The organism is Paratractidigestivibacter faecalis, assembly GCF_003416765.1.
In the GTDB taxonomy this organism is placed as follows: Bacteria; Actinomycetota; Coriobacteriia; order Coriobacteriales; family Atopobiaceae; genus Paratractidigestivibacter; species Paratractidigestivibacter faecalis.
Genome location: NZ_QSNG01000001.1, coordinates 861674 through 1088808 on the forward strand (window position 1 = coordinate 861674; position 227135 = coordinate 1088808).

The 227135-nt window shown below is 67.4% G+C and carries 212 protein-coding genes, 12 tRNA genes and 2 pseudogenes (1 of these 226 cut by a window edge); 47 read left to right on the forward strand and 179 right to left on the reverse strand.

Going from position 1 to position 227135, the window contains the following annotated elements:
* The 9 genes from ppdK to rpsP form a co-directional block, all read right to left on the reverse strand.
* A protein-coding gene (gene ppdK / locus DXV50_RS03720) for a pyruvate, phosphate dikinase (protein WP_117204853.1) crosses the window boundary here: on the reverse strand, positions 1-1674 show its 5' portion. Its footprint begins 1092 nt before the window's first position; the window shows 1674 of its 2766 coding nt (coding positions 1-1674); the start codon lies at positions 1672-1674; its stop codon lies beyond the left edge, outside the window.
* 236 nt (positions 1675-1910) lie between these two features.
* Entirely contained in the window at positions 1911-2312 is a 402-nt protein-coding gene (locus DXV50_RS03725; protein WP_117204854.1) for a kinase/pyrophosphorylase, read from the reverse strand.
* A 73-nt stretch (positions 2313-2385) separates the two neighbouring features.
* A complete protein-coding gene (gene glyS / locus DXV50_RS03730) occupies positions 2386-4482 on the reverse strand; it encodes a glycine--tRNA ligase subunit beta (RefSeq protein WP_117204855.1) in 2097 nt (698 codons plus the stop codon).
* On the reverse strand, positions 4483-5394 hold the full coding sequence (locus DXV50_RS03735; protein ID WP_117204856.1) for a glycine--tRNA ligase subunit alpha: 912 nt from the start codon (positions 5392-5394) through the stop codon (positions 4483-4485).
* A gap of 44 nt (positions 5395-5438) precedes the next feature.
* A complete protein-coding gene (gene lepB, locus DXV50_RS03740) occupies positions 5439-5990 on the reverse strand; it encodes a signal peptidase I (protein WP_117204857.1) in 552 nt (183 codons plus the stop codon).
* A complete protein-coding gene (gene trmD / locus DXV50_RS03745) occupies positions 5980-6723 on the reverse strand; it encodes a tRNA (guanosine(37)-N1)-methyltransferase TrmD (RefSeq protein ID WP_117204858.1) in 744 nt (247 codons plus the stop codon). Before trmD ends, lepB begins: the two co-directional genes overlap by 11 nt.
* Positions 6720-7247: a ribosome maturation factor RimM gene (locus DXV50_RS03750; protein WP_117204859.1), complete on the reverse strand. Its 528-nt coding sequence runs from the start codon at positions 7245-7247 to the stop codon at positions 6720-6722. Before DXV50_RS03750 ends, trmD begins: the two co-directional genes overlap by 4 nt.
* A 6-nt stretch (positions 7248-7253) precedes the next feature.
* Complete coding sequence (locus tag DXV50_RS03755; protein WP_117205977.1) at positions 7254-7547, reverse strand: KH domain-containing protein; 294 nt, start codon at positions 7545-7547, stop codon at positions 7254-7256.
* Positions 7548-7563: 16 nt separating this feature from the next.
* Entirely contained in the window at positions 7564-7914 is a 351-nt protein-coding gene (gene rpsP / locus DXV50_RS03760) for a 30S ribosomal protein S16 (protein ID WP_117204860.1), read from the reverse strand.
* Between the two features lie 242 nt (positions 7915-8156).
* Here rpsP and DXV50_RS03765 point away from each other — a divergent pair, with 242 nt between their 5' ends.
* Genes DXV50_RS03765 through dinB form a run of 3 tightly spaced genes read left to right on the forward strand, consistent with a single transcriptional unit; the run spans position 8157 to position 11398 of the window.
* Entirely contained in the window at positions 8157-8834 is a 678-nt protein-coding gene (locus DXV50_RS03765) for a response regulator transcription factor (protein ID WP_117204861.1), read from the forward strand.
* A gap of 36 nt (positions 8835-8870) precedes the next feature.
* Entirely contained in the window at positions 8871-10091 is a 1221-nt protein-coding gene (locus tag DXV50_RS03770; RefSeq protein ID WP_117204862.1) for a sensor histidine kinase, read from the forward strand.
* Between the two features lie 20 nt (positions 10092-10111).
* Positions 10112-11398 (forward strand): DNA polymerase IV, encoded by a 1287-nt coding sequence (gene dinB / locus DXV50_RS03775; protein WP_117204863.1) that lies wholly within the window; start codon positions 10112-10114, stop codon positions 11396-11398.
* A 21-nt stretch (positions 11399-11419) separates the two neighbouring features.
* Here dinB and rsfS read toward each other — a convergent pair whose 3' ends face one another.
* From rsfS to DXV50_RS03880, 22 genes and pseudogenes are all read right to left on the reverse strand, one after another.
* Positions 11420-11857 carry a ribosome silencing factor gene (gene rsfS / locus DXV50_RS03780; RefSeq protein WP_117204864.1) on the reverse strand — a complete coding sequence of 146 codons (438 nt, stop codon included), beginning with the start codon at positions 11855-11857 and terminating at the stop codon, positions 11420-11422.
* 20 nt (positions 11858-11877) lie between these two features.
* On the reverse strand, positions 11878-12549 hold the full coding sequence (gene yqeK / locus DXV50_RS03785; protein ID WP_232817446.1) for a bis(5'-nucleosyl)-tetraphosphatase (symmetrical) YqeK: 672 nt from the start codon (positions 12547-12549) through the stop codon (positions 11878-11880).
* Positions 12546-13244, reverse strand: coding sequence for a nicotinate-nucleotide adenylyltransferase (gene nadD, locus DXV50_RS03790; protein WP_117204865.1), 699 nt, complete (start codon positions 13242-13244; stop codon positions 12546-12548). Before nadD ends, yqeK begins: the two co-directional genes overlap by 4 nt.
* Before the next feature lie 2 nt (positions 13245-13246).
* Positions 13247-14506: a glutamate-5-semialdehyde dehydrogenase gene (locus DXV50_RS03795; RefSeq protein ID WP_117204866.1), complete on the reverse strand. Its 1260-nt coding sequence runs from the start codon at positions 14504-14506 to the stop codon at positions 13247-13249.
* A gap of 18 nt (positions 14507-14524) precedes the next feature.
* Complete coding sequence (proB, locus tag DXV50_RS03800) at positions 14525-15640, reverse strand: glutamate 5-kinase (RefSeq protein WP_117204867.1); 1116 nt, start codon at positions 15638-15640, stop codon at positions 14525-14527.
* 2 nt (positions 15641-15642) lie between these two features.
* Positions 15643-17046 carry a GTPase ObgE gene (gene obgE / locus DXV50_RS03805; RefSeq protein WP_269801603.1) on the reverse strand — a complete coding sequence of 468 codons (1404 nt, stop codon included), beginning with the start codon at positions 17044-17046 and terminating at the stop codon, positions 15643-15645.
* A gap of 115 nt (positions 17047-17161) precedes the next feature.
* The gene (rpmA, locus tag DXV50_RS03810; protein WP_117204869.1) at positions 17162-17410 is read right to left on the reverse strand and encodes a 50S ribosomal protein L27; all 249 of its coding nucleotides are present in this window, start codon (positions 17408-17410) and stop codon (positions 17162-17164) included.
* A 34-nt stretch (positions 17411-17444) separates the two neighbouring features.
* On the reverse strand, positions 17445-17750 hold the full coding sequence (rplU, locus tag DXV50_RS03815; protein WP_117204870.1) for a 50S ribosomal protein L21: 306 nt from the start codon (positions 17748-17750) through the stop codon (positions 17445-17447).
* A gap of 189 nt (positions 17751-17939) precedes the next feature.
* Complete coding sequence (locus DXV50_RS03820; protein WP_117204871.1) at positions 17940-18674, reverse strand: TIGR03936 family radical SAM-associated protein; 735 nt, start codon at positions 18672-18674, stop codon at positions 17940-17942.
* On the reverse strand, positions 18671-20548 hold the full coding sequence (locus DXV50_RS03825; RefSeq protein ID WP_117204872.1) for a TIGR03960 family B12-binding radical SAM protein: 1878 nt from the start codon (positions 20546-20548) through the stop codon (positions 18671-18673). The genes DXV50_RS03820 and DXV50_RS03825 overlap by 4 nt, the downstream gene beginning before the upstream one ends.
* Entirely contained in the window at positions 20545-21537 is a 993-nt protein-coding gene (locus DXV50_RS03830; RefSeq protein ID WP_117204873.1) for a hypothetical protein, read from the reverse strand. Before DXV50_RS03830 ends, DXV50_RS03825 begins: the two co-directional genes overlap by 4 nt.
* An 11-nt stretch (positions 21538-21548) precedes the next feature.
* On the reverse strand, positions 21549-22709 hold the full coding sequence (locus DXV50_RS03835; RefSeq protein WP_117205979.1) for an FtsW/RodA/SpoVE family cell cycle protein: 1161 nt from the start codon (positions 22707-22709) through the stop codon (positions 21549-21551).
* Positions 22710-22786: 77 nt separating this feature from the next.
* Positions 22787-24820: a penicillin-binding protein 2 gene (mrdA, locus tag DXV50_RS03840; RefSeq protein WP_117204874.1), complete on the reverse strand. Its 2034-nt coding sequence runs from the start codon at positions 24818-24820 to the stop codon at positions 22787-22789.
* A 10-nt stretch (positions 24821-24830) separates the two neighbouring features.
* Positions 24831-25367 carry a rod shape-determining protein MreD gene (gene mreD, locus DXV50_RS03845; RefSeq protein ID WP_117204875.1) on the reverse strand — a complete coding sequence of 179 codons (537 nt, stop codon included), beginning with the start codon at positions 25365-25367 and terminating at the stop codon, positions 24831-24833.
* Positions 25368-25376: 9 nt separating this feature from the next.
* Positions 25377-26381: a rod shape-determining protein MreC gene (gene mreC / locus DXV50_RS03850; RefSeq protein ID WP_232817447.1), complete on the reverse strand. Its 1005-nt coding sequence runs from the start codon at positions 26379-26381 to the stop codon at positions 25377-25379.
* A gap of 2 nt (positions 26382-26383) precedes the next feature.
* A complete protein-coding gene (mreB, locus tag DXV50_RS03855) occupies positions 26384-27427 on the reverse strand; it encodes a rod shape-determining protein (RefSeq protein WP_117204876.1) in 1044 nt (347 codons plus the stop codon).
* A gap of 46 nt (positions 27428-27473) precedes the next feature.
* Entirely contained in the window at positions 27474-28772 is a 1299-nt protein-coding gene (locus DXV50_RS03860) for a tetratricopeptide repeat protein (protein WP_117204877.1), read from the reverse strand.
* A 27-nt stretch (positions 28773-28799) separates the two neighbouring features.
* The gene (locus DXV50_RS03865; RefSeq protein WP_117204878.1) at positions 28800-29354 is read right to left on the reverse strand and encodes a peptidylprolyl isomerase; all 555 of its coding nucleotides are present in this window, start codon (positions 29352-29354) and stop codon (positions 28800-28802) included.
* Between the two features lie 112 nt (positions 29355-29466).
* On the reverse strand, positions 29467-30279 hold the full coding sequence (locus DXV50_RS09680; RefSeq protein ID WP_232817448.1) for an SPX domain-containing protein: 813 nt from the start codon (positions 30277-30279) through the stop codon (positions 29467-29469).
* 18 nt (positions 30280-30297) lie between these two features.
* Positions 30298-30453 (reverse strand): annotated as a pseudogene (locus tag DXV50_RS10060) (zinc-ribbon domain-containing protein); the annotation flags it as partial.
* A 151-nt stretch (positions 30454-30604) separates the two neighbouring features.
* Positions 30605-32989: an HAD-IC family P-type ATPase gene (locus tag DXV50_RS03875; RefSeq protein WP_117204880.1), complete on the reverse strand. Its 2385-nt coding sequence runs from the start codon at positions 32987-32989 to the stop codon at positions 30605-30607.
* 173 nt (positions 32990-33162) lie between these two features.
* Positions 33163-33239 (reverse strand) — tRNA-Arg (locus DXV50_RS03880).
* Between the two features lie 182 nt (positions 33240-33421).
* Here DXV50_RS03880 and aroF point away from each other — a divergent pair.
* From aroF to DXV50_RS03925, 9 genes are all read left to right on the forward strand, one after another.
* Complete coding sequence (gene aroF, locus DXV50_RS03885; protein ID WP_117204881.1) at positions 33422-34450, forward strand: 3-deoxy-7-phosphoheptulonate synthase; 1029 nt, start codon at positions 33422-33424, stop codon at positions 34448-34450.
* A gap of 2 nt (positions 34451-34452) precedes the next feature.
* The gene (locus DXV50_RS03890; RefSeq protein WP_269801604.1) at positions 34453-35328 is read left to right on the forward strand and encodes a prephenate dehydrogenase; all 876 of its coding nucleotides are present in this window, start codon (positions 34453-34455) and stop codon (positions 35326-35328) included.
* Complete coding sequence (aroB, locus tag DXV50_RS03895) at positions 35325-36434, forward strand: 3-dehydroquinate synthase (protein ID WP_232817449.1); 1110 nt, start codon at positions 35325-35327, stop codon at positions 36432-36434. The genes DXV50_RS03890 and aroB overlap by 4 nt, the downstream gene beginning before the upstream one ends.
* Positions 36435-36437: 3 nt before the next feature.
* Positions 36438-37745 (forward strand): 3-phosphoshikimate 1-carboxyvinyltransferase, encoded by a 1308-nt coding sequence (gene aroA / locus DXV50_RS03900; RefSeq protein ID WP_117204882.1) that lies wholly within the window; start codon positions 36438-36440, stop codon positions 37743-37745.
* A gap of 3 nt (positions 37746-37748) precedes the next feature.
* Positions 37749-38873 carry a chorismate synthase gene (gene aroC / locus DXV50_RS03905; RefSeq protein ID WP_117204883.1) on the forward strand — a complete coding sequence of 375 codons (1125 nt, stop codon included), beginning with the start codon at positions 37749-37751 and terminating at the stop codon, positions 38871-38873.
* Positions 38874-38940: 67 nt separating this feature from the next.
* On the forward strand, positions 38941-40086 hold the full coding sequence (locus tag DXV50_RS03910) for a bifunctional chorismate mutase/prephenate dehydratase (protein ID WP_117204884.1): 1146 nt from the start codon (positions 38941-38943) through the stop codon (positions 40084-40086).
* Positions 40086-41372 (forward strand): shikimate kinase, encoded by a 1287-nt coding sequence (locus tag DXV50_RS03915; protein ID WP_117204885.1) that lies wholly within the window; start codon positions 40086-40088, stop codon positions 41370-41372. The genes DXV50_RS03910 and DXV50_RS03915 overlap by 1 nt, the downstream gene beginning before the upstream one ends.
* A gap of 130 nt (positions 41373-41502) precedes the next feature.
* The gene (aroQ, locus tag DXV50_RS03920) at positions 41503-42426 is read left to right on the forward strand and encodes a type II 3-dehydroquinate dehydratase (RefSeq protein WP_232817450.1); all 924 of its coding nucleotides are present in this window, start codon (positions 41503-41505) and stop codon (positions 42424-42426) included.
* A 185-nt stretch (positions 42427-42611) separates the two neighbouring features.
* Positions 42612-43844 carry an IS3 family transposase gene (locus tag DXV50_RS03925; protein WP_117204886.1) on the forward strand — a complete coding sequence of 411 codons (1233 nt, stop codon included), beginning with the start codon at positions 42612-42614 and terminating at the stop codon, positions 43842-43844.
* 165 nt (positions 43845-44009) lie between these two features.
* Here the strand turns inward: DXV50_RS03925 and DXV50_RS03930 are convergent, their stop codons facing one another.
* Positions 44010-44612, reverse strand: coding sequence for a 5-formyltetrahydrofolate cyclo-ligase (locus tag DXV50_RS03930; protein WP_117204887.1), 603 nt, complete (start codon positions 44610-44612; stop codon positions 44010-44012).
* A 140-nt stretch (positions 44613-44752) separates the two neighbouring features.
* On the opposite strand from DXV50_RS03930, the gene trpS reads away from it, so the two are divergent.
* Positions 44753-45802, forward strand: a complete 1050-nt coding sequence (gene trpS, locus DXV50_RS03935; protein WP_117204888.1) for a tryptophan--tRNA ligase — start codon at positions 44753-44755, stop codon at positions 45800-45802.
* Positions 45803-45847: 45 nt separating this feature from the next.
* Positions 45848-46492 (forward strand): hypothetical protein, encoded by a 645-nt coding sequence (locus DXV50_RS03940; RefSeq protein WP_117204889.1) that lies wholly within the window; start codon positions 45848-45850, stop codon positions 46490-46492.
* A 386-nt stretch (positions 46493-46878) separates the two neighbouring features.
* Here the strand turns inward: DXV50_RS03940 and DXV50_RS03945 are convergent, their stop codons facing one another.
* The 37 genes from DXV50_RS03945 to DXV50_RS04115 all read right to left on the reverse strand — a co-directional run bounded on the left by DXV50_RS03945 (position 46879) and on the right by DXV50_RS04115 (position 73102).
* Positions 46879-47820: a peptidoglycan recognition protein family protein gene (locus DXV50_RS03945; protein WP_147556676.1), complete on the reverse strand. Its 942-nt coding sequence runs from the start codon at positions 47818-47820 to the stop codon at positions 46879-46881.
* Positions 47821-47827: 7 nt separating this feature from the next.
* Positions 47828-48202, reverse strand: coding sequence for a phage holin family protein (locus DXV50_RS03950; RefSeq protein ID WP_117204891.1), 375 nt, complete (start codon positions 48200-48202; stop codon positions 47828-47830).
* A 14-nt stretch (positions 48203-48216) separates the two neighbouring features.
* Positions 48217-49656: an InlB B-repeat-containing protein gene (locus DXV50_RS03955; RefSeq protein WP_117204892.1), complete on the reverse strand. Its 1440-nt coding sequence runs from the start codon at positions 49654-49656 to the stop codon at positions 48217-48219.
* On the reverse strand, positions 49656-51161 hold the full coding sequence (locus DXV50_RS03960) for a phage tail protein (RefSeq protein WP_117204893.1): 1506 nt from the start codon (positions 51159-51161) through the stop codon (positions 49656-49658). The genes DXV50_RS03955 and DXV50_RS03960 overlap by 1 nt, the downstream gene beginning before the upstream one ends.
* 10 nt (positions 51162-51171) lie before the next feature.
* On the reverse strand, positions 51172-52347 hold the full coding sequence (locus tag DXV50_RS03965) for a hypothetical protein (protein ID WP_117204894.1): 1176 nt from the start codon (positions 52345-52347) through the stop codon (positions 51172-51174).
* Complete coding sequence (locus DXV50_RS03970; RefSeq protein ID WP_117204895.1) at positions 52344-53288, reverse strand: hypothetical protein; 945 nt, start codon at positions 53286-53288, stop codon at positions 52344-52346. Before DXV50_RS03970 ends, DXV50_RS03965 begins: the two co-directional genes overlap by 4 nt.
* 11 nt (positions 53289-53299) lie before the next feature.
* Positions 53300-54178: a hypothetical protein gene (locus DXV50_RS03975; RefSeq protein ID WP_117204896.1), complete on the reverse strand. Its 879-nt coding sequence runs from the start codon at positions 54176-54178 to the stop codon at positions 53300-53302.
* Positions 54171-56159 carry a phage tail protein gene (locus DXV50_RS03980; RefSeq protein ID WP_117204897.1) on the reverse strand — a complete coding sequence of 663 codons (1989 nt, stop codon included), beginning with the start codon at positions 56157-56159 and terminating at the stop codon, positions 54171-54173. The genes DXV50_RS03975 and DXV50_RS03980 overlap by 8 nt, the downstream gene beginning before the upstream one ends.
* Positions 56156-56455, reverse strand: coding sequence for a hypothetical protein (locus DXV50_RS03985; RefSeq protein WP_117204898.1), 300 nt, complete (start codon positions 56453-56455; stop codon positions 56156-56158). Before DXV50_RS03985 ends, DXV50_RS03980 begins: the two co-directional genes overlap by 4 nt.
* A gap of 47 nt (positions 56456-56502) precedes the next feature.
* Positions 56503-56784: a hypothetical protein gene (locus tag DXV50_RS03990; RefSeq protein ID WP_117204899.1), complete on the reverse strand. Its 282-nt coding sequence runs from the start codon at positions 56782-56784 to the stop codon at positions 56503-56505.
* A gap of 2 nt (positions 56785-56786) precedes the next feature.
* Positions 56787-57347 (reverse strand): phage tail protein, encoded by a 561-nt coding sequence (locus tag DXV50_RS03995; protein WP_117204900.1) that lies wholly within the window; start codon positions 57345-57347, stop codon positions 56787-56789.
* A gap of 19 nt (positions 57348-57366) precedes the next feature.
* Positions 57367-57651, reverse strand: a complete 285-nt coding sequence (locus DXV50_RS04000; RefSeq protein ID WP_117204901.1) for a hypothetical protein — start codon at positions 57649-57651, stop codon at positions 57367-57369.
* On the reverse strand, positions 57648-58007 hold the full coding sequence (locus DXV50_RS04005; protein ID WP_117204902.1) for a hypothetical protein: 360 nt from the start codon (positions 58005-58007) through the stop codon (positions 57648-57650). The genes DXV50_RS04000 and DXV50_RS04005 overlap by 4 nt, the downstream gene beginning before the upstream one ends.
* 2 nt (positions 58008-58009) lie before the next feature.
* Positions 58010-58153 (reverse strand): hypothetical protein, encoded by a 144-nt coding sequence (locus DXV50_RS09535; protein WP_157966959.1) that lies wholly within the window; start codon positions 58151-58153, stop codon positions 58010-58012.
* 3 nt (positions 58154-58156) lie between these two features.
* Positions 58157-59197, reverse strand: coding sequence for a phage major capsid protein (locus DXV50_RS04010; RefSeq protein ID WP_117204903.1), 1041 nt, complete (start codon positions 59195-59197; stop codon positions 58157-58159).
* Positions 59088-59543, reverse strand: a complete 456-nt coding sequence (locus tag DXV50_RS04015) for a hypothetical protein (RefSeq protein ID WP_117204904.1) — start codon at positions 59541-59543, stop codon at positions 59088-59090. The genes DXV50_RS04010 and DXV50_RS04015 overlap by 110 nt, the downstream gene beginning before the upstream one ends.
* 213 nt (positions 59544-59756) lie before the next feature.
* Entirely contained in the window at positions 59757-59951 is a 195-nt protein-coding gene (locus DXV50_RS04020; protein ID WP_117204905.1) for a hypothetical protein, read from the reverse strand.
* A 51-nt stretch (positions 59952-60002) separates the two neighbouring features.
* Positions 60003-60085: transfer RNA gene (locus tag DXV50_RS04025), tRNA-Leu, on the reverse strand.
* Between the two features lie 57 nt (positions 60086-60142).
* Entirely contained in the window at positions 60143-61318 is a 1176-nt protein-coding gene (locus DXV50_RS10140) for a VG15 protein (RefSeq protein ID WP_456299455.1), read from the reverse strand.
* 1494 nt (positions 61319-62812) lie between these two features.
* Positions 62813-64297 (reverse strand): hypothetical protein, encoded by a 1485-nt coding sequence (locus DXV50_RS04035; protein WP_198666402.1) that lies wholly within the window; start codon positions 64295-64297, stop codon positions 62813-62815.
* Positions 64248-64697, reverse strand: coding sequence for a hypothetical protein (locus DXV50_RS04040; protein ID WP_117204908.1), 450 nt, complete (start codon positions 64695-64697; stop codon positions 64248-64250). The genes DXV50_RS04035 and DXV50_RS04040 overlap by 50 nt, the downstream gene beginning before the upstream one ends.
* A 111-nt stretch (positions 64698-64808) precedes the next feature.
* Entirely contained in the window at positions 64809-65165 is a 357-nt protein-coding gene (locus DXV50_RS04045) for an HNH endonuclease signature motif containing protein (RefSeq protein ID WP_232817451.1), read from the reverse strand.
* On the reverse strand, positions 65132-65329 hold the full coding sequence (locus DXV50_RS04050) for a hypothetical protein (RefSeq protein ID WP_117204910.1): 198 nt from the start codon (positions 65327-65329) through the stop codon (positions 65132-65134). The genes DXV50_RS04045 and DXV50_RS04050 overlap by 34 nt, the downstream gene beginning before the upstream one ends.
* A gap of 148 nt (positions 65330-65477) precedes the next feature.
* Positions 65478-65666: a hypothetical protein gene (locus DXV50_RS04055; RefSeq protein WP_117204911.1), complete on the reverse strand. Its 189-nt coding sequence runs from the start codon at positions 65664-65666 to the stop codon at positions 65478-65480.
* Between the two features lie 393 nt (positions 65667-66059).
* Positions 66060-66716, reverse strand: coding sequence for a hypothetical protein (locus DXV50_RS09540; RefSeq protein WP_147556677.1), 657 nt, complete (start codon positions 66714-66716; stop codon positions 66060-66062).
* 86 nt (positions 66717-66802) lie between these two features.
* On the reverse strand, positions 66803-67300 hold the full coding sequence (locus DXV50_RS04065; RefSeq protein ID WP_117204913.1) for a hypothetical protein: 498 nt from the start codon (positions 67298-67300) through the stop codon (positions 66803-66805).
* 303 nt (positions 67301-67603) lie between these two features.
* Entirely contained in the window at positions 67604-68710 is a 1107-nt protein-coding gene (locus DXV50_RS04070) for a tyrosine-type recombinase/integrase (RefSeq protein ID WP_117204914.1), read from the reverse strand.
* Entirely contained in the window at positions 68697-68942 is a 246-nt protein-coding gene (locus DXV50_RS04075) for a DUF3310 domain-containing protein (RefSeq protein ID WP_117204915.1), read from the reverse strand. Before DXV50_RS04075 ends, DXV50_RS04070 begins: the two co-directional genes overlap by 14 nt.
* Positions 68939-69553 carry a WDGH domain-containing protein gene (locus DXV50_RS09685; protein WP_198666403.1) on the reverse strand — a complete coding sequence of 205 codons (615 nt, stop codon included), beginning with the start codon at positions 69551-69553 and terminating at the stop codon, positions 68939-68941. Before DXV50_RS09685 ends, DXV50_RS04075 begins: the two co-directional genes overlap by 4 nt.
* Positions 69543-70022 (reverse strand): hypothetical protein, encoded by a 480-nt coding sequence (locus DXV50_RS04085; protein WP_117204916.1) that lies wholly within the window; start codon positions 70020-70022, stop codon positions 69543-69545. Before DXV50_RS04085 ends, DXV50_RS09685 begins: the two co-directional genes overlap by 11 nt.
* Positions 70019-70870, reverse strand: a complete 852-nt coding sequence (locus DXV50_RS04090) for an HNH endonuclease signature motif containing protein (RefSeq protein ID WP_117204917.1) — start codon at positions 70868-70870, stop codon at positions 70019-70021. The genes DXV50_RS04085 and DXV50_RS04090 overlap by 4 nt, the downstream gene beginning before the upstream one ends.
* Positions 70867-71097 (reverse strand): hypothetical protein, encoded by a 231-nt coding sequence (locus DXV50_RS04095; RefSeq protein ID WP_117204918.1) that lies wholly within the window; start codon positions 71095-71097, stop codon positions 70867-70869. The genes DXV50_RS04090 and DXV50_RS04095 overlap by 4 nt, the downstream gene beginning before the upstream one ends.
* A gap of 106 nt (positions 71098-71203) precedes the next feature.
* Positions 71204-71608 (reverse strand): Lin1244/Lin1753 domain-containing protein, encoded by a 405-nt coding sequence (locus DXV50_RS04100; RefSeq protein ID WP_117204919.1) that lies wholly within the window; start codon positions 71606-71608, stop codon positions 71204-71206.
* 167 nt (positions 71609-71775) lie between these two features.
* Positions 71776-72216 (reverse strand): single-stranded DNA-binding protein, encoded by a 441-nt coding sequence (locus DXV50_RS04105; protein WP_117204920.1) that lies wholly within the window; start codon positions 72214-72216, stop codon positions 71776-71778.
* Between the two features lies 1 nt (position 72217).
* Positions 72218-72583 carry a hypothetical protein gene (locus DXV50_RS04110; RefSeq protein ID WP_147556678.1) on the reverse strand — a complete coding sequence of 122 codons (366 nt, stop codon included), beginning with the start codon at positions 72581-72583 and terminating at the stop codon, positions 72218-72220.
* A gap of 115 nt (positions 72584-72698) precedes the next feature.
* Positions 72699-72842, reverse strand: coding sequence for a hypothetical protein (locus DXV50_RS09545; protein ID WP_157966960.1), 144 nt, complete (start codon positions 72840-72842; stop codon positions 72699-72701).
* Positions 72839-73102 (reverse strand): MerR family transcriptional regulator, encoded by a 264-nt coding sequence (locus DXV50_RS04115; RefSeq protein ID WP_117204922.1) that lies wholly within the window; start codon positions 73100-73102, stop codon positions 72839-72841. The genes DXV50_RS09545 and DXV50_RS04115 overlap by 4 nt, the downstream gene beginning before the upstream one ends.
* A 434-nt stretch (positions 73103-73536) precedes the next feature.
* Between DXV50_RS04115 and DXV50_RS09550 the strand changes: the two genes are divergently transcribed.
* Positions 73537-73698 carry a hypothetical protein gene (locus DXV50_RS09550; protein ID WP_157966961.1) on the forward strand — a complete coding sequence of 54 codons (162 nt, stop codon included), beginning with the start codon at positions 73537-73539 and terminating at the stop codon, positions 73696-73698.
* Positions 73699-73707: 9 nt separating this feature from the next.
* Here DXV50_RS09550 and DXV50_RS04120 read toward each other — a convergent pair whose 3' ends face one another.
* The 4 genes from DXV50_RS04120 to DXV50_RS04130 form a co-directional block, all read right to left on the reverse strand.
* A complete protein-coding gene (locus DXV50_RS04120; RefSeq protein ID WP_157966962.1) occupies positions 73708-73863 on the reverse strand; it encodes a hypothetical protein in 156 nt (51 codons plus the stop codon).
* A gap of 165 nt (positions 73864-74028) precedes the next feature.
* On the reverse strand, positions 74029-74769 hold the full coding sequence (locus tag DXV50_RS04125) for a phage antirepressor (RefSeq protein WP_117204924.1): 741 nt from the start codon (positions 74767-74769) through the stop codon (positions 74029-74031).
* 15 nt (positions 74770-74784) lie between these two features.
* The gene (locus DXV50_RS09555; protein WP_232817452.1) at positions 74785-74949 is read right to left on the reverse strand and encodes a hypothetical protein; all 165 of its coding nucleotides are present in this window, start codon (positions 74947-74949) and stop codon (positions 74785-74787) included.
* A complete protein-coding gene (locus tag DXV50_RS04130; RefSeq protein WP_232817453.1) occupies positions 74946-75158 on the reverse strand; it encodes a helix-turn-helix domain-containing protein in 213 nt (70 codons plus the stop codon). Before DXV50_RS04130 ends, DXV50_RS09555 begins: the two co-directional genes overlap by 4 nt.
* 154 nt (positions 75159-75312) lie before the next feature.
* Between DXV50_RS04130 and DXV50_RS04135 the strand changes: the two genes are divergently transcribed.
* From DXV50_RS04135 to DXV50_RS04150, 4 genes are all read left to right on the forward strand, one after another.
* Positions 75313-75687, forward strand: coding sequence for a helix-turn-helix transcriptional regulator (locus DXV50_RS04135; RefSeq protein WP_117204926.1), 375 nt, complete (start codon positions 75313-75315; stop codon positions 75685-75687).
* A 33-nt stretch (positions 75688-75720) separates the two neighbouring features.
* Complete coding sequence (locus DXV50_RS04140; protein ID WP_147556679.1) at positions 75721-76584, forward strand: hypothetical protein; 864 nt, start codon at positions 75721-75723, stop codon at positions 76582-76584.
* A gap of 200 nt (positions 76585-76784) precedes the next feature.
* Entirely contained in the window at positions 76785-77705 is a 921-nt protein-coding gene (locus DXV50_RS04145; RefSeq protein ID WP_117204928.1) for an Abi family protein, read from the forward strand.
* 85 nt (positions 77706-77790) lie between these two features.
* Complete coding sequence (locus tag DXV50_RS04150) at positions 77791-78864, forward strand: tyrosine-type recombinase/integrase (protein ID WP_117204929.1); 1074 nt, start codon at positions 77791-77793, stop codon at positions 78862-78864.
* Positions 78865-78899: 35 nt separating this feature from the next.
* Here DXV50_RS04150 and argF read toward each other — a convergent pair whose 3' ends face one another.
* Both argF and DXV50_RS04160 read right to left on the reverse strand, forming a co-directional pair.
* Complete coding sequence (argF, locus tag DXV50_RS04155) at positions 78900-79904, reverse strand: ornithine carbamoyltransferase (RefSeq protein ID WP_117204930.1); 1005 nt, start codon at positions 79902-79904, stop codon at positions 78900-78902.
* A 114-nt stretch (positions 79905-80018) separates the two neighbouring features.
* On the reverse strand, positions 80019-81269 hold the full coding sequence (locus DXV50_RS04160) for an arginine deiminase (RefSeq protein WP_117204931.1): 1251 nt from the start codon (positions 81267-81269) through the stop codon (positions 80019-80021).
* A 124-nt stretch (positions 81270-81393) separates the two neighbouring features.
* On the opposite strand from DXV50_RS04160, the gene ppk1 reads away from it, so the two are divergent.
* From ppk1 to DXV50_RS04180, 4 genes are all read left to right on the forward strand, one after another.
* A complete protein-coding gene (gene ppk1 / locus DXV50_RS04165; RefSeq protein WP_117204932.1) occupies positions 81394-83778 on the forward strand; it encodes a polyphosphate kinase 1 in 2385 nt (794 codons plus the stop codon).
* Positions 83779-83781: 3 nt separating this feature from the next.
* Complete coding sequence (gene rlmD, locus DXV50_RS04170; RefSeq protein WP_117204933.1) at positions 83782-85122, forward strand: 23S rRNA (uracil(1939)-C(5))-methyltransferase RlmD; 1341 nt, start codon at positions 83782-83784, stop codon at positions 85120-85122.
* Between the two features lie 152 nt (positions 85123-85274).
* Complete coding sequence (locus DXV50_RS04175) at positions 85275-85460, forward strand: ferredoxin (protein WP_117204934.1); 186 nt, start codon at positions 85275-85277, stop codon at positions 85458-85460.
* A gap of 81 nt (positions 85461-85541) precedes the next feature.
* The gene (locus DXV50_RS04180; protein WP_117204935.1) at positions 85542-86183 is read left to right on the forward strand and encodes a Maf family protein; all 642 of its coding nucleotides are present in this window, start codon (positions 85542-85544) and stop codon (positions 86181-86183) included.
* A 163-nt stretch (positions 86184-86346) separates the two neighbouring features.
* Here the strand turns inward: DXV50_RS04180 and DXV50_RS04185 are convergent, their stop codons facing one another.
* Together DXV50_RS04185 and glf are read right to left on the reverse strand one after the other, a co-directional pair.
* Entirely contained in the window at positions 86347-87381 is a 1035-nt protein-coding gene (locus DXV50_RS04185) for a glycosyltransferase family 2 protein (RefSeq protein ID WP_117204936.1), read from the reverse strand.
* Positions 87382-87445: 64 nt separating this feature from the next.
* A complete protein-coding gene (glf, locus tag DXV50_RS04190; RefSeq protein WP_117204937.1) occupies positions 87446-88648 on the reverse strand; it encodes a UDP-galactopyranose mutase in 1203 nt (400 codons plus the stop codon).
* 203 nt (positions 88649-88851) lie between these two features.
* Between glf and pta the strand changes: the two genes are divergently transcribed.
* The gene (pta, locus tag DXV50_RS04195) at positions 88852-89832 is read left to right on the forward strand and encodes a phosphate acetyltransferase (protein WP_117204938.1); all 981 of its coding nucleotides are present in this window, start codon (positions 88852-88854) and stop codon (positions 89830-89832) included.
* Between the two features lie 123 nt (positions 89833-89955).
* Here the strand turns inward: pta and DXV50_RS04200 are convergent, their stop codons facing one another.
* The 7 genes from DXV50_RS04200 to pckA all read right to left on the reverse strand — a co-directional run bounded on the left by DXV50_RS04200 (position 89956) and on the right by pckA (position 97905).
* Entirely contained in the window at positions 89956-90798 is an 843-nt protein-coding gene (locus DXV50_RS04200; protein WP_117204939.1) for a hypothetical protein, read from the reverse strand.
* Positions 90795-91445 (reverse strand): ATP-binding cassette domain-containing protein, encoded by a 651-nt coding sequence (locus DXV50_RS04205; RefSeq protein WP_117204940.1) that lies wholly within the window; start codon positions 91443-91445, stop codon positions 90795-90797. The genes DXV50_RS04200 and DXV50_RS04205 overlap by 4 nt, the downstream gene beginning before the upstream one ends.
* A gap of 12 nt (positions 91446-91457) precedes the next feature.
* Positions 91458-92261, reverse strand: coding sequence for a hypothetical protein (locus DXV50_RS04210; protein WP_198666404.1), 804 nt, complete (start codon positions 92259-92261; stop codon positions 91458-91460).
* Positions 92251-92991: a hypothetical protein gene (locus DXV50_RS04215; protein ID WP_117204942.1), complete on the reverse strand. Its 741-nt coding sequence runs from the start codon at positions 92989-92991 to the stop codon at positions 92251-92253. The genes DXV50_RS04210 and DXV50_RS04215 overlap by 11 nt, the downstream gene beginning before the upstream one ends.
* On the reverse strand, positions 92988-93836 hold the full coding sequence (locus DXV50_RS04220; RefSeq protein WP_198666405.1) for a hypothetical protein: 849 nt from the start codon (positions 93834-93836) through the stop codon (positions 92988-92990). The genes DXV50_RS04215 and DXV50_RS04220 overlap by 4 nt, the downstream gene beginning before the upstream one ends.
* Positions 93837-94156: 320 nt before the next feature.
* On the reverse strand, positions 94157-96154 hold the full coding sequence (locus DXV50_RS04225; RefSeq protein ID WP_117204944.1) for a helix-turn-helix transcriptional regulator: 1998 nt from the start codon (positions 96152-96154) through the stop codon (positions 94157-94159).
* 146 nt (positions 96155-96300) lie between these two features.
* On the reverse strand, positions 96301-97905 hold the full coding sequence (gene pckA / locus DXV50_RS04230; RefSeq protein WP_117204945.1) for a phosphoenolpyruvate carboxykinase (ATP): 1605 nt from the start codon (positions 97903-97905) through the stop codon (positions 96301-96303).
* A gap of 216 nt (positions 97906-98121) precedes the next feature.
* Between pckA and DXV50_RS04235 the strand changes: the two genes are divergently transcribed.
* Positions 98122-99009, forward strand: coding sequence for an aldose 1-epimerase family protein (locus DXV50_RS04235; RefSeq protein WP_117204946.1), 888 nt, complete (start codon positions 98122-98124; stop codon positions 99007-99009).
* A 263-nt stretch (positions 99010-99272) separates the two neighbouring features.
* Here DXV50_RS04235 and DXV50_RS04240 read toward each other — a convergent pair whose 3' ends face one another.
* From DXV50_RS04240 to DXV50_RS04255, 4 genes are all read right to left on the reverse strand, one after another.
* The gene (locus tag DXV50_RS04240) at positions 99273-100415 is read right to left on the reverse strand and encodes an aminotransferase class V-fold PLP-dependent enzyme (protein WP_117204947.1); all 1143 of its coding nucleotides are present in this window, start codon (positions 100413-100415) and stop codon (positions 99273-99275) included.
* A complete protein-coding gene (locus tag DXV50_RS04245; protein WP_117204948.1) occupies positions 100412-100675 on the reverse strand; it encodes a DUF3343 domain-containing protein in 264 nt (87 codons plus the stop codon). The genes DXV50_RS04240 and DXV50_RS04245 overlap by 4 nt, the downstream gene beginning before the upstream one ends.
* A gap of 2 nt (positions 100676-100677) precedes the next feature.
* Positions 100678-101298 (reverse strand): sulfurtransferase-like selenium metabolism protein YedF, encoded by a 621-nt coding sequence (gene yedF, locus DXV50_RS04250; protein ID WP_117204949.1) that lies wholly within the window; start codon positions 101296-101298, stop codon positions 100678-100680.
* 85 nt (positions 101299-101383) lie between these two features.
* On the reverse strand, positions 101384-102091 hold the full coding sequence (locus DXV50_RS04255; RefSeq protein ID WP_198666406.1) for an extracellular solute-binding protein: 708 nt from the start codon (positions 102089-102091) through the stop codon (positions 101384-101386).
* A gap of 148 nt (positions 102092-102239) precedes the next feature.
* On the opposite strand from DXV50_RS04255, the gene DXV50_RS04260 reads away from it, so the two are divergent.
* Positions 102240-103400, forward strand: a complete 1161-nt coding sequence (locus DXV50_RS04260; protein WP_117204951.1) for an aminotransferase class V-fold PLP-dependent enzyme — start codon at positions 102240-102242, stop codon at positions 103398-103400.
* Here DXV50_RS04260 and DXV50_RS04265 read toward each other — a convergent pair.
* The 17 genes from DXV50_RS04265 to rnd form a co-directional block, all read right to left on the reverse strand.
* The gene (locus tag DXV50_RS04265; RefSeq protein ID WP_117204952.1) at positions 103397-104284 is read right to left on the reverse strand and encodes a hypothetical protein; all 888 of its coding nucleotides are present in this window, start codon (positions 104282-104284) and stop codon (positions 103397-103399) included. The genes DXV50_RS04260 and DXV50_RS04265 overlap by 4 nt on opposite strands.
* A gap of 1 nt (position 104285) precedes the next feature.
* Positions 104286-104927, reverse strand: coding sequence for an ABC transporter ATP-binding protein (locus tag DXV50_RS04270; protein WP_117204953.1), 642 nt, complete (start codon positions 104925-104927; stop codon positions 104286-104288).
* Between the two features lie 12 nt (positions 104928-104939).
* Positions 104940-105761 carry a hypothetical protein gene (locus DXV50_RS04275; protein WP_147556681.1) on the reverse strand — a complete coding sequence of 274 codons (822 nt, stop codon included), beginning with the start codon at positions 105759-105761 and terminating at the stop codon, positions 104940-104942.
* Positions 105742-106458, reverse strand: a complete 717-nt coding sequence (locus tag DXV50_RS09845) for a hypothetical protein (protein WP_117204955.1) — start codon at positions 106456-106458, stop codon at positions 105742-105744. Before DXV50_RS09845 ends, DXV50_RS04275 begins: the two co-directional genes overlap by 20 nt.
* The gene (locus tag DXV50_RS04285; RefSeq protein WP_147556683.1) at positions 106455-107312 is read right to left on the reverse strand and encodes a hypothetical protein; all 858 of its coding nucleotides are present in this window, start codon (positions 107310-107312) and stop codon (positions 106455-106457) included. Before DXV50_RS04285 ends, DXV50_RS09845 begins: the two co-directional genes overlap by 4 nt.
* A gap of 760 nt (positions 107313-108072) precedes the next feature.
* Positions 108073-108837, reverse strand: a complete 765-nt coding sequence (locus DXV50_RS04290; RefSeq protein ID WP_117204957.1) for a gamma-glutamyl-gamma-aminobutyrate hydrolase family protein — start codon at positions 108835-108837, stop codon at positions 108073-108075.
* A gap of 67 nt (positions 108838-108904) precedes the next feature.
* Positions 108905-109663: an amino acid ABC transporter ATP-binding protein gene (locus tag DXV50_RS04295; protein WP_117204958.1), complete on the reverse strand. Its 759-nt coding sequence runs from the start codon at positions 109661-109663 to the stop codon at positions 108905-108907.
* A gap of 24 nt (positions 109664-109687) precedes the next feature.
* On the reverse strand, positions 109688-110518 hold the full coding sequence (locus tag DXV50_RS04300) for an amino acid ABC transporter permease (RefSeq protein WP_117204959.1): 831 nt from the start codon (positions 110516-110518) through the stop codon (positions 109688-109690).
* Entirely contained in the window at positions 110518-111177 is a 660-nt protein-coding gene (locus DXV50_RS04305; protein WP_117204960.1) for an amino acid ABC transporter permease, read from the reverse strand. The genes DXV50_RS04300 and DXV50_RS04305 overlap by 1 nt, the downstream gene beginning before the upstream one ends.
* 109 nt (positions 111178-111286) lie before the next feature.
* A complete protein-coding gene (locus DXV50_RS04310) occupies positions 111287-112270 on the reverse strand; it encodes a glutamate ABC transporter substrate-binding protein (protein WP_117204961.1) in 984 nt (327 codons plus the stop codon).
* 202 nt (positions 112271-112472) lie between these two features.
* Positions 112473-113645 carry an acetate/propionate family kinase gene (locus tag DXV50_RS04315; RefSeq protein ID WP_117204962.1) on the reverse strand — a complete coding sequence of 391 codons (1173 nt, stop codon included), beginning with the start codon at positions 113643-113645 and terminating at the stop codon, positions 112473-112475.
* A 140-nt stretch (positions 113646-113785) separates the two neighbouring features.
* A complete protein-coding gene (locus tag DXV50_RS04320; RefSeq protein ID WP_117204963.1) occupies positions 113786-114202 on the reverse strand; it encodes a C-GCAxxG-C-C family protein in 417 nt (138 codons plus the stop codon).
* 1 nt (position 114203) lies between these two features.
* Positions 114204-114554, reverse strand: coding sequence for a histidine triad nucleotide-binding protein (locus tag DXV50_RS04325; RefSeq protein WP_117204964.1), 351 nt, complete (start codon positions 114552-114554; stop codon positions 114204-114206).
* A gap of 51 nt (positions 114555-114605) precedes the next feature.
* A complete protein-coding gene (xseB, locus tag DXV50_RS04330) occupies positions 114606-114872 on the reverse strand; it encodes an exodeoxyribonuclease VII small subunit (RefSeq protein ID WP_117204965.1) in 267 nt (88 codons plus the stop codon).
* Between the two features lie 59 nt (positions 114873-114931).
* Complete coding sequence (gene xseA / locus DXV50_RS04335) at positions 114932-116260, reverse strand: exodeoxyribonuclease VII large subunit (protein ID WP_117204966.1); 1329 nt, start codon at positions 116258-116260, stop codon at positions 114932-114934.
* A 1-nt stretch (position 116261) separates the two neighbouring features.
* Positions 116262-116963, reverse strand: coding sequence for a zinc metallopeptidase (locus DXV50_RS04340; protein WP_117204967.1), 702 nt, complete (start codon positions 116961-116963; stop codon positions 116262-116264).
* 132 nt (positions 116964-117095) lie between these two features.
* On the reverse strand, positions 117096-118226 hold the full coding sequence (rnd, locus tag DXV50_RS04345) for a ribonuclease D (RefSeq protein WP_232817454.1): 1131 nt from the start codon (positions 118224-118226) through the stop codon (positions 117096-117098).
* A 120-nt stretch (positions 118227-118346) separates the two neighbouring features.
* On the opposite strand from rnd, the gene DXV50_RS04350 reads away from it, so the two are divergent.
* Positions 118347-119318, forward strand: coding sequence for a diacylglycerol/lipid kinase family protein (locus DXV50_RS04350; protein WP_117204968.1), 972 nt, complete (start codon positions 118347-118349; stop codon positions 119316-119318).
* 110 nt (positions 119319-119428) lie between these two features.
* Here the strand turns inward: DXV50_RS04350 and DXV50_RS04355 are convergent, their stop codons facing one another.
* Positions 119429-120490: a Gfo/Idh/MocA family protein gene (locus tag DXV50_RS04355; RefSeq protein WP_117204969.1), complete on the reverse strand. Its 1062-nt coding sequence runs from the start codon at positions 120488-120490 to the stop codon at positions 119429-119431.
* A 96-nt stretch (positions 120491-120586) separates the two neighbouring features.
* Between DXV50_RS04355 and DXV50_RS04360 the strand changes: the two genes are divergently transcribed.
* From DXV50_RS04360 to DXV50_RS04375, 4 genes are all read left to right on the forward strand, one after another.
* Positions 120587-121303 (forward strand): acyl-[acyl-carrier-protein] thioesterase, encoded by a 717-nt coding sequence (locus DXV50_RS04360; protein ID WP_117204970.1) that lies wholly within the window; start codon positions 120587-120589, stop codon positions 121301-121303.
* Between the two features lie 2 nt (positions 121304-121305).
* Positions 121306-121728, forward strand: a complete 423-nt coding sequence (locus DXV50_RS04365; RefSeq protein WP_117204971.1) for a (deoxy)nucleoside triphosphate pyrophosphohydrolase — start codon at positions 121306-121308, stop codon at positions 121726-121728.
* Between the two features lie 81 nt (positions 121729-121809).
* Positions 121810-122658, forward strand: a complete 849-nt coding sequence (gene thyA / locus DXV50_RS04370; protein WP_117204972.1) for a thymidylate synthase — start codon at positions 121810-121812, stop codon at positions 122656-122658.
* An 8-nt stretch (positions 122659-122666) separates the two neighbouring features.
* Positions 122667-123149: a dihydrofolate reductase gene (locus tag DXV50_RS04375; protein ID WP_117204973.1), complete on the forward strand. Its 483-nt coding sequence runs from the start codon at positions 122667-122669 to the stop codon at positions 123147-123149.
* Positions 123150-123242: 93 nt separating this feature from the next.
* Here the strand turns inward: DXV50_RS04375 and DXV50_RS04380 are convergent, their stop codons facing one another.
* From DXV50_RS04380 to thrS, 5 genes are all read right to left on the reverse strand, one after another.
* Positions 123243-123878, reverse strand: a complete 636-nt coding sequence (locus DXV50_RS04380; RefSeq protein WP_117204974.1) for a hypothetical protein — start codon at positions 123876-123878, stop codon at positions 123243-123245.
* Between the two features lie 138 nt (positions 123879-124016).
* Complete coding sequence (locus tag DXV50_RS04385; RefSeq protein ID WP_117204975.1) at positions 124017-124784, reverse strand: aminoglycoside phosphotransferase family protein; 768 nt, start codon at positions 124782-124784, stop codon at positions 124017-124019.
* 106 nt (positions 124785-124890) lie between these two features.
* Positions 124891-127515 (reverse strand): bifunctional acetaldehyde-CoA/alcohol dehydrogenase, encoded by a 2625-nt coding sequence (adhE, locus tag DXV50_RS04390; protein WP_117204976.1) that lies wholly within the window; start codon positions 127513-127515, stop codon positions 124891-124893.
* 255 nt (positions 127516-127770) lie between these two features.
* Positions 127771-128145, reverse strand: coding sequence for a PLP-dependent transferase (locus tag DXV50_RS04395; protein ID WP_198666407.1), 375 nt, complete (start codon positions 128143-128145; stop codon positions 127771-127773).
* A gap of 1 nt (position 128146) precedes the next feature.
* The gene (thrS, locus tag DXV50_RS04400; protein ID WP_117204977.1) at positions 128147-129910 is read right to left on the reverse strand and encodes a threonine--tRNA ligase; all 1764 of its coding nucleotides are present in this window, start codon (positions 129908-129910) and stop codon (positions 128147-128149) included.
* A 382-nt stretch (positions 129911-130292) separates the two neighbouring features.
* Here thrS and DXV50_RS04405 point away from each other — a divergent pair, with 382 nt between their 5' ends.
* Entirely contained in the window at positions 130293-131660 is a 1368-nt protein-coding gene (locus DXV50_RS04405; protein WP_117204237.1) for an IS3 family transposase, read from the forward strand.
* Between the two features lie 116 nt (positions 131661-131776).
* Here the strand turns inward: DXV50_RS04405 and DXV50_RS04410 are convergent, their stop codons facing one another.
* The 9 genes and pseudogenes from DXV50_RS04410 to DXV50_RS04450 all read right to left on the reverse strand — a co-directional run bounded on the left by DXV50_RS04410 (position 131777) and on the right by DXV50_RS04450 (position 140171).
* Positions 131777-132208 (reverse strand): zinc ribbon domain-containing protein, encoded by a 432-nt coding sequence (locus DXV50_RS04410; protein ID WP_117204979.1) that lies wholly within the window; start codon positions 132206-132208, stop codon positions 131777-131779.
* Between the two features lie 77 nt (positions 132209-132285).
* Entirely contained in the window at positions 132286-133692 is a 1407-nt protein-coding gene (locus DXV50_RS04415; RefSeq protein WP_117204980.1) for a bifunctional folylpolyglutamate synthase/dihydrofolate synthase, read from the reverse strand.
* 159 nt (positions 133693-133851) lie between these two features.
* On the reverse strand, positions 133852-134445 hold the full coding sequence (folE, locus tag DXV50_RS04420; RefSeq protein ID WP_117204981.1) for a GTP cyclohydrolase I FolE: 594 nt from the start codon (positions 134443-134445) through the stop codon (positions 133852-133854).
* Positions 134442-135314: a bifunctional 5,10-methylenetetrahydrofolate dehydrogenase/5,10-methenyltetrahydrofolate cyclohydrolase gene (locus tag DXV50_RS04425; RefSeq protein ID WP_117204982.1), complete on the reverse strand. Its 873-nt coding sequence runs from the start codon at positions 135312-135314 to the stop codon at positions 134442-134444. The genes folE and DXV50_RS04425 overlap by 4 nt, the downstream gene beginning before the upstream one ends.
* Positions 135314-135961, reverse strand: a complete 648-nt coding sequence (locus DXV50_RS04430) for a cyclodeaminase/cyclohydrolase family protein (RefSeq protein ID WP_117204983.1) — start codon at positions 135959-135961, stop codon at positions 135314-135316. Before DXV50_RS04430 ends, DXV50_RS04425 begins: the two co-directional genes overlap by 1 nt.
* Before the next feature lie 58 nt (positions 135962-136019).
* Positions 136020-137693, reverse strand: coding sequence for a formate--tetrahydrofolate ligase (locus DXV50_RS04435; RefSeq protein ID WP_117204984.1), 1674 nt, complete (start codon positions 137691-137693; stop codon positions 136020-136022).
* A 110-nt stretch (positions 137694-137803) separates the two neighbouring features.
* Positions 137804-138655, reverse strand: coding sequence for an IS3 family transposase (locus DXV50_RS04440; protein WP_198666371.1), 852 nt, complete (start codon positions 138653-138655; stop codon positions 137804-137806).
* Between the two features lie 202 nt (positions 138656-138857).
* Positions 138858-139166, reverse strand: a pseudogene (locus tag DXV50_RS10020) (helix-turn-helix domain-containing protein); the annotation flags it as partial.
* 144 nt (positions 139167-139310) lie between these two features.
* Positions 139311-140171 carry an aldo/keto reductase gene (locus DXV50_RS04450; RefSeq protein ID WP_117204986.1) on the reverse strand — a complete coding sequence of 287 codons (861 nt, stop codon included), beginning with the start codon at positions 140169-140171 and terminating at the stop codon, positions 139311-139313.
* A gap of 177 nt (positions 140172-140348) precedes the next feature.
* Between DXV50_RS04450 and DXV50_RS04455 the strand changes: the two genes are divergently transcribed.
* Positions 140349-141080, forward strand: coding sequence for a tRNA threonylcarbamoyladenosine dehydratase (locus DXV50_RS04455; protein WP_117204987.1), 732 nt, complete (start codon positions 140349-140351; stop codon positions 141078-141080).
* A 321-nt stretch (positions 141081-141401) separates the two neighbouring features.
* Here DXV50_RS04455 and DXV50_RS04460 read toward each other — a convergent pair whose 3' ends face one another.
* Positions 141402-144086 carry a valine--tRNA ligase gene (locus DXV50_RS04460; RefSeq protein WP_117204988.1) on the reverse strand — a complete coding sequence of 895 codons (2685 nt, stop codon included), beginning with the start codon at positions 144084-144086 and terminating at the stop codon, positions 141402-141404.
* Positions 144087-144183: 97 nt separating this feature from the next.
* Between DXV50_RS04460 and DXV50_RS04465 the strand changes: the two genes are divergently transcribed.
* Complete coding sequence (locus DXV50_RS04465) at positions 144184-145014, forward strand: TatD family hydrolase (protein WP_117204989.1); 831 nt, start codon at positions 144184-144186, stop codon at positions 145012-145014.
* Positions 145015-145097: 83 nt separating this feature from the next.
* Positions 145098-146222: a glycosyltransferase family 8 protein gene (locus DXV50_RS04470; RefSeq protein ID WP_232817455.1), complete on the forward strand. Its 1125-nt coding sequence runs from the start codon at positions 145098-145100 to the stop codon at positions 146220-146222.
* Positions 146223-146386: 164 nt separating this feature from the next.
* On the opposite strand, the gene clpX is transcribed toward DXV50_RS04470, so the two are convergent.
* From clpX to DXV50_RS04515, 9 genes are all read right to left on the reverse strand, one after another.
* Complete coding sequence (gene clpX / locus DXV50_RS04475) at positions 146387-147694, reverse strand: ATP-dependent Clp protease ATP-binding subunit ClpX (RefSeq protein WP_407416947.1); 1308 nt, start codon at positions 147692-147694, stop codon at positions 146387-146389.
* Positions 147694-148311 (reverse strand): ATP-dependent Clp protease proteolytic subunit, encoded by a 618-nt coding sequence (locus tag DXV50_RS04480; protein ID WP_117204990.1) that lies wholly within the window; start codon positions 148309-148311, stop codon positions 147694-147696. The genes clpX and DXV50_RS04480 overlap by 1 nt, the downstream gene beginning before the upstream one ends.
* An 81-nt stretch (positions 148312-148392) precedes the next feature.
* Positions 148393-149733: a trigger factor gene (tig, locus tag DXV50_RS04485; RefSeq protein ID WP_157966964.1), complete on the reverse strand. Its 1341-nt coding sequence runs from the start codon at positions 149731-149733 to the stop codon at positions 148393-148395.
* A gap of 69 nt (positions 149734-149802) precedes the next feature.
* A tRNA-Leu gene (locus DXV50_RS04490) sits at positions 149803-149889 on the reverse strand.
* A gap of 133 nt (positions 149890-150022) precedes the next feature.
* A complete protein-coding gene (gene carB, locus DXV50_RS04495; RefSeq protein ID WP_117204992.1) occupies positions 150023-153238 on the reverse strand; it encodes a carbamoyl-phosphate synthase large subunit in 3216 nt (1071 codons plus the stop codon).
* Complete coding sequence (gene carA, locus DXV50_RS04500) at positions 153238-154491, reverse strand: glutamine-hydrolyzing carbamoyl-phosphate synthase small subunit (RefSeq protein ID WP_232817456.1); 1254 nt, start codon at positions 154489-154491, stop codon at positions 153238-153240. Before carA ends, carB begins: the two co-directional genes overlap by 1 nt.
* A gap of 367 nt (positions 154492-154858) precedes the next feature.
* Positions 154859-156214 (reverse strand): NADP-specific glutamate dehydrogenase, encoded by a 1356-nt coding sequence (gene gdhA, locus DXV50_RS04505; protein WP_117204994.1) that lies wholly within the window; start codon positions 156212-156214, stop codon positions 154859-154861.
* Between the two features lie 172 nt (positions 156215-156386).
* Positions 156387-156460, reverse strand: a tRNA-Gly gene (locus DXV50_RS04510).
* A 5-nt stretch (positions 156461-156465) separates the two neighbouring features.
* Positions 156466-156542 (reverse strand) — tRNA-Pro (locus tag DXV50_RS04515).
* 249 nt (positions 156543-156791) lie between these two features.
* Here DXV50_RS04515 and DXV50_RS04520 point away from each other — a divergent pair.
* Entirely contained in the window at positions 156792-157721 is a 930-nt protein-coding gene (locus DXV50_RS04520) for a diacylglycerol/lipid kinase family protein (RefSeq protein ID WP_117204995.1), read from the forward strand.
* A 95-nt stretch (positions 157722-157816) separates the two neighbouring features.
* Here DXV50_RS04520 and ptsP read toward each other — a convergent pair whose 3' ends face one another.
* The 13 genes from ptsP to DXV50_RS04585 form a co-directional block, all read right to left on the reverse strand.
* On the reverse strand, positions 157817-159520 hold the full coding sequence (gene ptsP, locus DXV50_RS04525; protein ID WP_117204996.1) for a phosphoenolpyruvate--protein phosphotransferase: 1704 nt from the start codon (positions 159518-159520) through the stop codon (positions 157817-157819).
* A gap of 168 nt (positions 159521-159688) precedes the next feature.
* A complete protein-coding gene (locus DXV50_RS04530; RefSeq protein ID WP_117204997.1) occupies positions 159689-160693 on the reverse strand; it encodes a 1-phosphofructokinase family hexose kinase in 1005 nt (334 codons plus the stop codon).
* A gap of 182 nt (positions 160694-160875) precedes the next feature.
* A tRNA-Arg gene (locus tag DXV50_RS04535) sits at positions 160876-160952 on the reverse strand.
* A gap of 9 nt (positions 160953-160961) precedes the next feature.
* Positions 160962-161549, reverse strand: a complete 588-nt coding sequence (locus DXV50_RS04540) for an NUDIX hydrolase (protein ID WP_117204998.1) — start codon at positions 161547-161549, stop codon at positions 160962-160964.
* A gap of 8 nt (positions 161550-161557) precedes the next feature.
* Positions 161558-162364, reverse strand: a complete 807-nt coding sequence (locus DXV50_RS04545; RefSeq protein ID WP_117204999.1) for a DNA/RNA non-specific endonuclease — start codon at positions 162362-162364, stop codon at positions 161558-161560.
* Positions 162365-162436: 72 nt separating this feature from the next.
* A tRNA-Lys gene (locus tag DXV50_RS04550) sits at positions 162437-162512 on the reverse strand.
* 9 nt (positions 162513-162521) lie between these two features.
* Positions 162522-162597 (reverse strand) — tRNA-Lys (locus DXV50_RS04555).
* Positions 162598-162610: 13 nt separating this feature from the next.
* Positions 162611-162686: transfer RNA gene (locus DXV50_RS04560), tRNA-His, on the reverse strand.
* Between the two features lie 128 nt (positions 162687-162814).
* Positions 162815-166210, reverse strand: coding sequence for a DEAD/DEAH box helicase (locus DXV50_RS04565; RefSeq protein ID WP_117205000.1), 3396 nt, complete (start codon positions 166208-166210; stop codon positions 162815-162817).
* A 440-nt stretch (positions 166211-166650) separates the two neighbouring features.
* Positions 166651-167016, reverse strand: coding sequence for a 50S ribosomal protein L20 (rplT, locus tag DXV50_RS04570; protein ID WP_117205001.1), 366 nt, complete (start codon positions 167014-167016; stop codon positions 166651-166653).
* Between the two features lie 48 nt (positions 167017-167064).
* Entirely contained in the window at positions 167065-167259 is a 195-nt protein-coding gene (gene rpmI / locus DXV50_RS04575; RefSeq protein WP_117205002.1) for a 50S ribosomal protein L35, read from the reverse strand.
* A 1-nt stretch (position 167260) separates the two neighbouring features.
* Entirely contained in the window at positions 167261-167833 is a 573-nt protein-coding gene (infC, locus tag DXV50_RS04580; RefSeq protein ID WP_117205003.1) for a translation initiation factor IF-3, read from the reverse strand.
* A gap of 284 nt (positions 167834-168117) precedes the next feature.
* Positions 168118-168633, reverse strand: a complete 516-nt coding sequence (locus DXV50_RS04585) for a ferritin (protein WP_117205004.1) — start codon at positions 168631-168633, stop codon at positions 168118-168120.
* Between the two features lie 102 nt (positions 168634-168735).
* Between DXV50_RS04585 and DXV50_RS04590 the strand changes: the two genes are divergently transcribed.
* Positions 168736-168819: transfer RNA gene (locus tag DXV50_RS04590), tRNA-Leu, on the forward strand.
* A gap of 199 nt (positions 168820-169018) precedes the next feature.
* Here DXV50_RS04590 and DXV50_RS04595 read toward each other — a convergent pair.
* From DXV50_RS04595 to DXV50_RS04625, 7 genes are all read right to left on the reverse strand, one after another.
* Positions 169019-169657, reverse strand: a complete 639-nt coding sequence (locus DXV50_RS04595; RefSeq protein ID WP_117205005.1) for an MBL fold metallo-hydrolase — start codon at positions 169655-169657, stop codon at positions 169019-169021.
* Positions 169658-169705: 48 nt separating this feature from the next.
* Positions 169706-172129, reverse strand: coding sequence for a RelA/SpoT family protein (locus DXV50_RS04600; RefSeq protein WP_117205006.1), 2424 nt, complete (start codon positions 172127-172129; stop codon positions 169706-169708).
* A 17-nt stretch (positions 172130-172146) separates the two neighbouring features.
* Complete coding sequence (gene recJ, locus DXV50_RS04605; protein WP_117205007.1) at positions 172147-175479, reverse strand: single-stranded-DNA-specific exonuclease RecJ; 3333 nt, start codon at positions 175477-175479, stop codon at positions 172147-172149.
* A 1-nt stretch (position 175480) separates the two neighbouring features.
* The gene (gene secF, locus DXV50_RS04610) at positions 175481-176443 is read right to left on the reverse strand and encodes a protein translocase subunit SecF (protein WP_117205008.1); all 963 of its coding nucleotides are present in this window, start codon (positions 176441-176443) and stop codon (positions 175481-175483) included.
* Positions 176436-177947 (reverse strand): protein translocase subunit SecD, encoded by a 1512-nt coding sequence (gene secD / locus DXV50_RS04615; RefSeq protein ID WP_117205009.1) that lies wholly within the window; start codon positions 177945-177947, stop codon positions 176436-176438. Before secD ends, secF begins: the two co-directional genes overlap by 8 nt.
* Before the next feature lie 265 nt (positions 177948-178212).
* Positions 178213-179409, reverse strand: coding sequence for a tRNA guanosine(34) transglycosylase Tgt (gene tgt / locus DXV50_RS04620; protein ID WP_117205010.1), 1197 nt, complete (start codon positions 179407-179409; stop codon positions 178213-178215).
* A 103-nt stretch (positions 179410-179512) separates the two neighbouring features.
* Positions 179513-179785, reverse strand: a complete 273-nt coding sequence (locus DXV50_RS04625) for an HPr family phosphocarrier protein (protein WP_117205011.1) — start codon at positions 179783-179785, stop codon at positions 179513-179515.
* 231 nt (positions 179786-180016) lie between these two features.
* Between DXV50_RS04625 and DXV50_RS09565 the strand changes: the two genes are divergently transcribed.
* Entirely contained in the window at positions 180017-181327 is a 1311-nt protein-coding gene (locus tag DXV50_RS09565) for a coiled-coil domain-containing protein (protein ID WP_157966965.1), read from the forward strand.
* A 128-nt stretch (positions 181328-181455) separates the two neighbouring features.
* Here the strand turns inward: DXV50_RS09565 and queA are convergent, their stop codons facing one another.
* Positions 181456-182640: a tRNA preQ1(34) S-adenosylmethionine ribosyltransferase-isomerase QueA gene (gene queA, locus DXV50_RS04635; RefSeq protein ID WP_117205012.1), complete on the reverse strand. Its 1185-nt coding sequence runs from the start codon at positions 182638-182640 to the stop codon at positions 181456-181458.
* 191 nt (positions 182641-182831) lie between these two features.
* On the opposite strand from queA, the gene DXV50_RS04640 reads away from it, so the two are divergent.
* Entirely contained in the window at positions 182832-184199 is a 1368-nt protein-coding gene (locus tag DXV50_RS04640; RefSeq protein WP_117204237.1) for an IS3 family transposase, read from the forward strand.
* A gap of 410 nt (positions 184200-184609) precedes the next feature.
* Here DXV50_RS04640 and DXV50_RS04645 read toward each other — a convergent pair whose 3' ends face one another.
* Both DXV50_RS04645 and DXV50_RS04650 read right to left on the reverse strand, forming a co-directional pair.
* Complete coding sequence (locus DXV50_RS04645) at positions 184610-185230, reverse strand: epoxyqueuosine reductase QueH (RefSeq protein WP_117205013.1); 621 nt, start codon at positions 185228-185230, stop codon at positions 184610-184612.
* Positions 185227-185772, reverse strand: coding sequence for a DUF3267 domain-containing protein (locus DXV50_RS04650; RefSeq protein WP_117205014.1), 546 nt, complete (start codon positions 185770-185772; stop codon positions 185227-185229). The genes DXV50_RS04645 and DXV50_RS04650 overlap by 4 nt, the downstream gene beginning before the upstream one ends.
* Before the next feature lie 60 nt (positions 185773-185832).
* Here DXV50_RS04650 and DXV50_RS04655 point away from each other — a divergent pair, with 60 nt between their 5' ends.
* Together DXV50_RS04655 and DXV50_RS04660 are read left to right on the forward strand one after the other, a co-directional pair.
* Entirely contained in the window at positions 185833-187863 is a 2031-nt protein-coding gene (locus DXV50_RS04655; RefSeq protein ID WP_117205015.1) for a class I tRNA ligase family protein, read from the forward strand.
* 303 nt (positions 187864-188166) lie between these two features.
* Positions 188167-189651 carry an alpha/beta fold hydrolase gene (locus DXV50_RS04660; protein WP_117205016.1) on the forward strand — a complete coding sequence of 495 codons (1485 nt, stop codon included), beginning with the start codon at positions 188167-188169 and terminating at the stop codon, positions 189649-189651.
* Positions 189652-189664: 13 nt separating this feature from the next.
* Here the strand turns inward: DXV50_RS04660 and DXV50_RS04665 are convergent, their stop codons facing one another.
* The 8 genes from DXV50_RS04665 to DXV50_RS04700 all read right to left on the reverse strand — a co-directional run bounded on the left by DXV50_RS04665 (position 189665) and on the right by DXV50_RS04700 (position 196893).
* On the reverse strand, positions 189665-191047 hold the full coding sequence (locus tag DXV50_RS04665; protein WP_147556685.1) for a sensor histidine kinase: 1383 nt from the start codon (positions 191045-191047) through the stop codon (positions 189665-189667).
* 9 nt (positions 191048-191056) lie between these two features.
* On the reverse strand, positions 191057-191749 hold the full coding sequence (locus tag DXV50_RS04670) for a response regulator transcription factor (protein ID WP_232817457.1): 693 nt from the start codon (positions 191747-191749) through the stop codon (positions 191057-191059).
* Between the two features lie 9 nt (positions 191750-191758).
* Positions 191759-192451: a phosphate signaling complex PhoU family protein gene (locus DXV50_RS04675; protein ID WP_117205019.1), complete on the reverse strand. Its 693-nt coding sequence runs from the start codon at positions 192449-192451 to the stop codon at positions 191759-191761.
* Positions 192451-193263 (reverse strand): phosphate ABC transporter ATP-binding protein PstB, encoded by an 813-nt coding sequence (gene pstB, locus DXV50_RS04680; RefSeq protein WP_117205988.1) that lies wholly within the window; start codon positions 193261-193263, stop codon positions 192451-192453. The genes DXV50_RS04675 and pstB overlap by 1 nt, the downstream gene beginning before the upstream one ends.
* Positions 193263-194060: a phosphate ABC transporter ATP-binding protein gene (locus DXV50_RS04685; RefSeq protein WP_117205020.1), complete on the reverse strand. Its 798-nt coding sequence runs from the start codon at positions 194058-194060 to the stop codon at positions 193263-193265. The genes pstB and DXV50_RS04685 overlap by 1 nt, the downstream gene beginning before the upstream one ends.
* A gap of 7 nt (positions 194061-194067) precedes the next feature.
* Positions 194068-194991 (reverse strand): phosphate ABC transporter permease PstA, encoded by a 924-nt coding sequence (gene pstA, locus DXV50_RS04690; protein WP_117205021.1) that lies wholly within the window; start codon positions 194989-194991, stop codon positions 194068-194070.
* On the reverse strand, positions 194984-195886 hold the full coding sequence (pstC, locus tag DXV50_RS04695; protein ID WP_117205022.1) for a phosphate ABC transporter permease subunit PstC: 903 nt from the start codon (positions 195884-195886) through the stop codon (positions 194984-194986). The genes pstA and pstC overlap by 8 nt, the downstream gene beginning before the upstream one ends.
* A 77-nt stretch (positions 195887-195963) precedes the next feature.
* Entirely contained in the window at positions 195964-196893 is a 930-nt protein-coding gene (locus DXV50_RS04700; RefSeq protein WP_198666408.1) for a phosphate ABC transporter substrate-binding protein, read from the reverse strand.
* 724 nt (positions 196894-197617) lie between these two features.
* Here DXV50_RS04700 and DXV50_RS04705 point away from each other — a divergent pair.
* Positions 197618-198493 carry a PDDEXK family nuclease gene (locus DXV50_RS04705; protein ID WP_198666409.1) on the forward strand — a complete coding sequence of 292 codons (876 nt, stop codon included), beginning with the start codon at positions 197618-197620 and terminating at the stop codon, positions 198491-198493.
* Positions 198494-198673: 180 nt separating this feature from the next.
* Here DXV50_RS04705 and DXV50_RS04710 read toward each other — a convergent pair whose 3' ends face one another.
* The 4 genes from DXV50_RS04710 to DXV50_RS04725 form a co-directional block, all read right to left on the reverse strand.
* Entirely contained in the window at positions 198674-200578 is a 1905-nt protein-coding gene (locus DXV50_RS04710) for an ABC transporter ATP-binding protein (protein ID WP_117205024.1), read from the reverse strand.
* On the reverse strand, positions 200571-202445 hold the full coding sequence (locus tag DXV50_RS04715) for an ABC transporter ATP-binding protein (protein WP_232817458.1): 1875 nt from the start codon (positions 202443-202445) through the stop codon (positions 200571-200573). Before DXV50_RS04715 ends, DXV50_RS04710 begins: the two co-directional genes overlap by 8 nt.
* Positions 202430-202921, reverse strand: coding sequence for a MarR family winged helix-turn-helix transcriptional regulator (locus DXV50_RS04720; RefSeq protein WP_117205025.1), 492 nt, complete (start codon positions 202919-202921; stop codon positions 202430-202432). Before DXV50_RS04720 ends, DXV50_RS04715 begins: the two co-directional genes overlap by 16 nt.
* A 173-nt stretch (positions 202922-203094) precedes the next feature.
* Positions 203095-203460, reverse strand: coding sequence for a hypothetical protein (locus tag DXV50_RS04725; RefSeq protein ID WP_117205026.1), 366 nt, complete (start codon positions 203458-203460; stop codon positions 203095-203097).
* Between the two features lie 106 nt (positions 203461-203566).
* Here DXV50_RS04725 and DXV50_RS04730 point away from each other — a divergent pair, with 106 nt between their 5' ends.
* From DXV50_RS04730 to serC, 3 genes are all read left to right on the forward strand, one after another.
* The gene (locus DXV50_RS04730; RefSeq protein WP_117205027.1) at positions 203567-203896 is read left to right on the forward strand and encodes a cupin domain-containing protein; all 330 of its coding nucleotides are present in this window, start codon (positions 203567-203569) and stop codon (positions 203894-203896) included.
* Between the two features lie 72 nt (positions 203897-203968).
* Positions 203969-204313: a cupin domain-containing protein gene (locus DXV50_RS04735; RefSeq protein WP_117205028.1), complete on the forward strand. Its 345-nt coding sequence runs from the start codon at positions 203969-203971 to the stop codon at positions 204311-204313.
* A gap of 184 nt (positions 204314-204497) precedes the next feature.
* The gene (gene serC / locus DXV50_RS04740; protein ID WP_117205029.1) at positions 204498-205580 is read left to right on the forward strand and encodes a 3-phosphoserine/phosphohydroxythreonine transaminase; all 1083 of its coding nucleotides are present in this window, start codon (positions 204498-204500) and stop codon (positions 205578-205580) included.
* 135 nt (positions 205581-205715) lie between these two features.
* Here serC and DXV50_RS04745 read toward each other — a convergent pair.
* The 11 genes from DXV50_RS04745 to DXV50_RS04795 form a co-directional block, all read right to left on the reverse strand.
* Positions 205716-205791, reverse strand: a tRNA-Ala gene (locus DXV50_RS04745).
* Between the two features lie 4 nt (positions 205792-205795).
* Positions 205796-205872, reverse strand: a tRNA-Pro gene (locus DXV50_RS04750).
* 105 nt (positions 205873-205977) lie between these two features.
* The gene (gene ruvB / locus DXV50_RS04755; RefSeq protein WP_117205030.1) at positions 205978-207060 is read right to left on the reverse strand and encodes a Holliday junction branch migration DNA helicase RuvB; all 1083 of its coding nucleotides are present in this window, start codon (positions 207058-207060) and stop codon (positions 205978-205980) included.
* On the reverse strand, positions 207060-207695 hold the full coding sequence (gene ruvA / locus DXV50_RS04760) for a Holliday junction branch migration protein RuvA (protein WP_117205031.1): 636 nt from the start codon (positions 207693-207695) through the stop codon (positions 207060-207062). The genes ruvB and ruvA overlap by 1 nt, the downstream gene beginning before the upstream one ends.
* The gene (gene ruvC / locus DXV50_RS04765) at positions 207692-208198 is read right to left on the reverse strand and encodes a crossover junction endodeoxyribonuclease RuvC (protein WP_117205032.1); all 507 of its coding nucleotides are present in this window, start codon (positions 208196-208198) and stop codon (positions 207692-207694) included. Before ruvC ends, ruvA begins: the two co-directional genes overlap by 4 nt.
* A gap of 239 nt (positions 208199-208437) precedes the next feature.
* Complete coding sequence (locus DXV50_RS04770) at positions 208438-210300, reverse strand: NAD(+) synthetase (protein WP_117205033.1); 1863 nt, start codon at positions 210298-210300, stop codon at positions 208438-208440.
* 245 nt (positions 210301-210545) lie between these two features.
* Complete coding sequence (locus DXV50_RS04775; protein WP_117205034.1) at positions 210546-210926, reverse strand: desulfoferrodoxin family protein; 381 nt, start codon at positions 210924-210926, stop codon at positions 210546-210548.
* 147 nt (positions 210927-211073) lie between these two features.
* Entirely contained in the window at positions 211074-214976 is a 3903-nt protein-coding gene (gene dnaE, locus DXV50_RS04780) for a DNA polymerase III subunit alpha (RefSeq protein WP_117205035.1), read from the reverse strand.
* A gap of 123 nt (positions 214977-215099) precedes the next feature.
* Positions 215100-218717 carry a UvrD-helicase domain-containing protein gene (locus DXV50_RS04785; RefSeq protein WP_117205036.1) on the reverse strand — a complete coding sequence of 1206 codons (3618 nt, stop codon included), beginning with the start codon at positions 218715-218717 and terminating at the stop codon, positions 215100-215102.
* Positions 218714-221998 carry a PD-(D/E)XK nuclease family protein gene (locus DXV50_RS04790; RefSeq protein WP_117205037.1) on the reverse strand — a complete coding sequence of 1095 codons (3285 nt, stop codon included), beginning with the start codon at positions 221996-221998 and terminating at the stop codon, positions 218714-218716. The genes DXV50_RS04785 and DXV50_RS04790 overlap by 4 nt, the downstream gene beginning before the upstream one ends.
* A gap of 41 nt (positions 221999-222039) precedes the next feature.
* Entirely contained in the window at positions 222040-222366 is a 327-nt protein-coding gene (locus DXV50_RS04795; RefSeq protein WP_117205038.1) for a YerC/YecD family TrpR-related protein, read from the reverse strand.
* 117 nt (positions 222367-222483) lie between these two features.
* Here DXV50_RS04795 and DXV50_RS04800 point away from each other — a divergent pair, with 117 nt between their 5' ends.
* Complete coding sequence (locus tag DXV50_RS04800) at positions 222484-222846, forward strand: phage holin family protein (RefSeq protein WP_117205039.1); 363 nt, start codon at positions 222484-222486, stop codon at positions 222844-222846.
* Between the two features lie 144 nt (positions 222847-222990).
* Positions 222991-224358, forward strand: coding sequence for an IS3 family transposase (locus DXV50_RS04805; protein WP_117204237.1), 1368 nt, complete (start codon positions 222991-222993; stop codon positions 224356-224358).
* Between the two features lie 387 nt (positions 224359-224745).
* Here DXV50_RS04805 and dapD read toward each other — a convergent pair whose 3' ends face one another.
* The 3 genes from dapD to dapA are packed head-to-tail and all read right to left on the reverse strand — an operon-like array spanning position 224746 to position 227080.
* The gene (gene dapD, locus DXV50_RS04810; RefSeq protein ID WP_117205040.1) at positions 224746-225453 is read right to left on the reverse strand and encodes a 2,3,4,5-tetrahydropyridine-2,6-dicarboxylate N-acetyltransferase; all 708 of its coding nucleotides are present in this window, start codon (positions 225451-225453) and stop codon (positions 224746-224748) included.
* Positions 225454-225474: 21 nt separating this feature from the next.
* Entirely contained in the window at positions 225475-226197 is a 723-nt protein-coding gene (gene dapB / locus DXV50_RS04815; protein WP_117205041.1) for a 4-hydroxy-tetrahydrodipicolinate reductase, read from the reverse strand.
* A complete protein-coding gene (gene dapA / locus DXV50_RS04820) occupies positions 226190-227080 on the reverse strand; it encodes a 4-hydroxy-tetrahydrodipicolinate synthase (protein WP_198666410.1) in 891 nt (296 codons plus the stop codon). The genes dapB and dapA overlap by 8 nt, the downstream gene beginning before the upstream one ends.
* Positions 227081-227135 lie beyond the last annotated feature (55 nt).

The following is a 227135-nucleotide window of genomic DNA, read 5'->3' on the forward strand; positions in this document are numbered from 1 at the left end:
AATCTCGTCGGCCCACTCGAGGATGGTCTCGAGGTCGCCGGTTAGCTCGGGGCGCACCAGGGGCACGGCGCCCAGGATGACGTCGCCGGTGGTGCCGTTGATGGAGATGATGTCGCCCTCGTGGAGCACGACGTCGGTGCCGGAGACGGTGACCTCCTTGGCCTTGGCGTCGATCTTCAGGGCCTCGGCGCCGCAGACGCAGGGGGCACCCATGCCACGGGCGATGACGGCGGCGTGGCTGGTCTTGCCACCGTGGCTGGTCAGGATGCCCTCGGCGGCGACCATGCCCTTGAGGTCGTCAGGCGTGGTCTCCCAGCGGACGAGGATGCAGGGCTGGTCCTTGTTGGCGCAGTGGACGGCCTCCTCGGCGGAGAAGACGACCTTGCCCACGGCGGCACCCGGGGAGGCGTTCATGCCCTTGGTAAGGACCTTGAAGTCGGCCTTGGGGTCGAACTGCGGGTGCAGGAGCTGGTCGAGCTGGTCGGGGGCCACGCGCATGACGGCCTCCTCGCGGGAGATGGCGCCCTCGGCCTCGAACTGCATGGCGATGGCGAGTGCGGCCATGGCGGTGCGCTTGCCCACGCGGGTCTGGAGCATCCAGAGCTTGCCCTGCTCGATGGTGAACTCGATGTCCATCATGTCGTGGTAGTGCTCCTCGAGCTTGACGAAGATCTCGTCGAGCTGCTTTCCGGCCTCCTCGAGGCCCGGGACCGTCTTGAGGTCGGCGATGGGCTCGGTGTTGCGAATGCCGGCCACAACGTCCTCGCCCTGGGCGTTGACCAGGAAGTCACCGTAGAACTCCTTGGTGCCGTCGGCGGGGTTGCGGGTGAAGGCGACGCCGGTCGCGGAGGTCTCGCCCTTGTTGCCAAAGACCATGACCTGGACGTTGACGGCGGTGCCGAGGTCGTCGGAGATCTTGTTCTGCTTGCGGTAGATGATGGCGCGCTCGTTCATCCAGCTGCCGAAGACGGCCTCGATGGCAAGGCGCAGCTGCAGCTTGGGGTCCTGCGGGAAGGCGGCGCAGCCATCGACCGTGACCTCGGGGTGGGCCTGGGAGTCGACGTTGACGGCGAAGATCTGCTTGAAGGTCTGGGTGAGGTCCTTAAGGTCCTCGGCGGTGAGCTCGGTGTCGAGCTTGACGCCCTTCTCGGCCTTCTTCTCGTTGATGGCGTCCTCGAAGAGGTCACCTTCGACGCCCATGACGACGTTGGAGAACATCTGGACGAAGCGGCGGTAGGAGTCCCAGGCAAAGCGATCGTTGCCGGTCTGCTCGATGAGGCCGTTGACGGAGACGTCGTTGAGGCCGAGGTTGAGGACGGTGTCCATCATGCCGGGCATGGAGAACGGGGCGCCGGAGCGGACGGAGACCAGCAGCGGGTCCTTGGGATCGCCGAGCTTCTTGCCCATGCGCTCCTCAAGGTTCTCGCGAGCGGCGTCGATCTCGTCCAGGACGCCGTCAGCCCAGGTGTTGCCGGCGTTTGCGTAGGCAACGCAGGTCTGGCAGGTGATAGAGAATCCCGGAGGAACGGGAAGGCCGATCTTGGCCATCTCGGCAAGGTTGGCGCCCTTGCCGCCGACGATCCACTTTGCCTGGTCGACGGTCTCGCCGGCAGGCTCGGTGGCGTTGACGCCGTCAATGCCGGCGCCAAAGCGGTACACGTGCTTTTCAGCCATTTTGTCCCCTAAGCTACTTTGAAACCCGACACGCGCTTTGCGTGCACTCACAACACGGAGCCGAAGGGGCCTGTCCCCTTGCGGCACTCAGTCATGGTAGCAACGAGAATTCAAATGAGCCCCAGCTATCGGCCGTATGGCACGTGTCAGTAGGTGAACGGGGGCAGACGAGAAAAAATCCGGCCCCCGCGGTTGCGGGGGCCGGACAGGTAGTAACATGAAACCGATTTGGCCGATTACTTGGCCTCGGCGTCCGGGTTGAAGGTGGCGCCGATCGCGTGGCTGGGCTCCTCGCCGGTGAGCGTGGAGAGGATGGTCACGGCAGGCCCCAGAAGGTCGATGGAGGGAATGCCGCGTCCGTCAAGCTCGCGCCTGATCTCTCGCCTCAGAATGCCGTTGGCAAACGTGTGGAACACGGCCGTGGGCCTGGACTCGTCGTAGTTCTCGTCAAAGAAGGCGCGGACCTCGTCCACGGACTTGACGTTGGGCACTCGGACGATCTCCACCGAGCCGTCGCCGAACTGCGCGGCTGCGGCCATGACGACGGCGTTTGCCGTCTCGCCGCGAGAGTCTGACAGGACGTAGATGAGCGGGATGATCCCACCGAAGATGTCATCATCCAAGTCAAGCTTAGCCATGGCGTTCCCCCTGTTTGATCGATGCTGGAGGCCTCGGGACCCCGTGGCCTCCAGCTAACCTTAGCGCACGAACCTACTTCTTGCGAGAGAGAGCCCCGATGTTCGCAACGTCAGCAAAGACGGATGCGAAGCGGTTGAGAAGCCGCAGGCGGTTCTCCCTTACCCTAGTGTCCTCGTCCATGACAAGGACGTCCTCGAAGAATCGGTCGATGGGCTCCCTCAGCTCCGCGAGTGCGCTGCAGGCGCCCGCAAAGTCGGAGGCCTCCACACAAGCCACAACCTTCTGCTCGCCCTGCTCGCAGGCAGAGAGCAGCGCGCGCTCAGACTCGCCGAGAAGAGCCGCGTCCACCTCGCAGCCCAGGGAGGCGTCGGCGAGGTTGTGGGCGCGGGCGTAGGCCGTGGCAAGATCGTCGAAGAGCTCGGGCTGCTCGGAGCGGGCGGCGTCCAGGGCCTCGGCGCGGGCCAGGAACTCGGCGGGGTCGATGACGCCCACGGAGGAGACGGCCTCGATGGCGTCGGGAGCCACGCCCTCCTCCTTGGCGATGGCGGCAAGGCGGCCGAGGAAGAACTTCTCGACGTCGGCCTGTACGGCGGCGGCGTCAAACTCCAGCCCCTGCTCGGCGTAGGAGGAGAGGGCCAGGGCGATGAGGTCCTTCAGGTGGACCGAGGGCATGGCGCGCAGCATGGCGATGATGCCGATGGCTGCGCGGCGGACGGCGTAGGGGTCGGAGCTGCCGGTGGGCGGCTCGTCGATGGCAAAGATGCCGCAGGCGGTGTCGAGCTTGTCGGCGATGGCGACGCACTTGCCGCAGGTGCCGCTGGGCAGCTCGTCGCCGGCAAAGCGCGGGCGGTAGTGCTCGCGGATGGCGGCGCACACGTCGTCGGGCTCGCCGGCGGCCTCGGCGTAGTAGCCGCCCATGACGCCCTGCTGGCTCGTGAACTCGACGACGGCCTGCGAGACGAGGTCGGCTTTGGCGAGGTGGGCGGCGCGGACGGCGTTGGAGACGCCCTGCTCGTCCTCGCCGGCAGCCTGGGCCACGGCCTTGGCCAGGCGCTCCATGCGGCCCACCTTCTGGAGCGTGGTGCCGAGCTTCTCCTGGAAGGTGACGATGCCCAGACGCTGGACGAACTCCTCCATCGGGCGCTTGAGGTCCTCCTCGAAGAAGAACTTGGCGTCGTCAAGGCGCGGGCGCACGACGCGCTCGTTGCCGGAGACCACCGTGGCGGAGACCTTGGGGTCGGCGTTGGAGACGATGACGAACTCGCGGGTCAGCTTGCCATAGGCGTCAAAGATCGGGAAGTAGCGCTGGTTAGAGAGCATGGACTCGCAGATGATCTCCTGCGGGACCTTGAGGAACTCCTCGTCGAAGGTGCCGACGAGCACCGTCGGCCACTCGCAGAGGTTGACGACCTCGTCGAAGGTGCGCTTGGGGGTGTCCACGCGGCAGCCGGGGCGGGCGGCCTCGACGTCGGCGATCCCCTTGCGGATGACCTCCTCGCGGCGCTCGGCTGAGAGCACGCAGGCGGCCTCGAGGACGGACTCGTAGGAGGCGGGGTCGGCGACGACGTGCTCGCCGGGGCCAAGCACGCGGTGGCCGCGGGTGACGTTGCCGCTCGTGACGTCGGCGTAGGTCACCGGCACGACCTCGGAGCCCAGGAGCGCGCAAATCCAGCGGATGGGGCGCACGAAGGTCTCGTGCTCGGAGCCCCAGCGCTGGGAGCGGTAGTTGGGCCACTCGATGTCGGCGATGACGTCATGGGAGAGCTCGGAGAGGATGGGCATGGCGGGCTTGGATGGCACGCTCTTCTGCGCGAAGACGTAGTCGTTGCCGTCCTCGGCGGTGCGGACCTTGAGCTCGGAGGCCTCGATGCCGCACTTGCGGGCGAAGCCGGCGGCTGCCTTGGTGGGGTTTCCGTCGGCGTCGAAGGCGATCTGGGCCTTGGGGCCGCGCATGACCTCGTCGATGGCCTCGGTGGCGACGGCCACGTCGGAGACGATGGCGGCCAGGCGCCTCGGTGAGGAGACCACGCGCACGCTGCCGTGGGAGAGCCCCGCGGCGTCGAGCCTCTTCTGGACCAGCTTGGGCAGCTGCTTTGCGGCGTTCATGAGCGGCGCGGAAGGCATCTCCTCGCAGCCGATCTCGAGCAGGAAGTCAAGGGTGTCCGCCATCTAGGCCACCTCCCCCTTCTTGGTAGAGTCATCCGACTTGCCGGCCACCTCGGCGAGATAGCACTCGCAGCAGGCCTTGGCCACGCTACGGACGCGCAGGATGTAGTTGGCGCGCTCGGTGGCCGAGATGGCGCCGCGGGCGTCGAGGATGTTGAAGGCGTGGCTGCACTTCATGACGCAGTCATAGGCAGGCAGCGGAAGCTTGCGCTCCAGGCAGGAGTGGCACTCGCGCTCGTAGTCGTCGAACTTCTGGCGCATCATCTCGACGTTGGCGACCTCGAAGTTGTAGGCGGAGAACTCCACCTCGTTCTCGTGGAAGACGTCGCCGTAGGTCATGGGCGTACCGTCGGGCAGGTAGGACCAGATCAGGTCGTAGACGGAGTCGACGCCCTGCGCGTACATGGCGATGCGCTCGAGGCCGTAGGTGATCTCGACCGGGACCGGGTCAACCTCGATGCCGCCGACCTGCTGGAAGTAGGTGTACTGGGTGACCTCCATGCCGTCCATCCAGACCTCCCAGCCAAGGCCCCAGGCGCCCAGCGTCGGGCTCTCCCAGTCGTCCTCGACGAAGCGGACGTCGTGCTCGGCGGGGTCCAGGCCGATGGCCTCGAGGGAGCCGAGGTAGAGGTCCTGGGAGTCCGTCGGGCAGGGCTTCAAGATGACCTGGAACTGGTAGTAGTGCTGCATGCGGTTGGGGTTCTCGCCGTAGCGGCCGTCGGCGGGGCGGCGGCAGGGCTGCGGGTAGCAGGTGCGCCAGGCCGCGGGGCCGAGGCTCCTCAGGGTGGTGGCGGTGTGGAAGGTGCCGGCACCGACCTCGGAGTCATACGGCTGCATGACGGTGCAGCCCTTGTCGGCCCAGTAGTGCTCCAGGGCCAAGATCATGTCCTGGAAGGTAAGCGCGTTTTCGTTCATGGCAGCCCTTCTCTTGCGATGCTGTTGCGGCCGGGGCCGTGGGGTCAGAGCGTCCCCACGTCCTGGAGCGGCCAGTAGATGAACAATGCCCTCGATGTTACCGCTTTGACGCTCACGGGACCGAAGTAGCGGGAGTCTGCGGAATTGGTGCGGTTGTCGCCCATGACGAAGACGCAGCCGGCCGGAACCACGTACGGGTACTGGATGCCCGCAGATCCCTCCATGTCCGAGAGCGAGTATGTGGGCTTGCCCTCGGTGTAGGCGGCCTCCTCGGCGACGCCGTCCACGTAGAGGACGCCGTCGCGAAGGTCAACCTGCTGGCCCTCGGTGGCGACGACGCGCTTGATGAGCGTGGTCGCGGGGTCTCGGGGACTGTCGAAGGTCACGACGTCCCCCTGCCTGGGGGGCTCGAACCTAAGGCTGATCTTCTCGCCGACGAGAAGGTCGCCGATCTGGATGGTGTCGAGCATGGATCCGGAGGGGACCTGGTAGACGCCCACCACGAAGGTCCTCAGCAGGACGGCGATGACCACGGCCAGGGCGACCGTGCCCAGAAGGCTCAGGATGGAGGACCCGCCACGCTCCCTAGAGGACATGGTCCCCCTCCCCCTCCATGACCACCCGCGCGAGCGCGAGCTCGTCGGGCGTGAGGTCGGCCCCCTCGATGAGGTCCGGCCTCCAGCGGGCGGTGCGCTCTACGGCGCTCCTGCGGCGCCAGGCGTCCACCTTGGCGTGGTCCCCGCCCAGAAGAACCTCGGGGACGTCCATGCCGCGGTAGCTGGCCGGGCGCGTGTACTGCGCGTACTCGAGCAGGCCGTCGGAGAACGACTCGTCCTTGGCGCTCATGGCATCTCCGAGCGCGCCCGGCAGCAGGCGGACCACAGAGTCGATGACCACCATGGCCGCGAGCTCCCCTCCGGTGAGCACGTAGTCTCCCAGCGAGAAGACGTCGTCGGCGAGCTCGTAGGCGCGCTCGTCCATGCCCTCGTAGCGCCCACAGACCAGAAGCACGCGCTCCTCGTGCGAGAGCGCCTCGGCGCAGGACTGGTCGTAGCGCCTCCCGCATGGCGAGAAGAACACGACGTGCGGGCGCGACCCCTCGGCGGAGAGGGCCTCGACGGCCTCGAAGATGGGGGCGGGCTTCATGAGCATGCCCTGGCCGCCGCCGAAGGGTGCGTCGTCGACCGTGCGGTGGCGGTCATGGGTCCAGTCGCGCAGGTCGTGCGCGGCAAAGTCGAGGATGCCAGCCCTCTGGGCGCGGCCCATGATGGAGGCATCCAGGTAGGGAGCAAAGACCTCCGGAAACACGGAGAGCGTCTCGAACCTCACCTGTCGGCACCTCCCTGGTAGAATCCCGCCGCGTTGACCGGGATGGCCCCCTTCTCGGGGACCTCCCCCACCACCTGGTCGATGACGGGAAGCAGGAGCTCCCCCTCGCCCGCGACGTCGATGACCCAGACGTCGTTGGCGGGGCCGACCATGACCTCGGCGATGGTGCCGGAAAGGCCAAGGCCCTCGTCTGAGACCTGGCGCCCGACGAGAAGCTCGACGTTTCTGAGCTCGAAGTCGTCGGGCAGGTCCTCCCGGCTGGCAAGGACGTAGCGGCCCACGAGCCCCTGCGCCCCGTCGATGGTGGTGACGTCGGCAAACGAGACGAGCTGTCCCGCTCGGCCGTCGTCGGTGGCCTCCTCGACCGTGTGCCAGCGGCTCCCCTTGAGCTGGGGAGGCACGACGGCCACCTTGAGGCCCTCACGCATAAGCGAGGGAAGGCCGTGAACGGGAACCGTCACGACCTCCCCTCTTCTCCCGTGGGTCTTCTCCACACGGGCTATGACTCTATAGCGCTCTCGCACCGTGGCCTAGCCTACGACCTCGACCTCGACGGCAGTGCCTACGCGCTGCCCAAGGGCGCGCGCGAGGGTCCTGATCGCCTTGATCGTGCGGCCCTTGCGGCCGATGACCCTGCCTGCGTCCTCCTCGGAGCACGTGACCTCGATGAGCGAGCCGCTCTCGCCATCGGTCACGTCAAGGGAGACGGCTGACTCGTCGTCGACAAGACCGCAGACGATGTACTCCACAAGGTCTGCGACCTTGTCGGAGGGCATCTCCTCGGCCTCGGCGCCCTCGAGCTCGCTGCTACCCGTGGTCTCCATCTGATCGACCACGCAGCTACTCGGCGTCGGCAGCCTCAGCGGCGGCCTCGGCGGCAGCCTCGGCGGCAGCGGCAGCCTTGGCGGCAGCCTTCTTGGACATCTTGGCCTTCTTCTCGGTGATGACCTCGCCGGAGCGGGCGACATCAATCAGGTGAGAGACGGCGTTGGTGGGCTGGGCACCCTTGGAAATCCACTCGTCAACCTTCTCGAGGTTGATGTCGATGACCTTCGGGTTGGTCAGCGGGTTGTAGCGGCCGACCTCCTCGATGTAACGGCCGTCACGCGGCATACGGCCGTCGGCGACGACGACGCGGTAGTACGGACGCTTCTTGGCACCGTGACGGGCCAGGCGGATCTTGACTGCCAAAGTAACTCCTCCAGACATGCGGCACACGTGGTTGTTAGGAAGGCTGTGCCGCTAAGCCACAAAACAGTTACCTATCATACGACTCTTCAATATGGCCGCAAGGTGCAGTTTTTGTGAACGGACGTGGTACGCAATGTGACGGGCAGGACGGCCTTCAGGCCGCTTTAAGTGCCGCGTCCTACGATACCTGAAAGCCCTTAAACCAAGAGCGCCCCAAGGGGGCCGGCAGAGGAGGTCCGAGCATGAACGTGCTTGTCGTTGAGGACGAGAGGAACCTAGCGGACGCCATCGTGCAGATCCTCGAGGACGGGTCGTACAACGCAGAGGCCGTCTACGACGGCCGCGCAGGCCTCGCCGGGGCGACAAGCGGCCTTTACGACGCCGTCGTCCTGGACGTCATGCTGCCCGGCATGAGCGGCACGGAGATCGTCCACGAGATGCGCAGGCAACAGGTCTCGACACCGGTCCTCATGCTTACGGCAAAGGCCTCCCTTGCCGACAAGGTGGAGGGGCTGGACGCCGGCGCGGACGACTACATGACCAAGCCCTTCGAGGCCGAGGAGCTTCTGGCCCGCCTGCGGGCGCTCACGCGGCGCCGCGGCGACGTGCTGCTTGACGAGGTGAGCTTTGCCGACGTGAGTCTGGACCTCTCGACCCACGACCTCTCCTGCGGCGAGCGCAAGGTGCACCTCTCGGGCAAGGAGTTCGAGGTCATGAGCATCCTGATGAGCTCGTCCGCGCGTGTGGTCTCCAAGCAGGACCTGCTCACGCGCGTCTGGGGCGCAGACGCCGAGGCCTCGGAGAACTCCGTGGAGGCCTACGTCTCGTTCCTGCGCAAGAAGCTCCACCACGTGGGCTCCAAGGTGCAGATAACCACGCTGCGCATGCTCGGCTACCGCCTTGAGGTCTTTGGGGACTAGACTGGGGCGACGTCGCCTAGACCCTGGGAGAAGGCCATGCTCAAGAGGCTCCGCCGCAAGTTCTGTGCCATAACGCTGCTGCTCGTGGGGCTCGTCCTGGTGGCGGCCCTCGGCTCGACCTTTGCCTCGGCCGTGAACACCCAAGGCGAGATCACACGCTCCATGCTGGAGAAGAGCCTGGAGCAGGGCTACGCGCAGCCCCCGACCCTTGGCGAAGGCGAGAACGCGGACCGCGCCTTCGTGGTGACGCTGGACGTGAGCGACGCCGGCGTGGTCCTCAGCAGGTCGGGCGCGGCCATCGAGGTCTCGAGCGACCAGATGGCCGGCGTCATTGCAAAGGCGATCCAGAGCCCCTCCGACTCCGGCCACAGCGAGAAGCTCCACGTGGCGTGGATGAAGCGCCAGACCGTCTCCGGATTCACGCTCGCGCTCTGCGACACCACGTCGCGCGACGGCGCCATAGCGCGGCAGCTCGGCATGGACGTGGCGATCTTCGTCGGCGCCATGGCGGCCCTGGCCGTGGTCGTCCGCATCCTCTCCAAGTGGGCGCTCTCCCCCGTCGAGCGTGCCTGGGACCAGCAGCGGCGCTTCATCTCCGACGCGAGCCACGAGCTCAAGACGCCGCTCGCGGTCATCTGCGCGAACTCGCAGATCCTTCAGCGGGACGCCTCCATTCCCGAGGGCAGCCGCAGGTGGGTGGAAAGCACGGCCGAAGAGGCCGACCACATGAAGGGACTGGTGGAGGACCTTCTCACCCTGGCGCGCGCCGACGAGGCAGCCGCGGGAACCACGGAGGACGCCCTGCGCCACGACGAGGTCGACCTCTCGTCGCTCGTGGACGAGGCGGCCCTGGAGTTTGACGCCGTGGCCTTCGAGCGGGGCTGCTCGATAGACTCGGAAGTGGCTGAGGGCATCGTCGTCAGGGGGGACGCGGACCAGCTCGGCCGCGTCGTCCGGACCCTTCTGGACAACGCCACCAAGTACGCGGAGCGCAACAGCCTGGTACACGTCCGCCTGACGCAGGCGGGCAGCCACGCCCAGCTCACGGTGGCAAACAGGGGGCCACTGATTGAGCCGGAAGACCTGGAGCACCTCTTTGACCGCTTCTACCGCACCGACAAGGCGAGGAGCCGCCAGGAGACGGGCGGCTACGGCCTGGGCCTTGCCATCGCAAAGAGCACGGTCGAGGCCCATGGCGGAAAGATCTGGGCGACGAGCGACGCCGCCGAGGGGACGTGCTTTCACGTCACGCTGTAGAGGGCCCTATAATCTCCCCCATGGAGAAGAGAGCTGACACAGCGAGGTCCGCATCTGACGCCTTTGCCTGGGAGGGCAAGGCGATAGGCCTGCTTGACCTTGATGCCTTCTTTGCGTCGGTGGAGCAGCTCGACCACCCCGAGTGGCGTGGCAAGCCCGTCATCGTGGGCGGTTCCGCAGACCGCCGCGGGGTGGTCTCCACCGCCTCCTACGAGGCCCGGAGATACGGTGTCCACTCCGCGATGCCCTCCTGGCAGGCCGAGAGGCTCTGCCCGCAGGCCATCTGGACGCAGGGCCGCCACGACCGCTACCGCGAGATGAGCGCCCAGGTCATGGCCATCCTCTACGACGAGACTCCCTTGGTCGAGCAGGTCTCCATCGACGAGGCGTTCTTTGACGTGACGCCCGGACGCTATTCTCGCGAGAGCCCCGTCGACATTTGCCGCAGGGTCCAGGCACGCGTGGGCGAGCTCGGCGTCACCTGCTCCATAGGCCTGGGAGTCAACAAGACGGTGGCGAAGATCGCCTCCGAGCGCGAGAAGCCGCGCGGCCTCACCGTGGTGTTTCCCGGGACGCAGGCGGCCTTCCTGGCCCCGTTGCCGGTGAGCGTGATGAGCGGCATCGGCCAGGCGACGGAGCGACGCCTGCAAGAGATGGGCGTGCGCACCCTGGGAGAGCTTGCCCGCACCGACCCGGATCGCCTCTCCCGCGTCTTTGGCGTCGTGGGACCGAGGATGGCGCTGAGAGCCGCGGGGTTGGAGAACAGCGTGGTCGCGGACGCCGCCACGCCAGAGGACGCCAAGTCCGTCTCCAACGAGCGGACCTTCAGCGAGGACCTGACGAGGCGCGAGGACGCCCTCGCGGCCATCATGCACGTCGCCGCCATCACCGGGCGCCGCCTGAGGAGGAAGGGCCTCAAGGGGACGACGGTCACCCTGCGCGTCAAGTACGACGCCTCCCACGCGAGGACGGCGCAGAGGGGCCTTGCGCGCCCAACCGACGACGAGCTCGAGTTTGGCCCGGTTGCCCAGGAGCTCCTCGACGAGGTGTGGACCGAGGGAATGCCCCTGCGGCTGGTGGGCGTCGGCCTCACGGGTTTTGGCGAGAAGACCGTAAGGCCCCAGCAGCTTGGCCTCTTTGACGAGAAGGCGCCGGGCGGCCACGAAATGCGCGACCGCTCGGCGCTCTCAAGGGTTACGGACTCGCTGCGAGACCGCTTTGGAGACGAGGCCCTGGCCTATGGACGAGACCTCAGGCTGCGGGACCGTGTGAGCGACACCGCCCCAATGCACAAGGACGAGGCCTAGGGCAAGGGGCGAGTTGCCATCCTACTCCTCGGCCTGCGCGTCTGCCGCATCGTCCTCGTCGGAGGAGTCGGCAGCGGCGGCGAAGGCTCCCGGAGCCATGGCGCCCTCGAGGTCGAGCTCCACGCGGGGAGCGTCTCCCCACAGGCGCTCGAGGCGGTAGAAGTCGCGCATCTCGGGGGTGAACACGTGGATCACGACGCAGCCGTAGTCCACGAGCACCCATCGCAGGCCCTCGCGTCCCTCGGTGGAGATGGGCTGCAGCTCGCAGTTCTTGCTCACCTTGGCGCGGACCTCGTCGACGATGGCGTCCACCTGACGGTTGTTCCCGCCGGTGCAGATGAGGAAGTAGTCGCAGACGTCCGTCTTGCCGGAGAGGTCGATGAGGACGATGTCCTCGGCCTTCTTGGAGTCGGCCGCGGCGGCGGCCACCTGGGCTATCTGCAGTGAGGTTGCGGTCATGTGCTTCTCCTTCTTGGGGTCTAGGCGCTCTTGGCGGGGCCGCGCGAGGCGTTGCGCCTGGCGGCGGCGAGCGAGTTGTACGTGTCGATGGTACCAGGATAGAGGTAGCGCCCGCCCTCGAGGACGTAGGTGATGCCGCCCACGAAGGACGTCCAGAAGACCTCCTCGAGAGGGGCCTTGCCAACGAGTTCGCGCACCGTCTGGATGCCGGGGGTGGCCGGCCTCAGCGGCTCGATGCCGTCAGCCACGAAGAGGGCCTGGTCGAGCGGGCTCATGGCTGCCGCCGCCGTGGTGTGCACCTCGACGGCCCGCCACACCTCGCGGGGAAGCTCCGGAAAGACGTCCGGAAGCTCGCGCGCGGCGACGACGCCATGGAGCAGGGGCTCGACGAGCTCCAGGTCAACGCCCATGTCAATGCCAAGGCCCCGGGCGCGGGAGACGAGCTCTCCTGCCGGGACGACCTTGTCCCAGTCATGCAGGAGGCCTGCCGCACGCGCGCAGAAGGGGTCGACGCCATAGGTGAGGGCGAGCCCCTCGCAGCAGTCGGCGACAGAGAGCGAGTGCGCGAGGCGCTTTGGCTTTGGCGCGAGCTGGACCCTCACCGCGGACTCGATGCGGGCGAGAAGGTCCTGCTGCTCGGGCGCGTAGGCCACCACCCGCGCGGTCTTCTCGCCATTCGTTCGGTCGCTCACGCGACCACCTCCTCGGTCTGGCCGTAACGGCTCGACTTGGCGCCGTAGAGGGCATGCTTGTGCAGGTAGCCGGTCACGGAGTCGGGCGTGAGGTACCTGAGGCTCTGGCCGGCGCCCACGCGCTCCCTCAGGTAGCTCGACGAGATGGCAAGCGCGGGAACCGAGAGGTACGTGACGTCGAAGGCAAGGCCGGAGGCCGAGATGGCGTCCCAGGCGCGGTCAAGTTCGTAGCCGGGGCGGGTGGCTGCCACGAGGTGGGCCAGCCGCGCGATGTCCTCGGCGTCCCTCCAGGCGACGATCTCGGTGATGGCGTCTGCGCCCGTGATGAAGTAGAACTCGACGTTTTCGGGATAGAGCTCCCGAAGCTGGCGGAGAGTGTCGGCCGTGTAGGTCACGCCCTCGCGGTCCACCTCGAAGCGCGAGGCCAGGAAGTGTGGGTTGTCGGAGGTGGCCAGAAGGGTCATGGCATAGCGGTCCTCGCCGGAGGTCACCTTCTTGTCGAGCTTGAAGGCGGGCCTGCCTGCGGGCATGAAGACCACGACGTCAAGGCTGAGGTCATCGAAGGCCTGCTCGGCGGCGACGAGGTGGCCGTAGTGGATGGGGTCGAAGGTGCCGCCCATGATGCCGAGCCGGTAGGTGCGGGAGGGGTCTGCGCCCAGCGGCGGCAGGTCGGTGAGGTCAATGCCAGAGCACATGCCTACCTCACCTGGCCAGAGCCGCGCACCAGGTACTTGGTGGTAGTGAGGGCCTCCGCGCCCATGGGGCCGCGGGCGTGCAGCTTCTGGGTTGAGATGCCGATCTCTCCGCCCAGGCCAAAGACCCCGCCGTCGGTGAAGCGCGTGGAGGCGTTGACGTAGACCGCGGCGGCGTCAACCCGGGCGAGAAACGCCTGGGAGGCGGCGTAGCTCTCGGTCACGATGGCCTCGGAGTGGCCCATGCCGTAACGGTTGACGTGGGCGATGGCCTCCTCGACGTCCTCCACGCAGCAGACGCTCATCTTGAGGTCGAGGTACTCGCGACCCCAGTCGTCCACGGTGGCGGCGGACATGGGTACGCCGGACGCGGCCGCGATGGCGCAGGCCAGCTCGTCTCCGACGAGCTCGACGCCCAGGCGGGAGAGCTCCCGCAGCACCGGGGGCAGGACGTCCTCAGCCGCGCAGGCATCCACCAAAAGGGACTCGGCCGAGTTGCAGGTCCCGGGGCGGGAGGTCTTGGCGTTGGCCACTATGGCCACGGCCTTCTTGACATCGGCGTCCCTGTGCAGGTAGACATGGCAGTTGCCGGTGCCCGTCTCGATGGTAGGGACCTTGGCGTTCTGGACGCAGCTGCGAATGAGGCCGGCGCCGCCACGCGGGATGAGGACGTCGATGAGGCCTGTTGCACCCAGTAGCTCCGCCGTCTGGGAGTGGGTCTTGTCGTCGCTCACGTACTGGACGGCGTCGGCGGGAAGCCCCGCCCTGGCAACGGCGGCGCGGCAGAGCTCGGCGATGGCCTCGCACGAGGCGGCCGCGGCGGAGCCTCCCTTGAGGACGCAGGCGTTGCCCGAGCGCAGGCAGAGGGCGAGCGCGTCGGCCGTGACGTTGGGGCGGGCCTCGAAGATGACGGCCACCGTGCCGAGCGGCACCGCGACCTTCTCGACGGAGAGGCCGTTCTTGAGGACGTGCCCGGAGAGGACGCGGCCGAGCGGGTCGGACTGGCCGGCGACCTCGTCCATGGCGTCGGCGATGGCTGCGATGCGCTCGGGGGTGAGGGCCAGGCGGTCCTGGAGGGGGAGGCTCATGCCGTCCCTGCGGGCACGCTCGAGGTCTTGCCCATTGGCGGCCACGATTTTGCCTTCGCCGTCACGCAGCGCCTGGGCGCAGAGCCTGATGGCCTCCGAGCGCGTCTCGGAGCCGGCCGCGGCAACCACCGGCGCCGCCTCGTGCGCGAGCCTCGCTTTGCTCAGTGCCTCCCCCATGTGGGTCTCTCCCCTCTTCTACAGGACGAGAAGCTCGTCCCTGTGCACGGCGGGCACGGCCGCGGCCTCGCCCAGGAAGCGCGCGATGACCTCGAGCTTGAGCCCGCGGACGCGGAGCATGTCATCAGAGGAGTATCCCACGACGCCACGGCCGATGAGCTCCCCTGCGGGATTGGTAACGTTCACGACCTCTCCGGCCTCGAAGGTGCCCTCAACGCGAGAGACGCCGACGGGAAGGATGGAGGCGCCATGTCCCAGGACCGCGGCTGCCGCGCCCTCGTCGAGCTCGATGGTGCCGTGGACGACCTCCGCAAGGCCGATCCAAAGCTTGCGGCCGGCCTCGGGCGTGGCGTCCGCCGGCGGCCGGAAGCGCGTGCCGACCGACTTGCCCTCAGCGACGTCCAAAAGGACGCGCGGCCGCCTGCCCTCGCAGATGACCGTGGGGGTGCCGGCCGCCATCATGCCGCGGGCGGCCCGCACCTTGGAGGACATGCCGCCCGTGCCGAAGGACGAGGAGGAGTCCCCGGCCACCGAGGAGATGGAGCGGTCCACCTGCGTGACCTCGGGGATGAGCGTTGCCGTGGGGTCGACGGACGGGTTGGCGGTGTAGAGGCCGTCAACGTCGGAGAGGATGATGTAGAGGTCCGCCCCCACCAGCGCAGAGACGATGGCTCCCAGCATGTCGTTGTCGCCGAAGGTGAACTCGGCCACCGAGACCGTGTCGTTCTCGTTGACGACGGGCACGGCACCGAGCTCCAGAAGGCGCGTCAGGGTGTTGCGCGCGTTGAGGTACGCATCGCGGTCCACGACGTCGCGACGGGTGAGAAGGACCTGCCCGCAAAGGACGCCGCGCTCCCTGAGCACCTCGGCGTAGGCCTCCGTGAGGGCCGTCTGGCCAACGGAGGCGCAGGCCTGAAGCGTCGCCATGTCAGAGGGCCTGGACGAGAGGCCCAGCGCGTCTCGGCCGGCAGCGGCAGCGCCCGAGGAGACGACTACGACCTGGTTGCCGGCCGCGCGAAGGGCGACGACCTGGTCGCACAGGGACCGGATGAAGACTCGGTCGAGGGAGCCCGCCTCGTCGACGAGGGTCGAGGAGCCGACCTTGAAGACGATGAGCCTGCCTGCGGCGGCCATGCCTACTCCTGTTCCTTGGCGTCGTCGGAGTCCGCGAAAAGCTCCTCCTCGACCTCGTTGACCTCGGAGTACTCGTCGTCCGCACCCTCGCCCTCGTAGGTGAAGGCAAAGCCGAGGATGCGTATCTCGTCGCCGTTGACGGCGCCGGCCTTGGCAAGCTGCAGGTCCAGGCCACAGCGGTCGAAGCGGTGCTGCAGGAAGGCGACAGCCTCGTCGTTCTCCCAGTCGGTCTGGACGACCATGCGCTCGATGGCGGCGCCGGAGACGCGCCAGACGTGACGCTCCTCTCGCCTGATGACCATGCGCTTGTCGCGGCGCTGGCGGTCGCGCTCCCAGGTCTCGGTGAGGTCGCGCTCAGGCTCGGCGGCGGCCACCTCGCGGCGGAGGTCCGCCACCATGGCGGCCACGCGGTTGACGAGGGCGTCCAGGCCCAGGCCGGTGGCGGCTGAGACGGCGAAGAACTCGTGCCCGTCCGCCTCGGCGGCGGCGCGCAGGCGCTCGACGGCCTCCTCGCAGCCCGGCAGGTCGCACTTGTTGGCCACGACCACCTGCGGGCGTACGGCCAGCTCGGAGGCATAGGCCGCAAGCTCGGCGTTGATGGTGACGTAGTCCTCGATGACGTCCCTGCCCTCGTAGCCGCCCGTCACGTCGACGACGTGCATGATGAGGGCGGTACGCTCGATGTGGCGCAGGAACTGGTGGCCGAGGCCCTTGCCCTCGCTCGCACCCTCGATGAGGCCGGGCACGTCTGCCGCGACGAAGGACTGGCCGCTCGTGGCACGCGCGACGCCCAGGTTGGGCACGAGCGTGGTGAAGGGGTAGTCGGCCACCTTAGGGCGCGCCGCGGAGATGCGGGCGATGATGGAGCTCTTGCCCACGGAGGGCATGCCCACCAGGGCCGCGTCGGCCATGAGCTTCATCTCGAGCTCAATCCAGTGCTCGAGCGCGGGCTCGCCCTTCTCGGCAAAGGCCGGGGCGCGACGGACCGAGGTGACGAAGTGGATGTTGCCGCGGCCACCGGCGCCGCCCGGGGCGACGATGACGCGCTCGCCGGGCTGCGTGAGGTCGGCGATCTGGTACATGGGCGTCTGCGACTGCGGGTCGAGCTCGCGCACGACGGTGCCCAGGGGGACCTTGAGGACAAGGTCCTCACCGTCCCTGCCGTAGCGGCGGGCACCCTGGCCGTGCGTGCCGCGGCCCGCGCGGAAGTGGTGCTTGTATCGATAGTCAATGAGGGAGCTCAGCTGGGCGTCGGCCTCGACGATGACGTTGCCGCCGTGGCCGCCGTCACCGCCGTCGGGACCGCCCTTGGGAACGAAGGCCTCGCGCCTGAAGGACATGCAGCCGGCACCGCCGTCGCCGCCCTTTACGTTGATGTGGGAAAGGTCAGTGAACGTGTTCTCCACGGGTGGTCTCCCTCTGTGGGACTGGGACGGCAGGCGAGACGTGCCCGCCGCTTGCATCAGATACAAAAAGGACCCCGCGAGCGGGGTCCCAAGATTAAGCTATGAAGCTTGGCAACTAGGCCTCGCGAACGTGCACCAGGTGCTTCTGGCCCTTGGTGAACTCGACGGTGCCGGCCTTGAGGGCGAACAGGGTGTCGTCCTTGCCGATACCAACGTTCTCACCCGGGTGGATGTGGGTGCCGCGCTGACGGACGAGAATCTCGCCGGCCTTCACGGCCTGGCCGCCATAGCGCTTGGTGCCGAGACGCTGAGCGTGGGAGTCGCGGCCGTTACGAGAGGAGCCGAGACCTTTCTTGTGAGCCATTGTGGGACCTGCCTTCTTCTACTCTGAAGTGAAACTACGGGAGCTCAACGATCTGGATCTTCGTCAGGTTCTGACGGTGACCGTTGGCGCGGTGATAGCGCTTGCGCTTCTTGAACTTGAAGACGAGGACCTTCTCGCCCTTGAACTGCTCGACGACCTCGGCAGTGACCTTCTTGTCCTGCAGGGAGGCAGCGTCAACGATGGTCTGCTTGCCGTCGTTCAGGAGAAGGACGGGGAGCTCGACCTTGTCGCCAGGCTGCGCGTCGAGCTTCTCGACGTCGAGGACGTCGCCCTTGGCAACCTTATACTGCTTGCCACCAGTTGCGATGATTGCGTACATGTGTGAAACCCTTCATTGCTGGCGTGAGTGCAACAGTTCCTAATAATACAGATGGAGCCTAGACGCGTCAACGAACTTTCACCCTGACCTGCGGATTCCGTAAGGGAAACTGAACAGGCACCACCGTCAGGGTGCGCGTCACAACAACCTTGTAAAGAATAGAGGTGTTGGCGGCGGGTGCCAAATGGCCTAAAGCGGTTTCACAAGACAACCACTTTCATCCTCGTGCCACTGACCGCACCTGCGGACGCGCACCGAGTCGCACGTGCCTTCCCCCAGGCGGGCAAGCGCCGCCTCGACGAGCACGAGCGGCCGGAGCGCGCCGGCATTTGAGGAGCGCGTGTCCAGCGCAAGGGCAATGAATCCGTCGGCATCGCTGGCGGAGAAGCCCACGAGGGCCTGCGAGAGGTCGATGTGCTTCTCCTTCTCTCCGCGCAGGTAGGTGAGGTCCCCCTCCTGGCGCAGCCCCTCGATGGCCGAGGAGAGCTCGGCCGCGCCCACAGGGGCGCCGAGCACCTCCACCTCCCAGGCGGCTCGCGTGAGCCAGGCCTCGAGGGCCCCCTGGGGCTCGTCGACGTAGGCGGCGGCAACGGGGGCGAGGGCCGGGGGCGTGGCCACGGCGAGCATGGCCAGGGCCTCGGCCGCGTCGATGCGCTCGGTGAGCTTAACGTCAAAGTACTCGCAGCAGGACGAGGCTCCGACGGGCAGGGCCTGCGAGAACTGGATGCGCATGCGGCGAGCGAACCCGTTTCCGATGGAGAAGGGCAGGCGGGCCCTCCTCACACAGCGGTCGATGGTGCCGATGACCTCGAGGTGGCCCAGGAACGCGAGTCTCTCGTCCTTGCCGTACCGGAAGCGCAGGCGAGGGAGCTCGCGCTTGGTGAGCACGCGGTCCGTCTGGGCAATCTGGCAGTCTTGGCTCATGCGCGCGCCTCCTGGATGACGTTGGCCACGCCGAGCGTGGGGCAGACGCCGCAGCCCACGCAGGACGTACGGGTGCAGTCGGGCGTGGTCACGCCCAGGGCGGCGCGGCGCCACTCCCTCTGGAGGAAGCCCTTGGAGACGCCCGGCGAGGTGTGGTCCCAAGGAAGGCGCGCGTCGAGCGGGAAGGACTCGCAGGCGACGTCGGCGAGGTCAAGGCCGCAGTCGGCGGCGGCCTGCTCCCAGAGCGAGAAGTCGAACTCGCTCGTCCAGGCGTCGAAGCGGCAGCCGAGCTCCCAGGCGCGGCGCACGAGGGCGAAGCCCTCCCGGCCCATCTTGGAGACGGCGCCCTCGACGAGTGAGGAGCGGGAGTCGTGGTAGGAGACCCTGATGGCGCGGTCGTGACAGGAATGGAGCAGGAGCTGCTGGCGGCGCCTCACCTCCTCGGGGTCGAGCTGCCCGGCCCACTGGAAGGCGGTGTAGCTCTTGGGGACGAAGACCGCCACCGAGATGGAGACCGAGACGCCGCTCTTGCGGCCGCGGCCCACGACCTCCCGGCCGATCTCGAGCACGTGCTCGGCGGCCTCGGCGATGGCCACGATGTCCTCGTCGGTCTCGGTGGGCAGGCCCATCATGAAGTAGAGCTTGCAGCGGCGCCAGCCGAGCTCGAAGGCGTTTCTCGCCGCGGTCTCCAGGTTCTCCTCGGTGACGTTCTTGTTGATGACGTCGCGCAGGCGCTGGGTGCCGGCCTCGGGGGCGAAGGTGAGGCCGCCTCGCTTGCCTCCCGCGACGGCCGTGGCCATCTCGATGCCAAAGGAGTCCAGGCGCTGCGAGGGGATGGAGACGCGGATGCCCTGCTCGCCGAGGCTGTCGTTAAGCCGGTTGAGCATGTGGGCGCACTGCGAGTGGTCCGTGGTGGAAAGGGACGTGAGCGAGACCTCGTTGTGACCGCTCTCGGCAAGGCCGGCGACGGTGGCGGAGACGATCTGGTCCTCCGGGCGCTCGCGCACCGGGCGGTAGGTCATGCCGGCCTGGCAGAAGCGGCAGCCACGGGCGCAGCCGCGCAGGACCTCGATGGCAAGGCGGTCCTGAACGATGTCCATGTAGGGCACGATCTTCTGCGCGACGGGCGGGGTGGCAGAAAGGTCGGGGATGCATGCCTTGGTGACCACAGCCGGAGCGCTCGTCCCCTCTCGCGGAACGGCGCGGCCCCAGCGCGTGGAGCCCTCGTCGTGGACCACCTCGTAGAGGGAGGGCACGTAGACGCCAGGGATGCGCGAGAGGCGCAGGAGGAGCTCGGCGCGGGAGAGGCCCCGCTCGCGGGAGTCTCGGATGCTCTTGCAGACGTCGACGATGAGCTGCTCGCCGTCGCCCAGAAGGACGGCGTCGAGGGCGGGCGCGAGGGGCTCGCAGTTCCAGGCCGAGGGGCCGCCGGCAAGGACGATGGCGTCGTCCTTGTCGCGCTCTGAGGCGTCGAGGGCAATGCCGGCCAGGTCAAGGGCCTCGAGGATGTTGGTCCAGATGAGCTCGTGGGCAAGGGTGAAGCCGATGGCGTCAAAGGAGGCGAGGGGCGCGGCGCCCTCGAGGGAGAGCATGGTCACGCCGCGCTGCCTCATGAGGGCGCTCATGTCCTTCCAGGGTAGGTAGGCGCGCTCGCAGCTCATGCCATTCTGCGCGTTGATGGCGTTGTAGAGGATGGCGAGGCCCATGTTGGGCTGCCCGACCTCGTAGGCGTCCGCGTAGACCATGCAGAGGTGGAAGGGACCGTCCTGCTCCTCGCAGGCGCCCCACTCGTGGTCAAGGTAGCGGGAGGGGTGCTCCACGTGCGGCAGAAGCGGCTCCAGGAGCCGGAAGAGGTTCTCTCTGGGCTGTCTCACGGGCGGGCCTTTCCGTCAGGGTCTATCTCCAGGTACTCGATGGGCTCGTCTCTGGACGGCCCAGCCGCGGCGGGAAGCGGCCCCGCCGCGGCTGGCGAGAAGGGCACGGCGGGGGCCGGGCGGCCCTGCCCGAGGGCGTCCGCCGGCGACCAGCCCTCGAGGCTGGCCCTCACGCCGCGCGCCGTGGCCATGGTGCCGCCGAAGGCGATACCCGCCTTGAGCAGGTTGCCTATGCCGGGAAGAAGCCCTGCCACGGAGCGGGCGCAGGAGCGGTAGGCCACGCCGGCGCCCACCACGCCCACAAGCTCAGCCGCGCGGCGCGGAGAGAGGGGCGCACCGTAGCAGCTCGACATCTGCACGGTAAGCTTGGCCTGGTTGGTGGTCATGAGCGGGAAGTCCGAGCCAGGGACGAGGGACACCGCTCCAAGGGCGGCGTTCTCCAGGGCGCAGCGGAGCGCGAGGGCGTCAACCACCTGCTGGCGGCAGAACGGGAAGGCCGCCGCAAGCGCCACGTCCTTCTCCCCCACCGCGCGCACGAGCCACGAGGCGAACTTCTGCGGAAGCGCCGTCGCGTCAGAGGCGGCCACGACGCCGACAAGGCCCTCGGCCTGGGCGTCGAGGCCGAGATCGGGAGCGTCGAGCGCTGAGGGCACGACAAGGCAGGCGGGCACGGCGAGCCCCGCCATGTGGCGGACGGCCTCGGCGCAGTCGGCCGCCGAGGCGCCGGGGATGACGACGGCGGCATCGGGCGCCTTGTCAATCGCATCAAGCCGCACGCCAAGGGGCCAGACGTCCACGGCAGCCGTGGGGGTCTTGGGCACGAGGGCGTCCCGGACAGCAAGGGCTAGATAACGCGGGGCATCGAGGTCCACGAGCACGTAGATCCTCACCGACTCGTCGGCGTCTGCCCTGGAGTCCCTTCCCTGGGAGAGCACCTCGAGCAGGTTGCCGAGGCCGAGCGTGGAGTGGCGATTCTTCTTTGATGCCATAAGCTGCCCCCTTAGGCGGCCTTCTGGCGGTGACGCCAGACGGACTGGACGATGCCCACGCAGATGAGCTGCGTGAGCATGGACGAGGAGCCGAAGCTGATGAACGGCAGCGGGATGCCGGTGATGGGCATGATGCCGATGCACATGCCCACGTTCTCCAGGACCTGGAAGGTCCAGAGCGCGGCGCACCCCACCAGGACGAGCTTGCCAAAGGGCGCGTCAATGCGCATGGCAAGCAGAATGGTGGCAAAGATCATCCAGGCAAAGAGGCCCAGGAGCACGACGCAGCCCACGAAACCGAACTGCTCCGCGTACAGGGCAAAGACGAAGTCCGTGTGAGCCTCGGGGAGAAACCCGTTGCCCGCCTGTGTGGCGTTGCCCAGGCCCTTGCCGAAGAAACCTCCCGAGCCGATGGCGATCTTGGCTTGCTGGAGGTTGTAGCCGTCGCCCGAGGGGTCGATGGAGGGGTCGGCAAAGACGAGCAGGCGCTTGAGCTGGTAGTCCTTGAGCACGTGGGGAAGTCCGTCGGTCATCGAGGTGATGACGACGAGGGCGCTCACACCCACGATGAGCGCGATGGTGGCCAGGACCCAGTTCCTGGGGGCGCCGCTGCAGATGATGATGGTGGCGCCCAGGAAGAGCACCACGAGGCCGCTTCCCAGGTCGGTGATGACGATGAGCGCCAGGGGCACGAGCAGCGTCCCGCATAGGCGGCAGTAGTCCGAGAAGCGCTCGATCTTTCCGTTGTACTGCGCAGACGCGGAGGCCATGAGGAAGATGGCGGCCACCTTGCCGAGCTCAACCGGCTGGAACCGCACCGGCACGAGGGGCAGCCTGACCCAGCCGGTCATGCCGTGCGAGGAGACGCCGAGGCCAGGGATCTTGGGCATGACCATGAGGAAGCACGTGAGCACGAACAGAACCGTGGTCATGCCTGCGAGGTTGCGGTAGTCGTAGCGCCAGACGAGCATGGCCACCACGAGTCCCAGCGCGACGCCCACCAGGTGGCGGGGGAAGTTCGCGTCGGCGATGGTGAGGGAGGCCGTCCAGATGGTTATGGTGCCGGCAAGCACGAGGAGAAGCGAGGGGATGAGCTGCGAGAGGAAGAGGCCATCCAGGGGGCCGGCCTTCTTCGAGACCTTGGCGTGGGAGCCGGAGGCCCGACCCATCATCCTGTCACCCAGGGAGGAGAGCACTCCCCTGCCCGTGCCAGGACCGGTCATATCGTTTGACATGCTCTTCTCCCCTCCTATCCGTCTGCCACGGTCGACTCGACCATGTAGTCGTCGGGCTGCCCGTAGATGGCGCCAAAGACGTCCCTGACGACGTACATTGCCGAGGTCGCGCCCGAGAGCACCTCGTCCATGTTGGCACCGATGACGTACTTGGGGTCGTCGGCGGGTGCGTAGGCAATGAACCAGCCCATGGGGTTTTCGGTGTTCCTCTGGGCCGTGCCCGTCTTGCCGCAGACCTTGACGTCGAGGTTGGTCCAGTGGCGGGCCTGGACGGCGTCCTCCTCGTAGATGACGCCGCTCATGCCACGCTTGACCACGTCGTAGTAGGAGTCGGAGAACTCCACGGTGGAGTCGGCCTTGGGCTTGTACTGGATGACGGAGCCGTCGCCGGTGCGCGCCTTCACGCTCTTCATGACGTGGGGGCGCCAGACGGTGCCGCGGTTGGCTATGGCGCAGTAGGCGTCGACCATCTGCATGAGGGTGACCAGCAGGTCTCCCTGACCGATGCAGATGTTGCAGTTGTCGCCGCCCTGCCAGCTGCGCTGCTCGTCGGGCACGTTTGACCAGTAGTTCCACTTCCACTCGGCGGTGGGAACGCGGCCCTCCGCCTCTCCGGCAAGGTCGATGCCCGTGGCCGATCCCAGGCCGAAGTTCCTGAAGTTGGCCTGGATGCCCTCGTCGACGCTGGAATACCAGTAGCCCTTGCCGATCTCGTAGTAGACGACGTCGCAGGAGTAGGTGAGGCCGCTCGCAATGTCAACGGCGCCGTGGCCGCTCTTCCACCAGCAGTTCATGCCGACGTTGCTGGACTGGTCGCCGTTCCAGTTCCACCAGCCGGTACAGTACCAGGTAGAGCCAAGGTCGATGATGCCGTCCTTGAGGGCACCCAGGGTGACCAGGGGCTTGATGGTGGAGCCGGAGGGGAACTGGCCCGCGATGACGCGGTTGAGCAGCGGATAGTTGGCGTCCTCGGAAGAAAGCGTGTCCCAGTCAGCGGTGGCGATGCCGCCCACGAACATGTTGGGAGAGTACGTTGGGTACGAGGCCATGGCGATGACCTCGCCGTTGGTGCAGTCGACGGCCACCACCGAGCCGCTGCTGGCGGGGTAGCCCTTGTCGCGCATCTGCATGATGACCTTCTCGAGGGATTCCTCGGCGGCTTTCTGGACGTTGAGGTCAAGGGTGAGGCAGACGTCGCTTCCGCTCTGGGGGGCGATGCTCGTGGACTCCTCAAGCACGGTGCCCGAGGAGTCCACGTAGACCGTGGTCTCTCCGCGGACGCCCTGAAGGACGCTCTCGTAGCGGCTCTCCACGCCCGTCTGGCCGACGACGTCGCCGGAGCGGTAGGTGACGCCGCTTGACGACTCCTGGCTGGCCTTGAGCTGGTCGGAGGTGAGCGTGCCGGTGTAGCCCACCACGTGCGCGGCAAGCGTGCCGTAGGGGTAGGAGCGCTGCGTGCGCTGCTGGACGCTCACGCCCGGGAAGAGCGCGGGGTGCTCTCCGATGAAGGCCACCACGCGGCGCGAGACGTCAACGCAGACGGTACGGGAAGACTGCGCGCCCTCGGACGAGTCCTGGATCTTGCGGCGGACGGCCTGGCAGGGCATGCCAAGCAGGCTTGCCAGCAGCTGCATCTCGACCTCGTCATCGAGGACGGAGGACTCGGCCACCACGGTGAGGCTCGGGCGGTTGCCGACGATCTCCTCTCCGTTGCGGTCCAGGATGCGGCCACGGGGCGCGGAGGTGTAAACGGTGCGGGTCCGGTTTGACTCCGCCTGCTGGGCGTACTCGTCAGACGAGACGAGCTGCATGGACCACAGCCTGCCCAGCAGCACGGTGAAGACGCCGCCGACGGCCACGGCAAGGCCGACGAGCCTGGACGAGAAGGTCTTCTCGGCAGACTCGTCCGAGCCGCCGGCCGCGCGCGGCGCGGATCCGCCGATGTCGAACTTGAACGTTCCCTCGGAGCGCCCGTAGACGAGGAAAACCACGACGAGCGCCACCGCGAGGACGGCGCACGCCGCTATGACGAGAAGCGAGAAGTCCATGCCCGCCTCCCTAGAGTCCCCTCTTGAAGTGGCCGCCGCCGAGGCTGGGGCCACTCGTCCTGATGCGGGACTCGAAGTAGGCGAAGGGCAGGAAGCAGACGAGGGACAGCAGCGCACCGGGAAGGGCGCGCAGAAAGACGGCGTCAACGAAGCCGCCGCCCTGCCCCGCGAGCATGAGGCCGAGGCCGTAGCCGAGGTTGACCGCGAGGTCGGCCGCGACGAAGAGCAAGATGCCGGAGGCAAACTCGCCCGACAGGCGGTTTCTGCCCTCGCCGCCAAGCGCGAAGCCGCAGACGCTCAGCAGGAGCGCCATGAGGCCAATGGGTCCCGTGGTGGAGAGGTCGTAGAAGAGCCCCGCGAAGAAGCCACAGACGACGGCGCGGCCGCCACCCGAGGTGAGGGCGACCGTGGCGGCAAAGACCAGCGCAAGGTTGGCGCGGCCGTTGCCAAGGCCGACGTTGGGGGCGATGGCAAGCTGCAGCACCGCGCAGATGATGGCCGTGAGGGCGATGCCACGGGCCTCCCTGTTCTTGTCCGAGATCTGCATCGTCCCTCCCTAGCCGTTGGAGTTGGTGGAGCCGTCAGAGGAGCCAGAGGCGTCGCCGGCAGCCGAGCCGTCGCCCGCGGCGGCGTCAGTCGAGGCGGGCGAGCCGCCCTCCTGCGCGTCTGCCTCGGAGATGTCCTGGGCGGTCGCCTGCTGCTCCTGGGTGAGCGAGGTGATCACCAGGACCTCCTCGAAGCTCTCCGTGTGAGCAAACGGCTCGACGACGACGTCGAGGTAGAGGGAGCCCGGGTTGTTCTGGACGCTCGTCACCTTGCCGATGGGCAGCCCCTTGGGAAAGACGCCGCCGAGGCCGCTCGTGACGACGACGTCGCCGACGTTGACGGTCTGGCTCGATCGGATGAGCGTGAGGGAGACCTGCCCAGAGGCCGAGCCCACGACCATGCCCTGGGCCCTGTTGGACTGCACCATCGCGGAGATGCTGGACGACTCGTCGGTGAGCAGACGCACCGTGGAGGACGTGGCGCCGCACTCCACGATCTGCCCGATGACGCCGTTGGAGGCGGAGACGGGCATTCCGACGGAGAGCCCGTCGGCCGCGCCCTTGTCGATGGTCACCGTGGATGACCAGGAGTCCGCGGAGCCGGAGATGATGCGGGCGGCGGTGGACTGCAGGTTGTACGTGTCCTTGATGTCAAGGAGCTGCTGCAGCCTGGTGGCCGTCTGCTCGGACTCCTCGAGCTCGGCGTTTCTGGCCTGGAGGCGCTCGTTCTCGGCCTTGAGGTCAGAGAGCGTCGCCTGGTCTGCCGTAAGGTTGGCGAAGATGTTGCCCAGGCCCTGGAAGGGGGCCGAGACGGTGGCGCCGAGATAGCGCACGGGCGTGGTCACCGTCATGAAGGCTCCACGGACCGCCTCGAGGGGGCCGCCCTGGCCCATGCGGCTGCTGACCGTGATGAGCACCAGCGAGACGACGACGCAGGCAGCGAGCTGCCTCGCGCCGCCGCCATTGGAGTTGTTTCCCAGGGACGGACCGCGCTGGCCCGGAGCGGAGAGGGCCACGCCTACTGGCCCGTGCTCTGGACGAAGCCGCCAGAAAGCGCGTTGGCCTCGAGCACCTTGGCGCAGCCGTTGACGACGTTCTCGAGCGCCGTGGGGCTGACGTTGACCGGCACGCCGGTCTCCTCGCGCAGGCGCTGGTCAAGGCCGCGAAGAAGGCCACCACCGCCCGTCAGCAGGATGCCGTAGTACATGAGGTCGGAGGCCAGGTCGGGCGGGGTGACGTCCAGGGCGTCCTTGACGGCCTTGGTCACCTCGTCGAGCGGACGGTCGAGGGCGCGCCTGATCTCCTCACTCTCGATGCGGACGGTCTTGGGCAGTCCGCTCATCACGTCGCGGCCGTTGACCTCGACGTCGAGCTCCTCGGCAAGGGGTGCGGCAGAGCCGACCTTGATCTTGATGTCCTCGGCAGTCCTCTCGCCAATGGAGAGGTTGTAGACGTCGCGGACGTGCGTGAGGATAGTCTGGTCAAACTCGTCGCCAGCCGTGCGGATGGACTGTGAGACGACGATGCCGCCCATGGAGATGACGGCGACCTCGGTGGTGCCGCCGCCGATGTCGACGACCATGGAGCCGGTCGGGTCCTCGATGGGCAGGTCGGCGCCGATGGCGGCCGCCATGGGCTCCTCGATGAGGTAGGCCTGGCGGGCGCCGGCCTGGATGGTGGCCTCGAAGACGGCGCGCTTCTCGACGGAGGTGACGCCGGAGGGCACGCACACGACGACGCGGGGGCGCGGGCTCCACGGGTAGTGGCGCTCGCGGGCCTTCTCGATGAAGTAGCGGAGCATGACCTCGGTGACGTCGAAGTCGGCGATGACGCCGTCCTTGAGCGGGCGTTCGGCGATGATCGAGCCCGGCGTGCGGCCGATCATACGCTTGGCGTCGGCTCCGACGGCCAGGACGCGGCTCTCGCTCTTGTCGATGGCGACGACGGAGGGCTCGTTGATGACGATGCCCTGGCCACGCACGGCGACGAGCGTGTTGGCGGTACCGAGGTCAATTGCCAGGTCGCCGCCATATTCACCGAATAGCGAGTCGAAGAGAGACATGTCTTCCAATCAAGTCAAGCCGTGGTTGACGGCAAGGTGCATTTGGCTAGTTGCCCTGCCCGTCGGACTGGGACGAGAAGGACGTCTGGACGGAGCTGACCTTCCAGCTGATGCCGTCGCGGACAAGTTCGATGGTATAGGAGACCGTGCCGCCCTGGGAGAGGTCGGCCGTGGCGTAGACGGTGGAGGCACCCATGGACTGGTCGGAGCCGGAGATGGTGACCGAGGCGCCGCTAGGCAGGGAGTCGTCGATGGCCTGACGCTGGGAGTCGGACAGGGAGTTGGCAAGGTACGCGTCGATGCCTGTCTTGTCGGTCTTTGCCTTGAAGAGGGACTCGACGACGGTCTGCTGGGTGGGCCAGCCGAAGCCGCGCCAGTACGCAAAGGCGCAGCCGCCAACGGCGATGAGCAGGATGACGAGGATGGTGATGAACACCTTGAGGCCGGTGTGGCGGTGCTTGCGCCTGACCTTGCGCTCCTTCATGTCCTGGGCGACGAGGTCCTCCTCGGAGACCGAGAAGAAGCCGGTGTCCTCGGCGGAGGGAATGAGCTCCCCGGAAGCGCCCGTGGGGTCGAGCGGGTCGTAGGCGCCGCCATAGCCGGCCGCCGCAAGGAGCGCGTCGGTCTCGGAGGGGCGATTGGACTGGACGTGGGCCACGGCCTTGCGCGCGGCGTCGTAGGAGGCCTGGGCCTCGGGCGTGAACGCAAAGGCTTCATCTGCGGCGGCGTGGTCGAAGGCGTCGACGGCCTCGTTCATGCGGTTTGCGGCGACGTAGGCAAGGCCCAGGTCGCAGTAGATCTGGCTCTGGCTCTGCAGCGGCGTGGTGAAGTCGAGCGCCGTTCGATAGGCCTCGACGGCGTCAACGGGACGGCCCAGCCTCATGAAGCAGCTGCCCAGCTTAGAGAGAGCACCCGCCGGAGAAGGGTTGGACTCGTCGATGGCGGCGTTGCGGTAGGCCATGCCCGCGTTGCGGACGTCGCCCAGGGACTCGTAGGCGCCGCCGAGGGCCATGTAGGCCTTGTAGGGCGAGGCATACGTGGCGTCCTGGACCGCGTTGGAGAGCGCGGTGGCGGCGTCCTGGGTGCGGCCGGCGGCGAGAAGCGCTCGGCCGAGGTTGCAGGAGAGCGCGCCACGCTTGCCATAGGAGGCGTCTGCGAGGGCGCCCTGGTAGGCCGACGCGGCGGACTCGTACTGGCCGAGCTTCATGAACGCGTTGCCGAGAAGGTGGTCGACCTCGCCGCACGCCTCGCCGGGGGCCTTGGCCTCACCGAGCTTGGCGACGGCGCCGAGCCAGTCCCCACTCTGATACGCGAGCTTGCCGGATTCGTATGCCTGCTGGTTCAAGATGCCTCCAATGTGCCGGCCCGGGCCCTAGGCCTGGGCGTGCTCGATCCTGATCGAGTTGATGACGTCGCCGGCGCGCAGCTGGGAGATGACGTCCATGCCCTCGACGGTCTGGCCAAAGACGGTGTAGCCGCTGTCGAGGCCGTGCTGCGGGCCAAGGCAGAAGTAGAACTGGGAGCCCGCGGAGTTGGGGTCGGCGGAGCGGGCCATGGCCAGCGCGCCGTCCTCGTGAGAATTGTTGGGGTTGCTGGAGAACTCCTCGTGGATGCGGTATCCGGGACCACCGGTGCCAGGACGGCCGTCGGGGCCCATGCCGCCGCGGGCGACGTCCTCGGGGCTCATATCGCGCGTGTTGGGGCAGCCGCCCTGGATGACAAAGCCGGGGACGTAGCGGTGGAACTTGAGCCCGTCATAGAAGCCGGAGCCGGCGAGCTCGCAGAAGTTGGCGACGTGGATGGGGGCGCCCGCGCCGTCAAGGGTCACGCGCACGACGCCCTTGCTGGTGTCGAGGACGGCAACCTCGTCGCCGATGACCTGGTACTCGGGCGTGTAGAGGGGATCCTGGTAGAAGCCGAAGGCCATGGTTTGCTCCTCGCGTCTGTTGTGCGGGGCTCGACGCCCCTCGTCTAACCCCTACATACTACCAGCACCGGGCCGGTTTCACATAATCGGCGGAGTGGCCCGGGGGGCGGCCCTACTGGGAGCGCTCGGGCTTCCAGGCCTCGTAGTTCTCGTCAAAGTGCGTCTTGTAGCTGCTCTGACCGCTCGAGTCCTGGTTGGCCTTGACCGGCGAGAAGATCTTGGCCTCGTCGGCGGCGGGGTCGTCGGAGGAGGCTGAGACGTCCCAGCCGGCGGTGAGGGCGTCCATGCGGTTGCGAAGCCAGTTTCCGAGCGTGGTGAGGTGGTCGAGGGCCTCGGTGTATGCGCCCGCGCCGGAGTCGATCTCGGAGATGTCGACGATGAGGTTGCTGACCTCGATGGAAAGCGCCTTGACGTCCGACTGGTCCTGCTCGCGCGTAGCCCTGTCAGCGCTTGCGGCGTCGGAGTCAAAGGTCCTCTCGGCGTCGTCCACGCGGCTGGCGAGCTCACCGAGCTTCTGGTAGGCGTCGCTGATGGACGAGAAGAGCGTGTCCTCGTCCACGGAGGCGCTCTTTCCGTCCTGGCCGGAAAGAGCGCTCATCTGGCCCGGGAAGCCAGCCATGGAGGTGTCTGCCGGGGTGGTTGCCTTGATGGAGAGGAAGTCAGCGTCCCAGGGGTGCGTGATGAGCAGGGCCGCGCCGCCAACGACGACGACGGCAAGCCCCGCCGCGAGCAGGAACGCCCGCATGCGAGGGAGCCGGTCATGGCGCGCGACGGGAGAGGTCGGGTCAGGGGTTGAGGGGGGAATGGCGCTCTCGATGCGAGCGACGCGCAGCTCGCCCGTGGAGGAGGCGTCAGACACGCCCTCGGAGATCTCGGGCAGCCTGATCTTGCGATAGGAGCGCGTGTGGGGACGCTCGGTGCCCATGGGAGAGCCGCATTTGGGGCAGCTCCGGGACCCCGGAGCGACCAGTGCGCCGCAGACGGGGCACCAGCTCTCCTTTGGGATGACGATCCTCTGCGTGAGCCCGAGCTGACCGTGGCAGTTTGGGCACTCGAGTGCGCCGTCAGGCACCGTTTGACCGCAGTTAGGGCAATTCAAGCTCTCGGCCTCCGTAGGCTCGACCGTGGATGTACGTGAGTCAATAAACCTACCCCTGACAGGCGTCGGATAGGCACGTCAGGGGCCAAGGACAGCGAACGACCACAAGGCCAGCCCCGCCCTTCAGCTCCGCCTTTGGGCTTTGGAGGCCCTACTTTCCGTCCTTGCCCTCGACGAAGCGGACGACGCGCGCAAAAAGGGCGCTCTGCTCGTAGTTGGCAAGGAAGCGCCTGCTCGTCCACTCAAAGAGCACGAGCGAGGCGGCCGCCAGGGTCAGCGTGAAGAGGCCGACGTCAAGCGGGAGTCGTACCACGCGGAAGAAGTCGCCGAAGACCGTGTACGAGAGCAGGACCAGGCCGCACATGGCGACGAGAAGCGCGCAGCGCATGGGCGTGAGCGGACGCGAGATGCGGTAGATGAGAGCCAGGCCGATGATGATGGTGATCATCATGCAGACCGTGGAGATCTCCGCGAAGGAGTGGTCCAGGATGCGCCCCAGGGCGAGCTCGACGAAGAGCGCGCACACGATGGCCAGCGACGCCGGCAGCGAGCGGGCCAGCACGTTTGCCAGGAAGTTGCCGCGGATGCGCTCGTGGTTGGGTTCGAGCGCCAGCACGAAGGACGGGATGCCGATGACCGCCGTGGAGATGAGCGACATCTGGATGGGGATGAAGGGATAGGGCGGCATGAAGATGCAGATGAGCGCCAGGACCGCCGTGAAGACCGTCTTGACCAGGAAGAGCGACGCGGAGCGCTGCAGGTTGTTGATGGAGCGCCTGCCCTCGGCCACGACCTCCGGCATGTGCGAGAAGTCGTTGTCGGCCAGGACGATTTCGGAGACGTTCCTTGCGGCGGCCGAGCCAGAGGCCATGGAGACCGAGCAGTCGGCCTCGCGCAGGGCCAGGACGTCGTTCACGCCGTCGCCCGTCATGGCGACGGTGCGGCCGCGGCGGTGGAGGGCCCGTACGAGGTCCCTCTTCTGCTGGGGCGTCACGCGGCCGAAGACGCGGTAGCGGTCGACGGCGTCCTCGATGGCGGCCTCGTCGGCCAACGTAGAAGCGTCGACGTAGGCACGGGCGCCGGGGACGCCCGCACGCTCGGCGATGGCCGAGACCGTGCGGGGGTCGTCGCCGGAGATGACGCGTAGCTCGACGCCCTGCTCGCGGAAGTACTCCATGGTGGCGGGCGCCGTCGGGCGGATCTGGTCGCGGATGCCGACGCAGCCCAGAAGCTCTGACTCGCCCTCGATGGCGCCCTCCCGCGAGAAGCCGGGGACGCGGCAGCAGACCATGACGCGCTCCATCTCGTCGAAGGTGCCGCAGGCATCGGCCATGGCCGGCCCCTCGGGACCGAGGACGAAGGCGGCGGCGCCGATGGCGTAGCACTCCCCCTCCGGCGTGACGCAGCCGGAGTACTTCCGGGCCGAGCTGAAGGGGACCGCGCGCGCGTAGCGCTCCGGGGTCACGGTGCCTCTGGCCTCGGCGGCGCCGAGAAGGGCACGGGCGGTGTCGTTGGCGTCCTGGTCGTTGGCCCGGGCCACGCAGGCGAAGGCGCGCACGACCTCGTCCTCCCCGTGGCCGGCGGCGCAGGCCACGCCCGAGACCTCCATCTGGCCGGAGGTGATGGTGCCCGTCTTGTCGAGGCAGAGCGTGTCCACGCGGGCGAGGGTCTCGACGCAGTAGGGCTGCTGGACCAGTACCTGGCGGTGGGCAAGGCGCGTGGTAGCGATGGCGAGAACTGAGGAGGTGAGAAGCACCAGCCCCTGGGGGATCATTCCCAGGACGGCGGAGGTCGAGGTGAGGATGGCGGACTCGATGGTGCCGCCGTCCATGAGCAGCGACCTCAGGAAGAGGCCGAGGCCCAGGGGCACCAGGATGATGGTGCCGAGCTTGATGATGGCGCGCAGCGTGTCGAGAATCTCTGACTTGACGGCCTTGACGTACTTGGCCTCGGCGTTGATCTTTGCCGCATAGCCCTCGCGCCCGACGCGGGTGACCCGCGCGACGAGGCTTCCCGTCTCGATGAAGCTGCCGCTCAAAAGCTCGTCGCCGATGCCCTTGGCGATGGGCACGGACTCGCCGGTGAGCAGGCTCTCGTCGACATAAACGCTGCCCTCGACAAGGGCGCAGTCGGCAGGCACCTGGTCTCCGTGGGCAAGGCGCATGAGGTCGTCCACCACCAGCTCGGAGGGTGCAAGCTCGCACTCGCCCGAGGCACGCAGCACGCGGACGCGCTTCTGGGTCATGATGGACAGCTCGTCCACCATCTTCTTGGCGCGGACCTCCTGGAAGACGCCAATCACCAGGTTTGCTAGGACGACGCAGAGGAAGAGCAGGTTGCGGTACTGCCCCGTGAGGAAGATAAGCACGGACATGGCGAGGTTCACGCCGTTGAAGAGGGTGAAGGCGTGCTCGGAGAGAATCTGCCCGACGCTCTTGGTCTTGACGTCCGTGTTGGCGTTGACGCGGCCGTCGGCCACGCGCTCGGCAACCTCCTCGTCGGTGAGCCCGCGCAGGGCGTCTTCCTTGCTCTCCATGTGGGTCCTCTCTCGCTCGTGGCATGCGAGACCCATTCTGCCCAAAGCGGGGCACCCCGGGTCGCCACGGGCCCAAGCCTTACGGAAACCGTAGGAACGGCCCCCGTGCCGCCACAACATCTGCAAATAAACAAAAGGGACGCGCCGCCAGGCGGTGCGTCCCAAGACTGCGATGGTGCGCCCAGGGGGATTCGAACCCACGACCTTCTGCTCCGGAGGCAGACGCTCTAATCCACTGAGCTATGGGCGCATGTGTTTAACTACTATACCCCAGATTGGCGAGAAATGCGCGGGCTTCTCGCCGTGCGGGCGTCATCCGGGGCAAGAGAGGTTATACAGGGATGTTTCCAGACGGCGGGACCGCAGTTTGTAGAAGTTGGCCTGTGATAACATCGCAAGGCTAATTCTTGACCATAGGAGCAGGAGGCTCACGTGATAGCAATTGTCAAGGGCTCGGCCTCGGAGGAGCAGCTCGGGCATTTCGTTCAGTGGATCGAGAACCGCGGGCTCAAGACCGACGTCTCGCGCGGTGAGGACGAGACCATCGTCGGCATCATCGGCGACACCACGCAGATCGATCCGTTCCTCCTTGAGAGCATGGACATCATCGAGCGCGTCCAGCGCGTGACCGAGCCCTTCAAGAAGGCAAACCGCAAGTTCCACCCCGAGGACACCGTCATCGACTGCGGCTACGGCGTCAAGGTGGGCGGCGGCAACTTCCAGGTCATGGCCGGCCCCTGCTCCGTCGAGGGCAGGAACCTCATCGAGATCGCCCGCGCGGTCAAGGCCGCCGGCGCCACCATCCTGCGCGGCGGCGCCTACAAGCCCCGCACCTCCCCCTACGCCTACCAGGGCATGGGCGAGAAGGGCCTCGACCTCCTGATGGAGGCCAGCGCCGAGCTCGAGATGCCCGTCGTAACCGAGATCATGGACCCGCGCGACGTCCAGACCTTCCTCGACCACGGCGTCCAGGTCATGCAGATCGGCGCGCGCAACGCCCAGAACTTCACCCTGCTCAAGGAGGTCGGAAAGACCCAGGTGCCGGTCCTTCTCAAGCGCGGCATGTCCGAGACCATCGACGAGCTACTGATGGGCGCCGAGTACATCATGAGCGAGGGCAACCCCAACGTCATGCTCTGCGAGCGCGGCATCCGCACCTTCGAGACGCGCACCCGCAACACCTTTGACGTCAACGCCATCCCCGTCCTCCACCACCTGACGCACCTGCCGGTCATCGCCGACCCGAGCCACTCCACCGGCTACACCCGCTACGTGCGCCCCGCCGCCTACGCCGCCGTGGCCGCAGGCGCCGACGGCCTGGAGGTCGAGGTCCACGACAACCCGTCCCAGGCGTGGTCCGACGGCGCCCAGGCCCTCACGCCCGAGCAGTTCGACGACGCCATGCGCCGCATCGCCCTCATCCGCGAGGCCGTCTGCGCAGACCTCCCAGAGGAGGAGTAGCCGTGCCCGAGCAGAGCAGCACCACCTCCTTCGTGCCCGGCCGCTGCGGCGTCGTGGGCCTGGGCCTCATGGGAGGCTCCTTCGCCCGCGCCTTCCGCGCCGCCGGCCGCGAGGTCTTTGCCTGGAACCGCACCCGCAGCACGCTCGAGCTGGCCGAGATCGAGACCGTGACCGGCGAGCTCACCGACGACGTCATCGGGACCTGCGAGCTCATCGTCCTGGCGGGCTACCCGCAGTCCGCCATCGACTGGCTGCGCGAGAAGGCCGACCTCATCGCCGACGGGGCCATCGTCATAGACACGGTGGGCGTCAAGCGCGTCATCTGCGAGACCTGCGACAAGATCTCGGAGGGCCACGGCTGGACCTTCGTGGGATGTCACCCCATGGCGGGAACCCAGTACTCGGGCTTCGCGCACTCCCGCGCCACCATGTTCAAGGGCGCCCCCATGGTGGTCGTCCCTCCCAAAATGGGCGACCTCGAGCGCGCCGACCTTCTCGAGCGCCTGAAGGAGCTCCTGGCGCCCTGCCAGTTCGGCAGCTTCACGCTGGCCACCGCCGGCGTCCACGACCACGTCATCGCTTTCACGTCCCAGCTGGCCCACGTGGTCTCCAACGCCTACGTCAAGAGCCCGACCGCCCGCGAGCACCACGGCTTCTCGGCGGGCAGCTACCGCGACCTCACCCGCGTCGCGCAGCTGAACGCCACCATGTGGACCGAGCTCTTCCTCGACAACGCCGACAACCTCTCAAATGAGCTGGGCTGCATCATAGACAACCTGCAGCAGTACAAGGACGCCATCGACGAGAAGGACGCTCCGAGGCTCAAGGAGCTTCTCGCCGAGGGCGACCGCATCAAGAGGGAGGTCGAGGGCAGGTGAGCGCACCCAAGACGCAGGTCGTCCACGTGAGCTGCCCCTCGATGGACTACGACGTGCACGTTGGCGCGGGAATCCTCTCCGAGGTGGGCGCCATCGCCCGCGAGTCCTGCGGGGGCGGGCGCTGCTGCGTCATCTCCGAGACCAACGTGGCGCCCCTCTACCTGGAGCGCGTCTCCCAGAGCCTGGCCAAGGCCGGCTACAAGGTCTCGAGTCTGGTCTTCGAGGCCGGCGAGAAGAGCAAGAACATCCGGACCCTGTCGTGGCTCCTCGAGGGCCTGGCCGAGCGCGGCCTCACCCGCGACGACTGCGTGGTGGCACTCGGCGGCGGCGTGACGGGCGACATAGCGGGCCTCTCGGCTGCCATGTACCTGCGCGGCATCAAGGTCGTCCAGGTGCCCACCTCGCTTCTGGCCATGGTCGACTCCTCCGTGGGCGGCAAGGTGGCCATAGACCTTGAGGCTGGCAAGAACCTCGCGGGCGCCTTCTGGCAGCCGCGCGCCGTGTTGGCCGATGTCACGTGCCTCCACAGCCTCAGCCACGAACTTCTGACCGACAGCTGCGGCGAGGTAATCAAGCACGCGGTGCTTGCAGACGACGCCCTGCTGGAGGAGCTCTGCGCGCGTCCGCTCAACGGCGGCGACGCGGCCGAGCTCGACGACGCCCACCTGGTGGACGTCGTCGCGAGAAACGTCTCCATCAAGCGCGACGTGGTCGACGCCGACGAGCAGGAGCACGGCGTGCGCCAGACGCTCAACCTCGGCCACACCATCGGCCACGGCATCGAGGCCGCGAGCGACTTTGCGCTGGGCCACGGCTCCTGCGTCGCGGCGGGTCTGTGCTGCATGCTGCGCGCCTGCGTGGCCCTCGGCTGGACCGACCCCGCCCTCGCCCAGAGGGTCGAGAGGTGCGTGGAGGCCCACGGCCTTCCCACCGACACCCAGGAGGACCACCAGACCCTCATGTCCTACATGACGCACGACAAGAAGCGCCACGGCGACTCCATGAACGTGGTCGTCGCGCGCGGCGCCGAGGACGTCGTCGTGCGAAGGGTCTCCCTTGACGAGCTCGCGCGCATCGTGGAGCTCGGCTGCGGCACTAAGGAGTAGCGCTTGAACGTCACCATCACGCCGGCCCGCCTCGAGGGCACCGTCAAGGCGCCGGCCTCCAAGTCCGAGGCGCACCGCCTCCTCATCTGCGCCGCGCTCTCGCCCGAGACCTGCGACATAGACTGCGACACCACCTCCCAGGACATCGACGCCACCGCAGAGTGCCTGCGCGCCCTTGGCGCCCAGGTCACGCGCACGCGGCTGGGCTTTCGCGTCGTCCCCATCCCGCGAGACGAGACGGGCAGGCCCAGGGCCAGGCGCGGTGCGCTTCTGGACTGCGGCGAGTCTGGCTCGACGCTGAGGTTCCTCCTGCCCGTGGCGGCGGCGCTCGCCTGCGACGCGAGGCTGACCGGCCACGGACGCCTTCCCGAACGACCCCTCTCCCCCCTCTACGAGGAGCTCGTTACCCACGGCTCAGAGCTGGGCCCCAAGGGCGTCATGCCCCTTTCCGTGGGAGGCGGCCTCTCCGCGGGCCGCTTCACCATCGCCGGAAACGTCTCTTCCCAGTACGTGAGCGGCCTCCTGATGGCGGCACCCCTGCTCGACCAGCCCACCGAGGTCCTGGTCACGGAGCCCGTCGAGTCGCTTCCCTACATCGACCTCACCATCGCCGCCCTGAGGGAGTTCGGCGTCGAGGTGGCCCGCAAGAAGGTGGCCACGCCCGACGGAGGCGCGCTCTCGCTCACGGTGGGTCCCAGGCCGGAACTCGTCTCGCCGGGAGGCGTCACAGTGGGCGGTGACTGGAGCAACGCGGCGTTCTGGCTCTGCGCGGCCGCGCTCGGAAACCCCGTGCGCGTCACGGGGGTCAACCCCGACAGCGTGCAGGGAGACCGCGCCGTCCTGGGCGCCCTTGCCCTGCTGGGCGCCCGAGTCTCTCGCCAGCCGGGAGCCGTCGACGTCACCCCAGACGAGCTACGGGGGACGCGCCTTGACGTCCGCAGCTGCCCCGACCTCGTGCCGCCCCTGGCCGCCGTGGCCGCCTGCTCGGCGGGCACCACCACCGTCACCGGCGCGGCGCGGCTTCGCATCAAGGAGTCCGACCGCCTCGAGACGGTCTGCGCCTGCGTGAACGCCTTGGGAGGCAACTGCAGCACCACTGAGGACGGCCTGGTCATCCAAGGCGTGGAGAGCCTCGCCGGAGGCACCGTCGACGCGGCCAACGACCACCGCATCGCCATGATGGCCGCCATCATGGCCACCCGCTGCGAGGGACCCGTCACCATCCTGGGCGCGCAGTGCGTGGCCAAGTCCTACCCCGCCTTCTTCGAGGACTACGCGTCCCTGGGCGGAAACGTCGCCAAGGAGGCGTGAGAGATGCCCTCGACCATTGGAACCGCCCTCAAGGTCACCGTCTTCGGCCAGTCCCACTCCGCCGGGGTGGGCTGCGTCATGGAGGGCCTGCCCTCGGGCTTCAAGGTTGACCTGGACGCGCTGGACGTCTTCATGGCCCGGCGCGCCCCGGGAAACGCCCCCTGGACCACCCCACGCAAGGAGGCCGACTCCACGCGCATCCTCTCGGGACTCAACCCCGACGGCCGCACCTGCGGGGCACCGCTTGCCGCAGTCATCGAGAACACCAACACACGCTCCCAGGACTACGGCAACATCATGGGCGTGCCGCGTCCCGGCCACGCCGACTTCACCGCCTGGGCAAAGTGGCACGGCAACCAGGACATTCCCGGCGGCGGCCACTTCTCCGGCCGCCTGACGGGGCCCCTGTGCGTCGCCGGCGGCATCTGCCTGCAGTGGCTTGCCGCCCAGGGCATCCGCGTGAGCGCCCACGTGGCCGAGTGCGCAGGCGTGGCCGACGAGCCCTTCTGCGTGTCCGACAACTCCCCCGAGGCAAACGCGCTTCTCGCCAGGCAGATGGACGCACTGGCAGACGGACGCGACTTCCCCGCCATCAGCGGCGACGCCGCAGCCCGCATGACCGAGGCCATCATGGCCGCCAAGGCAGACAAGGACTCCGTCGGCGGCGTCATCGAGTGCGTGGCCACGGGCCTTCCGGCAGGCGTCGGCTCTCCCATGTTCGACGGCCTCGAGAACGTCATCGCGCGCGCCGTCTTTGGCATCCCCTCGGTCAAGGGGATCGAGTTCGGCCTGGGCTTTGAGAGCGCCCGCGTTCGCGGCAGCCAGGACAACGACCCCTACGAGGTTCGCGAGGGCGCGTGCGTCCCCCGCACCAACAACGCCGGGGGCATCCTGGGCGGTATCTCCACCGGGGCGCCGCTCCACTTCCGCTGCGCGCTCAAGCCCATCTCGAGCATAGGCATCGAGCAGGACTCCGTGGACCTCGAGCGCATGGAGCCGGCAAGGCTCGCCGTGCGCGGCCGTCACGACGCCACCGCCGTGACGCGCGCCGTGCCCGTCGTGGAGGCCGTGTGCGCGCTCGCCGTGGCGGACTCCCTGCTCGCATGGCCCGCAGAGCCCCTGAGGTAGGGCGATCCCGCCGCGCGACCCCGCGACACCGCACACCCAAGGCAAACGTAAGGAACTAACAGGCAAGATGGCAGACCTCTCCCAGCTGCGGTCCGAGATTGACCGCATTGACACCCAGCTCTTCGAGCTCTTCTCCCAGCGCGTCGACGTGGCCAGAAGGATTGGCGATTACAAGCGCGAGCGCGGGCTTGCGGTGTTTGACCCAACCCGCGAGCGCCAGAAGGTGGCCGACGCGGGCGGCCGCGTGCCCCCCGAGCTCTCAACCTACGCGCAGGTCCTCATGGAGCTTCTCATGGAGGCTGCCCGCAGCCAGGAGGTAGACCCCACGGCCCCCGCAGACGCCGACTTCGCGCCCATCGAGCGCGCCGTGGAGCAGGCGCCCGCGGTCTTTCCCTCGACGGCGCAGGTGGCCTGCCAGGGCGTCGAGGGCGCCTACTCCCAGATTGCCGCCGACCGGTTCTTCCGTCACCCCTCCATCAGCTACCTCGACAGCTTCGAGGGAGTCTTCCGCGCCGTCGAGCAGGGCCTCTGCCAGTACGGCGTCCTGCCCATCGAAAACTCCACGGCCGGCTCGGTCAACAAGGTCTACGACCTCATGATGGAGCACGACTTCCACGTGACGCGCACCTCTCGCGTGCGCATAGACCACAACCTCCTGGCCAAGCCGGGGACGCGCCTGGAGGACGTGCGGGACGTCTACTCGCACGAGCAGGCCATCAACCAGAGCCAGGCCTTCCTCTCCACGCTGCCCAACGCGCGCGTCCACGTGGTTGAGAACACCGCGATGGCGGCCAAGCGCGTCTCGGAGTCCGACCGCGCCGACGTGGCCGCCCTCTCCTCCCGCCCCTGCGCGAGCCTCTATGGGCTTGACGTGCTGGCAGAGTGCGTGCAGGACCGCGACAACAACTACACGCGCTTCGCGTGCATCTCCAGGGACCTCCAGATCTTCCCCGGCGCGGACCGCACGAGCCTCATGGTGGTCCTCAATCACGAGCCGGGCTCGCTCTACAAGATGCTCGCCAAGTTCTACGCGCTCGACCTCAACCTCCTCAAGCTGGAGAGCCGCCCCATCCCCGAGCGCGAGTTCGAGTTCATGTTCTACTTCGAGGTGGCGGCCCCCGTCGCCTCCCCCGAGTTCAAGACCCTGATGACCACCATCGGCCAGCACTGCCAGGAGTACCGCTACCTGGGCAGCTACACGGAGGTTCTCTAATGACGGAGCAGACAAGCCGGGACACGGCCCCGTTCGGCCTTCTGGGCCGCAAGCTCGGCCACAGCTGGTCGCCGCAGATCCACGCCCGCCTTGGAAGCGTGCCCTACGAGCTCCACGAGCTGGAGCCCGAGGAGCTAGCCTGCTTTGTCCGCGGGGGGTCGTGGCGCGGCCTCAACGTGACCATCCCCTACAAGCGCGAGGCCGCCCAGCTTGCCGACGAGGTGAGCGAGCGCGTGCTGCGCCTGGGGGTGGCAAACACGCTCGTCCGCCGTCCCGACGGAACCATCTACGCCGACAACTCCGACGTCTTGGGCTTTGCCTGGATGCTCGAGCGCTTCTGCGAGCGCCACCTCGGCGGCTCCGCGCCCGAGGCGCTCGGGGCGAGGAAGTGCCTGGTCCTGGGCTCCGGAGGGGCCAGTCAGGCCATCCGCGCCGCCCTCGAGGACGCCGGCGCGCGCGTGGTCACCATCTCGCGCACCGGCGGCGAGACCTACGAGACCCTGGCCGAGCGCCACGCGGACGCCGCCCTCATGGTGAACACCACCCCCGTGGGGATGTACCCCAACTGCCCCGCCACGCCCGTCTCGCGCGAGGTCATGGCGCGGCTCGAGGGGCTTGCCGGCGTGCTGGACATCGTCTACAACCCCGAGCGCACCGAGCTCTGCCTCATCGCCGAGGAGCTGGGCATTCCCAGTGAGAGCGGCCTTGCCATGCTCGTCGGCCAGGCCCGCTTCTCCAGCGAGCTCTTCCAGGGACACGCGATTGAGGACGAGCTTTTGGAGAAGATCGAGGACGAGCTGCGCTCGCTCACCAGAAACGTCGTGCTCATCGGTATGCCGGGCGCGGGCAAGACCAGTTGCGGCAAGCGCCTTGCGCGCATGCTGGGACGCCCCTTCGTCGACATCGACGAGGCCATCCTGGCAGACACCGGCCGCAGCGCCGCCCAGATCATCCAGGAGGACGGCGAGGACGCCTTCCGACGCGTCGAGACCGAGGCGACCGCCTCCTACTGCAAGCGCTCCGGCATGGTCATCGCGTGCGGCGGCGGCGTGGTGACGCGCCCCCAGAACCGCGACCTGCTACGCCAGAACGGCCGCGTCGTCCTTGTCGACAGGCCACTGGACGAGCTCTCCGACAGGGGCAGGCCCGTCTCTCAGGCAAAGGGCGTCGAGCGCCTGGCCGCCGAGAGGATGCACCTCTACCACGAGTGGGCTGACGTGATCCTCAGGTGCACCGGCTCGGCGCAAAGTGATGCAGAGCTCGTGAAGGAGCTGCTGCGTCTCTAGCCGTCCACGGAAATGATGGGCGTGCCTGCGGACGTACCCGCCGCCGCAACAAGACGGCAACAAGGCGAAACGTATACTCACGTCTCGACATTTACCGGCGTAAGCATGACGTACCAGAGAGGACCCTCCCGTGAACAAGACCATGCAGATAGCACGTAACGTCCTGGCCGCCGTCGGCGGGGCAAAAAACGTCACGGCCAACGACATCTGCATGACGCGCCTGAGGCTGCAGACCGAGGACCCCTCCCTCGTCGACACCGAGCAGCTGAGCGGCACGAGCGGAGTCCTGGGCATCGTCAAGCGCGGGACCAACGGCGTGGAGGTTGTCTTCGGGCCCGGCAAGGTGGATGGCGTGCACGACGCCATAGCCGGGCTCACGGGGCTCGACTCAGACGCCGCGGGCTTCTCACCCGATGTGCCCGCGGACGCCGACGCCCTGAGGGTCACCATCAGCGACAAGGCGCCGCAGGCCGCCAAGGACGACGATGAAGACGAGCGGGGCGCCATCGACCTCGAGGACATGCGCGAGCTCATGAGCATCCTGGACGCCGAGGAGCAGCAGGACGACGCGCCCGAGGCCGCATCGGAGGCGGACGAGGCCGAGGAGACGGAGGGTGCGCGCGTGCTCGTCATCAACGGCCCCAACATCAACATGCTGGGCATCCGCGAGCCCAAGATCTACGGCAGCCAGTCCTACCAGGCACTTCTCCAGCTCTGCCAGGAGGCGGCGCGGGACGCTGGCTTCGAAGAGTGCTCGTGCTTCCAGTCCAACCACGAGGGGGACCTCGTCGACGCCATTCAGGACGCCTACGGCAGCTACGACGGCATCGTGATCAACCCGGGCGCGTACACGCACACCTCCATAGCCATCCTGGACGCTGCCAAGGCCGTAGGCCTGCCCATGGTGGAGGTCCACATCTCCAAGGTCGACGAGCGCGAGGACTTCAGGCAGGTGTCCTACATCCGCGCTGCCTGCTTCGAGACCGTCTGCGGCCTGGGCATCGAGGGCTACCGCAAGGCCATCTACGACCTTGCCGAGAAGATTGGCCTGTAGCCAAACACGTTTTGGGTTCAACGCTTTGGGCCCCACGACAACCCTATTTTACAAAACCGCAGGTAGAGCGTTTGTTTGAGGAGAGACAGCGCTTCAGGTCCACCGGCGGCGAACCCAACTCAGAAACGGAATGGGGGTGCGGACGAAAAGTTGGACCGCCGCGAGGCGGTCGGATTGGAGTCCGCATGCACAGCAAGGAGGAGGTCGCGGTGTTCCTGCGCTGCAGGGAGAGGGGCATGGGCATCGCCGAGGCGGCCGAGTTCGCCGGGGTGCCCGCCCGGACCGCGGCGAAGTGGTCGGCCGGGGCGCTGCCGCACAGCGCCGCCGGCCGCGCCCTGCCCGCCGGCGGCGCTAGAATGGGCGCGAAGAGGCCGCGTGGGAAGGCGCCCGCCATGGACGAGAAGAGCTCCGGGCTCTACGAGCCCGCCGAGAGGGGGCCGCTGTCCGGCCTCACCCCCGACCAGGTCGAGAACCTGCTGCTCAGGGCGGTGTTGGCCGACCTAAAAGCGGGAGGGTGGGACCCGGCTTCGATCTCGAGCAGGAGCAAGTGCGAGCTCGGCGAGAGATTGAGGGCGGCGACAGGCCAGCCCCTCCGCTCGATCACCCGCTTCTTGGGGATGTCGAAGAGCTCCTACGAGTACCACAGGGCCCGCCTCGGCCGCGACCGCGACGCGGACATGCGGGCTGAGGTGGTCAGGCTCTTCCGCGAGGGCCGCGGCGCCTGGGGCTACCGCACCATCTGGGCGAGGCTGCGGGCCGCCGGCACGCGGGCCAGCGAGAAGCGCGTGCGGCGCGTCATGCGCGAGGAGGGCCTGGAGGTCGTCTACAACAGGCGGCGCAGGCGCGGCTACAGCTCCTACGCCGGGGAGGTCTCCAGGGCGCCGGAGAACCTGGTGGCCAGGCGGTTCCGCGCGTCGGCCCCCGACGAGCTGTGGCTCACCGACATCACCGAGTTCGCGCTGCCCGGCGGGCAGAAGGTGTACCTGAGCCCGGTCGTCGACTGCTTCGACGGCAGGCCGGCGGCGTGGTCGGTCGGGACCAGCCCGACGGCCGAGCTCGCCAACTCCTCCCTGCTCAAGGCCATCGCGCAGAGGCGTCCGGGGGCCCGCACGACCATCCACTCCGACCGCGGCGGGCACTACCGCTGGCCGGGGTGGGTCGCCATCTGCGAGGAGCACGGCCTGGTCAGGAGCATGTCGGCCAAGGGGTGCAGCCCGGACAACTCGGCCTGCGAGGGGTTCTTCGGGCGCCTCAAGAACGAGTTCTTCTACCACCGCGACTGGAGGGGCGTCGGCGCAGAGGAGTTCATGCGGCGCCTGGAGGAGTACCTCGAGTACTATCGGGAGGGGCGCATCAAGCGCTCGCTGGGCTGGCTGAGCCCGAACGAGTACCGCAGGAGGCTTGGGTACGCCGTCTAGGCGGTCCAAGAAAATGTCCGCACCCCCAATTGGGTTCGCCGCCGGCCGTGTTTGCCGCAGCTCAGCCAGTCGACAAGAGCTCTACCTGCGGTTATACAAATCTCGATGAGAGAAGGTCCTCGGACCTCGAACCCAAAACGTAATGGGGGGTCTCGAGGCGGTCCGCTAGGCCAACGAATTGGTGCGAAGGACGCCGGCCTCGGTCACCACGAAGTCGACGGAAACGTCCATAGCGTCATGCGGGAGCTCGGCGCAGCTCAGCTGGAGGCTGCGGCAGAGACCGACCTTGTGACCGGGATAGAAGGCCAGGAAGCGGTCGTAGTACCCGCCGCCATAGCCAATGCGTCGGCCAGCGGCGTCAAACGTGAGGCCGGGAACCAGGCACGCGGACCCCACCATCTCCGACGTGCCGAGAGGACAAGAGGCCCCAAGCGGCTCCAGGATTCCATGGGCGCCAGGCACGAGCTCGGAGAGTGCCCCGATCTCGTAGAAGGCCATGGAGTGGGCCGCCTCGTCGCAGCGCGGGACCGCGACGCGCCTGCCCGACGAAAGAAGAGAGCGGATGACCCCCAGGGTCTGCACCTCTGAGCCGAAGGAGACGTAGGAGAGGACGACCGGGGCGGCCGCCACCTCCGGCATGCCCATGACCCGACGGGCGATTCCCTCGTCCGCGGCATCGCGCACAGAAGAGGGGAGGCGCTTGCGAAAGGCGAGGTAATGGGACCTGAGGGAGCCCTTGTCGGCATCCGTCCCGCACGAGCTTGCCATGGTCTTCTCCCCTCCCCCGCAAATTGGCGCCACAGCGTAGCTCAACCATTCTAGCAGCGAGCGAGCCGCCTGCGGGGACGGGGCTTTTGCCGTACCATGGAAGCCTGCGAAAACAAGCCGCTCCCAACAAAGGAGAGAACATGCCCAACGAGGGAAGCTACGACGCCGCGCTCGAGCGCAGCAACCGCGTCCACGAGGACCTGAAGGTCAACCCCGGCAAGTACACCATGCTCACCGGAGACCGTCCCACCGGCCGCCTGCACCTGGGCCACTACTTCGGCACGCTGGTTGACCGCGTGCGCCTGCAGGAGATGGGCGTCCACACCAACGTCATCATCGCCGACTACCAGGTGATCACGGACCGCGACACCACCAAGGCCATCCAGGACAACGTCTTCAACATGGTCGTGGACTACCTTGCCTGCGGCATCGACCCCGAGAAGACCATGATCTTCACCCACTCCGCCGTGCCTGAGGAGAACCAGCTCATGCTGCCCTTCCTCTCGCTGGTGTCCGAGGCCGAGCTCGAGCGCAACCCCACGGTTAAGGCCGAGCAGGAGGCCTCCGGCCACGAGCTGACGGGCCTGCTTCTGACCTACCCCGTGCACCAGGCCTGCGACATCCTCTTCTGCAAGGGCAACATCGTCCCCGTCGGCCGCGACCAGCTCCCGCACATCGAGGTCACCAACAAGATCGCCCGCCGCTTCAACAAGCGCTACGGGAAGGTCTTCCCCGAGGTGACGGGCCTTCTCACCTCCACGCCGCTGCTGCCCGGCCTTGACGGCCGCAAGATGAGCAAGTCCTACGGCAACGCCATCTCCATCTCCATGACCGCCGAGGAGACCGCCAAGCTCATCAAGAAGGCAAAGACCGACTCCGAGCGCAACATCACCTTTGACCCCGAGAGCCGCCCCGAGGTCTCCGCGCTTCTGACCACCGCGGGCATCTGCTCCGGGCGCGACCCCAGGGAGCTCGCCGACGAGATTGGCATGGGTGGCGGCGGCCAGCTCAAGAAGGTCGTCACCGAGGCGGTCAACGGTCGCTTTGCCGAGATTCGTGAGCGCCGCGAGAAGATCGTCCAGGACCCCGACTACATCCACGACATCATCGCCGACGGCAACCGCCGGGCCAACGCCATCGCACACGAGACCCTCTGCGAGGTCCGCGAGGCCATGGGCATGGTGTACTAGGACAGCGCAACCTCAACCCCGCCATAACAAGACGAGGAGAAGTTCATGGATGACAGGCAGGCCCTCATAGACGAGGAGAACGAGGAGCGCTTGGAGACGGGCGCCCCTCCCATTCCGGGAGGCTCGGTGGAGGCGAGGTCCCATGGCGGAGCCGTGGCCGCCGCCATAGTGGCCGCCGTCGTTGCGGTGCTTCTCGTAGGCCTCGTGGCCTTTGCGATCTTTGCCGCGACCGAGGCCAGGAACACCCCCACCTGGGTGGGCTCGGGCATCGGCGACTCCAACATCACGTCTACCCCGAGCCTGAGCCCACAGAGCCAGGAAGACGCAGCCGGCCGCTACTACGCCTTCTGGAAGTACGAGGACGACGAGATCTGGGGCTACGTCTTCGACCTCTACCCAGACGGCACCGGCGAGTTCCACCTCTTCCTGGCCGAGGACGACGAGTTCACGCGCGCCGAGGTTGACGGCGAGGACTACACCGAGGGGCTCCTCTGGGAGCAGGACGGCTCCGCGGTCACGCTCACCAACCCCAGAGGCGAGGAGACGCTGCCCGACGCACCCAACGATTACGTGCTCACTGGCACCAATGGCCACCGGGTACTCTCGCCCAGCGACCCGAACAGCTACCACTACCCCGACGAGGTCCTCTACGAGAGCTACGACGAGGCCCTTGTCAACATGTCCGAGTAGCCACAGGTCACGCAGCGGACCCAAGGAAAAGGAGCCCGGCACCAGCGACGGTGCCGGGCTCCTCGCGTTTCTCGCTCGCCGCGCAGGCCCGCCTACTCGGAATCGGGATCCTTGAGCGTGGCGTACATGACGGCCTTGAAAATTGCTAACGTGCGCAAGTGCAGCAATTCGTCTAAGTGCGGTTTTATGAATCTGCAATCAATCAAAAGCCGCTAGATGCCGGTGTTTTCAGAACTTAGGGACAAAAAAGGGACACGGGTTTTGCATCATGTCTCTAACGAAAAAGAACCCCTCCCCGGCGCGATGCCGAGGAGGGGTTCTTGCGTCAGTACTAGTCCGGCGCCAGCGGTACTAGTCGGTACTAGTACGTCCGAGTAGGTTCGACCCTACCGCTCGGTCAACCCGATGGAGTGGGTCAGCATGGCGCCGGAGGAGTCGAAGCCGTAGAAGGTGCCGCCGATCATCCTGACCTCGTCGGCGGACATGGAGCCGTCTGCGTTGAGCCAGTACCACTTCCCGCCGTCCCTCTGCCAGCCCTGCCTCATGGAGCCGTTCTCGTCCAGGAAGTACCACTTGTCGCCGACCATCCTCCAGCCGGTTGCCATGGCGCCGGACTCGTCGAGGAAGTACCACTTCCCGTCCACCCGCTGCCAGCCCGTGAGCATCGCGCCGTCCGCGCCGAGCAGGTACCAGTGCCCGTCCTTCATCTGCCAGCCGGTGAGCATCCAGCCCTCGGCGTCGAAGAGGTACCACTTCCCGTCCACCAGCTCCCAGTCGCGCGCGGTGTAGGAGCCGTCCGCGTGGCGGTACCACCAGCGCCCGTCCTTCTGGACCCACTGGGCCTTAGAGGCCGGAGCCGTGGGGCCCTCCGTGATGCGGTCGTGCAGCGCCCGCCACTTGTCGGGGTCGAGGTAGGGCGCCGGGCACTCCTTGCCCGTCACGTCGTAGTGGCGGATGACGTTCTCCGCCGGGATGCCGTACTTGGCCATGAGCGCCTGGGTGAGGGCGGCCAGCGTGGCCACCTGCGCCTCGCTGAAGTCCTCGCCCGCGCTCACGCACTCGATGCCGACCGAGCGCTGGTTCATGGCGAACTTGCCGGCGTGCCAGGCGGTGTCGGCCTCGGGGACGGACTGCCGCAGCGTGCCGTCGCGGTCGACGAAGTAGTGGGCGCTGGCCCTGGCGGAGTTGCGGGAGAAGTAGACCAGGTTGTTGTGGGCGCTCGCGTCGGTGCCGGTGTAGTGGACCACGATGTAGTCGATGGCGCTGCCGCGCCTTCCCTTGGTGTAGTTGCGGCCGTCGCACCGGACGAACTCGGCGATTGTCGGCATGGACAAGCTACTCGCCGCCCTTCGCGTTGTCGAAGATCTTGCCCAGCGGCGAGTTTGCAAGCTCGGGGGACGCGGAGACCACGTTCTCCCAGATGCTCGTGACCTCCATGAGGATGATGACGATGGAGATGCCCACCACGGTCACGCCGGAGAGGGCGTCCATGCCCTCCACGTGCTGGCAGACCACCTCGATGACGAAGGCCAGCAGCTCGATGCACAGCAGAAGCGCCTTGTGGCCAAGGCCCTCGCGCATCTTGGTGGACGAGACGGTGTGGTTGATGACCGCGCCCACGTAGCCCGTGAGCACGTCGAGCCCCATGCACGAGACGGCCCCGCCGAAGGCGTAGCACATGGACTCGCTGATCTGGATGATTGGCGTCACTTGTCTTCCCTTCCCTAGATTGAGTTCGCGACCCACGAGGCGCTGCCGTAGACGAGGTTGCCGCTGCCGTTGTCGTAGAGCCACACCTCGCCGGGCGTGTCGTCCTCGGCGCCGCCCACCCACAAGAGCGCCGTGTGGTCGTCGTGGTAGCTGCCCATGGGCAGGTAGAGCGCCTTCCTGGGCGCCATGGCCTTCGGTATCGCCCCCGCGTCCCAGCCGTCGGCGGTGACGCCGTTCACGCGGCAGGCCTCCATGAAGACCACGCCGAGGACGCACCTCCAGCGCAGGTAGCGCACGGAGCTTCCCGACCCCTTCCAGAGGTAGGCCCAGTCGGTCGTCAGCTCGGAGAGTCGCAGCAGCCGCGAGAGCGCCGAGACGGCGTGGCTCTCGGTGTCGCCCGAGGACATGCCCGTGAGCGTGAGCGGCCCCAGCGAGACGCCCTCGGATGGCGCCGCCGCGAGGATCCCCACGCCGCGCCCCGCGTTGGCCACGTCCAGCGGGATTGCGCAGGTGCCCACCCTCGCCGAGCGGGTCGTGGAGCCGCCCTTGGCGTCCGTGACGGTGACCTCGACCTCGTGGGGGCTCGTGGCCGACGCCGCGAATGACGCCGTGCAGCCGCCCGACGTCCCCGAGGTGGCGCCCGATACGGCTGCGTCTGCCCACGCGCCGCCCACCGCGCGGTGGCGGCACGTCACGGCCCTGGCCTTGTTGGACGGGTCGGTCGTGGCGTCCAGCGACCACGTCCACGAGGCGAGGCAGAACTCGCCCGAGGGGTCCTCGTCGGTGGCCGTGGCGGACGCCACGCGCCGCGCCGAGAGCGAGAGCGCTGGCGCCGTGTAGAGCAGGCGCCACACGGCGCAGAGCGCGAGGGCCGCGTCGGTCGCGTAGGTGTCGCCCGGCTGGTAGGACGCCGCGCCGCCCGAGCTGGTCGCCCATCCGAGGAAGCCGTAGTTCGCCCTCGTGGGGACGGTGTTGGACAGCGTCAGGGTGTCGCCGGCCCACTTGGTCTGGGGGGACGGCGCGCCGGAGCCGCCGTTGGCGTCGTAGGAGACCGCCCAGGACGGCTTGGCGGGGAGCGTGACCGTCGCCGTGGCCGAGCTGCTTCCGTTTCCGAAGCCGCCCGTGACGTTGAAGGTGGCGCCGAAGCTCACCTGCCTCGCCGAGGTGTCGCGCCCGTACCAGGTGTCCCACTGGTAGAAGGTGAACTCGGACCCCGCCGAGTTCGTGAAGGTCCCCTCCCACCAGCCGTCGCTGTCGTTGGTGGCGGTGACGTGGCCGTTCGCGTGCACGTCCATCGCGCCCGAGGACCACGCCACGCACTGGACGCGCAGGTAGCAGCGGGTGCTCGTGCGCCACGACGTCTCCTCGTAGACGCGCACGCCGACGCACCACCTCTGGCCCGTCCCGGTGCTGACGTAGTTGCCCCAGACGGTGGTCATCTCGGAGTAGGCCATCAGTCACCACCTCCCACGTAGACGAGCGAGACGCGGCCGCCGTCCTCGCTGGCGCGCCACTGGTAGCCGCCCAGCGAGACGCGCTGCGCCTCGACGCTGCGGGTCTTGGCGTCCAGGCGCATGACCACGTCCTCGCCGCTCCTGAACTCCTGGGCGGCCGGCATGATGGCGACCGACATGCCGCCGTCAGACTCCCCGCCGGATATGACGAGGCCGTCGGCCGAGAAGTCCATGTGCCGCTCGACCGCAGCCGTGACCTCGCCCTGGGACGCCACGCGGCTGGCGGTCGCGGCCAGGCCGTCCGCCGTCTGCCTCAGCTCCGTGGAGGTGGCATAGGCGCTCATGCCGCTCTTGGTCTGGTAGTTGGACGCCACCGTGGCCCTGAAGCCGTCCAGGGTGGCGCTTGTGGAGGTCGCCTGGCTCATGGCGGCGTCCGCCGTCTCCCACGCCGCGTGGGCGTAGGCGAAGGACGCCACCTCGGTCGGCGTGGTCCAGGCGGCCGCGCCGTTGGAGAGGACGGTGCGGACGCAGCGCCACTCCTTGCCCGAGTAGCCGTCAGGGACGGTCGGCTCGGTGGTGAACCACCCCGAGGGGTCGCCCGTCCCGCTCGGCGTCGGCGGCCTGGACGCGTCGAGGCGCCAGAAGGTCGTGACGGACCTGACGGAGACGCCCTGCGGGCCGGCGTCCCCCTTCACGCCCTGAGGGCCTTGGGAACCCGTGTCTCCCTTCACTCCCTGCGGCCCCTGCGGGCCCTGGGAGCCGGTGTCGCCCTTGTCGCCCTTCGCGCCGTCGGCGCCCGCCTCTCCCGTGACGCGCACCGGCTCGGACGTCTCGGAGCGGCCGTCCCCGTAGGTGACGGTCGTTCGCATCCACGTGTAGGCGCCGCCGGCTGCCGTGGGCGGCGTGGAGGACCACCTGGCGCCCTCGCCGGGCGGCTCTGTGGCGCTCGCGGTCGACGCGTACTCGGCCCTGGTCGAGGTGACGGCCATCTGGCCGGTCTTGCGGGCCTCCTCGAGGGCCTTGCCGGCGTCGCCCGAGGCCTCCGCCACGAGGTCCCTGACGGCGAGCGCGAAGGCCTCGGTAGGCTCGGAGGCGTTGCCCGAGACGTCCACGGCCACCGCCGTGCAGGACAGCTCGGTGCCGGCCTTCGCCCTCATGGAGCAGCTCCCGGCCCGCCTGAGCCTGCCGACCACCGAGCCGCCCGCGCGAAGCTCCACGTAGTCGAGGTCGGCGGGCACGCCGCCCTCGAGGGTGCCGTCCCAGCGGGCGGTCACGTCCCCGGCCGAGGAGGACCAGGAGACGCCCGTGGGGCGGCCCGGCGGCGTGGTGTCGCCGACGAACTGCCGGATTCCCCCGTCCCCGATGACGGTGCGGGTGCCGTCCGGGCTGCGGACGCTGATGGTGCCGGCCGGGGCGGTGGCCTGCCCTCGCGCGGCGGAGAGCGCCCTGGACGCCACGATGGCGGCGGCGCTCCTGAAGTCGGGCGAAAGGTCGCGGTGGATCATCTGCCCCTCCCTAGGTCTCCGCGGGGTCCCTCATCGGGTCGAACTTGAGCCTCACGAGGGTGCCCAGGTCCCCGCTCATCTCCATGAGCCGCACGGGGTACTCCCCGTCGGGGACGGTGGGGAACCCCTCGACGGCCAGCGTCATGGCGTCGCCGGGCCACACCTCGCCGATGCGCGGCACCTGCGGGTCGGCGAGGTCGACGGTGCAGGTCACCTGGCAGATGGGCCACCAGTCGGCCCTGAGCCGCCCCCTCGCGTGGCCCTCCAGCAGCGAGTGGTCGTCCGAGTCGGTGCAGCTCACGCACTCCTCGACGATGGGCCACGGGTCGCGCTGGCGGCAGTAGGTCAGGTCCTCCGCCAGGCACACGTCCGCCTCCTCCTCCGTGCCAGCGCCCGTCGCGTAGACGCGCTCGACGGGCCCGAGGTGCGCCACGATGAGCGAGTGGACGCTGCCCGCGCCGTGGAACCACTGCAGGCGGCGGACGCTGTCCTGCCCCACGTAGGGGTCGGCGTCGCTGCCCGCGACCATGCGCAGGCGCACGTGGTGGGCGTCGGCCATGTACGGGCGGAAGGTGATGTCGGGCCCGCCCTCCACGTTCGCGATCTTCTCGAGGACGTCCGCCGCCGAGAGGTTGGAGACGTTCCAGGGGAAGTAGGAGCGCTCGTGGCCGCCCCTCTCGTAGAAGTCGCACCAGTCGATCGGCAGCGACCCCGCCGGCTTGCCCTCGGTGGCGTACCAGCCCACGTTGGCCGCTATGGCCCGCAGGCTGAGGCTCCCGAGGTACAGGGGCGGCGCGCCCTTGTGGAAGCCGCCCTCGCGCACGACGTAGCGCTGGGAGAGCAGCGTCATGACGCTGTCCAGCGAGAAGCTGGTGTCCAGCGCGGTGTCGGTGCGCTGGCCTATCGCCCCGAAGACGAGCGGCACGGTCGCGCCGCCCTCCTCCCAGCAGAGCACTATCGCCCGCTTGCCGGCGGTCAGCTCCCGCGCCCTCTCGCGGGCGGTGCTGCCCCACACGGCGCCCCACGGCACGGTGATCGAGGACGCCTCGCCCTCGCCCGTGCCCTTGTCCCTCGTGGTTGCGAGGGAGGCGTCGGAGACCGACAGGCTCCACGAGCAGCTGGGCACGTCGATGGGGCGGCGCAGCTCCCCCGTGATGGTGTCGCAGGTGAAGAGTCTCCAGCTCATCCGACGCCGCCGAGGTCGATGACGCGCATGTACTGGCCCGGGATGGAGCCGGCCTCGTACTGGGTGACCACCGAGCTCACGAGGTCGGTGCCGCTTCCCCAGAGGCGCGCCGCGACGGTGTGGTCCCCCTTGGCGAGGTCGAGCGTCCAGAAGAAGGTCTTGGTCTCGGTCACGTAGGGCGTGCAGGAGAACTTGAAGCACTGCTGCACGACGCCGTCGAGCAGCAGCTCGACGTAGCCGGACCCCATCCAGTCCTTGGTCTCGCAGTCGTCGGCCCACACGGAGACGGCCATCATTACCAGCACGCAGCGGTACTTGGTCTCGACGGTGACGCTTGCGGTCGAGAAGGTCCAGGACTCACCCTTGCGGACCTTCCGGTAGTTGGTGGTGTTCAGCCACTCGTGGCTGCCGCGCGCGAGGCCGCTTGAGACGCCGCGCCGCGCCGCGTACTGCTGGCCGTCTGTGAAGTCGTCGTCAGTGGCCTGCGTCTGGCCCTCCCCAACGTAGACGATGCCGAGGCACGTGGCGCCCGCAGGCATGTACTTGGAGATGTCGTCGATGGCTCCCGTGCCGTCGGGGCCGGTGGAGATGCCCACCTCCACGCGGTTGCTGGCGTCCCCCTGCGCGGCGTCGAGCTGCCTTATCCAGAGGAAGTCGGTGCGCGCCTCGCCGCCGCCCTCCTCGCCCGTGACGTCGCCCCCGGGCCAGTAGGTCACGGCCATGCCGTCCGCGTCGCCGCGCCTGGTGACGGCAACGCCCTCGGCGACGTGCCAGCTCATGCCCTTGCCGGGGTTCGCCGTGGCCTCGAGCCCGCGGACGATGCCTTCGCACTCCCAGTCGCCCTCGATGATGCGGCGGTGGGTGAGGGCGTCCATGCCCCTGCCGTCCTTGTCCTGGGCGATGCCGAGGCCGGTCACCTCGGCGGTTATCGTGGATGCCATCCGGCTCCCTCCTAGATGTAGGTGTCCCGCAACTCCACTGAGACGGAGCCCGTGCCAGCAGACAGCAGCACGAGGCGCATGGTCTCGCCCGCGGGCACGCCCAGCGCCCCCGCGCCCGTGAGGCGGCGGGTGACGTCCATGCGGGCGGTTGCCGCCGTCCTCGTGCGGCAGTCGATGGTGACCTCGGTGGTGCAGGTGCCCGCCAGCGAGAGCGTGGAGGACCTCCCCGCGCACGCGGCCAGCAGCTCCACGTCGGCCATGCCGCGCGAGACGCGGATGGTCGGCCATGCGGTGCTCGTGCCGTGGTTGGTCACGGTGCAGACGTTTCGGGCGTCAAGCGCACCCTTGCCGTAGTCGAGCGGGTAGGCGAGGCCAAGCCCGCCCTCTCCGTAGGAGAGGCCCGCCGTCAGGCTCGCGGCTGCGGGCAGCAGCACGGACAGCTCCGCCGCCGTCGCCTGCCTGCGGGGGTCTGGGCAGACCACGGTCAGGTCCATGGTCATGGCCCTCTCGTGCCACTCCGTCCCCACGGACGCGGAGAGCAGCCCCTCGCACCACGTGTCCTCGGAGCCGTCCACGACCCGCAGGCGCACGGTCTCGTGGGCCATGGACAGCACCGAGTCGAGCAGCGCCTTGGTGGCCTCGCGGTCGGCGCCGAGGGCGGCGGCGTGGACGGTGACGGTGCGCGCCGAGTAGAGCGCCATGCCCTCGGCCACGTCGTGGGCGCCGTCGGCGGACTGGCGCTCCGTGAGCGTCCACTTCGGGTCAGGCGTGTCCCACCAGCCCTCGATGCCGTCCGAGGTCACGTGCAGGCCGTCCGCACGGCCGATGCCGTCGAGCCTGACGGCCCTCCCGCCGCAGGACAGCTCGGCGTAGAGCGGTCGCCTACGCATAGCTCATCGCCTCCCTCATGGCGTTGCGGTAGATGACCGGGGCGGCCGCGTAGAGGTCGCTGTCGGAGCGCACGACCTTCGTGCTGAAGCTCTGGTTGACCACCGTCTGGCGGGAGGCGGCGGCACCGGTGGCCGAACCCGCCACCGCGGCCCTGGCGAGGCGAGAGCCGACCGACAGCGTTGGGGAGCCGAACGTGCCGGCAAGCTCGCCCGCCATGCCGGAGACGGTCTCCTTGACGTCCGAGAACCCTCGGACGAATCCCGCGTCGAGCGACTGCATCACGGCGATGCCGTTCCTGACCAGGAGCTTGCGGTCGTAGGACAGCGGGCCCTTGTGCTCCGCGATCCAGCCGCCGATTCCGCCGACGAAGTCCTTGACGTCGTCGAACTTCTGCTTGAGGCCGCCCAGGAAGCCGCTGATGATCGACGTGCCGGCGTTCCACAGCGTCTGGCCGAGGTCTCCCAGGGCGGAGACGATGCGGTCGGGCATGCCGCTCACCCATTCGACCACGCCGTCGATGCCGCCGGAGACGGCGGACTGGATGCCCTCCCAGGCGGAGGACAGGATGGAGCCGATGCCCTCCCAGGCGCCGCTCCAGATGCCGTCGATGAGCGAGAGCGCCCCCTGGATGACGGAGCTGACGCCGTTTATGGCGCCGTCCACGATGGAGCCCATGAGGTCCCAGGCGCCCTGCAGGACGGACTGGATGCCATTCCACACGCCCTGCCAGTCGCCCGAGATGAGGGCCGTCACCGTGTCGATGACCGACTGGATGAGCAGCAGGGCGTTCTCAACGATGGGGCCGACGGCGGACATGACGCCCTCCACCGTCGACTGGATGGCCGGCCACACGCTGTCCCACACGAGCTTTATCGCGTCGAGCGCCACGCCGATGACGGAGCCCATGAGCGCGAGCCCGGACGAGACCACGCCGCCTATCCCCGCGAGGATGGGGGCGAGCGTCTCCGAGACGGTGCCGACGAGCGCCATCACGTCGTCGATCATGCCCTGCACCTGCGGAGGGGCGCTGTCGTAGAGGAGCGAGCCGACGCTCTCGACGATGCCGCCCACGATGTTGAGCAGGACGGGCAGGCCGTTCTGCAGGCAGGTGCCCGCCGACCCGATGAGGTCTGAGAGCGACGAGGAGATCATGTCCTGGTCGCCGCTGCCGAGAGCCGTGAGCCAGTTGTCCCACGCCGCCTGCATCGTGGCGGTGGAGCCCTGGACGGTCGTGGCGGCCTCCTCGGCGGTCGTGCCCGTGATGCCCATGCTCTCCTGCACCACGTGGATGGCGTCCACCATGTCGGCGTAGGAGTCTATGGAGTAGCTGACGGTCTCGCCGTTCGCAGCCTTCAGGGCCTCGGCGTCAGAGAGCAGGCGCTCCATCTCGGACTTGGTTCCGCCGTAGCCGAGCTTCAGGTTGTCCAGCATCGTGTAGTTCTGCTTGCTGAAGCCCCTGTAGGCGTTCTCGATGTCCTCGATGGAGGTGCCCATCTTGTTGGCGTTGTCAGCCATGTCCGAGATTGCCATGTCGGCGTAGGTCGCGGCCGCCTCGGTGTCGCCGCCGAGCGAAGACACGAGCGAGGCCGCGAAGCCCGTGGCGAGGTCCATGTAGTCGTTCGCGCTCATCTGCGCCGTCTCGAAGGCCTTCGAGGCGTTCTCCTGCATCCTCTGGCTGGCCGAGCCGTAGAGCGTGTCCATGCCGCCGACCAGCTGCTCGTACTCGGCGTAGCCGTCGTATGCGCCCTGGACGATGGCCCTGATTCCGTCGCCGGCAGCCTCGGCGAGCTTGGTCGCCATGTTGCCGACGAAGACCCCGGCGGCGGTCTGGAACGCCCCTCCGAAGAGGCCGCCGGAGCTGCTGCCGCCGTCCTTGCCCGCCTGCCCCAGGGTCTCCTTGATGTCGTCGGTCGACTGCTTGAACGCCCCCTTGTCCACCTTGGGGATGATGGACATGTAGGCGCTTCCCATCTCGCTCACGCGGCGTCACCTCCGTCTGCGGGGACCTCGGAGCGCGGGCGCGCCAGGTACTCCGCGTACGCGTCGACGTCCATGGAGACGCCGGCCTTGTGCCTGAAGGGGTCGATTGGCTCGCTGCGCCACGAGTTCACGAGGGCAAGCGTGAGAATCTCCTCGCGCGTCCAGCCCGCCTCCTCGTCCTCCGCCGCGAGGCAGAGCGAGCCCAGGGGCAGGCACGCGGCGCACGCTGCGGCCTGCGGCACGGACACGGTGCCGTCAAGCACGCGGTCCATGTCCATGCCGTAGGTGCGCTGCATGTCGGCCCTGAGCTCGGTCGGGTGGTCGTGCCAAAGGCGCGCGAGGGTCAGGAGTTTTTTGCCTGCTCGCCCGCCTGGCGCATCGCCTTCGAGAGGAAGCGCGCCATGTCGGCGGCGCTGGTGTGGCCGGAGTCGCCGCGGAGGCTCCGCTTGATGGCCCCGTACTGCTCCTCGCCGAAGACGGCCCTCATGAGGCGAGGGAGCACCAGGACGTTGCCGCCCTGCATGTCTCCCAACATCTCCATGACCTCGATGTCTCCCGTCGCCTCACGGTCGATGGTCGCCGGGATGCCGTCGACCCCGACGCAGATCACCTTGTCCTCCGCCATCGCTAGACCGCCTTGGCCTGGTACTTGTAGGCCTTGACGCCCGAGGCGTCCGGGTACGGCGTGACCGTGACCTCGGGACCGAGGGCGGCGCCGGAGCTGTAGGTGTTCGTGCCGATTGAGGTCACCTGGGCGCTCGGCAGCACGGTGCGCTCGATGCGGCCGTTGAACAGGATGTGCTCGAAGACGAAGACGCGCTGCTCGTGCGCCTCGTCGGTGAGCTTGACGCTCTTGACGGAGCCGTCCGTGTCGGTCTCGACGTTGGAGCCGCCGTAGAGCTCCTTCTGCACGGTCGCGTTGCCGTACTCGATGGGCGTGAACACGTAGGTGATGTCGTTGCCGCCCTCGATGGTGATGACGGTGGCGCCGCCGTAGGCCTTGATGGTGGTTGAGTTGATGCTGCCGTTCTCGGCGATGCCGTCCTCGGAGACGTAGCCCCAGGCCTCGAAGGCCCCGTCGAGCGCGGTGGTCGCGTCGGTGGGCAGCGTCGAGCCGGCGGGCGCGCTCCAGACGGCGCCGCCGGCCTTGGGCTTGCTGTAGACGGCGTTCTTGGCTGTCTGTGCCATTCTGCTTCCCTATCTCTCGCTAGGTGTCAAGCGCCCCGCCGTGGAGCGCCTTGTAGATGCTTCTCGGGTTTGCCGCGATGACGAGTCCGACGCAGTAGGTGCCGCCGTCCTTACCGTGCCTGACGGCGACCTGCGTGCCGAAGTTCGGGTTCCTGAGGGCCCTCGGTTGCGACGGGGTCCCGATGCGCGACTCGGCCCTCGCCGCAACCGACTCGGCTGCGGCCATCAGCTTCTCGGAGACCTCTTGGGAGGTCAGGTACTCGCTCCAGAACGAGCGGCTCACCTTGATATCGACGTCGCTCATGCGGAGAACCCCGCGCGCCCGCGCCCCACGCCGAGAAGCACCCTCTCGCCCTTGGTGAGGTAGAAGTCGCCGCCCACGCGCGCGGGCACGGACCACTGCGAGGTCTGGTCGGTGTAGGTGGTCCTCTGCGGGTCGCTCCCGGTGGGGTCGAGCTCGCCCACCATGCGCCGCACGAGGTTGACGGAGAGCATGCGAAGGACCTCCGTCTGGACGCCCGATGGGTCGACCCCTGACGCCTCGCACTGGCCGTCAAGCCACAGCGCGGCGTCTTCCAGCGTCTGCTCGAAGCGCTCGCGCTCGAAGGCGGCGACCTCTCGCCAGGAGCACTCCACGTCCTCTATGGTCGCGTAGGCCATGGCTACTCCTTCTTGGGCGCGGGGCTACGGCGCGTTTTGGCCTTGGCCTTTGGCTTGGGCTCCTCGACGCGCCGCCAGAGCGGGGCGCCCAGCTCGGAGGAGCTGGACACCCTCGCGCCCGTGGGGACGAAGACGTACTCGGCCATGGCTTAGGCGGCCGCCTTGGTGACCTTGGCGAAGGCGGCGAGGTCCATGATGCCGATGCCGTAGACGATCTCGGCGCGGATGGCGACCTGGTTCGTGCGCTGGAGGTCGCCGAGGCCGTCGGGGTCGCCGTACTCGATGACGTGCGCGGCAATCTCGCGCTGGACGCCCCAGCGGAAGGCGTCGAACTGGCCGACGATGCCGATGATGTCGGACGCCTTCGCCAGCTCCTTGCCGGAGACGGTGTCGCCGACGGCGGCGGCCATGCCCTCGAAGCCGTCGAGGCCGGTGCCGTAGCCGAGCTCGGGGTAGATTCGGCGGCCGGTGTTGTCGCGCATGGTGGCGAGGCCGAAGGAGAGCGTCGGGTCGAGAGCGATGCCGGTGGGGGCGTAGCCCGCGGCGATCACGAGGCCCGCGGCGGCCTCGACCGCCTCGTCGTACTTGGTGCCGGAGAGCTGCGCGGCGGACGCGGTGTCGGCGAGGCCCTCGGTGACGGAGGCCGCGGCGGCGCCGGTGAGGGGGTTGGCCTTGTGGATTCCGACGATGTCGAGGGCGCGGCCGAGGGCGACGGCGCAGTTCTCCTGCACGTCGGCCATTACGCCGAGCTGGTAGTCCTCGTCTGCCCACATGACCTCGTTGGAGGTGCGCACGGTCACCTGGAGCTTGACGGGGGTGACTGCCTTGGAGGAGTAGGCGGTCGGGGTCGGGGACTTCTGGACGCCCTCGGCGACGATCTCGGCCTTGGGGGCGAAGGTGAGGACCATGACGTTGCCCTTGCCGAACTTCTGCGGCTTTGCGCCGGAGAGCCGGGCGAGGACGGAGCTGGTCTGGGCCTTCTTGAAGACGCCCGCGACGTACTCCTCGGGCATGTTGAAGTTGCTGGTGATGAGGGCTGCCATTCGGCGGCTCCTTTCTGTCTTGGGGCTGTCTTTCCCGTTACTTGCGGCCGAACGCCATGCGGGCTGCCTCGAGGCACGGGTCCTGCTTCCCCGCCGGGCGGCTGTCGCCCTTGTCGCGGGTCTGGGGGTAGGCCTTGCCTCTGCCACCCATCGAGGCGAGGAACTTGGCGTTTTCGGCCACGTCCCCCGACATGCGGGCCAGCAGGCCGGCGTCCACGCCGTTCTCCTCGGCGGCCTTGGCCACGGCGGCGGCGCGCTCGCGCTCGTCCTTCATGGCCTTGAGCGCGGCCTCCGCCTTCGCGGCCTTGTCCTGGGCCTTCTGTAGCTCGGTCTTGGACGCCTCCTGGGCGCGGTCGTACTCGTCGGCCTTGGCCTTCAGCTCGTCGTAGTCGGCGAACCTCTCGGCGGCCTTTGCCTGGGCGCGCTCGATGCGGCCCTTGATGGCCTGGTCGAACTGCTCCTGCGTGGTGATCGGCTTGAACTCGTCTGACATTCGTCTGCCTTTCTCTTTGGTCCCCTCCCGCTCGGGAGTGTGCGAGCAGGCTTGCCCGGCCTGCGCGGTGGTCGCGGCGGTTGTCCGCCCGCCGCGGGCGTGTATGAAAAAGCCGCCCATGCGGACGGCTGATCTCCCTGTGGCGCCGGCGTTGCGTGCCTGCGCGGCTATGGCGCTCAGGATGTCGGCGCCGCCACAGCAGCACCGGATGCGCTAATCGTCTGCGGCAAGGGCCGCGACAAGGAGCACGAAGAACAACAGGACGGCGAAGGCGAGCTGGCCCCAGATGGGGGCTAGCACGACCCACCACGCCCAGTCGACGAGGCCCGCGAGCTTGAGGCCGATGAAGAGCAGGCCGAGCAGGGTGAAGAACCCGACTCCCCCGCGCGGCGCGTTGTTTTCTGCCATGAGGCACCTCCGGTGTCAAAAAGCCCCTGATGGAGCTTGATTCCCGAGCGGTCGGGGCGGCGGGACTCGAACCCGCACGGGCGAAGCCCACGTGCTCCTGGGGCACGCGCGTCTGCCTGTTCCGCCACGCCCCGGTTTGGGGTAGAATACGAGACGAGGCCCCCCCGGTTGATGATTCCCGGGCTTGGGCCTCACTTCTTTACCAAGGCAATCGTTCCGTCTTTCCCCATCAGGATTGCCGCGTCGAACCCCTTGTCTGCGTGTTGGGCCATCTTCGCGACGATTACCCTCAAGACGGCCTCGTCATCAGCCTTGCCATTCGTATTGTCGACGATGATCTTTGGAGTGCTGTCGAGTGACAGGCCGAGCTCGTGAAGCCTGTCCCATTTGGTGACCGCCTCGTCAAGCCGCTGCCCGACGCGGCGCTCGTCTCCAGTGACAGACTTGAGCTCCCAGAACTCCCCGTTCATCCAAAGGTCGATGTTTGCGGGAGCCGAGCGGTCGGTTGGGATGGGAAACGCCCTGAGACCGCTTTTGGCGAGCAGACTGTGCTCGCGCTTCTCATGGTCGGCAAGCTTGCGCTTCTCCCTTGCCGACCAGCCCTCATAAGAGGCCTCTATCTCGTCCCCGAACAGCCAGTCCGGGTCGCGCATCTCCACCTCGCGGGAGAACTCGGGAGTTCCGGGCTTGGCACCCGTCAGACGCTCGACCTCCTTCAGGCGCGACTCGATTTTCTTCGGGTCATGCCCATCGACCAGCACCTCGTACTGGTCGCCCGAGTAGCCGGGAACCACCTTGCAGGTGCAGTGGTCGTGCCAGCGGTTGAGTGCGCCCGCGCTCTCGCGGGTCCAGTAGACCGCGCCTCGCCCCGCGAGCATGAGGCAGAAGGCGCACGTCTTGCGCCCGCTCGTGACTCGGGCGTATCGCACGCCCTTCTTACGGTCTCGGCGCACGTTCCTGAGGATCGTGTCGTTCAGGCTCCGCATGGCCGAGTCGGCGGCGAAGGAGCCGCACCCCGCGGCGAAGCTGGAGGGGTCGCCCTCCACGAGCCTTGACGCCTTGTAGCGGGCCACCCTGTCCACCTGCGCGTCAGAGAACGCGGGCGCGGTGACGGCGCGGTCGAGCCTGGCCCCGTTGGCCCTGCCCTGCGCGTCGTACCACTCGGCGGCGAGGGCCGCGGCGGAGCGGTCGTAGTCCTGGACGGCCCCGCGCATGATGCGCTTGGCCTCCTCGCGGGCCTCGGCCACGGTCGCGTCGGGGTTGGCCGCGAGCCACGCCGCGACCTCGCCCTCGACCGAGGACCTGGCGCCCTCGCGGATGGACTCGACGGCGGCGTTGTAGGCGTCCCACTGGCTGGCGCTTATCACGCCGCCTCACCGCCGGACGGGATGCGGCGGACGTCCCGGAGAGGTCGAGGCCGGACGCCTGCGCGGCCTGCGCCACGCGCTGCGATGACTCCCAGCGGTCGCGCTCGGACTTCAGGCGCTCCTGCTGCTCCTCGGTGAAGCCTGCCTCCTCGATGGCGACGTCGGAGGTCGCGAGGAACGGGAAGACCGAGGACTTCTTCAGGATGGCGTCGGACTCCGCCGCCGCGCTCATGGTCTCCGGCCTGCGCATGTGGACCATCACCGACCTCTGCGCGTCCGTCAGGCCGTCGATGCCGCAGTCGGACTCCACGGCCATGAGCATGAGGGCGATCTTGCGCAGCGTGCGCGAGTTGCGGGCGTTGACCGACTCGACGAGCGCGATGAGCTTGTCCTTGGCGGCGGTGAGCGCCTCGGCGCTCGTCGGGTTGCTGTCCTGCGTGAGCAGCTCGGAGATGGGGATGGACGCGGCCGCGGCGAAGTCGGTCGCGAGTGACCTCTTCACCGACAGGATCGGCTCCATCGACTGCTGCGTGAAGTTGCCGAACTGAGGCGCCGCGTTGGTGTTCGGGTTCTCGGTGGCGAGTACCGCCGCGTCCGCGCTGAACTTCCACTTCGCGGACGCGAGCGCGTCGTACTGCTCGTCGGAGAGCCCTGTGGCCCACTTCTGGCCGAGGGCGGCGAACTCCGAGGCCACGTGGAGGTTGAGCGCGTTGGCCATGTACTCCTGCACGCAGGCGCGCATGGGCTCCGAGAACCGGGAGCGGCCGAGCGGGTGCTCGCCGTCTGGTCGGAAGACGAGCGCGACGATGCGCGGCTCCCCCATGACGTCGGGGAGCCAGCTGGCCGACCAGGCGCGCGTGGAGCCGCCCCTCGTTATCTCCCAGCACCCGCGCGGGGTGTAGAAGTCGACCTTCGAGGGGACGGTGTCGGAGGCCTCGTTGCCGGTGACCGCCCTGCGGCGGGCGCGGTCGACGATGGCGAACCCGCACGCGAGCCTGTTGTTCGCGTAGTCCCAGACGCCGGCGGCGGAGCGCGAGGTGTGCCAGCGCACGCACGCGCCGAGCTCGTCGCGGCCCACGATGGCGAAGGAGACGCCGGAGATGAGGGAGTCGGTGAGCGCGGCCTGGTAGCCGAGCGCGAGGTCGCACCTCTCGGAGATCTCGCGCATCGCCTCATCCTCGCCGTCGGCGTCGGGACCGAAGACGAATCCGGAGACACGCGAGCGCTCCACCACGGACTGCACCGCGACCTCCGGCCACGGGCACCCGATGCGCAGGTCCTTGTAGCGGTCCGGCACGATGGTCGGCACCTTCGCGAGGGGCACGGTGCCCTCGTATATCTCGTAGAGGCGCTCGTTGCGCGCCTCGTTGGCCGACATGACCATGACGCACTGCCGGAGGTCCTGCGCGTCGGCCGCAGCCATCTCGCCGATGTCGGGGTCGCCGGCCCATTCGAGCAGGGCCGTGTGCACGTTCATAAGCTCGGAGGCGTCGCTCATCCTGCGCGTCCCTTCCGTGACGGGTTCCTTCTGCTGTTCGAGAGCGCCCAAAGCGCGAGGCCGGCCGCCTCTATCGCCTCGGGGTCGTCGCCGCCCCAGCCCCAGCCTCCGGAGCGTCCTATGCGGCGCCGGACGGATGTCGTCGCCGACCTCCCAAGCGCCTCGTCGGCGACGTGCGTGACGGAGCGGGTCTGGATTCCCTCGTATATGGCGGTAGCAGCGCTAACCGCCTGGTCCGCGGTCGGGCGCACGACGTAACCCCTCGGCATGCGGAGCTGCTCGAGGCGCTCGCAGAGCGCGCCTGCGCCCGAGCGGCCGTCGATGGCGGCGCAGCACGCCCCTGCCGCTCGCTGGGATATCCACTCGGCGAGCCAGCCGACGCCGCGCGAAGTCGGCTCGAGGAACCTGAGCTCGATGTGGTCCCCGCCCTCGGGCGGGCGCACCGCGCAGCACAGCGCGACGGTCGAGCCGTCCGCGCTGAACTTGACGCCGTAGGCGACCTTCTCGCCCTCAGACGGCGGCGGGGCCGCCGGAACCTCGCAGGCGTCCCACTGCTCGGCGGTCACGAGCGGCGGGTCGCCGCCGGTGGCCTCGGGCAGCCAGTAGCCCAGGTACTCCTGGGCGGCGCCGAGCTCGTCCATGTCCTTCATGCCGGCGCGGATGGCACGGGCGTCGGCGTGGTGGCCGAGGGACGGCATGACCGCCCACCACCTGGACTCGTCCCAGATGTCGCCGATCTCCGCGACGCCGTACTCCAGCCACATGAGGCCGGCGGCCTCGTCGCCGCCGCGCCACGCCTGCGAGCGCACGTTCCGGAAGACCTCGGCGGGGACCCCGGCGCGAGTGGGGGTGCCGGCATATATGAGCTGGAGGTTGTGCTTCGAGCCGGACGTCGTGGTCGGGTTGATGACCTGCACGTGCACGCCGGCGAGCTCCTGCGCCTCGTCGTACACGACGACGTCGAAGGAGAAGCCGAGGCGCGAGGACTTCGTCCTCGTCGAGAACTGGATGACCCCGCCGGAGCGGAAGCACATCCACTCCTGGCTGGTCTGCGAGCAGACGTCGGCGAGCTGCTCGCGCCACCCCGGCCGGCCGAGCGCCCGGTCGCCCGGGTACTTGCCGAAGATCTCGCGGAAGCGCTTGAGCATCTCCATCGTCGTCGAGTAGTTGTGCTCGGTCCAGAGGACCTTGTAGCCCATCACGGCCGCGAGGAACGACACCCAGACGATAAGGTCGACGCTCTTGCCCTGCTGCCTCGGGACCGACTCGCCGACGCGCGGGTGTACCCACTTGCCGGCGGCGTCGACGGCGCCCATGTCGCAGAGGAATTCGCGTTGCCAGTCGATGAGCTCGTAGCCCATCGACGGGGCGGCGGCCGCGGCGACGTCGCCGAGGGTCCTCTCCCAGGGCTGCGCGAGGTATAGCCTCGGCTCAGCCGAGCTTCGCGGCGATGGCGTCGGCGAACTGCCCGATGAGGTCATTGCCGCCGCCTCCGTCCTGCTCGAGCCTGTCGATTGCCTCAAGGGTGTCCCTGTATTCCTTGGCGAGCCTCGCCGCCGTCGTCGGCTCCGCGTCGTAGAGCTGCCGCTCGAGGATTGACCTGACCCACCGGAGCCGGCCGAGCGTGTCCTGCCTGCCGTCCTCGAAGTCCCGGGGAGGCGCCTGGCTGAGGTCCACGCGGCCGCTAGCGTGTGCCGCCTCCGTGGACTTGATGGCGCCGCACTCCTTGAGCTCCTTGATGAGCTTGCAGACGCCGGAGCGGGAGCGGCCGAGCTTCTTCGCTATCGCCGCAGGCCCGAGCGCCGGGTAGGCGTTCCTGACGAACTCCCGCTCCTTGGCGGTCCACGCCGTTCCGCGCCTTCCTGTGGACTTCGTGGACACTCCATGGACCCCCTTCTGTGGACTCGGTTTCGGGCCCTCCGCAAAATGGGCGCTACGCCTGGGGGGACGCCGCGCGGGCCGGGGAGGGGTACGTCCCCACCCGAAGCCCGCTTACCATTGCCGTGAAGTGACGCATCCCCCACCCCCGAGGCGGCGGGTTGCCTTCACCGTCGTCGGTGCCGCCACCTTCCGCAGCGGCCTGTTGCCGCGCCGCTCGTTGCAGATGCGGTGCGCGGGCGCAACGTTGCCGCGGTCGATGGGCGAGCCGCCCTTGGAGACCGGAACGATCTCGTCGACCTCGAAGCTCCACGGGTCGCCCGCCGGCAGCGAGTAGTCGATGGGCCTGCCGCAGATGTGGCACGGCAGGCACTGGGCCTTGAGCCACGCCCTCACCTCGCGGCGGGCGTGCCCGTTGGAGTAGCGGCTGGGCGTGCTCATCGGCAGGGCGAGCCGTGGTTCTCGAAGCACCAGCGCATGCCCTCGTACCTGGCATCGCACACCCGCTTGGCACAAGGCTTTGGCACAGTCCCGACCTCGGGCCTGACAACCACGCCCAGGGCGCGCAGCATCGCGCGGCTCATCACGGTGTCGTGGCGCAGGGCGATGGACTCGATGACGCGGAGCGGGAGCATCGCGCCTCCTCAAAGAGAAAGGCCCCGGGACTCCCCAGGGCCTTGCTTGGATTCTCTCGTGCGTGTCGCACAGACTACGTTGTATCACGCCAATGCCCGGCATGTCCCGGCACAACCCGGCACGACACGGCATGACCCGGCACGGTTTTCACGCGCCGGCCCGCTCGCGCTCCATGTCGGCGCGGACGAGCTCCTTGATATAGCCGGCCTTGTTCTCCTTGCCCGAGAGCCATTCCCATATGTCGGCCTCGGCAGGGTAGAACCTCACCGCGACCTGCTTGACCGACCTCTTGCGGTAGGCCTCCTGCGCCCTCCTCTGCGCATCGGTGAGAGCCATTACCTCCTCCCTCCCCTGTTGTGCAGCCACGCGCCGAACGCGCCCGCGGCGAAGCAGACGATGCAGATGGCGATTCTTCTTGCAACCATGGTTTCCGCTCCTTATGATTCGAGAAGAGGGACCCGCCCGCCCGGCGGGTCCCCATGAGCTAGGGCTTGAAGTGCTTGCCGCGCTTCCTTGCCCTCTTGTCCTCCTCGCGGGTAGCGAACTTAGCGCCGAGCCAGGCGCTGAAGACCGCGAGGAGGACGTCCCACAGTTTGTCTTGCAATTTGACCACCTCCCTTCCCCTCGTGACATTTATTATTATAGGGCAATCCATATCTATATGCAAGGGCAATCCCTATATTTCTTATCAAGAAAATACCCCGCCGACCTGCGTCGGCGGGGTCAGTTTTACTCTTCCGACAATTCCTGTTCTGACTTGTCTGGAACCAGCTCGGAGTCCCCTTTTCGGGTCTTTCTTGATCTACCAACCGTCAAAGTTGCAACGTTAACGGCTGCGAGGCCGCCAATCATGGCGGCGGCTGCCGCTTGCTGTCCGCGAGCGGCAGCAAAAGACGCGCCAACGACTAGCGCCAAATTGACAGCAATTGTGCCAAGCTGAGCAATCGTCATTTGGCTTCGCTCGATTTCAACGAGCTTATCGAGTCGATTGCTCTGATCAGAGTCGAGCCGAATTGAACTCTCGATAATGGCGCTGGTGTTGTCCGCACCCTGCTTTGCCAGCTCCACAATCTCCCTTTGAACCCAATCAGGATACTTATTGAAGGACTCGGGCGGCGGGAGGAGGCCTTTCCAGCGCATCTCCCTTATCTCGGCAATGATCTCAGCTCGCTTTTCAGGAGAAGCATCCGCGAGTACAGCGTCTATCGCATCGCTAGCTTCCGCTCCTCCTTGAGGGCAAATTCCTCCCTGATCATCCTCGATGCCATGACGGTGACCATCGAATCCGTGCTCTTCCTCGTGAGGTCCGCGGCTCGCTGAACTCTCTTGCTCATGTCGAGGCCCGGCCAAATCGGGAGCTTCTTTAGCGTCGAATCCATTTTCCATACCTCTCCTTTCGGGTCCCGGACGATGTCAGTATATTACGTGCCGGATAAGCGCGCACCACAGCCCACTAACTAGCACTTAGGTATTTACCCCACCTCCGCCACGCCAAGCCCGTGGACCATCCCCCACATGCCGTAGGCGTCGCACATGTCCATGGCCTGCTCGGCCTTCTGGCGCGCCCACCTGTCGGTGACGCCGGCCTCGCGGCAAACCTCGGGCCACGTCGCGGCCGCGCAGAAGCGCCACCACATGACGTCGGCCGCGGCCCCGCCCATGAGGGCGTCGATGCCGCCCATGCCGGTCTGGCCGTCCCCGTAGATGACCGACGTCGCGCAGTCGATGAGGTCGTAGTCGGCCTCGCGCCGCGCCTCCACCCGGCGCTCGAAGTCGATGCGTGCCTCGGTGCGCCTCATCCCGTTGACGTCCCTGCTGGAGCCGCGGCCCTGGGCGTCGTAGCCCTGGGCGCGGACGCCCTCGGACGCCTCCATCTCCGCGAGCCTGCGCGAGATCCTGTCCGCGTCGATGCTCGCCTCGCGCGCCGCCTCGAAGAACTCCCTCGCGTTGGCGTAGCCGCTCTCTGACATCAAGAAGACCCCAATCAGCCGTCGTCTCACCCGCCTGTACATTCTACCTGCGCGTATATGCATCAGGGCGCAGGCGTCGCCGGTCCATCCAAGCAACGCGGCGAGAAGGGCGGCCGTACACCTAACTTGCATAACTCTCTTAACCAATACCCCTTAAATCGGACAATTAGGCGTTGTCCGCACCGGGAACGGGCGCAAAGAATGGCGGCGTGCCGCGCGACCAGCGGGAAGGCTCCCCCGTCGGCGCCGCGCCGGGAAGCCTGCCGTGGTCCTGCCGTGGTCCTCGCCGCCCGCGCGCCAACGTTACCCGCCGAAGGACTCCGCGATGCCCCTGTCCCGCGCCGCCGTCGTGCGCCCGTAGATGCCGAGCGTGGTCTTCACGTCCGCGTGGCCGAGCCGGGCCCGAACGTCGGCGATGGTGAAGCCGCGCTGGAGGGCGAGCGTGGCGTGCGTGTGCCTGAGCGCGTGGGGCGTGATGTGGCGCACGCCGGCCTCCGCGCAGGCCGTGCCCAGGGCATCCCGCACGGAGGCGGGCCGCATGATGGCCCCGTCCGGCGAGAGGAGGGCGTCGTCCGGCAGCTTGCCGGCGGCCATGATGCGCAGGGCCGGGACGATGCGGGAGGGGACGGCCAGGCGCCTGTCCTCCCCTCTCTTGGCCGTGGGCTGTCGGAAGACGCCGCCGCGCTCGCAGACGGTGCCGCAGACGTAGACGTCGGGCACCTGGGGGCGGAAGTCCCGCACGCGCAGGGCCAGGGCCTCGCCAAGGCGCATTCCCGTGCAGGCGATGAGGTCGAGCGCCGTCATGGCGCACTGCCACTCGCCGTATTCGCCGGCCTCCGGCTCGTCGGCCCTCAGTCGCGCGGTGAGCGCGTGCAGCTCCTCCTCGTCGAGGGCCTTGCCGGAGGCGTCCGGGTTGCCGGCGCTCGGGTGGATCGCGTCCGCGGCCGGGTTGGAGCGCACCCACCCCTGGCGGGCCATCCACGAGAAGGCGCCGCTCATGAACTGGTGGTAGCCGTTGACGGTCGTGGCCGAGAGCCCCCGCGAGAGGAGCCGCGACTCGACCGACGAGACCATGGCGGGCGTCACCTCGCAGGCGGGCACGGCCGGGAAGACCTCGCCCAGGCGCCGCGCGTACCCGAGGTAGTCGTGCGCCGTGTTGGCCTTGGGGGCGCGGCCCGCGGCGCCCTTCTCGGCGACCTCCTCGGCGTAGCGCGCGAGCGCGCCCTGGATGGACGCGCCGGACGCGCCGGCGGCGTAGGCATCCGCCATGGCACGCGCCTCCTCGGCGTCCCTCGCCCCGGGGAAGGCCTTGACCTTGCGTGCGCGGCGGCCGGTGGCGGGGTCGACCGGGAAGATGACCCTGGCACGCCAGACGCCGTCCCTGCCTTGGTAGACGCTAGCGCCCGCCATCGCACCTCCAATCGCCCGTGATCAATCTGTGCGCATAGTTGTTCGCCTTGCCCAGGTCGATGGCCGGGTCGTCCTTCTCCCCGGCCCGGTCGGCGTACCTGAGAATCTGCCCGAGCAGGAAGGCCTCGCGCGCTGGCAGCCCGTCGATGACGGCCTCGATCTTGGCGATGGTCTCCACGGCGCCCGACGTGTACCAGCCAGGGTCATGGACGGTCTCCTTGGCGTCGGTCATTTGACCACCTCCGCCCCGCAGTTCCGAGAGCACGACGGCATGAGCGGCATGTTGAACGGCTCGCCATACTCGCCGCACTCGAAGGTGTCCCGGTATCTGCTCGCGTTCCTGCACGTCGGGCGGTCGGTTTTACAATCAACCAGCTTGCCGATTCGCTCAATGGCTTGGTCTGGCGTGTGCCCGTCCCACTCTGGCGCACGGTCAACCTCCTTGCATCGGAACAGATTCCAGTAAGGCTCTACGTCGTAGTGGTACGTCGCTTGCCCGTCTGGAGTCTCGATGCCGACAATGAACATCCCGTCGTACATGGTGCCATCTGCGTGCAGTTTGGATTTCCACGCTCGGGCTGCGAAATTCTCGACGATGACGGAGAACAACACGGCTCGGTGATGGTAAAGCTCATTGAATGTGTGGTATCCGTCTGAGGTGTTTCCGTCGATAGGTTGCGGCTCGACGAGGTCGGCCAGGCGCCTCAACACGCCACGCCAGCTCGTGTCCTTGGCGCTGGTGACCCTCGCCAGCGCCTTTTGAAGGGTCTCGCTGCCCAGGCTGTCCGCGGCGGTTAGCCGCAGATCATCGGCGATTCTCTTCCGCTCGTACCTACTCGCCATAGCACGCGCCCTCTTCCCCGCCGTCTCTGAGCAGGAGCCCGACCTTCGCCAGCCTCCTGCGCATCTCGTCCGCCTCCGCCTCGGCGCGCTCGGCCCGCCCGCGCAGCTCCGCCGCCTCGGCCACCGCCTCGTCGCGCTCCCGCGTGAGCCTTCCGACCTTGTCGGCGACCTCCGCGGCCAGGGCGCCCCTGCCGCGCGGCGCGATGAGGTCGGCGAGCACCTCGGGGAGCGTCGAGTCCTGGTTCCTCTTCCACCACGGCCCGAGCGCTGTCACGACCTGCGCGAGGGGCGTCTCGCAGCCCTTGCGCCCAGGCGCCGAGCACGCCTGGAGCATCGCCACGACCTCGCGCCTCACCTCGTCGCCCGGCTCGCGCAGCTCGCCCTTGGCCCTCGGCCTGCAGATCCCGCCGTCCGGCACCGCCCGGCCCAGGTCGATGGCCGGCGGCAGCTTGTCCTGGCCTATCCTCATCGCAGTCTCCCCTCCGACGCCGCCTGCGCCTCCGCGCCCCACTTGGGCAGCCGCGAGATGCACTCCCGGCACCGGCGCTGCCCGGCGCGCTCGGCCTCGAACTCGCGGCCGCACACGGCGCAGCGCGCGGTGAACTTCACGGTCTTCCTGCCCTTCGACTTCCTCCCAGCCGCCAGGCAGTCGGGGCAGGTCTGCGCCCTGCGGCAGCACGAGGCGTTGTCCTCCCTCGCCGGCGGGACGAAGAGCCGCCCGCAGACCCCGCACCGGCGCGACGCCGCCGCCTCGGCGGCGACGATGGCCCGGTCCAGGCTCACGGCGGCGACGGCCGCCGACAGCGTCTCGGCGTCGCGCCACTCCGGAGCCCCCGGCCCGTTGAGCAGGCCGAGGAGCGACCTCGGCACGGCCACGAGGTTTTCCGGCGAGAAGTTCGAGTGGTCCCGGTCGGCGAAGACCACGACGCAGCCCTCCGGCACCGGCCCGTGGGCCCTCTCGTAGGCCAGCACGTGCTTCATCCGCCAGTTGTCCTTGCTCTGGGGCACCCTGGGGTGCTCGGCGACCTTGACGAGGACGTAGCCCTTGCCCGTGTCGCGCTCAGAGCCGACCGGCGAGGGCGGCTTGCCGCCCCCGTGGGACCTGCGTGCCTGCCGCCCGTTCGTCGAGCGCCACAGGCTCACCTGGGAGCCGGCGAGCGGGAAGCCGAAGGCCCACTCGAACTCCATGGAGAGGAGGGCGGCCTCCTGCCCGCGGTCGTGGGCCTCCATCCACGCCTGCTTCTCTGGCTCGCGGGACCAGCGGACCGCGCGCACCGCCCTCTCGGGCAGCGCAGCGCCCATCTCCGGGCCCGTCACGCGTCCAGCATCCCCTTCGGTATCCTGACGGCCTCGCCGCAGGCGGTCCCGGCCTTCGCGGCCTCGAGGATGAGGCGGTTGTTGTCGATGACGGCGCCCGCGAGCTCGCGTATCGACTTGGCGCGCGATATCTCCAGCTCCATGGCGTCCGGGTTGCCCTGGTCGACGCCCTCCAGGCGCGCTATCTGCTCGAAGAGCGTCTCGTTGACCCTCGTGAAAACGTTCATGGTTCTCCCAAAATGTTGAAAACCTGTCGAAGGATTGTTGAAAGGTCGGTTTCCCTACTCACAAGTAAGGGGGAGGGTTTTTTATTTCATATCTCTTATCTAATATCTACGGCTTGATATCAGGCTTGATATTAGAAGCGTCCCTGGCGGCCCTAGCCTTCTCGGCCCTGTCGCATTTCCGCAGGTACTGGTCGTAGAACTCCGCGACGCGCTCGTTCGCCGCCCTTCCCTCGGCCCACATCTCGTGGTCGAAAAGGCCCGCTTTCTCGCACGTTTTCAGGAGCTTTTTTGCCCGGATTTTGCCTAAATTCAGGTCGCAGGCGACCCTGCGGGTGAGCGAGTCGACGCCGATGAAGACCTGACCGTCGTTTATCGCCGTGTACATCTCGATGATGGCGGCGATCCAGACGGCGACGCCCTCGGCGCCGGCCTCGTCCAGCACGAGCTGCACCTTGGGGTCGCGCAGCATGTCGAGGTCGAGCTTGCACCACCTGATTCCGCGGCGAGACACCTATGCCCTCCTCTCCAGCTTCTCCCGCTCCTCGTAGTACAGGCACCCGGACCGCTTCTCGCCGGGCGCCCTCGGCAAGAGCCGCCTCGTGCACACCATCGCCGCGGCCCAGCAATGGCGGCACCTCGAGCACTCGCAGGGCCTCAGCGGCGGCTTCTCCGGCGGCGTCAAAACGGGATGTCCTCGTCGTAGACGTCAGCCGGCGCGACGGGTGCCGCCGCCACTGGCGCCGCGGCCACGGGAGGCTGGGAGGGCGCCGCGCCCGCCGCCTTCGCCCGCTCCCCGCACACGACGACGTCGTCCGCGACGATCTCGACGCGGTAGTGCCGGGTCCCCGCCTCGTCCTCCCACGTCCGCTGCCTGACCCTGCCGCCGAACACCGCGCGCGAGCCCTTCGAGAGCTGCCGCGCCGCGGCCGCGGCCACCCCGCCGAACGAGACCACGTCGAGGTAGCTCGCGTCGTCCACCCACGCGCCGTCGGCGCCCCTCTTCCTGTCCTCGGTGGCCAGGCGCACGGTCATCACGTCCAGGCCGGAGCGGGTCGCCCTCAGCTCCGGGTCCTTGCAGAGCCGCCCGCTCACGACGACGCGGTTGATTCCAAAGCCCATGTCAATCCCCCTTCCGCGCGGGCGCGTCCCTGAGGACGCAGCCCTCCACGATCATCCGCGAGGTCCACCCGAGCCGCCTGAGCATCCAGGCGACGCCCCGGGCGGCGTCCTCGACCCTGCCCCTCTCGCCCTCGACCGCGATGGAGCGCGGCGGGACGTAGCGGTGCCCGTCCTTGGGGCTCTCGGCCCCCTCGTCCTGGTCGAGCACGTAGGTGTAGCGGACGCCGGGCACCGTCCGGCGGGCCAGCGGGTCGCCCGTCTCCTCGGCGTAGGCCATAAGCTCGTCGAGCGTCATCACGCCGCGCGGCCTCTCGCGGGCCGCCCCCTCGCCGCCCGCCTCTTCCGCCTGTGCAGGCACGCTTCCCATCTCTTCCTCCACTCCTATCTCTCGTTCGAATCCAGCCAGTCGTCGACGGCCTCGACCGTGACGCGCCTGCCGCGCTCGCAGCCCGCAGGCCTCCGCCATCTCCCGCGCGGTCACTTCACATCACGTCCCAGTGGCCGATGACGGCCAGCGAGAGGACGAACCACGCGACGGCGAACCACATGGGCGGCTTCCACTCGAAGATCAGCCAGCACAGTGCGCGGTCCAGCGCGCCGGCGATTCTCCAGATAGCGGCGCTCACTTCTCCTCCCCGTCGGCGACAGGGGTGCACGAGCGCCAGTACTCCTTGATCCAGGCGTCGGCCTCCGAGGCCAGGACGCGCCTGCCCCGGGTGTTGCCGGCAGGCATGTAGGTCCTGAGCCTGCCGGCGCCGATGTCCTTGTAGAGCCCGTGCACGTCCACGCCGGTGAGCGTCGACAGCTCACGGACGGTGTAGCTCGCGCGCATAGTCTCGCCGGCGGCCTCGCAGAAGGCGTCCAGCGCGTCGTTGTCGGTCAGCATGCGGTCCTCCTTAGGTCGAGCCCCTCCTCGTCTGGCTGGACGGGAAGGGGCCTTTTTTGTTGCGGTTGTCCGGGACGCATCCCGGCAGTTCCATGAGCGCACCGCGCCGCCGGCCGCGACGGTGGACAAAAGCACCTGCGGGCAGGGGAAACGCCCCGGCTGGCGGCGTGGTGCGCTCACGTTTTCCGAGAGCCCCCTGCGGGAGGCGCGGGCACGGGCGAGGGGTCTATGAACCCTCCGGCTCCCGTTTCGTCCCTAGCCGTGGTGCGGGTGGTGCTGTGGGGTGCATGGTCTGAGTCGCAGGAGAAAGGAACTTCGGCGGCGGTGAGGCCGCCCGGGGCACACCCGCGCTCCCCCGCAGGGGGCTCTCGGTCAAAGACGTGGATGACGGCCGGTGCGGCGGCCTAATATCTCCCCGGAGGGGAGGTGATCCAATGGACGAAAAGAAGAACTGGGCAATCGAGAAGGCGATCGAGCTGACCCGCTCCGCGCTCGAAAGCCCCACCGGAAACAACGACGACATGCTCCACCCCGGGCAGGCCGCTAAGTTCCTGGACGCAATGTACGAGAAGATCGTTGAGCTGCAGGGAAGGTAAACCCTTGCCCTAGATGCTCCTGAGGAGGGTCGAGGCGAGCTCGGCGAGAAGCGCCATCTCGTCGTACTCCGCCTTGCCCTCCTTGACAAGTGATGCGAGGTGCTCGACGCACCCCGTGAGGCTGTCGACGACCGCGCGCCGGTTGGCGGAGAAATCTTCACCCATACGCGGCTCCTTCCCGGCCGCCGCATCGCCCGTCATCCGCGTTTGTTCCCGTCCTTTTCGGCGAGGGCGGCGCGCCATTCAGTTGTCAAGGTGCTCGAAGCGCAAGGCTTCGCCCGGCCCCCTCGAAAGAGGGCATTGCAGTGCTTGGTTGTGCAAAGGGTTGTGCTAAGCGCCGTAGCGCTTAGCGAAATAGACCTGGCCCTTGCCCGTGACCTTCGGGGTCCGGTTGATAGTCACGTGGCCGTCGGAGTGGGTGACCGCGGTCTCCTTGATGCGGAACAGGCCGAGGTCCATCGCGCGCTGGGTGGGCACGTTGCGGTTCTGCCCTACGTTGCCCAGGTAGCCGTCCTCGCGCAACATTGCGAAGAGGCGGTTTTGCCCGACGTCGACCCCGTTCTGGCGCATCATCTTCGCGAGCTCGCCCACGAGGCAAGTGCCGTCGCTCGCGGCCACCGCGTCCGCGAACAGGGCCTTCGGCTCCAGCTCCGCGATGCGGTCGCGCTGGCGGTCGATGGTCTGCCGTGCGAGGAGCACCGCGCGCGCCATGGTCTCCTCGGGCGTCTCGTCGTCGCGGGCGACCATGTAGCCGCCGTCGCGCCTGAGCGCGGGCAGCACCTCGTGGGTAACCCAGCGCTTGAAGGCCTTGGCCTCGGGGACGCGGGAGCCGAGAATCGCGGAGTACAGGCCCGGCTCGGTGATGACGGCCATCTGCTGCTCTCCTCCTGGGGTACGCACTGAGCGCGTACCCTTCTCGTCCTCCTCGAGGCGGCGGGTCATGTCGCTCGCCATGCGGTAGCCGAGAATCTTGGCCACGTCACCAGCCACGAACATCGGCTCGCCGTCCTCGCCGCGCACGGCGCGGACGGTGCCGAACTGGTCGTTGGTGAAGCTCTGAATCTCATTCATGTCGGTACCTCCCCTCTAGTCGGATTCCAGGAACAGCCACAGCGCCCAGCCGAGGCCCACGAAGAAGAACGCGCCGAGAAGCGCCGTCCCCCTGTACGGCTCGGCCAGAAGCGCGGCCGCCACGTTCAGCGTGATGGCGAGCGCGAATGACGCCCACACCGCTAGGGCGCCGGCGCTCATCGTCCCCACCCACACAGGTCGTTGGGCGTGCAGCCAAGGGCTGCTGCCAAAGCGACGATCTTGTCGGCACCCGGGGTCATGTCTCCGGATTCGTAGCGGACAAGAGTCCCGATATTCACGCCGATTCGCTCAGCGACCTCGTTCTGAGAGAGATCAGCCCTGGCGCGCGCGGCGCGGATGTTGCTCGCAAACTCGCTAACGTTCGTCATCGCCATCACCTCCAAAAGACGTTTTTCTGTCTGTCGCAAACGACTATAGACGGTTTTCCGTCTGTGTCAACGGATAAGCAACATTTTTTTGCGTAAAGACGTTTTTTTGTTTACTATTCGCATTAAGCAACAGCCCAAAGAGAAAGGACTAGCAATGAACCTTCGCCTGAAAGAGCGCAGGGAGTCCCTAGGGCTTACTCAACAAGAGTTGGCAAAAAAGGTTGGAAAGTCCTTCAGGACTATTCAATCTTGGGAACGCGGCGAGAGCTATCCAAACGCAGAGTTCGTCGTTGTCCTCTGCAAGATATTTGATATTGATCCAAACGAACTTCTCGGCTGGTACATAGATCACCCCGAGGATAGGCCTGTACCTCTAAAGCCTGATCCTTTGGCATCGGAGCTAGTCAGTTGCTACTCGCAGTGCACGGTTGATCGTCAGGCCGCGCTCATCCAGTACGCGCGGGATGCCGCGCTTGCATCGGGAGAGACGGTCGAATGTTCTCAGCTTCGAGCTGGCAAGGCTAGCTAAGCACCCTCAAAAATCACTTTGATTGGCGGACTCATGGGAAAGTTGCTCGACCATCTAATCAAACTGTGCGATTCGTCCAAACGGGAAAGCACCAAGAAGGTAATCTCCGTTGACGGAGACGAGGAATGCACCGTCTACGTCTATGACGAGAAGCCGTTAGCAGCAATACGTAAAGGACAAGAGTTTTATGTAGATGTCCTTCCACGAGATACGGCGCTGCGCAGTCGCTCAACAGGCGCCGTGACAAATACGAGAGAGATGAAATGCGCTGCCCTCTCATACAACGGTACAGTTTTTGGCTCGACTTCCTTTTCTCTCAATGTGTTAAAGGATATGAGGAATAGCGGGTTCGAGTTCAAACTTAAGGTCAAAAAGACAGGGATGTACTCTCGTTCGGTACCCGAGCTCGTTTCAATGACAGTAGAGCCTCGGCTCATTAACCTTTGGTGGTCAATGAGGAATGAGTCTCATGAAGATATCCCATTAGATATTGAACTTATAGAGAAAGAGCGCGAGTCGCGCAACGCAAGCATCAAGTCAGAGCGCATTGCGAAGAGGCTTGGCGTAAGAAGAGGTTCCTTCGACAAAGAGCTTCGGTTCTACGTAGACAAGTCTTGGCCTACGAACGTGACGTTCCCCAGAACCAAAAGGTCGTTTGTCCCCAGTTTTGAAATCGTTCCACCGAAAAGGGGGTCAAAGGCGAAACCTCACATCGATGTGTATGAGGGCAATACCGTTCTGTTTAGCGTATCCGCAAGACACGGCGACAAGTACCGAGAAATGCTCGAACTTCTCGATAAGCCATGCACCGCAGTCCTAATTGCTGATTTCTACCAGGACGGAGATCTGGATAACAAAATGCTGTTCTTGCTCTTCAAAGTCGAAGGCGAACAATGAATGCGCTGCTCTCGGGACCGGTTGCCGAACGTGGTGCGGTTTCGGAGGCGGTGTAGGTGATGGGATTCTGGTGACGGCTCGACACCGTGACGGGATTCGGGTATATTTGGCGGCGTGATGAGGCCCGGCGACGGTACGTCCGGCCGGGTCCGAGAAGGCCGCCCTACGGGCGGCTTTTCTCGTATTAAGGGGGCAATCCCATGGACAAGCCATTCAAGACGATAGACGAGCAGGTTGCGATTCTGGAGTCGCGCGGCATGCGGACGGATGCAAAGACCCCGTCCATCCTGCGGCGCGAGGGCTACTACTCCGTCGTGAACGGTTACAAGGCCCTGTTCCTCGACGGCTCCGGCGCAGACCGCTATCTCGACGGTACGACCTTCGATGACGTCTACCGGCTCTTCACGTTCGACCGAGACCTCCGCATGACGATGATCAGATACTTCGCCCAGGCGGAGGCCGCCCTGAAGACTGCCTGCGCGTACCAGTTCTCCGAGAGGCACGCAGGAGAGACGGAGGCCTACCTGAACCCCCTCAACTACAGGCGAGACAACGGCTACCGGCGCAAAGTGCGCGACCTGATAGAGGACTTCAGGAAGGTGCTCCACAAGGGCGACTACGACAGGGGGCCGTTCAAGCGCGAGTACATCGAGCACTACGTGAGGAACCATGACGAGACGCCTCTTTGGGTTCTCACGAACTTCCTCATGCTCGGTCAGATATTCAAGTTCTACGAGTACCAGACCGACAGCATGCGGAACTCGATTGCCAAGTCCTTCTCCGAGCTCTACGAGGAGTCCTACGGGACGCGGATTCACATAAGCCCGAGGCAGCTGAGACTGGCCTACGACCACATCAAGGACTTCCGCAACATCTGCGCCCACGACGAGAGGCTGTATTGCGCGAGGGTGTCCCCAAGCCGGGACGTCACCTTCGCCAACCTCCTGGACGACCTCTCCCTAGTGCTCACCAAAGAGGAGAACACGAGGATGCAGGCCGAGGTGATTCACCTCATCCACGCGGTCTTGAACGACCTTGGCCCAGACGTCGCGCTGCCGGTCCTTGACGCGATGGGCGTAAAGAGCCTCGAAGACACGTTCTTCTCGATTACCGGCAAGTAGGCACCGACATCAACTAATCGACAGACCAGCGCGCGGCGCCCGCATCGGCGGGGCCGCGAGGACAACCATACCGATTGGAGGCACCATGGCACGGCAGAGGTCGAGCTTCGGCAGCGTCACGAGGATGGGCCGCGACCACTACCGGCTGCGGTGGTGGGCGGACACCCCCGAGGGCCGCAAGCGCCTCACGGAGATGTTCGACGGCACCCGCCGCGAGGCGGAGCGGCGCATGGCCGAGATTCGCGTGGGGACGAAGGAGCGCCGGTGCCCCACCCTGGGCGAGATCTGGGAAGAGCACGAGCTGCCCCACCTGGTCAAGATGCGCGGGGAGGACCGCATAAGCGAGCGCACGCTCCAGGCGTACACGCGCAGGTGGGAGGCCGACGTGGCCCCGAGGTGGGCCGACGTGCCCGCCGACATGGCCCGGCCGGCGGACATCCAGGAATGGCTGCTCACCATGACGCGGAGCATGGGAGAGCTGTCGAAGGCGGTGCTGTCGCTCACCTACGAGCGCGCGGTCATGCTCGGCATCCTGGACGCGAACCCCTGCGCGCGCAGGTACGACCTGGGGCCCGCCACCAGGCGGCCCAAGGTGGCGTACACGCCCGAGCAGCTCGACGAGGCGTGGGAGGCGGTGCGCGGCACGGTGGCCGAGGCGCCCTTCCTGCTCATGGCCCACGCGGGGCTGCGGGTCGGCGAGGCGTGCGGAATGCGCACGGCCGACGTCGAGCCACGGGAGGGCTGCGCCGTCCTGCACGTCAGCGCGCAGCTGAGGCAGGACGGCGAGGTGAGCGAGCGCATGAAGACCGCGGGCAGCCGCCGCACCGCGGTCATCGAGGAGCCGTGGGCCTCGCGCGTGCTTGAGCTCGCGGGCGGGACCTACGTGAACGAGCGGCAGGACGGCACGCCGGTGCCCTCGCGCACCGTCACCGACCGCTGGAAGAGGTGCGTCGAGGCGGCGGGCCTGCCCGTGGCGCCGATGCAGTGCCTTCGCCCGAGCTACCAGACGAACCTGCACTGGCAGGGCGTGCCCATCGAGCAGACGAGCCGGCTTTTGGGCCACACCGCCACGAAGATGACGCTGGAGAACTACGACCGCCCCAGCGACGACCAATTGGTTAACGTGGTGCTATCGCACGGCGTGGTCGCGAGCACTTAGGACATTTAGGGACATAAGCCCTCGCGACAAGCCTTCTACCTGCAGTTTTTCAGCGTCGCGTACATGACGGCCTTGATGGAGTGCATGCGGTTCTCGGCCTCGTCGAAGACGCGGGAGCGCTCGGACTCAAAGACCTCGTCGGTGACCTCGAGCTCCGGAAGGCCGAACTTCTCGTAGACGTCCTCGCCGATGGTGGTGTTGCGGTCGTGGAAGCTGGGCAGGCAGTGCATGAAGATGGCGTCGTCGGCCGCCTTGGCCATGAGCTCGGCGTTGACCTGGTACTTGGAGAGAAGCTCGATGCGCTTGGCCCACAGGTCGCTGGACTCGCCCATGGAGACCCAGATGTCCGTGTAGATGACGGAGGCACCGGCTGCGCCCTCGTCGACGTCCTCGGTTAGCGTGATGGTGGCGCCGGACTCCTTGGCCACCTCGCGGCACTGGGCCACGAGCTCGTCGGAGGGCATCTGCTCCTTGGGACCGCAGGCGCAGAAGTCCATGCCCAGCTTGGCGCAGACCACCATGAGGGAGTTACCGACGTTGTTGCCGGCGTCGCCCATGAAGGTGAGCTTGCGGCCATGCAGGTCGCGGCCGAACTCCTCCTGGACGGTCAGCATGTCGGCGATCATCTGCGTGGGGTGGAACTCGGTGGTGAGGCCGTTCCACACGGGGACGCCGGCGTTCTCGGCCAGGGTCTCCACGATGCTCTGGGCAAAGCCACGGTACTCGATGCCGTCGTACATGCGGCCGAGGACGCGGGCGGTGTCCTCGATGGACTCCTTCTTGCCCATCTGGGAGCTCTTGGGGTCAAGGTAGGTGACGCCCATGCCCAGGTCCATGGCGCCCACCTCGAAGGAGCAGCGGGTGCGCGTGGACGTCTTCTCAAAGAGAAGGACGATGTTCTTGCCCTCCAGGTAGCGGTGCGGCTCGTGGTTGTGCTTCTTGGCCTTGAGGTCGGCGGAGAGGTCAATGAGGTACTGGATCTCCTCGGGGGTGAAGTCCAGGAGCTTGAGGAAGTTCCTGCCGGAAAGGTTGGGTGCCATGGGTGACTCCTTGGGTCGACTTGCGTGCAATGGGTCTGATTGTAGACCCGTCCGCGGGCGCAACGCACCTGCGGCCGGGTCCGTTAAACGCGCAGAAGCGCTTTGCCCCGAGGGCTAGAGGTCCTCTCGCCAGAAGGCCATGCTCATGCAGTGGGGGCCGCCGCGGCCACGGGAGAGCTCGGCCGAGGGGACCTCGAGGAGGTTCAGGCCCTCGCGGCAGAGAATGTCGTTGGTGACGGCGTTTCTCTGGTAGACCATGACCGTGCCGGGGCGGACGGCCAGGGTGTTGGAGCCGTCGTTCCACTGCTCGCGGGCGGCCGCGATGGCGTCGTCTCCCCCGCACTTGATGAGGCGCACGCCGTCCAGGCCCAGGGCGCGGGCGAGAATAGCGTCGAGGGTCTGGTCCAGCTGGCGGATGGAGACCTCGCCGACACGGGCGCCGCGCGTGAGCTCGAAGACCGTAAGCGTGCCCAGGATGGCCGGATGGACCGTGAAGATGTCCACGTCGGCCTGGGTGAAGACCGTGTCCAGGTGCATGAAGGAGCGCTTGTGCGGCAGCGAGAAGGCCAGCACGCGCCTCACGCCGGAGTCGGGCTCGGCCCAGAGCAGACGCTTGGCCAGGGCGTCGATGCCTGCGGCCTGGGTGCGCTCGGAGATGCCTATGCCCACGCACTCGGCGGAGAGCACGAGGATGTCACCGCCCTCGATGTGGTAGGGCTGGTCCGAGGAGTACCAGGACGGCGTGCCCGCGTAGTCCGGGTGGTAGGCAAAGAGGAAGTCCCCGAAGATGGACTCGCGACGGCGCGTGGCGCTCCACATGCGGTTGTGCGAGACGCCCTGGCCGATGACCGAGAACGTGTCGCGCGTGAAGTAGACGTTGGGGATGGGGTCGATGACGAGCTCGCCCATGCGCCCGGCGGAGAGCGCCATGAGGTCTGCCAGCGAGGCGTGGGTGGACGGCGTGAGGTCCAGCTCGTCGGCGCGAACGCCCTCGACGCACTTGTCCACGAGGGCGCGGGACGTGGGAAGGGAGTCCAGCAGCTCTGAGACGGCCGAGCGAACGCCCGCACCGTCGACGCCGGACTCGTCCAGCCAGCGCTCGCAGAAGGCGCGGCGCGCCTCCGGGTGGGCGTCCAGGGCCTCGGCCACAAGGTCCTCCAGGTAGACCACCTCGACGCCCTCCTGGCGGAGCATGCCCGCAAAGGCGTCGTGCTCCTCCTGCGCCACCCGCAGGAAGGGGATGTCGTCGAAGAGCAGCGGCCCCAGGGTGTCGGGCGAGAGGTTGAGCAGCTCCCCCGCCGGCCTGTGCAGCATGACGCGCCTGAGCTCGCCGATCTCGGAATGGACGTGAAGGCCGCCGGCCATCAGGTACCTCCTGCCTCTGGTAAATGTCTTATTGACACAACCTTAACGCGACAAGCCCCAAGCCCGTCTCGCCGCGCGCGTATTATCACAGAGAATAGCGACAAATGGGTCGAAAGGGGCTCTCATGAGCAGCGGGAAGAAGGCGGGGGCCGCAAGGTCCTCCAAGAAGAGCAAGGCTCTGGAGCGCGCGGCCGCCGAGTTTGCGGACGTCGCCACCGAGACCGACGAGAGCGGCCACGTCCGCAAGCGCGACTACTCCTACACGCAGAACCGCGAGCTCTCCTGGCTAATGTTCGACAACCGCGTGATGGACGAGGCCTTTGACCCCGAGGTGCCCCTCTTCGAGCGCCTGAAGTTCTGCGAGATCTTTGACTCCAACCTCGAGGAGTGGTTCATGATCCGCGTGGGCGGCCTCTCCGACCTCGCCACCCTCAAGAACCAGCCCAAGGACAACAAGTCCCACAAGACGCCCGCCGGTCAGCTCGACGCCATCTTCGAGGCGCTGCCGCCCCTGGTGGAGCGGCATGCCGCGGGCTTTGCCCAGGTGGAGGCGGAGCTCCGCGAGAAGGGCCTCGTCCGCCTGGGGGCCTCGGAGCTGGCCGAGGAGGACGTGGCGCAGCTCTCAAAGTACTTCGAGGCGCACCTGGCACCCATCATCTCGCCCATGGTGGTGGACCCGCGCCACCCCTTCCCCAACCTGAGGAGCGGGCGGCTCTACGTGGCCTGCGCGCTCGACGGCCTGCCCGAGCCCGACGCCCTTGGCATCATCGAGGTGCCCGCCAGCGAGCAGCGCGTGGTGGCCCTGGGCTCCGGCACCCGAGCCTTCCGCTACGTGCTCCTAGAGGACGTGCTCCGGCTCTTCCTGGACCGGTGCTTCGGCGACTACGCGCCCAGCCGCTCCTGCGTGCTGCGCGTGACCCGCAACGCCGACATCGACCCGGACGACGAGGGCGTGGAGGAGGAAGAGGACTACCGCCAGCACATGAAGAAGGTCCTCAAGATGCGTCAGCGCCTCCAGCCGGTGCGCCTGGAGGTCCAGGGCGGCCTTGACGAGAAGCTCGAGGAGGTCGTGCTGGACGAGCTGGGCCTGGAGACCCGCCGCGCCTTCCACGTGGACCGCCCGCTCGACCTGGGCTACGTCTACGGACTTGAGGCCAAGATCCCCGACTGGGCGCACGCCGAGTGCGTCTTTGCCCCCTTCGAGCCGCAGCCCTCCCCCATGGTCGACCTCAGCCGCCCCATGCGCCCGCAGGTGGAGGACCACGACGTGCTCCTCACCTACCCGTACGAGTCCATGAGGCCGCTGCTGCGCCTGCTGCGCGAGGCCTCCGCGGACGACAGCTGCATCCAGATCAAGATCACGCTCTACCGCGTGGCCAAGAGCAGCCACCTCTGCGAGAGCCTCATCGCCGCCGCCGAGGCCGGCAAGGACGTGACCGTCCTCATGGAGCTGCGCGCCCGCTTTGACGAGGCTAACAACATCGCCTGGGCCGAGCGCCTTGAGGACGCCGGCTGCACCGTCATCTACGGCTCCGAGGGCTTCAAGTGCCACTCAAAGATCTGTCAGGTCACCTACCACGACCAGGCCGGCGTCCACCGCATCACGTGCCTGGGCACGGGCAACTTCAACGAGAAGACCGCCCGCCTCTACTCCGACTTCATGCTCATGACGGCCGACACCGGCATCGCGGAGGACGGCAACACCTTCTTCCGCAACCTCTCGCTGGGCAACCTCCGCGGCACCTACCACCACCTGGGCGTGGCCCCCGCGAGCCTGAAGCCTTTGGTCATGCGCGGGATAGACCGGGAGATCGGCCGCGCCCGCGCCGGCGCCCCGGCGCGCATCTTCCTCAAGATGAACTCCCTCACCGACCGAGACGTCATCGACAAGATCTCGGAGGCGTGCGAGGCGGGCGTCAAGGTCCGCCTGGTGGTGCGCGGCATCTGCTGCATCAAGGCGGACGTCCCCGGCAAGACCGACGGCCTCGTCGTCCGGCAGATCGTGGGCCGCTTCCTCGAGCACGCGCGCATCTACGCCTTTGGCGAGGAGGCCGACACCATCTACCTCTCCAGCGCCGACATGATGACAAGGAACACCGAGCGCCGCGTGGAGATAGCCTACCCGGTGACCGACCCGGCGTGCCGACGCATCGTGCGCCACTTCATGGAGCTGCAGCTGGCCGACAACGTCAAGGCCCGCCAGCTCACGAGCGAGGGCACCTGGGGGCGCGTCGAGCGGGCCGAGGGGGACCCGGAGGTCAACTGCCAGGAGGTGCTTCTGGCCGAGGCGTACGAGGCCGCTCGCGAGGCGGCGCGCCCCGCGAGGCCCCGCCAGGACGCGCCCGCCGAGCCCGAGGCGAGCGTACCCGCGCTCGCAAGCGTGGAGAAGTCCGAGGTCCCGGACGCCCAGACCGCGCCCGTCAGCCATAATGGGGAGGGCGCGGGACGGGTCTCTCGCGCGCTCTCGCTCTTCGGCGAGGGGATCAGGACGCTATTCGGCAGGAGCTAGAACGTGGCAGAGGCAACGGCGCAGCAGGTGAGGATCGAGCGGATGGCCTACGGCCCCGAGGCGGTGGGCAGGCTCGAGAGCGGCAAGACCGTCTTCGTAGCGGGAGCCGTGCCCGGAGACCTCGTGGAGGTGGCCGTGGACCGCGAGGCCGAGCGCTACTGCAACGGGCACGTCTCCAAGGTCCTGGAGGCCTCCCCCGACCGCGTCGTGCCCGAGTGCCCCTACGCCGCCGTCTGCGGCGGCTGCCCCTGGGCGCAGATCTCCTACGATGCCCAGGCGCGCCACAAGAGGGACGGCGTGGTCTCCGCGCTGGCCCGCATCGGCCGCATGGGAGAGGAGCGCGCCGAGGCCCTGGTGGCGCCCCTGGTGAGCCCATCCGCCCCCTGGGGCTACCGCAACAAGGTGGAGCTCGCCGTCGTGGAGCGCGGAGGGCGCCTCTCGCTTGGCATGCACGCGGCCGACGGCTCGGGCGTGGTGGCCGTCAAGGCCTGCAAGCTCCTGGACAAGGGGCACCAGGGCGTGGTCAAGTCCGTGGCGGGCGCCCTCTCCTACATGGCCAACTCCCACCACCTGGAGCTCGAGCGCGTGGGCGTGCGCGTCTCAACCCGCACCCGCGAGGTCGAGGTCGCCCTGTGGGACCGCCCCGGCGGCTTCCCGCGGGCCGCGGTGGCAAAGGTGCTCGCGGACGCCTGCAAGCCCACCTCGGTCACGCGCGTGATGCAGAAGGGGCCCGCCAAGGCCCGAAAGATCGCCGGGCAGGAGCGCCTTGCCGGCCGCGGCTCCTGGGGCGAGGTCGTGGGCGCGGAGAGGATGCGCGTCTCCGCTCCCTCGTTCTTCCAGGTAAACACCAAGGGCGCCGAGAGGCTCGTGGAGCTCGTCATGGAAGGGCTCGACCCGCAGCCGGACGAGGAGGCCATGGACCTCTACTGCGGCGCGGGAACCTTCACGCTGCCCCTGGCTCGCCGCGCGGGCTTCGTCTCCGCCGTGGAGTCCTACGGCCCGGCCGTGCGCGACCTCAGGCGCAACCTCGACGAGACGCGGCTTGACAACGTGGACCCCATCGGCGGCGACGCGGGCCTGGAGTTCCCGGACACCGACGCCGACGTCATCGTGGTCGACCCGCCGCGCGCGGGCCTGGCAGAGCAGGTGGTGAGCCAGCTCTCCGAGCAGGCCGCCCGCGCCATAGCCTACGTGAGCTGCGACCCGGCGACCCTCGCCCGAGACCTCGCCCGCTTTGAGGAGAGGGGCACCTTCGAACCGGTGAGCGTCACCCCCGTGGATCTCTTCCCGCAGACCTTCCACGTGGAGACCGTGACCATCCTCAAGAGGCGCGCAGGGCGCTAATTCCCACTCTGCAGGTGGGAATAAACCCCAGCTCACGGCCGGCGGCGCGTTTTTGGGGACAAATGCAAAAGCTGTTGCGCCCGCGCCACCAAACGTGTACAAACAGATAAGGATCTTGGGTAGAGGGCCCAAGCATTGAGAGAGGATTCACCATGAAGGCTACTGTCAACGAGGATTGCATCGGCTGCGGCATGTGCGAGGGCACCTGCCCCGACGTCTTCGCCATCAACGACGACGGCGTTGCCGAGGCCACCGTCGAGGAGGTTCCCGCCGACGCCGAGGACGCCGCGCAGGAGGCTGCCGACAACTGCCCCGTCTCCGCCATCGAGGTCGAGTAACTCGCACCTGGCGTGATCTAAGCAGTCAATGCCGAGCGGGGGTCGCCAAGCGGCCCCCGCTTTCTTGTGAGGAAGCACACCATGATTCTTGCATCGCAGTCCCCCAGGCGCCGCCAGCTCCTCGAGGAGGCCGGCTTTGCCCTTAAGATCCGCCCCGCAGACATCGACGAGGCCGCAGAGACCGGCGAGAAGCCCACAGAGCTCGTGCGGCGGCTGGCATCCCAGAAGGCCGAGGCCTGCCGCCAGACGCTCTCACAGGGCCCCGCAGACGGTCTTCTGGTCGCTGCCGACACCATCGTCTGGAGCCCGGAGCTCGGCGTGCTGGGCAAGCCCTCTGGCGCCGATGACGCCCGCCGCACCCTGGCTGCCCTCTCAGGCCGAACCCACCACGTCTCCACCGGCGTGAGCGCGCTTCTTCTCTCCCCCACCTGCGAGGTGCTCGACGCGAGTACCTTCGTGGAGACCACCGACGTCACCTTCTACGACCTCACCGAGGCCGAGATAGACGCCTACGTGGCCACCGGCGACCCCATGGACAAGGCCGGCTCCTACGGCATCCAAACCCCCGCCGGCCGCCTTCTGGTCAAATCGATTTCCGGCGACTACGACAACGTGGTGGGCCTCCCCATCCCCAGGCTCATGCGCGAGCTCTCCCTTCTTACCCACCACGACACCGGCATCCTCTGGCCCCTGCAAAACATCACAACCGCAATTAAGGCCTAAGGCGGACCCCCTACCGCCTGGACCAGCCGCTCGCCAAGTCCAACTAGCGACCACGTTAACGAAGGAGGCCCGGAACCCGTCCTTCTCGGCAAAGCTCTTTGCGCAGCGTAGCTTTGCGAGAAGCGATGGGTTCCGGGGGCCTCCGGTCAGTCGGCGATGACCTCTAGTTGAACTTGACGACCTTCTGGGCCAGGCGGTAGCCGCCAATCGTGATTTTCTTGCCTAGGCCGCTCGGCAGGTTGGTGGCCGTGCCGACGACGCCGTGCTTGGCCCTGCGGTACATGCGCTCGTCGTACTCGCGCAGCTCGGTCCAGAGGGCCTCGAGCTGGTCCATGGCGTCCTCGCGGTCCGACAGCTTGGAGAAGACCGAGCAGATGGCCATGATGATGGTGAAGTAGTTCATCATGTAGCTGCGCAACTGCGGGCTGTCGATGTCATCGTAGACGTGGTAGGCCTGCATCATGATGCGGGCGACGCGCCAGTAGTGGTCCACGCGGCTGGTAAGGACCTTCTCGTTGACGGACTGGTCCTCGCGGCCGATGAAGTAGCGGTAGAGGTCCACGTCAAGGTAGTAGAGCGAGTGGCACAGCGGGAAGGGCACGTAGGCGTAGATGTTGTCCACATAGAAGGTGTGGGGCGGCATCTGGAGGTTGGCCTTGCGCAGGGTCTCGGTGCGGTAGGTCAGGGCGTGCATGAGCAGGTACTTCCACATCTTGAAGTGCCCAATCTCGTTCCAGCCAAAGACGCGGCCCACCGGCAACTGGCGGCGGTAGTTGACGGCGTTCCTGGTGTTGTCCTCAACGTGCTCGTAGACGTAGTTGGTGAGCACAAGGTCAACCTGCTCGTCGGCGGCGATGAACTCCCTCAGCTTGGCGAGAAGAGCCTTCAGGGCGTCGGCGTCGGCCCAGTCGTCGGAGTCGATGTTCTTGAAGTAGACGCCGTCGGCGTTGGCGACGGCCTTCATGACGGCGACGCCGTGGCCGCCGTTCTCCTGGTGGACGGCCTTCACGATGTTGGGGTAGCGCTGCTGCCACTCGTCGGCCTTGGCCGGGGTGTCGTCCTTGGCGCTGCCGTCGTCGACGATGACGATCTGCACGTCATCGGCATAGTCGGAGCCCTCGAGGATGGACTCGACGCACTTGTCCATGTAGGCGGCTGAGTTGTAGCAGGGAATGCCGAAGGTGATGGTCTTCTTCATCGTCGCGAGATCTTCTCCTTGTGTGGAAAGGGGCGGGCCCGACAGGACCCGCCCAAGAGGCGCTTTAGTTGTGCTGGGCGATGAGCTCGTCGGAGAGGTCGAGCGCCGACGCCACGACACCGTCCATGTCGTAGTAGCGGTACTCGGCGAGGCGGCCGACGGCGTGGAAGTTGAGGCAGCCAGCCACGCGGTCGCGGTACCTGCGGTAGAGCTCGAGGTTCTGGTCCTCGAGGATGGCGTAGTAGGGCGTCTCGTCGGAGCCGGGCGTGAAGGCCTTGGAGTACTCCTTCATGATGGTGGTCTTGCCGGGCACCACCTGGCCGGTCATGTTCTTGAACTCCGTGATGCGGGTGAAGTCCTCGGACGTGGTGTAGTTGACCGTGCCGACGGGCTGGAACTGGTCCTCGTCCAGGGTCTCGAAGACCATGTCGAGGGTGCGGTACGGAAGCGCGCCCAGGTCGGAGCCAAAGAGCTCATCGAGCGGGCCGGTGTAGATGACCTCGCCGCCGTAGGGCTTGCCGCAGACGGTGACCGCGGAGTCGCCCACGGAGAGGATGTCGCGCGCGTCGACGCCGGTAAAGACGGAGATGAGGTCGTGCTCGAGCATGTTCTCGAAGAGCTTGGTGTAGCCCTCGGCCGGCATGCCCTGGAAGGGGGCGCCGGGGAAGTAGCGGTCGTCGTCACCCACGAAGACGGGCACGCGGCCGGTGATGGACGGGTCGATCTGGTCGGGGGTCTTGCCCCACTGCTTCATGGTGTAGTGGAGGAAGACGTTCTCGAAGACGTAATCAGCCACCTCGGAGAGCTCCGGGTCGTTCTTCTCGCGGAGCTCCATGATGGGGACCTTCTTGTTCTCACCGAAGGTGGCCACGAGCTTCTGGTAGAGGCGCTCGCCCTTCTCGTCGCCAAAGGCGAGCTTCAGGGACTTGTGGTTGAAGGGGACGGGCATGAGGGTGCCATGGATGTTGGCAAGCACCTTGTGCTGGTAGTTGGTCCACTCGGTGAAGCGGGAGAGGAACTGGTTCACGCGCTCGTTGGTGGTGTGGTAGATGTGCGGGCCATACTTGTGGACCAGGATGCCGGCCTCGTCCTCGTAGTCGTAGGCGTTGCCGGCGATGTGGTCGCGGCGCTCGAGGATGGCGACCTTCATGCCGCAGGCCTCGGCAAGGCGACGGGCGCAGACGGAGCCGGCGTAGCCCGCGCCGACGACGATGGCGTCGAAGGACTCGGGGGTAAAGTCAGCCGGCAGACCGCTCTGGATGCTCATGTGGTTCCTCTCAGAGAGACGATGGGACTGCGGGCCCCAGGGGCCCGGGCACGCGCAGATGAGGTGAATCCCGCGCCTGTGCCCTGATTTTCGGGTTGATTCTAGCACTGCCACCTATAATGGGGGCGCACCGTGCCGCTTGCCGTGGATTCCCCATCAACGGCGGGCGGAATGCAAAGAGGTCAAAGTTTGAAGGGAATGCAATGAGCGATTTTCTCGCACGCATGAAGTCCGCCGCCAAGGCCGACAAGAAGACCATCGTCCTGCCCGAGGGCGAGGACCCGCGCACCATCGAGGCTGCCAAGAAGATCGTCGAGGAGGGCCTGGCCAACCTCGTCGTCCTGGGCAACCCGGATGAGATCAAGATCGACGGCGTCACCGTCATCGACCCCCGCACCGCCGAGAGGAAGCAGGCCTACGCCGAGAAGTTCGCCGAGCTGCGCGCCAAGAAGGGCGTCACCCTGCCCGAGGCCCTCGAGCAGATGAACGACGCCACCTACTTCGGCACCATGATGGTCAAGATGGGCGACGCCGACGGCCTGGTCTCCGGCGCCTGTCACTCCACCGCCAACACCCTGCGTCCCGCCCTGCAGATCCTGAAGACCGCCCCGGGCACCAAGCTCGTCTCCGCGTTCTTCATCATGTGCACCAAGTCCCCGGAGTTCGGCGCCGACGGCACCCTGCTCTTTGCCGACTGCGGCCTGAACATCAACCCCAACGCCGACGAGCTCTCCGAGATCGCCCTGGCCTCCGCCGAGTCCTGGAAGGCCTTCATGCCCGGCGTCGACCCCAAGGTCGCCATGCTGTCCTTCTCCACGATGGGCTCCGCCAAGGGCGACGTGCCGACCAAGGTCCAGGAGGCCGTGAAGCTGGCCAACGAGAAGAACCCCGAGCTCGCCCTCGACGGCGACCTGCAGCTTGACGCCGCCCTGGTCCAGTCCGTCGCCGACCTCAAGGCCCCCAACTCCTCCGTCGCCGGCAACGCCAACATCCTGGTCTTCCCCGACCTCGAGGCCGGCAACATCGGCTACAAGCTGGTCCAGCGCTTCGGCGGCGCCGAGGCCTACGGCCCCGTCCTTCAGGGCATCGCCAAGCCGGTCAACGACCTGTCCCGCGGCTGCTCCGCCGACGACATCGTGGGCGTCGTGGCCATCACCGCGGTCCAGGCCCAGATGGCCGAGTAGCGAAGTAGCGCTTGGCGAGAAGAGCCTGCGCGCCCAGACATTCGGCCCGGCAGCCTCGCGGCTGTCGGGCCTTTCTCGTGGCCATCGTCCCCAAGACGTCGCTTCGCGCCTCCTGAGCCCCACCTACCCCAGTGCGTCGGCGAGCAGCCGCGCGCAGTTCTCCAGATACAGCTCCTTGGCGGCTTCGTCCGTGGCGGCAAGGTCGTACTGGCACGCCTCGGCAAAGGGGATGCGCTGCCACTCGCCATCCGCCGGGAGCTCAAAGACCCCCACGCGCTCGGGATGCTCGGCGAGGTCGAGGGAGATGCGCGCGTAGGGGTGCTCGATCAGGCAGTAGGTCTGCTCGTACGTCGCGGGGTCCTTCTCGCTCGGATAGCGCTTGGGCTCAAGGAAGAACAGGTACTCCTGCCCCGCGCGCAGCGGCATGAGGCCGAACCGGCTTGGGCCCTCGCTGCCCCTCCACACCTCGCGCACGTCGCTGAACTGACCCGTCCCCAGGCCGTTTCGAGGCTCCGTGATCTTGTACGCATCGTAGACGACGAGGTCATCGCCTTCGGAGACGCCCTCGCCCCTCAGGACCGACGTCACCTCGATATGGCACTGGAATGCCTGGTAGACGTAGGTCCTCTCACCCGTGAAGGTGCCCGTGAGCACGATGGGGGCCTCGTCGAGCACCTCCTCGGACGCCATCCCAAGGGTATACGCCGCATCGACCCCGGCGGGAAGCGCGGCCTCGTCCGCCGCCGCCGCGATCTCCTCCCGCGTGTGCAGGCTAAGCGCGTCCGTCGATGCACGCGAGCCCACCACGAAGGGAAGCTGCTCCACGGCAGCCCCGTCGTGCGCATAGTCCGTGAGGCTTGCCCGCATGGCAAGGCCCACTCCCACGCAGACGGCCACGAGCGCGCCACACACGAGCAGGAGGGTCCTGACGGTCAGCACGGGGAGGCGGAGCTTGCTTCGCCTCATGAGCGATCGACCTCCTTGGCCACGTGCCCGTCGACCATGCGCCAGCTGCGCTCGAACAGCGCCTCGAGCGCGGGCTCGTTGTGACAGGCGACGAGCACGGTGCAGCCGCGCTCACGCTCCTCACGCACGATCTTTGCAACCGTCTCGATGCCGTCCACGTCGAGAGCGTTGGTGGGCTCGTCCAGAATGAGCAGCTCGGGCGCCTCCATGATTGCCTGCGCGATGGTGAGGCGCTGCCTCATGCCCATGCTGTACGCCGAGAACGGGCGGTCGTCGTCGGGGGCAAGACCCACACGCGCAAGCGCCGCCCTCGCCTCGGCCTCGCCCGCCACACCCCTGATGGACGCGAGCATCGTGAGGTTTCTCAGGCCCGTGCTCTCGTCCCAGAAGCCTGCCGACTCAAGGACCAGGCCGAGACTACGCGGAAAGTCGACGTCCACGCCAATCCTTTGCCCAAAGACGTCAACCTGGCCCGAGGTGAGGTGAATGAGTCCCGAGATGGCCCTGAAGAGCATCGTCTTGCCCGAGCCGTTGATGCCGCTGAATCCGTAGATTCCGCCACGCGGCAGCGTGAGTGTCACGTCGTCGAGCACGACGCGTCCGTGAATCACCTTGGTCGCATGGGTTACCACAATCTCATCAGACATGAAAGCCTCCCGTCAGAAGATGTCGCGGGCGCGCACGAGGCGAAGCGCCACCACCGCCGCAAGCGCGACGCACGCGCCGAGGTACGCAAGAGACGCGACGACCGAAAAGCCAGGGACGCCCAGCGAGAAGGCCGAGGTCCATCCCGAGCAGTCGTGCCAGGCAAGAACCCCCTGCGCAAAAGGCAGCCACGGAGCCACGGCCATGGCCGCCTCGCGCGGAAGGTAGGCGAGCCCGACCAGGCCCGCAACGTAGATCCCCTCAACGACCGCAAAGGCCACGACGGGTTCCAGCTTGATCGCAAGGCAGTTGACCGCAAGCACAAGGCATAGCGTGAGCGGAAAGCCCAATGCAGCGCAGCGCGCGACGACGCCGATGAGCTCCGGCACGCTTGCCGTACAGCCGCAGACGAACAGGACCGCGCCGTTCGCAAGCTGGCTGAGCAGCGAGAACGCAGCCGAGAGAAGCGCAAGGTGAACCAGCTTGCTCGCCAGCCATACCCCCCGCGATCCCACGCGCGGGAGCACGGCCGCGGCATCCGACCCAAGACCGCCTGCCAGAACGTCCGAGAAGAGGAAGCAGAAGGCAGCCTGGGGAGCGAACCACGCAATGAGGACCATGATGTTCGGCCTGCTCCCAAAGAGGCTTGGAACGAGGAGTCCCCCGCCCACAAACTCATAAAGGGCCGCCTGCGCCCCATAGCCCCTCATGCACAGCGTCGCGACCAGGCTCGCCAGCACGCAGAGCGCCACCCGCACGAACTGGGCACGCCGCATCGGCAGAAGGGTCACGGAATTGTTCCGACTTCTACAGCTCACGAGGCTCGCCCTCCTCCGGCAGATAATCCTTCTTGCGCACAAGCCAAACGGCGAGCAGGCCAAGGAACGCGCAGAGCGCAGCAAGGCGAAGCGAACCTGCCACCTCCGCCACAAGGCCATCCTCGGGCATCCCTGTCGCAAGGAGCCATCCCGTCCAAAGCGCAGAATTATTGAGTGCCGGGGTCATGCACAATAGATAGTCGAGCGCACCGTATCCCAAGGCTGCCAGCATCGCATAGGCACCCGAGCCGGTGAGCAGACGAACCGCCAGGACAATAAGGCACACCACCAGGAAGAAGAGGGTCTGGAGGACGGTTGCCAGAAGGCCAAACGCCACATAGGCCCCAACCGCATGACCCGTCGGCGAGAGGAGTCGGACGCTCACGAGACCGCACAGCGTGAGAAGGGCCGAGAGCGCCAGGGCACGCACCACCAGTCGTCCCATGACGGCAAGCAGGGTCCTTCCACGGTTTGAGCGAATCACCCACACGGCCGAGGCCACGGGACGCATCGCGCCGGCCGCGCTGAAGGCGCAGATGGGAACGTAGACAAAGGTCGCAAGGCTATAGTTGACGACCTGTCCATAGGCACCCGATAGCGTGCCGTCGCCCATCGCGGCGACGTTGTGCCCCCACAGCAGGGCAACCACCACGCAGACCCCCGCAAGGACGGCAAGGCCGGCGACGAACCTTCGGTCGAAGAGGCGCGCGAGGCGCGTTGCGGCGCTCATAGCAGCACGTCCTTCCTCCGGACAAGGGGAAGCCACATCGCCCCCACGAGCACCAGAAGCACCACGAGGGGTGCAGCAAGAAACACGGTGGGGCTTCGAGGAATCACGAGGGAGAAGATCAGGCACTGGGCTATGTTCAGGTCCGGGGGAAGCAGGTACGAGGACACAATCAACACAAGGGCGGGAAGCCCCACCACAAGCAGGCGACTCGTGCGCACGTAGAGCGAGAGGGCAAACGCCGCCAAGGCCAGAAGGCCTCCCCAAAGGGCGTCGTAGACGATGAAGATCAGGTTGAGAAGGTAGCGGGCGTTGAGGAAAAGGCCCAGGAAAAGCGTCTTGTCGTACCAACCGGTCGAGTCGACCTCGGCGGCCGAGGTGTTCAGGAGGAGCTGGTAGGCATCCTGCCCGGACGTTGCGGGAAAGGCAACGAACGCGAGCAGCTGGGACACCAGCAGCGGAACGAACACCACGAGAAAGCCGCCCACAAAGGCCGCAAGCGCCCCCGAGAAGAGATAGGAACGCAAGGAAGCGCGCACGGCAACGCAACCCGCATACCTTCGCCTCACGTCCAGAAAGAGGCTGTCCCCAAAGACGGCCGCAGCCAAAAACGGCATCAGGAAGTAGAGGTAGAAGCAGAAGAGCGGCGTCTGCATGGACTCATAGTCGCCCACCCAGGCCACATCTGCCGCAGGCACCTCGCCCGCATCATGGCCCCAGAACACCAGGCACGTCTGGACGAAGCAGACCGACATGGCAACAAGCCCCACCACGACGGCATAGCGCCACGTCTTTGATGCAAGCATGCGTCGAAACTGGAACTGAAGAACGCCCGCTCTTCCTGCCATGTCACTTACCACCCGTCAACACTTGAGGGGACGGGAGCGCGAAGGCGCCCCGTCCCACATGGTCAGAGGCACGTATCTCGATGCCGAAAAAATTATAATTGAACTAGGATTGGCTCAACGCCGCCACCAATGAGCTCGCTCGCCAGCGCAGGACGAGGAGCAAGGCAAAGTCCCAGAGCAATGACAGCCGCTCCAGCAAGCACCAGCAGCCTCGACTTGAGCGCCCTCTGATAATAGGTTGCATCCACGATTGAGCACCCCCGCAATTGAAATGCGCTGACGTTGGGTGAGAGCATGCGCCATGTGGCGACTTCTGTCTGTCACTTTTGGGGATGCAATCGCTCCATGTTTGTAAACCCTACCTCTTCGACGAGGAGTTTTCGCAGGTCGTCAATGCAATGAACCTTGCAGTCATCATAGGTGCGCTGACGATACGACCTTACCGTCGCCGGCGTGGTATGCCGTCGCCGGCACACCTCCGGCACGCTGTAGCCACACGCAAGGTCTATCACGACCTCGGCCCTCAAACCATCTATGCCACGGCCCTTGAAGTAATGCAGCGCCCGGTCACGCTCCTTTTCCGTTGGCTCGGAGACGGGAACCGCCGCAATCCGCGTCTGATAGACGAATATCACAACACCCAGGGAGATGAGTGCCGGAAAGAGGACGTAGATCCAGTCGGTCACGAACCCCGCAAAATACAGTTCCCAGTAATACGTCACCGCAATCCCAGCAGAGGCCAAAAGGGGCAGCAGCGGAGAGGAGAAGAGGATGTCAAAGCCGCTGAGCATGGTACGCCAGAACGAGGCATATCCCTCCCTTGGCAGCGATGCCCTCCCTACCACAAGAGACGCAACCAGCAAAAGGGAGGGTCCCCAGATCTTGTAGAGCCACATTCCCCTCCACCCGCAAAACGAACCCGCAGAGATCAGGCACACAACGACGAGGGAAAGGACCGTCGTGGCCGCAAGCTCCAAGGGCCCCTGCCCACCGCGTGGGCTCTCCGTCGTTTGGTGAAAAGACAGCATCCTCGCAAAAGAGACAACGGCAAGCACGCATGACACGGCCCACGTGAGGTAGAACGTACCCCTGTGGTACCAGTGCTCGCCAATCTGAACGTTATTTACCGTATCAAGGAGCAGCACCAGCACGATAAGCGCACATGCAATGGCTTTCGGCACAAAGGAGCCGCGCTTTTGAGCTGCACCCGACTCGCAAGAAGAGGGCTTGGCCTCCTTGGTCGCAGACGGCTCCTCGCTCATATCAAGCGCCGCGGCATATTCTCTGAGCTCCCTCGCACCGCCCACACCCAGCTTCTCGTAGCCACGATGCCGATAGGTTGCGACAGTTGCCTGGGCAACTCCCAATTCGGTCGCAATGGAAACCACGGTGGCACCCATAGCGGTCCGAGCGAGCACGGCGGCCTCGCGTTCGGTCAAGGGTATCTTTGCCGCTTTGGCAAGACGCTGCTCCATGCGCCGCTCAGCGGAATCGCCAGGGATATCCCGTTCCTCTTCCGCATACTCCCCGTGCGCCAGAGGACCAGTCTCCCCCTCCCGCCGTTCTCCAGCCCCCCGCACCCGCACCAGCTGGACAAGCGTGAGCACGATCACAAGCACCAGAAAGAAGCCATAGAAGGCGGTGTTCGGAAGGCCGGCGTCCAAGAGGTCCGAACGATACTCGCCCACGAAGCTCCGGAATGCCAGAAACGCCATATGACCCGCGAGCAACGCGGGGACATCCAAAGCCGAGCGACCCCTCGCCTGCCACCGCCGAGCACCAAGCAAGGCGAGCGCAAACACCGCAGCACACAGAGTGCATGCGGCAAAAGTCGAATCAAAGCCCGGTGCGATCGCAACAAGGACGCATGCCGTCGGCCAGACTCCCCCAACGCCGAACAAGCCAATCAGCCGAGCGCGTGAGGGACTTTCCCGCACGAGGCCCAGTCCCGCGGACGAAAGCGCCCAACAGGACACCGCCGCAATCACACACACGAACTCAACAAGCGACATGACGTCGTTAAAAGCAATCTGCTCAACCGTGTCAAGTCCGACATTGCCCCGCACGAGTGCATAGACCTCGGCCGCAGCCAAACCGGCCGTGGCAACCCAGCCCACGCGCACCACAATGAGGCGAGCCCGAGCAACAATCCCTTGCCACCCCTGTCCCAGGCAGGACGCGAGCAGAGCAATCACCACAAAGAGCATGACGGCAAGCCCGAAGGCCGCTATGCTCACTTGCCCGGGAATCAGCGGCCCAAAGCTATACACCCCATACGGCATCGCTGCCAGAACCGCCGTCCAGACGCACCAGACCATACGTCCCCCAAACGACTGCCTTTCCCCTAAAACATAGCGCGCGGCCCACGCTCCCCCGCCGCACGAATCGGTGGGCGGGCCCACGCACAAAGAGGGCCCCGGACGATCCGGGGCCCCACAGCTCAGGCTTCTTGGAGGCTCGAGCCCTACGCCACCCCAAGCGGGTGCGGGCCGGCGTTTCTCACCTCGTCGGACATGGAGGTCAGGCGGGCGGCGGCGTTGTCGACGAACATCTGGGCCAGGGACTCGGCCACGCGGTCATACTCGGCGGGGTCGGCCCAGGTGCTGCGGGCGTCCAGGAGCTCGGAGGGGACGTCCGGGCAGCTCGTGGGAACGTCGAGGTTGAAGCGCTCGTCGTGGACGAAGTCGTAGTCGTCGATGACGCCTGACTGGGCGGCCTCGACCATTTTGCGGGTGTACCTAAGCTTGATGCGGCTGCCCACACCGTAGGAGCCACCAGTCCAGCCGGTGTTGATGAGGTAGACGCGGGTGCCGCCGTGCTCGATCTTCTCGCCGAGCATCTCTCCGTAGACCATGGGGTCAAGCGGCATGAAGGGCTCGCCGAAGAGGGACGAGAAGGTGGGCTGGGGCTCCTTGATGCCGCGCTCGGTGCCGGCGACCTTTGAGGTGAAGCCGGTCATGAAGTGGTACATGGCGGCGTTCTTGTCGAGCTTTGAGATGGGCGGCAGCACGCCGAAGGCGTCTGCGGTGAGGAAGATGACCACGTCCGGGATGCGCTTGGCCTTGCCCTTGAGCACGGCGTTGTCGATGAACTCCACCGGATAGGCCACGCGGCCGTTCTCGGTGAGCGAGGTGTCAAAGTAGTCCGCAACGCGGCTCTTGGGGTCAAAGACCACGTTCTCGCAGATGGAGCCAAAGCGGATGGCGTTCCAGATCTGGGGCTCGGTCTCCGCGGTGATGTTGATGGTCTTGGCGTAGCATCCGCCCTCGATGTTGAAGACGGCGTCGTCGGCCCAGCCGTGCTCGTCGTCACCGATGAGCTTGCGGTTCTCGGCGGCGGAGAGTGTGGTCTTGCCGGTGCCGGAGAGGCCGAAGAAGACCGTGGTGCCGTGCGACACGGGGTTCATGTTGCAGGAGCAGTGCATGGGAAGCACGTTGTCCTCGACGGGCAGCAGGTAGTTCATGACCGAGAAGATGGCCTTCTTGATCTCGCCGGAGTACTGGGTGCCCACGACCAGGACCACGCGCTCCTTGAAGTTGATGACCACGGCGGCCTCGGAGTTGGTGTGGTGCACGGCGGGGTCAAGCTTCAGGCGCGGGGCTGCCATGACCACGAAGTCGGCCAGGCCGTAGCTGGCAAGCTCCTCCTCGGTGGGGCGGACGAGCATCTGGTGGACGAAGAGCGCCTGGCTGGCAAGCTCGGTGATGACGCAGAACTTGCGGGAGTAGCGGCGGTCGGCGCCGGCGATGCCGTGGACAACGAAGAGTCGGCGCTCGGAGAAGTGCGCGATGACCTCGGCCTTGATGCGGGCGTAGTCGTCCTCGGACATGGGGACGTTGACCTCGCCCCAGGCGATCTTCTCGTGGACGTCCTCGGTGTCAACGACGAAGCGGTCGTGCGGGGAGCGGCCGGTGTACTGGCCCGTGGTTACCGCGAGCGCTCCGGTGCTGGTGAGGGTGCCCTCTCCCCTGTCCACGGCCTTCTCGATGAGGACAGCGGGCGAGCAGTCGATCCAGGTCATGTCGTCGGTGTGCGCGATGCCGTAGTGCGAGAGCTCCTCGATGATCATGCGAACCTCCTTTGGCCGGCGGGTGCCGGGCGGGTCTACCACATACTGAAGCGTTTGATACCACGTGCGGTCACAAGGGTGATTGTCCCCCGCCGCCCGCGCGACGAGCGGTAAAGTTTACAAACGGCCGCCAAGCGCGCCCAAAAGGTACCGCTCACCCGCAAGCGGACGCCGCTTGCCGGAGGCCTAGCCCGCCAGCCACGGAAAGGAAGCGCCATGTCAGAGCTGACCCGCATCTCAAAGGGAGACATCACCGCAACCGTCGACTCCATGGGCGCGCAGCTCATGAGCCTCACCTGCGCGGGAGGCGAGTACCTCTGGCAGGGAGACCCAAAGTTCTGGCCGCGCCGCGCCCCCGTGCTCTTCCCCATCGTCGGCTGCCTCAAAAACGACGAGGCCATGAGCGCGCAGGGGCCCGTGCGCCTCAAGCGGCACGGCATCGCGCGCACGCGCGAGCACTCCATCGTGGAGAGGAGCGAGTCCTCCGTGACCTTCCAGCTTGACTCCGACGAGGCCACACGCGAGCTCTACCCCTTTGACTTCCGCCTCAACATGACCTACTCAACCGACGGCACCTCGCTCGCTCAGCGCTTTGCCGTGACCAACACCGGCGACGTGGACCTGCCCTTCACCCTGGGCGGCCACCCCGCCTTCAACGTGCCCATGCCAGGGGCCGAGGGCGAGACCTTCGACGACTACGCGCTGGTCTTTGCCAAGGCGTGGAGCCCGTCCGTCCCGGCCATAGACGAGAAGGGCATCCACGACTTCGGCCGCATGACCCAGCTCATGGAGGACTCCCGCGAGCTTGCGCTCTCCCACGAGCTCATCGACCGCCACGCCACGCTCGTCTTCCACGACGTGCCCCAGAGCCGCGTGGCGCTCGTCGGCAAGAGGAGCAACCACGGCGTGGAGCTGGAGTTCCCCGGCTTTGACTACCTGGGCGTATGGACGGCCAGCACTGAGGCGCCGTTTGTGGCCGTGGAGCCCTGGCACGGCTGCGCGAGCGCCTACGACGAGGGCGAGAGGTTCGAGGAGAAGCGCTCAACGATGGTGCTCGCGCCCGGACAGAGCCGAGAGCTCGCCTTCACGGTAACGCCGTTCTAAGTCACCGTCTTGCCCAAAAACCGAGAAGCCCCTTCCTACGCAAGTTACGCTCCGCAAAGAACTTGCTTAAGGAAGGGACTTCTCGCCTTTTTGGGGCAGAAAGACAAACTCCGCTGCGCACGGACATTCAGGGGCTCGGAACGTCCCCCGATAACGGAGTTTGTCTGGTAGTAGGACAAACCCCGTCATTGGTGGACAGTCTTGGGGCCAAAACGTCCGTAAATGACGGAGTTTGCCCCAAGGCGACGACAGAAGGGAAACGGCTAGCCGCAGGCAATCTCGGAGACGGCATCGATGGCGGCAGCCACGTCCTCCTGCGTGTTGAACCAACCGAAGCTGAAGCGCACGACGCCCCGCTGCTCGGTTCCGAGCGCACGGTGCATGAGCGGTGCGCAGTGGGCGCCGGGGCGGGTTGCTATGCCGAAGGCTTGGGACAGCATGTCTGAGACCTCGCCGGAGTCGAGCTCTCCCACGTTGAGGCTCACGATGGCGGCGCGCGCGGGCTGGCCGAGGTCGCCATAGAGCGGAATGCCGGGAAGACCGCGGACCCCCTCGGCAAACGCCGCGGCAAGGGCACGCTCGTGCTCCCCCACCGCCTTGGGGCCACCGGCCTTCTCGAGGTACTCCAGCGCGGCGGAGAGCCCGGCTATTCCATGGGCGTTGAGGGTCCCCGCCTCAAGGCGCGTCGGCCAGCTCTCCGGCTGCAGTGGCTCGAAGGAGCTCACCCCCGTGCCGCCCATGTTCCAGGGCCGCACGTCAATGCCCTCGGCCACGGCGAGGCCACCAGTGCCCTGAGGGCCCATGAGCCCCTTGTGACCGGTGAAGCAGACCACGTCGATGCCCATCTCGCCCATGTCTATGGGGATGCACCCCGCGGACTGCGAGGCGTCCACGATGAGAAGCGCACCGGCGTCGTGTGCGATCTGCGAAACGAGCCGCAGGTCAACCACGTTGCCGGTCACGTTTGACGCATGCGTGCACACCACGACGTCACAGCCGCCGGCGCAAAGGCGCCGCAGGTCATCGTAGCCAAGGCGGCCAAGCTCGTCCGTGCCGGCATGCTCCACCCGCACGCCCCTCTCGGCCGCGAGGCGGTTCAGGGGGCGAAGGACCGAGTTATGCTCCATGACCGTTGTGACCACATGCGCACCGGGTTTGACCAGCCCGTTTATGGCGGTGTTCAAAGCCGCCGTGGAGTTGGGCGCAAAGCAGACGTGGTCTGGGCGCGCACAGCCCAGAAGAGACGCGACCTTCTCGCGGCACTCCCAGACCACGCGACCGGCGTCAAGGGACTCGGCGCACGCCCCGCGGCCGGGGTTTCCTATGGTCGTCATGGCACGGCACACGGCGTCCACGACGCATTGCGGTCGCATGACGCTGGTGGCCGCGTTGTCCAGGTAGATCATGCCGGATCCCTCACGAGCTCCCACAGCTGCACCACGTCGGCTGCCGCCCAGGGGATGCCGGCGTCGTCAAGCCCGGCGAGAAGCGCGTCCTTCTCGCCGGGCAACACGCGCCAGGAGAGTCCGCAGCCGGCAGAGATCTGGCTCGGCACGGGAATCATGCGCCCGGGAAGCCCCTTGCTGTGACAGAGCTTCTCGCAGGCCATGGCCGCCGTCGTGGTGTCGAACGTGATGACGAGGTAGTCCCTCCTGACGCGTGCCATGGCTACGGACGGACCAAGTTGGTGGCCTGCTCGAGCCTCTGGCAGATGACGTACATGTTGGTGACCTCGCCGACGACGAGCTGCTCGGTGAGCCCGTAGTGGTTGAGGCAGGTGCCGCAGGTGAGGATCTCTACGCCCTGCTCGGCAAGGGCGCGAAGGTCGTCGAGGCAGGGGGAGCCCTCGCAGGTGAGGCGCGCGCCACCGTTGTAGAAGAGCATGGTGCGCGGCAGCTCGTCCTGCTGCGTCACGGCGTAGACGAAGGCCTTCATCAGGTTGCGGCCAAGCTCGTCAGAGCCCGCGCCCATGGTGTCTGAGCTCACCTGGATGACAAGGTTCTTGGCGGCGGGCACCAGGCAGCTGGCCTGGTCGGCCTCGCCGTCGGCCACGGTCACGCTCTCCGGGGCGGAAAGCGTCACGCGGAAGCGCTTCTCGCCAAGCTGCTCGGAGGAGACCTCGCAGCCCTTCTCGTGCGCCATGCGAGTCAGGTTCTGGACGGCCACCTCGTTGTCGACGAGGGTCTCGACGATGCCCGCGCCGCGGAGGGAGCCAAGGGCCTTCAAGGTCTTGACCACGGGGATGGGGCACGCGTCGCCAATGGCGTCTACCTGCACGTTGTTTGCCATGAGAGCTTCCTTTCCACAAAGGGCCCCTCGCTTCTGCAAGGGGCCCAGAGCCAGATGAACTCAGTATAGGTCGCAATGGCCTACGCTACTTGGAGGAGACGACCTCCTTGCCAGTGGTGACCTCGTCCCACTTGGCCAGGGTTGCCTCGCGCTCGGAGCCGAACTTGGAGAGGTCCTCGTCCATGAGCTGGGACGTGTCGAAGTCCAGCGTCAGGCCGGAGACCGTCGGCAGGGCCAGCAGCAGGGTGGTCTTCTTGTCGATGTCGGCAAGCGCCTTGAGGTTGTCGTCGCTGGAGAAGAGCCACTCGATGAAGAGCTTGGCGTCCTCGACGTCGTCGGCGTTGGCGAAGGCGGCCACGCCGTCGGGGATGTAGGGCATGCCCTCCTTGGGGTAGACGACCTCGAGGGTGCCGTCGGCCAGAATGTCGTCGAGGGTGTTGTCGATGTAGGTGATGCCCACGGCGGCCTCGCCGGCGGCGACGCGGTCGAGCCGGGCCGCAAAGGCCGACTCGAACTGCCCCACCATCTGGGGCGTGAGGTCACGGTAGCGCGTGGCGGCATAGGGCATCTCGTCCGACATGCCGCATACGTGGAAGGGCAGCTCGGACGTGTTGAAGCGCACCGGGAAGACGAGCGTCTGGGCAGGCAGTGCGTCGGTGGCGTCGCCATCGTCTATGCCGCAGATGACGGCCGTAAGGTGGCTGGCCGCAACCTGGGCCGCGACGGTCTGGGCAAGGAAGGTCCCGCTGCCCGTGCCGTCGGGCTTCTGGGCGCTGATGTTCAGGATCCTCACGCGTCTCTCCCCTTCCGCCGAACCCGTGCTCCCGACCACCGATATAGCGGACGAGAAAGACTCATCATGACTTACAGTAGAATAGACTAACAAATTGTAAGCCGTTATACTAGTCAAAGCATAACCAGCGTACATTGCGGGGAAGGCCATGGCCGAGCACACCTACCTGGACAACGCAAGCACCACATTTCCAAAGCCGCCCTGCGTGGCAGAGGCCGTGTTCAGATACATGACCGAGGCTGGCACCAACGTTGGCCGCGGGGAGTACGCCGCGGCCTTTGACGTGGAAGACATGGTCTTTGACCTGCGAAGCTCGCTCTGCGAGCTGTTTGGAGGGGTAAACCCGTCGGACGTCGTCCTCACCAGGAACGTGACCGAGGCAATAAACCTCGTCCTCAAGGGATGGCTTGCGCCGGGCGACCACGTGGTCGTGACGAGCATGGAGCACAACGCCGTCATGAGGCCGCTCACGCAGCTCGCCGCCCGGGGGGTGACGTTCAGCCGCGCGCAGTGCGCCCAGGACGGCACCCTCGAGGCCGCCGAGGTGGAGCGCCTCATCACCCCGCGGACGCGGCTCGTGGTGATGACGCACGCGAGCAACGTCTGCGGCACGGTCCTGCCCGTCGACGCCGTGGGAGAGGTCTGCCACGCCCATGGGGTTCCGCTCGTGGTGGACGCGGCCCAGACGGCGGGCGTCATCCCGCTCGACATGCGGGAGTGCGGAGCCTCCGCCGTCTGCTTCACCGGCCACAAGGGGCTTCTGGGCCCGCAGGGAACAGGCGGATGCGTGCTTGACCCGGCGTTTGCCGAGGGGCTTGAGGCGCTTGTCGCCGGGGGCACGGGAAGCAGCTCAGACAGCGAGGAGATGCCCTCCTTCATGCCCGACCGCCTTGAGGCGGGAACCCCCAACCTCCCGGGCCTGGCCGGACTTGCCGCCGCGCTTGGGTGGCTCGAGAAGACGGGAATGGACGCGGTCCGCGCCCACGAGCAGGCGCTCTCCCAGCGGCTCATCGATGGGCTGGCGCCCCTCGCGGCCGCCGGACGCGTGCGCATGATGGGACTCCCCACCTCAGAGGGCCGAACCGGCGTTGTCTCCATCCAGACGCCCGGCCATGACCTCGCCCAGGTGGCCCACGACCTCGACGCCCGCTACGGCATCCAGACCCGCGTGGGCCTCCATTGCGCGCCCAGCGCCCACAAGACCCTGGGCACCTTCCCCGCCGGCACCATCCGCTTCAGCCTGGGCTGGGCAAACACCGAGGCCGACGTCGATCTGGCGATAAGCGCACTGGGCGAGCTGCTGGCCTAGCCGTCGAGCACGCGCGAGAGAATGGCCGCACTGGTCATGCGGTAGATGTCGGCGGCGTCCTGATCCTGAACAAAGACGTCGTACTGGCAGGCCTCGCCAAACGTCATCTCAGGCATGACGGTCTCGACCCAGGTACCATGGTCAAGCGTCTCCAAGGTGCTGTAGTCAATGACGTCTATGCGCTCGGGATGCCCTGCCACGTCAACGGGAATCCGCGGGTAGGTGTGGTTGACCAGCAGGAAGAGACGGTCCCCCTCAGGCACGCCCATCTCTACGGGAAAGTCCTTCTTCTCGAGGAAGAAGAGGTACTCCTGCCCCTCCCTCATGGGAGCCATGCCGTTGTTGTGGCAATCAGCCGTTGCAGAGACCACGCGCTTGTCGGTGAAGATGCCGCCGCTGTCAGAGAAGAAGCCGGGCTGACGGATCTCATAGGGGTCATAGACAAAGATGAGGTCTCCCGCGGCAATCCCTTCTCCCCCAATGATCTCGGTTACCTCAACCTCGGATCGGAAGGCCTGATAAACGTAGGTTCTCTTACCAGTGAACCTTCCCGTGAGAATGACGGTTGCCAACCCCTCGACGTCCTCTCCAGGCAGGGTGAGAAGGCTTCTGGCCTCATCAAGCGAGTAGCTCGAAGGGTCAATGCCCTCGGCCTTCATCTCCTCAAGCACGCGCTCGGCACTGTAGAGCGAGACGATGTTCTTGGTCGATGGGGTCAGTTGGTAGCTCAGCGCGTCAAGCGCCCCCGGGTCGTCGTTGTAGTCGGTGAGGCTCATGCGCATGCCCGCCGCAGCTGCCGCGCAGACGCCAAGAAGTCCGAACGAAGCCGCAAGAAACGTCCTTCTCCCCATCTGGGGCAGCGTCAGGCTTCTGTACTCGCGCATGTCAGCTCACCTCTTTTGCCCGTCCGGCCTCCATCTGGAAGGTTCGGTCAAAGAGCGCCTCCACCGTTGGCTCGTTGTGGCTGGAGACAAGGACGGTTGCCCCGCGGCTACACTCCTCTTGGATGATATTTGCAACTATCGCGATGCCATCAACGTCGAGGGCGTTCGTAGGCTCGTCCATGATGAGCAGCTGCGGCGCCTCCATGATGGCCTGTGCGATGGTGAGGCGCTGACGCATGCCCATGCTGTAGGCAGAGACGGGGCGTACGTCCTTGGGGTCAAGTCCGACGCGCTCCAAGGCGCACTCTGTCTCCTTGTTGCCCACGACACCCCTGATTGACGCAAGGTAAAACAGGTTCTGCAGGCCGGTCTTCTCATCCCAGAACCCGCTCGACTCAAAGCAGAGGCCCATGTTGGAGGGAAAGTCCACGCCCTTGCCCACCTGCTCGCCAAAGACCTCGATGGTGCCTGACGTCAGATGGATAAGACCAGAGATTGCCCTGAAGAGCATGCTCTTGCCCGAGCCGTTGACGCCGAGGAAGCCGTAGGCTCCCCCGCGCTCGAGGTCAAAGGTTACGTGGTCGAGCACGGTCCTTCCGCGAATGACCTTCGTCGCGTCCGCGACCCTGATGATGTCTGCCATGATGGCCTCCCGTCAGATGAGGTCGGTCCCTCGGACCAAGCGGATAAGGGCAAGGGCAAGTGCGGCGGAAAGTGCAAGGAGCACCGCGGCTGATACAGCAAGGCTCATGTCTACCGCCACGTCAGAGGCGTTGCCACACAGCTCGCAGAGGCTCAGGTGCCAGGCCGGAACGCCACGGGCGGACGGCAACCAACATGCGAGCGACTTGGCCACGTCGCCCGGCACGGCCGCCAGGGCAAGGAGCGCGGCAACATGCACGCCAGCGACCGTCGCAAAGGCGACAATCGTCTCTCTCCCAAGAGCGAGAAGGTTGGCGCACAAGAGAAGGGCGAGAAGAAGCGCGAAGTCGAGAAGTACGCACTGGAGCACGGGCAGAAGCAGTGCGGCAAGCACGGCCGGAGCGGCCCCAGACAAGAAGAACATCATCGCAAGCACCGCGGACGCGGAGGCAGTCTCGTAGATGGCAACACAAGCCGCCAGCTGGAGGCACTTCTCTCCAGCCCAGAGCCTTCTGCCGCCGACCCTCGGAAGAGCAAATGAGGATTCTCTCCCCAGCGCCGACGGTACGCAATCCGAAAGCTGCAAGAGCGCCAAAAGGTCAGGAGCTACGCTCATGACCTGGACGAAGGGTTCGAAGCTCCCGATGAGCCTCGGCACAAGGGCACCGCCTGCAAGGGCAAAGAGCACGCACGTCCCCGGGTCACCGATGCCAATCCAGAGGAGAAGGGCCCCTCTGAGCAGGGCGCACACAAGCAGGCCCAATAGCGCGTTCCGACGCAGGCCGACGAGGCTGAGTCCGCCTTTGTCCCCTTTCCTACTCATGGGACACCTCATAGAAGTCAACGCCTTGCATGAGCCGCCAGGCGGCAATGCCAAAGGCTGCGGCGAGGGCAAGAAGTCTGAGGAGCCCGCTTGCGGCAAGAAGCGGATTTGACGGGTCCGCATAGCCCATGAGCATCCAACCCGTCCACCAGCTGCCGTGGTAGTCAACAAGAATCGCGATGAACGTGTCAACTCCGCCGTAGACGACCGCAAAGGCCAATGTCAGGGCATCTGACCCGGTCAGAAGCGCTGCAGTCAAGGCAATGAGCCCGACCACGAGAAAGTAGAGCACCTCGTAGACAAGCTGGAGAAAGGCGAAGGAAGCCCAGGAGCCAGCCGAAGCCGAGATGCCGGACTTCAGTGCCAGCGCAACAAGCGAGGGAACAAAGACCGCCAGGGCAAAGGCAAGCGCCACGTGCGCGACACGAAGGACGACGCAGCGGAGCGCTGCGAGACGGCTGCTATTGCGGCTGATCGAACAGGACGCGAGTGAGCGTCCAATGAGACCGCTGGCGCAGATCGCGAAGAGTGGGACGTAAAGTGCCGTCGCCTGCCCAGGGCCAACAAACGTCAGATAGGCAGCCGCGAGTGTTCCCTCTGGCGAGATAAAGCCCTGCGGAGAGGCAACAATTACCCTGAGAATCCCAAACGCCAAGATCGCGGCGAGTGAGACGGCAAGGCGTCTATCTGTCGTAAGCCGCGCGCTCATAGGAGCACGTCCCTCTTGAGTAAGGACGAGAGGGCAACCGCCAACGCGGAGACTAGGGAGATGAGTGCTGGCGCCGCCATCATAAAGGCAACCGGCGCCACCTGATTCATCCCGGGAAGCAGATGGTCGGCAAAGTTGTAGCCCTGTGGCATGACAGCAGAAGCAGCAAGGAAGATGACCGTCGGCAGGCCGAGGAGCAACATCCGATTGCCCTTGAAATAGATGGAGGCGGCATAAGCGGCAAGCGCCATAGCCCCAGCATAGAAGGCGTCATAGAGACAGTACGCAAGGTTGAGAAGGTAGCGATTACCGAACAGCAGGGACGAGAGGGGTTGCGTTGCCAAGAGGGCAAACTCGTCTTGACTCGTTACCAACTGACCAAGGGCACCGTAATAGGCATCCGCCGATGTGCCAGCCGGAAAGGCCAGAAATGCCAGTGCCTGAGAAATCAGAAGCACGAAAAGCGTAGCGACAAAGGCCATGCCAAAGGAGCAGAGGGCACCCGAGCACAGATAGCTCCGCATGGACGACCTAGGGGCAAGCATGTACGCGGCACGGGCCCTCTTGTCGTCAAAGAGGCACATGGAGAATATGGCCGAAGTCAAGGGAAAGAGGAGATATGAGACCAGAAAGGAGATGAGCTGAGCATTTGACCTCAACCCATTGCCCACCCATTGCGTCGCAGCAGAAGGGATCTCTCCCCTATCGTGCCCCCAGAACATGAGGCAGGACTGAACAAAGCAGACGGTCACAAGCGCCATCAAGGCAAGAATCGCATACGGCAGCGTCTTTGACTGCAAGGCCCGTCTGATTTGGAGCTTCAGCATCCCGCTGCGGCAAATCATCGCATCCACCTCCTCGATTGAATGGGCGGGCGACAAAGTGCCCGCCCCGAGTCAGTAGCTAAAAGGTTCAGTACTAACGGACGTTGAAACGCCAGGTGCCCCAAATTGAGTATGGCGCAGACCCATCAGCCGTTCCCCAAAGCTGCGTTCCACCTGAATAGCTTGAAGTGAAGTACAGCTCTTTGGTAATACGAGGAGAAACCGACACAGCGCTTGTGCAACGACCTCCACCTACGACTTCGAACCAGAAGATGCCGCCCTTGGAGCAACCAGCATCAACCACGTGCGTCTCATTGAACCTCCCAAAATGTCAAAAGATGACAGGACGGAAGCTCAACCGAAGACGCTTTAGCCTACACAAGATGATAAAGAACTCATCCATTTCATGCCTCCCAATTACCGAGAGTCAATCAAAGGGCTTAGCGCTTAACTAGGGTTTAATCTAAATCACAGGTTACCTAATTCAGATACCACGTCAATATGGGTACGACATCGGATTATTAAATTTCGCAGATGGTAACTGTTTTAGTCGAACGGCATTCAGGAGTATTGAGGGAGACCCCACACCCAACCCGCCGGTAAGTTCGCTCGCCGCGCCGCCGGCGAGAAGTACGTCCGGATCAACGCAGCACGCGCCCGGGTGTTTCTCGTCGGCGACTTCCGCAGCTTCGCTCTTTGAAGCGAGGACTGAGCCGAAGAGAAACACTCAGACGCGTGCGACGGTCGGGCAAAACGTACTTCTCGCCTACCCGGCGGCGCTGCGACCGCCCTATTCGGCGGCTGCGGCCACGAACGCCCTCCACAGGTCCATGTCGGGCTCCGAGCGGTACCACGTGTACTCCGGGTGCCACTGCACGCCGAGCACAAAGTGCCTGTCCGGGCGCTCGATGCACTCGGGCACGCCATCGTCGGAGTGGGCCGTGAGGACCAGGCCCTCGCCCAGCTCGTCCACGCAGCAGTGGTGCGCGGAGTTGACCTGGTAGCCGGTGCGGCCGCCGTTGGCGCGCCACAGGAGGCTCCCCTCGTCGACCTCGACGGGGTGCGAGGTCTGGTGCAGGCTGTTTACGTGGTCGTGCACCTCGGCGCCCGGCGTGCGCGGGTAGTTAGGGACGTCCATGCAAAGGGTGCCGCCCAGGGCGACGTTCAGCGCCTGGGTGCCGCGGCAGATGGTGAAGAGGGGCTTGTCCACCTCGACGGCGTAACGAAGAAGCGGCAGCTCGAAGGTGTCTCGCGCGGGGCAGAAGGTGCAGCCCTCGTAGTCCTTCTCGTCACCCCAGCACGTCGGGTGCACGTCGGGACCGCCCGGAAGGCAGATGCCGTCAGCCAGCTCCACGTACTCGTGCATGAGCTCCTCGGCCTCCATGAGGTCGTTGGGGAGGTTCATCATGAGGGGAAGGCCGCCCGCCGCAAAGATGGCGTCAACGTAGCACTTGGTGGTGGCCTCGTTGGGGCTCAGCTGCTCGTCACGGTAGATGCGGCCGGGCTCGAAGCGTGGGGCGACCAGGATGAGCGGGCGAGAAGTGCGGCGGGACATGAAGCGACCTTTCCTTTGATGAAGTTAGTTATCAGATGGAGCCTAGCGCACCTGGGACGAGCGGACCCTAGTGCCCCTTGATGGAGTTGAGGAAGTCACGGGCGCGCTCGGTCTTGGGGTTGTCGAAGAACTCGTCGGGCGTGCCCGTCTCGACAATCTGGCCGTCGGCCATGAAGATGACGCGGTCGGCCACGCGGCGGGCGAAGTTCATCTCGTGCGTGACCACGATCATGGTCATCCCCTCACGGGCAAGCTTAACCATGACGTCCAGGACCTCGTTGATCATCTCGGGGTCAAGGGCGCTCGTGGGCTCGTCGAAGAGCATGGCCTTGGGGTGCATGGCAAGCGACCGGGCGATGGCCACGCGCTGCTGCTGGCCACCGGAGAGCTGGGCCGGCACCTTGTGCGCCTGCTCTGCCACGCCAACGCGGGTCAGAAGGTCCATGGCCACCTTCTCGGCCTCCTCCTTCTTCATGCCCAGGACCTGGATGGGGCCGAGGGTCACGTTCTCGAGGATGGTCATGTGCGCAAAGAGGTTGAAGCTCTGGAAGACCATGCCAAGCTCGGCGCGCATCTGAGTGAGCTCACGGCCCTCCTGCGGCAGAGGCTTGCCCTCGATGAGAATCTCGCCGGAGTCGATGGTCTCCAGGCGGTTGATGGTGCGGCACATGGTTGACTTGCCGGAGCCAGACGGACCGATGACCACGAGCACCTCGCCGCGGTCGACCTCGAGGTTGATGTCCTTCAGGACGTGAAGGTCGCCAAAGTGCTTCTCCACGTGGCGGAGCTCGATGATGGGCTCTTTGCCCTGGTTGTTCTGGGTCATGTCTCTCCTATCCAAGTGGGCGGGCTAGCGGATGATCTTGACGCCCATGCGGTGCGAGACGTACACGGAAGCCTTGTTGATAAGGTAGTTGATGAGGATGTAGATGACGGCCACCACGAGGTACGTGGAGACAAGCGCGTCGTAGTTGGTGCGCAGGACCTGGGCGTTCTGCATGAGGTCGGGGAAGGTGACCACATAGGCAAGGGCCGTGTCCTTCACCACGACCACGAGCTGGCTGATGAGCGACGGAATGACGAAGCGGATGGCCTGCGGCAGCACGATCTTGGTCTTGACCTTCCAGCGCGAGAGTCCGATGGACAGACCCGCCTCGGTCTGCCCACGCGGCACGGCGTTGACGCCGGCGCGGAAGACCTCGGCGAGGACGCCGGACGCGGCAAGCGAGATGGGGATGGTGAGCATCCAGAAGGAGTCCATCTTGAGCCCCAGGCTCGGCACCACGAAGAAGAAGCCGTAGATGAACAGCAGGCTCGGGACGCCGCGGAAGAAGTTGGTGAGGATGGCGCAGAGGACCGAGAGGGGCCTCACGTGGCTGATGCGCCCTAGCATGAGGAGCATGCCCAGCACGAGCGAGATAACGCCCGCGGTGAGGGCCACCTGGAAGGTGCCCACCAGGCCGCGGCCGAGGTAGATCCACGTGGTCCTCCAGCTGAAGAGCTCCCAGTACCTGGAGGAGAGCTGCCCCGTCACCCAGAAACGGTACACCGCGAAGGCGAGAAGCGCGACCACGGCGGCAAGCGAGACCACGGTGCCCACGACCATCTTGCGGCGGGTCTTGGGGCCGGGCGCCTCGTAGAGGGCGTCGCGCATGGTCATAGTGGACTGCGTCTTGGCCATTAGCGCATCACCCTGACCTTCTGGTCGATCTTGTTGCCCACGAAGCCGGCGACAAGGGCGGTGCCGATGTAGCCGCACGCGGAGAGCGCGAAGGTGACCACGCCGGCGGACTCGCGCGTGTTGATGTAGGAGACCAGGCCGGTGAGCTCCTGCGGGGTCATGGGCACCTGGGAGCCCAGGGCCGTGGTGAGCATGACGGCGATGAACAGGTTGGTCATGGGCAGCACGGTGGAACGCAGCGCCTGCGGGATGACCACATGACGCAGGATCTGCGTGAAGGAGAGGCCGATGGAGCGCGCGGCCTCGATCTGCCCCACGCCGATGGTGTTGATGCCCGTCATGAAGTTCTCGGACCCGAAGGACGCACCCAGAAGCACCGTGCAGAGCACGACGCTGGGCTCGTAGTCAAGCACGAGCTTGAGGTGCGGCAGCGCGTACACCACGATGAGGATGAGGACCGCGCCGGGGATGTTGCGGAACACCTGCACGTAGAAGTCGCCGAAGACGCGCAGCGGCTTGAACGGGCAGACGCGCAGCACCGTGATCAGGATGGAGAGCGCCATGACGAGCACGAACGAGACGGCCGTGATCCGCCAGGTAGTGAGAAGGGCCGTGAGGTAGTTGGGCCCGTAGGTTGAGAGAAGCTCTGAGAGCCCCATCGTTCCTCCTTACATGCGAGGGGCCTTCCGTCTTCGCTGGGACGGAAGGCCCCGGATGGCAGCCTGGGCCGCCGGTCATCTTTGGTTATATGCCCAAAGAATCAAAAGGCTAGGCACCAATCGCAGGAGGCTCGGGAACGGTGGAGACGCCCGTGCGATCGGCGATGCAGATCTTGTAGAAGTCGGCCCACTTGCCGTCCTTCTCGAACTTCTCGAGGAAGGCGTTGACGAAGTCCACGCCGTCGGAGCCGAGCTTGAGGCCGATGCCGTACTTGTCCTCGGGGCCGAAGGCGTCGCCGGCGATGCGGTACTTGCCGGGGTTCTTGACGACGTTGCCCATGTGGAGGGTCATGTCGACCACGTAGGCGTCGACGCGGCCCTGCTCCAGGGCGGCGCGGCACTCGTCGTCCTTGGAGAACTCCTGGAGCTCGGCCTCGGGGGCGAACTCCTCGACGACCTGCGGGCCCGTGGAGCCGGACTGGACGGCGACCTTCTTGCCCTTGAGGTCGTCGAGGCCGTTGATGTCCTGGTTGTCGGCGGCAACGAGGATGCCCTGCTGGGTGGTGAAGTACGGACCGGCGAAGGAGATGACCTCCTTGCGCTTCTCGTTGATGGAGTAGGTGGCAAAGACGGCGTCCACGTTGTCGTTCTGAAGGACCGACTCGCGGGTGTCGGAGGTCATCTGGGTGTAGTCGTACTTGGTCTCGTCGCCCAGGATGTAGCGGACGAGGCTCAGGTAGATGGCGGCGTCAAAGCCGTAGACCTTGCCCGTGGTCTCGTCAAGCTGGGAGAAGAGCACGGAGGTGCGGGTGGCACCCAGGCGGAAGGTGCCAGCCTCCTTGATGGCCTTGGCCCAGGCGTTGGCCTCGATGGTCGCGTCATCGGCGGGCTCGACGGTGGCGACAAGCTTGTCGAAGGCGTCCTTGTCGATGTCGGTGTTGGAGGTCTGGGCGGCGTCGGAGCCGCCGTTGGAGGCGGGCTCGGAGGGGCCGTCGGAGCAGCCGGCCAGGGTGGCCAACGCGGCGGCGCCAAACATGCCGGCGCCGAGGCCCAGGGCCTGGCGGCGGTCAAGCATGAGGTTCTTCTTGTTCATGAGTGTTCCTCCCTGATCTTGTCCCCTGATACAGAGCTGGTCGGGACGTTAGACGTTACTTTACCCAACCGCAGTGGTGTCTAATTCCTACCTGGCGGCTACGTAATAGAGCGTTCACGGTGCGCACACCGGGAATGGGACAAAAAAGGCCCCCGCGCCGAGAAGGACGTGGGGACCTTGAGGCGCTTCGTTGAAGAGGAGCCTACTTGCCGAGGAGCTCCTTGACGTCAAGGGCGATCATGTACTCCTCGTTGGTCGGGATGACCCAGACGTGAATCTTGGAGTCGGGCGTGGAGATCTCGCGCGGGTCGTCGGAGCGGACGGCGTTCTTGTCATCGTCAATCTGGACGCCCATCCAGGCGAGGCGGTTCACAACCTCTTTGCGCATGCGAGCGGAGTTCTCGCCCACGCCGGCGGTGAAGACCATGGTGTCGACGCCGTTCATGGCCTGGACCATGGTGGCGAACTGGGAGGCCACGCGGTAGCTCCACATGTCAATGGCCATCTGGCAGCGCTCGTTGCCCTCGTTGGCGCCGGCCTCGATGTCACGGCAGTCGCTGGAGACGCCGGAGATGGCGGCCAGGCCGGACTGCTTGTTCATCATGGTGTCGATCTCGTCGATGGAGTAGTGGCCCTCGCGAGAGAGGTAGAAGACGGTGGCCGGGTCGACGGTACCGCAGCGGGTGCCCATGATCAGGCCGTCGAGCGGGGTGAGGCCCATCGTGGTGTCCATGCACTTGCCGTCCTCGATGGCGCACAGGGAGGCGCCGGAGCCGAGGTGGCAGCTCACGACCTTGTGGGCGGTGTGGCCGGAGGCCTCATCGACGGAGCGCCAGATGAAGCGGTGGCTCGTGCCGTGGGCGCCGTACTTGCGGATGTGCAGGCTGTCGACGACCTCCTTGGGCAGGGCGTAGTTGTGGGCCTCGGCCGGCATGTTGTAGTGGAACGCGGTGTCCGGGACGATGACGTTGCCCAGCTCGGGGAACATGTCGCGGCAGATCTCGATGACGTCGGCCTCGGCGTAGTTGTGGAGGGGAGCCAGAGGCGCGACCTCGCGGACCCAGCCCAGGGTCTCGTCGGTGACGACGGCGGACTCGGGGAAGTACCAGCCGCCCTGGACCACGCGGTGGCCGATGCCGTCGATGGGGGCGTCCACGGCCTTCAGGATCTCAAAGACGTGCTTGATGGCGGTCTTGTGGTCGGGAAGGGCGACCTCGAGCTTCTGCTTGCCGGAGCCGTTCTCCTCGTGGCCGATGAAGGAGCCGTCGATGCCGATGCGCTCGCAGTTGCCCTTGGCGTAGACCTCGCGGGTGTCCACGTTGAGCAGCTGGTACTTAAGGGACGAGCTGCCGGCATTGATGACTAGGACGTTCATTGCTCTCCTCTCGTGTGAGGAATCGATTCCTCATGAACATACACACGTAGACCTAGGATAGCCCCTCGCGGGGCTATCACAGGACTTTCACTTGGCGAGAATTGCCCGCGGCGCGTGCCAAGGGGAACGGGGCGCGTCGGCTACTCGGCGTCGGCGAAGACGACGTCCTCGAGGATGCGGGCGGCGTTCTCTATGCACTGGGGGCAGGAGCACAGCACCTGGCCCGTCTCGACGCCCTTGAGGTCGGCGCAGCGCGTGGCGCCCGAGACCTCCGCAAAGCGGCGGACGAGCTCGCGGGAGACCTTGTAGGTGGCCGCCTTGCTGGTGGGGGCCTCCAGGTCGGCGCAGCTGTTTGCCAGGCCGCAGATCACGCAGGCGCCGGAGAGCGCGCCGCAGGTGCCCTGCATGCCGCCCATGCCAAGGCCCAGGCCCTCGGTGGCGGCGAACATGGTCTTCTCGTCGGCGCCGACGAGGTCGGCGTAGGTGCAGGCGATGGCCTGCGCGCAGTTGAAGCCGCGGGCGTGGCGGGCGGCGCAGTCGGAGACGCGTGACTCCATGCTAGGCCTCCTTGGGAAGAAGGCCCTCGCCGAGCGGGGCGCCGCCGAGGACGTGCATGTGCAGGTGCATGACGGTCTGGCCGGCCGTGGCTCCTGTGTTCATGATGCAGCGGAAGCCGGAGTCCCTGATGCCCTCGGAGGCAGCCACGGCCTCAACGGCATTGGCCATGGACTTCAGGACCTCGGCCGGAACTCCGTCCACGATGTTTGCGTAGTGGGCCTTGGGGACCACCAAGACGTGGGTGGGTGCCTGCGGGTTGAGGTCGCGGAAGGCTACCACGTTGGCGTCCTCGTAGAGGAGGTCCGTGGGGATCTCCCCGTTGGCGATCTTGCAGAAGATGCAGTCAGACATGGGTTCTCTCCTTGCTATGCTCGCGGCCCGGCGGGCCGGCGTGCCTTGATTCTAGTCGTCCAGATAGGCCGTGGAGGGCGCGGAGGCGGTGTCGGTGGTGACGGCGGTCTCCCCCGCCTCGTCGAGGAGCACGCGGACTTTCTGCTCCGCGTTGGACAGGCGCTCCCTCAGGCTGCGCAGCAGCTCGACGCCGCGGCCGTAGCGCTCGAGGGACTCCTCGAGCTCGAGGTCTCCCGCCTCGAGCGAGCGCACGATCTGCTCCAGCTCGATGGAGGCCTCCTTAAACGTCATGTCCTCGATGCTCTTCTGGTCTGCCATGGTGGTTCTCCTCTCAGGGAAATCTGATGCTTGGACAAAAAAGGGATCATCCCCTTTTCTCACTCTACTGAGGTGACCTGCGCGCTGACGCGGCCCGAGCCCAGGCGGATGCCCACGGGCTGGCCGGGGCGGAGCTCCGAGGCCTCCTTGATGACGTGGCCGGCCTCGTCGGTGGCTATGGCGTAGCCACGCGAGAGGACCTTAAGCGGGCTCAGGGCGTCGAGGGTCCCGGCAAGCCGGCCCAGCTCCGCCTCGGCCGGGCGCAGCATGCGCGGGGCAAGCCCGCGCAGCCGCGACGCCTGGCCCGAGAGCTCCTCGGCCTTGCGGGAGAGGCTCCTGGGGATGGCGTCGTGGAGGCGCTCCTCGGTCTGGGCGAGGTCGGCCGCGCGGGACTCCAGCGGGGCCATGGGGTCCTGCAGGCACCTGCGGGCGCCCAGCCCCTCTACCTGCACCTCCAGGCGAGAAAGGCGCGCGCCCATGGCGTTTGCCGAGAGACGCGCGAGCGACTCCACGGACGCCTCGCGCGTCTCGAGGAGCGCCGCCATGGAGCGGCCGAGACGCACGTGTCTCTGGTTCATCTGGCGCTCCACCTCGTCGATGGCCGGAGCCACGGACTCGGCAGCCGCGGTGGGCGTGGAGCAGCGGCGGTCGGCCACCATGTCCGCGATGGTGACGTCGGGCTCGTGGCCGATGCCCGTCACCACGGGCACGGGGCAGTCGGCGATGGCACGCGCGACCTGCTCGTCGTTGAAGCACATGAGGTCCTCCAGGGACCCTCCACCACGAACGAGAAGGATGGCGTCGGGGCGCGACGCCGCGGCGACACCGAGGGCGCGGACGATGGAGGCGGGTGCCTGCTGGCCCTGGACGCTCGCGCCCGCCACGTCGATGAGCACGAGCGGGTTCCTGCGGGCCAGTGTGCGCTTGACGTCCTCGATGACGGATCCGGAGAGCGACGTCACCACGCAGACGCGCGAGCAGAAAGCCGGGATTGGCCGCTTGCGGCGGTCGTCCATCAGGCCCTCGACCTGGAGCCTGCGAGCGAGCTCGGCGATGCGCTGGCGCAGCAGGCCCTCGCCCGAGGCCTCCACGCGGCTGGCGACGAAGGACATGCGGCCGGAGCCCTTGTAGATGTCGAACTTGCCCGTGAGCTGGACCTCGAGACCGTCCCTGAGCTCAAAGGAGAGCTTCTGGTGGGTGCCGCGCCAGACGATGACGGACATCGAGGCGCCGCCGTCCTTGACCTCGAAGTAGCAGTGGCCGCTTCGGGCGTTGGGCCCACGGAAGCCCGAGACCTCGCCCACGACGGTCATGGACGGCCAGCGGGAGACCTGGCCCTTCGCAAGCTCGACCGCGTCCGAGACGGAGAGCGTGACGTCCTCGGCCATGCTAGCGCTCCTCCCTGTTTGCATAGCGCTGCAGCAGGTACACGAGCTGGATCACCGAGACGAGCGCAGAGGCCACGTAGGTGAGCGCAGCCGCCACGAGCACCTGGCGGGCACCCCTCTGGTCTAGGCCGGTGCCGCGGTCCCTCAGGAAGGCGACGGCGCGGCGGGAGGCGTCGATCTCCACGGGAAGCGTCACCAGCGAGAAGAGCACGGTGGCCGCGTAGAGCGCGATGGCGACCTTCACCAGGCCGAAGGCGTTAAGGAAGACGCCGGCCAGAAGGACGACGGTCCAGAGGCTCTCCGCGGCGCTGACCACGGGCACCAGCGCCGTGCGAAGGCGGTACATGGCAAAGCCCCTCTGGCGCTGGACGGCATGTCCCGCCTCGTGGCACGCCACGGCGACGGAGGCCACCGAGGAACCGCCGAAGTTGGCGTCGGAGAGGTGGAGCTTCTCGTCACGCGGGTCAAAGTAATCGGTGAGCTCGCCGCCGACGCGGGTGATGCCCACGTTGGAGGCGCCGCCCTCGTCGAGCATGCGGCGCGCGACCTCGGCGCCGGTGCCAGGGATGGAGGCGCTGACGTTTGACCACTTGCGGTACGTGGACTTGATGAAGGCCTGCGCGAGGCCTCCCAGGACGATGGAGGCGAGAACCACGGCATAGTAGCCGAGGTCAGCGCCGTAGTAGTAGCCGTAGTAGGGCATGCGATGCTCCAATCGAAGTGACAGCACGTTCTCTTATACCCCAAGGGCCGGACGCAAACGAGGGGCGGCAGGGACCTCTCCCCACCGCCCCTCGCGGATGGTGCCGGGCGCGTCGCAAGCCGCCCAGGTGGCCTAGAGCATCTCTATGCGGCCGTCCTTGACCGTGAGGCCGACCTCGCCGTCGAGCAAGCGCGCCAGCGTGGAGCCGGCAAGCTCCCAGCGCCAGGAGGTCGAGAGGCGCGACTTTCCGCGGTTGGTCACGAAGTCCTGCAGGTCGTCCCTGGTGGCGATGAGCTGGGTGGCCACGCCGGTCTTCTCGGAGATCACGCGCAGCATGGCGTACATGAGGTCGATGACGCTCTCCGTCTCTGCGGAGGGGCGCACGTGGCGCTGGACCTGGGGGCACTCGCCCGCGGGGCAGGCCACGCCGCGCGAGACGGCGGCCACGAGCTCCTCGGCGTCGCGCGGCGAGAGCTGCTCGGTGCCGCGGATGCGGCGCAGGCGGTCGGTGCCGCGCGGGACGCGCTTGCAGACCTCGACGATGACCTCGTCGGAGAGCACCCACTTGCGGGGGACGTCGCGAGAGGCGGCGAGGCGCTCGCGCCAGGCGCAGGCCTCGCGGGCGATGGCCAGCTGGCGGCGGGTGAGGGAGCCGGAGCGCTTGAGGCGCAGGTAGGCCTCCTCGGGGGCGCGCGTCACGTGGGCGGGGTCGGTCAGGGCCTCCATCTCGGGCGCCACCCAGGCAAGGCGGTCGCGCTCGATGAGCTCGGAGACCATGCGCTCGTAGATGCCGGGGAGGTAGCGCACGTCGTCCTCAGCATAGGTGAGCTGCTCGGGGTCGAGCGGGCGGCGCGACCAGTCCGTCAGGGACTCGGCCTTGGCAAGGTGCACGTCGCAGTAGGACTCCACCAGGGAGCCGTAGCTGATCTGCTGGCGCAGGCCGAGGAAGGCGGCCGCGAGCTGGGTGTCAAAGACCGAGCGGCAGGTGCAGCCCATGCCCGACTGGATGACCTCCAGGTCCTGGCTGCACGCGTGGAAGACCTTGGTGACCTCGGGGTCCTCGAAGATCCTCGCCAGAGGGGCGAGGTCGCCAATGAGGATGGGGTCGATGGCGGCGATCTTCTCGCCGGCCCTCACCTGGACGAGGCACAGCTTGGGGTAGTAGGTCTTCTCGCGGAGAAACTCGGTGTCGACGGCAATGACGCGCTCGCCGGCGGCCTCGCGGCAGAAATCTTCGAGCTCCCCTTGGGTTGCTATGTACACGTGGTCTCGATTCAGGACGCAGAGTTTGGGTACCATCAGGTGGTGCGCGGCCGCGGCGCGGCCCGCCAAGCGCATAATCATAGCCGCAACCACCTGCGACGGAAACCTGGGGAGGAAGCCGTGCGCACGCTCATCATTCATAATCCAAAATCCGGCTTTGGCTCGGACGCCGTCTACCAGTTCCAGCGCTCCGTCGTGAGGCCGGGGGACGAGTGCGTCTTCCGGCTGCTGAAGGACGACTTCGACCCCAGGGAGGCCGTGCGCGACGCGACGGACTTCGACGTGGTGGTGGCCTCAGGTGGAGACGGCACGGTGAGCGGCGTCATGCACGCGCTTGCGGGCACGGGGGTTCCGGTGTGCGCCTTTCCCTCCGGAACGGCCAACCTCTTCAACGCCAACCTGGGAAACACGCCCGAGCCGCAGTCGCTCGCGCGCGCCTGCCGCATGGGCCAGGTGGCCGACCTCGACCTGGGATCTCTCAACTGGGTTGACGTTGACGGCGCCTCCCACGAGTGCGGCTTTGCCCTCATGAGCGGCACGGGATACGACGCCCAGCTCATGCAGGCGGCCCTTCCCAACAAGGCGCTCATGGGCGAGGCGGCCTACTACGCCGCGGCCCTTGCCAACCCGCGCCCGGACGTCGTGGGCTTCCGCATCACCGTGGACGGCCAGACCTACGAGCGCGAGGGCATCATGTGCCTGGTGGCAAACGCCGCCATGATCCAGGGGGACGTGCAGATCGTGCCGGACTGCCACATGGACGACGGCGCGCTCGACGTCATAGTGGTAGAGGTCGGCAGCGTGGCCCAGCTCGCGGGCCCGGTGCTCTTTGCGCTCCTGGACCGCGAGGGCAACAAGATCGGGCGCCCGCACATCGAGAGCTTCCACGGCGCGGACATCGTGGTGGAGTGCTCGAAGCCCGTGCCCATCGAGGTGGACGGAGACTCGCAGCCCGCCCTGGTCACGCGCTACGAGGCCCACGCCCTGCCCGGGGTGGCCCGCGTGGTGGTGGACTCCATGAGCCCCTACGGCCAGCGCGCCGAGCAGGCCTCCCGCTTCGGCGGCACCGACGACGTGGCGTTTCCCAAGTAGGACCTGACCGCGGGACGCCGCGGTTTGCATGTGAATGTGGTCGCCGGGAGACATCCCGTCGACCACTTTTGCATGCAAACGGCGGCGAGAGGGGCGCCTTGCCGTGGGCGCTAGGCCAGGTCAGCCGGGAAGGTGACGCCGAGCTGGCGACGGGCCTCGTCCATGACGTGGGCGGTGTCGAGCGTGACCTGGCGGAAGCGGGCCACCATCTGCGCGGTGCCCTTCTCGCCCAGGACGGCGTCAACGAAGTCGGCGATCTCGCAGGCCATGTCGTTGGCGGGGCAGGGCGCCACCTCGACGGGACGGCCCTCGCGGGCCTCCTGGCGAAACACCATCCCCTTGTCCTCGTGGTCAAAGACGCGCAGGTTCTCCGGCGCCTCGACGTGGTCCCAGACCAGGGTGGCCTTCTCGCCCTGCACCTGGCAGGAAAGCTGGTCGTCGGAGAGCTTGCCGTAGGAGAGCGCCACCGCGGCCTCGGGGTAGCCCAGGGAGATGCTTCCGGCCAGGTCGATGGTGTTGAACTGGTCGTCGTCCGCCGTGCCGGGCACGCGCGTGGTGACGCCGCAGGCGGCCACGCGCTCGGGGCGGCCGAAGAGCGCCACCACGGGGGCGACCGTATAGACGCCCATGTCGCACAGGGCCCCCGCGGCCATGCGGGGGTCAAAGATGTTGAGGCGCTCCCCCGCCCGGAGTCGGGCGATGCGGCTCGTCACCTTGGAGAAGGACATCTGGGCCAGGCGGACCTGCCCCAGGGCAGCGACCTCGCGCTCGATGGCGGCAAAGCCGGGCGTATGGAGGTTGCGCATGGCCTCCATTGCCACGACGCCGGTCTCGTCGGCGGCACGGAAGAGCCCGGCTGCCTCGCGCTCGTTGGCGCCGAGGGACTTCTCCACCAGGACGTGCTTCCCGGCGGCCACGAGGACCTTGGCCTGGCTGACGTGCAGCGCGTTGGGGCTTGAGACGTAGACGGCATCCACCTCGGGGCAGGCGGCGAGCTCCCCGAGCGAGTCAAAGGCCAGCCCGGCGCCATGGGCGTCGGCAAACTCGCGGGCCTTCTGGCCGCTCCTGGAGTAGCAGCCCGTCAGCGCGGCCCGGGGCTCCCTGGAAAGGGCGTCCAGGAACCTCTCGCAGATCTTGCTCGTGCCGATGGTCGCAAACCTCACCATGCCCATGTGTCCCCCATTGTTCGCATTTGGCTGTAGTTGCGATTCTAACAGCCGCCCAGGGCCGCCAAGCTGATAAGGTCTTATGTGGAAAAAGGAGGTCACATGTACTCATTTGACGGTCGCGTGCGCTACAGCGAGTGCGACGAGGACGGGCGCCTGAGCCTTGTCTCCATGATGAACTACCTGCAGGACTGCTCGACCTTCCACTCGGAGGCGACGGGGGTCGGGCTTGGCTGGCTGGGCGAGCAGGGCCTTGGCTGGATCTTGGGCAGCTGGCTCATAGAGATCGACGAACTCCCCCGCTTTGCCGAGAAGATCCGCACGAGCACCTGGTGCTACAGCCTCAAGGGCCTGCACGCCCAGCGCTGCTTCTCCATCGAGGACTCCACGGGCCGCCCGGTCGTCCGCGCGGACTCGCAGTGGTTTCTCTTTGACCGCAACGCCGGCAAGGTCTGCCGCATCCCTGACTCCCAGCGCGTCTACCTCAGCGACGAGCCCCGTGCGGACCTGCCTGCCATGGAGCGCAAGATCAAGGTGGAGGGCGAGGGCAGGCAGGCCTCGCCCATCCAGGTGAGCGAGCAGCACCTGGACACCAACCGTCACGTCAACAACGCGCAGTACGTCATGTTTGCCCTGGACGCCCTCGCCGAGCTCGGGCATGCCCTTGACGTGCACCGCATTGCCGTCCAGTACCGCACCATGGCCTGGCTCGGCGACAAGGTCCACCCCTCGGTGCACCCCTGCGAGGGCGGCTTTGCCGTGGAGCTCACCGACGGCGCGGACGTCACGTACGCCGTCGTCAAGCTGCAGGAGGCGTGAGGATGAGGACCGTTCGCGTGGCCGCCGCCATCATCAAGTCCGACCAGGGGATTCTGGCCTGCAGGAGGGCCGACGCCCAGGGAGACGGCGGCTGGGAGTTTCCCGGTGGCAAGGTCGAGGAGGGCGAGTCCGCGGAGGCAGTCTGCCGCCGCGAGGTGGCCGAGGAACTCGGCTGCCGCCTGCAGCTCGCGTGGCCCTACGACGTCGTGGAGGCCGACTACCCGGACTTCCACCTGGTCATGGAGTGCTTCGCCTGCACGCTCGAGCCGGAAGAGGAGCCCGTGGCAACGCCCGGCGTCCACTCCGAGCTGCGCTGGGTCGACCGAGACGGCCTCATGGGCATTGACTGGCTGCCCGCCGACCGTACCCTTGCCCAGAGTCTGGGCATGAACTGGGACGCCGCATTTGGCGCGGAGTTCCTCTAGTCCAGACGGCACAACGGGGCCAGGCCCCGGGCGCCGCAAGGCCCGCACCCTCACCCAAGCACGCGACCAAGGGAGGACCGCATGAGCAAGGCAGACAAGATCTTTGTCGCCATGTGCGAGGACATCATCAACAACGGAACCACCACCGAGGGGCAGAAGGTCCGCCCGCACTGGGAGGACGGCAGCGCCGCCTACACCATCAAACAGTTTGGCGTCTGCAACCGCTATGACCTGCGCGAGGAGTTTCCGGCCCTCACGCTGCGCCGCACGGCCCTGAAGTCCGCCATGGACGAGGTGCTCTGGATCTACCAGAGGAAGTCCAACAACATCCACGACCTCAAGAGCCACATCTGGGACGAGTGGGCGGACGAGGCCGGCTCCATCGGCAAGGCCTACGGCTACCAGATCGGCGTGAAGTCCCACTACCCCGAGGGGGACTTCGACCAGATGGACAAGGTCCTCTACGACCTGCGCAATACGCCCTTCTCGCGCCGCATCATGACCAACACCTACGTCTTTGCGGACTTGAGCGAGATGAACCTCTATCCGTGCGCCTACTCGGTGACCTACAACGTCACCCAGCGCGCCGACGATGAGCGCCCAACGCTCAACATGGTGCTCAACCAGAGGAGCCAGGACGTGTTGGCGGCAAACAACTGGAACGTCTGCCAGTACGCCATCCTGCTCATGATGGTGGCCCAGACCGTGGGCATGGTGCCGGGCCAGCTCGTCCACATGATCGCCGACGCCCACATCTACGACCGCCACGTGGACATCGTCCGCGAGCTCATCTCGCGCCCGCAGCACCCCGCGCCACGCGTGAGCCTGAACCCCGAGGTCACCGACTTCTACGCCTTCACCACCGACGACCTGCTGGTGGAGGGTTACGAGCACGGCCCGCAGGTCAAGAACATCCCCATCGCCGTCTAGGAGGCCTCATGGACGCAATAGTTTCAGTCACGACGGACTGGGCCATCGGCAAGGACGGGGGGCTCCTCGTGCCCAACCGCGCCGACATGCGCCGCTTCGTGCAGCTCACCCGCGGCTGCACCGTGCTCATGGGGAGAAAGACCCTCGAGAGCTTCCCGGGAGGGCCGCTCAAGGGCCGCCGCAACGTGGTGGTCTCGCGCCAGGAGGGCTACGCTCCGGAGGGGGTCGAGGTCTTCCCCACGCCGGAGGGGGCGCTTGAGGCCACGAACGCTGACGAGAAGGTCTGGCTCATCGGCGGCGCCTCCATCTACCAGGCGCTTCTCGACAAGTGCGAGCGTGCCTACGTCACCGTGAACGAGTGCGTGCGCGAGGCGGACGCGTGGTTTCCCAACCTGGACGAGAGCCCGGACTGGGAGGTCGAGATCCGCGGGGAGAGGGGCGTCACCGAGGCCGGCGTGCCGTTTGAGTTCGTGACCTACCGTCACAGATAGGCAACGCCGCAAGAGGCCCGACAAGGGGGGCGGGGGTGAGTGGCACACGCGCTTGGCGTGTCACTCACCCCCGCCCCCCTCTGTCACGACAGGCTACTCTGCCTGGGGCGCCAGGCCGTTGATGACGTCGGAGCCGCCGTAGAGGGCGCTGAAGAACTCGGGCGTGCCGTTGACAGACCAGTTGCCGTCCCCGTCCTTGGAGAGCGAGACGGCCACCGTCGTGGTGACGGGGCTCTCGTTGGCGTCGAGGCGCGCGTAGAGAAGCTCCACGAGCTTGTCTACCAGGGCCTGGCGGCCGGACTCGGCGTAGGCCTGCTGGGACTCCTCGGTCTCCGCCCAGGCCGCGTAGTCGGAGGCAGCGGCGTCAGCAGCCACGGAGAGGCTCTGGTTGGTCACCGTGACCGAGACGCTGGCGGAGTCCCCGTCGACCGTGGCATCGCCCACCTCGAAGGAATAGTTCTTGAAGCAGTGCCCGTGGTACTCGTAGTCGCGCACGCCATAGGCGGTGAGCTGCGTCATGGTGGCGTCGTCGCCGTAGATGGGCTCGACGGCGTCCTTGTCCCTCTTGGCGTCCGCCTGGTCATCGGCGGCCACGGAGTAGGACTCCATGGTGCGGGTCACGAGGTCGACGACCTTGTCCTTGTCGGACTTGCAGCCGGTGGTGCCCAGAAGGGCGAGCGTGCAGGCAAGCAGGACGCAGAGGGTCGGAACAGCGCGCTTGGTGTGCATGGGAATGACTCCAGACTTCGATTCTTGACATCAGGAGCTTAGCGCAAACGCAGAAGGGGCGGGCGAGCCAAACCAGGCTCGCCCGCCCCCGCTTACTGCCATCAGGCCAGACGCAGCCGCGTCCGTGGCCTCTCTTTCCTACTCGTAGTCGTTTGCGACGTCGATCCAGCTCTTGAGGAACTCCTCGCTCTCCTTGCGGTTGCGGGAGAGCTCGGCCGCGGCCACGACGGGAACCCAGTAGTGAATCTTCTGCTTGGGGACGTCGGCCTTCTTGGAGTAGAGGTCGAGGTAGGCCTCGGCCTTCTCGGGGTACTCCACGTTGAAGAGGATGTAGGTCATGGCGGCGTCGGCCTCGGGCAGGCCCTGGGTGACGTGGGCCCAGTCGCAGACGTAGAGCTCGCCGTCGTCACCCACGATGACATTGGTGGGGTTGAAGTCGCCGTGGCAGACGGACTTGCCGGCGGCCATGCGGTCGGCGCGCATCTGCAGGTCGTAGCGGACGGAGGGGTCAAGCTCCTTGACGCGGCCGATCATGGACGCGACCTTCTCCTTCTGCTTGGAGAGAAGCGCGGGAGCCGGCGTGTTCTGGACGGCCACCTGCAGGTCGACGAACTTCTCCAGAAGGGCGTCGAAGTCCGCGCCCTCCTCGGCCATGAGGGCCGCCAGGGTCTTGCCGGGGACGTACTCGGTGGCCAGGGCCCAGGAGCCGTCGGCCACCTGGGAGACCTCCAGCACGTGGGGGTGCTTGATGGGCGTCTCCGCGATGCGGGCCACGTTGAGGGCCTCGTTGAAGACGTCGCCGGCGGGCTTGGTGCCGTTGAACACCTTGACCACGCGGTTGCCGTCCTGGTAGACGACCTTGTTCTTGCGTGCGACGAGCTCGACCTTGCTATCAGACAGTTCCATGGTGCTGCCTCCTTTGTGGCAACGTGCTTAGAACCATTACGAGCGAGCATGCAAAGCGAGAAGGGGGCGGGACGTGCCCGCCCCCTCAGGGGAAACGCAAGAGGAGCTAGTCCTCGTAGGAGCTGGCCTCGCGGCCGTAGTAGGCGTCGAGGTAGAGGCTCTTGATCTCGGACACGAGCGGGTAGCGCGGGTTGGCGCCGGTGCACTGGTCGTTGAAGGCGTTCTCGGACATCTCGTCCAGGGTGTCCAGGAAGTACTTCTCGTCAACGCCGAACTCGGCGATGGTCTTGTGGACGCCCACGTGCTCCTTGAGCTCCTCAATCTTGGCCAGGAACTTCTCGAAGACCTCGGCGTCGTCCTTGCCGGTCACGCCGCAGAAGCGGGCGGCCTCGGCGTAGCGGTGCAGCGTCTTGGGGTGGTCGTACTGCGGGAAGGTGCCCATCTTGGTCGGGCGCTCGGCGGCGTTGTAGCGCATGACGCGGGTGAGGATGACCGCGTTGGCCCAGCCGTGCGGGATGTGGTGGTAGGCGCCGAGCTTGTGGGCCATGGAGTGGTTGACGCCCAGGAAGGCGTTGGCGAAGGCGATGCCGGCCATGCAGGAGGCGTTGGCCATGTGGTCGCGGGCCTCGACGTCGTTGGGGTTGTCGTAGGCGCGCGGCAGGTACTCAAAGACCAGCTTCATGGCGCGCAGGGCGAGGCCGTCGGTGTAGTCGGAGGCCATGACGGAGACGTAGGCCTCGAGGGCGTGGGTGAGCACGTCGACGCCGGAGGCGGAGGTGAGGCCCTTGGGCTGGGTCATCATGTTGTCGGTGTCGACGATGGCCATGTTGGGCATGAGCTCGTAGTCGGCCAGCGGCCACTTGGTGCCGGTCTCGGCGTCGGTGATGATGGAGAACGGCGTCACCTCGGAGCCGGTGCCGGAGGAGGTGGGGATGGCCACGAAGAAGGCCTTGGTGCCGCTCTTGGGGTACTTGTAGACGCGCTTGCGGATGTCCATGAAGTCCATGGCCATGTCCTCGAAGCGCTCCTCGGGGTGCTCGTACATGGTCCACATGATCTTGCCGGCGTCCATGGCGGAGCCGCCGCCGATGGCGATGATGCAGTCGGGGTTGAAGGCGCGCAGCAGCTCCAGGCCCTTCAGGCAGTCCTGCAGCTTGGGGTCGGGCGAGATGGACCAGAAGCTCGTGTGGGTGATGCCCTGCTCGTCAAGAGACGCCTCGATCTTCTTGGTGAAGCCGGAGGTGTAGAGGAAGGAGTCGGTCACGATGAAGGCGCGCTTCTTGCCGTAGACCTCGGAGAGCTCGCGCAGGGCGACGGGCATGCAGCCCTTCTTGAAGAAGATCTTCTCGGGGGTACGGAACCACAGCATGTTCTCACGCCTCTCTGCGACGGACTTGATGTTGAGCAGGTGCTGGGGGCCGACGTTGCCGGAGACGGAGTTGCCGCCCCAGGAGCCGCAGCCCAGCGTGAGGGAGGGAGCCATCTTGAAGTTGTAGAGGTCGCCGATGCCGCCCTGGGAGGAGGGGGTGTTGATGAGGATGCGGCAGGTCTTCATGGCCTCGTAGTGCTTCTGGATCTTCTCCTTCTCATTGACGTTGACGTAGAGGGAGGAGGTGTGGCCGTAGCCGCCGTCGGCGACGAGGCGCTCCGCCTTGGCGATGGCCTCGTCGAAGGTCTTGGCCTTGTACATGCCCAGGACCGGGGAGAGCTTCTCGTGCGCCATCTCCTCGGAGGGGTCAACGCTCTCGACCTCGCCGATGAGGATCTTGGTGCTCTTGGGCACCTCGACGCCGGCGATCTGGGCGATGGTGTGAGCGCTCTGGCCGACGATCTTGGCGTTGACGGAGCCGTTGATGATCACGGTCTTGCGGACGCGGTCCAGCTCGTCGCCCTTGAGGAAGTAGCAGCCGCGGGCAGCGAACTCGGCCTTGACGGCGTCGTAGACATCGGCGAGGACGGTCACGGACTGCTCGGAGGCACAGATCATGCCGTTGTCGAAGGTCTTGGAGTGGATGATGGAGTTGACGGCCAGCTTGACGTCGGCGGTGGAGTCGATGATGACCGGGGTGTTGCCGGGGCCGACACCCAGGGCGGGCTTGCCGGAGGAGTAGGCGGCGGAGACCATGCCCGGGCCACCAGTGGCCAGGATGATGTCGGCGTCGTGCATCAGCTCGTTGGTGAGCTCCAGGGACGGCACGTCAATCCAGTCGATGATGCCCTTGGGGGCGCCGGCGGCCTCGGCGGCGTCGCGGACGATGCGGGCGGCCTCGGCGGTGCACTTCTTGGCGCGCGGGTGCGGGGAGATGAGGATGGCGTTGCGGGTCTTCAGGGCCAGCAGGCACTTGAAGATGGCGGTGGAGGTGGGGTTGGTGGTCGGGATGACGGCGGCCACGATGCCCATGGGCTCGGCGACCTTCTTGAAGCCCATGGCGGGGTCGTCCTCGATGACGCCGCAGGTCTTCATGTCCTTGTACTTGTTGTAGATGTACTCAGCGGCGTAGTGGTTCTTGATGACCTTGTCCTCCATGACGCCCATGCCGGTCTCCTCCACGGCCATCTTGGCCAGGGGGATGCGCTGCTTGTTGGCGGCCATGGCGGCCTCGTAGAAGATCTTGTCGACCTGCTCCTGGGAGAAGGTGGCGAACTCGGCCTGCGCGGCTCGCATCTCCTTGAGGCGGGCCTGCAGCGCCTCGACGCTGTCGATGGTGGTGGTCTGGACCTTCTTAGCCATTCTTCCTCCTATTGTCCTGGCCGCGCGTCCAAGGGGTGCGCGCGGTCACACAGAGAACCGGGCTTTGGGCGGGAGACCGGGCCACACGGGCCCTCTGACGTCCCCGTCCTTCCGTCTAGCCCGAGTATAACAAGGCGGAAATTGGCAAGAAACGTGGGATTGATACCACGGGGCGGTGGTATCAATCCCACAGCTGGCGGCAGGTGTCGCCCTTCCTCTTTGATTGCATGCTTGATGCCGTTCACGGCAGCTTTGCTACCGCTCGGCGAGAAGTTCCTCCAGACGGTAGACCCATGCGGAGGCGTCTGCGTCGGTGACGTCGAGGCGGAGCCAGCCGGGCTTCTCGCCACCCGCAGGGCAGACGTCAACCCACGGGCCAAAGCCGCAGCGCAGCGTGGATGAGGCGCGCTGGTAGTCAGGGTCGGACGTGAGGCCGGGGTAGCGCACGGCGGCCACGCGCGGATGGCAGGCGAGGTAGCAGGCCACGGCTTGGGCAGCGTCGGAGCGGGCGCGCCACTCCCCCGCCGGCATGGACTCGGCGAGCTCGGCCAGCCGGTCAAGCGGCGGGCCGCCCGCGGCGACTGCCACGAGCGGCCCGAACTGAGCAGCGTTGTTCGATGGGGCGCCCACCCTAGCTCCTGCGCTCGGCGACCTCGGCCAAGACGTCCGCGATGAAGTCGTCAAGCTCGCGCTGGACGGTCTCGTTGGAACGGTCGCGGACGGAGATGTTGCCGGCCTCGACCTCCTTCTCGCCCAGGATCAGCATGTAGGGCACGCGGTCGGTGGAGCGGGCCTCGCGGATCTTGTAGCCGATCTTCTCGTCGCGGTCGTCGCAGGCCACGCGGATGCCGGCCTCCTCGAGCCTGGCCGTGACCTGGTGCGCGTAGTCACGGCTCTTCTCGGAGACGGGAAGGACCTTGACCTGGACGGGAGCGAGCCACGTGGGGAACTTGCCGGCGTAGTGCTCGATGAGGATGCCAATGAAGCGCTCGATGGAGCCAAAGCAGACGCGGTGAAGCATGATGGGGCGCTTCTTGGAGCCGTCGGCGTCGGTGTACTCGAGGTCGAAGTTGATGGGCATCTGGAAGTCGAGCTGGACGGTGCCGCACTGCCAGGTGCGACCCAGGGAGTCCTCCAGGTGGAAGTCGATCTTGGGGCCGTAGAAGGCGCCGTCGCCCTCGTTGACCTCGTAGTCCATGCCGAGCTTGGTGAGGGCGGTCTTCAGGCCCTCCTCGGCGCGCTCCCAGTCCTCGTCGGAGCCCATGGAGTCCTCGGGGCGCGTGGAGAGCTCGACGTGGTACTTGAAGCCGAACTTCTGGTACACGGAGTCGATGAGGTTGACCACGCCGACGATCTCGTCGGTGAGCTGGTCGGGACGGACGAAGAGGTGCGCGTCGTCCTGGTTGAAGCAGCGCACGCGGAACAGGCCGTGCAGGGCACCGCGCAGCTCGTGGCGGTGCACAAGGCCGATCTCGCCGGCGCGGATGGGCAGCTCGCGATAGCTGTGGGGCTTGGAGGCGTAGACGAGCACGCCGCCCGGGCAGTTCATGGGCTTGATGCAGTACTCCTCGTCGTCGATGACAGTGGAGTACATGTTGTCCTTGTAGTGGTCCCAGTGGCCGGAGGTCTTCCAGAGCTGCTTGTTCATGATGAGCGGCGTGGAGATCTCCACATAGCCGGCCTTGTGGTGGATCTCGCGCCAGTAGTCGAGCAGCGTGTTCTTGAGAATCATGCCGTTGGGCAGGAAGAACGGAAAGCCGGGGGCCTCGTCGCGCATCATGAAGAGGTCCATCTCGCGGCCGATCTTGCGGTGGTCGCGCTTCTTGGCCTCCTCGAGCAGGCGCATGCGCTCGTCGAGCTCGTCCTTGGTGGCAAAGGCGATGCCGTTGATGCGCGTGAGCATCTTGTTGTTCTTGTCGCCCTTCCAGTAGGCGCCGGAGACGCCCGTGAGCTTGAAGGCCTTCAGGGCCTTGGTGTAGGTGAGGTGCGGGCCGACGCACATGTCGATGTACTCGCCCTGCTGGTAGAAGGTGATGCGGGCGTCCTCGGCAAGATCGCCGATGTGCTCCACCTTGTACTTCTCGCCGCGCTCCTGCATGAGGGCGACGGCCTCCTCGCGGGGAAGCTCGAAGGTGGTGAACTTGAGGTTCTCCTTGCAGATCTTCTTCATCTCGGCCTCGATGGCGGGGAAGTCATCCTCGGAGATCTTCTTCTCGCCGAGGTCCACATCGTAGTAGAAGCCGTTGTCGGTGGCGGGGCCGTAGGCAAAGTCCGCCTCGGGATACAAGCGCTTGATGGCCTGGGCCATGATGTGGGCCGCGCTGTGGCGGATGACGTGGGTGACCTCGTCAGCCGGGCACTCGTCCACGTGGCCGTCGTTGTAGAGAACCTTCATCGCTAAAACCTCTTCCTTTGGGCAATGAGCCAACTCAGTGTACTAGACATGAAAAAAGCCCGCACGCCGGGAGAACCCGGTGCTGGGCGATTATGTGGCGCCTGTCACGTGGCCTCGCGGCCCTTGAGGGACAGACGCCTAGATAGTCTGGGTGGTACGGATGCCCTGGTGCGGCATAGACATGCTGGATTGCCTTTCCTGCGACTGCATTGCCCTCTGGTTTACCACAAACGCGCGTCGCTTAGCCACCGGGCAACAAACGCGTAGCAAATCACCGCCTGCCCGCCCCCGCAAATTGGGGACGTGTTCAATTTTGCGCAAATTTGAACGGGGGTGCGGACGAAAAGTTGGACGCCGACAGGCGTCCGGATTGGAGCCCGCAATGTACTCGAGCGACGAGAGGGACGCCATCCTGGGGCTCTGGCGCGAGTCCGGCCGGCCGGCCCACAGGTTCGCCAGGGAGTCGGGGCTCGCCTCCGCCGAGTCGATCAGGCGCTGGGCGTCCGGCGACCTGGGCGTCGGCTGGCACGCCCCCTATACTCTTGCCCAGAGGGCCGACGCCGCGCGCAGGGCGCTCGCCGGGGAGGACCCCGCCGAGGTCGCCGCGTCGATCGGCTGCCACCCGGAGACCGTGCGCGGCTGGGCCCGCGCCGCGGGGAGGGAGGGCGAGGTGTCGCTCGCGAACGGACGGGGCGCCCCGCGCGTGCCGCCGCCGGCCGACCCCGGGGACCTGGAGGCCCTCAGGGCCGAGAACCGGGCCCTGAGGCTGGAGCTCGCCAGGGCCGAGGCGGTGTTGGACGTCCTAAAAGGAGGCGGCCCGGGGCGGGGCCCGGACTCGCTGACGGCGGCGGAGAGGGCGCTGGTCGCCGACGCCCTTAGGCCCGGGTTCGGCCTGGAGGACGCCCTGCGCGCGGCCGGCGTGGCGCGCAGCACCTACTACTACCACCGCGCCCGCAGGGGCGCCCCCGACCGCCTGGCCGCCCTGAGGGCGCGGGTGCGCGCCCTGTTCGAGGCCGGGGGCGGGGCCTGGGGCTACCGCACGATATGGGCGAGGCTGCGCCTGGACCCCGACGAGCCCCTGGCGGTCTCCGAGAAGGTCGTGAGGCGCGTCATGCGCGAGGAGGGGCTCGAGGTGCGCTACCTGAGGCGCCGCAGGCGCTGGAGCAGCTATGCCGGCGAGGTCTCCGAGGCCCCTCCCAACCTGCCGCTGCGCCCCGACGGCACCCACGACTTCTCCGCCTCGCGCCCCAACGAGCTGTGGGTCACCGACGTCACCATGTTCACGATAGGGTCGGGGCGCTGCTGGCTGTCGCCGGTGGTCGACTGCTTCGACGGGGCGGTCGTGGCGTGGACCCTGTCGGAGTCCCCCGACGCCCGCATGGCCGACTCGATGCTGGAGGCGGCGGCCTCGACGCTCGCGGCCGGCGAGCGGCCCGTGGTCCACACCGACCGCGGCTGCCACTACAGGTGGCCGGGCTGGGCGGCGATATGCGAGCGCCACGGCCTGGTGCGCAGCATGTCGAGGAAGGGCCGCAGCCCCGACAACGCCGCGGCCGAGGGCTTCTTCGGCCGGCTCAAGCAGGAGTTCTACCACGGCAGGGACTGGTCCGGGGTGGGCTTCGAGGAGTTCCGGCGGCGCCTGGCGGGCTACCTCGCCTACTACAACTCGGGCAGGATCAAGCGGAGCCTGGGGTGGAGGAGCCCGGAGCAGTACCGCAGGGACCTGGGGTACTCTCTCCGTAGTGTCTAAGAAATTGTCCGCACCCCCAACACGTCCCCAATTTGCGGGGCGCAGCGGCAGCAAAAGGCCAGGCGAGAAGAGCACGCTTCTCGCCTGGCCTTGGGTGCGGGGGTGATGCGCGGCCGCTACTGGATGCGGGTGCGGCAGTAGGGGCAGACCTTCCAGTCCGCGTTGAGCGGGCGGTGGCAGGTGGGGCAGACGTTGCGGACCTGCGTGTTGCAGATGGGGCAGACCACAAAGTCACGGTCGATGGGGGCGCCGCACTTGGGGCAAATGCCGTAGTGGGAGAGCTGGTGCTCGCGCAGGGCGATGTCCAGGTCCTGCTCCTCGCGGTCGATGAGGTAGGAGCTCGGACGCAGGATGACGTAGGCGAGCAGGCCCACGATGGGGATGACGGAGATAATGGCCCACATCCACCAGGGCTCGGCGCCGCGGCGCTGGGCGTCGCGGATGACGTAGACGATGGAGAGGATGTACAGCATGACGACGCAGATGACCATGAGGTAAAGCACCATGCGAACCTCAGGGGTGATGAGCTGGTCGAGCAGTTCCTGCATGTTTGGGACTCCTTCTTGTGACTTCAGTCAGGCGGCCGTGACGCATGCCGCGGCAACTCGCACGATTGTAGCAGAGCCTACGCCAGAAGGCCTGCGACCTCGCCCGCAAGGGTGATGGAGCCGCAGGCAACGTAGGATTCTCCACACAAAGCCGACGTTGCGCAGGCCACGTCCGGGTACTCGGCCGTGACCGTGGCGCCGGCCTCGCGGAAGAGCCCGGCGAGCTCGTGGGCCGCAAGAGCGCGTGGCGAGGCGGTCTGGGTCACGCAGACCGAGGGGAACGCGGGGGCCAGCAGACGCACGATGCCGGCCACGTCCTTGTCGGCCAGGACGGCGCAGAGAAGCTGCGGGCGGCGGGCCACGTCAGGCTCCACGGCCACGACGGCGGCGAGAAACGCCTCGACGCTCTGCGGGTTGTGACAGGCGTCGATGAGGACGGGCGGCTCCGGGCGCAGCAGCTGGAAGCGGCCGGGCGCGGGACAGGTGACCAGAGACTCGAAGAGGGCGTCCTGGGCAAGGGCGCGGCCGAGGTGTGCCTCGGCCAGCGCGACGGCGCAGGCCACGTTGGCGGCCTGGTAGCCGGGCTTGAGGCAGGCGAGCTCCACGTAGAGGGAACGCGGGGTGTTGACGGAGAGCTCGAGCGGGGCGCCCAGGCGGTTCGGCCGCTTGGTAACGCCAAAGCTGGCCTGCGGCAGGCCGGCGTGCTCGCGCGCGATGCCGGGGTGCATCTCGCCGGCCACGTCGGCGCGGTCGAGCGCGCGCACGAGGGTGGGCGTGACGCCGGCCGCGCGGCACTGCTCGAGGAAGACGTCCTCCACGCTCGTGGGCGTGGCGCAGCCGACGCCCAGGACGCAGGCGCGGCCGGGCTTGATGATGGCGGCCTTCTCGCCCGCGATGGCCTCCAGGGTGTCGCCGAGGATGCGCGTGTGGTCAAGGCCGATGCCGGTGACAGCCACGCTGCGGATGGACTTCATGGCCGAGGTGGCGTCCCAGCGGCCGCCCATGCCGCACTCCAGGACGGCCACGTCGACGCCGGCCTCGGCAAAGACCACGGCGGCGGCCACGGTCAGGGTGTCGAACTCCGTGACGTCGTAGGGGCGCTCGCCCGCGGTGGCGCGGCGGGCGTTGACGCGGCGGCCGGCCTCGGCCGCGGCGGCGATGCCATGGGCGAAGGCGGCCTCGCTCACGGGGGCGCCGCCGACCTCCATGCGCTCGGTGTAGCTGACGAGCTCCGGCGAGGTGTAGAGCGCCACGGACAGGCCCTCGCCCGCCAGGATGGCGGCGGTGAAGCGCGAGGTGGACGTCTTGCCGTTGGTGCCGGCTATCTGGACGCAGTCGTAGCGGAGGTCGGGGTCGCCCAGCTCGGCGAGCATGTCCTCGACGGTCTCCAACATGGGGCAGATGCCAAAGCGCAGCGCCGAGTGGAGCTGCTCCAGCGCCTCGTCATACGTGAGGTCCGCGACCTCGAAGGGAACCCTGTACATCTTTCCTCCTGACAGGACAGCGGGGACGTTGTTAGTTACCTGGGAAAGGGGACACCCTTGGCAGGTGCCTGGCGGACGCCCTCTGCCGGGAGCCTGGCTCTTCTCGCCAGGAGTGTCCCTTTTACCAGGTAATAATCAACGCCCCCCAGCGTCTGGTGGCTAGCGGTTGCTGCCGAGCATGAGCTGCATGGCCTCCTGGCGGCACTTGATCTCCTTAAGGCAGCCGCGGACGGCGGACGTTGTGGTCTTGGAGCCCGCGGAGCGCACGCCGCGCATGGTCATGCAGGTGTGCTCGGCCTCCAGGACCACGAGGACGCCCAGCGGGTCGAGCTCGCGCACCATGGCATCGGCGATCTGCGCGGTCAAACGCTCCTGCAGCTGGGGGCGCTTGGCGTATCCGTTGACGCAGCGGCTAATCTTGGAGAGGCCCGTCACGTGCCCGTCGCGCGGGATGTAGCACACGTGCGCCTTGCCGACGAAGGGCAGCAGGTGGTGCTCGCACATAGACGAGAAGGGGATGTCACGGACAATGACCATCTCCTCGTTGCCCGGCTCGTGGAACTGCTTGCGCAGGTGCGCGCCCGGGTCCTCCTGCATGCCGCCGAAGATCTCCTCGCAGGCGCGCGCCACGCGGTCGGGCGTGCCCTGCAGGCCCTCGCGGTCCGGGTCCTCGCCTATGGCGAGAAGGAACTCGCGGACGGCGGCCTCCACGCGGGGCTTGTCGAGCTTGGAATAGCGAAGGTCCTGGCTCATGCGCGGACGCTCCTCTCGGCTGCCGCGCGCTCCGCGGCCTCGATGACGTGCCTGGCAAGAATCGCCGTGGTCACGGCGCCCACGCCGCCTGGGACGGGCGTGATCGCGGCCACCACGGGCTCGGCGGCGTCAAAGTCCACGTCCCCCACCAGGCGCCGGCTCTTCTCGTCCCAGTTGATGCCCACGTCAACCACAACCTGGCCGGGCGCCACGCAGTCCGCGCCCACGGTGCCGGCGTGCCCGGCGGCCGCCACCAGGACGTCCGCGCGGCGGCACTCGGCGGAAAGGTCCGCCGTGCGCGTGTGGCACATGGTGACGGTGGCGTTTCTGGCCTGGAGCATGAGCGAGACGGGCTTGCCGATGACCAGCGAGCGCCCGACCACGGTCACGCGCGCGCCCTCGAGCGCAACGCCATAGTGGCCGAGCACCTCGAGGACGGCCTCGGCCGTGCACGGGGCAAACTCGCCCGCACGGCCCGCGAGCGTGGACAGAAGCGAGGCGTCGGTCATGCAGTCGACGTCCTTGCCCGGGTCAAGGGCGGCCGCGGCGACGCGCTCGTCAAGCTGGGACGGCAGCGGCCGGAACATGAGGCAGCCGTGCACGGAGGCATCGGCGTTGACGTCGGCCACGCAGGCGAGAAGCTCCTCCTGCGTGCAGCCAGCGCCAAGGACGCGCACGTCGGCGTCTATGCCGACCTTCTCGCAGCGCTTGAGGAGGCCGCGCTCGTAGGAGAGGTCGTCGGGGCGCTCCCCCACCCGGATGACGGCAAGTCGCGGTGTGACGCCGGCGGCCTTGAGAGCATCGGCGCGGGCGGAGAGGCGCTCGGTGAGCGCGCGGGCGACGGGCGCGCCCTTCAACAGCTCGGCCATCAGGACTCCCTTCTGACCTTGGCGGTCGTGGCGGCAGACAGCTTGCGAGCGCGGGGCACCCACTCGCACAGAAGCGCGTCGCACTCGCGCTCCAGCTCGGCGGCGCGGGCGCGGTCGCGCATGGAGGCCGTGTTGACGTAGACGTTGACCGAGGACGCCTCCATGGCGGCGCGGCAGAGGTGCGCTCCGCACGCCACGTCGGAAAGGAGCATGCACGAGCCCTTCTGGCCCAGCTCCTCCAGGGCCATGAGGGCCCTGGCGCAGCTGACCATGGTGCGGTAGGGCGGCAGCGCGGCCTCGTGCAGGGCCGCCTCCACGGCGTCGGCGCGGGCGGGGTCCTCCCGCGGCAGGGCGTAGGCGGCGGAGACGAGGCCATAGGCCCGCGCGTCCTCGTCCACCAGGACAAGAAGCTCGTGGCGGATGCGCTCGGCCTGCGCCAGGGCGAGGCGAACGTCGGCCTCGACCGCAGCGTAGCGAGACTTGCCCACGGTGTAGTTGGCGACCATGGACGCAAGCGCGGCGCCCAGGGCGCCCACGAGCGCCGCCGCGCCGCCGCCTCCGGGAACGGGCTCGCGCGCGGCGAGGCGCTCGGCGAAGTCGGCGGCGGCAAGCGCCGCCAGGCCGGTGGAACTGGTTTCAGAAAGCATGTAACTCCGAAGCGTTTTGAAACAGGAATGAGAAGAAGAAACTGTCCCTTTTTCTCAACTAGAACAGGCCGGTGATGCGGCCGTCGGGAGTGACGTCGATCTTCTCGGCGGCCGGGACGCGCGGCAGGCCGGGCATGGTCATGATGTCGCCCGTAAGGGCCACCACGAAGCCGGCGCCGGCGCTCACGCGCAGGTCACGCACGGTGATGCGGAAGCCCTCGGGGGCGCCCAGGCGCTTGGGGTCGTCCGAGAAGCTGTACTGGGTCTTTGCCATGCAGACCGGAAGGCCGCCAAAGCCCTGCTCCTCGAGCTGCCTCAACATGCGCGCCGCCTTGGGGGCAAAGTCAACGCCGTCGGCGTGGTAGACCCTCGTGGCAATGTCCTCGACCTTCTTGGCCAGTGGCTCGTCCAGCTCGTAGGCAAAGCGGAAGTCGGACGGCTCGTCGCAGAGGCGCAGGACCTCCTCGGCCAGGGCGCGGCCGCCCTCGCCGCCCTTGGCCCAGACCTCGGAGAGGGCCACGTTGACGCCGAGCTCGTTGCACCTCTGCTCAACGAGAGCCAGCTCGGCGGGGGTGTCCGTCGGGAAGGCGTTGATGGCCACCACCACGGGCAGGCCCCAGACGTCCTTGATGTTGGAGACGTGGCGCAGCAGGTTGGGCATGCCGGCCTCGAGGGCATCGAGGTTCTCCTCGGTGAGGGCGTCCTTGGCCACGCCGCCGTTGTACTTGAGTGCGCGGACGGTGGCAACCAGCACCACGGCCGATGGAGCAAGGCCCGTGGCGCGGCACTTGATGTCCAGGAACTTCTCCGCGCCGAGGTCAGCGCCAAAGCCGGCCTCGGTCACCACGTAGTCGGCGAGCCTCATGGCCGTGGTCGTGGCCTCCACGGAGTTGCATCCGTGGGCGATGTTGGCAAAGGGGCCGCCGTGGACGAAGGCGGGGTTGCCCTCGAGCGTCTGGACCAGGTTGGGCTTGATGGCGTCCTTGAGAAGGGCGGCCATGGCGCCCTGGGCGTGAATGTCGGCCACGGTGACCGGCTGGCGGTCGTAGGTGTAGGCAATGACCATGCGGCCAAGGCGGTCACGCAGGTCCATGAGGTCGGAGGCCATGCAGAAGGCCGCCATGACCTCGGAGGCCACGGTGATGTCAAAGCCATCCTCGCGCGGCATGCCGTTGGCGATGCCGCCCAGGCCGTCCACGACGTTCCTGAGCTGGCGGTCGTTCATGTCCACGCAGCGCTTCCAGACGATGCGCCGCGGGTCTATGCCGAGGCTGTTGCCCTGCTTGATGTGGTTGTCCAGCATGGCGGCGCACAGGTTGTTGGCCGCGCCGATGGCATGGAAATCGCCGGTGAAGTGGAGGTTGATGTCCTCCATGGGAACCACCTGGGCGTGCCCGCCGCCGGCGGCTCCGCCCTTGACGCCAAAGACGGGGCCGAGCGAGGGCTCGCGCAGGCAGAGAAGCGCGTTCTTGCCCATGCCGCACAGGGCGTCCGCAAGGCCCACAGACGTGGTGGTCTTGCCCTCGCCGGCGGGCGTGGGGTTGATGGCCGTAACCAGGACGAGCTTGCCCTTCTGGGGCAGGTCCTTGAGGCTGTGGATGTCAACCTTGGCCTTGTGGCGGCCGTAGCACTCGAGCTGCTCCTCCGCGAGGCCGGCCTTGGCGGCCACCTCGGTGATGGGGAGCATCCCTGCTTGCTGGGCGATCTCGATGTCAGAAAGGTACTCGGCCATGCGGTCCTCCTCAAAGACGGCGCCGGGCGGCAGTGCGCTGACCTTCCACTATAGCCCGCCCTCCCCGCAAATTGAACTGCACCCCAAAACTTGGACGGCTTAAATAAGAACTACGCCGCAAGGGACTGTCTCCGGAACTCCTCCGGGGTCAGTCCCTTCAGTTTAACCTGGCGCCTCCTCGTGTTCCAATGGACCACGAAGTCGTCGAGGTCCGCCTTGAAGGACTCGAAGTCCGGCCACGTCCTTCCACGGAAGAACTCGTCCTTGATGTGGCCGAACACCTGCTCCGTCGCGCCGTTGTCGATGCAGTTGCCCTTCCGGGACATGCTCTGCACCACGCCGGCCTCCTCCAACCGCCTGCACCAACCGGCCTGCTGGTACTGCCAGCCCATGTCCGAGTGCAGGATCGGCCTGGAGCCCTTGGGCTTCTTGGACACGAGCTGGTCGAGCAGCTCGTGCTGCTGAGCCATGTTGGGGTGCAGCGACGTGGACCAGGCGACGATCTCCTTGCTGCCGAAGTCGTAGACCGGCGCGAAGTAGGCCTTGCCCCAGGGCTGCTTGAACTCGGTGACGTCGGTGCCCATCTTTTCCCACGGCCCGTCGGCGGCGAAGTCCCTGCCGATGACGTTCTCGAAGGTCTTTCCGACCTTGCCCCTGTACGAGTTGTACCTGTGGTAGTCGGTCTCGCGGCGGATCCCGCAGCTGATGCCCATCTCGCGCATCATCTTCAGCGTCGTCTTGTAGGCTATGCGCACGCCCTGCTCGGCGCGCAGGCACATGGCGATCTGCCTGTGGCCGCACCCGTTGGCGGTGCGCGAGAATATCTCGGCGGCGGCCTCCCAGAGCTCGGGCCTGGTGGGAGCCTTCGGGTGCGACAGCGCGTAGTAGTAGCTGGACCGGGCCATGCCGGCGCACTCCAGCAGGCGCCCCAGCCCGTGCCCCTCTTCGCGCAGGACCCTCACGGCCTCGACCTTCGCCCTGGTCAGAGCCCGTCCCTCTCGACCAGGGCACGCAATTTTTTAGGTAGGCCACCTCGGTCTCGAGCCTTCGGCAGCGCTCCTCGAGCTCCTCCTCGCGGGTCCGCGGCCTCGCCTTGGAACCGCTCGGCCGGCCCTTGGGCCTCGGGCGCAGGGCCTCCGCGCCGCCCCGGCGGTATAGCGCGCACCACTTCTTGAGCGGCGACATCGACATTATGCCGAACGCCGCCATCGCCTCGGCCTTCGTCATGCCGCCGTCGACCACGGCGGAGGCTGCGGCGACCTTCTGCTCGTATGTGTACCTGGCCTGCTTGCCGTCCATGGATAGCAGCACCCCGCTTCCGAACGACCGGTATACGCAGAGCCATTGTCTCACGGTTCCGCGCGGGACCGACAGCGCCTTCGCCGCAGACTTGTAGCCGTTGCCTCGCTCGAAGAGCCCGATCGCCGCCTTCCTGGCCTCGATGTCGTGCTTCACCCTCAAGTCGACACGCATAAAAAGCCTCCCATTTCTCGTGTCCAAGAAATGGGAGGCAGTTCAAATTGGGGACGTGTTCGTTTTTGCGCAAAGTGGGGACAGGTTGGGGCGGCAGACGGCGCAGAAGGCTCGTCCGGCCGCGCCGCCCCAGGAAGCAAGCCCCTACAGCAGGCCGCGGCGCTCCTCCACCAGCGGGCGGAAGAAGTCGATGGTCGCGGGGTCGGACGGGTCGATGAAGGTGCCGTGGCCCGTGTCCAGGGCCTCGATGGCGGCCACGTCCTCGGCCGCGAGCTCGAAGTCAAAGACGTCGAGGTTCTGGCGCATGCGCTCCTCGTGCGTGGACTTCGCGAGCACCACGATGTCGCGCTGCAGGAGCCAGCGCAGCACCACCTGCGCAGTCGTCTTGCCAAGGCGCTCGGCGATGCCGCAGATGACGGGGCTGTCCAGGACGCCGGCCGCGCCCGCGCCCAGCGGGGCCCAGGCCTGGTGCTGGATGCCGGCGGCCACCATGTAGTCGTGGGCGGCGCGCTGCTGGCAGAGCGGGTTTGTCTCCACCTGGTTCACCTGCGGCGCCATGCCGCCAAAGGCCGCGAGGTCGGCCAGACGCACTGGCAGGAAGTTGCTGGTGCCGATGGCGCGGACCTTGCCCTCCTCGTAGAGGCGCACGAGATCGCGCCAGGCGCCGTAGTAGTCGGCAAAGGCCTGGTGGAGAAGGACGAGGTCCAGGTAGTCGGTCTTGAGGCGACGCAGGGAGCGCTCCACGGAGGCGTACGTCTGGCCCTCGCCGTAGCAGCCGATCCAGACCTTGGTGGTGAGGAAGATATCGGAGCGGTCCACCGGCGAGGCCTGGATTGCGGCTCCGACCTGCTCCTCGTTGAAGTAGCACTGGGCCGTGTCAAGGTGGCGGTAGCCCACCTCGAGGGCCTTTTGAACAACCGGCTGGCACTCCTCGGCCGGCACGCGGTAGACGCCAAAGCCCACCTTCGGCATCCTGACTCCGTTGGAAAGCGTCGCGAACTCCATGCTCATCTCCTCCTCAAATTGGGGACGTGTTCGTTTTTGCGCAAAGTGGGGACAGGTTTGGCAAGAACCGCAAAGCGAGCCCCCCACGTGTATCCTAAGCTGCGGGGCATTCAAGTCCGTCCCAAATTTGCGCAAATTCGAACACGTCCCCAATTTGCGGGGCGGCGGGAGGGCGGCATGACGCAGGCGGAGACGACCAAGGACAGGCTGAGGCTCATTCTGGGCGAGGAGGGGCTCGCGCGGCTCGACGGGGCGTGCGTCATGGTCATTGGCCTGGGCGGCGTTGGCTCCAACTGCGTGGAGGCGCTCGCCCGCGGCGGCGTGGGCAACCTGGTGCTGCTCGACCGCGACGTGGTGGCGCCCAGCAACGTCAACCGCCAGGCCGTGGCCTACGCCAGCACCATCGGCCGCCCCAAGGCCGACGTGGCCCGCGCCATGGTGCTGGACATCAACCCCGAGGCCCGCGTCACCGCGGTCCAGGCGTTTCTCCCCAAGGACGGCATAGAGCAGACGCTGGCGCCCCTCCCCCGCCCGGACTACGTGGTGGACGCCATCGACACCGTGGCCCAGAAGCTGCAGCTGGCGGCCTGGTGCCAGGAGCGCGGCTACCGCGAGATTTCCGCCATGGGCGGCGGCAACAAGCTCGACCCCACCAGGCTCAGGTTCGCCCGCATAGAGGAGACGGTCAACTGCCCGCTCGCGCGCGTCATGCGCAAGGAGTGCAGGCGCCGCGGCATCCGCGACCTGCAGGTCCTCTACTCTGACGAGCAGCCCGTCCGCATGGAGAAGATCTCCGACGAGCAGTGGCGCGAGTCCGGCAGCCTCCTGGGCACCATGAGCTACTTTCCCCCCATCATGGGGCAGATGATCGCCAGCCGCGTGATCCGCGACCTCCTGGGCTGGGCGTAGGCACTCCGGCGGCGAGAGGGGTGGGTGTTTCTCGCAAAGCTACGGACGCAAAGGGCGCGTCCAAAGAGCTTTGCCGAGAAAACCCACCCCTCTCGCCTGCGTTAACGCTGCCGCCCAGGCCAGGAGGCCACCGCAACGGCAGGCCATGCATGCTGGTAAAGCCTCACAAGTACAATTAGGCACCCTACTTGCGCAGTGGGGTGCGTTCGCCACATGGGAGGAGCCCCGGCGGTTTCTCGGCAAAGCTCTTTGAGCGCGGTCTTTGCGCTCGTAGCTTTGCGAGAAAACCGCCGGGGCTCCGGACAGGTCTGCGAAACCGCCCTACTCGAAGTCCGCGATCTGGGACTTGAGCTGGTCGATGGTGGCGGTCAGCTCGGCTGCCTGGGCGCGCTTCTTCTCGATGACCTCGGGCGCCGCCTTGGCGACGAAGCCCTGGTTGCCCAGGGTGCGCTCGACGCTTGCGAGGTCCTTCTCGGCCTTGGCCAGCTCCTTCTTGAGGCGGGCGCCCTCGGCGGCGAGGTCCACCAGGCCGCCCAGGCCCACGAAGATCTCCAGCGTGCCGTCGGCAACGGAGACCGCGCCCTCGGCCTTCTGGACGTCGCCGCAGGCAAGCTCGCTCACGCGGCCGACGCTCTTGATGAAGCCCTCCTGGCCGGCCAGAACGGCGGCCTCGGCCTCTCCGCAGCGCACGGCCACCGCAAGCTCGACCTTGGGAGAGAGGCGGTAGCGAGCACGCGTGGAGCGCACGCAGGAGATGACGCGCTTGGCCAGCTCGAAATCGCCCTCGGCCTTCTCGTCAACGAAGGCGGCGAGCTCGGAGGGTTCGGGCCACTTGGCGACCATCAGGAACTCGGCGTCGTGGGCGTCGAGGCCGGAGGCCGGCAGGGCGTCCCAGACGCTCTCGGTCACAAACGGCATGACAGGGTGCAGCAGGCGCATGGAGACGTCCAACACGTAGACGAGGTTGCGCTGCACCTGGAGCTTCTCCTCGGGCGTGCCGTCCAGCAGGCGGCCCTTGCAGAGCTCGATGTACCAGTCGCAGACCTCGCCGCGGAAGAAGGACTGGATGTTGCGGGCGTAGTCGCCCAGGTTGTAGGTCTCAAGCTGCTCGGTGGCCTCGGAGACGGCGCGGGCAAGGCGGCTGAGCATCCAGGCGTCCTCGGGGGTCTCCACCCTGGGGGCGCCGGGCACGTAGCCGTCCAGGTTCATCTGGACGAAGCGGCTGGCGTTCCAGATCTTGGTGACAAAGCCGCGGGCCTGGTCGGTGCGGGGGCTGCCCAAAAGCTTCTTGGACTGCTTGTCGATGTCCGCGTCAAACTTGACGTCCTGGTTGTTGGTGATGAGCGTCAGCAGGTTGTAGCGCATGGCGTCCGCGCCGTACATCTTGATGAGCTCCATGGGGTCCACGCCGTTGCCCTTGGACTTGGACATGCGGCTGCCGTCCTTGGCCAGGATGGTGGCGTAGATGAAGACGTCGTGGAAGGGCACCTCGTCGGTGAAGTAGAGCGAGCTCATGATCATGCGAGCGACCCACAGGGCAATGATGTCGCGGGCCGTGACCAGCACCTTGGTGGGGTGGTGGGCCTCAAGCTCGGCAGTGTCGTCCGGCCAGCCCTGCGTGGCAAAGGTCCACAGCTGGGAGCTGAACCAGGTGTCCAGCACGTTCTCGTCCTGGTGCACGTGGTGGCCGCCGCACTTGGGGCAGACGTTGGCGTCCTCCATGAGGGCGTCGGACCAGCCGCAGTCCTCGCAGTAGAAGACCGGGATGCGGTGGCCCCACCACAGCTGGCGAGAAATGCACCAGTCCTTGAGGTTGTCCATCCAGGTGAGGTAGGTGTCGGTCCAGCGGGCCGGGTGGAACTTGACCTCGCCGCTCTTGACGACCTCGGTCGCGCGCTCCTTGAGCTTGTCCACGGCAACGAACCACTGCTCGGAGAGCCAAGGCTCCAGCGCGGTGTCGCAGCGGTAGCAGTGCATGACGGAGTGGTCCAGCTCCTCGATGTGGTCGAGCAGGCCGTGCTCGTCGAACCACTTGACGATGGCCTCGCGGCACTCGTCGCGGCTCATGCCGCTGAACTCGCCGTAGCCCTCGACGACGACCGCGTGCTCGTCGAAGACGTTGATCTGCTCGAGGTCGTGCGCCTGGCCCATGGCGTAGTCGTTGGGGTCGTGGGCGGGCGTGACCTTGACGAAGCCGGTGCCGTAGTTGGCGTCGACGTGCCAGTCGGAGAAGATCGGGATCTCTCGGTTGACGATGGGCAGCATGACCTTGGCGCCCACGAGCTTGGCCTTCTCGGGGTCGGACGGGCTCACGGCCACGCCGGCGTCGCCCAGCATGGTCTCGGGGCGGGTGGTTGCGACGGTGATGTACTCGACGCCGTCGACGGGCTCCACCAGCGGGTAGCGCATGAACCAGAGGTGGCCCTTCTCGTCGCGGTACTCGGCCTCGTCGTCGGAGATGGCCGTGGTGCAGTTGGGGCACCAGTTGACGATGCGCTTGCCGCGGTAGATGAGGCCGTCGTGGTACCAGTCGCAGAAGACCTTTCGCACGGCGCGGCTGAACTCGGGGCTCATGGTGAACTTCTCGTCAGAGAAGTCGATGGAGCAGCCCATGCGCTTGATCTGGCTGACGATGGTGCCGCCGTACTCGTGCGTCCAGTCCCAGCACGCGTCGATGAACTTCTCGCGTCCGATCTTCAGGCGAGAGACGCCCTCGCTCTTGAGCTTCTTGTCCACCTTGGTCTGCGTGGCGATGCCGGCGTGGTCGGTGCCCAGGATCCAACGGGTGGAGCGGCCGCGCATACGGTTGTAGCGCACGATGGCGTCCTGGATGGAGTCGTCCATGGCGTGGCCCATGTGCAGGATGCCGGTGACGTTGGGTGGCGGGATAACGACGGTGCAGTCGCCCACGCCCTTGCTGCGCTGGTAGCAGCCGGCGTCCATCCACTTCTGTATGAGCTCGGGCTCCCGCTCCTGCGGGTCGTACGTCTTGGGCATCTCTTCCACGGTGGTTCCTCTCGCATGTGGCATAAAGAGCAGGTATAACAATCGGTATAGCAACCTTAGAGAATACCACGGCAGACGGCGGGAAGATGAGGCGAGCATGACTGTTGGCGGCGCAGAAGGCAAGAAGGCCCCGGCCCTCTTTGACGCCCACTGTCACCTTGACTGGGAGGCGGCCCCCGCGGCCGTGGCCCGCGCATGCGGGCAGAGGGGCGTGGCGCTGGCCTGCTGCACCGTGACGCCCCAGGCCTTCCTGGCGGCGCGGGGCGCGCTGGCCGCGCCCCCCAACGTGGTCCTCGGCGTGGGCGCCCACCCCTGGTGGGTGGCGGACGGCCGCGTGGGCAAGCAGGACGTGGACCTTGCGGCCGAGCTTGCGGCGGAGGCGCCCCTCGTGGGCGAGGTGGGCCTGGACTTCAGCCCGGCACGCTCCAACGCCGCGGGCAACCAGGCGCAGGTCAGGACCCTCACGCGCATCTGCGAGGCCGCCGCCGTGGGCGCCGGGGGCGACCCCGCGGGCCAGAGGGCCATCTCCCTTCACGCCGTGCGCTCCGCCGGCGCCTGTCTGGACGTCCTGGAGGCAACGGGCGCCGCCGCCCGCTGCCGCTGCGTCATGCACTGGTTCAGCGGCAGCTCAGACGAGCTCGGCCGCGCCCTGCGCCTGGGCTGCTCCTTCTCCGTGGGCGAGCGCATGCTGGCAACCAGGCGCGGCCGCGAGTACGCCCGCCAGCTTCCGGCGGCCCGCCTGCTGCTGGAGACCGACCTTCCCGACGGAGCCGGCCAGGGCGTGGGGGCAGACGGGCTTCTCGCCTCCCTAGACCGGGCGCTCACGGCGCTGGCGCAGGTCAGGGGTGTCGACAAGGACGAGCTTGCCGCAACGCTTGCCGCCAACGCGCGGACGCTTGCGGACGGCGTTTGCACCCTTGCGGTGTAGGTGAGGGTTTCCTTAGGCGGCCGCGCTCGGGCGCATGGTAAAGTTTTCTTCGCAACCTGCTGTCTCACACAGAGAAGGGGCCCATGAAGCCACTACGCAAGACGACGCCCTGCCGCAGCGCGCTCTCGAGCACCATGCTCGCCAGCTCGTCGCGCGAGCTCGGCCTTCCGCTCGACGACGTCGTCATCGTCTTTGCCTGCAGCGAGAACTTTGTCCCGTACCTCTCCGTTGCGGTGCAGTCCATCGTGGAGAACGCAAGCGCAGCCAGGCGCTATGACATCATCGTGCTCACGCGCGACCTCTCCCCCACCAGCATGATCACGCTCACGCGACAGACCAAGTCGGCCAACGTGGGCGTTGGCTTCCTGGACGTTGACGCCGCGCTGGGAGACATCAAGCTCCCCCACCACGGCCACTTCAGGCCCGAGACCTACTTCCGCCTTCTGGCCCCCTCGCTTCTGCCCGGCGTCAAGAAGGCCATCTACTTGGACTCCGACCTCATCGTCAACGCGGACATTGCGGAGCTGTTTGACACCGACGTGACCGGCTACCTGCTGGGCGCCACGCGCGACGCCGACACGCTCGGCCAGATGGATGGCTACGACGTCACCGTGGGCCCCTACCTGGAGAACGAGCTCGGCATGACCGACGCCCACGACTACTTCCAGGCGGGCGTGCTTCTGATGAACCTGGCCGAGATCCGCCGCCAGGTGAGCCCGGAGCAGTTCCTTGACCTGGCCACGCAGCGCATGTGGCGCTGGCTTGACCAGGATGTCCTCAACCGCGTGGCCGACGGCGAGTACGTGCGCATCCATATGAAATGGAACTACCTCATGGACTGGCAGCACCTGCGCCGCACGCATATCGTCAAGAACGCCGCGCCCGATGTGCGCCAGGAGTACGAGGAGGCCCGCCAGGACCCCAAGATCGTGCACTTTGCAGGCCCCGACAACCGTCCCTGGCTCTACCCGGACGCGGACGGCGCGGACCTCTTCTGGCGCTACGCCATGCACTCCCCCTACCTGGAGGAGATCCGCGCCCAGCTTGAGGAGTCGCGCGACTCCGTGGCAGGCCTGGCCAAGCGCCTGCAGGTCATCATGCTCTACAAGGGCATCATGCCGGCCTTCGACAAGACTTGCCCCGGCGGCACCAAGCGCCGCAGCGCCATCATCCGCATCTACGACAAGCTCGGCGGCACCCGCCTCTAGCCGAGAAGCGCTTCACGCCGTGAACGCCTGCTGCCGCAATTCAGCCGTTCACTGAACGCCTGAATCGAAGCCCCAGGTGTTCACGACAACCGCCACCCAAACGCAAAGCGGGGCCGCAGCCATTCCAGGCTGTGGCCCCGCCTCAACTTCTTGCCCAGCCGGCGCTAGTTGGCGTGCTTGGCGTGGCTCTTGGACACGATGGTGGGCTTGGCGCCACCGCCGACGGACTCCTTGGTCACCACAACGCGGGTGATGTCCAGGTCGCTCGGCAGGTCGAACATGGTGTCCTGCAGCGTGGACTCGCAGATGGCGCGCAGGCCGCGGGCGCCGGTGCCGCGGGAGAGCGCCTGGCGAGCAATCTCGCGCAGGGCCTCGTCCTCAAACTCCAGCTCCACGCCCTCGAGCTCGAACATGCGGCGGTACTGCTTGACCAGCGCGTTCTTGGGCTCGGTGAGAATGCGCACCAGATCGTCCTCGGTGAGCTCCTTGGTGCTCGTTATGACCGGGATGCGGCCGATGAACTCGGGGATCATGCCAAACTTGTGCAGGTCCTGCGGCATGACCTCGGCCATGAGGGCGTCCTCGTTCTCCTCGACCTTCTGGCCAAGCTCGGCGTTGAAGCCGATGCCCTTCTTGCCAATGCGGTCCGCCACGATCTTGTCCAGGCCGACGAAGGCGCCGCCGCAGATGAACAGGATGTTGGTGGTGTCGATGCGAATGAGCTCCTGCTGGGGGTGCTTGCGGCCACCCTGGGGCGGAACGCTGGCCTCGGTTCCCTCGATGATTTTGAGAAGGGCCTGCTGTACGCCCTCGCCGGAGACGTCGCGCGTGATGGAGAGGTTCTCGGCCTTGCGGGCGATCTTGTCGATCTCGTCCACGTAGACGATGCCCACCTGCGCACGCTCCACGTCGCCGTCGGCGGCGGTGATGAGCTTGAGCAGGATGTTCTCCACGTCCTCGCCCACGTAGCCGGCCTCGGTCAGCGTGGTGGCGTCGGCGATGGCGAAGGGCACCTCGAGGAAGCGCGCCAGGGTCTGGGCAAGGAGGGTCTTACCCGTACCGGTGGGTCCGAGCAGCAGGATGTTGCTCTTGGCGATCTCAACCTGCTCCTCGCCCTCCTCGACCTCGTCGTTGCCGGAGAGGATGCGGCGGTAGTGGTTGTAGACGGCCACGCTCATGGCGCGCTTGGCCTGCTCCTGGCCCATGACGTACTGGGAGAGCTCGTCGTAGATCTCGTGCGGGGTGGGAAGCTCCTTGATGGGGGCCTCCTCGGGAACCTCCACGATGTCGTCCACGTCAAGCTCGTCCACGGGCTGGCCGATCATGTCGGCGCAGGCGCGGATGCACTCGTCGCAGATGAAGACGCCGTTGGGGCCCTGGACCAGCTTGCTCACCTGGCTGCGGCTCTTGTGGCAGAAGGAGCAGTGCATCTCCTGGTGGCCGAGGTCGCCGTTGTTGTCCATGGATGCCATTAGCGCTCCTGGCCGTCGTTGCGGGAGGAGATGACCTTGTCCACCAGGCCGTAGGCGCAGGCTTCCTCGGCGCGCATGTAGTTGTCGCGCTCGGTGTCGGCATTGATGCGCTCGATGGGCTGGCCCGTGGCCTCGGCGAGAAGCTCGTTCAGGTGCTGGCGGATCCAGCGGGTCTCGTCGGCGACGATCTGGATGTCGGTCTGCTGGCCGGAGACGCCGGAGCTCGGCTGGTGGATGAGCACCATGGAGTTGGGAAGCGCCAGGCGCTTGCCCTTGGCGCCGGAGGCCAGGATGGCGGCGCCCATGGAGGCGGCCATGCCCACGCAGATGGTGGAGACGTCGGGCTTGATGAAGTTCATCGTGTCGATGATGCCCAGGCCGGCGTAGACGTCGCCGCCCGGAGAGTTGACGTAGAGCGAGATGTCCTTGTCGGGGTCTGCGCTCTCGAGCTGCAGGAGCTGGGCGATGACCAGGTTGGCGGAGTCGCGCGTGACCTCCTCGCCCAGAAAGACGATGCGGTCGTTGAGCAGCCTCGAGTAGATGTCGAAGCTGCGCTCGCCGCGCGGGGTCTGCTCGACCACGTACGGGATGAGCGGGGTGTTGGTGGGATAGTGCATTGGTCCTCCTGTTCATTGAAGCATGCCCCGGGAGAGACGGGCTCCCCGGGGCATGCGAGAGGTGCAGGTGAGGAGACGAGCCTACTCGGCGGACTCGGCCTTCTGGGCCTCGGCACGCTCGGCGACCTCGTCCTTGACGGTCACCTTGGCGTTCTCGACCAGGTAGTCGAGGGCCTTGGTGCGCTTGATGGAGTCGCGGATGGCGGGCAGGCGGCCCTGGTCCTTCCACTGCTTGACGGCAGCCTTGACGTCCTCGATGCCGGCGCGCTCGAACTCGGCCTCGACGTCGGCCTCGGTGGCCTCGAAGCCCATCTTCTTGGCGACGGCGTCCAGGGCCAGAGACTGGCGGGCGCGCTCGTCGGCCTGGGCGTGGAGGTCGGCGATGAAGTCATCGGCCTTGACGCCACGGGCGGCAAGGTACATGTCAAGGGAGATGTTCTGGCGCTGGAGCTGGGCCAGGAACTCCTGGGCGAGCTCGTTGAAGATCTCGTTCTTGTAGTTCTCGGGGACCTCGTCGAGCTGCAGGCGCTTGCCCATCTCCTCGACGACGCGGTCCTCCTTGAGCTGCGGCAGAGAGGTCTTCTTGTCGGCCTCGATCTCCTCCTTGACGGCCTCGCGGAGCTTCTCGACGGTCTCGTAGCCAAAGTTCTTCTTGGCGAGCTCGTCGGTGAGCTCGGGGGTGACGGCCTTCTTGATGGCCTTGACGGTCACCTTGACGGAGAACTTGTGCTCGTGGACCTCGCCCTCGTGCTCGTGGGACTTGACCCACTCGACGTCCTTGGTCTCGCCGGGCTTCATGCCGACGATGGCCTCCTGGAGCTCGGCGGGGAGCTGCATGCCGTTCAGGGTGACGGTGCGGTTCTCGGCGGCGAGGTGGCCGGCGCCCTCGACGTTCTGGATGTCGACGCCGATGACGTCACCCTCGGCGACCTCGCGGTCCTCGTCGGTGTCCTCGTAGGTCATCTGGTAGGAGAGGAGCTGGTTGAGCTGCCAGTCGATCTCTGCCTCGGTGACCTCCTCGGGGGGCATGTTGACCTCGGGGGCGTCATAGCTCTCGAGCTCGGCCTCGGGGCGGACGTCGATGGTGACGGTGGCCTCGTAGTCGGAGTGCTCCACGACGAGGGCGGGCTCGTCGCCGAAGGAGATCTGGCCCAGCGGGGTGACGTCGAGCTCCTCGACGATGGCGGGGTCGGCGGCGTTGAGCAGGTCGTTGGTGGCCTGGGCGAGGATGGACTCGAGGCCCATCATGTTGTTGATGATGGGGCGGGGAACGTGGCCGCGACGGAAGCCCTGGAAGGCGTACTTGTTGGCGATCTCCGCGTAGGTCTTCTTGATGGCCGCGTCGACGTCGGCGGCAGAGATGGTGACCTTGGCGGTCAGCTTGTTGTCCTGAGGCTGCTCAGGGGTGACGGTGATGTTCAACGTTCCTCCAGTGTCTCGTACCTCGGCGGGCTTCTCCCGTCGAATGAATGCCCTGTTGAACGTGCGCATTGGTGCGGGCGAAAGGACTCGAACCTTCACGGGGTCTCCCCCACTGGAACCTAAATCCAGCGTGTCTACCAGTTCCACCACGCCCGCATTACGGCGCACAGCCTTTGAATGATACCAAACTTCAGGGTCTGGTATACCCTCGCGCACCACTCCCACAAGATAAGGGCCGCGCAGGCGAAAAGCCCGCGCGGCCCCAGGGGTCAAGCCGGAGCGCAGCTCCCTACTTGGGGAGGTCCTGCAAGGCGTAGACGTCAAGCGGGCCCCTGCGCGTGGCGGAGATGGCCTGCACCAGGGCGGTGGCGCCGCTGATGGTGGTTGCCATGTCGATGCCGCGCGAGACGGCCTCGCTGCGAAGGACCGAGCCGTCGCCGCGGGAGCTGTGGCCGTGGGGCGTGTTGATGAGGAAGCTCACCTTGCCCTCTGCCATGAGGTCGGCGATGTTGGGGTGCCCCTCGGAGACGCGCTTGACCACCTCGCACGGAATGCCGGCGGCGTGCAGCGTCTTGGCCGTGCCGCGGGTGGCCACCAGGTCGTAGCCCAGGTGCACGAGGGACAGGGCCACGGGCGCCACGGAGCGCTTGTCGCGGTCGCAGACAGAGATGAAGACGGTGCCTGCCTGGGGCACGTCGTAGTCGATGGCCTCGCGGGTCTTGGCGTAGGCCTTGGGGAAGGTCACGTCCAGGCCCATGACCTCGCCGGTGGACTTCATCTCGGGTCCCAGGGTGACGTCGGCGCCCGGGAAGCGGCTCCAGGGCATGACGGCCTCCTTGACGGCGTAATAGCCGCGCTCGGCGTCCTCGGCGGGCAGGCCCAGGTCGCAGATCTTCTCGCCGCTCATGATGCGGGCGGCGTACTTGGCCAGGGGCACGCCCGTGGCCTTGGACGAGAAGGGCACGGTGCGGCTGGCGCGCGGGTTGAGCTCGATGACGAAGACCTGCTCGTCGCGGACGGCGTACTGCACGTTGAGGAGGCCCTGGATGTGACAGGAGAGCGCCAGGCGGCGGGTGGTCTCGCGAATCTTGGCCACGATCTTGTCGGACAGCGAGAAGGGCGGGAAGCAGCAGGCGGAGTCGCCGGAGTGGATGCCGCACTCCTCGATGTGCTCCAGGACGGCGCCCACGTAGCACTGCTCGGTGTCGCAGAGTGCGTCCACGTCGAGCTCGATGGCGTCCTCAAGGAAGGCGTCGAGGTAGACGGGATGGTCCGGCGAGACCTGGGTGGCGGCGGCCATGTACTTTACGAGGTCGTCGTCATCGTAGACGATGGCCATGCCGCGGCCGCCCAACACGTAGCTCGGGCGGACGAGCAGCGGGTAGCCCACGCGGCGGGCGACGCCCTTGGCCTCCTCCACGGTCTCGGCCGTGGAGCTGGGCGGGTAGGCAATGTCCAGACGGTCGAGCAGGCTCGCGAAGCGGTCGCGGTCCTCGGCCAGGTCGATGGCCTCGGGCTGGGTGCCCATGATGGGCACGCCCGCCTCCTTCAGGCGCTTGGCCAGGTTGATGGGGGTCTGGCCGCCCAGGGTCACGATGACGCCCGCGGGCTTCTCGACCTCGATGACGTTCATGACGTCCTCGAAGGTGAGCGGCTCGAAGTAGAGGCGATCGGAGGTGTCGTAGTCGGTGGAGACGGTCTCTGGGTTGCAGTTGACCATGACGGTCTCGTAGCCCTTGGCCTCCAGCGCGTAGGCGGCGTGACAGCAGCAGTAGTCGAACTCAATGCCCTGGCCGATGCGGTTGGGGCCCGCGGAGAGGATGACCACGCGCGGGCGGGCGGCCTCGTGGAACTCGGAGGCGCCGCCGCGCTCGTAGGTGAAGTAGTGGTAGCTCGTGCGGCTGGCAAACTCGCCGGCGCAGGTGTCCACGGTCTTCACCAGCGGGCGCACGCCCAGGACCTCCCGGACGGCACGGACGGTGTCGTCGCGCTGGCCGGTGAGGTGGCCGATCTGGGCGTCGGAGAAGCCCATCTGCTTGGCGGCCAGCATGTGGGCGGCGTCCATGCCGGAAAGGCCCAGCTCGCGGATGCGGCCCTCGGCGGTGACGATGTCCTGGATGCGGTGGAGGAACCACTGGTCGATGCGGGTGAGCTCGAAGACGCGCTCGACGCCCCAGCCGCGGCGCAGGGCCTCGGCCACGTACAGGATGCGCTCGGGCGTGGGCGTGGCGACCTTCTCCTCGAAGCTCTCCTCGTCGAAGTCGTCGTGGCCGTCGGCGCCCAGCCCCGCGTGTCCCTGCTCCAGCGACCTCATGGCCTTCTGCATGGCCTCCTCGAAGGTGGAGCCGATGGCCATGACTTCGCCCACGGCCTTCATGCGCGTGGAGAGACGGTCAGAGGCGCCCTTGAACTTCTCGAAGGCAAAGCGCGGGATCTTTACCACGCAGTAGTCGATGGACGGCTCGAAGCAGGCCGGCGTGGAGTGCGTGATGTCGTTCTGGATCTCGTCCAGGGTGTAGCCCACGGAGAGAAGGGCGGCCATCTTGGCGATGGGGAAGCCCGTTGCCTTGGAGGCCAGGGCCGAGGAGCGGCTGACGCGCGGGTTCATCTCGATGACGATGACGCGGCCGTCCTCGGGGTTGACGGCAAACTGCACGTTGGAGCCGCCGCAGGCCACGCCGACGCGCTCCAGGATGGCGATGGAGTAGTCGCGCAGGCGCTGGAGCTCGTAGTCGTTGAGGGTCTGGCAGGGGGCCACGGTGATGGAGTCGCCGGTGTGGACGCCCATGGGGTCGAGGTTCTCGATGGAGCAGACGATGACGCCGTTGCCGGCGACGTCACGCATGACCTCCATCTCGATCTCCTTCCAGCCCTCGATGGACTGCTCGACCAGGACCTCGGTCTCAGGGGACAGGGCCAGGCCCTGCTCGCAGATGCGCAGCAGGTCGTCGTGGTCGTAGGCAATGCCGCCGCCGGCGCCGCCCAGGGTGAAGGACGGGCGGATGACGGCCGGGTAGCCCAGCTCGTCGACGATGGCCTCGCACTCCTCGATGGTGTGGGCGATGCCGGACTTGGCCACCTCTAGGCCGATGTCCTTCATGGCCGCGGCAAACAGCTCGCGGTCCTCGCCCGTCTCGATGGAGTCGATGTCGCAGCCAATGACCTCGACGCCGTACTTGTCCAGCACGCCGGCGTGGGCTAGGGCCACGGCGCAGTTGAGGCCGGTCTGGCCGCCCATGTTGGGCAGCAGGGCGTCGGGGCGCTCCTTGGCGATGACCTTTGCCACGGAGTTGGCCGTGATGGGCTCGATGTAGGTGCGGTCTGCGGTCTCCGGGTCGGTCATGATGGTGGCCGGGTTGGAGTTGACCAGCACGACCTCGTAGCCCTGCTCGCGCAGGGCCTTGCAGGCCTGGGTGCCGGAGTAGTCGAACTCGCAGGCCTGGCCGATGACGATGGGGCCGGAGCCGATGATGAGGATCTTCTTGATGTCGGTGCGCTTGGGCATTAGAAGCGCCTCCCCTCGCGGACGTCGATGGCAAGGTAGTCCTCGACCCCGTCCATGAGGCGCGCGAAGGCGGCGAAGGCGTACGTCGAGTCGTTGGGGCCGGGCTTGGCCTCGGGGTGGTACTGCATGGAGAACGCGGGCAGGTCGAGGAACTGGATGCCCTCGGGCGTGCCGTCGTTGAGGTTGACGTGCGTGAGGCGGATGCGGCCGTAGCGCTCGCTCATGACCACCGGCGCCACGTGCCTGGAAGACCAGAAGCGCAGGTCGGAGGGGTGCTCGGTCACGCCGTCGGAGAGCTCGGGCACAAGCGGGCCGAAGGTCGGGAAGACCGGGCCGTAGTTGTGGTTCTGGGCCGTGATCTCAACCTTGCCGGTGAGCAGGTTCATCACCGGCTCGTTGCCGCCGTGGTGGCCGTATGGGAGCTTCTCCACCTGGCCGCCGGCGGCAAGGGAGATGACCTGGTTGCCCAGGCAGATGCCAAAGACCGGGAGCTTGCCCAGGCAGGCGCGGACGGCCTCGACCACGGGCGGGACGGTCTCGGGGTCTCCGGGGCCGTTGGAGAAGAACACGCCGTCGGGGTCGAGGGCCAGTGCCTTCTCGGCGGGGGTGTCCCAGGGCACGACCGTGACCTCGCAGCCAACGGCGGCAAGGCGCTTGGCGATGCCGGCCTTCTCGCCGCAGTCGTAGGCCACCACCTTGTGGCGGCACTCCCCCTTTGCCGGGATGACGCAGGGCTCCTTGCAGGAGACGTCGGCCACGTAGTTGTGGTCCGCGATTGCCGCGGAGGCCTGGACGCGGGCCACGAGGCTCGCGGGGTCGAGGTCGGTGGTGGAGATGGCCGCCTTCATGGCACCGCCCTCGCGGATGCGCAGGGTGAGGGCGCGCGTGTCCACGTCCTCGATGGCCACTATGCCGCGCTCGGCGAGGAAGTCCGGCAGGGACTTCACGGACTGCCAGTTGCTGGGCTGGTAGCACATGTCATGGACGATGAGGCCGGCAAGCGCGAGCTCGCGCGACTGCATGTCGACCTCGTTGATGCCGTAGTTGCCCACCTGCGGGTAGGTCAGGGTGACGAGCTGGCCGGCGTAGGAGGGATCGCTCACGATCTCCTGGTAGCCCACCATAGAGGTATTGAAGACGACCTCACCGAAGGTCTCTCCCTCGGCACCTGCGGAGCGACCGAAGAAGTAGCTCCCGTCCTCCAAGGCGAGAAGCGCCTCGGGGTGCCTGCCGCCATCGACGAGCAGATTCACAGCAACACCGTCCTTTCCATGCGTGCGCCCGTAGGGCCGCCGGAGCTGAGAGCCCATAAAAAACGGAGCACCGTTGCAACGACACTCCGAAAGGCTCTGTCAGGTTCTGACGCTATGGACGCCTTTTCGGTATCTCGTACCGCGTTTAAAGGTCTTTGCAAGTATAGCGACATGTCTCGCAATGCAAGCCGCAATCAATCAGACTGCAACATTACTCACTCTACCTGCGCATTTACAAATGGTATGTTAGCCTGACTAACATTTAGTTAGTATCAATTTGGCAAGTTCTTCCCAGCAAGGAAAAGGACCCGGGAAGAAGGTCTCCCCGGGTCCTTTGGACGTGCTCTGCGGCTGCGGCCGGATGGCGCTAGCAGACGCCCTGGGCCATCATGGCATCGGCGACCTTGAGGAAGCCGGCGATGTTGGCGCCCATGACGAAGTTGCCCTCGTGGCCGTACTCGCGGGCGGTGTCGTCCACGTTGTGGAACATGCCGCGCATGAGCTGCTCGAGCTTGCCGTCGACCTCCTCGAAGGTCCAGGAGAGGTGCTCTGCGTTCTGGGACATCTCCAGGCCGGAGACAAGCACGCCGCCGGCGTTGGCAGCCTTGCCGGGCATGAAGGCGACGCCGTTCTTCTGGAAGTACTCGGTGGCCTCGATGGTGGTCGGCATGTTGGCGCCCTCGCCCACGACCTTCACGCCGTTGGCGACGAGGGCCTCGGCGTCCTCGAGGTGCAGGGTGTTCTCGCGGGCGCAGGGAAGCGCGATGTCACAGGGGACCTTCCAGACGCCGCGGCCGTCCTCGGCGTGCCAGGTGGCACCGGGACGCTCCTCCACGTAGAGGGCGAGGGAGACGCCCTTGTCGTGGCCGGAGCGCTTCTTGTTGTAGATGCCCTCCAGGACCTTGTAGTCAATGCCGTCGGGGTCCTCGACCCAGCCCTTGGTGTCGGAGCAGGCCAGGACCTTGCCGCCGAGCTGGGAGACCTTCTGGATGGCGTAGATTGCAACGTTGCCAGAGCCGTGGACGACGACGTTCTTGCCCTCGAAGGAGTCGCCATTGCTCTTGAGGTACTCGTCCACGAAGTAGACCAGGCCGTAGCCGGTGGCCTCGGTGCGAGCCAGGGAACCGCCGAAGGAGAGGCCCTTGCCGGTCAGGACGCCGGTCCACTCGTTGCGGATGCGCTTGTACTGGCCGAACATGTAGGCAACCTCGCGGCCGCCGACGCCCAGGTCACCGGCGGGGACGTCGGTGTTGGGACCGATGTGGCGGCAGAGCTCGGTCATGAAGGACTGGCAGAAGTGCATGATCTCGTTGTTGGACTTGCCCTTGGGGTCAAAGTCGGAGCCGCCCTTGCCACCGCCCATGGGAAGGGTGGTGAGGGAGTTCTTGAGGATCTGCTCGAGACCCAGGAACTTCAGCATGCCGAGGGTGACCGTGGGGTTGAAGCGCAGGCCGCCCTTGTAGGGTCCAATGGCGGAGTTGAACTCGACGCGATAGCCGCGGTTGACCTGGACCTTGCCCTCGTCGTCGACCCAGGGCACGCGGAACATGATGACGCGCTCGGGCTCGACGAAGCGCTCCAGCAGGGATGCCTCCTCATACTCGGGGTGGGCGTCCAGCGCGGGCTGGATGGTGCCGAGGATCTCGGTCGCGGCCTGGAGGAACTCGGTCTGCTCGGGGTAGCGCTGCTTGAGCTCCGCCAGGACCTTCTCGGTGTAGGACATGCCATGCTCCAATCATTGAGCTAAAAACGTCATTGAGAAGAATACGTTTGTCCGACTTCTTGAAAGGCAAAGTGACCCGACGCGTAACTTTTTGTTGTGGCGGGCGAAACATTCCATACATACGCCCAGCTAGACAACAAAAAAGCCCGCTTGCGCGGGCCCTTAGGATCTATGGAGCGGGTGACGGGAGTCGAACCCGCGTCATCAGCTTGGAAGGCTGAGGTTCTACCGTTGAACCACACCCGCGAAGGTGGTCGGGGCGACTGGATTCGAACCAGCGACCCTCTGCTCCCAAAGCAGATGCGCTACCAAGCTGCGCCACGCCCCGGAACCGAGGGTTAAGTATAGAGGAGGCGGGCCGCGAGGGCAAGCGAGGAAGTCGCGAACCCAATTCAAGATGCGATTTGGGTTCGCGCCCGGGGCATAGGCGACGGCCTTTTGGCATCCGACTCCCAGCGACCTGCGGTTTTCTCGCCGCGTATACTCAGGGGGTCGGAAGTCGCGAACCCAAAACGTCAGGAAGAGGCCCTCAAGGTGCCTGGGCTCGCACGTTTTGGGTTCGGGAAAGGGGCAAAACATGCTTGGCTCGCCGCTTGGGCGCACGCTCGTCATCGCAAATCCCACAGCTCACAGTGGCCGCGGCGAGGACGGCGCCCGATTTGCCCAGGAGTTCCTCCAGAGCTACGCCTCGGCCACCCGAGGCTTCGAGGTCATGCGGACGCAGGGACCCGCAGACGCCACGCGCATAGCCAGGGGCGCCCGCGGATTTGACACCATCCTTGCCCTCGGCGGGGACGGCGTGATCCACGAGGTAGTCTGCGGCCTCATGGCCCTTCCGCGCGAGGCCCGCCCCCAGCTGGGGGTCATCCCCCTCGGCTCCGGCAACGACTACGCCCGCACGCTGGGCATGGCAAGAAACGACGTGGAGGCCGCGCTGGCCCAGCTCGTGCGCGGCCGCGCACGCCACGTGGAGGTGGGCCGCGTCAACGGCATGCCCTTCATGCAGACCCTCTCGTTTGGCCTGGACGCCGCCATCGCGCTGGACACCACGAACCGCCGGGCCGCAGGGACCTCCCAGGAGGGCGAGGCGCTCTTTGTCACGTCGGCCCTGCGCATTCTCTCCAACGCCCGCGAGGGCTTTGCGGTCCGCGCCTCCTTTGACGGAGAGAAGACGCAGGACCTCTCCACCATCATCTTTGCGGTGCAGGTGGGCCCCTCCTACGGCGGCGGCTTCAAGATCTGCCCCAATGCAGACCCCACCGACGGCCTTCTGGACGTCTGCTACAACGTCAAGCTGCCCGCTCTCCCCCGCCTCATGTCGCTGCTCGCCCTGGCAAGGCTCGGCCGCCACACGGGCTCCTCGGTGGTGAGGCTCAGGCGCTGCCGCTCCCTCACGCTGGACTTTGAGCGCGAGACGCCCTGCCAGGCAGACGGCGAGAAGGTCTGCGGCACGCACTTTGACGTGCAGGTCGCGCCCGACGCACTTGGCGTCATCTTCCCAAGCTAGGCCCGCCCACGCGGTCACGCGCAAACAGAGAGGCGCCCCAGGCCACGTGACCTGGGGCGCCTCGTTTGGTTCAGAGCAGCTCGCCGGAGAATGTCCTAGCGGGCAGCGGCCTGCAGCATTGCCTTGACCTCAGTGGCGGTCTTGAGCTGCATGACCTTCTCGGTGAGGGCGTCGGCGTCGGCCTTGCTCCACTCGGAGATGATGCGACGGGTGCGCAGGATGGACGGCGCGGAGACGGAGAACTCGCCCAGGCCGAAGGAGAGCAGCACCGGGATGAGCAGCGGATCGGCCGCGGCCTCGCCGCACATGCCGACCATGATGCCAGCCTTGTTGCCCTCCTCGATGATGCGCTTGAGGGAGCGCAGGACGGCCGGCTGGTAGACCTCGTAGAGGTAGCCAACCTTGTCGTTGCCGCGGTCGGCGCACATGGTGTAGCCGATGAGGTCGTTGGTGCCGATGGAGAAGAAGTCGCACTCGGCGGCGAGGTCGTCGGCGATGAGGGAGGCCGCGGGGGTCTCGATCATGGTGCCAACCTCGATGTCCTTGTTGTAGGACACGCCACGGGCGTCAAGCTCGGCCATGCACTCCTTGACGAGGGCCTTGACCTGGCGAATCTCGTCGATGTTGGTTACGAGCGGCACCATGATCTTGATGTCGCCGAAGGCGGACGCGCGCAGAAGGGCCGTGAGCTGGACCTTGTACTGGTCCGGGTTGTTCAGGCAGTAGCGGACGGCGCGGAAGCCCATGAAGGGGTTCTCCTCCTTGACGAGGTGGAGATACGAAATCTCCTTGTCGCCGCCCACGTCGAGGGTGCGGATGATGACCGGCTGGTCCTTCATGCGCAGCGCGACCTTCTGGTAGGCCGCGAACTGCTCGTCCTCGGAGGGGAGCTCCTTGGCGTCCATGAAGAGGAACTCGGAGCGGAAGAGGCCGACGCCCTCGCAGTCATGCTCGGAGGCGACGTTGGCGTCGTCCGGGTTGCCGATGTTGGCGACGAGCAGCTTCTTCTCGCCATCGGCGGTCACGGTCTCCTTGCCGCGGTAGGCCTCGAGGGCGAGCTTCTCCTCGGCGTACTGCTTGGCCTTGGCACGGTAGTGCTCGAGGTCGTGGTCGGACGGGGTGGGGATGACCTTGCCGTTGGTGCCGTCGACGACGACCATGTCGCCGTTCTTGATGTTGGAGGTGGCGTCGGCCACGGAGAGGACGGCCGGGATCTCCAGCGCGCGGGCGATGATGGCGGAGTGGGAGGTGCGGCCGCCGGTCTCGGTCACGATGCCGGCCACGTTGTCCTTGTCGATGTCGGCGGTCATGGACGGGGTGAGCTCGCGCACCACGACGATGGAGTTCTCGGGCAGCGTGGAGAGGTCCACGAGCTCCTGGCCCAGCAGGTCGGCGAGAAGGCCGGTCTTGACGTCGGCGACGTCGGCGGCGCGCTCGCGGAAGAGCTCGTCCTCCATGTTGGAGAACATGTTGTAGTACATGTCGTAGGCCTCGGAGACGGCCTGCTCGGCGCACATGCCGCTCTCGATGGAACCGTTGACCATGTCACGGATGCCCTCGTCCTCGGCGAACTCGATGTGGGCGCCCATGATGGCGGCGGCCTCCTCGCCGACGGTCTTGGTCATGCGCTCGATCTGGGCGTTGGTCTGCTCGATGAACTTGGCGACCGCGGCCTGGTAGCGCTCCTCCTCGGCCTTGGCGTCCTCAGGCGCGTGCGGCGTGAAGGACAGGTCAGGCTCCACGGCGACGCGAGCGACGCCGATGCCAATGCCGTCAGATGCGTTGACTCCCTCGTACATTAATGCCCCCTACGTTCCGGCCGCGGTGCGGCCACTTCCCTAGAAAATGACTCGCCGCATACCACTGGTATGCGGCGTGTGAGCCAGGTTTTATAGTAACCGCACTCGCGGATTGTTTCCACCAGATGTTGCGGTCGTGCTCCGGTTGCCCCAACGCAGCGAGAAGCCCTACTCGGACTTGACGGTGATGCCCTCGTTGGCCTCGGCGCGAGCGCGGTTCTCCTCGATGTCGCGGGCGATGGTGCCGGGCATGGCGCGGCCCATCTTCTTGTAGAGGGCCGTGACCACGCGGTCGATCTTGGCGCGTTTGGCGATGCCGTTGCTGGCCGCCGTGGCGGTGCCACAGGCGGAGGCGAAGATCAGGGCAGTCTCGTAGTCCTCGCCGCTCGTGACCTTGGCCAGGAAGCCGGCCACCATGGAGTCGCCGGCGCCGGTGGCGTTGACGAGCTTGACCTTGGCCGTGGGGACAATGTGCTCCACGCCGTTCTCGTCAAGCAGCAGCGAGCCGTGGCCGCCGCAGGAGATGATGACGTTGCGCGCGCCCTCCTCGTGCAGCTTGTGCGCGTAGGGCATGCACTCCTCGGGGGACTCGATGCTGACGCCGTAGATGCGGCCGACCTCGTGGTTGTTGGGCTTGATGAGGAAGGGGCGGGCCTTGAGGGACTCCATGAGGAGCTGTCCGGGGGCGTCCACGACGAACTGGATGCCGCGGCCGGCGAGCTTGCCCATGATCTGGGTGTAGATGTCCTCGGGAAGCGAGTTGGGGATGGAGCCGGTGAGGACGAGCGTGTCTCCGGCGCGGACGACGTCCATGCGCTCCAGGAGCTCGTCGACCTTCTTCTCGGGGATCTTGGGGCCCATGCCGTTGACCATGGTCATGACGATGCCGTTTAGCTTGATGTTGATGCGGGTGTTGCCGCGGTCGAGGCGCACGAAGTTGGACGCGATGCCCTTATCCTGCAGCTCGGTGAGCAGGTAGTCACCCGTGAAGCCGCCGGCGATGCCCATGGCGATGCTGGGGACGTCGAGCTCCTTGAGGAGGGTGGAGATGTTGATGCCGTTTCCTCCGCAGTACAGCTCCTCGGAGCTGGAGCGGTTGGTGAAGCCCATGTCGAGGGTGAGGGGGTGCATAACGTAGTCAAGTGCCGGGTTCAACGTCATCGTGTAAATCAACGCGATCTCCTTCCGACCGTCTGCTCTCAAGCTTTCAGTATGCAACATCCCGAAGTTCGTTCGCGCGTAAAAATCGACCGTTTACGGCTCTTGGCAAAGAATTTTTAGCCAACTCGTCACAAAAAATAGATACAAGTGACAAAAAGGGCCAGGCGAAAAACCCGCCCGGCCCGCAGATGCGATGGTGCGCCCTGAGGGATTCGAACCCCCGACCTTGAGATTAGAAGTCTCCTGCTCTATCCAACTGAGCTAAGGGCGCAAGCGTTGCCTATTCTAGCACCCCGGCGGCCCGGGCCGCCAGCACGCCACAGACCGTCTTGGAGTCCTGGATGGCGCCGGCAAGGACGGCCCGCACCACGTCGGCGGCAGGCAGCCACGCCGCGCGCAGGAACTCCCCCTCGTCCGGACAGGCTGGGCCCTGGGCAAGCCCCGTGGCCAGAAAGACGTCGGTCTTCTCGTCGGTAAAGCCGGGAGAGCCGTAGACGCGCACGAGGTGGCGCAGGTCGGATGCCACAAGGCCGGTCTCCTCGGCAAGCTCGCGAACGGCGGCCGCGCGGGGCTCCTCGCCGGGCTCCAGGCGGCCGGCGGGAATCTCCAGCGTCACGCGGCCGAGCGCGCAGCGGTACTGGCGGACCAGGCAGACCCTCCCCTCCCGCACGGCAACCACGCCGACGCCGCCATGATGGCGGGCTATGAAGCGCGGGGCGCGGGCGCCGTCGGCCGTCTGGACCTCAAGGCGCTCGGCGGCAAAGACCGGCGTCTGCGCCAGCGTCTGGGCATCGACGACCTTCTCGGCAAGTGCGGGGTCTGGGGCAAGGGCGTCCCGCACGCTAGCGGGGACCTCAGGGGAATCCATGGCGCCTCCTAGTAGGCGGAATACTCGCCGGTTGCGTAGTCAATGGTGAAGCCGTAGGCCGTGTTGAAGACCTCGACCTCCTGGTCAAGGGTACCGTCCGAGCTCCTCACGTCCACGATGACGCTCCTGGGCAGAAGCTCGGAGCCCTCGTATACGGGCGTGGCGCAGTACCAGACGGTGCCGCCGGGATGGGCGTCCAGCCAGTCACGCGCCAGGACCTCGGTGTGGGCCATGCCGCCGTCCTGGCCGGTGTTGTCTCCCACGTTCTGGGTGCGCGTGCCGCAGACCAGGTTCTCAATGCGGTTCTGCCCGCCCAGGGACTTTGCCACCAGGTGGCTGCGGTTGAAGAGGTAGCCGTTGTAGACCGAGCCGTCCGGGTTGGTGATGGTCACCTTGGCGTTGTGCCCCCAGCCGGAGGGGTGCAGGTCGGAGAGGCCGTCCCTACTTGCGGCCTCGCCCCGGAGCATGAGGTCGTAGGTGACGTTGGCCACGCAGCGGCCCGCGCGGCCCAGGCTGTCAAGCGGCGCGTAGCGAACCTCGCCTGCGGGCACGTCCTCGTCCACCACAGCGGGCCCGATGACGCGGTAGTAGTCCGGAAAGGCAACTGGGTCCCAGCCCGTCCACCAGGTCTGGCGGCTTGCAGACTCGGCTTGCGTCTGGGAGGAGGCCTGGTAGCCGGCCTGCTGAACCGGCTGGTTGGAGGCGGCCGGCTGGGAGAGGTCCACTCCCAGGTACGCCGCAAAGCCGACAACAAGGGCAAGCGCGGCCGAGACGGCCCTTCTCTGCAGGCGAGAAACCCTTCCGCGTCTGGCCAAGATCTTCTCTCCTCCCGACGTGCCGAGATAGCAAAAGACCGGACATCCGAAGATGCCCGGTCATTCAGTTCGTGGTGGATCGTCAGGGGTTCGAACCCTGGACCTTGGGATTAAGAGTCCCCTGCTCTACCAGCTGAGCTAACGATCCGTAATGAAATGGTGGATCGTCAGGGGTTCGAACCCTGGACCTTGGGATTAAGAGTCCCCTGCTCTACCAGCTGAGCTAACGATCCATATTCCATTAAATGGGGTGGGTGAAGGGTCTCGAACCCTCGACCTACGGAGCCACGGTCCGTCGCTCTACCAACTGAGCTACACCCACCATTTGCTTCCCTCACAGGCAGCTCGTTTATTATGCAAACTCCCAGTCGCCAATGCAAGCACTTTTTTGCCGCAAATCGAAAAAAGTTCTCGATTCCCGGTCTCAGACGCCTCGAAGACGGCGCGCGCCTACTCCGTTCCCGCAGACGCCCTGCCCAGAAGGGCCAGGACGTCGTCGCGCGTAAGCGTGGCCGACCTCACGGCCTCGCCATCAAGCACGCTCTCGGCAAGGCCCCGCTTGGACTCCTGCATCTTGAGTATGCGCTCCTCGACGGTGCCCTCGCAGATGAGCTTGAAGACCGTGACGTCACGGCGCTGACCGATGCGGTAGGCACGGTCGGTTGCCTGGTCCTGCGCGGCCACGTTCCACCACGGGTCGTAGTGGATGACCACGTCAGCCGCGGTGAGGTTGAGGCCCACGCCACCGGCCTTGAGGCTCACCAGGAAGACGTCGGCCTCCCCCTCCTGGAAGCGGCGCACCAGCCACTCGCGGGCCTCCTTGCTCGTCTGGCCCGTGAGCTGGAAGTACGAGAGGTGCGCCTCCGAGAGCCGGGAGGCCAGGAGGTCGAGCATGCTCGCGAACTGCGAGAAGACCAGCACCTTGTGGCCGGCGTCCACCGCCTGCGAGACCAGCTCCAGGCAGGTCTCGAGCTTGGCGCTGCCGTCCTGGTAGCCCTCTATGCACAGGCGTGGGTCGCAGCAGATCTGCCGTAGGCGCGTGAGCTCCGCCAGCACCTTGAGCTTCTCGCGGCCGAGTCCGCTCGGGTCCCCCGCGCGCACCATGTGCTGGACCTGCAGGGCTATGCGGTCCTGGTGGGCAAGGTAGAGCTTCTTCTGCCTGGGGCCCATCTGGGCCATGACCACGCTCTCGGTCTTCTCGGGAAGGTCTGCCAGGACCTCGGTCTTGAGGCGCCTGAGCACGAAGGGGCCGACGGCGCACTGCAGGAGCCTCTGGCCCTCGGCCTCCCCCGCCTCCACGGGACCCTCGTAGCGCTTGGCAAACTGGTCGCGGGTGCCCAGGTAGCCGGGCATGAGGAAGTCGAAGATGCTCCAGAGCTCCGCCAGGCGGTTCTCTATGGGCGTGCCCGTGAGGGCCAGGCGGACGTCGGCGTCAAGGCACTTGACGGCCCGCGTGACCTGGGCCTTGGGGTTCTTGATGTACTGCGCCTCGTCGAGCACCACGCGCGAGAGGTGCAGCGGCGCGTACTCCTCAACGTCTCGGCGCAGGAGGTCGTAGGAGGTCACCAGGACGTCCGCGCCCTCGTGCCCGCCGATGAGGACGCGCCGGGCGGCCTTGGTGCCCAGCACGGCCACGGCGGCAAGGCCCGGCGCGAAGCGGGAGATCTCGCTCATCCAGTTGTAGACCAGGGAGGCCGGGCAGACGACCAGCGTGCACCCGCCGCGACCGGCCTCCTTCTGCGCCAGCACGTGGGCTATGACCTGCAGCGTCTTGCCCAGGCCCATGTCGTCTGCCAGGATGCCGCCAAAGCCCAGGCGCTCGAGGGTGCCCAGCCACCTGAAGCCGTCCTCCTGGTAGCCGCGAAGCGTCGCCTCGAGCCCCGCCGGGACGTCTATGTCGGCGTCGCCGTAGGACTCGAAGTCCCGCACGATCCGGCGGAAGCCGGCGTCGCGCTCCAGGCGAACTCCGTCGGCCCGCTCCAGGAGCGCGTCTATGAGCAGGGAGCGCGCCGAGGCAAGGCCCGCCCTTCCCGCGGCGAGCTCCTCCACAGAGACGCCCAGGCCGTCCGCAAGCTCCTGGGCAACCTTGAGGTTGTCGCCAATGCGCACCAGGTCACCGCTGGTGAGCCGCACGTAGCGCTGTTGGCGAGAAAAGCCGTCCAGGTACTCGACGAGCTCCTCCTTGGTGAGGCCGGAGGCGCCCAGCTCCACGTTAAGCAGGTCGCTCTTTACCGTCGCGCGCACCGAGAGGCTCGGCGCCGGGCGCACGCGGATGCCCCGCAGGCGCTCGGAGAGCAGCACCTCGCCCAGGTCGTCGAGCTCGGAGAGGCCGTCGGTGAGCAGACGGAAGAGCAGCTCCTCGTCGTCCTCGCCAAAGCGGTAGTCGGGCTCGCCGGGGGCGGCGCCGCCCAGCGGGAAGTAGTCGGCAAGCACGTCGCAGACGTGGTACTCGGCGGCGAGGTCTCGCTGGGGCTGGCCCTGCGCCTCGGGGGCGCCGGGGGCGCCGGACCAGTCGCCGTAGGAGACGGCCGCGTCACAGAAGACCGAGCCGTCCTTCTCGCCAATGCGAAAGCGAAAGGAGGGTGCGGGCGGCGCCATCTGGTCAAGGGAGGCCGGGGCGGCAAGGTCGCACCAGGCGCGCAGGACGGGCAGGACCGAGCGGCAGAACTCGCCCACGTCGCGAGAGCTCACATGGGAGCTGCCGGCCGCGGCCAGCACGGAGACGATGGGGGCCGCCTTGCGGGCAAACTCCTCGTCTGTGCGCTGCGCCCGGGCGGCGTCCACCACGTAGCAGGCGTCGCCGGAGAGCAGCACGCGGACCTCTGGCGAGAGGCGCACGTCAAGGCCGTCTGCTGCGTCTGCCGTGACGGTGCAGACGGGCCGGGGCGTGCCGACGGAGACCTGAAGGTCGTCGCCACGGACGTTGAAGAAGCCGTCGGAGAGCTCGACCTCGACGCCTTGCCCCTGGAGGACGTCCAGCACGCGGATGGCGTCGGCATCCGAGAGGGCAAGCGCCCGGGCGGGGGCCTGCGCGCGCATAGCGTTGAGGGTACCGCGCAGGTCGAGGGCCACCTGCGACTCCACGATCTGCGTGACCAGGCCGGCAAGCCGCCAGGAGGCCTCGTCAAAGGCCGAGGGCACGTGAATGACCGAAAGCCTCTTCCCGTAGGCGACCTCGGCCCCCTCGCGGCAGGCCTGGGCAAACGCGGTGACGCTCTTGACCACGTAGGAGGCCGCACCGCGCGCGACGGAGAGTTTGAGCAGGAAGTTCTTCTCGCCAGAGCCGCGGCCCGGAAGGCAGAGGGTGGGCTCCAGGCGCGCGAGCTCGCGGCGGGAGGCGCCGAGCGGGCGGGCGGCCGCGGCCTCGTCAAGGCGCTGCCGCGTGGACCGGCCGAGAAGGACGCTCATGCCCTCGCTCGTGGGCCGCTCGACCGCGGCCCCGCCGCTTGCATGCGATTGTGGTCTGTCGGCGCCGCGGAAGCGTCCGGAATCGCATGCAAACCGCGAGGCGGCGTCGGGGCCCTCCCCTGCGGGTACGTCCCCAAGCGAGACGAGCGCCAGGGCTATCTCGTGCTTGCACATGCCGGGGTAGCGGGCGGCCGCCGGGCAGGTACAGGAGTAGTCGAGGACCTCCCCAGCAGAGACGTCCAGGTCGACGGTCACGGAGTAGTAGGAGCCGTCGGAGCCCTTGACGCGTCCGGCCAGCCCGACGGTCGAGCCGACGGCGCCGGCGCGCTTGGCCATGGGGAGCACGTCTCCCCTGCGGGCGAGCCTCATGGCCCGCGAGTACGTGGAGTCAAGCGCCGCCTCGGCTCTGAGGGCCCGTATGATCTTCTCGTCCGCCAAGCGGCACCTCCTTTGAGACTAGCCAACCATAGCCGATAAGGGCAGGCGCCGCGGGCATAAAAAAGGGGCGGAGCCCGATGCTCCGCCCCGAAGGTCTGTACTTTGGACTCGCCCGCTCTCTGGACTCGAAGGGATGGGGACGCCTTGCGTCTGGGACCCGTCGGTGCCGTCGTCGTTGGCCGATGTCGGCGAGTGCGCTCGCCCGGGTGTTAGAAGGCCTCGGAAGCGCCGGCGGGTCCGAAAGACGCTGAATCTTCTTGGTTCACTGGACTCGCCTCCTTGGTCGGTCGCTTGCTTGTAGCGACTCCCTTTGTTTGATGTCATTATGCCCACCCCACGGCGGCTAAACGTGAGAACCATCCCACACTCCGCCAACGGCACAAAAACAGCCCCGAACGGAAAATCCGTCCGGGGCTGCGATGCGCGTTTCTGGCCTTGCGCTACTCGGCGTCGGCGATGGCCTTCTTGGCGACCTCGGCGAGGTCGGCGAAGGTCTGCTCGTCGGAGTAGGCAATCTCGGCGAGGACCTTGCGGTCCAGCTCGACGCCAGCGAGCTTCAGGCCGTGCATGAACGTGCTGTAGGACATGTCGTTCATGCGGGCGGCAGCGTTGATGCGCTGAATCCACAGGCCGCGGATGTCGCGCTTCTTGTTGCGGCGATCACGGTACTGGTACTGGCCGGAGTGCTGGGCCTGCTCCTTCATGCCGCGGAAGGTGCGGGAGGAAGTGCCGTAGTAACCCTTGGTGCGCTCGACGAGAGTCTGACGCTTCTTACGACCGGCGACTGCGCGCTTGACACGTGCCATATCTAATCAACTCCTTGTTGGAAAAATCTAGGGACGCAAAAGCGCCAGTTACTTGCCCATGCGCTGGGAGACGGTGTGCACGTCGCTGGGGGCGAGCACGGTCTCCTGACGGAAGCCGCGGATGCGCTTCTGGGACTTCTTGGTCAGGATGTGGCTCTTGAAAGCCTTGGCACGCATGATCTTGCCGGTGCCGGTGCGACGGAAACGCTTGGCGGTTCCCTTGTGCGTCTTCATCTTGGGCATGCTAGTTCTCCTTCTCGTTAGAAACTTCCTCGTCCGCAATCGCAACGTCGTCAAACGCGCCCTTGATCGGGACGATGAGCATGTGCATGTTGCGGCCTTCCATCTGCGGCTTGGACTCCACGGTGGCGTAGGGCTTCAGGTCCTCAGCCAGACGGTCAAGCACGATGCGGCCCTGCTCCGGGTGGGCCATCTCACGACCGCGGAACATGATCGTGATCTTCACGCGCGCGCCCTTCTTGAGGAAGCGCATGACGTGGCCCTTCTTGGTCTCGTAGTCGCCGACGTCGATCTTGGGACGGAACTTCATCTCCTTGATCTCGACCTTGACCTGGTTCTTGCGAGCCGCCTTGGCCTTGCGATCCTGCTCGTACTTGAACTTCTTGTAGTCCAGGACCTTGCACACCGGAGGCTCCGCGTTGGGAGCAATCTCCACGAGGTCCAGACCCTGGTCGTTAGCGATGCGCAGGGCGTCGCGCACGCCGAACAGGCCCAGCTGGGAGCCGTCGACGCCGATCAGGCGACAAGTGCGAGAAGTGATCTCCCCGTTGATGCGGGGACCATCGTTTCTGGCTATCTCCTACACCTTCCTCTCACCGCGGCGCGTGGCCGCATATGAAAAACTCCCGACGCACGACAGCATCCGGGAGACTTCTGCCCGCCAGCTAGCGGGCATGTTCATCGTCTGACCAGACAGCTGCCATGAGGCGCCGAAAGGTGGGGACCAGTTGGTCCCGCTTTGCTAACACGCAGTTGCTTAGAATAGACGGAGCCGCGCCCGCGCGCAAGCCACAACCTGCGCCGGGCGCGGCCGTCTTCACGCCTTGCACACAGCCGGACGCGACTCCGGCCGCACGGCCGCTACATGGGCATCATCGGCGCCACGAAGACGCGTGCCTGGTACTCGCGGTCCAGGTCGTAGAGGCCCTTGGGGTCGGAGCCAAAGAGCTGCATGTTCTTGACCATGTCGGAGGCGTTTGTCTCCTCCTCGCCCTGCTCCTTCACAAACCAGTCGAGCAGCTGCATGGTCCTGAAGTCGCGCACGTCGGCCGCGGCGGCGTAGCAGCGGTTGATGCACTCCGTGATGTACCTCTCGTGCTCCTGGCCGGCAAGCAGCGGCGCGAGGTCGTCGGTGAAGACCTTGTCGGGCTCGGCGATGGCGAGCATCTTGACCTGCACGTCGTTGTCGAGCAGGTAGCGACGCAGAATCTTTGCGTGGCTGACCTCCTCCTGGACCTGGACCATGTACCAGTTGGCAAAGCCCTTGAGGCCGCGGTCCTCGTAGTAGTCCGCAAAGGTGAGGTAGAGGTAGGCCGAGTAGAGCTCCTCGTTGATCTGCTTGTTCATGAGCTCGGCAACGCTTTTGTCCAGTGCCATGGTGGTTCCCTTCCTAAGACGCTTTTGGCTACGTGGTGTGTATACCCCTCCCCGCGCGCTTCCGTGCCGGGGAGCGCAATCTGCTACACTGGTCAATCGTTGGCCCGAGTGGCGGAATGGCAGACGCGGCGGTCTCAAAAACCGCTGAGGCAACTCGTGTGGGTTCGAGTCCCACCTCGGGCACCACGAAACGTTCAAGGCGGCGAGAAGGCATGCTCTTCTCGTCGCCTTTTTGGTTATGCATTGCCGCCGACGAAGGCAAAACCTCACAGGTAGTCTTTCTTCAGGGGCTATTGCCCAACGTTTGCGCAGATGACGAGAAGGACGCGGACCTTGGAGAAACACTGTCTGTAAGGTTTTCCAGGGTACGCGGCGGGCACCGGCCTTACCGCAGGAACGGGTTTCTCGCCAGCTCGGCCGCCATAGTGGTGGAGGGACCGTGGCCGCAAAGGAGCGTGGTCGCTGGGGCAATCTCCTTTGCCATGCGGCGCAGGGAGGCCATGATGGCGGCCTCGTCGCCGCCGTCCAGGTCGGTGCGGCCGTGGCTTCCCGGGAAGAGCGTGTCTCCCACGAAGGCCACGCCCTCGGCGCTGCCGCCGCCCAGAAGGACGATGCCGCCCGGGGTGTGCCCAGGCGTCTCCACGACCGTGAAGGTGGCCGTGCCCACGGAGATGACGTCGCCCTCGGAGAGCTCGCGGTCGGGCGCCGGGGCGTCGTCGTCATAGGCAATGCCCAGCTCGGAGGGCTCGCCCGCGTGCATGGCGCGCTCCGCGTCGGCGGCGTTGATGCAGAAGGGCGCCTCGCACGCGGCCACGAGGGCCGCCGCGCCGCCCACGTGGTCGCCATGGCCGTGGGTCGCCACCACGCACTCCACGCGCACGTCGGCCAGGTGCTCGGCCACTGCGGCGCCGGCGGCCCCGGGGTCCACCACCATGCAAGCGCCGTCGCTCACGTACGCGTAGCAGTTGGTCTGGATGGGCCCCACCACGAAGTTGCGGATCTCGTCGGTCTTGGCGTCTGGCATGAGTGTCCCCTTTACCTGGTAACAAACAACGTCCCCAGTGTCTGGTGGCTAGCGGAGGCGCTGCTGGCTGGCGCCCTCGCCGGGCATGAGGCGGCGGGCGTCGTAGACGGACGGGACACGGCTCACGGTGGCCAAGAGCGCGTCGAGCAGGCTGGCGTCAGAGATGGACACCAGGAAGCGCAGGCGCGCGATGCCCTGGCTGGAGGTCTGCGTGGCGGCCGAGAGGATGTTTCCGCCGGCGTCGCCGATGGCGATGGTCACGTCCTTGAGCAGGCCCATGCGGTCGGTCGCCTCGACGACTATCTCCACGCGGAACTCGGTGGCGCCCGAGGCATCCCACTCCACGTCGATCATGCGCTCCGGGTGCCTTGCGAGGTCGGCCACGTTGGGGCAGCTCGCGCGGTGGACCGAGACGCCGCGGCCGCGGGTGATGAAGCCCACGATGTCGTCGCCGGCCACCGGGTTGCAGCAGTGGGCCAGGTGGACGAGAAGGTCCGCGTCGCCCCTGACCACCACGCCGCAGTTGCTGCGGCGGTACTTCTTGCCGCCCTGGGCCACCTGCGTGATGGCGTAGGCCTGCATGATGGGCTTGCCCTGCGCCATGGCGGCGGCGTGGGCGGCCTTGGCCTCGGCCTCCTTGGCCGCGGCGGCGAGCTGCTCGGGAGAGCCCTCCTCCAGAATCTCCTCTATGCGGTTTGCGGCCATGATGACCGTTATCTTGCCGTTGTGGATGGAGGCAAAGAGGTCGTCGGGGGTGCGCAGCTCCATGTTCTCGCACACGCGCTGAATGGCCTTGACCGTGCGCTTGGTGGAGATGCCGTAGCCGCGGCGGCGCAGCTCGTGGGCAAGCTCAACGCGGCCCTGCTCGGCGTCGTCGGTCTTGGTCTCCACCGAGAAGTACTTGCGGATCTTGGAGCGCGCGCCGGGTGTGACCACGATGTTCAGCCAGTCGTGGCTCGGGCGGGCATTCTTGTTTGTGAGGATCTCTATGCGGTCGCCCATGTTGAGCTTGTAGGTGAGGGGCACCACCGAGCCGTTGACCTTGGCGCCCACGCAGTGGTTTCCCACCTCGGTATGGACGGCGTAGGCAAAGTCAAGGGGCGTGGACTCGCGCCTCAGGCTCATGACCTCGCCCTTGGGCGTGAAGACGAAGATCTCTCGCTCGAAGAGGTCCACGCGCAGGGAGTCGAGGAACTCGTGCGGGTCGTCCATGTCGTCCTCGGCGGCCCAGTCCAGGCTCTTGCGGATCCAGTTGATGGTGGAGTCGATGGCGCGGTCCTCGGCGCTCATCTTGCCGCGGGAGTTGCCCGCCTTCTTGTAGAGCCAGTGGGCGGCGATGCCGTACTCGGAGGCCTCGTGCATCTCCACGGTGCGGATCTGGATCTCGATGGGGCGGCCGTCGGGACCCACCACGGTGGTGTGCAGCGACTGGTAGAGGTTGGCCTTGGGCGTGGCGATGTAGTCCTTGAAGCGGCCGGGCATGGGGTGCCACAGGCTGTGGACGGCGCCCAGGGCGCTGTAGCAGTCCCCCACCGTCTGCGTGATGACGCGCAGGGCGATGAGGTCGTAGATCTCGGAGAACTCGCGGCCCTTGCGGGTCATCTTGAGGTAGATGGACCACAGGTGCTTGGGGCGGCCGGTGATCTGGTAGTCCTTGAGGCCCACAGCGCGCAGCTCGTCGTCGAGGGTCTTCATGGCGCTCTGGGCGTCGTCCTCGCGCTGGGCGCGGGAGTCCTGCACCATGCGCGCCACGCGCTGGTACTCCTCGGGCTCGAGCCAGAAGAAGGCCAGGTCCTCGAGCTCCCACTTGACCGAGGAGATGCCCAGGCGGTCTGCCAGGGGCGCGTAGACGTCCATGGTCTCGCGCGCCTTGAAGAGGCGGCGGTCAGGCGGCAGGGCGGCCAGGGTCCTCATGTTGTGCAGGCGGTCGGCGAGCTTGATGATGACCACGCGGATGTCGCGGCTCATGGCCAAAAACATCTTGCGCAGGTTCCAGGCCTGCTTCTCGTCCATGGAGGTGACCTTGATGGAGGTCAGCTTGGTCACGCCGTCCACCAGCTCCGCGACCGTCTGCCCAAAGAGGTCGGTGAGCTGCTCGAGCGTGGCGGGGGTGTCCTCCACCGTGTCATGCAGAAGGGCCGCGCAGATGGTGTCCTCGTCCATGTGGAGGTCCTTGGAGAGGATGAGGGCCACCTCGACGGGGTGGTTGATGTAGGGCTCTCCGGAGCGGCGGCGCTGGTCGCGGTGGAAGTCCGCGGCAAAGCGGTAGGCGCGCTCGGCCTTCTCCATGCCCTCCGCGTCTAGGTAGGAGGCGCAGGCCTCCTCGAGCAGGCGGAAGTTTGCGGCGTCGGGCACGGCCTTCTTGGCCGGCTTTGCCTGCGGCGCCGCAAGCTCGGGCGCAGACTCAGCCTGGGAGTCCTGCGCGACCGCCTCCTGACCTGCGGTTCTGGTGCTATCGACGTTTGCGTCCATGGTGCCACCTGGTCAATCTATTCAGTCACCGTGCTCCCGAAGCCGGGGGTGATGGGCCTGTCTATGTGGGCGAGAAGCTCCTCGCATGGGCAAGAGAATACCCAATCTGCAAACTCCCTGAACTCCTCGCGAAGGTTCTCGCCCTCAAGGTAGCGCGCCGAGCGGGCGAGCTCCATGCGCGCGGGCGAGGTCTCAACAACAATGCAACGTTTCTCTCCCCAGCCGGAGACCGTGAGGAAGCCGAGCTCGGCAAAGACGGAGAGGCCGCTTTGAACCTCCTGCTCGCTCACGTGCAGGGCGGGCGCCACCCGGGCCGTCATGGCGAGGAGCTCCTCGTCTGAGGAGGTGAGTCTGCCGGAGGCGTCGGCCAGCGTGCGGATGGACCGGTAGAGGGCCACGAGGTCGTCCCGGGCGGGCGCGGCCTGCGAGATGACCCGCTCGTTCACGCGCATGTCCCGCGCCGAGAAGAGCATGTGCACCCGGGCGGGAAGCCCGTCTCGTCCGGCGCGGCCGCTCATCTGGTTGAGCTCCACGGCGCCGTAGGGCAGGCCGTAGAGCACGACGTCGCGGACGTCGGGGAGGTTCACGCCCTCGCCGAAGGCGCTCGTGGAGACGATGCAGGAGAGGCCACCGTCGCGGAAGGCCCGTTCGACGCGCGCCCTGACCTCGCGCGGCAGGCCCGCGTTGTAGAAGGCGATGCGGTCGGCGAGCTCCGGCAGGCGGTGGCGCAGCGTGCGGACGAGCTGCACGGACTGGTCGCGCGAGCTCACGTAGACGATGGTCTTCTGCCCGGGCGCCACCACCGAGACCAGGGCGCCCTCGCGGTCGCGCAGGTCACGGCCGTCGCAGACGGAGAGGTTGGGGCGACGCGTGGCGTCCACGACGACGTCGGCCTCGTCGATGCCCAGAAGGCGGCAGGCCTCCCGCGCCACGTCGGGCCGCGCGGTGGCCGTGACGGCAAGGCAGGTGGGCCCGTCCAGCGCGGCGCGGACGGCGGGCAGGTCGGCGTAGGCCTCGCGGTGGCCGGACTTGGACATGCCGGCGTGGTGGGCCTCGTCTATGGCCAGAAAGCCCACGCGTCCGCAGGCGGCAAGCGCGCCCACGTGTAGGGAGAGGTACTCGGGCGTGGTGAGGAGCACGTCCACCCCGCCTGCGGCAAGGCCCGCGTAGGTGCGCTCGCGGGTGGCCTGGTCCGTCTCGCCGGTGAGGACGGCGGCGCTCACGCCCAGGCCAGCGAGCTGCGCGGCAAGGTGGTGGGCCTGGTCGGCCACGAGGGCGCGCAGCGGGTAGACGAAGACGCTCGCGCGGCCGCGCAGGATGGCCTCGCGCGCCGCGTGGACGTGGAAGACGAGGGACTTGCCGCGACCGGTAGCCATGACGGCCATGCAGGAGCGGCCCCGGCCAAGCAGCTCGAGGGCACGAGCCTGGGCGGGCAGCAGGGGCCTCTCCCCGATGAGGCGGCGCACGAGCTCGGAGGTGAGCTCCTCCGGCGCCAGGGCAGAGAGGGCAGCGCGGGCCTGGGTGGCCGAGGGGGCGCGCCCCTCCCCGTCGGCGGGCCCTCCCTCGGGGGCGTCCTGGGCAAGGCAGCCCTCCTCGCAGCGACCCAGCTCGGCGAGAAGGTCGGGCGAGCCGGGGATGCCCTGGTCTCGGTAGCAGATGTCGCGCACCATGAGCTTGGGCTTGGTGCGGCCCTGCCAGGTCTCGTTGACGGCCTCGAAGACGAGGTCCACGGCGCCGTCGCAGGCGGCGGCCCGCTCCACGTCGGGTGCGCGAAACATTATGGCCGGCACGCAGGTCACGCCGTCGGTGGCGAGGAAGCGCAGGTGCGCGCCGTCGGCCCCCACGCGCGAGCGGTTGCGCATGGTGACGCCCAGGCTCGCGAGCAGCGGCTTCTTGTTGCCCTGGCCAAAGGGCTGCAGCATCTCCAGGGCACCGATTGACTCCACAGTGAGCTCCGAGAGGCCGACGGTGGCCGTGACCTCGCCGGTGTCCTGGAACTGCTCGGCGGGAAGGTCCGTAAGGGCGACCTCGAGGCGCTCGCGGAACTCGTCCAGGCGCGAGGCCTCGCAGGTCACGCCCACCGCGCCCGCGTGCCCGCCAAAGCGCACGAGCACGTCGGAGCACTGCTCCACGGCGTGGAAGAGGTCGACCTCGCCGACCGAGCGGCCCGAGCCGCGGGCGATGCCGTCCTGGATGGTGAAGAGGATGGCGGGGACGTGGTAGCGGCTGACGATGCGGCTCGCCACGATGCCCTTCACGCCCTCGTGCCAGCCCTCGCCGCCGACGACGACGCAGCGGCCTCCCTGGTAGGTCTTCTCGACCTTGGCCATGGCGGCCTCGGTGAGCGCGGACTCTATGTTGCGGCGCTCGGTGTTGATCTCCTCGAGCTTGCCCGCAAGGATGGCCGCCTCCGCTGGGTCGTCGGTGAGCAGCAGGTCAAAGGCCACGTCCGTGGAGCCCATGCGGCCCGCGGCGTTCAGGCGCGGGATGATGGAGAAGGGCAGGCCGTCGGCCGTGACCTGGGAGATGTCCTGGCCCGCCGTCGCCGCGAGGGCCACCAGGCCGGGCCGGGTGACCCGGCGCATGCGCGCGAGGCCCTCTGCCACCAGGGCGCGGTTCTCGCCCTGGAGCAGCATCATGTCGGAGAGCGTGCCCAGCGTGGCCACGTCGATGTAGTCGAGCCAGAGGTCGGGCTGACCCAGGCGGCGCCCCAGCTCGCAGACGAGCTTCAGGGCCACGCCGGCGCCGGCGAGCTCGCGGGAGGGACAGTCGGCGGAGAGCTTGGGGTCGGTCACGGGAACGCCCTCGGGCACGAGGTCGGCCGGCTCGTGGTGGTCGGTCACCACGACGTCGACGCCCTCGGAGACGAGCCACGCCACCTCCTCGCGGGCGGCGATGCCGTTGTCCACGGTGATGACGAGGTCGGGCTCGCAGGTCTGCCTCACGCGGGCCAGGGCCTCGCGGGACAGGCCGTAGCCCTCGCCGAAGCGGTTGGGGATGAAGGGGTGGACCTCGGCGCCCAGGCGGCGCAGCGCCAGGGTGAGGAGGCAGGTCGAGCTCATGCCGTCCACGTCGAAGTCTCCGAAGACGGCTATGGCCTCGTGGTCCGCCAGGGCGCGCATGACGCGGTCGGCGGCGTCGGACATGCCGGGGATGAGCAGCGGGTCCGCCCAGTCACGCTTAAGGGAGGGGCTGAGGAAGAGGCGGGCCTCGTCGGGGTCGGTCACGCCGCGAGCCGCCAGGACGCGGGCCACGATGGCGGGCACGCCCAGCTCGCGGACGAGGACGTGCTCGGCCGCGCGGTCCTGCGCCAGCTGCCGCCAGCGGGGGCTCTGTGCCAGGCCAGGCATCCTACTCGCCGCTCTTCTCGCCGGACGCGGCCTTGGCGGCGGGCTCGCCGTAGCGGGCCTCGAGCTTGGCCCACTTGGGCTCGCGCGTCTTCCACATGGCGAGCAGCGGGGAAGCAACGGCAAAGCTGGAGTAGGTGCCCAGGAGCTCTCCCACGAGCATAGCGAAGGCAAAGTCGCGCAGCGTGGTTCCGCCGATGGCCAGAAGCGCCACGACGGGCACCACGGTCACGATGGTGGTGTTGATGGAGCGGACGAAGACCTCGTTGATGGAGAAGTTGCAGATCTGGTAGTAGGTGCGGTGGACACCATCCTTGAGCTGGCGCGCATTCTCGTCCATGCGGTTGAACTCCACCACGGTGTCATAGAGCGAGTAGCCCATGATGGTGAGAAGCGCGGCCACCACGTTGGGCGATATGGCGATCTGGAACCAGGCGTAGACGCCCAGGGTGATGACCAGGTCGTGCAGGAGCGCGCAGACGGCCGTGAGGGACATCTTGAACTCGTAGCGCACGGTCACGTACAGGATGATGGCCAGGATGGCCACGGCGAACGCCGCGGCCGAGGAGCGCGTGACGTCGGCGCCCCAGTCGGGCCCGATGGTGGTCACGGTGTAGGAGTCGACAGCCAGCCCAAGTGAGCTGGCGGCGTCTGCCGCGTGGGCGTTGGCGGTGGCGGGATCGGTGGTGTCGAAGCGGACGAGGAAGCCCGGCTCGCCCTCGGTGACGGCGGTCTGCACGGTGGCGGAGCCCTCGCCCACGGACTCGAGCGCGCCGCGCATCTGCTCGATGGTGACGTCTCCCGTGGAGCGGAAGTCCATCTCGGTGCCGCCACGGAACTCGATGCCAAAGACCAGGCCGCGGGTCAGAAGGCCCACGACGGCCAGGACGACGAGGACGCAGGAGAGGCCCAGGAACTGTCTGCGGTGCCCGATGAACGGAATCTCAAAGGAGAAGTGGCTAAGCATTGGCCTCGCCTCCCTTCTGGACGCGGGTGACCGAGGCGCGGGCGTCCGCCCTCCTCTGGGCCTCGGCGAGGTCCTGGGAGATGCCCCAGAAGCCGGGGGCCTTCTGGATGGCGCCGAGCGAGAGGAGCCTCAGGGCGGGGGCCTTGAAGAGGAACATGGTCACCACGTCGCAGACAACGCCGAGGGCCAGGGTGAGGCCGAAGCCGCGCACGTCTCCCGTGGCGACCACCAAGAGCGCGAGCGCCGTGATGAGGGTAACGACGTCGGCGTCAAGGGAGGTGCGGATGCCGTGGGAGGTGCCGGAGACCGAGGCGTTGCGCACGGTCCTGCCCATGCGGACCTCCTCGCGGAAGCGCTCGAGCACCAGGATGGAGGAGTCCGCGGCAGAGCCTGTGGTGAGAACGATGCCGGCAAGGCCCGGCAGGCTCAGGGCAAACAGGCCAAAGTGGGACAGCGTGGCAAGAAGCCCCAGGTACAGCATGGCAAAGACGGCAAGGGAGCCCAGCGTCAGCAGGCCCAGGCCGCGATAGAAGAAGAACAGGTAGCAGACGACGACGGCCACGCCGACCGCGAGGGCGAGCACGCCCTGGGCAAGGGAGTCCTGGCCGAGGGTGGGGCCGACGGCGCGGCTCTCGGAGTAGGTGAGTGTGACGGGAAGCGAGCCGGAGTCCAGCGCAGTCTTGAGCGCCTGGGCCGACTCGGCCGTGAAGCTGCCGGAGATGGAGACCTCGCCGCCGTCGATCTGGGACTGGACGGCAGGGGCGGAGTTGACCACGCCGTCGAGCACGATGGCAATCTGGCCCTTGGTGGGCGCGAGCTCGCGGGTGACGTCGGAGAAGGTCTGGGCGCCCGCGGAGTCTAAGGTGACGTTGACCACGTAGGTGCCCACCGAGGTCTGGGACTGCGCCACCTGGGTGCGCGTGATGGAGGAGCCGTCCAGAAAGGCCGTGTAGGTGCCCTCCTCGAGCTTGACGTTCTGGGTTCCGGCCTGGATCTTTGCCAGGGCCTCGGCGTCGCCGATGTCGTCCAGGCGGACGAACTCGAGGTGGCCCGTCTGGCCGATGGCCTCCACGGTGGAGGTGGCGTCGGTGGCGCCCGGGATCTGCACGAGGATGGAGCTCGCGCCCTGCTGCTGGACCGTGGCCTCGGAGGCGCCCAGGGCGTTCACGCGGCTCTGGACGATGGACGTGGCGGTCTGCATGTCCTCGCTCGTGGGCTGGGTGCCGTCGGACTTGGAGGCGGAGAGGATGACGGAGACGCCACCCTGGATGTCCAGGCCCTGGGTGATCTTCTCGCCCACCGGGGCGAAGGCGACGGCGCACGCCGCGCAGAGCGCGAGCATCACGACGAGCGCGCCCACGTGCCCGCGGGCGGCAGACGAGAGGCCACCCTTCCCACGCCCGCGCTTCTTGGGCTTAGAGCCCCTTGCCTTGGTGTCCTTGGCGGCGTCACGCCACCGGTCCACGCCCGTCTTGGGCGCGTCGGACCTTGAGTCTTGACCCATGGTAGGTTCCTTCGGTTGTCCGAGCGGCAACGCCGCCGGCGGGGCGCCAGGCGCCCTCGATGGTTGAACCCACCTAGTATACGTTGTTTTGCCAGCCCGCGGCGCAGAGCGCGCAAGCCTGAAGGCCGCGGGCGCTTCTCGCGCTTCTCGCCAGCCCCGTCCCCGCCGCCGCCCCCCCGCCGTTTGCATGTGAAAGTGGTCGGCAAGAGGCTCGCCAGCGACCAGATTCGCATGCAAACGGCGGGACGACTGGCAACGAGAGACGCTACCAGTCCTGGGCGGCCGGGGAGGCCATCCAGTCGGAGACGAAGTCCGCGTAGGTGCCGGCGATGATGGCCTCGCGGGCCCGGCGCATGAGGTCGAGCAGGTACCACACGTTGTGCTGGGAGATGAGCATGGAGCCGGCCATCTCCTTCTGGCGCACGAGGTGGTGCAGGTAGGCGCGGGTGTAGCCGCCCGTGCACGTGGGGCAGCCGCAGGCCGTGTCGAGTGGTGCGTGGTCGTGCGTGAAGCGGGCGTGGCGCAGGTTGAGGCGACCCTCGCTGGAGAAGGCGCTGCCGGTGCGCGCCGTGCGGGTGGGCAGCACGCAGTCGAACATGTCCACGCCGCAGGCGACGCCACGCACGAGGGTCGTGGGGTTGCCCACGCCCATGAGGTAGCGGGGCTTGCCCTTGGGCATGTACTCGGCGCAGAGGGGCTCCAGGGACTCGAACATGGTGTCGTGGTCCTCGCCCACCGAGTAGCCGCCGATGCCGTAGCCCGGGAAGTCCCCGGCGTCCTCCAGGTGGCGCAGGCTCCTCACGCGCAGGTCAAGGTGCATGCCGCCCTGGACGATGCCGAAGAGCGCCTGGTCGGGCCTGGTGTGGGCGGCAAAGCAGCGGTCGGCCCACATGCTGGAGAGCTCCACCGAGCGCTCGACCTTGGAGCGCGGCGCCGGGTAGCCCACGCACTGGTCGAGCTGCATCACGATGTCGGCGCCCAGCTTCTGGGCGATCTCCATGTTCTTCTCGGGGGACCACTCCACCCAGGAGCCGTCGTAGTCAACGGCGCGGAAGCGCACGCCGGCGCGGGAGAGCTTGAAGAACTCCTCGTGGCTGAAGACCTGGAAGCCGCCGGAGTCCGTGAGGATGGGGCCGTGCCACTGCATGAACTCGTGGACGCCGCCCATCTCCTCCACCAGGTCTGCGCCGGGGCGCTGCGAGAGGTGGTACGTGTTGTTGAGCAGGATCTTGGTGCCCAGGCGCTCCAGGGTGTCGGGCAGGATGCCCTTGACCGTGGCCTTGGTGCCGACCGGCATGAAGATGGGCGTCGGCACGTCGCCGTGGGGCGTGTGGAGCACACCGGCGCGGGCGTGGGTCCCTGGGTCCTCGGCCACCACGTCGTAGGTGAACCACCTGTCGGGCGAGACGGGCGTTCCGGCCCCGACCTTGTGCGCGCTCTTCTCGACGCAGCTCTCACACATGCGCTCAGACTCCTTGCTCCCCGTGGGCAAAAGACAGCAGAAAAAAGCCCGGCCGGGCGCTGGGTGCGCCGGGCCGGGCAGGCAAAGACGCTTGGAAGCGAGCCTACTCGCCGAAGCCGCTCTCGATGAGGGCGACGAGGGCGTCCAGGGCCTCCTGCTCGTCGGCGCCGTCGCAGGCGACCTCGACCTTGGTGCCGGTGCCCAGGCCAGCGGCCAGGATCATCATGATGGACTTGGCGTTGACGGGAGCGGAGTCCTTGTCAACGTTCTTGATGGTGACGTTGCTCTGGTACTTCTTGGCCTCGGTCACGAAGACGGACGCGGGACGGGCGTGAAGACCAGTGGCGTTGATGATGCTCGTCTGCTTAGAAACCATGCTAAAAACTCCCTTTCCAGAGTTCCCAGTAAACCGGGGAGTGCTCCCCCGAACACGGGAACATCCTACCAAACTGCCGACACATTATAGCAAGGTTTCGGTTTATGGACGCAAAGTCCGCTGTTTGCGGTCTTTGCGATCTTGGCGTCGTCCGCCTGAGTCACAATGTTGGGCGAGAAGAGACGCGCGGCCGCACGATGCCAGTCGGCCGCGCCTTTGAGAGGAGAGCGCATGGCCGACGAGAGGGACGCCGCGGAGGAGCCGCTCGACGAGGGCACCGAGGTCGAGGCCGCCCGCGAGGAGCCGCAGGACCCGGGCGAGGACGAGGCCGCGGCCCAGGACTCTCCCTCCGAGGGGGACACCCGCCCCGAGGGCCTCGAGCGCAGGGCGATAACCGCCGCTCGCGGCGCCGCGAGTGCCACGGCGACCACGCTCAAGGGCGGCCTTGCCGCCATGAGGGACGTGCGGGAGGCGTCGCGCCAGCACGCCGGCGCCCAGAAGAGGGTCCGCTCCCTCACCGAGGCCCTGGACGAGGACCGCCGCACGCTCGCGCACCGCCAGGACGTCGAGGGGCGCTACGAGCAGATCGTCTCCCAGCAGACGGAGGCCTCGCGCCAGGCGAGCCAGGACATGGCCGACTCGCAGGCCACCGTCGAGCGCCTCGACGGCGAGCAGTCAGCGCTCGAGGACCGCCTGGCCAAGATGAGGGCAGCCCACGAGCAGGAGCTGCGCCCCTACCGCCGCGTCATGGAGACCTCGCGCGGCAGGGCGTCTGACGCAAGCCAGACCGTCGCCGAGGCCAGGCGCGCCGTGAAGGGCGCCGAGGCCCAGGTCAAGGACGCCACCGACGCCCGCAGTCAGGGCATAGCCCAGGCCAACCGCGCGCTCGACAACTCGCAGGAGCGCCTGCGCCGCGTGCAGGACGACCTCAGGCGCGCGCAGGGAGACCCCAACGCCAAGGCCGACGCCGTAGCGCAGCTCCAGCGCGAGAACGTGGCCGAGCTGGCACACGTCGAGGCCGCCCGCGTCGAGGTTGCAAACGCCACCCGCCAGACGCAGGAGGCCGTGGAGAAGGCACAGATGCACCTGTGGACGCAGAGGCAGTCGCTTGAGACCGCCCAGGCGGACGCCGAGGCCGCAAAGCGCGACTACGAGGGGCACAAGGCCGAGTACGACCGCCGCGCCGCCGAGGCCGCCTCGCAGGAGAAGGAGCTCGCGGACGCCATAGCCGAGCGCAAGGCCGGCATCGAGTCCGCCAAGGCCGCCCACGACGAGGCCGCCGACGCCTACGACGAGGCCCAGGGGCTGCTGTCCGAGGCCGAGGCCATCCACGCCACGCCCGAGGAGACGCGCCGCCTGGCCGCCTCCATCGCCGAGCAGCAGGCCGCCCTCGCCTCCGCCCAGTCCGAGCTCGACAGCCTCGCCGACAGCGAGCGGACCCTCCGCCAGCACACCCGCACCCAGCGCTACATCCTCACGGCGGTCGCCATCCTCCTGGTGGCATTGATCGTCCTGCTAGCAGCAACCGTCCTGGGGCACTAAAGGCTTCAGGCATCAGGCAGACCGAGACGCAGCGGCCCCGCGCCCTTCTCCCCAAAAGCTTTTGAGCGCGCTCTCTGCGCGAGGTGCTTTTGGGGAGAAGGGCGCGGGGCCGCTGGCTGGCGCGAGGCCTACCTGATCAGCATCGCATCGCCAAAGGAGAGGAACCGGTACCTCTCGTCAATGGCGGCCTTGTAGGCGCCCATGATCTGCTCGCGCGTGGCAAGCGCCGAGACGAGCATCATGAGCGTGGAGCGCGGCACGTGGAAGTTGGTGATGAGAGCGTCCACCACGTGGAACGTGGAGCCCGGCATGAGGTAGAGGTTGGTCTTGGCGTCGCGGCGCTCCACGATGTCGCCCCGGCCGCAGACGGCCGCGGAGTCTGGGGCGTCCTCGAAGCGGCGCGCCGCGCAGGCGGGGGATGCCGCCGGGGCCTGCGGATCCCATGCGCTCTCGAGGGAGCGAACGGAGGTGGTGCCCACGGCGATGACCCTGTGGCCGGCCGCCTTGGTGGCGTGGACGGCGTCGACGACCTCCTGCGAGACGTGGTAGCGCTCGGTGTGCATGACGTGCTGGGTGGGGTCGTCCTCGGTGACCAGGCGGAAGGTGTCGATGCCCACCTCGAGCTCCACGGTGGCCCAGCCGCAGCCGTGGTCGCGGATCTTCTGGATGAGCTCCGGCGTGAAGTGGAGGCCCGCCGTGGGGGCCGCGGCGGAGTGCTCCTCGGTCATGGCGTAGACGGTCTGGTACTTCTCGGGGTCGCCCTCGTACTGGGTGATGTAGGGCGGCAGGGGGACGTGACCGGCCTCGTGGATGGCCTCGTCGAGGGTGCGCGGGGTGCCGTCGGGCCTGTTGCCCTGCGGCTCGAAGCGTACGAGGCGGCCGCCCTTGCTGCCCTCCACGAAGTCCACGATGGTGCCCGTCAGCACGACGGGGGCAGACTCCGGGGCGTGCAGACCGCCGGCGCGGTACTCGATGACCGTGCCGGGCTGGCGCAGGCGCTTGCCGGGGTTGACGAGGCACTCCCAGACGCGGCCCAAGGCGTCGACGTCCTCGCGGCGCTTGAGCAGGAGCGTCTCGCACACGCCGCCGGTGCCGCGCTTCTTACCCACCAGGCGCGCGGGCATGACGCGGGTCTTGTTGGCAACGAGCAGGTCGCCGGGCTCGAGGTAGTCGAGGATGTCGAAGAAGTGGCGGTGCTCGACGGAGCCGTCCTCGCGGTTCAGAACGAGCAGGCGGCAGGAGTCGCGGGGCTCGGCCGGGGCCTGGGCAATGAGCTCGTCGGGCAGCGGGTAGTCAAAGTCTTCGGTGCGCATGTGCGCGGTCCTTCCCTCATGGCGCCGCCGAGGGCGCGCGTTTTTCTCGCCTGACAGTGTAGCGCGGCCGCCATGGACGCGGCGAGAGGCACGCGCCCCGCAAATTGGGGACGTGTTCGTTTTTGCGCAAATTTGAACGGGGGTGCGGACGAAAAGTTGGACGCCGACAGGCGTCCGGATTGGAGCCCGCAATGTACTCGAGCGACGAGAGGGACGCCATCCTGGGGCTCTGGCGCGAGTCCGGCCGGCCGGCCCACAGGTTCGCCAGGGAGTCGGGGCTCGCCTCCGCCGAGTCGATCAGGCGCTGGGCGTCCGGCGACCTGGGCGTCGGCTGGCACGCCCCCTATACTCTTGCCCAGAGGGCCGACGCCGCGCGCAGGGCGCTCGCCGGGGAGGACCCCGCCGAGGTCGCCGCGTCGATCGGCTGCCACCCGGAGACCGTGCGCGGCTGGGCCCGCGCCGCGGGGAGGGAGGGCGAGGTGTCGCTCGCGAACGGACGGGGCGCCCCGCGCGTGCCGCCGCCGGCCGACCCCGGGGACCTGGAGGCCCTCAGGGCCGAGAACCGGGCCCTGAGGCTGGAGCTCGCCAGGGCCGAGGCGGTGTTGGACGTCCTAAAAGGAGGCGGCCCGGGGCGGGGCCCGGACTCGCTGACGGCGGCGGAGAGGGCGCTGGTCGCCGACGCCCTTAGGCCCGGGTTCGGCCTGGAGGACGCCCTGCGCGCGGCCGGCGTGGCGCGCAGCACCTACTACTACCACCGCGCCCGCAGGGGCGCCCCCGACCGCCTGGCCGCCCTGAGGGCGCGGGTGCGCGCCCTGTTCGAGGCCGGGGGCGGGGCCTGGGGCTACCGCACGATATGGGCGAGGCTGCGCCTGGACCCCGACGAGCCCCTGGCGGTCTCCGAGAAGGTCGTGAGGCGCGTCATGCGCGAGGAGGGGCTCGAGGTGCGCTACCTGAGGCGCCGCAGGCGCTGGAGCAGCTATGCCGGCGAGGTCTCCGAGGCCCCTCCCAACCTGCCGCTGCGCCCCGACGGCACCCACGACTTCTCCGCCTCGCGCCCCAACGAGCTGTGGGTCACCGACGTCACCATGTTCACGATAGGGTCGGGGCGCTGCTGGCTGTCGCCGGTGGTCGACTGCTTCGACGGGGCGGTCGTGGCGTGGACCCTGTCGGAGTCCCCCGACGCCCGCATGGCCGACTCGATGCTGGAGGCGGCGGCCTCGACGCTCGCGGCCGGCGAGCGGCCCGTGGTCCACACCGACCGCGGCTGCCACTACAGGTGGCCGGGCTGGGCGGCGATATGCGAGCGCCACGGCCTGGTGCGCAGCATGTCGAGGAAGGGCCGCAGCCCCGACAACGCCGCGGCCGAGGGCTTCTTCGGCCGGCTCAAGCAGGAGTTCTACCACGGCAGGGACTGGTCCGGGGTGGGCTTCGAGGAGTTCCGGCGGCGCCTGGCGGGCTACCTCGCCTACTACAACTCGGGCAGGATCAAGCGGAGCCTGGGGTGGAGGAGCCCGGAGCAGTACCGCAGGGACCTGGGGTACTCTCTCCGTAGTGTCTAAGAAATTGTCCGCACCCCCAACACGTCCCCAATTTGCGTGCGAGCCCGTAATGGGGCGCCCGGCCTGCGGTAGGAACGAGGTCGTAGGTGGTGAGAACGTTTCCACATTGTGTCCGGGATTAACTTGCAGGGCCTGCGGAGGCGTCGATGGGGCCTAAGGGCCCGCGGGCTGCGCAGAACTCCCCTTCGTGTGAGTCTGCGGGCAAAGGTTGCGCAGAAGTGGCCTTCGTGCGAGCCGGTTTTGAGGACGGCGACGGCAGGGCCAGCCGCTTTATGCAGACGGGCCTGCAGCCATCTGGGTTTTCGCGCTCAGAATATTCATTGCATTATTTAAGTCAGCCCGAACCGCGGAAAACAGGCTCGCACGAAGGTCACTTTTGCGCAGGGCCCGCCAGCATCCTCACACGAAGGTCACTTCCGCACCTGGGCCGCCTGGCGAGCGGCCTGCCGCTCCGCTGCCTTCTGACGCTTGCGCTCGTCGCGGGCCGCGTGGCGCTCCATGCAGGCCTCGGCGGCGGAGAAGCGGCATCCGCAGTAGTTCTGCCTGTACATTCCGAGCTCGCGGGACTCGCGGGTTGCCTCGGGGTAGAAGGGCCTGAAGTCCTGCCAGACGGGCACGAGGCCATGGGCGCGGGCGATTGACCCAAGCAGCTCTCCACAGTCGTCAAAGAGCTGGTAGGGAGAGACGGCAAGGGTGGTGGACACATGGGAGAAGCCACGCTCGGCCGCAACCCGGCAGGCCTCGCCAAGGCGCAGCGCGTAGCAGGCCCGGCAGCGGGCGTGGCGGTCCATCCCGTGGGGCGCGACGGAGCGCTCCCAGGCGGCGCGGTCGTCGCCGGCAACGATGACGTCCACGTGCGCGACGTCGGCGGCCCAGGACCTAAGCGTGTCAAGCCTGCGCAGGTGCTCCGAGACGGGCTGGATGTTGGGGTTGGTCCATATGATGGTGGGCTCGAAGCCCTGCTCCCGGAGAAGCCTCACCGGCTCCAGTGAGCAGGGACCACAGCAGGCGTGCAGGGCAAGCGGCGTCATTCGGCATCCTCCAGCATCTCTATGCCCCGGTCGGTGTCCCGCACGTGGGTGCATGCGGGCTCGCGGGCGATCTCGACCACCATCAGCACGTCTCCCGCGCACGACGCCAGGTGAAGTCCCCCGAGGACCATGCCCATCAGCGGCCGGCCGGCAAGACAGGCGAGAAGGGCGATCGCGGTCGTGACCAGCACGGCGGGGGCCAGTAGCACCGCGACCATGCGCCCGCGCGGCAGCACCGCTCCGTTGGCGCAGGCGTAGAGAAAGCCTCCCACGGCGCCAAAGGTCACGCGGCAGCCGGGAGAGAGCAGCTTGAAGGCGGCGGCGTGGACCAGCTCGTGAACGGGCAGCGTGGCCACATAGGACGCCACAAGCGCAAGCCACCACCAGAGGCCGCCGGGCTCCGCCCCGCCCGAGGCCAGGGCAAGGGCCAGCACCGCGACGGCGCAAGCAGCGAGCAGCGCCAGGCTCAGGCGGGCGACCTTCCGCTGCACGGAGGCGTCCCCCAGCACGTCTATGTCGGCGACGATTCTCATACCCAGCATGCTACCCCACTGTGTGATAATTGGCAGGTTTAGCGTCAACCAGCTGGCTTAGGAGATTTCATGCCTGACTCACGCCCGAGCTTCCCGGCGCGCGCCGTCATCACCGGCGGCATGCCGTACGGAAACAAGAACCTGCACTTCGGCCACATCGGCGGCGTCTTCGTGCCCGCCGACTTCTTTGCCCGTTTCCTGCGCGACCGCATCGGCCGCGAGAACGTCATCTTCGTTTCGGGCACGGACTGCTACGGCTCCCCTATCATGGAGGGCTACCGCAAGAAGGTCGAGGAGGAGGGCTACGAGGGCACTATCACCGACTACGTGCGGTCCAACCACGACGCGCAGAAGGCGGCGCTCGACTCTTACGAGATCAGCCTCGACCTCTTCGAGGGCTCCGGGCTGGAGCCTGCGCGCACCCACCACCACAGGCTCACCGCCGAGGTCCTCGAGCGCCTACACGAGCGCGGCTACCTCGTCAAGCGCTCCACGCGCCAGTTCTACGACGTGAAGGCCGGCACCTTCCTCAACGGGCGCCAGGTCAAGGGCCGCTGCCCCGTCCGCGGCTGCAAGTCCGAGAAGGCCTACGCCGACGAGTGCGACCTCGGCCACCAGTTTGACCCCGAGGAGCTCATCGCTCCCGTGTCTCAGCTCACCGGCACCACGCCCGAGCTGCGCCCCGTTGACAACTGGTACTTCGACCTGCCGACCTTCCGCCCCGAGCTCGAGGCCCTCATGGACGAGTGGGACGCAGACCCGCAGGTCCGCGCCATCGTGACCAAGACGGTGCGCGAGTCCCTGGTTGACCCGGTGATCTACATCCAGAACAAGTTCCGCGAGGGCTTCGACGCCTGCGAGGAGAAGCTCCCCGTCCACACCGTCACCGAGCCCGAGGGCAACCAGCAGTCCTTCTCGGTCACCTTCGCAGACTGGGAGGCCCGCGACGAGGCCCGCGAGGTGCTCGAGGGCGCCGGCGTGCGCTTCCGCACCGGCAAGTGCCTGCTGCCGTTCCGCATCACCGGCAACATCGACTGGGGCGTGCCCGCACCCGACATGGACGGCACCTCCGGCCTCACGGTCTGGTGCTGGCCCGAGAGCCTCTGGGCGCCCATCAGCTTCACCCAGACCGCCCTTGACCTGGACGCCCAGGCGAGCGGCACGCGCTTCTCCACTGACGACTGGCGCGACTGGTGGTGCAGCGAGGACGCCCGCGTCTACCAGTTCATCGGTCAGGACAACATCTACTTCTACTGCGTGGCGCAGCCGGCCCTGTGGGACGCGCTGGACTGGGGCCTCGTGCAGGACACGCCCATCGCCAACTACCACATCCTGTTCATGAACAAGAAGGCGTCCAGCTCCGGCGCCATCAAGCCGCCCATGGCCGCCGAGCTCCTGGACGCCTACACGCCCGAGCAGCTGCGCGCCCACTGGCTCTCCCTGGGCCTGGACCAGAAGGCAGTCTCGTTCAACCCCAAGCCGTTTGACACGTCCGTCTCGCACAAGGACAAGAAGACCGGCGAGGAGGTGCTGGTCAAGGACGACCCGCGCATCGTGGACCCGGCGCTCAAGGAGTCCGCGTTCCTGACCAACATCTTCAACCGCCTGGCGCGCAGCTGCTTCTACGGCGCGGCCAACGTCTGCGACGCGCACTTGCCGCAGGTGGCCCCGCACGCCGAGGTCGTAGAGGCGTGCCGCAGGGCCACGCTGGAGTTCGAGCGCCTGGCGCACGGCTTTGACGCCCACGGCGCCCTGGCCGTGGCCGAGGAGCTCTGCCGCCAGGAGAACAAGCGCTGGGACGACGCCTCCAAGGCCGCAAAGGGAGACGACGCCGCCTACGAGCAGGCCCTGGCCGACGCCTTCTGCGCCCTGCGCACCGTCACGCTGCTCATGCACCCCGCCGTGCCCTGCGGCTGCGAGAAGATCTGCGAGCACATGGGCTTTGGTGCCGAGGAGTTCTTCAGCTGGGAGCACGCCTTCGACGGCCCCGTCGAGCTGGCCGCGACGCTCGGCCAGACGCCGGTAGAGCACGCCATCGTGCCGCTGCCGCCGCGCTTTGACTTCTTCGAGAAGCACCCTTCGCAGGTCAAGAAGAAGTAGGGCCGCCTCCCCAGACGGGCAGAATCGCGATTTGGGTTCGAGGTGCCGGGGCGCTCGCAAGGGCGTCCCGGCATTTTTGCTGGCCAGAGCCTAGGGACGTACAAGGCAAGCCGAGAAGTGCGCGGGGCCCGAACCCAATTCGCATCCCCAATTGGGTTCGCAGGAGCGCGAACTTCTCGCCATGCCGGGACGAGGCGATTGTGTTACCTGCGGTTTCTCCGGCGGGCCCGGAGCGGTATCGTAAACCGCGAACCCAAAACGCAACGCGGGCCCCGAGGCCCGTCGCAAAGGACAGGAACCGCCATGACCGTCACCCCGCCGCCCGTCCACGTGCCGCGCCCCTACGAGCGCCCACACGCGAACCTCGCCTGCCGCGTCGACGTCCCCTGCGAGGACGGCGCCGTCCTGGCGGCCTTTGTCTACGCGCCGCACGGCGTGCGCGACCAGCCGGGCACGCCCTTTGGCATTGACCCGCACGTGCCGCCCGTGCTGATGCTGCACGGCAACGGCGAGGAGCACGGCATCTTCGGGCCGACCATCGACGCCGTCACCGCCACGGGGCGCTCCGTGGTGGCCATCGACTCCCGGGCCCAGGGCGAGTCCACCCGCGGCCACGCGCCCCTCTCCTACGAGCTCATGGCCGCCGACGCGCGGGAGGTCATGATGCGCCTCGGCGTCTGGCAGTGCCACGTGCTGGGATTCTCCGACGGTGCCATCCTGGGGCTTCTCCTTGCGCGCGACTGGGCCCCGCACGTGCTCACGCTCACGAGCGCCGGCGCAAACCTCACGCCGCAGGGGCTCTCGGAGGAGGACCAACGCTGGATGGAGGAGGCCGCCGCGGCAAACGCCGCATGGGCGGCCCACGGCCACGAGGGCGCCTTCGACGCGGACGGAAACGCCGTGCCCTCCCCCGCCGAGGCCGGACGCATCGCCGAGCTCCTGCAGCTCATGGTTGACCAGCCGCAGATCGAGGCGGCTTCGCTGGCGAGAATATCGTGTCCGGTCACCGTCATGGCCGGCGAGTTCGACTGCATCCTTCCCGAGGAGACCGAGCGCATCGCCGCCGCCATCCCAGGCGCCAGGACCTACGTGGTGCCTGGCTGCGGTCACACCCTGCCCAAGGAGGCGCCCGACGAGGTGAGCCGCCAGCTCCTGGCCACCATCGGGATGGGCGACATCCGGCACGCGGCCCGGTACGCGGAGCCGCCCGAGGACGTCGTCGTCTGCCCCGTGGGCAGCGAGTGTGCCGACGCCCTCGACCGCATGTACGTTCAAGTGACCGACCAGCCCGGAACGAGTGGCTGGTCAGAGGGCATATGGCCGCCCGCGGGCCTTGCGCGCGAGCTCCTGACCGCAGGAAAGGGCCTGGCCGCCTTTGACGTCTCAGACGTCGAGAAGGGCGTTTTTCGCCCTGACGCCCTGCCCCTGGGGGCGGTCTTCGTGGACCACGACGCCGACATGGGCGACGGCTGGCTGCCCGGGCATGGCCGCGGCACGGGCGGGGCGGACTGGGAGCCCCTGCCCGAGCGCGAGGTTGCCTGCTACCACCTGTTTGCCGTGGACCCCGCGGCACGCGGCCGGCACGTCACGAGCGCGCTCCTTGCGGCGGCCGCCGACCGCGCGCGCGAGCTGGGCGCCCGCGTCGTCCGCATCAACACGAGCCCGGCCAACGTGGAGGCAAACGGCCTCTACGCCCGCGAGGGCTTCACCCAGCACCGCCCCATCTGGATGCCCTACCCCGGCCTTGACCTCCCCGGCTGGACCAACCTCTGGGAGAAGGACCTGTAAACGGGACCCACTGTCAGGGGAAGGTAACGGTGACGGAGGTGCCTTCGCCGAGCTTGCTCGCAAGCGAGACGTCGGCGGCGTGGAAGGCGGCGGCGTGCTTGACGATGGCCAGGCCGAGGCCGGTGCCGCCCATGTCGCGGCTGCGGCCCTTGTCCACGCGGTAGAAGCGCTCGAAGACCTTCTTCTGCGCCTCCTCCGGGATGCCGATGCCCGTGTCGGACACGCGGATGGAGGGCCTGCCGTCGTACGGCAGCACCCACACGTAGACGTGGCCGCCCTCGCGGTTGTACCTGATGGCGTTCTCCACCAGGTTGCTCACCAGCTCATCGAGCAGCCGCGCGTTGCCCTGGATGACGTAGCTTACGCCCTCCACGTGAAGCGTCACGCCCATGCGGGCCGCCTTGGGGGCGAGCCTTCGCTCGACGTCATGCGCCACGACCAGGAGGTCGACCTGCTCGTCGGGGCCGAAGAGGGAGGCGCGGTCCCCAGCGCGCTCGGTCTCGTCAAGCTTGGAGAGCATGAGTATGTCGCTCACCAGGCTGGAGAGGCGCCGCGCGTCGTCGTAGATGCGTCCGGCAAAGCCCTGCACGTCCTCCGGGCGGCAGATGCCGTCGCGGATGAGCTCCGAGGCGCCCGAGATGCTGGCGATGGGCGTCTTGAGCTCGTGGGTGACGTTGGCCGTGAACTCCCGGCGCATGTCGTCGGCGTCCTGGATGGCGCTCATGCGCTCAAGGAGCTCTCTGCGTTGCTCGTTAAGTCGGCTCACCAGGGGCTCCAGCTCCTCGTAGGGGGCGCTGGCGTCCGCCCGGGTGGCGTCGATCTCAAGGATGGGCCGCACGAAGCGACCCACCAGCAGGCGAGAGACGCCCCAGCTCGCGGCCACCACGCACACCGCCACCACGGCGAGAAGCACCAGGTCGCGCGTGAGGAAGGAAGCCGCGCCGGCCCGGTCCACCGAGATGCGCAGCACGTCGCCCGAGCCGAGCCTGCGGGCCTCGTAGAGGCTAACATAGCCCACGGTCTCGCTCGAGCGCTCCGAGGAGCCCGTCCCCGTGGCGAGGGCGCTTGCCACCTCGGGACGGTCCGCGTGGTTGGGAAGGCCGGCCGCGTCCGCCCCGGAGTCAAAGAGCACGCGACCGTCGGGCGCCACGAGGGTGGCGCGCAGGCTCCCCATGGAGAGGCCCGCCAGGACCTCCTCGTCGTTGTCGGTGGAGTCGAGAAGCGAGGCCAGGGTCTGGCACTCCCCCGCCAGCTGCTCGTGCTCGTCGTCCAGGAAGGCCCGCTCGTACACATAGGCGGACGCCGCCGTCACCACGAGGGCGGCGACGGCGCAGACGGCCACGAAGGCGACGAACATGTTGTGCGAGAGCGAGACGCCCCTCTTGTGCGCGGCCACGAGACCGGCCTACCCGCGCACGCGGTAGCCGACGCCGCGGACCGTCTCGATAAGGTCCGAGCGCTCGCCCAGCTTGGCGCGAATCTGCTGGACGTGGACGTCGACGGTGCGCGAGCCCCCGTCGAAGTCCCAGCCCCAGACCCGCTGAAGCAGCGTCTCTCGCGAGAAGACCACGCCGGGAGACCTCATGAGGAACTCCAGCAGGTCGAACTCCCTCATGGTGAGCGAGAGCTCGCGGCCCTCGATGGTGGCCTCGCGGCGGTCGGGCCAGAGCATGAGCTCGCCCGCCACAAGCGACTGGCTCTCGGCGTGCGGCTGCTCGCGGCCCGCGCGGCGCAGCAGCGCCCTCGCGCGGCTCACCATCTCCATCATGCCGAAGGGCTTGGAGAGGTAGTCGTCGGCGCCGCCGTCCAGCGCGCGGACCTTGTCGAGCTCGGTGTCCTTTGCGGTGAGCATCATGACGGGCACGTTGGAGAGGCCCGGCATGCGCCTGATGCGGGCCAGGATCTCGAGCCCGTCGGCGTCCGGCAGCATGATGTCCAGAAGGACCGCGTCGGGCGTCCGCTCGGCGCAGGCGCGCCTGAACTCGGCGTCGTTGGCACAGCCGCGTGCCTCGATGCCGCCCTGGCCCAGGGCGTAGACCGTGAGCTCACGGATGTTCTTGTCGTCCTCAACGTAGTAGACCACGCCAGATGCTCCCATCACGCTTCCCTACTGGTCGAGCCCCGCGGCCTGGCTGGGCTTCTCCTCAACCCTGTGCTCGCCGGTGACGCGGAATATGGCCCAGGCGGCCACGCGCTTGGCGAGGTCTCCGATGCGCTCGAAGTACTTGGCGACCATGAGCAGCTCGGGGAGGTACTCGGCAGAGGACTTGCCGTCGCGGATGAGGGCGACGAGCTTCTCCTCCGACTCGGCATACAAGCAGTTTACCTTGTGGTCGGCCTCGATGACCCGCTGGGCCAGCTCGACGTCGCGCTCCACGAAGGCGTCGACCGCGCGCTCGACCATGGAGGCGGCGTGCTCGCTCATCTCCACGAACTCGCGGGTGAACTTGGCAGCGGCCTTGTCGGGGATCTCCTCGACGAGAAACGCCACGTCGCGGGTCATGCCGTCGATGTGGGAGAGGTCGGAGACGATGCGAAAGGCACCGGAGACAAAGCGCAGGTCGTCGCCGATGAGGGGCTGCTGGAGGAGCATCGCGTCAAGGCAGCCGTCCTCGATGGACTCGCGCAGGCGGTCCTCCGCCTTGCGGCCCTCCACGACGCCCTCCTGGGCTCCGCGGTCACCCGTGGCGGCAAGGCCGGCGGCGCGGACGTCGGCCGCGCACTTCTCCTTGAGGCGGACGACGTGCTCCTGGATGCCCTGGAGCTGGCTCGTGAACTTGGTACGCGTCTTGAGAGTCATCAGCTGAACCTTCCTGAGAGGTATTCCTGGGTCTTGGTCTGGCGAGGGTTGGCAAAGAGGTCCCTGGTGGGGCCGGACTCCACCAGCTCGCCGAGGTAGAAGAAGCAGGTCTTGTCGGCCACGCGGGTCGCCTGCTGCATGTTGTGGGTCACGACCACGACGGTGTGGTCGTGGGAGAGGCGCGCCATGAGCTCCTCCACCTGGGCGGTGGAGATGGGGTCCAGGGCGCTCGTGGGCTCGTCCATGAGAAGGACCTCGGGATTGGTGGCAAGCGCGCGGGCGATGCACAGGCGCTGCTGCTGGCCACCGGAAAGGCCCAGGCCGGACTGGTCGAGCTTGTCCTTGGCCTCCTCCCAGAGGGCGGCGCGGGTGAGGCAGTGCTCCAAGATCTCGTCGGCCTCGTCGCGGGAGAGCCTGCCCATGCGAGACGGGCCGTAGAGCACGTTGTCCCTGATGCTCATCGGGAAGGGGTTGGGGTGTTGAAAGACCATGCCCACGTGGATGCGCAGCGCGCAGGCGTCCATGGTAAAGACGTCGGTGCCGTCGAGCTCCACGCGGCCCTCGTGGCAGACGCTGGGCACGAAGTCGCACATGCGGTTGAACGTGCGCAGCAGCGTGGACTTGCCGCAGCCGGACGGCCCGATGAAGGCCGTGCAGCGGTTCTTGGGGATGGAGAGGCCGATGCCCTTGAGGGCCTGGAAGTCCCCGTACCAGAGGTTGAGGCCACGGACGTCCATGCGGCTCTCGGCCGCCTCCAGGGCGCACCTGGCGTACTCGGCCTCGGCGGGCGTTTGCGAGGTTTGAGTCTGCATCATCCGAACCTTCCGGTGAGATAGTCGACGAGTCGCTGGTCCTGGGGGTCGAGAAACACCCGGCGCGTGGTGCCGGTCTCCACCATGTCGCCCATGTAGAAGAAGGCGGTGCGGTCCGAGACGCGCTTTGCCTGCTCCATGTTGTGGGTGACGATGACGCAGCAGATGCCGGAGTCCGCGATCTGGCGGATGGTCTCCTCCACCGCAAAGGTGGAGATGGGGTCCAGGGCCGAGCAGGGCTCGTCGAACAGGACCACGTCTGGCCTCATGGCAAGCGTGCGGGCGATGCACAGACGCTGCTGCTGGCCTCCGGAGAGGGCAAGCGCGCTGCGGTCGAGCTTGTCCTTGACCTCGTCCCAGAGCGCGGCCTGCCTGAGAGACTCCTCCACGAGGACGTCGGCCTCGTCCCTGCCGGCCACGCGGCCGTGGCGGCGCGGCGCAAACAGGATGTTCTCGCGGATGGACTTGCGGAAGGGCGTGGGCTGCTGGAAGACCATGCCGATGGACTTGCGCAGCTCGAAGAGGTTCTCGCGCGGGGTGTTGATGTCGTGTCCGTGGTAGTAGATGGAGCCGCCGACGTCGCAGCGCGGGATCTCCCGGTTCATGAGGTTGATGCAGCGCAGGAAGGTGGACTTGCCGCAGCCGGAGGGGCCGATGAGGGCCGTGCAGGTGCCGGCGTCAAAGCCCAGGCTCGTGGGGTGCAGCGCCTCGTGGGCGCGGTCGTAGCGGACGGTCACGTCCACGGTGGAGAGCAGGTGGGCGTCGGCCGCGGCCCGGGTGGTGTTGTCTTGGGTCATCTCAGCCTCACTCGCTCGTCATCTTCTTGGCCAGCGCCTTGCCCAGGAGACGTGCGACCACGTTGAACAGAAGCACGCAGATGATGAGGACGCAGGCGGTGCCCCAGACGATCTCGTCGTTGCCGGGGGACGGCTCCATCTTGAGCTTCCAGATGTGGACGGCGAGGGTCTCGGCCGGGCGGAACACGTTCCAGGGGTTGCGCGGGCTCGCGAGGTTCATGCTCGCGAAGTTGATGTTGACCGCGGCGGAGCCGGACGTGAAGATCAGGGCGGCGGCCTCGCCGAAGACGCGGCCGGCAGAGATCACGATGCCGGTCACGATGGCGGGCATGGCGGCGGGAAGAAGCACGTGGATGGTGGTCTCCCAGCGCGTGAGGCCCATGGCCAGGCCGGCGTCGCGCTGGCTGCGCGGCACGTCCTCAAGCGCCTGCTGGATGACGCGTACCAGGATGGGGATGTTGAACATCGTGAGGGCCATGGCGCCGGCCAGGATGGAGATGCCCCAGCCCAGCGTGACAACGAAGAACAGGCTGCCGAACATGCCCACAACGATGGAGGGCAGGCTGGAGAGGGTCTCGATGGCGGTGGAGGCGGCCTTGGTCACCCAGTTGTCGGGCGCGTACTCCACCAGGAAGATGGCGGCGCCCAGGCTGATGGGGACGCTGATGAGCAGCGTGATCACCAGCATGTAGAAGCTGTCGAAGAGCTCAGAGGAGATGCCGGGGTTGACGTCGGCCGCAGGCGGCGTGGTGAGGAAGCCCGGCGAGAGGGCCTTGCCGATGCCCTGGAACACGATGAACGCCACGATGGCGGCGAGAAGCGCCAGCACGAAGGCCACGATGACGGTGAGGATGCCCGTGGCCACGCGGTCCTGGCGGCGAATCCTGGCGGCGTGTGCGTCGAGGTCGACCTCGTCGATGCGGTTAGCCACGGTCCTTCGCCCCCTTCGAGCCGATGAGGTGGATGACGAGGATGAAGAGCAGGCTCATGCCCATGAGCAAGAGGCCCAGGGCCCACAGGGCGTGATACTGCACCGACCCGGTGGTGGCGTTGGCAAAGCCCGAGGTGAGCGCCGTGGTGAGCGTGGCCGCGGGAGACAGCAGGCCCGCCGGCATGATCTTCTCGACGCTGCCGATGACCATCTGGACGGCCAGGGTCTCGCCGAAGGCGCGGGTCATGCCCAGGATGACGGCGGTCATGAGCGAGGGAAGCGCGCTCTTGAGGACGACGTGCCAGACCGTCTGCCAGCGGGTGCAGCCCAGGGCGTAGGAGCCCTCGCGGTACTGGTTGGGGACGGCGGCCAGGGCGTCGATGGAGAGCGTCGTCACCGTCGGCAGGATCATGACGGCAAGCACGATGGCGCCGGAGAGGATGCCAGCGCCGGTGCCGGCCGCCTCGCCGAAGATCGCGCGCATGGCGGCGTTGACCACCGTCAGGCCGATGAGGCCGTAGACGACGGAGGGGATGCCGACGAGCAGCTCGACCAGGGGCTGGAACACCTTGCGGCCAAAGCCGGGGCGGACCTCCACGACGAAGATGGCGCTGCCCAGGGCGATGGGGAGCGTGAGCAGGGTGGAGAGGAGCATCACGCCGAAGGACGTAACGATGAGCGGGAGCGCCCCGAACTTGCCGTCAGAGGGCACCCAGCTCGTGCCCGTGACGAACTGGCCGAAGTCCAGGCCGTCGACGAGAAACGCCGAGAGGCCCTGCTGGGCGACCATCACGATGAGGGTCACCACGATCAGGGCCACAAGGGCGACGCAGGCACCCGTGAGGGTGAGGCCCACGTTCTCCAGCCTTCGCTTCGGCAGCATGCGTTTTGACATGTGCGACCTTTCGGAAAACGGGAAATGCGGGGCGCCGCCCATGAGGAGGAGGAGGCACCCCCGCGAGGAGGAAGGGACTACTTGGAGGACACGTTGCCCTTGGCGTCCTTGGCGACCTTCATGTCGGAGGCGGGGATGAAGCCCTCCTCCTCGACCAGGCTGCCCTGGACCTCGTCGGACATCATGAAGTCGAGGAAGGCGCGGGTGGCCTCGTCGGCGTCCTTGGCGGTGTACATGTGCTCGTAGGCCCAGATGTTGAACTTGCCGAAGCAGACGTTCTCGGCGGTAGGCTCGACTCCGTCGACCTTCAGGGCGCGGAACTTGGTGTCGTCGTAGTAGGAGAAGGCCAGGTAGGAGATGGCGCCCTCGGTCTGCTGGATCTTCTCGACGACGGTGCCGGAGGAGTCCTCCTCGGCGACGGGGGCAAAGGACTCGGGGGCCTTCTCGCCGGCCAGGACGGCGGCCTCGAAGGTGGCGCGGGTGCCGGAGCCGGCCTTGCGCTCGATGACCTGAATCTTGCCGGCGGTGCCGCCGACCTCGGACCAGTCGGTGATGGCGCCGGTGAAGATGCCCTTGAGCTGCTCGGTGGTGAGGTCATCGACGTCGACGTTGGAGTTGACGACGGGACCCATGCCGACGACGCAGACGGTATGGTCCTCGAGCTTGGCGGCGTCGGCGGCGTCGAGCTTCTCCTCGGCGAAGACGTCGGAGCGGCCGATCTGGGCCTTGCCGTCCTTGACGTCGGAGAGGCCCTGGCCAGATCCGCCGCCGGTGATGGCGATGGTCACGTCGGGGTACTTGTCCTCGAACTTGTGCGCGGCGCTCTCGACGAGCGTCTGGAAGGAGGTGGCGCCGGAGCAGTTGACGGTGCCGGAGACGGAGGCGGCGGCCTCAGAGGCGGCGGAGTTGCCGCCGCAGCCAACGAGGCCGAGGCCGGCCATGGCGACGGTGGCGGCGCCGAAGGCGCCCAGGAACTGACGGCGGGACATGCTATCGAGCTTGGACATGCTTCTCCTTCTTTGGGGTTGTGGGCGCCCGCGCTTGGCGGCGCAGGGCCCTTGTCGAGAAGCACTCTAGGGTGTCGAGGACGCGTTTTTGGGCCGCGCCGGCGCCGTCTTACCCACGCGTGACCACGCCTTACACTCGCCTTACGCGAGCTTACACTCCACTGCAAAAACGGCATTCTGCCTGCGGGCTTACATTACAGGTCAGGCGGCGTGGGGTGGTGGCGAGCCGGATAACGCGGCGGTTGGCAGCAAATCAGTGCCAACGTCCGCAATTGAAGGCTCTTTGGCGACAATTCCGTGCCAACTGCCGCATTTCTCGGCTCAAGCGACGGGGTCGCAACCCTGCCCTCACGCCCCTCGTGTGCTTTCTGTGATTGCTTTAGCGTGCTAAAGCAAATTGCGCGCGGCTCCAAGCTGCGAGAAGGGCCCACTCCCGAAAGCGACTCGCAAGAAATCGGTAAGGCTGGTCCAGGTTCGACTCGCCCGTTTGCCCTAGCCTCGAGCCATGACGATTCTTCTCTCACATACCAGCGCGCTCGAAGCCCTTCGCAGGCTCGGCTGCATCCGGCAGGAGCCCATCGGCGCCGACGCAGTCGCCCTCGATTGCGCCCCCGACGCCTCGAGGGCGGCCGCCCTGTGGGAATCGGCCTTGCCGGGCACGCCCCAGGCGCCGTTGCACGTGCAGGTTCCGCAGGGTTCCCCGCGCAGGAGAGGAGGCGCCCTGGTGACGCACCCCATGGGGGAGCCGCCGACAGGCGAGGTTCTCTCGCTTTGCAAGGGACTCGCCTGCCCCACGCCCTCGCAGCTCCTCGTGCAGCTGGAGCCCCGTCTCACCCGACTCGAGCTGCTGACGCTCATGGAGGAGCTCATGGGAACCTACGCGGTGCGACCGGACGCGCCGCGAGGCATGGTCGCCAGGCCATCTCCCCTGCTCGCGCCCGAGGAGCTGGAGACGCGCCTGGGACTGGCTGGTAGCGCGACCAACCACAGGAAGCTCCGCTGGGCGCTCGACAGGGTCGTCCCCGGGTCCGCCTCCCCAAGGGAGTCCAAGCTTGTTCTTCGCCTTTCGCTGCAGGCGTCGCTCGGGGGTTACGGGCTGGCGGTCGCCGGGCTCAACCAGGGGCTGGCGGTCGCAGGCATCGCCAGCGGAGAAGGGCGCATGCGCAGGCCCGACGTGCTTCTCGCCAGGCCGGGACACGCGGGAGGCGACAGACTGGTGGCGCTCGAATACGACGGCGACGTCCACCTCGACGAGGAGCGTCACGCCGAGGACCTGCGCAGGACCAACGAGCTCGCGGCCGCAGGCATAGCCGAGTACCGGGTCGACAAGGCCCTCTACAAGAACCTCGGCTACATGGACTCTCTGGTGGAGCAAATACGAGCCGAGCTCGGCATGCCCAGAGAGCACCTCTCGAGACGCCAGCGGGAGCAGCGGCGCAAGCTGAGACTGGAGCTCTTTGACGAGCTGGAGGAGATTGACGGCGTGACCTGGGACGGACGAGCCCGCGAAAGGGACAGGCGCAAGGCTGGCGTCAGCGCAACGCCGCCGCAAGACCCCGTCGAAGGAGACGCCGTGCCCTTGGAGGCGTACGGCGTCTAGCGCGCCCGATGAGACGGAGCCGAGAACTGCTGCCGGTGGCACGAAGATGCCTCTCCAGAGCCTAAAAAAGCGGCCGTTGGCAGGAAATCCCTGCCAACGGCCGCAAAATCAGGCACCAGGGCCGTCGGATTGTGCCAACGGCCGCAAAATCAGGCTCCCGACACCATGTCCTTCTCGCCCCTACTCCAGCTCGAAGGCGCCGGTGTAGAGCTGGTAGTAGTAGCCCTTCTTGGCGATGAGCTCGTCGTGGTTGCCGCGCTCGATGACGTGGCCGTGGTCCAGGCAGATGATCACGTCGGAGTTGCGCACGGTGGAGAGCCTGTGCGCGATGACGAAGGTGGTGCGCCCGGTCATGAGGGCGTCCATGCCGCGCTGGACGATGGCCTCGGTGCGCGTGTCGATGGAGCTCGTGGCCTCGTCCAGGATCATCGCGGGCGGGTCGGCGACGGCGGCGCGGGCGATGGAGATGAGCTGGCGCTGGCCCTGCGAGAGCTGGCTGCCGTTGCCCGTCAGCATGGTCTGGTAGCCGTCCGGCAGACGGCAGATGAAGTCGTCGGCTCCGGCGAGGCGGGCGGCGGCCATGCACTCCTCTTCGGTGGCGTCCAGCTTGCCGTAGCGGATGTTGTCCATGACGGTGCCGGTGAAGAGGTTCACGTCCTGGAGAACAACGCCAAGGCTCCTGCGCAGGTCGTCCTTGCAGATCTTGTTGACGTTGATGCCGTCGTAGCGAATCTTGCCATCCGCGATGTCGTAGAAGCGGTTGATGAGGTTGGTGATCGTGGTCTTGCCCGCGCCCGTGGCGCCGACGAAGGCCACCTTCTGGCCTGGCTTGGCGTAGACGGAGACGTCGTAGAGCACCTGGTGGTCAGGGCTGTAGCCAAAGTCCACGTGCTCCATGCGGACGTCGCCGGCAAGCGGGGTGTAGGTGACGGTGCCGTCGTGGTGCGGGTGCTTCCAGGCCCAGTCGGTCGTGCGCTCGGCGCACTCGACGAGGTGGCCGCTCTCGTCGTACTTTGTGTTGACCAGGGTGACGTAGCCCTCGTCGACCTCGGGCTCCTCGTCCAGGAGCTCGAAGATTCGGTCGGCGCCGGCAAGGCCCATGACCACGGCGTTGATCTGCATGGAGATCTGGCCGATCTGGCCGCAGAACTGCTTGGTCATGTTGAGGAACGGCACCACCACGGCGATGGAGAGCGCCATGCCGGACAGTGACACGTTTGGCGTGCCGAGGGCGAGCAGGAGTCCGCCCGCGAGCGCCACGACGACGTAGATGAGGTTGCCGATGTTCATGAGCACGGGCATGAGGATGTTGCCGTACATGTTGGCCTTCTGGGAGACCTCGAAGAGGTGCTCGTTGAACGCGTCGAAGTCGCGCTCGGCGGCCTGCTCGTGGCAGAAGGCCTTCACGACCTTCTGGCCGTTCATGATCTCCTCGACCTGGCCCTCGACCACGCCGAGCTCCCTCTGCTGCGCCAAGAAGAAGCGCGCGGAGTTGCCGCCGAGCACCTTGGTCATGAAGACCATGAACGCCACGCCGGTCACGATGACCAGGCACATCCACACGGAGTAGTACAGCATGATGACGAACACCGTGACGAGCACGACGCAGGTCTGGAACAGGTTGGGCAGCGACTGGGAGATCATCTGGCGGATGGCGTCGATGTCATTGGTGTAGTGGCTCATCACGTCGCCGCGCTGGTGCGTGTCGAAGTAGGAGATGGGCAGGTCCTGCATGTGGTTGAAGAGCTTCTCGCGCAGCTTCTCGAGCGAGCCCTGCGTGATGATGGCCATGGCGCGGTTCCAGAACAGCGAGGCGCCCACGCCCACGAGGTAGACGGCCGCGAGCGTCGCCACGAGGCGGAACACCTCGGGCTGGGCGGCGGCCCAGTTGCCGGACCCGCCGAACTCGGTCACGACCTGCAGCGCGCCCTGGAGGAACACCGAGCCAAACGAGCTTGACACGGCGGCCACGAGCAGGCACACGATGACGGCGGGCAGAAGCACGGGGTAGAACGAGAACAGCGTCTTGATGAGGCGGACGGCGGTGCCGGCCTTGGCCTGCGGCCTCTTCTGCTGGCTACTCATCGGCCTCGCCTCCCTTCTCGGCGCCCGCGTTCGCCGCGGTTGCCGCTTCGTCCTGTGCAGCCTCCTCGGCCTCGACGTCGCTCTCGTCGGTGCCCATCTTGTTCTGCGAGGTGTAGGTCTCGCGGTAGATGGCGGAGCGCCTCATGAGCTCGTCGTGGGTGCCCACGTCGGAGATGTGACCGCCCTCCATCACCACGATGCGGTCCGCGTCCTGCACCGAGGAGATGCGCTGGGCGATGATGATCTTCGTGGTCTGGGGAAGGTACGTCGCCAGGCCGGCGCGGATCTTGGCGTCGGTCTTGGTGTCCACGGCGCTCGTGGAGTCGTCGAGGATGAGGACCTTTGGGTGGCGCAGCAGGGCTCGGGCGATGCAGAGGCGCTGCTTCTGCCCGCCGGAGACGTTGGAGCCGCCCTGCTCGATGTAGGTGTCGTAGCCCTCGGGGAAGCCATCGACGAACTCGTCGGCGCAGGCAAGGTGCGCGGCCTCGCGGACCTCCTCGTCGGTGGCGTTCTCGTCGCCCCAGCGCAGGTTCTCGGCGATGGTGCCGCTGAACAGCACGTTCTTCTGAAGGACCATGGCGACGTTGGTGCGCAGGGCCTCGAGGTCGTAGTCGCGCACGTCCACGCCGCCCACGCGCACGCGGCCCTCGGTGGCGTCGTACAGGCGCGCCACGAGGTTCACGAGCGTGGACTTAGAGGAGCCCGTGCCGCCGATGATGCCGATGGTCTCGCCGCTCCTGACGTGCAGGTCAACGTCGGCGAGCGCCTGGCGCTCGGCACGCACGGAGTACTTGAAGCTCACGTGGTCGAAGTCGATGGAGCCGTCGGCGACCTCGGTGACGGCCTGCTCGGGCGCGCCAATCGTGGGCTCGGCTTCGAGCACCTCGCTGATGCGGCGGGCAGACTCGTCTGCCATCGTGACCATGACGAAGATCATGGACAGCTGCATGAGGCTCATGAGGATCTGGAAGCCATACGTGAAGATGGCGGAGAGCTGGCCCACGTCGAACAGCGTGCCGCGGCTCGTGATGATGACCTGCGAGCCAAAGTAGATGATGACGACCCAGGTGAGGTCGACGGCGAACATCATGACGGGGTTGTTGAACGCCAGGAGCTTCTCGGCGCGCGTGAAGTCCACGCAGATGTCCTGCGCGGCATGGGCGAACTTGCCCTTCTCGTAGTCCTCGCGCACGTAGCTCTTGACCACGCGGATGCCTGTGACGTTCTCCTCGATGGACTCGTTGAGCGCGTCGTACTTGTGGAACACGCGCGTGAAGATGGGTCGCACGAGGTGGATGATGTAGAAGAGGATGAAGCCGAGCACCGGGATGATCGCGGCGTAGACCAGCGCGAGCGCGCCTCCCATGACGGCCGCCATGGTGAAGGCAAACACGAGGCACAGCGGGGTTCGCACGGCGATGCGCACGATCATCATGAACGCCTGCTGGACGTTGTTGATGTCGGTGGTGAGGCGCGTCACCAGCGAGGAGCTGGAGAACTCGTCGATGTTGGCGAAGCTGAAGCGCTGGATGTTGTAGAACATGTCGCGGCGCAGGTTCTTGGCAAAGCCGCAGCTCGCGTGGCTGCACGTGATGCCGGCGCCCGTGCCGAAGGCCAGCGAGAGCAGCGCGAGCAGCACGAGGACGGCCGCGGGCTGCAGAAGCTCCGCCACGGTGGCGCCCGCCTTGATCTGGTCGATGAGGCTTGCGGTCAGAAACGGGATGGCCATCTCGCAGGCCACCTCGCCCAGCACCAGCAGCGGCGTGGCGATGGTCACGGCGCGGTAGTCGCCGATGGAGCGCATGAGCCTGCGGATGATGGTGCCGTAGGACGCGCGCGCCTTCTTGTCCTCTAGTTCTTTAGCCATATGGTGTCTCCTCTCTCGTCTTCGTCCCTTTTAAGCTGCTCCCAGTGGTCGTGAAGCCTGTCGAGAAGCCCGAGCAGCTCGTCGAGCTCGCCCGGCCCCAGGCATGAGAACGCGTCGTGCTCGAAGCGCTCCTTATCGGCTATGACCGCCTCGGCGCGGGCGCGCCCCTCTTCGGTGAGCCTCACGACGAGCTGGCGGCGGTCCGCCTCGGAGCGCTCGCGCTCCACGAGGCCGGCGGACTCGAGCTTGCCGACCACCTCCGAGAGCGACGCTGACGTGGTCCTGGTCTTCTCGAGCAGGGCCCGCTGAGTCATCTGGCCGTCGGCGTAGTAGAGCGTCTTGAGGACATGCTGCCTGCCGCCGCGCCCGCCGCGCCTGGTGTAGATGAAGTGGCCAAAGAAGCCGATGTCGTGCAAGGCGCGGCGCTCCGGCGTCTCAAGCCGCTCGTCCTGCGCCCCCTGTTCCTCGCAACACATGGGAACCTCCCCTCGTAACCTCGGTAAAGCCTGTTTTTGACGTGGTTACACTACGGCCTTCAAAAGAGAATTGCAAGGTACCTAACGATTATTCGTAAGGTACCTTGCAATCTTCACAATGCTTCGTGTTTCTACCGGCGAGAAGGGCTTCTCGCCGTGGGGCGGAACGGGGCCTAGAAGCCCTTCGGGGCCACCGTGGGGTCGCAGTCAAAGGACTGTCCGACGGCAGTGGCCTGCGCACGGCGCAGGGCTGCCGTGTCGGCGTCCCCCTGGGCCTCGTAGGCGTCGGCCAGGCGCGTGAGGGCGTAGGCCACGTAGGCGGCGACGGAGTCCCCCATGCCGGAAAGCACCATCATGGTGACGAGGGAGTCGGGCGAGAGGGTGAGGGCCACCTCGGGGTCAAGGTCCAAGAGACCGGCCACGTCCTGCTCCACCTTGCCGGTGGCCTCGGCGTCTCCCGCAAGGGCAGCGTCCAGGTGCCTGACGACCCCCTCCACGAAGTCCCCCACTATCTCAAGGATGTAGTCCTTCTGCAGCATTGCCTCTCCTCTCGCGGTCGCATGGCCCAACGGTACTACTTTGCGAGGGCCGCGGGGTATAGTGGGTTTGATCGCCCACGCAGGAGCCCCACGAAGAAGGAGGAGCATGTCCATCAAGGGAGTGCCCACGGACGCCGCCCGCCCGATGGCGGACCTCATCGTCGCAGGCGAGCACACCGTGGCGAGCCGCGGCCTGGCACGCCAGCAGGTGGCGGACCTCACGCTCTTTGCGCTTGCGGCCGGAGAGTCCGTGAGCGAGGAGCGCTACCCCGCAGACACCGTCTACGTCTGCCTGGAGGGCACGCTCGCGGTGACGCGCGGGGGCGAGCAGGTGCTCGTGCCCGCCGGAAGCTGCCTCAGGGTCAAGGAGGGCGTCGGCCACGCGGTTTCCGGCGTCGGCGGCTCCGCGGTCAAGTTCCTGCAGGTCAACGCCTAGGCAGCGCGCAGCCGCCCATCCGCGCCCGCGCGGCGCGGCAAGAAGGACAGTCATTCAAGAAAGGGATGCCCCATGTCCGAGCTCATCAAGAACCTCCCCCACTCCACCACCCTCACCCTGGCCGACCAGCTGAGCGTCCAGGAGGGCCAGGTCTCCAGCCTCACCCTGGCCCAGCAGCCCGGCTGCAAGGTCACGCTCTTCGCCATCGACACCGACGAGGGCATGTCCAGCCACGCCGCCCCCGGAGACGCCCTCATCCTCTGCCTCGAGGGCCGCGGGGAGATCACCATCGAGGGCGTGCAGCACGTGCTTCTTCCCGGGCAGTCCGTCATCATGAGCGCCGGCGCCGCGCACGCCGTCCGTGCCCTGGAGCCCTTCAAGATGCTGCTCACGGTGGTGCTCCCGGCCCAGGCGTAACCCGCGCGATACAAACCCCGAGCTTCTGGGGCCTATGATGGCCCCACGCGAGGCGGTCCCGCCATTGGTGCGGGGCCGCCTCCTTTCTCGCCGCCTTCATAGCGAGCCTGCGATTGACGACGCCCATGCTCCCTGCGGGGCGGATAGGCGTCGCCAATCGCAGGGTCAGTGAGAGGAGAAGCCCATGCCACGCGTCTACAACTTCTCTGCCGGCCCCGCGGTGCTGCCGGAGGAGGTGCTCTCCCAGGCGGCCACCGAGATGCTCGACTACCACGGGTGCGGCATGTCCGTCATGGAGATGAGCCACCGTTCCCCCGTCTTCCAGGGCATCCTCGACGAGGCCGAGGCCGACCTGCGCCAGCTCATGGGCGTGCCCGACGACTACGCGGTGCTGTTTCTGCAGGGCGGCGACTCCTTGCTCTTCTCCACGATCTTCATGAACCTGGCCAAGAACGGCAAGGCGGACTACGTGGTCTCGGGCAACTGGTCAAAGAAGGCCTTCGAGCAGGCGCAGATCCTGGGTGACCCCAAGCTGCTCGCGAGCTCGGAGGACGGTAACTTCAGCTACGTGCCGGACGTGAGCTCCCCTGACGTGCGCGACGACGCGAGCTTTGTCTACATCTGCCAGAACGAGACCATCACGGGCACCCGCTACCCCGAGCTGCCGGACACCAAGGGCCACGTGCTGGTGGCGGACCAGAGCTCGATGTTTCTCTCCGAGCCGGTTGACGTGGGCTCCTACGGGCTCATCCACGCGGGCGTGCAGAAGAACGTGGGGCCGGCCGGCGTCCAGGTGGTCATCGTCCGGCGCGACCTCATAGCCGAGGAGCTTGCCGAGGTGCCCACCATGCTGCGCCTCAAGACCCACGCGGACGCCGGGTCCCTCTACGACACGCCCAACTGCTGGGGCATCTACGTGTGCGGGCTGGTCTTCAAGTGGCTGCTTGCCCTGGGCGGCCTGGCCGAGATGGAGGAGGTCAACCGTCGCAAGGCAGCGCTGCTCTACGACTACCTGGACGCCTCGGGGCTCTTCTCGTCCACGGTGGCGCCGCGCGACCGCTCCCTCATGAACGTGCCGTTTGTGACCGGAGACGCCGAGCTTGACCGGCGCTTTGTTGCCGAGGCGGCCGAGGCGGGCCTGGTCAACCTCAAGGGACACCGCCTGGTGGGAGGCATGCGCGCCTCCATCTACAACGCCATGCCCGAGGAGGGCGTCCGCGCCCTCGTGGAGTTCATGGACCGCTTCGAGAAGGGCGTCCGCCGCTAGGAGCGCTTGGCGGCGTCCCAAAGTGAACGGGGGTGAGTGGCACGTGCCACTCACCCCCGTTCACTTTGGCTCCTTTGGCACGCCCGTGCGCAAAAGAAAAGGACCCCGGATTGCTCCGAGGTCCTTGGCAATTCATGGTGGAGAATAGGGGGTTCGAACCCCTGACCTCGTGACTGCCAGTCACGCGCTCTCCCAACTGAGCTAATTCCCCAATCTGGTCGGGTGGACTGGATTCGAACCAGCGACCCCTTGACCCCCAGTCAAGTGCGCTACCAAACTGCGCCACCACCCGATTACTGTGCTTCGTTCGCACAGGTATTTACTTTAAAGGCTCCGCAACCAGAATGCAAGGGAAATCTTTTGACATTGCAAAAAAGTGTGGAGAAGGTCACGGCGCCTAGCGGGCCAGCGGCTCCATGCCCAGGTGGTCGAAGGCCGCGAGCGTTGCCTGGCGTCCCTGCGGGGTGCGGACCATCAGGCCGCGCTGCAGCAGGTAGGGCTCGTAGACGTCCTCCAGGGTGCTGGGGTCCTCGGCCACCGCGGACGCGATGGTGGTGAGGCCCACCGGACGGCCCCGGAAGGTCTCGCAGAGGGCGCGCAGGATGCGCACGTCCATGGTGTCCAGGCCCATCTCGTCTATCTCGAAGAACTGGAGCGCCTCGGCCGCCACCTCCCAGGAGATCACTCCCCCGCACCTGACGGTGGCGTAGTCGCGCACGCGCTTGAGCAGGCGGTTTGCCAGGCGGGGCGTGCCGCGCGAGCGGGAGGCGATCTCTGCGGCGCCCTGGTCGTCCACCTCGACGCCCAGGATGGCCGCCGAGCGCTTGACGATGACGGCAAGCTCCTCGGGGCTGTAGTAGTCCAGGCGGTAGGAGATGCCAAAGCGGTCGCGGAGCGGCCCGGTGAGAAGGCCCGTCCTCGTGGTGGCGCCGATGAGCGTGAAGCGCGGCACGTCGATGCGGATGGAGCGGGCGGCCGGCCCCTTGCCGATGACGATGTCCAGGAAGAAGTCCTCCATGGCGGGATAGAGGACCTCCTCGATCTGGTGGTTGAGGCGGTGGATCTCGTCCACGAAGAGGACGTCGCCCTCCTCCAGGTTGGTGAGGATGGCGGCGAGGTCTCCCGCGCGCTCGATGGCGGGGCCGGAGGTGGTGTGCAGCTTTGCGCCCATCTCGTTTGCCACGATGCCTGCCAGCGTGGTCTTGCCCAGGCCCGGGGGGCCCGAGAAGATCACGTGGTCAAGGGGCTCGTTTCTGCTCTTGGCGGCCTCGATGAGCACGCGCAGGTTGGCGCGGACGCGCTCCTGGCCGCAGTACTGGTCAAGCGTCTGGGGCCTGAGCGTGCGGTCCTGGTCCAGATCCTCGGCGGCAAGCTCGCCGGAGACGTCGCGGCTGGGGGCAGGGCGCCGTGGCTGGCCCGCACCCGCAACGACGCTGGCGCCGGTGTCGGCAAAGAGGTCCTTCTCGCTTGCCTCCCACATCACCTACCACCTCCGAGGCGGCGCAAGGCGTAAGCCAGGGCCTTCTCGATGGTGAGGGCGCCGGCCTCCTCGTGGCCCTCCAGGGCGAGTGCGGCCTCCTGGCTGGTGAAGCCCATGGAGAGCAGGGCCTCGGTGGCCTCGGACTCCATGGAGCCCATTGTCGCCACCGGAAGCGGCGCCTGGTCGCTCTCAGGCGAGAAGAGCCCAACGAGCTCCCTCAGGTCCGCGTTCTTGCTGAACACGTCAGAGAGCTCCACGAGCAGTCGGCTTGCCTTCTTGCGGCCGACGCCGGGCACCTGCGCCATGCGGGCGGCGTCCTGAGTGGCCACGACCTGTGCGAGCTGGGAGGGCGTGAAGGTGGAGAGAACCGCCAGCGCAAGTTTGGGGCCCACGCCCGAGATGGCGCGCAGCTGGTCGAAGAGGGCTCGCTCGCTCCTGGACGAGAAGCCAAAGAGCTCCATGGCGTCCTCGCGCACGATGAGCCTGGTCAGGATGGTGACGCCCGCCTCGCCCGCGTGCGGCAGCGCCGCCGCGGTGGTGGACGAGACGCCGAGCTCGTAGCCGACGCCACCAACGTCGAGGGTGACGTGGGAGGGGGTGACCTCCACCAGGGTGCCTGTGAGCTGGACTATCACGTGAGGGACCTCCTAGCCTCTCCGAGAGACACTGTCCTTGCGAGGTTGGCGTGGCACACCGCGGCGGCAAGGGCGTCCGCGGCATGGTCAGGGTGCGGCTCGTGGTCGAGCGCCAGGACGTTCTTTACCATGTACATGACCTGGCGCTTGTCGGCGGCGCCCGTACCCACCACGGCCTGCTTGATCTGCATGGGGGTGTACTCCCCCACCTCCAGGCCGGCGTTGGCGCAGGCCACGATGGCCACGCCGCGCGCCTGCGCCGTGGCTATGGCGCTCTTGGTGTTCTCGCCAAAGTAGACGTTCTCTATGGAGAGCGCCGTGGGGCCAAACTTGGAGATGACGCGCGTGAGCTCGTCGTATATCTTGCCCAGGCGGCGGGCGATGGGCTCGTCGGCCTTGGTGGCCACGCAGCCGTACGCGCGGGCGCGGCACATGGCGCCCCTGGTCTCTATGACGCCCCAGCCCGTGTGGGCCAGGCCGGGGTCAACCCCAAGGACTATCACCGACGCGCCTCCCTCCTGCCATCTAGAACGTTCGTTCCATACTAGCACGTTGGGAGAGGGTCGGGCCCGCCAAGAGGCACGAATCTTTGGGCAATGCCGAGCCGAGAAACGCGGCCGATGGCACGCCCGCGCCCCGTACGAGCCTCGGAATGCGGCCGATGGCAGCCAAACCCTGCCATCGGCCGCAATTCTCGGCTCATGGGGCGTCGCCGCGTGCCAACCGCCGCACTTCTCGGCCCCTAGTTCTCGGAGAAGGGGCCGTTCCAGAGGCCGCCGCCGGGGCGCGAGGGACCGGAGCCGTGCCTGTCAGAGGCGTCCTGCCCGGAGGCGCCCGCCTGCGGGCCAGGCTCCCCTCCGCCCAGGCTGAGCCCGCCGCCCAGGGACACGTCGCGGAGAAGCCCCAGGAGCTCGTGGGCGTCCTGGGGAAGCCCTCCCTGCCCCGCGGGGGCAGCCTGCGCGGCCGGGGCCTGGCGCTTCTCGTCGCTGCCCTCGCGGTCGAAGGCGGCAAGCGTGGCTTCCAGGCGCTCCTCGTGCGGACGCACCCGGTCGGACCAGGCCAGGCCCAGCGGGCTCCTCACCTCATCCAGGAGCTTGGAGGACATCATGAGCACGGGCGGGGCGGCGCGCCTTGCCCAGGAGAGCGCCCTCACGCGCGCGAGGATGGCGCAGACGGCCTCCTCGTGGCCGCGGGCCTCCACGATGTCGCTCACGGGCAGCTCCCACTCAACGTAGCTGGCAAGCACGTAGTCCGCAAACTCCAGGCGCGTCTCGGAGGAGTGCCCGCACGCGGCAAGGCCGGGCAGGTCGGGCAGGTCGTAGGCCATGCGTGCCGCGGCCGGGATGACGGGAGAGACCGTGTTTCTCATGTGCGCGAAGGCGAGCACGTCGGAGCGGTAGACGTCGCCCAGCGGGGCCAGGGCTCCGGCGTCAAGCCCACGCGGCCCCTCCAGCGCGAGGCCGGTCTTGTCGCGGGACGAGAGCGCGACGCCGCCCACCTCGCGTGCCAGGGCCGCAAGGTGGGCCTGCGCCACGTCCGCGCGCAGGAGCGGGTCCCCCTCGCTGGGCGCAGAAGGGCACTCGCGGGTGTCCACGCGCAGGTTCCGGCAGAGGTCGCGGGCAGCGGACAGAGCAACGGGGCCCAGGTCGGGGGCTATAAGCGCGTGCACGTGCGTGGGACCGAGGGCATCGGTGGCAAGGGCCGCCAGGACGCTCGAGCCCAGGCGTCCGTCGGCGAGAAGCGCCACGTCGGAGGCCCCCAGCTGCGAGCAGGTCTGCCCGAGGCCCAGCGTGAGCGCGCCCCAGGAAGCGGCGCCGCGGTCGAAGACCTCGGGCGTGAGCGCGTGCGGCAGCGGCCCCTCGGAGGCGGGGTCCACGTCGCAGACGAGCAGGGCCTCCTCCAGGGCCTGCGCCTGCGCGGCCACCTCTCCCCAGGGGGCCAGCACGAAGCTCGAGCCCGTGAACGTCTCTGCGTCGTAGCAGCCGAGCGAGCCCACGCCGCAGATCCAGGCGCCGGTGGCGCGCGCGTCCGCCAGGAAGCGGGAGTCCGCCAGGGCCGGGCCCAGCGCGGAGGAGGCGTCGTCCATGGAGAAGCCATAGGTGGAGAGGTAGAGGATGACGTTGACGTCGTAGTCGCACTCGTCGTAGTCATCGAGGTCGTCGTAGCTGCAGGCAATGCCCAGACGGGCACCCGCGAGCTCCACCTCGGGCAGCGCGCGCGACGAGGCCGCGCGACGACGGGCGGGCACGGGAGAGTCGGCCGCCACGGCGTCCTCTAGGAAGGCGGAGAGGCGCAGGGGCCTCACGTCGCCGTCGACGACGAGCATGGCCTCGGGCGTGGGCGTGCCGTCCACGTCGGCCGTGGCGGGGACCAGGCAGGGGCAGGCGAGCCGCTCGGTCAGGCCCGAGAGCGTCTCGGCCAGGTCGAGGAGGAACCCCTCGCGGTCCACGTAGGGCACCCCCGCCGCGCCGGAGAGCACGTTCATGGGAAAGACCAGCAGGTCGACGCCCTGGTCGGCGGCACGGCGGGAGTAGGCCGCCATGCGGTCCGCGGTAGTGGCAAAGTCCCCCGCGAGGCTCCCCAGTTGCGCGATGCCCAGTCTCATGTGACGCTCCTTGTCCGTGGTCGGTCGTTTGAGTATACGGCGAGAAGTGCGCTCATGCCCGACCCGGGGCAGCCCGACACATCCCCTATGGCGCAAAGCTACGCTGCGCAAAGAGCTTTGCCGCCATAGGGGATGTGTCGGGCACGCTGCGGCGGCGTCATCCCAGACCACGGACAAGGAGCGTCACATGAGACCGGGACAGGGGTCGCTTCCGCCCTTATGCCGCTGTGGGGGTGGCGTGGTTGCTAGGCTTCGGCCTTCCAGAGGCCGTGGAGGTTGCAGTACTCGTAGACGGTGACGGGCACGCCCTCAGGCACCCAGAAGCCGGCATAGGGCCTCTCGCCGGGCTCGAGGTGGGCCAGCTGCAGGCGCCTCTCGCAGGCCACAGCAATCCACTGGATGTGGTGCTCGGGCAGCATGGGGTGCTCGACTGAGCCCACGGTAACGCGAAGCACGTTTCCCTCGCGCGTGACCTCAGGCACGTGCTTCTCGACGGCCGCGTCCACAGAGCCCGCAACCAGGAGCTCCATGGGCTCGCCGCAGCAGATGGGAACGGGGCCTCCGTCCTCCACAACGGCGACGAGGTTACCGCAGTGCCTGCAACGATAGAACTTGACCTCGGACATGATGACTCCCCTCCGTGCGTGCGGGCCGCCCCTTGCGGCCCCTCACCGGGGTTCTACCCATCATGCCCGAGGCGCTGGCAGACGTCCGTCCGGCAACGTGTCCCATATTTGCGAAAAAACGAACACGTCCCCAATTTGCGGGGAGGGCTAGGCCACGCAGATGTGGCCGGCCAGGCCCACGATGTCGGTCACCTCGGCGAGAAGCACCATGTTGCGGGCGTCCACGCGGCAGGGAAGCTCCATGCGCATGGTGTCTCCGCTCTCGGCCTCCACGCGCAGCTCCACGTGGTCCAGGCCCGGGTAGCGCGCCAGCACGCTTCCCAGCTCGTCCATGCGGCCGCGCGTGAGCATGCTGGCGGGCATCATGACCTCGACGACCTTGGGACGGTTGGTCTTCTCGTTGAGGACGAGGGGCTCCACCTCCATGCAGATGATCTGGTTGCCGCGGTCGCTTCTCTCCAGCTTGCCGGAGACCTTGACGAAGACGTCTCCCTCGGCCTCGCCGGTCTCCTCGTCCACGTGGGGCGTCAGGGCCTCGGCGCACTTCTTGTACAGCTTGGGGAAGATGACCAGCGTGGTCTCTCCCTCCATGTCCTCAAGTGTGACGACGGCCATGGGGTCGCCGTTCTTGGTGGTCTTCTTCTGCACGGACGAGACCATGCCCGCAAAGCGCAGGACCTTGCCCTCGGGCACCTTGAAGCGCTCGTGGACGCCGCCGGCGGAGTCCGTGAACTCCTCGGAGACCTCGATGTCGGAGAGCGAGTAGTCGCGCGCCTTGTTGAGGGCGTACTCGTACGGGCGCAGCGGGTGGTCAGAGACGTAGAGGCCCAGCACCTCGTGCTCGCGCTTGAGCTTCATGGAGCGGTCCCACTCCACGCCGTCGGGAGGCGGCACCTCCTCCTTGAAGCCGGAGCCCTCCACGTCGCCGAACATGTCGAACATGGAGAACTGCCCGCTCGCGCGCTCCTTCTGGCGCTTGGCCGCCGCGTCGATGATGTTGGCGGGGTTGGTCTTGTCGACGAAGCCCATGAGCTGCATGCGGGTGTAGCCGGTGGAGTCGAAGGCGCCCGACATGATGAGGGCCTCCACCACGCGGCGGTTGGCCTGCGAGGAGTCCACGCGGTCCACGAAGTCGTGCAGGCTCTTGAAGGGGCCGCCGGCCTCGCGCTCGGCCATGATGGCGTCGCCCACGCCGTCGCCCACGCCGCGGATGCCGGCAAAGCCAAAGCGCACGCCGTCGGCGCTGGCCGTGAAGTCGCGGCCGCTCTCGTTGATGTCGGGCGGCAGGATGTCCACGCCCTCGCGGCGGAAGGCCGTGACGTAGTGGACGATCTTCTCGGTCTTGCCCATGTAGGAGGTAAGTACCGAGGCCATGTACTCCTTGGGGAAGTAGGCCTTGAGCCAGGCCGTCTGCATGACCAGGATGGCGTAGCCGGCCGAGTGCGACTTGTTGAAGGCGTAGGACGCAAACTCCAGGACGTCGTCCCAGATGCGCTGGGCGACCTCGCGCTTGTAGCCGTTCTCCACCGCGCCGTTGATCCAGTGGTCGTAGATGGTCTCATCGGCGCCGTTGGCCTCCCAGTGGAAGACCTGGTCGGTCAGCATCTTGATCTTCTTCTTGGCCACCGGCTTGCGGATGCGCGAGTCGGACTCGCCCGGCGAGAAGTTCGACATCTTCATGGAGATCTGCATGACCTGCTCCTGGTAGACCATGGTGCCGTAGGTCTCGTCCAGGATGTCGGAGAGGCGGTCGTCGTAGAAGGCGACGGGCTCCTTGCCGTTCATGCGGTTGATGTAGCTCGTGACCATGCCGGCGCCCAGGGGACCCGGGCGGTACAGGGCGATGAGAGCGACCACCTGGCGGTACTCCTTGGGCTGCATGCCCTTGATGGTGGCCGTCATGCCCGCGGACTCGATCTGGAAGACGCCCGCGGTGTGGCCGCGGCCCATGAGCTCGAAGATCTTGGGGTCGTCGAAGGGAATCTTGTCGACGTTGATGTCCACGCAGGTGGCGCCCGGCTTGATGGTCTGGCGCACGACCTCGGGCATCTGCTCGATGTCGGCCACGCCGGGGTAGCTCTTGCGGATGTTGGCCAGGGCCTTGGAGATGACGGTCAGGGTGCGCAGGCCAAGGAAGTCCATCTTGAGCAGGCCCATGTCCGCCACCGAGTGGCCCTCGTACTGGGTGATCTCGACGCCGCCCTTGGTGTCCACCTTGGTGGGCACGTGGTCGTTGACGGGCGTGGGAGCGATGAGGACGGCGCAGGCGTGCACGCCCTCGCCACGGTGCAGGCCCTCGATGGAGAGGGCCGCGTCGATGATGCGACGGGAGTCGGCGTCCTTCTGGTAGGCCTCGGCGAAGTCGGGCGAGAACATGTCCTCCTTGCCGTCGCACTTCTCGAGGACGAACTTCAGCTTTGCCTTGGGGTCGTTGGTGATCATCTTGGAGAGCTTCTGGCCCTGCCAGACAGGGAAGCCCAGGACGCGGCAGGCGTCGTTGATGGCCTGCTTGGCCTTGATCGTGGAGTAGGTGATGACGTGGCAGACGCGCTCGGGGCCGTAGAGCTCGCGCACGTGCTGCACGACCTCCAGGCGCCGCTCGTCGTCGAAGTCCATATCGATATCGGGCATCTCGGAGCGCTGCGGCGAGAGGAACCTCTCGAACATCAGGCCGTTGGAGAGCGGGTCGAAGGTGGTGATGTCCATGGCGTAGGCGACGAGGGCTCCGGCGGCCGAGCCGCGTCCCGGGCCCACGCCGATGCCGTTGTGCTTTGCCCACTGCACGTACTCCTGCACGATGAGGAAGTAGTCGGCGAAGCCCTTGGTACAGATGATGTCGTACTCGTGGTTCAGGCGGTCCAGGACGTTCCAGCCGCCGATCTCCACGTTCTTCCAGTCCTCGCCGTAGCGGATGGCCAGGCCCTTCTCGCACTCCTCGCGGAAGCGCTGCTCGGAGGTCTCCCCCTCGCGCAGGCCAGGGAACTTGGGCAGGTACATGTGCGTCCAGTCCAGCTCGTAGTCGCACTTGGCCGCCACCTCGAGGGTGTTGTCGATGACCTCGGGGCACCAGGAGAAGAGCTTGCGCATCTCCTCCTCGCTCTTGATGTAGAACTCCGTGCCCGTCATGCGCTTGCGGTTGACGTCGTCCACCTTGGACGCCGTGCCGATGCACGAGAGGATGTCCTGGGTGGGGGCGTCCTCGCGGGTGAGGTAGTGGTTGTCGTTGGTGGCGATGACCTTGATGCCGAGCTCGCGGCCCAGGCGAACGATCTGCTCGGAGAGGGAGCGGTCGTCAAAGCCGCCCCAGGCCGGGTCGGACAGGCCGTGGTCCTGGACCTCGAGGTAGAAGTCCTCGCCGAAGATATCTCGGAAGGTGAGGGCCCACTGCTTGGCCTCGTCGGGCCTGCCCTGAAAGTACATGCGCGGGATGATGCCCGACACGCACGCCGAGCTGCAGATGATGCCCTCGTGGTAGCGACGCAGCATGTCGAGCGTGGTGCGCGGGTAGTAGTAGAACATCTCGCCGGAGGCAGCCTCGCTCATCATCTTCATGAGGTTGACGTAGCCGGTCTCGTTCTTGGCAAGGAGCAGCAGGTGGTAGCGGTGCTGCTTGGTGCCCTTCTGGATGCAGTCGTCGGTGATGAAGTAGGCCTCGCAGCCAAAGATGGGCTTGATGAGGAGCTCGGGCCGGTTGGCCTCGACGGCGGCCAGGTCATGGCCGGACTCCTCCCAGACGGCCACGTCGGAGGCCCACTGGGCGTGGACGCGGTCGTGCGGGCCGGCGTCGGCGGCGTCCGGCTCGGGCTCCTCGAGCTCCCAGCCCTTCCTGAAGCACTCGACGTCGTGCTTCCACTGCTTCATGTCCTTCTGGGCGTCGTTGTACTTGCGGCACTCCAGGTCAAAGTCGGGGACGCCGAACATGTAGCCGTGGTCCGTGAGGGCCAGGGCCGGCATGTTGAGGTCGACGGCGCGCTTGACCATGTCGGGGATCTTGGTCGCGGCGTCGAGCATGGAGTAGTCGGAGTGGTTGTGCAGGTGGACGAAGGCCATGGGCACCTTCCGTTTTGGTCGTGATCTTCTCAGCCTCTGAGCATAGCGGGTTCGGCGGGCTGCCTTGGTGCCGTCCGCCGAACCCCATCACATCTTGCGATGCCGCCCGCGCCAGGCGCCGGGTCAGCCGCCGAAGCGATAGCGAACCTGGAGGGGCTGGGCGGGGTCGGTCGGGTCCTCTCGCTCGACGCACACAAAGACGCAGGTCACGGACGAGAAGCCCTGGTGCGCCAGGACGTCGGCGTAGAACTCGGCCTGCATCTGGTGACGCTGGCGGACCTCCTCCACGGAAAGCCCCGCGTCGCCGGTCTTGTAGTCGACGAGAAGCGCGTCGTCTGAGCCGGCGTCGGTGGCCAGAAGGTCGATGGCGCCCTCCAGGTAGCGCCCGTGGGGCGAGTCCACGCGGCAGAAGAACGGCACCTCGGCGCGGACGAGCCCGTGGGAGAGCGCCTCCGCCCTGAGCGCGGAGCCCTCCCAGCGCGCGAGCGCGGCCCCGAGCCGGGCGCGGGCCCTCGCGGAGAGGTTCCAGTAGTCCGCGCGGGCGCAGACCTCGGCCTCGCCAACGCGCCCGCCGCGCTCGACCATGGCCTGGGCAAGCTCGTGGAAGGCGGAGCCCAGGTTGGTGGCGCGGTCGGCGTCCTCGGTGGTCGGGGCGCCGGCGTCGGCCGCCTCGCGCTGCTCGCGCGTGGGCACCGGGTCGGGCCGGCCCGCCGCCGCGCGCTCGGCCGCGGCGACGGAGGAGTAGCTGAAGACGCCCTCCCGCGCGCTCCAGGGCCTGACCTCGCGGAGCAGCAGCTCTCCGGGGTCGTCGTAGAGGTCGAAGGGGGCCGGGGCGCCCGCGAGTCCCTCGCCAGCCGGCTCGGCCCCGGCGTCGGCCCCGTCGCCGTCAAAGCCGAGCCTGACGATGTCCGCGTCCTCCAGGGGCAGCGCGCCGTCGAAGCCGGAAAGCGAGCCCGCGGACTCGGCCGCGACCTCCTTGGGCTTGCCGCGGCCGCCCGAGGTGGAGACCACCACCGTGCGCACGCGCGCCGGGCCGCTCCCGCCGTACTCGACGGAGGTCACGCCCGCCGCCTGGTCGGCCCCGGCGGGAAGCCCCAGGGCGCTGAGGGCCTGGGCCGCGAGCTCCGAGGAGACCCCCTGCTTGCCGGAGGCGGCTGTGACGGAGAGCACGAGCGCCTCGCGGGCGCGCGTCATGGCCACGTAGAGCAGGCGGGCCTTCTCCTCCAGGGCCTCCTGCTCATCCTTGCGGCGGCAGGCAAGGTAGGCGGCGGCAAGCGGCAGGCTCCGTCCGTCCGCGAGGTCGCAGGCGGCCTCGTCGGCGTCGATGCCGTCCAGCTTGGGGCAGTCTGCCGGGCGCACCACCAGGCCGGAGGTACCGTCGGCGTGCGGGACCACGGCCACCTGGGACTCCGAGCGCGGGTTGCCCCAGCACTCGGCCACGGCCGTGACGGGAAACTCGAGGCCCTTGGAGGCGTGGATGGTCATCACGCGCACGCAGCCGCCGCCCGCGGCGTCGGCCCCGGAGAGCGAGGCCGGGGCGATCTTGCTCGCGGCAAGCCACAGGTCAAACTCCGTGGCCGCACGCGCGGCGCCCAGGCCGAGGGAGTCGGTGAGGTCGCGCACGTAGCGCAGGGCCGCGAGCACGTTGGCGGCGCGCGCCAGGCCCTGGGCCCCCTGGTCCTCCAGGCGCTCCAGCCAGCCCGAGGCGCGCACGACGTCCTCGCAGACGTCGGCCACAGGTCGGCTCCGCACGTCCTCCAGCGCGCGCGTCATGACCTCGTGGGCGCGGACCAGGCGCGCCGAGGGGGTGACGCCGCCGTAGAGCTCGAGCGTGGCCAGGCCGCGCTCGATGGGCCGCTTGGTGGGGGCGTCCAGCTTGTCCTGGGCGCGGGTGCCCAGGTCGGCGAAGTCGTTTGCGTCCAGGCCGAACATCTCGCTCGCCAGGAGCGGGAAGGTGCCGGACTGGGTGTCCGACGGGTTGGCGAGCGCGTGGAGAAGCGCGCAGGTCACCCTGGCCTCCGCGGAGGAGGTGAAGGTGGAGCCGCCGGTGACCACGCACTCCAGGCCGCGGGCGCGGATGGCGTCGATGTAGGTTCCCGCATGGGTGGTCACGCCCAGGAGGAGCGCCATGTCGCCGGGGCGCTCGCCGTGGGCGGCGTAGGTCGCCAGGGCGTCCGCCACCTGGGCCGCCGCCGTGGCGGACTGCTGCGAGGTGGCGCGACCCGAGGCGCCGTTTCCGGCCGTCACCTCGACGTCGACGCGCGGCAGGTCGCGGGCGAGAAGCCCGTCCTTCCTGGAGGGGTTGTCGTCGAGGTGCATGAAGCCGCGCATGGTGCCGCGCGTGGGCTCGCCGTCGTGGGCGCCGCCGGTGCCCACGCGCTCCACGAAGGCAAGCACGTCGCCGTGGCTGCGGTAGTTGGTGTCGAGCCTGACGCCGTGGGTCTCCCCCACCGCCCTGCCCTGGCGGCGGAAGACGCCGACGTCGGCGCCGCGGAAGCGGTAGATGGACTGCTGGGCGTCACCGACGGTGCAGAGGTGGCGCGCCCCCTCGCCGGCCAGAAGGCCGATGAGCTCGAGCTGGACCTCGTCGGTGTCCTGGAACTCGTCGACCATCACCAGGCGGAAGCGCCCCTGGAAGGCCGCCGCCACGCCGGGGTTGTCCCTCACGGCGGAAAGGGCCATCCTGACCAGGTCGTCGTTGTCGAGGCAGCGTGCCTGGGCCTTGAGCCCGCCATAGCGCGCGTCCACGCGGCGGGCGAGCTCGAGGAGCCGCGGCGTGGCCTCGGCCGCGTCGGAGAAGGCCGCCTCGGCGCGTGCCAGGGCGAGGGCCGCCTTGGCCTCCGCGAGCTTCTCGGCTATGGCCTTGCTCGAGCGGGGTGCCGACACCGCGGCCAGGGCCTCGCGGGCGCAAGTGGCGGTCTTCGCGCCGGCGGCCAGGGAGTCGAAGGCGCGCAGGGCCTCCAGGGAGGGGCCCACCGCGGCGGCCGCGGCGGCGCTGAGCTTCTCGGCCCCAAGCTCCTCGAAGCGCATGAGGAGGTCATGCATGAGCTCGGGCAGCCCCACGCGGGAGGCCTCGGGCGCGAGGGACGCAAGGCCGCCGGGAAGGGCGCGGGCGGCGTCCAGGATGGCGCGCACCTGCCCCATGGCGCCCGTGTGGCCGCTCTGGGGGCTGTAGGTGCCCAGGTCCTGGCGCTCCCAGACGCAGGAGAAGGCGGGGTCCCGGCGGGCCTCGGACATGACGTCCTCCATGGCCTGGGCCACAAGCGCCTCCTCGTCGGAGTTCACCACCACGGAGAAGTCCGGGTCGAGGCCCAGGTCAAGAGCATAGCGGTGCAGGATGCGCGAGCACATGCCGTTGATGGTCATGATCCAGGCGTCGTCAACGGCAAGGGCCGCCTCGGCCATGCCGGCGCGGCGCAGCGTGGACCGCACGCGCTCGCGGATCTCTCGCGCGGCCGCCTCGGTGAAGGTGATGACAAGGACCTGGGAGAGGTCTTCCAGGAAGGGGCGGCCGTCCGCGCCGGAGCCGGGCGAGAGGGCCCAGGCCACGCGCTGGGTGAGCGTGAAGGTCTTGCCCGAGCCGGCGCCCGCCTCCACGAAGAGGGGCTCGTCGAGCGTCCGCGCGATTCTCGCCTGGCGCTCGTTCAGACCCGAGAGGTCGACGCAGGGGGCGGCAGCCGGAGCGGCTGGGAAGGCCTTGGCCCCGCTGGGCTGGGACTGGTTTGAAATGGGCTCGCTCACTTGCCGAGCCTCCTCTCGCAGTTGAGAACCGGGCAGAACCTGCAGGACTCGGGGTCCTTGGGGCTGGCCTCCACGTCACCGGCGAGCATGCGCGAGACCTGCTCCGCGATGGCCTCCTCGCAGGCGTCGAGAAGCGCCTCCATGCCGGACCCGTCGGTGCGGCCGAAGCCGCAGGCGCGAGGCACGGCCAGGCGGGGAAGGCGCTGCGAGGAGGGCGCGTGGGCGCCAAAGACGTTGTCCAGGGCGTCCTCGCCGACGGCGCCGGCGAGCTCGTGGGCGCCCTTGGTGCAGAGGTAGACGGCGCCCGCGACCTTGAGGTCGGGGAAGGCGTGGCGGATGACCTGCCCGTATATGAGCGACTGCACGCGCCGCGGCATGGCAAAGCCGGCCGTTGCCGTGGCGCCCTCCTTGGTGAAGACGTCGTACTCCGCCGCAAAGCCGCGATCGGACTTGTGCTTGTAGTCGATGACCACGGCCTGGCCGTGGGCGTCCACGTCCACGCGGTCGACCGTGCCCGTCAGGCGCACGCCCGCGTACTCCACCTCCGCCCCGCCGCGGCCGAAGCTCCACTCAAAGAACCGCGGCTCGTAGCCGGCCAGAAGGCCCGCCTCGTAGTCAAGCAGGGTTGAGAGGTCCCGTCGCAGGGCCTCCACCTGGCCGCGCTCGGCGGCCGTGTGGGCCACGAGCGCCTGTGGGAGCGGCCGCCTGCCGCGCACGAGCTGGTACTGGCGCGAGAGGTGCGCGTCGAACTCCGCGAGAAGCGCCTGGCGGGCGGCCTCGAGGCCCCGCTCGTCGGACAGGCCCACGCGGGAGCCGGCCACGCGGGCCGTGGGGTCGACCCCGGCAAGGGTGACCAGGCGGTCCACCTCGGCGCACCAGGCCTCGCCATGAGCGCCCTGCTCGTCCTCGGTGGCAATGCGCTCCAGCTCGGAAGTGCCGGACGCCCGCTCCATGGCGCGGGCGAGAAGCTCCTTGTGGGACACCTCGAGCACGCGGTGGGCAAACGTGCCCATCTCCGCCCCGGTGAACCCCGCGTCGGCGTCCCGGAGCCGCAGGCGCCTCAGGCTGAACCACTTGTACGGGCACTCCAGGTAGGTCTCGATCTGCGAGGCCGACAAGAGAGGCCGGGAGTCCTCGACGGACACGCCCTCGGGGGGCGCCATGACGCCCGCGCGGCGGCTGGGCTCGATGGCGCCCGGCGCGGCGGGCCGCTCGCTCGCCTCGGTCGCGGGGCGCTCGCCGGAGGCGGAGAGGTTTGCCCCCACCAGGGTCTCGGAGCGGCCGCGCACGTCCTTCTCGCCAAGCACGCGCGCGAGGTCGGAGGCACCGGCCGAGGCGTCGAGGCCGTAGCAGGCGAGGCACTCCCCCATCATGACAGAGGGGTAGTACTCCTTGGCGTCCGCCCCGAAGAGGCGGCGGACCAGCGTGAGCCGGGTTCTCGGCACGCGGGCCAGGGCGGCAAAGCCGGCGCGGGCGCGGGCCATGGGGTCGGGCGGCTCCTCGATGCCGTAGGCGGCCAGGATGGCCTGGAGCGGCCCGTCTGCGGGCGAGACGGCGGACTCCGTCGAGGTCTGGCCCATGAGGACGAGCGCGTCCGCCGAGCCGGGCGCCAGGTGGCCGGCCACGGCGGTCGAGGCCACCAGGACGCGGCAGGACGCGCCCCGCGCCTCGTGCGCCAAGCGCAGGGCAACGGGGGCGTGCCCCAGGACGTTGCAGGCATGCTCCACCAGCACGTCGAGGCCCACGCGAGCGTCGGCCTGGGGGTCGGCGGTGAGGCCGGCCTCCTTGAGGCTCTTTGCGACGGAGAGGACCGCCGTCAGGACGGCGCGGGCCTCGGCGGCGGACTGGGGCTCCCCCGCCCCGGCGGCGCCGTCGGCCTGCGCGGCAACGTAGGGCGCCAGCAGCTTGGAGGCCGCCGAGCCAATGCGGCCCCGCAGCAGCTCGCGGGTAGCCTGGGCGCAGGGGGCGCTGACCTCCTTCTCGCTGGAGAGCTGATCGAGGACGGCCTGGGGCGTGAGCAGGCGGTTGGCGCGCCAGTCGCGGTCGAGCGCGCGGGCGCGGGCGGCCGGCACGTGGGAGACCTCGCTGAGCAGGAAGTCGGAGAGGTCGCGCGGCGGCCACCAGGACATGTCGCCCACCGTGACGCGCACGTCCGAGCCTCGGCCGGGCACCGGCTCAGGCGCCGGCCAGCCCTCGGCCAGGACCGCCAGGCGAGAGACGCCGCGCAGGTAGGCCATGACGGCGCGGCCGGCCGGAAGCGACGAGACGGGCACGGAGAGCTGGCAGCGGACGGAGGCGCCACGCGCGGCGAGGCGTCCCGAGAGCGTGCGCCATGCCGCGGCGGCGTCAGGCGCGGCCACGACGACGTCGGAGGCGCCGCAGCCGGCGAGGTGGGCGACCTCCCGGCAGACGAGCTCCGGCTCGGCGGCGGGACCGGCTGGGAGCAGCACGCCGAAGGACCCCGTCGGAGCGACGTGGCGCCCCTGGTCGGGACAGAAGAGCTGGCCGAGAAGGTCGTTCAGCTCCGGCGAGCGGGGCGCGCGCGTGGCGGCAGGGACCTCCCGCGTGGCGACGTCCTCCAGGCCGCGCGAGAGCTCGCCCGCGAGGGCGCGGGCCGGGGCTGCGGCCGGACCGGCGTCGGCGGGCAGGACGAGGCAGACCTCGCCGGCGCGCGCGAGCGACCGCACCAGGTCACGCTGGGCGCGCGTCAGCGACGAGAAGCCCACGAGGGCGAGGGGCGCGACGGAGACGCCCGACCTGGCGAAGATGCCGGCGAGCCGTGCGGTGGCATCGCACTCCTCGACCATGCCCAGCTCGGAGAGGCGCTCGACGTAGGGCGCGGCGAGGGCGGCGACGGCGCGCTCGGCGTCGGTCACGCCGTCGCAGGGGGCGCCGGCCGCCTTGGCGAGCCAGGGAGCCCCCTGCCGCACGAGGTCGGCAAGCAGGCGCGCGGTGCCGGGCGTGTTTGCGACCTCGCCGCGGGCGGCGGCCTCCTCGACCACCGTCGCGCACACGACCTGCCTGGTGACGGCGTCGACGAGCCTGCGCCCGTCTCCCCAGACCTCCCAGCGCTCCTGCGCCCAGGCCGAGGGCGTGGTCACGGCGACGCCCATGGCAAGCGAGCCCGCCTCGGCAAGGAAGCGCTGGGCGTCCAGCGCCTCCTGGAACGAGGGGCATAGCAGCACGGCCGAGCCGGCCTTGGCGAGCGCCGGCGCCAGGAAGGAGCGCGCCACCGCCTCGAGGCTGGCGTCGGATGGGGCGTTGAGGATGTGCAGGGGCATCTTGTTCCTTTGGTCGGGGATGGTCACCGCCTCAGGACATGCTACTCCTGCGGGCGGACGTCAACGGCAAGGCCCTCCCGCTCCAGGCGGGCGAGGGCGCGGCGATACCCGCCGACGGGACCGTTAAGGCACTTGGAGACGCGGCTCACCGTGGTCGACGAGGCGCCGGTGGCGTGTATCACGTCGGCGTACGAATGGCCCTGGGAGAGCAAGACGGCAACCTCCAGGCGCTGGGAGAGGTCCGAGATCTCCCGCGGGGTGCAGAGGTCGAGGAGAAGCTCGGCCGCCTCGTCGGCGGAGCCCAGCGAGGAGAGGACGGAGAGCAGGAGCGTTGCGTCTTCGTCCTGTCTGAGCTCGTTCGCATCCATGCGTCCCCCACGTTCTTCTCGCCGGCTGTCTTGCAATGCCCTCACTTTAGTTCATTAAAGCGCCGCGGGTGGGCGCGGATTGGGTATGCTCAGTGAAAACGAACGGAGGAGGACCTCATGAAGTTCTTGGGAACCTGGCTCGTCGACGCCATTGCCTGCGCCTTTGCCATCTGGATGGTGCCCGGCATCACCGCCATAGGGGGAGACTGGGCCGCCCCCATCTTCTGCGCCCTGGCGCTTTCCTTGCTCAACGCCACCGTGCGGCCGCTGCTGCAGGTGCTCTCCCTCCCCATCACGGTCATCAGCCTGGGCATCTTCCATCTGGTGGTCAACGCCGTGGTGCTCGAGATGGCAAGCGCGCTCTCGCGCAACGTCTTCCACGCGGGCATTGCCATCGAGTCCTTTGGCGCCGCCTTCCTGGGTGCCATCGTGATCTCCGTGGTCAGCATGCTCGTCGGCGGAATCGTGGGCGCCGACTAGGCCAGACGCTGGGGCCGTCGTTAGCTTCTGGCAGGGGGCGTCCTCGCCCCCGCAAATTGGGGACGTGTTCGTTTTTGCGCAAATTTGAAACGGGGGTGCGGACGAAAAGTTGGACGCCGACAGGCGTCCGGATTGGAGCCCGCAATGTACTCGAGCGACGAGAGGGACGCCATCCTGGGGCTCTGGCGCGAGTCCGGCCGGCCGGCCCACAGGTTCGCCAGGGAGTCGGGGCTCGCCTCCGCCGAGTCGATCAGGCGCTGGGCGTCCGGCGACCTGGGCGTCGGCTGGCACGCCCCCTATACTCTTGCCCAGAGGGCCGACGCCGCGCGCAGGGCGCTCGCCGGGGAGGACCCCGCCGAGGTCGCCGCGTCGATCGGCTGCCACCCGGAGACCGTGCGCGGCTGGGCCCGCGCCGCGGGGAGGGAGGGCGAGGTGTCGCTCGCGAACGGACGGGGCGCCCCGCGCGTGCCGCCGCCGGCCGACCCCGGGGACCTGGAGGCCCTCAGGGCCGAGAACCGGGCCCTGAGGCTGGAGCTCGCCAGGGCCGAGGCGGTGTTGGACGTCCTAAAAGGAGGCGGCCCGGGGCGGGGCCCGGACTCGCTGACGGCGGCGGAGAGGGCGCTGGTCGCCGACGCCCTTAGGCCCGGGTTCGGCCTGGAGGACGCCCTGCGCGCGGCCGGCGTGGCGCGCAGCACCTACTACTACCACCGCGCCCGCAGGGGCGCCCCCGACCGCCTGGCCGCCCTGAGGGCGCGGGTGCGCGCCCTGTTCGAGGCCGGGGGCGGGGCCTGGGGCTACCGCACGATATGGGCGAGGCTGCGCCTGGACCCCGACGAGCCCCTGGCGGTCTCCGAGAAGGTCGTGAGGCGCGTCATGCGCGAGGAGGGGCTCGAGGTGCGCTACCTGAGGCGCCGCAGGCGCTGGAGCAGCTATGCCGGCGAGGTCTCCGAGGCCCCTCCCAACCTGCCGCTGCGCCCCGACGGCACCCACGACTTCTCCGCCTCGCGCCCCAACGAGCTGTGGGTCACCGACGTCACCATGTTCACGATAGGGTCGGGGCGCTGCTGGCTGTCGCCGGTGGTCGACTGCTTCGACGGGGCGGTCGTGGCGTGGACCCTGTCGGAGTCCCCCGACGCCCGCATGGCCGACTCGATGCTGGAGGCGGCGGCCTCGACGCTCGCGGCCGGCGAGCGGCCCGTGGTCCACACCGACCGCGGCTGCCACTACAGGTGGCCGGGCTGGGCGGCGATATGCGAGCGCCACGGCCTGGTGCGCAGCATGTCGAGGAAGGGCCGCAGCCCCGACAACGCCGCGGCCGAGGGCTTCTTCGGCCGGCTCAAGCAGGAGTTCTACCACGGCAGGGACTGGTCCGGGGTGGGCTTCGAGGAGTTCCGGCGGCGCCTGGCGGGCTACCTCGCCTACTACAACTCGGGCAGGATCAAGCGGAGCCTGGGGTGGAGGAGCCCGGAGCAGTACCGCAGGGACCTGGGGTACTCTCTCCGTAGTGTCTAAGAAATTGTCCGCACCCCCAACACGTCCCCAATTTGCGTGCGGGACGCACGGGGCGGCAGAGGCTTCTGCCGGCCCCAAGCGTGCACAGAAAGGCCCTTCGTGTGAGTCTGCCGAGAGAAGGCGCGCAAAAGTGGCCTTGGTGTGAGCCCATTTTTGGAGGGCCAGACCAGGGCCAATCGGTTTTATGCAGAAAGCCCATGGCCCAACTGCGGTTTCACATCCAAAATATTCTTTGATAATTTGATATTGCGGTGAGGCACGGAAAAGCGGCTCGCACGAAGGTCACTTCTGCACGAGCCGCTGGAAATTCCTCACACGAAGGTGACTTCTGCGCAAGGGTGTCCCTTTTACCAGGTAGCTAACAACGTCCCCAGCGTCCGAGGAGGGCTAAAGGGAGCGAAGGGCGTCGACGAGGGCGATCTTGCCCTCGGCAACTTCGGCGGCCTGCTTGATGACACGGGCGGGAACGCCGGCGACGACGGCTCCGGCCGGGACGTCCTCCACCACGACGGCGCCTGCGGCCACGACGGCGCCCCTGCCCACGCGAACTCCCTCGAGTACCACGGCGTTTGCGCCGATGAGGACGTCATCCTCGATGACGACGGGCGTGGCGCTTGCGGGCTCCACCACGCCGGCGAGCACGGTGCCGGCACCCACGTGGCAGCGGGAGCCCACTGTGGCGCGACCGCCCAGGACAGCGCCCATGTCGATCATGGTGCCCTCTCCCACTACGGCGCCGATGTTGATGATGGCGCCCATCATGACGACGGCGTTGTCGCCGATCTCCACCTTCTCGCGGATGATGGCGCCCGGCTCTATGCGGGCGTTGACGTCAAGCTTGGAGAGCATGGGCACGCCGGTGTTGCGGCCGTCGTTCTCCACCACGAGGTCCTCCACGGCGTCGCCGGCGGCCGCAAGGACCGGCCCCAGCTTGGCCCAGTCCGCAAAGACGACCTTCTCGCGGCTGCCCAGGCCAAAGACGTGCTCGGCGTACGAGAGGTCGAGCTCGGCGCCCTCTCTGACCCTCACGTAGGCTTTGACCGGCGTCTTCTTGGGGGCCGTGGCAATGTAGTTGATGATCTCCTGTGCGTTCACGCGTCTCTCCTCGGTTGGTCCTCAGTCAAACATGAGCTGGTCGAAGGTGTAGAAGCCGGCGACGGGCCGGGCCATCAGGCGTTGGGCGCAGGCCACGGCACCGTTGACGAAGATCTGGCGGCTCGTGGCTCGGTGCGTGAGGCAGACCTCCTCGTCAGGGCCAAAGAAGTGCACCTCGTGGGTGCCGGCGACGGTGCCGCCGCGCAGCGAGTGCATGCCGATCTCTCCGGCAGGGCGAGCGCCCACCATGCCCTCGCGCCCGTAGGCGACAGGTGCCTCGCCGGTGGGGTCGATGGCCTCGAGCAGCAGCTTGGCCGTGCCAGAGGGGGCGTCGGCCTTCTGGTTGTGATGGGTCTCCACGATCTCGGCGTCCCAGTCGCCAAGGGCGCGTGCCGCCTCGGCGCACATGCGGCGCAGCACGGCCACGCCCAGCGAGTAGTTGGCCGAGTGGACCACGCGCGTGGCCTCGCCCAGCGCCCGCAGCTCGTCAAGCTCGGCATCCGAGAAGCCCGTGGTGCCGGAAAGCAGCGCGGCCCCGGTGCGGCGCACGTAGGCCAGCACGTGCGGCAGCGCCGCCTTATTGGAGAAGTCAATGGCGAGGTCGGCCGCGGGGGCCGCCCCGTCGAGCTCCGCCGCGTTGGAGGCGTCGTAGGTGCCCAAAAGCTCGAAGCCCCCGACCTCCTCCAGGCGCGCTCGGACGAGCGAGCCCATGCGTCCCCCGCCGATCAGCACGACGCTAGTCAATGAGACCAGCTCCCCTCATGGCCGCGTAGAGGCGCTCGCGATTGGCGTCGGCCATGGGCCACAGCGGCTTTCTGTAGTTCTCCTCGAGCAGGCCCATCTTGGCCAGGGCGGCCTTGACCGGGATGGGGTTGACCTCGCAGAAGAGGGAGTGGATGAGTTCGAGGCTGTCGATCTGAGCGCGGCGGGCGGCCTCCACGTCGCCGGCCAGGAAGGACGCACACATGTCGTGGACGGTCCTGGGCGCGACATCGGCCCAGACGGAGATGACGCCCACGGCGCCCAGGCTCATGAGCGGCACCACCATGTCGTCGTTGCCGCTCATCATGTGGAAGTCGTCCGAGAGGCAGTGGGCGATGTCGGCGGCGTAGGAGATGCTGCCGGAGGCCTCCTTGATGCCCCAGGCGTTGGGGTGGCGCGAGAGGCGCTCCACGTTGGCCGGGCTGATGGAGCAGCCGGTGCGGCCGGGGATGTTGTAGAGGATGCACGGCACGTTGACGGCGTCCATGACGTCGGCCAGGTGGTGGTAGATGCCCTCCTCGTTGGACTTGTTGTAGTACGGGCTGATGACGAGAAGGCCGTCCACGCCGAGCTTCTGGAGCTCCAGGCTCTTGCGCAGGGACTCGCCCGTACAGTTGGAGCCGGAGCCGCCGATGACGGGCACGCGGCCGGCCACGCGCTGTACGACGCACTCGGCGACGGCCAGGTCCTCGGCGTCGGTCATGGTGGCGGACTCGCCCGTGGTGCCCAGGACCAGGATGCCGTCGGTGCCGTTGGCCAGATGGAAGTCAACGAGGCCCTCGAGGCGCTCGAAGTCGACGCTGCCGTCCTTCTTGAACGGCGTGACCAGCGCGACGACCGATCCGGTGAGGTTTGTCATGTCCATGTTCTTCTCCCCTTTCAGAGGGTTGGTGGCTGGGGCTGGAACGCCAATGACACGG

Excerpts from the sequence above, each read along its gene's own strand:
- ruvB (WP_117205030.1), bottom strand. The coding sequence starts at position 207,060 with ATGTGGGAGGCAAGCGAGAAGGACCTCTTTGCCGACACCGGCGCCAGC.
- DXV50_RS09680 (WP_232817448.1), bottom strand. The coding sequence starts at position 30,279 with ATGGGCACCGAGCGTCCCCACACGCGCTCCTATCGCAAGATCAGGCTG.
- DXV50_RS04005 (WP_117204902.1), bottom strand. The coding sequence starts at position 58,007 with ATGGCCTACGCGACCATAGAGGACGTGGAGTGCTCCTGGCGAGAGGTC.
- DXV50_RS03930 (WP_117204887.1), bottom strand. The coding sequence starts at position 44,612 with ATGGCAAGCTCGTGCGGGACGGATGCCGACAAGGGCTCCCTCAGGTCC.
- DXV50_RS04235 (WP_117204946.1), top strand. The coding sequence starts at position 98,122 with ATGTCAGAGCTGACCCGCATCTCAAAGGGAGACATCACCGCAACCGTC.
- mreB (WP_117204876.1), bottom strand. The coding sequence starts at position 27,427 with ATGTCTCTCTTCGACTCGCTATTCGGTGAATATGGCGGCGACCTGGCA.
- DXV50_RS04465 (WP_117204989.1), top strand. The coding sequence starts at position 144,184 with ATGACTGTTGGCGGCGCAGAAGGCAAGAAGGCCCCGGCCCTCTTTGAC.
- DXV50_RS04075 (WP_117204915.1), bottom strand. The coding sequence starts at position 68,942 with ATGACCGACGCCAAGGAGACCGTCCATGACCCTGGCTGGTACACGTCG.
- DXV50_RS04700 (WP_198666408.1), bottom strand. The coding sequence starts at position 196,893 with ATGTCCAAGCTCGATAGCATGTCCCGCCGTCAGTTCCTGGGCGCCTTC.
- queA (WP_117205012.1), bottom strand. The coding sequence starts at position 182,640 with ATGCGCACCGAAGACTTTGACTACCCGCTGCCCGACGAGCTCATTGCC.
- DXV50_RS04640 (WP_117204237.1), top strand. The coding sequence starts at position 182,832 with ATGTACTCGAGCGACGAGAGGGACGCCATCCTGGGGCTCTGGCGCGAG.
- DXV50_RS03985 (WP_117204898.1), bottom strand. The coding sequence starts at position 56,455 with ATGCAGCGCACCTACGGCATGGACATGGACCGCGTGCTTGACGGCACC.
- DXV50_RS04115 (WP_117204922.1), bottom strand. The coding sequence starts at position 73,102 with ATGCTGACCGACAACGACGCGCTGGACGCCTTCTGCGAGGCCGCCGGC.
- DXV50_RS04715 (WP_232817458.1), bottom strand. The coding sequence starts at position 202,445 with ATGGCTAAAGAACTAGAGGACAAGAAGGCGCGCGCGTCCTACGGCACC.
- DXV50_RS04070 (WP_117204914.1), bottom strand. The coding sequence starts at position 68,710 with ATGGCGGGCGCTAGCGTCTACCAAGGCAGGGACGGCGTCTGGCGTGCC.
- trpS (WP_117204888.1), top strand. The coding sequence starts at position 44,753 with ATGCCCAACGAGGGAAGCTACGACGCCGCGCTCGAGCGCAGCAACCGC.
- DXV50_RS04095 (WP_117204918.1), bottom strand. The coding sequence starts at position 71,097 with ATGAACGTTTTCACGAGGGTCAACGAGACGCTCTTCGAGCAGATAGCG.
- DXV50_RS04140 (WP_147556679.1), top strand. The coding sequence starts at position 75,721 with ATGGGAAAGTTGCTCGACCATCTAATCAAACTGTGCGATTCGTCCAAA.
- DXV50_RS04220 (WP_198666405.1), bottom strand. The coding sequence starts at position 93,836 with ATGGCAGGAAGAGCGGGCGTTCTTCAGTTCCAGTTTCGACGCATGCTT.
- rpmI (WP_117205002.1), bottom strand. The coding sequence starts at position 167,259 with ATGCCCAAGATGAAGACGCACAAGGGAACCGCCAAGCGTTTCCGTCGC.
- DXV50_RS04245 (WP_117204948.1), bottom strand. The coding sequence starts at position 100,675 with ATGGCACGCGTCAGGAGGGACTACCTCGTCATCACGTTCGACACCACG.
- DXV50_RS03940 (WP_117204889.1), top strand. The coding sequence starts at position 45,848 with ATGGATGACAGGCAGGCCCTCATAGACGAGGAGAACGAGGAGCGCTTG.
- ptsP (WP_117204996.1), bottom strand. The coding sequence starts at position 159,520 with ATGTACGAGGGAGTCAACGCATCTGACGGCATTGGCATCGGCGTCGCT.
- DXV50_RS04800 (WP_117205039.1), top strand. The coding sequence starts at position 222,484 with ATGAAGTTCTTGGGAACCTGGCTCGTCGACGCCATTGCCTGCGCCTTT.
- DXV50_RS04520 (WP_117204995.1), top strand. The coding sequence starts at position 156,792 with ATGCTTGGCTCGCCGCTTGGGCGCACGCTCGTCATCGCAAATCCCACA.
- DXV50_RS04655 (WP_117205015.1), top strand. The coding sequence starts at position 185,833 with ATGCCTGACTCACGCCCGAGCTTCCCGGCGCGCGCCGTCATCACCGGC.
- DXV50_RS04405 (WP_117204237.1), top strand. The coding sequence starts at position 130,293 with ATGTACTCGAGCGACGAGAGGGACGCCATCCTGGGGCTCTGGCGCGAG.
- DXV50_RS04055 (WP_117204911.1), bottom strand. The coding sequence starts at position 65,666 with ATGGCTCTCACCGATGCGCAGAGGAGGGCGCAGGAGGCCTACCGCAAG.
- DXV50_RS04735 (WP_117205028.1), top strand. The coding sequence starts at position 203,969 with ATGTCCGAGCTCATCAAGAACCTCCCCCACTCCACCACCCTCACCCTG.
- argF (WP_117204930.1), bottom strand. The coding sequence starts at position 79,904 with ATGGCACCCAACCTTTCCGGCAGGAACTTCCTCAAGCTCCTGGACTTC.
- DXV50_RS03975 (WP_117204896.1), bottom strand. The coding sequence starts at position 54,178 with ATGCGTAGGCGACCGCTCTACGCCGAGCTGTCCTGCGGCGGGAGGGCC.
- DXV50_RS04265 (WP_117204952.1), bottom strand. The coding sequence starts at position 104,284 with ATGCGCGAGTACAGAAGCCTGACGCTGCCCCAGATGGGGAGAAGGACG.
- DXV50_RS04795 (WP_117205038.1), bottom strand. The coding sequence starts at position 222,366 with ATGGATGCGAACGAGCTCAGACAGGACGAAGACGCAACGCTCCTGCTC.
- DXV50_RS04410 (WP_117204979.1), bottom strand. The coding sequence starts at position 132,208 with ATGCAGGAACTGCTCGACCAGCTCATCACCCCTGAGGTTCGCATGGTG.
- DXV50_RS03765 (WP_117204861.1), top strand. The coding sequence starts at position 8,157 with ATGAACGTGCTTGTCGTTGAGGACGAGAGGAACCTAGCGGACGCCATC.
- DXV50_RS09550 (WP_157966961.1), top strand. The coding sequence starts at position 73,537 with ATGGACGAAAAGAAGAACTGGGCAATCGAGAAGGCGATCGAGCTGACC.
- DXV50_RS04215 (WP_117204942.1), bottom strand. The coding sequence starts at position 92,991 with ATGAGCGCCGCAACGCGCCTCGCGCGCCTCTTCGACCGAAGGTTCGTC.
- DXV50_RS04365 (WP_117204971.1), top strand. The coding sequence starts at position 121,306 with ATGAGGACCGTTCGCGTGGCCGCCGCCATCATCAAGTCCGACCAGGGG.
- DXV50_RS03915 (WP_117204885.1), top strand. The coding sequence starts at position 40,086 with ATGACGGAGCAGACAAGCCGGGACACGGCCCCGTTCGGCCTTCTGGGC.
- DXV50_RS04430 (WP_117204983.1), bottom strand. The coding sequence starts at position 135,961 with ATGCTTTCTGAAACCAGTTCCACCGGCCTGGCGGCGCTTGCCGCCGCC.
- DXV50_RS03925 (WP_117204886.1), top strand. The coding sequence starts at position 42,612 with ATGCACAGCAAGGAGGAGGTCGCGGTGTTCCTGCGCTGCAGGGAGAGG.
- DXV50_RS03795 (WP_117204866.1), bottom strand. The coding sequence starts at position 14,506 with ATGGGGGAGGCACTGAGCAAAGCGAGGCTCGCGCACGAGGCGGCGCCG.
- DXV50_RS03830 (WP_117204873.1), bottom strand. The coding sequence starts at position 21,537 with ATGGCATCAAAGAAGAATCGCCACTCCACGCTCGGCCTCGGCAACCTG.
- DXV50_RS04270 (WP_117204953.1), bottom strand. The coding sequence starts at position 104,927 with ATGGCAGACATCATCAGGGTCGCGGACGCGACGAAGGTCATTCGCGGA.
- DXV50_RS04065 (WP_117204913.1), bottom strand. The coding sequence starts at position 67,300 with ATGTCAGAGAGCGGCTACGCCAACGCGAGGGAGTTCTTCGAGGCGGCG.
- DXV50_RS04355 (WP_117204969.1), bottom strand. The coding sequence starts at position 120,490 with ATGGGCATGGTGAGGTTTGCGACCATCGGCACGAGCAAGATCTGCGAG.
- DXV50_RS04225 (WP_117204944.1), bottom strand. The coding sequence starts at position 96,154 with ATGGTCTGGTGCGTCTGGACGGCGGTTCTGGCAGCGATGCCGTATGGG.
- DXV50_RS04425 (WP_117204982.1), bottom strand. The coding sequence starts at position 135,314 with ATGGCCGAGCTGTTGAAGGGCGCGCCCGTCGCCCGCGCGCTCACCGAG.
- DXV50_RS03875 (WP_117204880.1), bottom strand. The coding sequence starts at position 32,989 with ATGGAGAGCAAGGAAGACGCCCTGCGCGGGCTCACCGACGAGGAGGTT.
- DXV50_RS09565 (WP_157966965.1), top strand. The coding sequence starts at position 180,017 with ATGGCCGACGAGAGGGACGCCGCGGAGGAGCCGCTCGACGAGGGCACC.
- DXV50_RS04200 (WP_117204939.1), bottom strand. The coding sequence starts at position 90,798 with ATGAGGCGAAGCAAGCTCCGCCTCCCCGTGCTGACCGTCAGGACCCTC.
- DXV50_RS04595 (WP_117205005.1), bottom strand. The coding sequence starts at position 169,657 with ATGCCAGACGCCAAGACCGACGAGATCCGCAACTTCGTGGTGGGGCCC.
- DXV50_RS03820 (WP_117204871.1), bottom strand. The coding sequence starts at position 18,674 with ATGAGCCAAGACTGCCAGATTGCCCAGACGGACCGCGTGCTCACCAAG.
- DXV50_RS04000 (WP_117204901.1), bottom strand. The coding sequence starts at position 57,651 with ATGAGCGACGTCGATATCAAGGTGAGCCGCTCGTTCTGGAGCGAGTAC.
- DXV50_RS04180 (WP_117204935.1), top strand. The coding sequence starts at position 85,542 with ATGATTCTTGCATCGCAGTCCCCCAGGCGCCGCCAGCTCCTCGAGGAG.
- DXV50_RS04275 (WP_147556681.1), bottom strand. The coding sequence starts at position 105,761 with ATGAGGTGTCCCATGAGTAGGAAAGGGGACAAAGGCGGACTCAGCCTC.
- DXV50_RS03990 (WP_117204899.1), bottom strand. The coding sequence starts at position 56,784 with ATGGCGGAGGACAAGGTGATCTGCGTCGGGGTCGACGGCATCCCGGCG.
- DXV50_RS04300 (WP_117204959.1), bottom strand. The coding sequence starts at position 110,518 with ATGGCCAAGACGCAGTCCACTATGACCATGCGCGACGCCCTCTACGAG.
- DXV50_RS04380 (WP_117204974.1), bottom strand. The coding sequence starts at position 123,878 with ATGCACACCAAGCGCGCTGTTCCGACCCTCTGCGTCCTGCTTGCCTGC.
- DXV50_RS04725 (WP_117205026.1), bottom strand. The coding sequence starts at position 203,460 with ATGCTGCAGAAGGACTACATCCTTGAGATAGTGGGGGACTTCGTGGAG.
- DXV50_RS09685 (WP_198666403.1), bottom strand. The coding sequence starts at position 69,553 with ATGGCGAGTAGGTACGAGCGGAAGAGAATCGCCGATGATCTGCGGCTA.
- DXV50_RS04185 (WP_117204936.1), bottom strand. The coding sequence starts at position 87,381 with ATGAAGAAGACCATCACCTTCGGCATTCCCTGCTACAACTCAGCCGCC.
- thrS (WP_117204977.1), bottom strand. The coding sequence starts at position 129,910 with ATGAAGGTTCTCTACAACGACGGCCACGTGGACGAGTGCCCGGCTGAC.
- mrdA (WP_117204874.1), bottom strand. The coding sequence starts at position 24,820 with ATGGACTTCTCGCTTCTCGTCATAGCGGCGTGCGCCGTCCTCGCGGTG.
- DXV50_RS04450 (WP_117204986.1), bottom strand. The coding sequence starts at position 140,171 with ATGGAGTTCGCGACGCTTTCCAACGGAGTCAGGATGCCGAAGGTGGGC.
- DXV50_RS04340 (WP_117204967.1), bottom strand. The coding sequence starts at position 116,963 with ATGCCCTACTACGGCTACTACTACGGCGCTGACCTCGGCTACTATGCC.
- aroC (WP_117204883.1), top strand. The coding sequence starts at position 37,749 with ATGCCCTCGACCATTGGAACCGCCCTCAAGGTCACCGTCTTCGGCCAG.
- DXV50_RS04150 (WP_117204929.1), top strand. The coding sequence starts at position 77,791 with ATGGCACGGCAGAGGTCGAGCTTCGGCAGCGTCACGAGGATGGGCCGC.
- mreD (WP_117204875.1), bottom strand. The coding sequence starts at position 25,367 with ATGCAGATCTCGGACAAGAACAGGGAGGCCCGTGGCATCGCCCTCACG.
- DXV50_RS04305 (WP_117204960.1), bottom strand. The coding sequence starts at position 111,177 with ATGGGGCTCTCAGAGCTTCTCTCAACCTACGGGCCCAACTACCTCACG.
- DXV50_RS03960 (WP_117204893.1), bottom strand. The coding sequence starts at position 51,161 with ATGATCCACCGCGACCTTTCGCCCGACTTCAGGAGCGCCGCCGCCATC.
- DXV50_RS04650 (WP_117205014.1), bottom strand. The coding sequence starts at position 185,772 with ATGCTGGGTATGAGAATCGTCGCCGACATAGACGTGCTGGGGGACGCC.
- DXV50_RS04790 (WP_117205037.1), bottom strand. The coding sequence starts at position 221,998 with ATGCCCCTGCACATCCTCAACGCCCCATCCGACGCCAGCCTCGAGGCG.
- serC (WP_117205029.1), top strand. The coding sequence starts at position 204,498 with ATGCCACGCGTCTACAACTTCTCTGCCGGCCCCGCGGTGCTGCCGGAG.
- DXV50_RS04360 (WP_117204970.1), top strand. The coding sequence starts at position 120,587 with ATGTACTCATTTGACGGTCGCGTGCGCTACAGCGAGTGCGACGAGGAC.
- DXV50_RS04775 (WP_117205034.1), bottom strand. The coding sequence starts at position 210,926 with ATGTCCGAGGTCAAGTTCTATCGTTGCAGGCACTGCGGTAACCTCGTC.
- DXV50_RS03725 (WP_117204854.1), bottom strand. The coding sequence starts at position 2,312 with ATGGCTAAGCTTGACTTGGATGATGACATCTTCGGTGGGATCATCCCG.
- DXV50_RS04415 (WP_117204980.1), bottom strand. The coding sequence starts at position 133,692 with ATGTACAGGGTTCCCTTCGAGGTCGCGGACCTCACGTATGACGAGGCG.
- nadD (WP_117204865.1), bottom strand. The coding sequence starts at position 13,244 with ATGTGCTCTGGCATTGACCTCACCGACCTGCCGCCGCTGGGCGCAGAC.
- DXV50_RS04240 (WP_117204947.1), bottom strand. The coding sequence starts at position 100,415 with ATGATCTACCTGGACAACGCGGCCACCAGCGTCATGCGACCGCAATGC.
- DXV50_RS04710 (WP_117205024.1), bottom strand. The coding sequence starts at position 200,578 with ATGAGTAGCCAGCAGAAGAGGCCGCAGGCCAAGGCCGGCACCGCCGTC.
- pckA (WP_117204945.1), bottom strand. The coding sequence starts at position 97,905 with ATGATCATCGAGGAGCTCTCGCACTACGGCATCGCGCACACCGACGAC.
- DXV50_RS03755 (WP_117205977.1), bottom strand. The coding sequence starts at position 7,547 with ATGGAGACCACGGGTAGCAGCGAGCTCGAGGGCGCCGAGGCCGAGGAG.
- DXV50_RS04310 (WP_117204961.1), bottom strand. The coding sequence starts at position 112,270 with ATGAACAAGAAGAACCTCATGCTTGACCGCCGCCAGGCCCTGGGCCTC.
- proB (WP_117204867.1), bottom strand. The coding sequence starts at position 15,640 with ATGGCCGCCGCAGGCAGGCTCATCGTCTTCAAGGTCGGCTCCTCGACC.
- DXV50_RS04805 (WP_117204237.1), top strand. The coding sequence starts at position 222,991 with ATGTACTCGAGCGACGAGAGGGACGCCATCCTGGGGCTCTGGCGCGAG.
- DXV50_RS04375 (WP_117204973.1), top strand. The coding sequence starts at position 122,667 with ATGGACGCAATAGTTTCAGTCACGACGGACTGGGCCATCGGCAAGGAC.
- DXV50_RS04085 (WP_117204916.1), bottom strand. The coding sequence starts at position 70,022 with ATGAGGATAGGCCAGGACAAGCTGCCGCCGGCCATCGACCTGGGCCGG.
- DXV50_RS04295 (WP_117204958.1), bottom strand. The coding sequence starts at position 109,663 with ATGACCCAGAACAACCAGGGCAAAGAGCCCATCATCGAGCTCCGCCAC.
- DXV50_RS04480 (WP_117204990.1), bottom strand. The coding sequence starts at position 148,311 with ATGCACTATCCCACCAACACCCCGCTCATCCCGTACGTGGTCGAGCAG.
- DXV50_RS04020 (WP_117204905.1), bottom strand. The coding sequence starts at position 59,951 with ATGGCAGAAAACAACGCGCCGCGCGGGGGAGTCGGGTTCTTCACCCTG.
- DXV50_RS03770 (WP_117204862.1), top strand. The coding sequence starts at position 8,871 with ATGCTCAAGAGGCTCCGCCGCAAGTTCTGTGCCATAACGCTGCTGCTC.
- DXV50_RS04135 (WP_117204926.1), top strand. The coding sequence starts at position 75,313 with ATGAACCTTCGCCTGAAAGAGCGCAGGGAGTCCCTAGGGCTTACTCAA.
- DXV50_RS04600 (WP_117205006.1), bottom strand. The coding sequence starts at position 172,129 with ATGGACGCAAACGTCGATAGCACCAGAACCGCAGGTCAGGAGGCGGTC.
- DXV50_RS03835 (WP_117205979.1), bottom strand. The coding sequence starts at position 22,709 with ATGATGGGTCGGGCCTCCGGCTCCCACGCCAAGGTCTCGAAGAAGGCC.
- DXV50_RS04435 (WP_117204984.1), bottom strand. The coding sequence starts at position 137,693 with ATGGCCGAGTACCTTTCTGACATCGAGATCGCCCAGCAAGCAGGGATG.
- dinB (WP_117204863.1), top strand. The coding sequence starts at position 10,112 with ATGGAGAAGAGAGCTGACACAGCGAGGTCCGCATCTGACGCCTTTGCC.
- DXV50_RS04585 (WP_117205004.1), bottom strand. The coding sequence starts at position 168,633 with ATGGCACTGGACAAAAGCGTTGCCGAGCTCATGAACAAGCAGATCAAC.
- xseB (WP_117204965.1), bottom strand. The coding sequence starts at position 114,872 with ATGGCAGACCAGAAGAGCATCGAGGACATGACGTTTAAGGAGGCCTCC.
- DXV50_RS04105 (WP_117204920.1), bottom strand. The coding sequence starts at position 72,216 with ATGGGCTTTGGAATCAACCGCGTCGTCGTGAGCGGGCGGCTCTGCAAG.
- DXV50_RS04325 (WP_117204964.1), bottom strand. The coding sequence starts at position 114,554 with ATGTCTGACTGCATCTTCTGCAAGATCGCCAACGGGGAGATCCCCACG.
- DXV50_RS04110 (WP_147556678.1), bottom strand. The coding sequence starts at position 72,583 with ATGGGAAGCGTGCCTGCACAGGCGGAAGAGGCGGGCGGCGAGGGGGCG.
- clpX (WP_407416947.1), bottom strand. The coding sequence starts at position 147,694 with ATGGCATCCATGGACAACAACGGCGACCTCGGCCACCAGGAGATGCAC.
- DXV50_RS03865 (WP_117204878.1), bottom strand. The coding sequence starts at position 29,354 with ATGGCCTTCGGCTTCTACCAGGATCCCCTCTACACGCCCGAGTACCAG.
- lepB (WP_117204857.1), bottom strand. The coding sequence starts at position 5,990 with ATGTCCTCTAGGGAGCGTGGCGGGTCCTCCATCCTGAGCCTTCTGGGC.
- ppk1 (WP_117204932.1), top strand. The coding sequence starts at position 81,394 with ATGAGCAGCGGGAAGAAGGCGGGGGCCGCAAGGTCCTCCAAGAAGAGC.
- DXV50_RS03965 (WP_117204894.1), bottom strand. The coding sequence starts at position 52,347 with ATGAGCTGGAGACTCTTCACCTGCGACACCATCACGGGGGAGCTGCGC.
- tgt (WP_117205010.1), bottom strand. The coding sequence starts at position 179,409 with ATGTGTGAGAGCTGCGTCGAGAAGAGCGCGCACAAGGTCGGGGCCGGA.
- secD (WP_117205009.1), bottom strand. The coding sequence starts at position 177,947 with ATGGGTCAAGACTCAAGGTCCGACGCGCCCAAGACGGGCGTGGACCGG.
- DXV50_RS04290 (WP_117204957.1), bottom strand. The coding sequence starts at position 108,837 with ATGTCCCGCCGCACTTCTCGCCCGCTCATCCTGGTCGCCCCACGCTTC.
- DXV50_RS04125 (WP_117204924.1), bottom strand. The coding sequence starts at position 74,769 with ATGAATGAGATTCAGAGCTTCACCAACGACCAGTTCGGCACCGTCCGC.
- DXV50_RS04540 (WP_117204998.1), bottom strand. The coding sequence starts at position 161,549 with ATGGATTCCCCTGAGGTCCCCGCTAGCGTGCGGGACGCCCTTGCCCCA.
- DXV50_RS04385 (WP_117204975.1), bottom strand. The coding sequence starts at position 124,784 with ATGGAACTGTCTGATAGCAAGGTCGAGCTCGTCGCACGCAAGAACAAG.
- DXV50_RS04035 (WP_198666402.1), bottom strand. The coding sequence starts at position 64,297 with ATGACCTCATCGGGCAGTTCGCCGACGCCATCGCCGCGAAGCTCGGCT.
- rplU (WP_117204870.1), bottom strand. The coding sequence starts at position 17,750 with ATGTACGCAATCATCGCAACTGGTGGCAAGCAGTATAAGGTTGCCAAG.
- DXV50_RS04625 (WP_117205011.1), bottom strand. The coding sequence starts at position 179,785 with ATGGTTTCTAAGCAGACGAGCATCATCAACGCCACTGGTCTTCACGCC.
- DXV50_RS04130 (WP_232817453.1), bottom strand. The coding sequence starts at position 75,158 with ATGACGAACGTTAGCGAGTTTGCGAGCAACATCCGCGCCGCGCGCGCC.
- pstB (WP_117205988.1), bottom strand. The coding sequence starts at position 193,263 with ATGCAGACTCAAACCTCGCAAACGCCCGCCGAGGCCGAGTACGCCAGG.
- dnaE (WP_117205035.1), bottom strand. The coding sequence starts at position 214,976 with ATGGCCTTCGTCCACCTGCACAACCACTCCGACTACTCCATGCTCGAC.
- DXV50_RS04120 (WP_157966962.1), bottom strand. The coding sequence starts at position 73,863 with ATGGGTGAAGATTTCTCCGCCAACCGGCGCGCGGTCGTCGACAGCCTC.
- xseA (WP_117204966.1), bottom strand. The coding sequence starts at position 116,260 with ATGGCCGAGGACGTCACGCTCTCCGTCTCGGACGCGGTCGAGCTTGCG.
- DXV50_RS04175 (WP_117204934.1), top strand. The coding sequence starts at position 85,275 with ATGAAGGCTACTGTCAACGAGGATTGCATCGGCTGCGGCATGTGCGAG.
- DXV50_RS03995 (WP_117204900.1), bottom strand. The coding sequence starts at position 57,347 with ATGGCACAGACAGCCAAGAACGCCGTCTACAGCAAGCCCAAGGCCGGC.
- DXV50_RS04455 (WP_117204987.1), top strand. The coding sequence starts at position 140,349 with ATGACGCAGGCGGAGACGACCAAGGACAGGCTGAGGCTCATTCTGGGC.
- DXV50_RS03735 (WP_117204856.1), bottom strand. The coding sequence starts at position 5,394 with ATGAACGAAAACGCGCTTACCTTCCAGGACATGATCTTGGCCCTGGAG.
- DXV50_RS03970 (WP_117204895.1), bottom strand. The coding sequence starts at position 53,288 with ATGGCATCCACGATAACCGCCGAGGTGACCGGCCTCGGCATCGCCCAG.
- DXV50_RS09845 (WP_117204955.1), bottom strand. The coding sequence starts at position 106,458 with ATGAGCGCGCGGCTTACGACAGATAGACGCCTTGCCGTCTCACTCGCC.
- DXV50_RS09535 (WP_157966959.1), bottom strand. The coding sequence starts at position 58,153 with ATGGCCGAGTACGTCTTCGTCCCCACGGGCGCGAGGGTGTCCAGCTCC.
- yedF (WP_117204949.1), bottom strand. The coding sequence starts at position 101,298 with ATGGCAAACAACGTGCAGGTAGACGCCATTGGCGACGCGTGCCCCATC.
- DXV50_RS04730 (WP_117205027.1), top strand. The coding sequence starts at position 203,567 with ATGTCCATCAAGGGAGTGCCCACGGACGCCGCCCGCCCGATGGCGGAC.
- adhE (WP_117204976.1), bottom strand. The coding sequence starts at position 127,515 with ATGGCTAAGAAGGTCCAGACCACCACCATCGACAGCGTCGAGGCGCTG.
- DXV50_RS03910 (WP_117204884.1), top strand. The coding sequence starts at position 38,941 with ATGGCAGACCTCTCCCAGCTGCGGTCCGAGATTGACCGCATTGACACC.
- DXV50_RS04685 (WP_117205020.1), bottom strand. The coding sequence starts at position 194,060 with ATGACCCAAGACAACACCACCCGGGCCGCGGCCGACGCCCACCTGCTC.
- DXV50_RS04670 (WP_232817457.1), bottom strand. The coding sequence starts at position 191,749 with ATGGGAGCATCTGGCGTGGTCTACTACGTTGAGGACGACAAGAACATC.
- DXV50_RS04205 (WP_117204940.1), bottom strand. The coding sequence starts at position 91,445 with ATGTCTGATGAGATTGTGGTAACCCATGCGACCAAGGTGATTCACGGA.
- DXV50_RS04470 (WP_232817455.1), top strand. The coding sequence starts at position 145,098 with ATGAAGCCACTACGCAAGACGACGCCCTGCCGCAGCGCGCTCTCGAGC.
- secF (WP_117205008.1), bottom strand. The coding sequence starts at position 176,443 with ATGCTTAGCCACTTCTCCTTTGAGATTCCGTTCATCGGGCACCGCAGA.
- glyS (WP_117204855.1), bottom strand. The coding sequence starts at position 4,482 with ATGGCGGACACCCTTGACTTCCTGCTCGAGATCGGCTGCGAGGAGATG.
- DXV50_RS09555 (WP_232817452.1), bottom strand. The coding sequence starts at position 74,949 with ATGAGCGCCGGCGCCCTAGCGGTGTGGGCGTCATTCGCGCTCGCCATC.
- glf (WP_117204937.1), bottom strand. The coding sequence starts at position 88,648 with ATGAGCATCCAGAGCGGTCTGCCGGCTGACTTTACCCCCGAGTCCTTC.
- gdhA (WP_117204994.1), bottom strand. The coding sequence starts at position 156,214 with ATGTCCTACACCGAGAAGGTCCTGGCGGAGCTCAAGCAGCGCTACCCC.
- thyA (WP_117204972.1), top strand. The coding sequence starts at position 121,810 with ATGAGCAAGGCAGACAAGATCTTTGTCGCCATGTGCGAGGACATCATC.
- DXV50_RS04675 (WP_117205019.1), bottom strand. The coding sequence starts at position 192,451 with ATGACTCTCAAGACGCGTACCAAGTTCACGAGCCAGCTCCAGGGCATC.
- DXV50_RS04320 (WP_117204963.1), bottom strand. The coding sequence starts at position 114,202 with ATGGAGTCACGCGTCTCCGACTGCGCCGCCCGCCACGCCCGCGGCTTC.
- DXV50_RS04720 (WP_117205025.1), bottom strand. The coding sequence starts at position 202,921 with ATGTGTTGCGAGGAACAGGGGGCGCAGGACGAGCGGCTTGAGACGCCG.
- rpmA (WP_117204869.1), bottom strand. The coding sequence starts at position 17,410 with ATGGCTCACAAGAAAGGTCTCGGCTCCTCTCGTAACGGCCGCGACTCC.
- DXV50_RS04015 (WP_117204904.1), bottom strand. The coding sequence starts at position 59,543 with ATGTCAGACGAGTTCAAGCCGATCACCACGCAGGAGCAGTTCGACCAG.
- pta (WP_117204938.1), top strand. The coding sequence starts at position 88,852 with ATGAGCGATTTTCTCGCACGCATGAAGTCCGCCGCCAAGGCCGACAAG.
- dapA (WP_198666410.1), bottom strand. The coding sequence starts at position 227,080 with ATGGACATGACAAACCTCACCGGATCGGTCGTCGCGCTGGTCACGCCG.
- DXV50_RS04315 (WP_117204962.1), bottom strand. The coding sequence starts at position 113,645 with ATGAACGTCCTAGTCATCAATGCCGGCAGCTCGTCCCTTAAGTACCAG.
- DXV50_RS04260 (WP_117204951.1), top strand. The coding sequence starts at position 102,240 with ATGGCCGAGCACACCTACCTGGACAACGCAAGCACCACATTTCCAAAG.
- DXV50_RS04160 (WP_117204931.1), bottom strand. The coding sequence starts at position 81,269 with ATGGCCGGCGGCCTTCACGTCCATTCCGAGATCGGCGAGCTCAGGCGC.
- DXV50_RS04645 (WP_117205013.1), bottom strand. The coding sequence starts at position 185,230 with ATGACGCCGCTTGCCCTGCACGCCTGCTGTGGTCCCTGCTCACTGGAG.
- DXV50_RS04660 (WP_117205016.1), top strand. The coding sequence starts at position 188,167 with ATGACCGTCACCCCGCCGCCCGTCCACGTGCCGCGCCCCTACGAGCGC.
- DXV50_RS09540 (WP_147556677.1), bottom strand. The coding sequence starts at position 66,716 with ATGGAAAATGGATTCGACGCTAAAGAAGCTCCCGATTTGGCCGGGCCT.
- rsfS (WP_117204864.1), bottom strand. The coding sequence starts at position 11,857 with ATGACCGCAACCTCACTGCAGATAGCCCAGGTGGCCGCCGCCGCGGCC.
- DXV50_RS04145 (WP_117204928.1), top strand. The coding sequence starts at position 76,785 with ATGGACAAGCCATTCAAGACGATAGACGAGCAGGTTGCGATTCTGGAG.
- DXV50_RS04770 (WP_117205033.1), bottom strand. The coding sequence starts at position 210,300 with ATGAGACTGGGCATCGCGCAACTGGGGAGCCTCGCGGGGGACTTTGCC.
- recJ (WP_117205007.1), bottom strand. The coding sequence starts at position 175,479 with ATGCCTGGCCTGGCACAGAGCCCCCGCTGGCGGCAGCTGGCGCAGGAC.
- DXV50_RS03945 (WP_147556676.1), bottom strand. The coding sequence starts at position 47,820 with ATGCCGACAATCGCCGAGTTCGTCCGGTGCGACGGCCGCAACTACACC.
- rplT (WP_117205001.1), bottom strand. The coding sequence starts at position 167,016 with ATGGCACGTGTCAAGCGCGCAGTCGCCGGTCGTAAGAAGCGTCAGACT.
- pstC (WP_117205022.1), bottom strand. The coding sequence starts at position 195,886 with ATGTCAAAACGCATGCTGCCGAAGCGAAGGCTGGAGAACGTGGGCCTC.
- folE (WP_117204981.1), bottom strand. The coding sequence starts at position 134,445 with ATGAGCCAGGACCTTCGCTATTCCAAGCTCGACAAGCCCCGCGTGGAG.
- carB (WP_117204992.1), bottom strand. The coding sequence starts at position 153,238 with ATGCCCAAGCGCACCGACATCAAGAAGATCCTCATCATCGGCTCCGGC.
- DXV50_RS03955 (WP_117204892.1), bottom strand. The coding sequence starts at position 49,656 with ATGGCCTACTCCGAGATGACCACCGTCTGGGGCAACTACGTCAGCACC.
- DXV50_RS04050 (WP_117204910.1), bottom strand. The coding sequence starts at position 65,329 with ATGCTCCCGCTCCGCGTCATCGAGTCCATCGCCCTGCGCCACGACACC.